Below are 199,954 nucleotides of genomic sequence, written 5' to 3'. Positions count from 1 at the left end.
CGAGAATCTTCCGTTCTGCAAACCCTCAGCGGCTTTTTTTTCTTTCTTTTTTTTCTCCCCGAACCTGTCGTCCTGGCCTATTCCCTGGCTTCGTTTCCGAAGCGGGTGCAAAGGTAAGAAACTCTTTCCGCTTTGCAACACTTTCTTTTATTTTTTTCTTCCGCCCATTCGGCAAGAGAACCTCCTCTTCGGAAGGGGCTGCAAAGGTAAGAACATTTCCTCTCTTGGCAAGCAACTCTCAGGATTTTTTTTTCAAGCTTTCCCCCGCCCAACCGGCAGGGAAACCCTCCTTTTCCGAAGGGGCTGTAAAGGTAAGCAGAACTTCCCGCTTTGCAACGCTTTTTCATTTTTTTCTTCCGCCCAGCCGGCGGAACAACCTTCTCTTCGGAAGGGCTGCAAAGGTAAGAAGCTCCTTTCACTTTGCAACACTTTTTTCTTATTTTTTCTCCGCCCATTCGGCGGAGCAACCTCCTTTCCCGAAGGGGCTGCAAAGGTAGCGAACTATTCCGGGACCGCAAGGGACGGGAGAAGATTTTTCCTGTTGAACCCGCTTAAGCCCGGCCTCATAGGAGGCTTCCCGGCCGGCGCCTAGGAAAGAACCAATCCCGATGCCCCGATGTTCAACTGGGAGCAGTTTTTTTCCTCTTACCTCTATTATCCTGTCTGGAATCTTGGGGCAAACCATAAATACAGGTAAACCACCTTCAAACTTCAGTACTAATCTACATTCTTGTTAAATGAAAAGGGAGTCTCACTTTATTAGCAAGACTCCCTTTTATACATGAGATGAGATTACTTCACCAAAGTGCTTTTTCTATCTGGGCCAACACTTATAATGTTTACGCTTACTTCTAGTTGCTCTTCCAGGTAGGCCACATACTCTAATACGGCGGCAGGAAGCTCCTGATAGCTTTCGTACTTCCTTAGTTCTTCGCCCCAACCTTTCATACTCTTGTACACGGGGGTGATATCTGCCTTGTCCATGTCATGAGGTAACTGGTCTGTCAAGGTGCCGTCAGCCAGTTTATAGTGGGTGCACACCTGAATCTCTTCAAAGTCATCCAGTACATCTGCCTTCATCATGTTCAGTTGGGTTACGCCATTAAGCATAATCGCGTATTTCAGCGAAGGCAAGTCAATCCAGCCGCAGCGGCGCGGACGGCCCGTGGTGGAACCAAACTCTCTTCCGGCCTGGCGAATCCTCTCCCCTACTTCATCATGCAACTCAGTTGGGAAAGGGCCGCTCCCCACACGGGTGCAATAGGCTTTGAAGATGCCGTACACTTCCCCAATATGGCGGGGTGCAATTCCTAAACCGGTACAAGCCCCGGCTACCAAAGTGTTAGAAGAGGTCACAAACGGGTAGGTACCAAAGTCAATATCCAGCAGGGAGCCTTGCGCCCCTTCGGCCAGGATTCGCTTTCCGTCTTTGATGGCCTGGTTGATCATGTACTCGGAATCTACCAAGGTGAAGGTGCGCAGGAATTCTATGGCACTGAAGAATTGCTCCTCCAGCTCTTCTATTTCCAGCGACTTTTGGTAAAAAGAGGCTATTTTCTCATGCTTGGCAACCGTGATTTGGTAGCGCTCTTTGAAATCTGGCAGCAAGGTATCACCAACCCGTAGGCCGCTCCGGCCAATCTTATCTTGGTACGCAGGCCCAATCCCTTTTTGTGTGGAACCGATTTTGGAAGTGCCCAAGGCTTCTTCGGAGATCCTGTCCAGGCTTTTGTGCGAAGGAAGGATCAGCTGGGCTTTTTTGGAAATAAAGAGGTTCTGCTTTACGTCAATCCCTCTGGCGGCCAGTTTCTCAACCTCGGTGCGGAACACGATGGGGTCTAGCACCACCCCGTTCCCGATGATGTTGGTGATGTGCGCGTGGAAAATACCAGATGGTATTTGGTGGAGCACGTGCTTGGTCCCTTCAAACTCAAGGGTGTGTCCGGCATTTGGTCCACCCTGGAAACGGGCCACCACGTCATACTGAGGAGCAAGGACATCAACGATTTTTCCTTTTCCTTCGTCGCCCCACTGGAGGCCTACTAAAATGTCAACTGGCATTTAAAGTGATTCTTTAAGAAGCTGAACGGCATTGGTGTCATTTTCAGCAATGGTGAAGATGGCGTTCAGTTTTGTAATGATTAATAATTTACGAATGTGCTCAGACGGATTGATCAGGATGAGTTCCCCGCCCCTGTTTCTGAATTTGGTTAGCAGCGATACCAAGACCCCAATACCGGTGCTGTTGATAAACCGAACATTGGAAAGATCCACCGCCGAAAGGAGTAGGGATTCATCAATGGTGCTATTGGCCAGATCCATGAGCCGTTGGGTCTCTGGTCCCCCAATCATATCGCCCTCCAACCGGATGATCAGAACATTGTTCTCTATAACATGATCAATTTTCATGAATGGGTGCGTTTAGCTTGGCCTGGCAGTCGCCACAGATGCCGTACAAATTTAGGGAGTGGTGCAGAATATTAAAATTGAGCAGCTCTCCTACCATGGTTTGGATGTTGTGCACTCTTGGGTCACAGAACTCTACCACTTTGTGGCATTCGGTACAGATCACGTGGTCGTGCTGCCGGCGGCCGTACGATTTCTCATACTGCGCCAGGTTGCGCCCAAATTGGTGCTTGCTTACCAGGTCGTTCTCTACCAGTAAGTCAAGGGTATTGTATACGGTGGCACGGCTCACCTGGTAGTTCTTGTTCTTCATGCTGATGTAGAGCGACTCTACATCAAAGTGGCCGGTGCGGGAATAAATCTCTTCTAAGATAGCATAGCGCTCCGGGGTCTTCCGGAGGCCCTTGCTCTCTAAATAGGCGGTGAAGATCTTCTTCACCTCCATGAATCTTGCTTCATCTAGTGCCATACGCCTTCTTCTGCTGCAAACTTAACAGTTTTAAACTGTAATGCTAAAACTCTTAACAATTGGGGAAGAGTTCAGTTTGGGCAACCACCAGGTGGTATCCTCTTTAACCCCATCGTTTTACAACGGGGAATACCTTCCTTTCCGCATGGTTCACCTCCTCCCACCTGTTCAACCCCTACCTGTTATTCTTTCCTGGATTTCTGCAGCTACCCAGCTACTAAGTAAATTAAGAATGGTTAGGCAGCTTAGCTCCCTAACCCTCAACTATGTGCTCTAAGTGAAGTATCGGCGGCAAGCCCAATATAGAGGGTAACTCCCTAACAAGGCAGGCCTACGCACCCACTACTAAAGCCGAAATCATTTTTTATAAAAAATATGCAACCCAGATAGGGGTAAAAAAATGAAGCCCTGTCTAAAGAACAGGAATGCAACTAAAGAAGTGTTCAGAAAGGCCTTTCAAACATTTGTGAGTTCTACCATGCAAGCGGGAAATCCCCGCTGCGCAAAACCAAGAGGTTTGCCGGGTAGGCTGTTCCCATAACATCATTCAACCCCTTAAAAGTATTACAATTATGAAAAAGTCAACCCTGATCAAGGGCATGAGCATGCTTTCTGTTGCCGCAATGGTAGGTTTGTCGTCCATGACCGTTTCTGCGCAAACCAAAGCCAAAACCCCCGTGGCTACAACCCAGTCAAAGCCGAAAACCACTTCTTCCCCAACGGCTAGCGCCACCAAAGCAAAACCGGCTACTGCCTCCACTGCTCAGGCGAAACCCAAAGCTCCGGTAAGAGCCACCACCCAGGGTAAGCCCAAAACCGCTGCCTCCACCCAGAAGAAAGCCACTGCCCAGCCCGTAATAGCGGCAGCCCCGGTTCAGGCCGCGGCACCCGTGACGGAACCGGCAGTTGCACCAGCCAGAGAAGCCAAAGCGGCCAAAAGACAGACCGCAGCCGCCTTTGAAGGAGGCACCAACGTCATTGGCTTTGGCTTTGGATTGGTAGACAACCTGGAGTACTCAGGCCGCCGCAACGGGGCAAAAGTGCTGAAACCGCTGACCTTTTCTTATGAAAGAGGCTTGAACGTAGCCGCAGGACCCGGTACCATTGGCGTGGGCGGGGTGTTCTCCTACTCTCACATCAAGTGGGAGGAAGACTACAAGTATTCTGTCATGTACTTTGCAGCCAAAGGAACTTACCACTACAACTTCACCCAGAACGACAAACTGGACACTTACGGCGGCTTAACGCTGGGCTACGCCCGGGTGAAGGTAGACTGGGGAGAAGACTCCAGCTTCGGGAGCTATGACGCCAGCGAGGGCGAAGTGAAAGTTGGGGTGCTAGCGGGTGCCCGGTACTTCTTCACCGAAAGCGTGGGAGCCCACGTAGAGCTGGAATCTGGCCCTATGTCGCATATCACCATTGGTTTGAACTATAAATTCTAAGTCTAACGTAACTACTTGTTTTAAGGCTGATTTCCCAAAAATCGGCTTAAAACATGCTCACTCATCCTTACCCTAAAAACAGAAAACCCGGTGCAGGACCGGGCTTTCTGTTTTTAGGGTGTTTTCCAGAATTAAGAGTCAAAACGGTCAACGCTGAGCACGCCGTTCACCCGCAGCAGTTTCTGAATGAGCTTCTCCAATTGGGCAGTGTCGTTCACAAACACCATGAGGCGGCCTTCAAACACGCCGTCGTGCGAGTCAATGGTGATGGAGCGCATGTTCACCTTAAGGGAGTTGGAGATCACTTTGGTTACGTCGTTCACCAAGCCTACCCTGTCGGTTCCTTTGATGGTGATGCCCGCCAGGAACGAGAGCTCCTGCTGGCCGGTCCATTTGGCCTTTACTATGCGGTGCCCGTAGTTTGACATCAACTCCACGGCCTTGGGACAGGTGGTGCGGTGAATGGTGATGCCGTGGTCCTCGGTCTGGAAGCCGAACACATCATCGCCGGGAATGGGGTTGCAGCAATTGGCCAGCTCGTAGTCAATCTTATCGGTGCCGCCGCCAATTACCAGCAACTGGGAGTTGATGCCCCTGATCTTCTCCACCTCGCGGTCAAACACTGACCCCTCCAGCAACGACGCCGGACGGTATTTCTCGCTCTGCGGGTTGAAGATGTACTCCTTGATTTCCTTCAGGTCAATCAGGTTGACGGCTACTTTATAGTAGAAGTCCTGTAAGGAGGGCGCGTTGAAGTACGCTGCCAAGCGGTTGAGGTTCGCCGCTGAGGGCTCAATGGACAATTGGCGCAGCCGCTCCTCTACCTGCTGTTTACCTTCCTCGGCCTTGCTTTTGCGCTCTTCGCGTAAAAACTCCTTTATTTTAGAGCGCGCCTTGGAGGTGGTTACAAACTTGAGCCACTCGCCGGTGGGTTTCTGTTTCTGCGAGGTCAGAATTTCTACCTGGTCGCCGTTGTGCAGCCGGTGACTGAGCGGCACCAGTTTCTGGTTCACCTTGGCCCCCAGACTCTGGTAGCCAATGTGGGTGTGGATCTCAAAGGCGAAGTCCAGGGCGGTGGCCCGGTCTGGCAGAATGATGAGCTCGCCTTTGGGCGTAAAGACAAAGACCTCCTCCACAAACAGGTTGGTGCGGAACTCGTCCAGGAACTCAATGGCGTTGGTGTTGTTCACGTCCAGCATGTCGCGCACCTTGTTGATCCAGTTGTCCAGACCCGACTCTGACGGGCCGTTGCTACCGGTCTTGTACTTCCAGTGGGCCGCGTATCCGCGCTCGGCAATATCATCCATGCGCTTGGTCCTGATCTGCACCTCCACCCACTGGCCGGTCTTGCTCATCACCGTGGTGTGCAGGGCCTCATACCCGTTGGCCTTGGGCGTAGAGATCCAGTCGCGCAGGCGATCTGGGTTGGGCTGGTAAAAGTCGGTGATGATGGAGTACACCCGCCAACAGGCCGGCTTTTCCTGCTCATACGGCACGTTGAGGATGATGCGGATGGCAAACAGGTCATAGATCTCCTCAAAGGTGACGTTCTGCTTCTTCATCTTCTTGAGGATGGAGTAGATGGACTTGGGCCGCCCCTTCACCTCAAAATCTTTGAAGCCCTGCCGCTTCAGCTCTTCCTCAATGGGGCCAATAAAGTCAGCGATGAACTTGTTGCGGGCCGCCTTGGTCTGCCTGATCTTGTTGGAGATGTACTTGTAGGTCTCGGTGTCGGTGTACTTGAGGTGCAGGTCTTCCAGCTCAGACTTAATGGCGTACAAACCCAGGCGGTGGGCCAGCGGGGCGTACAGGTACATGGTCTCAGAAGCAATCTTCAGCTGCTTGTCTCGGGCCATGCTGCCCAAGGTGCGCATGTTATGCAGGCGGTCGGCCAGTTTGATGAGGATCACCCGCACGTCGTCTGAGAGGGTGAGCAGCATCTTCCGGAAGTTCTCGGCCTGCTGGCTGGTGCCGTACTCAAACACCCCCGAGATCTTGGTGAGCCCCTCAATGATCTTGGCCACCCGGGGCCCGAAGTCGCGCTCAATGTCGGCAATCTCCAGGTCGGTGTCTTCCACCACGTCGTGCAGCAGGGCCGCCACAATAGAGGTGGTCCCCAGACCAATCTCCTCTACCGCAATCTGGGCCACGGCCAGGGGGTGCAGGATGTAAGGCTCGCCCGATTTGCGGCGCATGTCTTTGTGGGCCTCCAGGGAGGTGTTGAAGGCCTTCTTGATAATCTTGGCGTCATTGTCCTTGAGAAAAGGCTTGGCGTGACGCAGCAATTTTCTATAATGACGCAGAATTTCTTTCCGTTCTGCTTCGTGATCAATCATACGGGTAGGTACGGCAGAATTGGCGACAAACCAAGGGCCGGCGCGTTTTCTGCTACTTTTTTATAAATTTCAACAAAAAAAACGAAAGAGAGTTGCATTAACAAAAAAGACTTTGCTACATTTGCAGCACCATTACGAAACGCACATAATGCGGATGTGGCGAAATTGGTAGACGCACTAGACTTAGGATCTAGCGCTGCGAGGCATGGGGGTTCGAGTCCCTCCATCCGCACAAAGAAAAACCCTCAATCCCAACCGGGGTTGAGGGTTTTTCACTTAATAACCGTCGCACAACTTAATAACTGATAGCCTTGAATATCACCCTGAATCAAACCGATGGCCAGAATGCCAGCCTGAAAGTAAGCCTGCAAGAGGCGGACTATGCTGCCCGCGTAGACGAGCAAATCAAAGAATACAGCAAGAAAGCCAACATCAAAGGTTTCCGCCCCGGCAAAGTACCGGCCGGTTTGATCCGCAAGATGTACGGCAAAGGCATTCTGGTAGACTCTATCAACCAGATTCTGCAAGAGTCTGTGAACAACTACATCAAAGACAACAAACTGCGCATTCTGGGCGAGCCGCTGCCAGACCGCCAGGACGAGAACGCCATTGACTGGGATACCCAGAAGGAGTTTGAGTTCAGCTACTCTGTGGGGCTGTTGCCAGAGTTTGAGTTGCCTTTGAACGAGATCTCTGTGGACCGCTACAACATTGAAGTAGACCAGACCACCGTAGACGAGGCGTACGAGCAGATGCAGAACCAGTTTGGCCAGACCACCAACCCAGAGGTTTCTGAAGCCAACGACTACCTGTACGGCGAGCTGAAGCAAACCGAAGGCGGTGACTTCAACACCAAAACCCTTATCCCTCTGAACAAAGTGGTGGCGGGCGTGGAGAAATTCGTGGGCGTGAAGCCCGGCGACACCCTCACGTTTGACCTGCGCGAGGCGTTTGGTGATGACAACGCTGCCCTGGCCCACGTAACCGGCCTGAGCAAAGACGTAACCGCCGACCTGAAAGGTACTTTTGAGTTCACGGTAGAGAAAATCAACCGCACCGAGAAGGCCGAGATGAACCAGGAGTTCTTTGACAAGATCTTCGGGCAGGGCAACGTGACCACCCAGGAGGAATTTGACGCCAAAGTTCGCGAGGTGATCAAAGAAAACTATGAGCGCGAGGCCGAGAACCAACTGGACCGCGCCATCATTGACCAACTGGTAGAGAAAGCCTCCATTGAGATCCCCAATGAGTTCTTCAAGCGCTGGTTAACCGTTACCAACGAAGGCAAAATCACGCCAGAGCAGATTGACGAGTTCTACGACCAGTACGTGAAAGAGCTGAAGTGGTCCATGATCCGCAACAAAGTGGTGGAGGAGAACGACATCACCATCAAGAACGAAGACGTAGTGAACAGCGCCCGCCAGAAGATGATGGCCCAGTTCAACATGCCAGAGGTGCCCGAGGAAATGGAAGAAACCTTCAACAACTTCCTGGACAACCACTTGAAGCAGAACAACGGCCGTAACTTCGTGAACGAGTATGAGGCCCTGGTAGCAGAGCGCGTGCTGGAGTTCCTGAAAGAAAAGATCACCATCACTGAAAAAGACGTAACCGCCGAAGAATTCCGCAACCTAGTTGGGGCATAATCGGTAGTATAGCTTACTTAACGAAAAAGTCCTTACCTTTTGTTAAGGACTTTTTCGTTTTTAAACGGCTCGCATTGGCCCTCCCCGGGCAAGAATTCTGAGAAGTAGAGAGAACGCCTCGTGCACCGTTATCCGGCCATTATGGCAGGAAAAAACAAAAAACCGTTTTTGGCCTGATTTTGGGAAAATAACCCCAGAACAGGAAAACGCCGGTTTCCTGTTTTGTTCACCTTGTAACCTACTTGTTTCTTTTTAAGTTAAGGCCATCTAAATAGAACCCTTATGTACAATAAAGAAGAATTCAGAAAATTTGCCGTGAAAGGCCTGGGCATGAGTGGCCTGGGCGTTGACCAATACTTAACCCACATTGAAAGCACGGCGCGCCTGCAGCCCACCAGCATGACCCGCTCGGTGATTGAGGAGCGCCCCACCAATTTCCGCGAGATTGACGTGTTCTCCCGCCTCATGGTAGACCGCATCATTTTCCTGGGCACGCAGGTAGATGACTACATCGCTAACATTATCACCGCCCAGTTGCTGTTCTTAGAGTCAGCAGACTCTAAGAAAGACATTCTGCTGTACATCAACAGCCCCGGAGGCTCAGTGTACGCCGGTTTGGGTATCTATGACACCATGCAGTACGTGCAGCCAGATGTGGCCACCATCTGTACCGGTCTGGCCGCCTCTATGGGAGCAGTTTTATTATGCGGTGGTGCCAAAGACAAGCGCTCTGCCCTGCCCCACGCCCGTGTCATGATTCACCAGCCCATGGGCGGTACGCAAGGCCAGGCCTCAGACATTGAGATCACCGCGCGCGAGATCCTGAAGCTGAAGAAAGAGCTGTACGAGATCATATCCAGCCACAGCGGCAAATCTGTGGAGCAGGTAGACAAAGACTCTGACCGCGACTACTGGATGATTGCGCAGGAAGCCAAGGAATATGGTTTGATTGATGAGGTGTTAACTCGTCACAAAGCCTAAGCCCAACCGCTTTGAGCAGAAAAGGCCCGCCCCAGTGCGGGCCTTTTTTGTTGCCCAACTTTTTTTAGGCCCTGCCCTACGGCCAAAGTGCAACCTCCCTGGGCGCTGAGAGGCTGTACAGCCCGTTCTTCCTCAATCAGATACAACATATACTATATTTTATAATAGACTAGTTTACAGTTAGTTCCTGCCCCCATGTGGACAGTTTGTAGAAAAATATTTTACCGGAGTGCTTAACCAATTTTGTACCTTTGCCGTAGCTGCCCCATCTTAGAGGCAGAATAGTACATCCCACCCTTGGTTTATGGCAGAAATTACGTGCTCCTTTTGCGGAAAAAATAAGAAAGAGGTGTCTGTGATGATCTCAGGCATCAATGCGCATATTTGTGAGCGTTGCATTGGACAGGCCCAGCAGATTTTGAATGAGGAGAACCGGTTACGCGCCACCAACCGCGCCCCCAAGTTTAACCTGATCAAACCGCGCGAGATGAAAGCGTACCTGGATCAGTTTGTGGTAGGCCAGGACGAGGCGAAAAAAGTAATGTCAGTGGCGGTGTACAACCACTACAAGCGCCTCATGCAAAAGCCCAAGGCCGATGATGTAGTGATTGAGAAATCCAACATCATCATGGTGGGCGAAACCGGTACCGGCAAGACTTTCCTGGCCCGCATGCTGGCCGGTATTCTGCAGGTGCCGTTCTGTATTGCCGATGCCACCGTACTGACCGAGGCCGGCTACGTGGGCGAAGACGTGGAAAGCATCCTGACCCGCCTTCTGCAGGCCGCCGACTACAACGTGGAAGCCGCCGAGCGGGGCATTGTGTACATAGACGAGATTGACAAGATTGCCCGCAAGAGCGACAACCCTTCCATCACCCGCGACGTGAGCGGCGAAGGCGTGCAGCAGGCCCTCCTGAAACTGTTGGAAGGTACCTCGGTGAACGTGCCCCCGCAGGGTGGCCGCAAGCACCCCGAGCAAAAGATGATCTCGGTGAACACAGAGAACATCCTCTTTATCTGCGGCGGCGCGTTTGTGGGCATTGACCGCATCATCAAGAGCCGCCTCAACACCAAACCCATCGGGTTCTCTTCCACCAACCTGGAGGAAAAACTGGATACCGAGAACTTCCTGCGCTACATCACCTCCCAGGACCTGAAATCCTTCGGTTTGATTCCGGAGCTGATTGGCCGCCTGCCAGTGGTCACGCACCTGAACCCGCTGGATAAAGAAACCCTGCGTCTCATCCTCACCGAGCCTAAAAACTCCCTGGTAAAACAGTACAAGCGTCTGTTTGAGATGGAGAACATCAACCTGGAGTTCCCAGACGACACCCTGGAGTACATTGTGGAGAAAGCCTCTGAATATAAGCTAGGCGCCCGCGGCCTGCGCTCTATCTGCGAAGGCATCATGACCGACGCCATGTTTGACCTGCCGTCTGACGAGCAGGAAGGCACCAGCGACCTGGTCATCACCCTGGACTACGCCCGGGAGAAATTTGAGAAATCTTCTTTCAAGAAACTGAAGGTAGCCTAGCCGGCACCATAAGAGCCACCTTAAAAACAGAGGCCTCCCTTACACCAAGTAAGGGAGGCCTCTGTTTTTAAGGTGGTTTTCCGTTTTTAGCCGGCTTTTAGGAAAAGGAGCTTAAAATGCGCCTTTCAAAGATTTACCAACTCCTTGCGCCGCTTTGTCTTCCCGCAGGTACTGCACCATCAACTTGGCGGCCGTCTCAGAGGTGTTGAAGTCGCCAATCAGTTGGCGCACGCGCTGGTAGCCCTCCAACTGGGCAGAACGGCCATCGGGGTTGTTCAGGATATTCTTTAGCTCACGCACCAGGTTCTGGGCGTTCATGTCGTTCTGGATCAGCTCAGGCACTACCTTGCGCCCGGCTATGAGGTTCACCAACGAGATAAACGGAACCTTGATCACGGCCCGGCCAATCCAGTAAGAGATGGCGCTGGTACGGTAACACACCACCTGGGGCACGTTGAACATGGCCGTTTCCAGGGTGGCGGTGCCAGACGTAACCAGCGCGGCATCGGCATGGGCCAGGATGTCGTAGGTTTGGTCGTAGACTATTTTGATGAACGGCTTGCGGTTGAAGTGCTCGTAGTATTCCCGGTCAAAGTTACTCACCGCCGCCACCACAAACTGGTAGTCCTGGAATGGCGGCAGGATGCTGAGCATGATGTAGAGGATGTTCTCTATCTCCTGCTGGCGGCTGCCCGGCAACACCGCAATAATGGGGCGCTTGTCCAGGTCGTTGTCTTGCCGGAAGTTGCGGTTTACCTGGTGGGCCGCCACCGCGTCTGACACCGGGTTGCCCACGTAATCGGTTTTATAGTCAAACTGCTGGTAGAAGTCTTTCTCAAAGGGCATGATGACAAACATCTTGTCTACCAGGCGCTTGATCTTGTGCACCCTTCCCTGGTTCCAGGCCCAGATCTTGGGCGAGATGTAGTAAAAGACCTTGATCCCGTTCTCTTTGGCGAACTGGGCAATGCGCAGGTTAAACCCGGCGTAGTCTACCAGAATGACCACGTCTGGCTGGTAGCGGAGCAGGTCTTCCTGGCACTCGCGCAGAAAACGCTTGATCTTGAACAGGTTCTTGGCAGCTTCCAGAAAGCCCATGAAGGCCATTTCCTGGTAATGCTTCACCAATTCAGCACCGGCCGCTTCCATCATGTCGCCGCCCCAGCAGCGAATGTGGGCCTCAGGGTCTTGCTGATGCAATTGCTTGATCAGGTTAGAGGCGTGCAGGTCGCCCGAGCGTTCTCCGGCAATAATGTAGTACTTCATTGAAAGTAGTCTGAACGGTAACAGGGCTCTGACAATAAAAAGCCGATATCGCCCCTAACACAAAGCCTATGCCAGAAAGGAGATAAACACCTGATATTGTTTTACTTGCGTAGAGTTACAGCCTTGTTCTTCTAAGATTAGGAGGTGGTAAAGGTGTTATTCGCCAAAATATTCCACAAAGTTACGGGGGGTCTCATACAGCTTTAAGCTGTGCAGCTGCGCACTGGAGATACGCGGAATCTGGGGCTGCAGGATGTTCCAGAACTCCATCACCAGGTTTTCGGTGCTGGCCAGTTTGCCCTCCATGAAGGCAACGTCCAGGTTGAGGTTCTTGTGGTCTACCTTTTTGATGATGTGCTCCCTGATGAGGGTGCTCAGCTTCTTCAAATCTATCACAAACCCTGTTTCAGGATCTGGCTTCCCCTTCACCGTGACAATCAGTTCATAGTTATGCCCGTGCCAATTGGTGTTGGCGCACGGCCCAAACACTTCCTTGTTCTTCGCCAATGACCAATTGGGATTATGCAGCTTGTGCGCCGCGTTAAAATGCTCTAATCTGCTTACGTATACCATTAACTGAATCGGTAGTTCTTTCTTCGCAGCAAATATACGAAGAAAGGTACACCAAAGAACGAAGTAATAATGCCCACGGGCATTCCGGCCGGCGGGTAAATCATTCTGGAAATCAAATCACAACCCACCAGGAACAGCCCCCCGGCCAGGGCGCAGGCCACCAGGTTAAACCGGTTGGTGGTACCCAGCAAGGCCCGGGTGAGGTGCGGCACCATCAAGCCCACAAACCCCACCGGCCCCGAGAAGGCTACCGCAAAGCCTGTCACCACCGAGACCGCCAGCAGCATGACCCACCGGATCTTTCTGACATCCACCCCCAGGGTCTGGGCCCGCTCGGCACCCAGCAACAGCACACTTAAATGTCGCTGCAGAAAGAAGAACAGCAAAAGTCCCGCCGCCAGGGCCGTAGCCGGATAGCCCAGGTTGCCCCAATCGGCTTTCTCAAACCCGCCCAGGCTCCAGAACACCACCGATTTCAGCTGGCTCTCTGACTCTGAGAGAAACATGATCAGGCTAACCAAGGCGGTGAGCAAAGAACTAAGTGCCACCCCTATCAGCAGCATCTGGCTGGGTATCAATTGCCCGCGTTTGGTGCCCAGCACCACCACCACCAGCGTTACCAGAAAAGAACCGGCAAGGGCAAAAAAAGGCGGCAGGTACAGGCCCATAAAGGTAAGATCGGCGAAGAGGAAGAAACTGAAAGACGCGCCCAGAGATGCTCCGGAGGCCGTGCCCAGTAAATAAGGATCAGCCAGGGCGTTGTTCACCAGGGCCTGCATGAGGTATCCCGAGAACGCCAGGGAGGCGCCGGTCAAAAAAGCCAGCAACAACCGGGGCAGGCGCAGGTGCATGATGCTGTAATGCGCGGCATTGGTAGCATCATAGGCGGTGAGGGCCTGCCAAACGGTAGGGTACGGCGTGTCAATGCTACCCACGCGCAGGGCCAGAAACCCGGTCAGGCCCAGGAGCAGCACCAAGGCTGCCAGCAATGCCCAGGTTCTGCTCACCAGATGACCCGTTTAAGTTCGGCAATGCTTTCCACCACCCGCGGGCTGGGCCTTGACATCAAATCATCGGTGACGGGATAGATGCGCTTGTTCCTATACGCCTTGATGCGCCGCAGCTCAGGGTACAGCGAGAAGAACGATTTCTCGAACTCGGCGAAGCTGCCGCCCACTAGCACGTCGGGGTCTAGTTGCAGGATGTACTCGCGGGTGAGCGCCGGCGATTGCTGGGCAAACACCTCGGGCACGGCGTTGTCGGCGCCAAGGTAGCGCAGTTTATCGGTGAAGATGGTGTTGCGCCCGAACACGTAAATAGGATCATGCCAGATCACGGCCAGCACTTTGGGCCGCTCCTTTGCGGGCGACGGCGACACGGCAAGGCTCTGGAGTTTTTGCCGCAGGGTGTCCAGCACGGCCTGCGCGGTCTGCTCCCGCTTCAGCAACCGGCCCAGGGTCTGGAGACCGCGCAGCACATCGGCCACGCTGTCATACGCCTGAAAGTACACCGGTATGCCCATCTTCTGCACCTGGGCGGCTACTTCGGCAGAAATAATGCCCTCGGTGGCAAACACAACTTGAGGCCTAAGGGTTAAGAGCCGCTCGTAGTCCATGGGGTAGTTGTTCACCACGGGTTTGGAGAGCACGGCCTTGGGGTAATCACAGTGTTGGGTGCGGGCCACAATGGTGGCGGTGTCAGCCACGGCGTACAGCATCTCGGTCATGGAGGCGTCCAGGCCCATGATGCGTTTGGGCTGCACGGGCAGCGTCACCTTCCGGCCCAGGTCGTCAACCACGGTGTGGGTGGCTGCGGCCGGGACCGATGTTTTTTTAGGCTCGCACCCACTCACCAGCACCAGCCAGCCGCACAGCAGCATACTGAAAACGGAGAACGGGCGAAGCAGAAGCAACGGAGATCTGGTCATAGATGGGGCCAAAGATACAGCATTTGCCCGAAGCTGGAATTCTCCCCCTACCCGAAGCGCTGTTTCTGGGCTGTTTTCCCGAAAGTAGCCCAGAAACAGCGCCATGCCCCAAAGGCCCGTTTAGGAGCTGTTTCCCGGAAAACGGCCCCAAAACCCAGGCCAGCCGCGCAGGGCGAGGGAGCACATCGGCAGAGCCGCCTGAGCAAAACTTTCGTACCTTTGGGCAGCATTGCTCAGAACCTAACCTTATTCGCATGATAGTAGTCACTGGCGCAGCCGGTTTTATAGCCAGTTGCCTCGTTTCCCGCCTCAATGCCGCTAACTTCAATGACATAGTGGTAGTAGACAACTTTTCTGTGGCCAAGAAGCTGCCCAACATTGAAGGCAAGAAGATAAAGGAGTTTGTAGACCGCCATGACTTTTTCACGTGGCTGGACCAGCACTACGAGGAAGTGGAGTTCATCTTCCACCTGGGGGCCCGCACCGACACTACGGAGACCAACCGCGAGGTGCTCAACCTGCTCAACCTGGACTACTCCAAACAAATGTGGAACGCCTGCTGCGAGTACCAGATTCCGCTGGTGTACGCGTCTTCGGCGGCTACCTATGGCTCGGGCACGCTGGGCTATGACGATGACGAGGCTATTATTTCGCTCCTGCGCCCGCTCAACGCCTACGGCGACTCTAAGAACGAGTTTGACCAATGGGCCCTGGCCCAGACTGCCAAGCCTTTCTTCTGGGTGGGGCTCAAGTTCTTCAACGTGTACGGCCCCAATGAGTACCACAAGGGCCGCATGGCCTCGGTGGTGCTGCACGCGTTCAACTCCATCAAAGAGACCGGCCGGCTCACGCTGTTCCGCTCGCACAACCCCGACTACGAAGATGGCAAGCAGATGCGCGACTTTGTGTATGTGAAAGACGTGGTAGAGGTGTTGTACTGGCTTATGCACCACCGCAAGAACTCGGGTATTTACAACCTGGGCAGCGGGCAGGCGCGCACCTTCCTGGACCTGGCGTTCAACACCTTCACCGCCATGGGCCGCGACATCAACATTGATTTCAAAGACACCCCTGAAGACATCCGGGACAAGTACCAGTACTTTACCCAGGCCAACATGGCCAAGCTGCGCAGCATTGGCTATGACAAACCGTTCCATACCCTGGAAGAAGGCATCACGGACTACGTTCAAAATTACCTCATGTCTGGAAGTTACTATTAAAACACAAGAGCCGGTCTAAGAACCGGCTCTTGTGTTTTAAGCCTTATTTCCTAAAAACTGCTTCCTTTCAGGAATCTAACCTTTTCATAACATCCTCCCCTCAACTCGTAGCGGGCTTACCTTCGTAGTAATACTTAAACTACTGAATTAACCCTTAATCTAGCTTAGCGCCAGAACAACTATGCCTTACTCCGCCGTAGACAACGACATGAGTTCAGAAGACCTTCCTGCATCTGATTCACTGGCCATGCCCAATGATTTGCGCGTAGAGTCCTGGGAAGAACTACAGCGGGAACTCTTCCGTGATTCCTGGGATGACCGGCTCAACCGGTACCGCTCGCCGTACGTGTTCAGGGGCCTCTGGAACAAGCACTACAGCCTTAAAACCAGCCTCATGCGCATTGGCGGTGATTTCGCCAAGCTGGAGCCGCACCTGCTGCGCAACTTCCGCAAATACGCCCGGGGCACCACCCTGGCCGGCGACTCTATCTGGAACTGGCTGGCCGTTGCCCAGCACCACGGTTTGCCCACCCGCCTGCTGGACTGGACCTACTCGCCCTACGTGGCCCTGCACTTTGCCACCGCAGACCTCAACAACTTCCACGCTGACGGGGTGATCTGGTGCGTGAACTACGTGAAATCTACCGAGCATTTACCCGAGCAACTGCAGCACACCATTCGGCAGGAAGGCTCTAACGTGTTCACCCCTGAGGTACTGGAGCCGGTGGTTACCTCTCTCAAGAGCCTGGGCGAGTTCCAGGAAAAGCCCTTTGTGCTGTTTCTGGAGCCGCCGTCACTGGATGAGCGCATTGTGCACCAGTACGCCCTGTTCTCCATGATGTCTACGCCCGACGCCAAGCTCTGCGAGTGGCTCACCGAGCACCCCGAACTCTACTACCGCCTCATTATCCCCTCCAAGCTGAAGTGGGAAATCAGGGACAAACTAGACCAGGCCAACATCACCGAGCGGGTGCTCTTCCCAGGCCTAAGCGGCATCAGCGCCTGGCTCCGGCGGCATTACACTACTACTTAGATAGTCACAAGATGTAAGACACAAGATGCAGGACTTGTGAAACGGAGCCGAGCCGATAAGCCTGTACCTGTTTAAGAGCCGTTTTCCCAAGAACAGGTCTAAAGCAGAAGTTATCTCTCAGGGCCGTATCCTCATTGATGGAGAATCTTACGTCTTGTGTCTTATGTCTTGCGTCTCCCATCTTGCGCCCCTAAAACAGCACCGACACCTGCATTCTTCCGGTGTGGATGGTGCGGATGCCCTGAGGTTTGCGGCCGTCGTAGTCCAGGGTGATGTTGAGGCCGCTGCTGAGGCGTTGCTGCAGGGCCAGGTTCCAGGTGAGGTTGTTGCCGGGCCTGAAGCCGTTCAGCATCTCAAAGGCCACTGGTGAGGTATCTAGCCCGGTGTATTTAATGTTGATGTACTTCACAATGCCGGTAATGGTGCGTTTGCCTACCTGGCTCACCCGCGCCTCGGTGCCCAATTCATGGAACAGCGCCCTTTCCTGCTCGCCCAGCTCGTTTTCTTTGTTCATCCATTGGTAACTGCCGGTAAACCGAACGGTTTGGTTAGGTTGGTATGACAACTCGGGCATGGCTTCCCAGGTCCTGATCAGGAAATTTTTAGTGGTGAGGTAATTAGAGGCGCTTTCCCGTTTAGAGCGCGTTACGTTTAAACGGCTGGAAAACACCTCGGTGAGGTTCACGCGCACCAACACCTGCTGGCTGGCGTTGTTCCTGACATCGGTGCCGTTGGTGAGCAGCGTTTTCTGCAGACCCTGCTGAAACGTCCACTCCACCCCGTACTTGGGGTTGCTGCGGTTAAAGTACAGCGTGTTGCGGTAAGAGCGCATGAGCGAAAGCAGGCTGGAATCTGCAAAACTCAGGCTAAACGGATTGAACCGGCTGCGCAGGTCACTATCGGTGGTGCGCTTTTCCACGGTCACAAACGACAGGGCCGAAAACTTGGCCAGGATCCGCTTCCATTTGGTTTCTGAGTTTTGCCACTCGCGCGGCAGGCTGCTGTTGAGGCGGTACGTAAAGTTGTTGACGTAGGCAATCACGTACTGATCCGTTGGGATGAACAGCTTGATGTAGTTGCGGCGGTACGGCGGATCAGTGGGCTGCGACTCAAAGAACTCGTTCAAATCCTGGCGGCCATCATCATTCAGGTCCTCAAAGAAGTGCGTACCCTGCCCCGGAATGGTCTCCACAAACTGGTACTCGCGCCGTAGTTCCCGGCCGGTGCCAATGGCGTACGTAAGCTCAGAGCGCAGGTGGCGGTTCAGGAAATCGCCCGTCCAGTTTATTTTAGAGAGCACCGATGTCTCGCCCAAGCTATCCCGAGCCTGGATCTTGCGCAGCGTGATGAGAGCGGTGAGCTGGTGGTTTTGCCTGATGACCGTGCTGGTGCTGAAATTGAAAGTGTTGGCCGTCTGTTTATTGCCCAATTCCCCGTTTTCGGGCCTGAAATCCACGCGGCGGCTGTATTCTGCCCGGTACTTGAACGTGGCGGTGTCGCGGCTTTCCACGTAGAACAGGTGATCATCAAAGTAATTGGCCGAGCCCAGCAGGGCCTCGTTCAGCTTAGAGGTAATGCGGTTTTTGTCAAAGCGGTACACATACCCGGGCGTGAAATACTTGGTGCGGTACTGTACGCCCAGCTCGCCGCGCACCCACTCAGAGGTGCTTTCGGGTTGCTCGTTGTTCAGCAAGAACAGGTTACCGCGCAATTCTAAGCCTTTCACCTCTTGCGCCAGCTCCAGGTAATGCTGCGTGCCGTCTACCTCAGAGGGCCGGTACCGGCGGCTAATGCGGTAGTTCATAAAATGGAGTGCGTCTTTCACCCCGCCCACCGAGAAGGTGAAGATATGGTCTTCCAGGCGGGTCTGGCGGGCCGAGGTGGTGTTGGTCACATTGCTCCAGTCGCGGTCAAACTCAATGTCGCGGTAGCGGTCTATGGGCACAAAGTTAGGATCGGTGTATTCATAGGTCATGGCGCTGCGCAGCTTGTAATTGCCCAAGAACTTGACGGTACGGTCACTCAGCTGATAGCCTACCCTTACGGCCTTGCCCTGGTCGTCCTGCGCGTCAAGGTTGGAGTAGCGGTTGAGGTCATTCTTAGAGCCGGCCACCTCCAGGAAAACGCTGGATTTCTCGTCAATGGTCCAGATTCCGCCCAGGGTCATCATCTGTTTCTGCATGGGCGTGGGCAAGATGCGCACCGGCTCATACCGGCCCTGCGGCACCCCGTTCACCGGTTCCACCCACTGAAAAACCCGGCCGTTTACGGTGTTGTTCTGCAGCACGTAGTTTCCGCCGGTGGCCATCTCAGTGAAGCTCACCGCGTAGTAGGCCTGGGTAGAATCGGTGGAATACTGGTAGATGCTGTACGTGCCGCTGGCCGTGACGGTGTCTTTTTTGAGGTACAGCACCTGGTTGCGGTCAAACCGTACGGAGTCCTGACTGGGCACCACGGCCAGATCCTGCCGGTCGCCGATCTGCGAGAGCAGGCGTTTCTCATCGGTGCTCAGGTTGAGCGTGAGCGGGTTGTTGGGGTTATCGGCCTCGTTGTAAAAGTTGCCGTACACGTTGAACTTGCCCATCTTCTGATAGTGGCTGGCGTGCACCACACTGCGGGTGTAGTTCAGGTCTGAATATTCAAAATCAACGCGAATACGGGAGTTACGGGTGATGATCCACTTGGGCGTGAAGGTGATCTCAGCCTGGTTGTAGTCAATGACATAATCGTAGTCAAAGCCGCGGGTGAGCAATTTCCCGTCTAAGTACACGCGCTCTGAGTTGGCCAGCACAATGATGAAGCGCTCGCCGTTGGGCCCTCGCAGCCGGTACGGCCCCTGCACGCTCTCCAGGGGCGTGATAAACTCTGAGGCGAATTTCCCCTTGGCCACCGAGGCCGCTACCGTGGTGGCACTTTCCCAGCCTGGTTTGCCTCGGTTCACCTCCAGGGCTCCCCCCTGCACGTTTTTGTAGAACTTAAGGAAGTGCGAGGCAGGCCGGTTCCGCAGGACCACGTCGCCGCCTGTCAAGGTCCAGAGGCGGTGCTGCAGCGTGATGAACACGCGGTCAAACTCCTGCAACTGCTGCGTGTTGCCCTCGGGCTGAAACGGAATGTTCTGGTCGGTGATGGAGGCGGTAATGCTGATCTCGTCCGTCAGCTTGCCTTCTAACTGCAGGTTCAATGCCGAGTTTACGAACACGTTCTGGGTATTCCCCACCGAAACACCCCGGGAGATACTACCGGTTTTGTTGAGGCCCGGCGTCTTGAACAGTTCCTCGCGGGCAGCGGGCGGGTTGAGCACGTACGAACGTTCAAAGGAAGTAGAGTCCCAGGTGCGGATGTCGCGCTTGAAACGGGGCGCGGCCACGTTGAGCGGCAGCACGCGGTAACACACCAGCACCGAGTCTGTTTTAGGCACATTTCCGGGAAAACGAGCGGAAAACAGGCCGGAGCTGTCGCGGGCAATGGAATCTGGGCGCAATGCCGGAGAAGTTGCTGGCGGCGTTACCCCGATGAACTGGAACAGGTTGCGCACCGGGTCATAGTGGAAACTCAGTGGGCTCCGGAGCTGCCGCCGGTCCAGGATTTCAATGGTGTTTTCGGCAACGGTGAGTGAATCTAGCCGGAAGGCACCGGACTGCAGCTTCACCCACTTGCACCGACGGTTAGACAAGTCCTGCGCCTGGGAAAGACTTGCCCACAAAGACGCGATAACAAGGAAACATATGACGCCCCAGCGCCTCATGGCTGCACCACGGGCAATTTCAGGAAGAACGTAGTGCCCACGTTTTCCTGCGTCTCAAACCATATAGAACCGCCTATTGCCTCCACTCCTTTCTTCACTACCGCTAAGCCTATGCCTGAACCAGAATACTTGGTGCTAAAGTTCGGGATAAAAATCTTTGGTTGCACCTCGGCCGGAATGCCGGAGCCGTTGTCCTGCACCTGCACCAGGGCCCACTGCGGGCTCACCAACTGCAACCGCACCTTGATCTCGGGCGTGCGGGACGAGGGCACCGCCTGCAGCGCGTTTAACAACAGGTTGTTGAAGATCCTGATCAACTGGTTTTCATCGGCGCTCACGTGCACCGGCTCCCCGGGCAACTCCACCTCTACGCGGTGTTGTTGCGGGTTCAGGTGCAAATCGGCAGAGCGGCGAATGAGGCTGTTCAACTCCAGAATCTCTAGTTTCAGATCGGGCATGGCCGTGAAACTGGAAAACGAGGTGGCGATGTCGCTTAGTACATCTATCTGGGTGATCATGGTGTTGGAGATCTTCTCAATGAGGTCCTGCAAGTTGCCCCGGCCTTCCTGCATGGCTTTGCGCAGGTACTGCAACGAGAGCTTCATGGGCGTAAGCGGGTTCTTGATTTCATGCGCCACCTGCCGGGCCATCTCCTTCCAGGCGGCTTCTTTTTCCTTGAGGGCCAGTTCCTGCTTGCTTTCTTCCAGCTTCTGCAGCATCTGGTTGTATTCATGCACCAGCAGGCCAATCTCGTCGCGGGACTGGTACACCAGTTTTTCGTTGCTGCCCGTGAGGGAAGTTTTCTTCAGGCGTTCGGTCAGCAGTTGCAGAGGCACGGTAAGGGCGCGGGTGGCCGCGTAACTCATGAGCACGAACAACAGAAACAACACCGTGAAGATGTTGAGGATGGTGGTGATGAGCTGAATCAGTTTGGTGTTGAGCTCCTTCTCCGAGTCAAAGAACGGAATGGCCAGGAACCCGCGCGGGCTTTCGGTGAGGTTTTCGCGCAGAGGCACGTAAATGGTGCTGTACGGCAGGGAGCCGGCTTTCTCTTCCAGCAAGATCCGGTTCAGGCCCTGCTCCTTCAGCACGCTATACGCCTGCGGATTTAACCGGGTAGACAGCACGCCAGCCTCAAACAAGGTAGGCTGGCTAGACAGCCGGAGCTCTCCGTTGGCGTTGTAGATGTTGAGCTCGGCCTGGGCCACCATGGCCAGGCGGTTGATGCGGCGGGTGAGCGAATCGGGGCGGCCTTTGAAAAGGTTGGGCCCCCAGTTGCTGGTCAGGATGCTCTGCCGGATAAAATCGCCCTGCTCAGTGTAGCTCCGCACCAGGTCTTGCCGGTACGAGTTGGTCACCAGACTCCCGATGGTAAGGCTCACCAGCACCAGGGGCACCAGCACCCCCAGGTTGAGGAACAGCTGAATCTTGGTACTGAACGTGGTGGCAATGGCCTCAATCAGTTCGCCGCGCGAGACCATCACCAGCACCAGCAAAGAGAACAGCGAGAAAGAGTGCAGCAAAAACAGGAAAGAAAAGTTAGACAGCCAGGAACGCGCGCCATACGCTGGCGTGCTCACCAGGGCCACGGTTCCGTTGGTGGCTTTGGCCCCCAGGTGGTGGTAATTGGCCAGGGAAATGCCCTGCGTGTACAGCATGGGGTTGTTGAGCAGGTTGGGTGGGAACTGCTGGCTGTACTCAAAGTAGCCCTCGGTCTTCAGCCAACGGTTTTCTTTCCAGAGCGCGTAACTGCTGGACGGGATGGTGACCTGCGAGCCTTTCCGTTCTACCAGCAGTTCTGGCAACACACTATTAGGGGCCGTGATTTTGGGACTTACCTCCAGCACCACCGTGGCCCACTGGTCAAAGCCCAGCGGCACGTTGACTTCCTGCAGGTACGTGAACCGGCCCGGGTCGGTCTCTGAGCCTACTAAGAGTTGCCCCCGCTGGTTAGTGCTCTTCGCCTTGGGGGTCCACACTTGGGCGTAGGCTTCCAGGGTTTGCACACTGTCATGGTAGGTGAAACTTTCGCCGTTCACGTCAAAGAAGCGCACCACCACGGCATAGTTCTGGGTGATGTTGCGCAGGTGGTGCCTCCTGATCTTCTGCTCCACCAGGTTGAGGTTTACCCACGGCGAGCTGAGTACGTGCTGCACCAGCAGATCCTGACTGATGTCCTGAGCCGCCTGGGCCAGCAGGTACTCGGTCAGATCATCGCGGTTCTTGAGCAACTGGGCGGCCACCCGCTGCTTGTCGGCCCGCAGTTGCACGGCGTAAATGTCGTACAGGGCGGAGGCTCCCAGACTGGCGCTCAGGATATTCACCAGGAAAATGCTGGCGTATACACTGGCCCGCTGCTGTTGCCTGCGGTGCAGCTGCTCCCACCCCACCACGGCTGCCCCGGCGAACAAGACAATCCAGTTGCCGCTGGGGGCATCGCGCCAGAAGGCCCAGCCCAGCGCCATCACCAGCACCGTGATCCAGGCGTAGGCGAACGTGAGTTTGCCGTGGGCGGTGAAAGGCAGCCACTTCAGCAGCAGGCGCAGAATCCAGCTCAGCGACAAGGTATGCAGCACCATTACCAGGTAGAGCAACAGCTTATCTGGCCCGAGCTGGATGTTCTGGGTAATGTCCAGCACCGGCTGCGAATTGATGAAAAGACTGCGGTAAGTCTCGTACCAACTGATGATAAGCACCGTGATGGTGATGCCCAGCACCACGCAACTCCACAGCTGTTTCTGGGCCGATTTCTGGAAAATGGCCGAAAAAGGCACGCCCCGGGCAAACCTAAACACCAAGAGCGACAGAACCACCAGGCAGAGCTCGTTAAGCAGCAAATCGCCCAAGGACGGTGACCACCAGGCCGAGGCGTAGACCCTGGGGCTGAACCACTCTAATTCCTGCACATTGTTGGGAAATTGACTCAAAAGCATGATCAGGCGCAACAAGATCACGCCCACCAGCACCACCCACACAGCCGCCACCCGCTTGCCGGCAGCTTTCAACCGGAAATGCAAAGACCCCAGGAACAGCACCGCGGCCACAATGGCCAGCAGGTAGAGCCCAAAAGTAAATTTTCCGGCGTACAACCATTGCCCCGGCTCCAACACCCGCAACGAGAACAGGTACGTGCCCCGCTTGTCCAGGATGGGAATGGCCCCAGCGCCAGGCTCGGCCTGAAGAACGGCGGCATGGTCTTCAAAGATCTCCGGGTTAAGGCCGCTGCGCAGGTACGCGTTGCTGATGCCGTACCGGGTTTCCAGCGGAATCACCGCCAACACGGTGTATTCTGGGCGGGGCTGATGGCGCAACACCAGAAACCGCCCAAACCGGTTTTCTACCAACTGCAACCGTTTGGTGATAAAGCGGGGATCTAAGTCGGGACGGAGGGAGTGCTCAGACCAGAACAGGAGTTTGTTGCGCTGGAACAGGTAAACCGGCGTTTGCGTTTTGGGGAGGTTTTTAGAGAAAAAGGCAGAATCTGGGGGCAGGCTGCGCGCCACTTGCCGCACCGCCTTTTCGGCCTCCTGAATCTTAACGTCCAGGCGCTCCAGCACTTCCTGGGCCATCTGCTGCTCGGGAGCTTCCAGCAGATCGCGCTCCACACTCACCTGCACAAAGGCAGCAAAGCCCGCCAACAGCAGCGCGGCCAACAGGAAAAGAAAAGGAATCGTGTATCTAGATCTCAAACCGACAGTCTGTCAATGGTTAGCCCTACTACGGGCAACCAACCCTAAGTAAGCAGAAAAAGAGGAATAATCTGCTTTTACGTTTTAGATAAGTTTAGCAGAAAACATGCCCAAAACGGGTAAAAGGCAGGGGATTGCCCCAAATACAAAAAGCCACAAAGCGGGGCTTTATGGCTTTTTGTATTTGGGGTCAAAAGAAACACTCCCAAAAAAGTAAAGCATCATGACCCGGGCGTACCGGAACAACAGCGGCGTAAGGAGCAGCACGGTAGAAGCCACCGTTACCAGGTACACCCACGTGGGCGGGTCGCCGGCCAGAAAGTACAACGCAATGCCCACCAGGAACACCACCCCTACCGACAGTCCGTAACTCATGTACATGGCCCCCCAGTAAAAGCCCAGCTCCACCTCGTACCTGAACCCGCACACCGGGCAATGTTCAGGCATCTGGTCAAATTTGCTTAGGTGCAGGGCAGAATGGGTAAACATGGGGCCTTGGTGGCAACGCGGGCACCGCAACTGCAGAGCGGCCCTGAGATGGTCCCAGCCCCCCACTACTTCCGTTTGCTGTATCTGTACCAGAAAAAGCCAATGCCTCCTGCCAGCAGGTACGGAACCGCCATGAGATACAAAATGCCTTTGTTCAGGCCATTGGCAATGCTGTCACCGTCCTCGTTGTTGGAAGACTCCACCGAGGCGGTACACATGGCGCACTGGGCCTGGCTAACGCCGGGCTGTACCCACAACAACAGGATCAACAGCAGCCCCCCTAGCCAAAATTTATAGTTCTTCTTCATTGTATTAGCCGTTTCACTCTACTTAAAGAAACACCGCTGCCGCCTGAAAGTTTCAGGCGTAATACGGTGAGATCATGAGGTATACCACCACCCCGGTCACTGCCACGTACAGCCACAGCGGGAACGTCCAGCGCGAAACTTTACGGTGCCGCACAAACTGCCGGGAGATGGCAAAGTACATGGAAAGTAGTACCAATGGAACGATGGCCGCCGCCAGAATGATATGGGTGAGGAGCACGAAATAGTAGATTGCCTTGATGGTTCCCTCGCCCCCAAAGGTGGTAGGGGCCGCCTGGTAGTGGTACGTAACGTACGAGATCAGGAAAAAGGAAGAAAGCACAAAGGCCGTGACCATGGCAAACCGGTGCAGCCGACGGTTCTGCCGTTTTATGTGGTAATACCCCACCACCAGGGCAACGGCCGTGAGCGAGTTAAGCACCGCGTGCAGCTTGGGCAGGAAAGATACGTCCAGGTCGCCCAGTTTGCCGGTCTGTGGCATGAACAAGAGCAAGGCCACCACCAACGGAACCACTATGGAAAGGATGGCAATTAAGATAAGGTAACGGGTATCATTGGCGTTACCAATGGGTTTATTTTCCATTTGCAAGGTTGTACTCAGAAAGGAGTACGTTTATTTCGGTGATCAATCGGTCAACCTCCGTAGCATCGGTGCCGTCGTAGATTCCGCGCACCTGCTTCTCTTTGTCTACCAGCACCAGGCGCTTGCTCAGCACTTCGGCCGGAATATCAGGTAAAGCACTGGCGGGGGAAGTAAGCAGATAGCCTTGTTGGGCAAGTTTCAGAATTTCAGGCTCGGGTCCGGTAAGAAAGGTCCATTTGGCAGGATTGGCTCTGAAACTTTCGGCGTAGCGTTTCAAGACGGCCACGCTGTCCTGGTGGGGGCGCAGGGTGTACGAGACCAGGTGCACCTCAGGCTTGAGCCTAAACGCATCCTGCACCCGGGCCAGCTGGGTGCTCATTTGGTTGCAGATGCTGGGGCAAGTAGTATGAAAGAAATTGGCGACGTAGATTTTGCCTTCCAGGTCTTTCTGGGAAAAGGTGGCGCCGGTCTGGGAGGTAAGCTGAAAGTCGGGGACTTTGTGGTAAAGGGTGTCATACCGCCACTGCCCTTCCACCAACGTTGAATCTACAGTAGCCGGAAAATAAGTTCGGAGTGAAAATCTATTCACTCCGAACAATTTAAGGAATAAAAACGCTAGTACGGGTACCAAGAGTAGAGTACCCAGTACCAGAGCTTTTTTTGGACTCATTATTGGAAATAGTTGAAAACAGACTCTCCGTAGAAAGTACCTTCTACCAGCAGGGCTACCAGCAACCAAACCAGCAATACCGTAGGAATGAGGACCGCCCAGATCAAGCCTTTGGTCTCGTGCTTCAAGTGCATGAACTCCGCTACGATGTAGAAAGCCTTGAACAGTGTAAGGCCAATGAAGATGGCGTTCCGCAGGGTACCAGCGTCCATCATGAACGCAAACGCGAACTCAATAGCGGTAAGCCCGCAAAGGATAAAGAAGGTCTTCCAGATTACTTTGGTCTGCGGCTTAGCAAGGGGAGCCGTTTCGTCAAACTCGTTTGTATGATGTGCGTGAGATGCCATAGCAGTTATAAATTTTCAAGCCTAACAATTACACCAGATAGAAGAAGGTAAACACAAATACCCACACTAAGTCTACAAAGTGCCAGTACAAACCTACTTTCTCCACCATTTCATAGTGTCCTCTTCTATGGTATACCCCGTTTACGGTGTTAATGAAGATCATGATCAACAACACCACCCCACTGAATACGTGTGTACCGTGGAAACCGGTGATGAAGAAGAACAAGTCAGCGAACAAGGGTGGTCCGTATTGGTTAACGAGAAGGTTAGCTCCATGGATCACGCTGCCGTCGGCCAGTTTCATGCCTTCCTCAGTACCGGCAATAAAGTGGGTCCACTCCCAAGCCTGGCAGCCCAGGAACATAGAACCAAACAAGATTGTCCACAACAACCATTTCTGAACATCATTCTTATCCATGCGGTGGCCGGCCTCAACCGCCAATACCATGGTCACGGAAGAAAGAATGAGGATCATGGTCATCAATGCCACAAAGGCCAGCGGCCAGTCTACCCCATGGAACCCAGGGAAGGCATTGAAAACTTTTTCAGGAATAGGCCACCACTCGGTAGAGAAAGTAAACGCTTCTGGCGTACCCTCATACGCTTTGTGCCGGTGACGGGCCAATCCGTACGTTGTTAAGAAAGCAGCAAAGGTGAAAGCATCTGACAAGAGGAAAAACCACATCATCAGTTTGCCATAACTGGCCTTAAACGGCTCGTTCCCTCCATCCCAGGTGCCGGTATTAGGCTGCTCAAAGGTTGTTGTTTGCGACATATGTGTTACAGAATTATTAATGGTTCAAAACTAGGAATACGTATAAGTAAATCCAAAGCGCCCCTAAGAAGTGCCAGTAGATTGTGCACAGCTCAATACGGGTCAGGTTTCTGGAATGTACTCTGTACTTAAGCGCCGAAATTACTACAATAATTAGAAAAATTAACCCGGTAATGAGGTGAAATGCGTGTACGCCGGTTAATACGTACAGGAAAGAGCCGGAAGGGTTGGCGGTGCTGCCCCCAAAGAACACATTGTTGCGCACCAGTTCCCCCCAGCCCGACCACTGCCCTATCAGGAAAGCCACTCCGGCTACAATGGTGAGCCCCAGGGCCACCTTCAGGTTCTTGATGTTGTCTGCCTTGGCAGAAACGTACGCCCACTGCATGAACACACTGCTCAGCACCAGCACAACGGTGTTGATCAGGAGTACCGAGGGCAGGTCAAATTCCAGCCAGTTACCTTCTTCCCGGCGCACAATGTAGGCACTGGTAAAGGCCGCGAACATCATGATGATGCTCACAATCAAAAGCCAGAGCATAAACTTAAGGGGGTTTACCCGCCGTTGCTCTGCCTGTATTTCTGAATTCATGATCATAACTATATCCTTAAAGTCTGTCTACCACAAACGCTATCTGCACAATAGGCAAGTACAAAAATGAACCAAACATGATGTTCATGGCTGCCCGTTTAGAGCAGGTATGCATAAGATAGAAAGTCTGCATTAAAAATAAAACACCACACACCACGGCAATAAAGGCCGAGGTTTTCCCTGCCATTCCAAACTGCATGGGCAGCAAGCCCAACGGAATCAGCAGTAACGTATAGATCATAATCTGGATGGCGGTCTTCAGGTTCTTGCCGCCTCCCATGGGCAGCATCTTGAAACCGGCTTTCTTGTAATCATCATCCAGGACCCAGGCAATGGCCCAGAAATGCGGAAACTGCCAGATAAACTGAATTCCAAAGAGGATCCAGGCTTCAACCCCCAGGTAACCGGTACCAGCCACCCACCCAATAAGGGGAGGCAAGGCACCCGGTATGGCTCCAATCAGCACACAGATGGGCGTAAGCCGTTTCATGGGCGTGTAGAAGAAGCCGTACAGGAGTAAAGACAGGAAAGAAAGCGCCGCCGCAAGCCAGTTGAAATAAAACCCCAGGAGGCTTACCCCGGCCAGGCACAGCAGGATGCAGAAAACAGTGGCTTCCTTTACCGTGAGCACGCCTGAGGGCAGCGGACGTTTGGCGGTTCTCTTCATCATCTTATCCAAATCTATTTCAAGAATCTGGTTGATGATGTTGGCAGAACCGGTAACTAAAAGTCCGCCAAGCACCACTATGGAAGTATTCACCCAGGTAGCATCTGGTCTCCCTAGCAGAAAACCAATGGCACTGGAGAAAGCTACCGTGGCAGAAAGCCTGAACTTAAGAAGTTGAAAATAAGCGGATGCTTTACTCATGGCCGATGATGTCTGGGCACTGGATGTTACGTCTTGTACGTACATAAACGTGATTATGCCACCAATTCGGGGGTAAGTTGACTAGGTTTCTGAGCGTAATAGTAAGTAATCAGCAGTAAGAACTGCACTCCAAACAATAAGGTACCCAATAATAAATGGAGCGGTTGAGCAAAGGCCGGAAGCGCAAAATAGGAAAGAATAATCCCTAACAGGATCTCGGCCCCAATCACAAACAACATGGCCAGGGCCATGCCACTCAGTTTGGGGTTGCGGGTTTTCCTTACCAGCGCAAACAACCAGACATTTAGAAGAACTACCGCAATGGAAAGCGACCGGTGTACGTAGAAGGAAGAACCCAGCTGGGCGATCCAACTCTCACGTCCCTGGTTGTTTAAGTTAGAGGCAATGATGTCTACCTGCTCCCGCACCTGCGTGCCAATGATCACCTGAAAGAACGTTAACAGAAGGGCTATCACCAGCAAAGGGCTCAACCAAGAGACCTTGTTGGCAAGCGTGGCAAAAAGCGCATGCCGCTCTACCCTTACGGCTATGTAAATCAGGAAAGCCAGAAGCACCAGGGCCAGGGCCATGTGCAGGGTCACCATTTCCGGTAACAGGTTAGTGGAAACCACCAACGATCCCAACCACCCCTGAAACACCACCACCAGGAACGAGATCACTGCCCCCCAGAATACTTTAGGGTCCGTTTTGAAAAAAGGCACCGAAAACAGAACCGTAAAAAAGATGAAAATCCCAATCACCACGCCCACCAACCGGTTCACATACTCAATCCAGGTCTTGGTGGCATTGAATTCCGTTTCAATGTACTGCGATGGATGGGCAAATATTTCCTGGGCTACTTTGGTGAAACCAAGGCGCTCCAACACCTTCCCTACCCGCTCGTTCTTCTGGATACGTTGTTCTTTGTAGACCTCCAGGTAATCTGATGGCAACTGCTCTAAACTAGTGGGGGGGACCCACGATCCGAAGCACTTCGGCCAGTCTGGACATCCCATTCCGGAACCCGTGCTACGAACGATCCCCCCTACTAAGATTAAAAAATATACAGCAGCAATGGTAAGTACCGCTACTCTTCTAAACCTTTTAGTACTAAAAGATTTATCTCTCATTCGTTATTCAAAATCTCGCTCGTGCGGCAGGTTGGAAGACTGCGTCTGAGAGTAAGGTACGTTCTGAGGAATAAAGTCTTGCGGTGCACCAGGCTTGCTATAGTCATAAGGCCATCTGTACACTACCGGAAGCGCACCTGGCCAGTTGCCGTGGCCGGGGTTCACTGGGGTAGTCCACTCCAGGGTGTTAGACTTCCAAGGGTTCTCCGTAGCTCTTCTACCTCTGAAGATGCTGTAAATAAAGTTGAAGATGAACACAAACTGCGCCACGAATACGAAGATAGCCGCAATGGTGATGAAGCTGTTCATATCCAGGAACTTGTTGAACGTGTCAAAACCTGTCCAGGTGTAGTATCTTCTTGGGAAACCGGCAATACCCAGGTAATGCATCGGCATGAAGATCAGGTACGCGCAGATGAAGGTGATCCAGAAGTGGATGTATCCTAATTTCTCATCCAGCATGCGGCCGAACATCTTAGGGAACCAGTGGTAAATACCCGCAAACATCCCGAAGAAAGCGGCGCTACCCATTACCAAGTGGAAGTGAGCCACCACAAAGTAGGTATCGTGCAACTGAATGTCCAACGCAGAGTTACCCAAGATGATACCGGTTACCCCACCAGAAATAAACAAGGACACGAAGGCAACGGAGAACAACATGGCCGTAGTGAAGTTGATGTTACCTCTCCACAGCGTGGCAATCCAGTTAAATACTTTCACCGCAGATGGTACCGCAATGATCAGGGTCAGGAACATGAACACAGAACCTAAGAACGGGTTCATCCCGGACACGAACATGTGGTGCGCCCATACAATGAAGGACAGCAACGAGATACCCAGCATAGAACCAATCATGGCACGATAGCCAAAGATTGGTTTGCGTGAATTGGTAGCGATGATCTCAGATACAATACCAAAGGTTGGCAGGATCACGATGTACACCTCTGGGTGACCCAGGAACCAGAACAAGTGCTGGAACAGAACCGGGCTACCACCAGTGTGGGTAAGGGCCTCACCCGCTACGTAGATATCAGACAAGAAGAAGCTGGTACCAAATGAACGGTCAAAGATGAGGAGTAACGCAGCAGAGAACAGAACCGGGAAGGCCAGCAAACCAAGCACGGCAGTCAGGAAGAAAGCCCAGATGGTCAACGGCAGCTTAGACATGGACATGCCTCTGGTACGCAGGTTAATTACCGTGGTAATGTAGTTCACCCCACCCAACAACTGGGATACAATGAACAGGGCCATACTGATCAACCACATGGTCATACCAGCACCTGAACCAGAGATTGCCTGCGGCAGGGCACTCAGCGGTGGATAAACCGTCCAGCCACCTGCGGCGGGTCCTGTTTCCAGGAAGAGGGAGTAGAACATGATCACGCTGGCCAGGAAGAAGAACCAGAAAGAAAGCATGTTCATAAAGCCAGAGGCCATATCACGGGCACCAATCTGCAGTGGAATCAGGAAGTTACTGAAGGTACCGCTCAGACCCGCCGTGAGCACGAAAAATACCATGATGGTTCCGTGCATGGTTACCAGGGCCAGGTAGAACTCAGGGTTCAGTTTGCCCCCGTCAACCCACTTGCCCAGGATTGGCTCCAGGAAAGTGAAGGTCGCCTCAGGAAACCCTAACTGAAAGCGGAATAAGCTGGAGAGTGTTCCCCCGATGATAGCCCAGAAGATACCGGCAAACAGGAACTGCTTACCAATTACTTTGTGGTCCTGGCTAAAGATGTACTTTTCAATAAAACTCTGATCATGATCATCATGGTGATCATCGTGACCCAAGTGTACATCTTCATGTAGTGAAATATCCGTACTAGACATACAATACTGTTAAAAGATTATAACTATTGTTTTGTAGCAGTTGCGGCAGCAACCGCGGCATCAGAAGTAGTATTTAGGGCTACAGCTGCGGCGCTGTCTGCGGGGGCTCCACCTTGTAACTGAGAAGCAAAGGTCTTCTTCTGCTGAGCCTCTACCCACTTCTGGTAATCTTCAGGTTCATCCACAATCATGGTCATTTTCATCGCGAAGTGACCACGGCCGCAAACCTCGGTACAAGCCAGTTCATACTGGAAGTTGGCGTTGCCTGTCTCAGTCTGCATTTCTGCGGTGGTTTTGGTAGGAATGAACCAAAACGTGGTAGGCATACCGGGCACCGCATCCATCTTCACTCTAAAGTGAGGCAGGAACACACTGTGGATTACGTCTCTTGATCTGATTTTCAGTTGCACCGGTACTCCTTTGGGCACGTGGAACGAAGTAGGGTCGCCAGGGAAATCATCCTGCGCATCACGGTCGTTCAGGTCAATCCCAAATTCGTTGGTGGCATCAATCAGGGTGTGCTTTACCAAACCTAATTTGTTGTCGGCACCTGGGTAGCGGGCCAGCCAGTTGAACTGCTTACCCATAACCTCTACTACTACCGCATTCTCTGGTGCAGGGCTGGTGATCTTCGCCCAGGTTTTCCAACCGGAGAACACCAGCAAAGCCATCACTACCGCTGGAATAACGGTCCAGATAATCTCAATCTTGTTGTTGTGAGGGTAGTAGTATGCGCGTTTGTTGTCATTATGCTGGTATTTATAAGAGTACCAGAATAACAGGATGTGGGTTAGAACAAACACAAACCCAATCACGCCCATGGTTAACCAGAACATGCTGTCAATGTCAATCCCGTGCTCAGAGGCAATAGGAATGATCATGTCTTCGCTGGCACTGTTCATGGACCAGATGAACAAGCCGCCCATCACCACAAAGAAGGCTAAGAAAAGGGCTGCGTTTATTTTATTGCTCTTACCAATGTCACGTCTGTAGCTCCCGGTGAAGATAGAAGCCAGGACCTGGATTCTAAACAGAAGATAAAGGATGACCAGTAAAAGGATGATTGATAGTGCTACAGCAATCGTTATCATTATCCGTATCTTTTAATTTAACTCTTAAACGTGATGGTGAATACTTTCTTCCAGGAATGGGTGGTTCACAGGTACCAGCGATGCTTTGCTCAGTTCCTTAGTGAATACCAGTAAGAATGTTCCCAGGAAGGTCAACGCTGTACCAATTTCAATCAGTCCAAATCCGCTTTCACCTCTCATAGTACCCGGCATGATCATCAGGTAGAAGTCAAACCAGTGACCAATCAGGATAGCGATACAAACAATCTTCAGCATGATCATCTGACGCTTCGCATCTCTTGTCATTAGAACAAGGAAAGGGAAGGCAAAGTTTATCACAAGGTTGAAGAAGAAGATCCAGGTGTAGTGGTTGTTGTTTCCGCCCAGACGCTCCATGAAGTAGATGGCTTCTTCCGGAATGTTGGCGTACCAGTACAACATGAACTGGGAGAACCAGATGTACGTCCAGAAGATACTGAACCCGAACACGAACTTACCAAGGTCATGCAGGTGGTTAGAGGTCACCATTTTCATGTACCCCATTTGCTTCAGGATGATTACGGTTAAGGTTACCGCCGCCAAACCAGATACCCACCAGCTGGCAAATACATACCAACCAAACATGGTACTGAACCAGTGCGTGTCAATGGAAAGCACCCAGTCCCAGGCAGACATAGAAGAAGTCACCCCAAACACCACCAGGAAGGTAGCTCCCAAGCGAATGCTTTTGTTGTAGTGGTTCAGACCTCCATTCAGGTCCTCGGCCATTGACTCTCTTCTCATCCATTTGAAGAACATGTACCACAGGGCAAAGTAGGCCACCAATCTAATGGTAAAGAAGGTGATGTTGAGGTACCCTGATTTACCCGCAATGATGGGGTCATAGTTAGGATTGCCTACCTCGTGTAGCGAGTGGTCTGTCCAGTGTAAAAGGGTATTGTGACCGGTAAAGATGATGGGCAATATGAACACCAACAACATAATGATACCGCCCACCAACAGGTAGCTGCCTAATGCTTCGGGAACGCGTTTGATCAACACAGACCAACCTGCGTAGGCTACGTACTGGATGGCGACAAACAATACGCCAACCACGGCAATACCAGTCAGGTACACATTGTTTAACCATAGGTTGGCAAGCAGGCGCTGCCCCCAGCCGGCGGTATGGTGTCCGGCTTCCGCTGCCCCATGTGCAGCTTCGCCGTGGCCTCCACCGGAGTTAGCAGCAATGAACAGCCCTACTACCAGTAGTACCAACCCGAGACCTATCATGAAGAAGAACCTTTTGGTGGCTCTTTGTGGGATAATTAGTCTTTCTTCAGTTATCATTTCAAATTTACCTTTTACGGTTATTCACGAATATCCTGGGTAGGATGGTTTGTGGTACCTGTTACTGGATTTGTATTAGCGTCTGTGCTTGCACCCTGCGGAGCATCTGTTGAAGTGGAACCGGTGTCTTGTGACTCAACCCCGGTTGCATCGGTGATGCCTTTCTGTAGTTGCTGCACGTACATGGCAATCTTCCAGCGCTCTTCAGGGTTCACCTGCGTACCGTGTGGCATCATACGTCCGCGACCATTCGTGATGACGTGAAAAATGTGCCCGGTAGGCAAAGTGGCATATCTACCTTGGGTAAAGTTAGGCACCCCTTTGAACTTGGCACCTACCAATCCATCACCCTGCCCAGTTTCACCGTGGCAAGGAGAGCAAAAACGAAGGTAAAGTACTTTGCCTTCTTCCACGTTCTCAATGTTTCTGGCAATTGGGTTCGTGAGCTCTCTTCCGGCTACTTCGGCGCTGTCTTTAGAAATATGGGTGTAAAACCCTAATTTACCTCTAGCGACAGTATTAGAAGCTGGTACCCGCATGTTCAGGCCACCCGGATTGATCGCGTTTTTATTCTCGGCTAATTGCTTCAGCGGCTCGTACGCCACAGGATAGTACATATCCGGTGCATATTCCAATCCTGGATCTTGATCATTGTTACCGCATGACGCAAGAAGAACAGAAGAGAAAAGAATCAAGGAGGCTTTAGCCCCTGTTCTAAAGAAACTGTTCATTATTTAACTACCTCCTTCTGGTTAACTTCCACTGCTCCGTTAGAGCGCAGAAGATCATTCAGTTTAGAAATATCTGTACCTTCTTTCAGCTCAATGGCCATTACGTACTTATCATCGGTTGACCGAACGTCCATCACCGGAACTTTGAGGGTTGGTCTTAGTCCACTGATGATGAAGAACGTGATCACCATCCCAAACGCGGCAAACAATACCGTCAACTCAAAGGTTACCGGGATAAAGCTGGGTAGGGCTACGTGCGGTTTACCGCCAATGATCATGGGCCAGTCAAAACCCAACATGTAAATCTGCATCCAGAGCGCGAAAGAAGTACCACATAGACCGCAGAAGAAAGCCACGATAGGCAAGCGCGAGCGCTGGATGCCTAGTACGTCATCAATCCCGTGGATGGGGTAAGGGCTGAATACATCATAGATCTTGGTGCCTGCTGCACGCGTCTTCTCGATAGCATTCAGCAGTACATCCTCGTCTTCAAATACACCGAGTATATATTTCTTACTAGTCATGTTTGTGAGAATTAGGAGCTGTACCGTGCATAGATGCGCCTGGGTTGTGCGTGTGGCTCACCCCTGAAGACGACTTCAAAATAGATTTAACCTCTGCCATGTTCACCACTGGGAAGAACTTCGCGAAAAGCAGGAACAGGGTGAAGAACAAGCCCATGGTGCCAACATACACCCCAATGTCAATGCTGGTTGGGGAGAACATTACCCAGCTAGAGGGCAAGAAGTCACGGTGCAGAGAAGTTACAATGATCACAAAACGCTCAAACCACATCCCGATGTTTACGAAGATAGAGATGATGAAGGTAGCGGTTAAGCTGCGGCGGATAGAGCGGAACCAGAATAACTGAGGCGTAATTACGTTACAGGTCATCATAGACCAGTAAGCCCACCAGTAAGGACCGGTAGCCCGGTTAATAAAGGCGTACTGCTCGTATTCAACCCCTGAATACCAGGCGATGAAGAACTCCGTGATATACGCCACCCCTACGATAGAACCAGTCAGGGTGATTACCTTGTTCATGGACTCTACGTGCTCCAGGGTGATGTAATCTTCCAGTTTGAAGGTCTTACGGGTAATGATCATCAGGGTCAATACCATTGCGAAACCAGAGAAGATTGCACCCGCCACGAAGTACGGAGGGAAGATGGTGGTGTGCCAGCCCGGGATTACCGAGGTTGCAAAGTCCATGGATACGATGGTGTGTACCGAAAGTACCAGGGGCGTTGCCAAACCAGCCAAAATCAGGGAAACAGTCTCATAACGTGACCAGTGCTTGGCAGAACCGGTCCAGTTCATACTCAACAAAGCGTAGGCTCTGCGGGCAATTGGTCCGGTGGCTCTGTCACGGATGGTGGCAAAGTCAGGAATTAGACCAATGTACCAGAAAACCAGCGATACAGAGAAGTACGTGGAGATCGCGAATACGTCCCAAAGCAGTGGGGAGTTGAAGTTCACCCACAGAGAACCAAACGTGTTTGGAAGGGGCAATACCCAGTACGCCAACCAAGGACGGCCCATGTGCAGAACCGGGAACATGGCCGCACAGATTACCGCAAAGATGGTCATCGCCTCTGCCGCCCGGTTAATGGAAGTTCTCCATTTCTGACGGAACAGGAGCAAGATAGCGGAGATAAGGGTACCGGCGTGACCAATACCTACCCACCACACGAAGTTGGTGATGTCCCACGCCCAACCTACTGTTTTATTAAGACCCCACTCCCCGATACCGAACCACAGGGTCCGGTATACGGAGTAGATAAAGATACCGAGGAAAACCAGAGAAACTCCCAGAGCAATCATCCAACGCATGTTCGGCTTGGCTTCCACCTGCCGGCATACATCCTCCGTGATGTCTGCATAAGTTTTACCCCCGGTTACCAGGGGCTCTCTTATCGGAGATACGTGCTGCATATATCTTTCTGTGTTTAATTAAGCTTGATTTCTGATTTTGGTTAAGTAGGTAACGTTTGGCTGAGTGTTCAACTCTTCCAACACGTGGAACGCACGCTCCCCTTGTTCGCGCTTCAGGATCTGAGATACCTGGCTGTTCGGATCCAACATATCACCGAAGATGATGGCGTTGGTAGGACAGGACTGAGCACAAGCAGTTACAATTTCACCATCTTTCGGACGACGACCTTCTTTCTTAGCCTCCAGTTTGCCGTATTGAATACGCTGCACGCAGAAAGAGCATTTCTCCATTACCCCGCGTGAACGAACAGTAACGTCTGGGTTCAACACCATCTTGCCGAGGTCATTGTTCATCTGGTAGTCGAACTTCTCGTTGTTGGCGTAGTTGAACCAGTTGAAACGACGCACTTTGTACGGACAGTTGTTGGCGCAGTAACGGGTACCCACGCAACGGTTGTACACCATCTGGTTGATACCTTCTGAGTTGTGCATGGTAGCCGCCACCGGACATACCGTTTCACATGGCGCGTGGTTACAGTGCTGGCACAGCATGGGCTGGAAGATCACCGATGGGTTCTCAGATGGGTTCTCCATCTTCTCAAATCCACCATCTTCGCGGGTTGCATCACTGCTGTAGTAACGGTCAATCCGCAACCAGTGCATTTCACGGCGATTCAATACTTCCTGCTTACCTACTACCGGTACGTTGTTTTCTACCTGGCAGCTGATGGTACAGGTACCGCAACCAATACAAGAGTTCAGGTCAATGACCATACCCCAGTGGTGGTTCTTGTACTCATAATCTGGCCACAGGGAAATCTTCTGCGGTTTCTGCGGTCCGTCTGGCGTAGCGATCCGGATGTACTCGGTTACGCTCTTAGGATCTTGCTTGTACTTGGCCAGGGTTGACTCCTGTACCACAATACGACCCATTACCGTATGGTGCGTCTGGGTTTGCGCAATTGGTTTGTCGGCGCCTACTTTCTCCAGGGTTACGGTGTTGGCATACACCAGGGAATCACCTGCTACTGTTACCAGTGGGTACACGTTAGCCCCTACGTTGTTGGCTGCCTGGCCCGCATGGGTGCGGCCGTATCCAATGGCAATGCTAATGGTACCTTTCGCCTGACCAGGTTGGATCAAGGCTGGCAATTCAATAGACTTCCCTTTTGCTGTTACTCTCAGAACATCATTCTGCTCAATTTCCAAAGCCTGGGCATCTGCCTGAGAAATGGCAACGTAGTTGTCCCAGGTAGCTTTGGTGGTTGGGTCAGACATTTCCTGCAACCATGGGTTGTTGGAGTGCTGTCCGGCACCAATGGCTACTTTCTCGTAAATGGCAAGCTCTAGGTCTTTTCCGCCGGTGCGGCCGGCTCTGTTAATGCTAACTGCCGCGGCAGCCAGGGTCAACGGAGCAGCAGGTGCAGTTGGCTCATTTGCACCGGTGGTTCCGGTAGCTACGCCATCGTGCACGGCCTTATCCCAGGCGGCTCCGCCTCCTACAATGCCAGACCAGGTACGCTGGATTACGGTGTAAAAGTCTGTTGTAGAACCAGTCCACTTCAGCAAAGAATCCTGTGCTTGTCTGGTGTTGAAGATTGGGGAAATGGTTGGCTGGGCCAAGCCTAAGAACCCTCTCTTTGGCTCAAAGTCATTCCAGGACTCCAGGTAATGGCTGTCTGGGCAGATGTAGTCTACGTGAGCGGCAGTTTCATCTTCTCTGTCGGCAAAGGAGATTTTCACGCCTACTTTCTTCAGGCCATTCACCACTTGCTGGCTCAATGGATGATCGTACACGGGGTTTGCGCCGTAGAAAATCACGGCACCAACTGCTCCGTTGTTCATGTCATTGATCAGACGCAGCATGCGGGCATCATCGCCCTGACGCACAAAGTAAGGGGCGTTGGTGTCAATGGTAGTGCCGTTCGCTCCCAGGGCCGCATTGATGGCGGTTACCAGCGTCTGCACGGCAGGATCATTAGAGTCTGATACTACCAGGGCAGCGCCACGGGCAGCCAGCAATTCTTTCGCCGCGGCATCAATTTGCTTGGCATACGCAGAGTTAGGGGCCTGAATGGCAGCGCCACCCGTACCGCCTGCAACTCTATTATAGAGGGCCGCTACTACCGCACCGTACTCAGAAGGCTTCACGGGCACACGTACATCGGCGTTGGCGCCTGTCATGGTCAGGAAGCTCTCAAACTGGAAGTGACGAGACATAATGGGTCTCTCAGCGGTCACTTTCCGGTTGGTGATGTATTGTCTGGAGAATTCAACGGGCGAAATCCAGGTTCCCAGGAAATCGGCGCCAATGGACACAATCACTCTGGCTTTGCTGAAATCATAACCTGGTACCACCCCACCGTTTGCTCTTAACAATGCGGAAGAGGAGTTGGCATCATAGGTTACGTGCTCAAACGCCGGGAACTGCGCCCCAAACTCACGGATCACCGTTTTAGTGCTGGGACTAATGATGGTGTTAGACACCAACACCACTCTCCCCTGCACGCCGGTAAGGCGAGTGCGGATTTCCTGGTCAATTTTCTCCCAAGAAGTGGCCTGTTTTTTGGCAACCGGTCCTTTCAGACGGTTGTTGTCATACAGGTTCAGCAAAGAAGCCTGTGAACGGGCGTGGGTAGAGCCTTGGGTAAGCGGGGAAAGCGTGTTTCCTTCTACCTTGATCGGGCGTCCCTCACGGGTTTTCACCAACACCGGGTTGTAGAAATCACCCATGAAGTACGTAGTGGCGTACCAGTTAGGCACGCCTGGCTCTACTTCCTCTGGCTTGTGCAGGTAAGGGATTGCCTTACGAACCGGTGCCTCGCAGGAAGCAAGCGTTGCCGCTGCCACCCCAAAGCCCAGCAACTTCAAAAAGTCACGTCTTGGAGCCACGGCAGAAGAAGCTTCTTCACCGTTGGTCTCACTTACTGGCAGGAACTCAGGAAACTCGTTATGAGCATGTTTCTGGAATTCCGGAGTATTGTTTAACTCCTCTACCCCTCTCCAGTATTTAATTGTTTCTTGCATATATATCAAAAACTCAAATTCAGGATGGATGAAATTTATTGGATTAGTAGTGGCATTTGGAGCACTCAGTACCGCCCTGGGAAGCCACTACAAACGCACCTTTAGACTGCTTCTCGTGCAACTTCACCAGGTTGTCATAATACCCGTTTCCTTCGGTGTTCAAAGGAGTGTTGCGGTGGCAGTCAATACACCAGCCCATGGTGAGGGGAGCGTACTGGGCTACTACTTCCATGGTCTCAATGGGGCCGTGGCACGTCTGGCACTCTACGCCACCCACTTTGGTGTGCTGAGAGTGGTTGAAGTACGCCAGGTCTGGCAGGTTGTGCACCCGTACCCACTCAATGGGCTTGTTGTTCTCAATGGCGCGGTAAATCTTCTGGATTTCTGGCGATTCTTTTTTGATCTGGCTGTGGCAGTTCATACAGATGTTCGCAGAAGGAATGTTGGCGCTTGAGCTCTTATAAACAGAGGTGTGGCAGTAGTTACAGTTGATCTGGTGGTCACCAGCGTGCAGTTTGTGGGAGAAAGCAATTGGCTGTCTTGGGGCGTAACCCTGCTGAATACCAATGCCCATCACTTTGTCAATGGAAAGGTCTACCAGCACCACCACAAAGATCAACCCTACAATCACTCTCACTGCTTTTGACTTGTAGATGTTGGCGAAGTTGGTTCTGCGCTCCAGCATTTCCTGCTCAGCGCCGGTCAGGTCACCTTTGCCTTTCAGGTAGTTCTTCAGAACGGTGGCAATAATTACCAGGGTAATCACCAGTACAATCAGCACCACTACCAATACTACCAGCAGCAAGTCTACATAACCTCCTACATTACCAATAGCATCAGTTCCCACGTTCTTTCCGGCTTCAGCACCTTCCGGGCCAGCCGAAGGGGCACCAGCCACGTTCTCTGGCGTCTCGCTCTCCTTTTTAATATAGGCGATGATTGACTTAAGCTCATCATCAGAGAAAGCGAAAGATGGCATTTGCTGCTTAGAGTACTCATTGAACACGGCAACAGCATCCTTGTCTCCGCTTTGGATAAGAGCACTTGAGTTCTTAATCCACTTGATCAGCCATGCCTCGCTCCTTCTCTTGTGGACATCACGCAAGCCAGGACCCACCACCACGTCTGAACCAACTGAGTGACACTGCACACAGTTGTTCTTGAACAGGGTTTGTCCATTTTCAATAACTGCTGCGTCAGCAGCGCCTCCAGCACCCGACGCCGGGGCCTCAGCTCCAGGGGTTACACCAGCCGTCCCTATCTGGCTTTGCTCAGGCGTCTGCGCGAAGGCAGAAGAAATAACAAAGAAGAAGAAGAGAAAAGGGAGTAGGAAGGTATATTTTGCTCTCTTTTTACAGCTAATCATAGCTTAATTGTAGTGTTAAGAATAGTGAAAGTACATTACGGGCACAAATCTACTACCCGATGACCATTAATCAAACACAATATTTCTTATTTTTAAGGTATCGGCAAGCCTGTTTTTACCCCCTGTTTTTCAAGGCAAACCCGCTTAAAACGCTTGTTTTGGCACTATTTAGAACCTTTATAAATTACAGCCCTATCCGCCGTTTCCCTCCTCCTTTGCCCACCTCAGCCACCCTAAACGCTATCTCTTACCCCATTACATTGTAATTTGTTTTATCATATCTATACTTTATTTTATACAAACAAGTAGTTACCTAAGCAAAAATGGGGTAAATACGCACTTTGAAAATTTCAACATGGCAAAATTCGCCTGAGTTAGTGCTCGAGATAAACAACAGTCAGTACCCTCATGCTACCAAAGGGTATGTCTACCAGCAAGACAATCATAAGGCCTTAAGCTGCTTTAAATGCTTTTATATTGAACAATTCTAAGTTTCCCTGAATTATACCATTAGAATTGTATTCTGCGCGTTGGCAAGGTACTTAGTCAGGTAACCTCACCCGCTTTGCAGTTGTGATGAGTAGTAGCCAACACACAAGCGCGCCCCTGCCTGCTTCGCCAACCCAGAAGAGCTCTTCTGGGTCTAACACTTTGCGGGGAACAACACCTTTATTATATAGGAGAAACACCGGCGGGTTGCTGCCCACACCCGCGAAAGTCCGGCTTGCATATATTGATCTGATTTCCAGGCTTTGCGCATCCTGTTTTGGGCGTGTTTTGCTGTAAACGGTCCCTAAACGGACAAGCAACCGGTAGCGCCGGGTTCTCGCTGATCTTTTGCACTTTATCTCACCCTTCTTTGGTTCTTACCTAAAAAGCTTTTACCTTTGCCCCTTCGAACCAAAAAATCATTTTTACAAATGACTTTAAAAAATTACGAAGTACTCTACATCATGACCCCGTTGTTGAACGAGGTGCAGATGCAGGAGACGGTCGAGAAGTTCAGACAGGTGCTTAAGGAAAATGGCGCCGACATTATCCATGAGGAGAACTGGGGCCTAAAAAAACTGGCGTACCCAATCCAGAAGAAAAACACTGGTTTCTATCACCTCGTGGAGTTCCAAGGTCCATCTACCATTGTGGATCAGTTAGAGCTGGCGTTCCGTCGTGACGAGAAAATCATCCGCTTCTTAACTACCGCCCTTGACAAGCACGCTGTGGCTTACAACGAGCGCCGTAGAAACGGAGAGTTTAAATCATCTAAAAAGGAGGCACAAGCGTCATGAGTTTAGTTAACGAAAAAGTACACAAGCAAGACACGCGCAAGAAATACTGCCGTTTCAAGAAAAACGGGATTCAGTACATTGATTACAAAGACGGCAACTTCTTACTGAAGTTTGTGAACGAGCAAGGCAAACTGTTGCCACGCCGTTTAACCGGAACCAGCTTGAAGTTCCAGCGCCGTGTTTCTCAGGCCGTTGCCAGAGCACGCCACTTGGCTATTTTGCCTTACGTAACGGATTCTTTAAAATAAGGAGGTAAACGAGATGGAAGTTATTCTGAAAGATGACGTGAAAGGCGTTGGCTACAAAAACGATATCGTTACTGTAAAGCCAGGTTACGGCCGTAACTACTTGATCCCACAAGGCTTAGCTGAAATGGCTACCCCTTCGGCCCGTAAAGTAGTAGCTGAGAACATTCGTCAGGCTGCCCACAAAGCAGAGAAAATCCAAAAAGACGCCCAAGAACTGGCGAACCGCATTGGTGACACCGTACTGGAAATCCCTGCCAAAGCAGGTGAGTCTGGTAAAATCTTCGGTGCCGTTACTACCCTGCAGGTTTCTGAGGCCCTGAAAGCCTTAGGATACGATGTAGACCGCAAGCGTGTTGATTTTGACCAGGAGGTGAAATCACTGGGCGAGTACACTGCTACCCTCAACCTGCACAAAGAAGTGAAGCACCAGATCCGCTTCAACGTAGTTGCCGCTTAATTGCCGTAACTCTTGCAATACCAGACATCCTGCCGTACTCCGGCAGGATGTTTTTGTTTTAGGCCATTCCTGTCCCAAAGCCCTGCCAACTGTTTTAGGCCTGTTTCTAGGAAAACGGACCTAAAACGCTATTTTAGAGGCACTAAGGTTACCCAGCTTGCCCTCTTAGAGTAGCCCAGCTTTATGTTTTGGCCAGCAGCCCGTAAAAGCCATCTCTTTGTCTCACCAGTCACCTTGCTTTCTATGTTGCCTTTCCCGGTAGTTATCTTTGATTTTGACGGTACCCTGTGCGCCACGCAGGAGGCCATTCTGTACACGTTCAAGCAGGCGTTTGAGCAGAAAGGGCTGGTGCCCCCGGCGGAAGACGTGATCAAGAAAGCCATTGGCACCGGCGGTAACCTTTCTGAGATGCTTCCTCTCCTGCATCCGCCGCTGCAAGGCCCCCAGAACGAGCAGGAACTGCAGGACTGGGTGCTGCATTACCGGCACATTTATGATACCGACGGTGGCAGGCTGACCACGCTCTTTCACGGGGCGCAGGAACTCCTGCCCTACCTGCAACAACTGGGCATTGCCTGCGTGGTCATCAGCAACAAAGGTCAGCGGGCCATTGAAGACGCGCTCACCCGGTTTGGGCTGCGCCAGTACTTTGAACTGATCATCGGCGACAATCCGCAGGTGCCGCTCAGAAAAAAGCCTCACCCCATGGCTTACCAGCAAGTAATCCAGCCCCGGTACCCGCACGTATCAGCGGAGCAGGTCCTGATGGTGGGCGACACCGATGCCGACCTTTTCTTCGCCAACAATGCCGGGCTTTCCTCTTGCTGGGCCGCCTACGGGTACGGCGCGGAGGAAACCTGCCGGGCCGCCAACCCCAGCTACACCATCCACTCGCTGGAACAGCTTTACGCCATTGTCGCTCCTGACGTCCCGTAGAAATCCGTAGCTTTGGGGAAGTAGCCTCCCTGAAACCCCATGCAATTCCGCACCGAACTTCACGTTTCCCCGGCCCCGCACCGCTTCTCCCGCACCCAGGGCGTCTTTACCATGGGCTCCTGCTTTGCCGAAGTAATGGGCCACAAACTGCAGGAAGCCAAGGCCAGGGTGCTGGTGAACCCGTTCGGGACCATTTTCAACCCGCTCTCTATCCATAAACTCCTGCGGACCGCCCTCACCCAAGACATAGGCGACCTGGAAGCTGGCCTGGTAGAGCAGAACGGCATCTGGCACCACTATGATTTCCATTCGGCCTTCTCGCACCAGAGCCCAACCGAATTGTTGCAGATCCTGCACACCCAGTTGGAGCAGGCCCACCGGTTTCTGAGGCAGGCCGAAGTGGTCATGCTTACCTGGGGCACCTCAATGGTGTATGAGCGCCAGGACACCGGCGTTTTGGTGGCCAATTGCCATAAAGTGCCCCAAAAAGCCTTTACCAAACGCCTGCTCACCCTGCAGGAGATAGAGCAGGACACCCGGCAAACCCTGGAACTCTTGCAGCAACACTGCCCCCACCAACAAGTGATCTTGACCGTCAGCCCGGTGCGCCACCTCAAAGACACGCTGCCGCTGAACAGCGTGAGCAAAAGCCTGTTGCGGGTAGCGGCCCACTCGGCCCTGCAGCAGCACCCCAACATCACCTACTTTCCGGCCTACGAACTGCTGCTGGACGACCTGCGCGATTACCGTTTCTACGACTCAGACCTGATTCATCCCTCCCCCATGGCGGAGGAGTACATCTGGCAGAAATTCATCGCTGCCTACGCCGACCAAGCGTTCTCTGAGTTCCTGCCCCGCTGGGCCCAGCTCCAGCGCGAACTGGCCCACAAGCCTTTTCATCCCCAAAGCCCCGCCCATCAGCGCTTTCTGCAGAACCTGCTCGCCAAGCTCCAGGCGTTGGCCCCGGAGGTTGATGTTACAGCCGAGATTGCCACCGTACAGCGCCAGTTGCGTATGTAGTAATTCCGTTTTGCGGCCTATTTTGTAGAAACAGGCCCGAAACGCCCTTTACCTATCCTTCAGTACTATGGAAAAAAAGCCTAACCGCCTGGCGCAGGAAACCAGCCCGTACCTGCTGCAACACGCCTACAACCCGGTAGATTGGTACCCCTGGGGCCCCGAGGCGCTGCAGAAAGCCCGGCAAGAACAGAAGCCCATTCTGGTGAGCATCGGCTACGCCGCCTGCCACTGGTGCCACGTGATGGAGCATCAGTCGTTTGAGAACAAGCAGATTGCCGAGGTCATGAACAAGCACTTTGTCTGCATCAAGGTAGACCGCGAAGAACGCCCCGACGTGGACCAGGTGTACATGGATGCCCTGCACGCCATGGGCGTACAAGGCGGCTGGCCCCTCAACGTGTTCCTGAACCCAGAAGCCAAGCCCTTCTACGGCGGCACCTATTTCCCGCCGCAGAACTGGGTGAACCTGCTGCAGAGCATCGCGGAGGCGTTTGCCAGGAGCCGCGCAGAGCTGGACAAATCGGCTGACCAGTTTGTCCAGCACCTGAACCAGAGCGAGCTGGCCAAATACGGCCTCCAGCAGCCTAACCCAGAGGTGAGCCCCCAGGCGTTTGAGCAGATGTTCCAGAACCTGAAGCGGCGCTTTGACTTGAAGCGGGGCGGCACTGGCGAAGCCCCCAAGTTTCCCATGCCCAGCACCTGGCGCTTCCTGCTGCGCTATTATCACCACAGCCAGGATTTGGCGGCCCTGGAGCAGGTGAACCTCACCCTGGAAGAAATGGCCTTTGGCGGCATCTATGACCAGGTAGGTGGCGGCTTCGCGCGCTACTCCGTAGATGAGAATTGGCTGGTGCCCCACTTTGAGAAGATGCTCTATGACAACGGACAGTTGATCAGTTTGTATGCAGAGGCCTACCAGGTAACCCGCAATGAATTGTACAAACAGGTGGTGCAGGAAACCATCGCCTTCGTGGAGCGCGAGCTCATGAGTCCTGAGGGCGGCTTCTACTCGTCTTTGGATGCCGACAGCGAAGGCGTGGAGGGAAAATTCTACGTGTTCACCCAGGCAGAACTCCAGGAAATACTAGGCGAGGAAGCCGGGCTGGCCTCTACCTATTACAATACCACCCCAGTCGGAAACTGGGAACATGGCGTGAACATTTTGCACCGCCGGCAAACCGACGAGGCCTTTGCCGCCGACCAGGGCCTGAGCCTGGAGGAACTGCAGACGCACGTGCAGCATTGGAAAGACACGCTGTTGCAGGCCCGGGCAGAGCGTATTCGGCCGGGCCTGGATGACAAAATCCTCACTTCCTGGAACGCGCTCATGCTGATCGGGCTGACCGATGCGTACAAAGCTTTCGGGGAGCCCAAAATGCTGGAACTGGCCTGCGCCAACGCCAACTTCCTTTTGAACAATTTAAAGCAAGGCACCCAGCTCTTCCATAACTACAAAGACGGTAAGGCCACCATTCCCGGCTTCCTGGAAGACTACGCCCTCCTGATTCAGGCCTTCCTGGGCATGTACCAGGTCACCTTTGAGGAAAGCTGGCTCCAGGAGGCCAAACAACTCACTGAGCATACCCTCACCCACTTCTTTGATGCCCAGGAAGACCTGTTCTTCTTCACCAGCTCGGCCGGGGAGCAGCTGATTGCCCGCAAAAAGGAAATCTTTGACAACGTGGTACCGGCCTCCAACTCGGTGATGGCCCAGAACCTGCATTTCCTGGGGCTGTACTATGACAAAGAACGGTATAGCCAACTCTCAGACCAGATGCTTTCCAAGGTACGGGACCTGGTGGTGCAAGAGCCCTCACACCTGGCCAACTGGGCCAGCCTGTTCTACCTCAAGCTAAAGCCCACCGCCGAGATTGCCCTGGTAGGGCCCCAGGTGCATGCCTTCCGGAGCCTGCTGCAGCAGCATTTTCTGCCCAACGCCTTGCTGGCCGGCACTAAGGAAGAAGGCACCTCTCTCTTGCCGTTGCTGGAAGACCGGTTCGCCCAGGGCGGGCAGACCACCTTGTACGTCTGCTACAACAAGGCGTGCCAGTTACCCGTGCAGTCGGTGGCCGAGGCCCTGGCGCAGGTTCAGCAGATGTAGCCCACAATCCCCGGCTCCCAAAGGTTTTCCTGCCAGTAGGGAGCCCCTTTGGTAGCCCGGGATAGTACAAAAAGAAGCCTTGGTGGGCTAAATCAAACAAATTGACGATTTTCGCGGGTCTGTAGAACTGGAGCGGCCAAACTGCTGTTGCTGCACCAAGCACTAAACCCACTAACCACGTGAAGAAGTTACTCTTTTTAGGCGGCCTTTGGCTTGCCATCACGGCTTCAGCCGCTGCCCAGAACGGTGACGGCTACTGGAAGCGTTTACAGAAGTCCCACCCAGAGACCACCCTGGAAGCCCTGCAACGAAACACCCCGGCCGTGTCTCAGGCCCCCTCGGGCCCTACTGAGTTGGGCGCCTGCCGCTTGTCTTTGGTGTACAAGGGCAAAACCCGCAACATCACCCTGGAGAGCATCCAGCTCATGAAGCAGAAAGGCCTGAAGCCGGGCAACATCCGGCAGTTCCGCAAAGAGGTGCTCTTTACCTCGGGCCAACAGGAAATCTGGTTGCCGGTAAAATCTTCCCTGGCCGAGCAGCTGGAGCTGGAAGTACGCGACACCGAGCCCGTGCTGCTGTACACCACCGTGCTGCGCGACCCAGACCCGCAAGACAGCCAACTCACTTTATTGGTGGAAGACTACCAGGTGAAGTAAGGAAAGCTTTCCGTTTCCGGGCTGTTTTTCCGAACTTTGGCCTAAATTGGCCGCTTTGACACCTGAATTAGAATTCCATACTCCTGCCGATGACGTCTCTGAACGGGTCACCCTGTTCGCAGACGTCATTTTACCTTTGCCCCTGCCCAAACTGTACACGTACCGCGTTCCTTACCAGATGAGCGACGAGGTGCTGGTGGGCGCCCGCGTGCTGGTGCAGTTTGGGTCTAAACGGGTCCTGAGCTGTATAGTGGCCCGCGTGCACGAGCAGCCTCCCAAAGAGTACCAGGCCAAGTACCTGCTGGAAGTGATTGACGAGAAGCCCGTGGTCACGGGTCCGCAGCTCAAGCTCTTCATGTGGATGGCCGAGTACTATCTCTGCACCCTGGGCGAAGTGATCAACGCTGCCCTCCCCTCGGCCCTTAAGCTCAGCAGCGAGTCCAAGATACAGCTGCACCCGCAGTTCAACGAGGAAACCAACGAGTGGCCCCTCACCGGCCACGAGGAAAAGATCATCTTCGCGCTGCGCCAGAAGCAGCACCTCACCTTCACCGAGGTGGGCCAGTTGCTGCAGCTCACCAGCTTTCATAAGATCATCAAATCGCTGCTGCTCAAGGAGATCATCATCATTTATGAGGAGATCGCCGAGAAGTATGCCCCCAAGGTGGTGAAAAAGGTACGCCTGGCCCCGCAGTTTACTACTGATGAGGAAACCCTGGAAGCCCTTTTCAATGAACTAGGGGCCCGGCCCAAGCAACTGGACGTGCTGCTCAAGTACGTGCAGCTCACGCCCGTGCTGCACAACCTGGCCACCAATGAGCAGGGCATTGAGAAGAACATGCTTACCTCCAATCCGCACCTGTCGCTTTCGGCCATAAATACGCTGCTTAAGAATGGCGTGCTGGAGCAGTTTGACCAGGTGGTGAGCCGTTTTCCCGAGGCCGAGGGCCGCGGACCGTACCTTACCATGGAACTGTCGCCGGCGCAGGCCCAGGCCCGCGACCAGGTGCTGGACTTGTTTGGCGAGAAGAACACGGTGCTGTTGCACGGCATCACGGGCAGCGGCAAGACCGAGATCTACATTGACCTGATCCAGAAAGCGGTGGAGGCCGGTGGCCAGGTGCTGTATTTGCTGCCCGAAATCGCGCTCACGGCCCAGATTGTGGTCCGGCTGAAGCGGGTGTTCGGGGACCGGTTGGGCGTGTACCACTCCAAGTTCTCAGACAACGAGCGCGTGGAGGTCTGGAACGGCATTCTTTCGGGGCGGTTCCAGGTGGTGGTGGGCGTGCGGTCCTCGGTGTTCCTGCCCTTCCATTCGCTGAGCCTGATCATTGTGGACGAGGAGCACGAGCCTTCTTACAAGCAGCACGAGCCGGCGCCGCGCTACAACGCCCGCGAGGTGGCGCTCATGATGGCGCAGTTCCACGGGGCCAGGACCCTGCTGGGCTCGGCCACGCCTTCGGTAGAGACGTATTACCACTGCCAGCAGGGCCGGTGGGGCCTGGTAAACCTGCACGTGCGCTACGGCGAGGCCACCCTGCCCCAGGTGGAACTGGTGGATACGCGCCAGGAAAGCCTGCGCAAGAACATGCTCAGCCACTTTTCGCAGCGGCTCATCCACGGCATCCAGGACACGCTGCACGGCCACGAGCAGGTGATCTTGTTCCAGAACCGGCGGGGCTACGCGCCTTTCATTGACTGCAATGACTGCGCCTGGATCCCCAAGTGCCGCAACTGCGCCGTGAGTTTGTCTTACCACAAGTTCTCCAATGAGTTGCGCTGCCACTACTGCGGCTACTCCGAGAAAAAGCCCAACGATTGCCCCGCCTGCGGCTCCACCATGCTCAAGACCGTGGGCTTTGGGACCGAGAAGATTGAGGACGAGCTGAAGCTGATCTTGCCCGAGGCCCGCATCCAGCGCATGGACCTGGACACCACCAAGCGCAAGAACAGCCACCAGCAGATCATTGAGGACTTTGAGCAGCAGCGCACCGACATTCTGGTGGGCACCCAGATGGTGACCAAGGGGCTGGACTTTGAGCACGTGAGCCTAGTGGGCATCCTGAGCGCCGACAGCATCATCCACTTCCCCGATTTCAGGGCGCACGAGCGGGCGTACCAGTTGTTTGTGCAGGTGAGCGGGCGGGCGGGCCGTAAAGGGAACAAGGGCAAAGTCCTCATCCAGACGGCTAACCCCAACCAGCCTATCTTCCAGCGGGTCATTGACAACGACTACCAGGGCCTGTACGAGCAGGAAATTGCCGAGCGCCAGAAGTTCAGGTACCCGCCCTTCGTGCGGATGATCAGGCTCACCGTAAAGCACCCCGAGGCCAAGCCCTGCGAGGCGGCGGCCATCCTGCTGGCCAAGGACCTGGTAGACCGCCTGGGCCGCACCGGCGTGCTGGGCCCCGAGGCCCCGCATATTTTCAAGATCAGGAACCAATACCTGCAGGAAGTGCACGTAAAACTAGACCGCGAGAGCGGCAACCTGCGCGAGGCGAAGGCCCACATCTATGATGCTGTGCAGCAGCTACTCAAAGCCAAAGACTTCAAGAATGCGCGCGTTGTCATTGACGTGGACCCGTCTTAATACGCCGGCTTAGCAGGCCACCTTCAAAATAAACCCTCCAAAAGGCTGTTTTCGGGCTGATTTTCATCATTCAGCCTGAAAACAGCTTTTCTGTTTTTGGGCGGTTCCTAATTCCTGCCGGGTCAGGCGGGCTTGTATCCGCAGGTTTCGGGCTGAGGCAAAAGGGAGCAACTATTGGCTGCGTCCTGGCATTTCCCCTTCAACATTTTGCTGTTCCCGCAGGCCGCTGGCTGGCTCACTTTAGGGCCACAAAGCGGTTTTGGGGGCCTTTTGGCAAAAACTGCCGAAAAACGGGGTCCCGTTCATCCGGGAAAAGTTCCGCCTCGGTGCTGGTTTTTGCGGCTTCATCCTGGTTTTAAGCCTTTTAACAGATCATTAACATACAAGCAAGCAACGTATTGCCCAACTTTGCATCTATATAATCAAAAGGGCTACCCCAGAAACGAGCAAAATACTCTTAAAAAATTCTAAAAATCTTAACCATAAAAAATTATGAAAACTCGCTTAACCTCCGCTTTCTTTACCGTTTGTTTCCTGTTGAACCTGGCTCCTGCCTTTGCCGGAACAAACCCCCACGGCTCCGCTCCCCGCACCACCAAAGTGTTCAAGCATGTTCTGAAAACTAATGACCTGCGCATCTTGTCGTTGGAGCTGGCGCCAGGTGAGTTCCTGGATTTCCACGCCTCACCGGAGCAGGAAGCCTACGCAGCCTCTGCCGGAACCCTGCGCATGGTTACCCCCGATGGCCAAGTGAAAACAGTAAAAGTGAAACCTGGCGACCGCCTCTGGACCGATCTTACCCATTTCAAGAACTGGAACACCGGCGAGAAAACCCTGAAAATCATGCTCCTGGAGAAACCTGCCGATAGCTTTGAAAAAAAATCAGACAATTCTTTCTACACGCTTAAACCTTAAGGTCTTACCCGCGTAAAATCTGATACATTCACACTCTATTTCGCTTAAAAGTAGTCTTCACTATCCGCTTGCGCTCTGGGATAGACTACTTTTAAGCATTTTTTTTGCCCTTTCTGCTCTAGCCACCTGCTGTGCCGCCCGTTGTTGCGTCCCTTTCTACAGGCTTCGGCTCTAGCTGGTAAATCCGCCGGTTCGGGGTGGGTTAGTCCGGTTCACTCCCTCTTTTGCAGGCTTCGGACAGGAAAAGGCCCGCTTCTTCTTATTTGCGTTGCCGCCGGCGAAAAGTCACTGCATATTTGTATCATCAATCACGGCGAAAGCGGTTGAGTCCCCTCCCAGAGAAGATTCCCCCTCCCCGGATTGCCCGCTGGCCCAGGCCAGCCCTCCAGAAGAATTTAGGTTTTGTTTGTTAGTTTGGTGTAAGGGGCCCGGTTTTTCCGGGCTTTTTCATTTTAGGGGCACTTCATTCGCCCTAGAATTGCTTTGAGCCTGTTTTTCCAGAATTAACGCTAAAACCGTTTTCTCTGAGTGCCGCTCCTCCCGCACCTGCTGCCTTTCTCCCCAACATTGGGGCAGGCCGACAACCTTGTCCCCTTCCCTTGTACCGCAAGGCTGCTGGCCCGCTCCCCGGCTAGCAAGGATTCTATCGGTCGGTCAGTTTCCCTCCTGAGGGAAGGCTTTCGGCAGCAGGTTTTCCGGTTTCATCAAAAAACAGGGTTAAGGAAAGTGCGCTGGATTTTTGGGGAGAGAACCGCCTGATTTAGCTGACGCCTCCAGATTTTCTTACCGTTTCACCGCCTAGTGCGCCATTTTTGGGCTCTTTTTTCCGGAAAGTTCTATTTCCTGCGCCTCCGGGTTGGGGCGGTTTTCTCCGGGTTCGGGGGTGGTTTGTCCGGTTCACTCCCGGTTTGTCGGGATTCAGGCAGAAAAAGGCCTGCTTCCTCTTGTTTGGGTTGGCACCGGGGCAAAGTTGCTGCATCTTTGTATCACTAAACGCAACCACAGCACCTGATTCCCTCTCAGCTTGCTGCTCCCCCACAACCGGTTGCTTTAGTCTTCATTAGGTTTGTTTAAAAGTTTTGTTTGTTAGTTTGGTGTAAGGGGCCCGGTTTTTCCGGGCTTTTTCATTTACAGGCCTTTTTAACGCGGCACTTCCGTTTCAGGGGTATTTTCTGGATATTGGCCCCCAAACAGCTCTCCCCGCCCATGCCCTGGATCAAACTTTTCAACAGCGAGGCCGAAGCCAAGGCCCAGGTAGCCCTCACCAAAGCCAAGGCCGTGCTGGCGGACGGCCGGGAAATCTGCCTGGCGCATACCCCGGCGGGCCTCTTTGCCGTGGAGAACCTCTGCCCCCACCTGGGCGATGCCCTGAGCCGCGGCACCACCAATTACCTCAATGAGATTATCTGCCCCTGGCACAGCTACCGGTTCCACCTGGCCACGGGCGAGGAATGCAAAGGCAGAACCCGCCCCCTGCAACGGTTCCCGCTGGAAACCCGCGAAGACGGCGTGTATGTACATCTGCCGGAAACCCCCTAAAAGCGCAACAGCCGTTTGCTCCGGCAGAACCCAGAGCAAACGGCTGTTGCGTTCATTTCAGGGCCGTTTTACCGAAAATGGCCCTAAAACGACGAGCATTTGCCCGCTGCTACTCCTGCACCGGTACCAGCCGGTAAATCCGGCCCGGGTTTTCCACGGCCAGGTACACGTAGCCATCGGGGCTCACGCGTACGTCGCGTACCCGTCCAATGTCCTGCAGCAGGCGTTCTTCCCTTACCACCTTATTACCGTCTAGCTCCAGGCGGCTCAGGAACTTGAAGCTCAGGGAGCCTAGCAGCAAGCTTCCCTCCCAGCCTTTGTAGCGGTCTGAGGTGACAAAGGCCATGCCCGAGGGCGCAATGGAGGGCACCCAGATGTAGATAGGATCCGTGATGCCTGCTTTTTGCTTCAGGTCCGTGATTTTGGTGCCGTTGTAATTGATGCCGTGGGTGACCTCGGCCCAGCCGTAGTTGGCCCCTTTCTTCACAATGTTCACTTCATCGCCGCCTTTGGGCCCGTGCTCGTGCAGCCAAAGCTCACCGGTGGCGGGGTTTAGGGCCATTCCCTGGGCGTTTCGGTTACCGTAGGTGAAGATGGAGGGCAGCGCGTCTGCCTTGCCTACAAACGGATTATCGGTGGGAATGGAGCCATCTTCTTTGATGCGGTGCGTTTTGCCGGCGTGCACACTAAGGTTCTGGGGGTTCACGTTGGTGCCGCCCCGGTCGCCCATGGTGAAGTACAGGTACCCGTCTGGGCCAAACACTATGCGGCTGCCGTAGTGGTGGCGGGTGCGGGCGTAGGGCTGCGCCTCAAAGATCACTTTCTGGTCCTGCAGGCTGTTGCCGTCCAGGCGCGCCCGCATAAGGGCAGTGGTAGACAAGGTCTGGCCGCCGTCGCGCTTCACCGCCGAGTAAGACAGGAACAGCACGTTGTTCTTGCTGAAGTCTGGGTGCAGTTTCACGTCCAGCAAACCGCCCTGGCCCTGCGCCAGCACCTCGGGCACGCCCTCTATCTTCTGCAACTGGCGGCTTTGGGTAAGCCGGTACAGCGTGCCGCCGCGCTCAGTGATCAGCATGTCGCCGTTGGGCAGGAACGCCATGGCCCACGGCACGTCCAGCCCGGTGATGACGGTATCCAGCTCAAAGCTCACCTTCTCTGAGCGGTGCACCAGGGTATTTCGCCGTTGGGCCGGTTGGTCTTTTTGTTTGGTGATGCCCTCCCGGATGTAGCTTACCAACTGATGGATCTGCTCATCGGTGAAGGTGGTGTCATAGGCGGGCATGCCCTGCTCTGGGTAGCCGTGCTTGATGCCTTTGAACAGGGCCTCGGGCGAGTCGCCGTGCTGCCATTTGCGGTTGACGAACGTCTCCAGGTCGCGGCCGTGGCACCCGCCGCAGAAATTGGTGTAGTTGCTTCTGGCCGAGGCCAAGGCAGCCCCGGAAAGTTGTTGCCCGGCACTGGCCTGCCCCCCGCTCTGCGAGGCGGTAGAGGCGGTTTTGCTGCAACCCATGAACGAAGCAAGGCTTAGCAGCACGGCAGCCGACAAGATATGGGAGAAACGCATAAGGTTTTGGTTAAGCTTTAAACAGGCATACTCCCCTAAAGCTAAAATTGATTTGGGTAATGTTCTAACCGGCACCAGTATTTTTAAGCCGTTTTCCTGAAAACAGCCCCAAAACAGGAAAGCCCGCTCTTGGGGCGGGCTCTCTTGTTTCTGAGGTAAGGGATATCAGGTTTACTGGCCCACCAGGAACACGGCATTCCCGAACAGGAGCTTGCCGCCCTGCCAGAACGCTCTAAACAATGGGTTGTCTACCAGGTACACCACCTGGCCGCGGCCCAGGTCCTGCACGCCCAGCACCAGGCCGTTCTGCAGGTTTTTGCGCACTTTGGCGCCCACAAAACCGGTGGCCGGTGCTTCTTCCCTAAGGTAACCTACGTTCCAGCCTTCTTTCAGGAACTGGGGCAGGGTGCTGGTCCTGATCAGCGCCGGGTAGGTGCTGCCGTAGCCAAACGCCAGCGGATGGGTGCTGTCCAGGTTCACCCGGAACACGCTGCCCTGCACCTCTTCAGAGATAGACTCCCGCTCGCGGTCGGCGTACTTCTTCAGGTGCTCCGCGGTGGCTTCCTTCTTGGCATTGGTGGTATCCGGGGTCTTTTTCTTAAGGGCGAAGTCGGGCTTATCAGCTAAGAAGGTGGCGGCGCTTTCCAGGGCAATCAGCTTGCCGCCGGCACGCACCCAGTCTTTCACCTTGTTGAGGGTTCGCTCCTCCAGGATTCTGGCGTACGAACCGGTGGGCAGAATCAAGACGTCAAACTCGTGCAGGGGCACATTGCCCAGGTAATCGCCGCCCAGCACGGTCACGGGGTAGCCAATCTGCTGCTCAAAGTAATGCCAGATCTCCCCAAACCCGTAGGGCGACACGCCATCACCGGTCACCAGGGCCACCTTGGGGGCTTGCACGTACCGGATGCTGCGGGACCCAAAGTCTGACCCCGAGGTCACGAAGCCGGTGGTGGTGGTGGTGAGTTTGATGCCCAATGAATCAGCGGCCCGGGTCACCAACTGGTCAAACTTGGCTCCCAGGTTCTCGTTGCCGGTTCTGGTGATGATGAGCGTGCCCGGGGCGTATTTCACCTTGTTCTGCTCAAACGGCACCTCTGAGTAGCGTACGCGCACTTTTGCTTTTAGAAGGGCCGACATGAACTTGAGGTCCTGCACGCCGGTCCAGGGAGCCAGGTACGCGTACGCGGTGGGCGTAGCGGCATTGGTGGGGGTAGCGGCCGCGGGCTGGTCATTAGCCATGGCGATGCGGCTGGTGAAAGCCGCGCCCTTGAGCCCGTAGGCGTACGGCAACGACCAGGCGGTAATGTCATACGTCACTGAGTCTTCCAGGCGGGCCGACGGCTCAAACAGCACGTTCAGCAGGGTAGATTTGGGCTGGTAGGCGCTGATCACCAGGTCACCACTTTCATACTTCACAGTCTCGGTCTTGCCAGACTGGTAATTGAAGCCTTTGCTGCTGCCGCCTCCCCGGGCGTACCCGTAGCGGATCTGCTGCCGATCCAGGTACTGGGTCAGTTCCTTGATGCGGCCTTCCTCGCCTTTCACCTTGAACACGTAGCTGCGGTACGTCCCGAAGGGTTTGGTCTGGGCATCGGCATAGAACTTCCGGAACTCCTTCACTACCTGGTCTACCTTGTCAGACATGGCCTCAATGGTGGCCAGGCTGGCGGCGTGGTGGTGGGCAATACGCTGGCTCAGGGTGAGGCTGTCGCCGTCGGCTTTCTGAATCACGACCCCGGCCCGGCCAGACCCACCCTGCTCGTAAGTCATGGCAATGGCGCCCTGGTAGGTAGGCCAGGTGTCGCCGTAGCTGGGGTAGAATAAGTCAAAGCTCTCGCGGGTGAAGTACAGCCAGTTGTTCTTGTCAAAGTACTTGCGGTTGTAGTCGCCAATGATGCCCTGGAACTCGCGCTGCCAGGGCGTGATGGCGTCGTGGTACGGCTTGGCCGAAGGGGCAAAGTAGTACGGGTTGTCCACGGCCTGCTCGTGGAAATCGGCGTGCAGTTGCGGCATCCATTGGTTGTAGACCACCGCCCTCTGCTTGGACTCAATCTGGGTCTGCCAGGCCCAGTCGCGGTTCAGGTCAAAGTAGTAGTGGTTGGGGCGTCCGCCGGGCCAGGGCTCCTGGTGCTCCCAGGCCCACGGCGAGGCATTGGGCTGTTGGTTGCGCACGCGGTTATACCACTGGGTGTAGCGGTCGCGGCCATCGGGGTTCACGCAGGGGTCAATGAGCACCACGGTGTTCTCCAGCCATTGCTGGGTCTGGGCGTTGCTGGGGTTGAGCAGGTCATACAGCACCTGCATCACCGCCTCAGAACTCACCGACTCGTTTCCGTGGATATTGTAGCTGAGCCACACAATGGCCGGCTGCTTGCCGCCGGTGGGCTGCCCGTCCATCAGGCCGGTGCTCTTGAGGTTATTGGTCCTGATTTCTTCCAGCCGCTGCATGTTGGCCGGCGAGGAGATGGTGGCCAGCAGCAGGGGCCGGTTCTCATAGGTGTGCCCGTAGGTCTGTAGCTGCATTTTGGTGGTATTCTGGCTGGCCAGATACCGCACATAATCCACAATACGGCCATGAAACGTGAACTGGTCGCCCAGGCGGTAGCCCAGGAACTGCTCAGGGGTCTGCAGCGCGTTTTGCGCCCGGGCCTGTGAGGCCACCAGTACCGCCATGAAGCACAGAAGCCATGCCAGCCTCTTTCTCAAAGGAGTCTCCAAATACATTATGCTCTTGTTAGAATCTGAATAGAAGTAAAGATATGGGTTCTTGCACAAAGATTGTCAGCTACCTCCAGGAGAATGCCTGGCAGAGGCGGCTTTGCAATGCAAATTGCCAGATCCTGCGTAGGGGTACAGCCGCAGAAGCTTGTCTTATCTCAGGTTACGCCTGCCTCAATGGCAACCGCTCATTGGCAGTAGATCTTTCAACCACAATCGCATAACAAGCACGCGCTATTCCCAATTAGCTGTTTTTTTTAGGATAATAATTCTGCGTTTTATTCCCCTCTTTACCCCTTCTTTTAATATATTCTTCCCAAGCGATATCTAGCAAACACCAGCGCAATTGACGATCCAAGTTACTTATTATATATAGTTATCAAACCTAGATAGTACCTCCTCTATAACAAAGCTTATTACAGCTTAACTCTACCCAATTAACACCTTAATCACAGATATATTTAAACTATCTAGTTAAGTATAACAAAGCCCATTATACATTTTATATCCCCTCCCTCAACTTAAAAAAATAGCCTTCTCCGCCCGCAACAGCTATTCACTTACACGCTCTCAGGGTACGTCACTTTCTTAATTTACCTATTCATTAAAGCCAAACAAACACTAACTAAACCATTCCCTTTGGTTTAGACGAAGGCTCTATTTACTGCATACAATTGGATAAACATGCCAAAAACAACCGGTGTAGCTACACAAAAAAATTAAGTAAAATTTCTTTCAACTCAGTAGGGGTTACCCCCAATAAGCGTGTCTAGTACTACAGAATGCAAGAAGCGCTACGCATTAATGTTGATCATTCATTAACCTCCAACCAAATTACCCACACCATGAAATTCCCTAAGTTATTACCCCTTTTATTTGTTGGTTCATTATTTGTATTCAGCTCCTGCAGTGAGGACGACAAGGAGAACGATCCAGATCCAATTCCGGGAGATAAAATTTGCCGGCCGGTAAAAGTAACCGCTGAAGACGGCGTTACGGCCATCACCTACAACAATGATAAAATCAGTACCTTCTCTAATGAGGAGTTTGGCAACGTGACGGTTAGCTACCATACCTCGGGGAACAAAGCGGGCAAGCCGTCTAAGCTTACCTTCGCGGCGGGCGAGGAAGGAACCGGAAGCCTAGAGTATGTCTATGACGAGCAGGGTAAACTGATAGGAAATGCCTTTGTGACGGCCCAGATGCAGGGCGGCGGCCTGGTGGCGGAGTACGAGTACACCCAGAACCGCGTTAGCAAAATCACGCGGGCCATGGTGTTCCCCTCTGAGGAAGAAGGCGGAGAACCTGACGTGGTCATGATGGGCTTCACCACCTATGAGTATGACGCCAAGGGCAATGTAACGGTAGCCAGGGAGTTCTTTGACAATCCGGCCACGGAGGAAGATGAGTCTACCACCCCGCAGTCTGTGACGCAGTATACGTATGACAACAAACCAAGCCCGGTTTCTGCTTTTGAGGCGCTGTTCATGGGCGTTCCTACCATTAACCCGGCCAGCCCTAACAATATCTTAACGGCGGTGCACAGAGAAGGCAACACGGTTAAAAAAGACCTGTCTTACACCAACGTGTATGTCTTCAATGAGAATGGGTACCCAACCAAAACCACCCAGACTACCCAGAACGGGGAAACCACCGTTACCAACATTGACTACAGCTGCAACTAAATTTGCACAGATCCACCAGAAAGGCCCGGCACCCCGGGCCTTTTCTTGTTTTGTCCCAAGAGCAGGGCACCGGGAAGCAGCTGTTTTGAGGCAGTTTTCACGAAAATCGGCCTAAAACGTGGGGGCTGAATAAGTCACCTGGTGCTGGCTTTGCCCGGGCATTGAACGGCAGCCGGCCATTTGTTACCTTTAGCCATGGCAAACGGGTTTCTATGCTTTGATTTGTATGCGGCTCTTCTGCTGGCCGGAACGGTACAGGGCTTCTTTCTGTCCGTTCTATTCATTTCCAAAAGACCTCACCAACAACCGTATTTACAGCTTCTATTAGCCGCCTGGACCTTTCTGCTGTCTTGCGCGCTGCTGGAGATCTTTCTTTGCTACTCCGGCCTCATGTTCCATACGCTGGCGCTGGTAGATTTCTCTGAGCCCACCAATTTTGCGGTAGGGCCGCTCACCTATCTGCTGCTCAGAAGCTTCACGGGCTGTTCCTGGACCAGGCGGCAAGGATGGCATCTGGTTCCCTTCGGGTTTTACCTGGTGTACCATATTCCGTTTCTGATGCAGCCTGAGGCGTTCAAACACCAGGCCTACCTGCATGCCTACTTCCCTGATCAGCTGGCCAACGTTGCCCGCCAGGCCCCTTCATTCAACTTTGATCCGCTCCACCTTACCGAATGGGTCAATGAACTCACGCTGGCGCACATCACCTTATATGTGGTCCTTTCTGTGGTGTTCATGCGGAAGCAACCGCAGGTTTCCCCGGCCCCATTCCAGGCCTGGGCTAAGTTGCTTCTGTGGTTCTTCATTGGCATAACGGGGCTGTTCATAGCGGTGAAGCTCCTGTTCCAGGAAGATCTGGGCGATCATTTTATGGCGGTTTTCATCACGGGCCAGTTTTTCTTTTTCACCTATAAAATGCTGAGCGGGGCTGCTTTCTTTCAGCCGGTGGTGCAAGAAAATACGGTGCCTTTGGTGAAGTACGAGAAATCTACCATGACCCAGGAAACCAAAGATGCCCTCCTGGAGAAACTGAAGGCCGCCGAGGAAGCCAGATTCTATACCCAAACCTCGGCCTCGTTACCCGCCCTGGCCAAACAGCTCCATACCACGCCGCACTACCTTTCCCAGCTCCTGAACGAGTGCCTGGGCAAAAGCTTTTTTGAGTACCTGGCCGAGTTGCGCGTAGAAGAGGCAAAGTCAATCTTGTTGAACCAACCGCACCTGAAAGTGGAAGAAGTAGCCGAACTGAGCGGTTATTTATCTAAGTCTGCGTTTATGGCCGCTTTTAAGAAAACCACCGGACAAACGCCGGGGCAATACCGCAAAAACGGACAGCCGCTTAGTACTACTTTATAAGATAGCACTCCGTACTTATAGGCAAATTCCGCGTTTCCAGCCTTTCCTGGTCACATTTGCTCAAAAACAAACGACTATGGAAAACCTCATCAAAACACGCCGGTATGAATTTGACTGGCTACGGGTGCTGGCGTTTAGCCTCCTCATTTTCTACCATACGGGTATGTTCTTCGTGGCCTGGGAGTGGCACCTCAAGAACAACCAACTCAGCGAAGCCTTGGAACTGCCCATGCAGTTCATGAGCCAGTGGCGCATGTCGCTTATCTTTCTGGTATCGGGGGTGGGCGTGTACTATGCCTTAGGCTATCGGCCGGCGGGCACTTTCACCAAAGACCGGCTCAAAAGGATTCTGTTGCCTCTGGTGATCGGGATGCTGGTAGTAGTGCCGCCCCAGGTGTACTTTGAACGACTGACCCAAGGCTTTCAGGGCAACTACTTCCAGTTTTTCCCTTCCATTTTCGAGTTTGAACCTTATCCTCAGGGGAATTTTAGCTGGCACCACCTCTGGTACCTGGCGTACGTGCTGTGTTACAGCCTGCTGCTGTTGCCCGTATTGCTTTACCTCCGCAAGACCCAGATACAGGAAACGGCAAGTAAACGGTGGTTGCTGCTGGTGGCGCCGGCAATGTGGCTTTCCCTTGGGGCGGTGCTGCTCAACAGAAAGTTTCCGGCCACCAATGCCTTAGTAGACGACTGGGCCAATCACTTCCTGTACATCACCATGTTTTTGTTCGGGTTTCTGCTCATGAAATTGCCCCAGCTACAGCAGAAGATCAAAGATGTGCGCTTTGGCAGCTTGGTATTGGGAGTTTCTGCGTTCAGTTTGCTGCTTTTCTTGATGCATGACCGCGAGTTTGAAGCCCTTTCCCCAGCCCAGCAGACAATGTACTTCGTCCTCAAGTCCTGTAACCGTTGGTTCTGGCTGATGACCCTTCTGGGGTTTGCCATGACGCACCTTAGCTTCAAAGGAAAATACCTGGCGCAGGCCAATGAGATGGTGTATCCGTTTTACATCCTGCACCAGACGGTGATTGTGGCCCTGGCCTTTTACCTGCGCGATCTGGATTGGGCCATTTTCCCCAAATTCGCCCTGATTTCTGGGGGTACCTTTGTCTTATGCTTTGTCCTGGTCAGATACGTGATCATGCCGATTAACTGGCTCCGGGTTCCGTTTGGGTTAGCGCCCAGAAAGCCCGCGGTTCCGGCCATGCCCCCGGTGGCGGTAGAGCAAAAAGAGTCAGGTAAAGTAGTGGTGGGTTCTTGTTTCTAATGCCCTGGCTTATTTGAATTTGGCCTCTGAGCGGGAAATGGCTAATTTCCCGTTCCAACCTATTCAAACAAACCGCATATGAAATCAATCCGTTGGCAGTGGCTGCTGCTGGTCCTGCTCTGGACTTCGCTGACTGCCACTGCCCAGACCCTCACTGACTCGGCGTACATCCGGCAGAACTACACCAAAACCGAGCACCAGGTACCCATGCGCGATGGCGTGAAGCTTTACACCATTGTGTACGCGCCCAAAGACCAAAGCCAGAAATACCCCATCATGCTGAACCGCACGCCGTACTCGGTGGGGCCGTACGGCGAGGATAAATACAAAACCAGCATCGGGCCGTCTTCTGAGATGCTGCGCGAGGGTTACATTTTTGCCTACCAGGATGTGCGGGGCAAGTACATGAGCGAGGGTGAGTTCATCAACATGAAGCCTATCATTGCCCAGAAAGGCAAGAAAGACGTGGACGAGAGCACCGATTCTTATGACGCCATTGCCTGGCTGGTGAAAAACGTGCCCAACAACAACGGCCGCGTGGGCCAATGGGGTATCTCCTACCCTGGCTACTACACCACCGTGGGTCTGTTGAGCAACCACCCTGCCCTGAAAGCCGCCTCGCCGCAAGCCCCGGTCACCGATTGGTTCTGGGACGATTTCCACCACCACGGCGCGTTTTTCCTGCCGCACGCGTTTAATTTCCTGGCCAGTTTTGGGCAACCACGGCCGCAGCCCTCGCCTACCGGCGCACCGCGTTTCAACCACGGCACCCCAGACGGTTATGACTTTTTCCTGCGCATGGGTCCGTTGAGCAACGCCAACGCCCTGTACCTGAAAAACAACGTTTCTTTCTGGAACGACATCATGCAGCACCCCAATTATGATTCCTTCTGGCAAGCCATGAACATCAGGCCGCACCTGAAAAACATTAAACCTGCGGTGATGGTGGTAGGCGGCTGGTTTGACGCCGAAAATCTCTTCGGGGCGCTGGAGACCTACAAAACCATTGAGAAAAACAACCCGAAAACCTATAACACCCTGGTAATGGGCCCGTGGTTCCACGGCGGGTGGGCGCGTTCTGCGGGCGAACACCTGGGCAAAGTTTCTTTCCGCCAGAACACCTCTGAGTTCTACCGGCCTAACATAGAAGCCAGATTCTTCCGCCACTACCTGAAAGAAAACAGCAAAGGCAAACCAGACCTCCCCGAAGCCTACATGTTCAACACCGGGGCCAACCAATGGAAAGAATTTGCCGCGTGGCCACCCAAAAACACGCAGGAACGTCTGCTGTACTTCGGGGAGAACGGGAAACTCAGCTTTGAGAAACCCACCGGAACCGGCTTTGACGAGTTTATCAGCGATCCCAGCAAACCCGTGCCGTTCTCCGAGGAAACCACCGTGGGCATGACCCGCGAGTACATGACCGATGACCAGCGCTTCGCCAGCCGCCGGCCGGATGTGTTGACCTACCAAACCGATGTACTGACCGAAGACATTACTTTGGCCGGCGAAATCCTGAGCGCGCTCAACGTCTCCACCACCGGCTCAGACGCCGATTGGGTAGTGAAACTGATAGACGTGTACCCAGACACCGCCCGCCAGAACGCCCATAATCCATCTAGCGTGAAAATGGGCGGTTATCAGCAAATGGTGCGCAGCGAGGTCTTACGGGGCCGTTTCCGGAACAGCTACGAGAAACCTGAGCCGTTCACGCCTAACCAGGTAACGGCCGTGAATGTACCGTTGCAGGATGTGCTGCACACGTTCAAGAAAGGCCACCGCATCATGGTACAGGTACAAAGCACCTGGTTCCCGCTGGTAGACCGCAATCCGCAGAAGTTTGTGCCCAACATCTACCAGGCCAAAGCCGAAGACTTCCAGAAAGCCACCCACCGGGTGTACCACAGTGCCCAGCAACCTTCTTACCTGAAGGTAAAAGTGCTGTAAAAACCTTTCTTCTTAAAAACAGAGAAGCCGCTCTATCTTACTAGAGCGGCTTCTCTGTCTTATATAGGATTGAACCTGAGTTGACACCTTCTCCCTACCTGGTGTTTGCACCGGCAAATGCATTTATCCTTGTTGGGGAACACCCGCCGCATGGGGCGGCAGGTTAGCTCTGTTTCAAGCCCATTCCATGGAAAACTGCCCTGAAACAGGGAAGATCATTCAGTCCTGGTTCCAGCGGGCCAGCCGCACCCTGGACGCATACAAGGTTTCAAACATCAAGGGCTGGCTTCTCTCCTGCCAAATGGTAACGCCCTGGCTCCACAGCACCAGCGAGTCCTGATCCAGCTTCTCTATCTTGTATTGGTGGGTTTCTGAGGAAATCATCACGAAAAGGCTCCCTTCCTTCTCCTTCCACGTGAGGGCTTGCTCAGGCACCAGAAAGACAGAATCGGCGGGATAGGCAATGGGACCTGCCGGAACGCCCGGATAACGGCCGAACGGTCTTACGAAGGCGTCTTTGATCTTCACGTGACCGCCTTGCTCAAATTGCCAGTACAGGCTGTCGCCGCCCGACACGCTATAACGGGGCGCCAGATAAAAGTATCCGGCTGGTATGTCTGCGCCCGTGTAGGGCTTGAGCGTGCCTTCATGGGTGACCACTTTCCATTTGCCCAACAGTAGTTGATTCTCGGGCGTGGGCTCCTCCTGGCTATCGCACCCCGGCAGCAGCATGGTAGTACCTGCCACTACCAAACAGGAAAGAAGTAATCTGATTTTCATACAGTCAACGGCAATGGTGTTTCTGGTCAGTTTTTCTGAAAAAAGGGCAAAACGGGCAGCTTACCGGCGCCGGAAAACCTTTGCCCCGGAGTTAAAAGATTAGAAACTGCTTCAGCGCATCTCTTCATCAACTTCATCCTCCATAATTATAACTTCCTCTGGCAGGAAACAAGAGAGGCTGGCTACCACAAACCATAAAATCTGCCAAAGTGCCTTAAAGCGCCTGGATTCCCAGATTCTAGGGGGTACTGAAAATTTTTCTGAAAAAATTTCGTCTGAAGCCGTTTCTTCATTTTCTCTTCATCTTGACAAAATAGTTTTGACCCACTAACCAGTTAAAACCACCCGTCATTATGAAAAAAGTAACGTTTGTGATTGCCGCTTTCCTGCTCTCTGCCGCTTCGTTTGCGCAAACCGGTTCGGGCGCTGCCGCGCAGAAAACCAAAGCACAGGCCAACCACGGCCAGACGGTAAGCACCACTGCCCACAGCACCGCCTCCACCGAGGTGACGGCTGATGTTTCCGGCAAGGGGGAGACCGTGCGCCAGGTTGCCAGAGCCGGCAGAGACCAGGTGCAAGGGCAGAAAGAAGCCGCCAGAGCCCACCGGGAGGAACTGAAGGCCCAGAAGAAAGCAGCCCGGGAGGCCTCGGCCCAGGCCAGGGCAGAAGCCAGGGTAAACGCCAAAGCAGGGCTGGATGCCGCCCGCCAAACAAAAGAGGAGACCCAGCAATCGGCGGCTCAGGCCAAGGCAACCACCAAAGCTACCACCAAGGCCCAGTTGGAAGCCGCCCGCGAGCTGAAAAAAGAAACCAGGAAGACGGCCGCCCAAACCCAGGCAGCGGCAGAACAGAACACCCAGGCGCAAACGCAACCAGCGCTTGACGCCGCTGCCGCTACGGTCAATGGCGCCTCCCAGCTTCAGGCCGGGGCTGAGGTAAAAACCAGCGCAGACCTGAAGGCCCCCCAAGCCCACCCCGAGAACCACGGCGACCGGGTAAGCGCCCAAGCCCAAGAAGCGGTGGAAGTTGGCCTGGTGAAAGGACAGCAAGTGAAAAAAACCGCCACTGCCAAAAGCCAGGCAAGAGCCAGCCGGGCCCGGGCCACGGCCAACGGTACGGTTCACGCGGCCACGTCGGCCTCCCGCAAGGCCAACGGTTCTACCCGGCTCTCTACCAAAGGAGCCGTGAAACCGGTGAAAGTACATACCGGGGCTTCCCTCAACGTGGGCCTTAGATAAGACTATTCCTGGGTTGCTCCTGCTCCCTCAGGAGCAACCCTCCTTCCCTCTCACCTTAACACCTTCTGCTATGAAATTCTTAATCAGCGTCTGCTTTATCATGAACTGGCTACTAGCTACTTCTATTCCGGCTTTCGGGGAAAGCGCACAAAGGGTTGAGCTTCTCCCGGTGGCCGGAACCTTCAGGTAGATAAACTCCTTTATGCGTATGAAAACACCGTTTTCTCTTCTAGTTCCGCAGCAGCAATCAGTAACTTCGCAGCAGCATACCATTCACAAACCCAAGAAGGCAGAAAAGCCTTCCTCTACCCTACCCCTCGTCCTAAAAGTCTGGACGCAGCAGTTATTTGAAAGCAACTTACCCATATGAAAGAACTTAGCGTACTTGCGGTCCTTGTTCTTACCGCCTTTTCTTCCTTTGCCCGGCCCACAGCCGCTGACCAGCCATTAACGCCCAAGGCCACCCCCGACGCGGCCCTGCGGGTCTCTCTAGAGGAACCAGGCCAGGCCGCGGGCGTAGAAACAGGCCTGGAAGTGCCGCAGGCCACCCCAGATGCCCTCGCCAGCCCGGACCAGGAAAAGCCCAAAAAGGCCCGGGGCAAGCAGAAAACCGGCGGAGCTGAACAGGAAAATGACGGAGACGTGAAAAAAGTAGCCACCGCCCGCCGCCAGGGCAAGCCCGAAAAAGTGGAGGCTGGGGCCGAGGTGAACGCCAGAGCCAAAGCTCCCAGATCGGCGGCCCGGCCGGGCAGGGGCGCTGCCCGCGCCGTAAGATCAGGTGCTTCCTCGGCCACTAAAAGCGTGGGCAATGCCGTAAAGGCTACCAAACCGGTAAAGGTGGGCGGCAAGGTGGGCGTGGGCCCCGTAATCAAACCAGGTAAAAACTAATTTTGGGTTGCCCCTGCACGCAGGGCACCACTCCGTGTCCCGCCTTGCCTGTTTACCCTTAACCTAATCTCTACACAGATGAACAAGGTACTTGTATTCTGTTTTCTGGCATGTTGCAGCCTGGTAGTTTCAGGGCAATCTCTGAAAAAAGGCCCCGAAACGGCCGCCCCCGCCCCTGAGAAAGAAAAGAAGGGCTGGTTTACCATTGGCCTGGAAGCCGCCAACAACGCCTCTTTCTTTGGGCGCAACACGGCCCGGCAGTACCCGTACGTAGCCACTTCCTTGACCTACACCCACGCCTCGGGCCTGTTTGTGTCAGCCATGTCTTACCAGTTGTTTGACACCGAGGACTTTGTAGACGAGACCGACGTGTCTGCCGGCTACGGGTTCAAGCTGGGCGAGCGGTTTGATGGATCGGTTAGCTACACCCGGTTCATCTTCGGGCCAAATACGCCCTTGATCCAGTCGGTGACCTCCAACGCGGTGACCGCCTCGGGCAGCTATGATTGGAAAATCCTGTACACGGGGCTGGCCACCAGCTACATCTTCGGGGGCAGCAATGACCTGTTCACCGTTCTGGAGAACTCGCGCTACATTCCGCTGGAGCCGCTCTGGAAAGGCAAGAACCCGGTGGGGCTGGACCCCAAGATCAGCATAATTGCCGGTACCCAGCAGTTCTCCGAGGAGCATACCGTGGTGACCCAGAACAAGCAGAAAGACAAGGGGGCAGGCACCATCCTGGACCCCATCCTGCCGGGTAGCGGCAACGGCAATGGAAATGGAAACGGGAACGGGAACGGGAATGGCAACGGAAACAACGGGGGCACCACCACCACTACTACCACTACCACGGCCCGCCGCTTCAGGGTGCTGAACTATTCTTTTTACCTGCCGGTGGTGTTCAGCTTGGGAAAATTTGATTTTGAGCCTTCGTACCGCTACTCCATTCCGGTGAACAAGGTGGAGGGAGACGAGTCCGCGCCTCAGTCTTTCTATACGTTCAACATGAGTTACACCTTTTAACGCCTACCCTATGCACATCCTGATTGTTGAAGACGAGGCAGGCCTGGCCAATGAACTTTCCTATTTTCTTTCGCAGGAGCACTACAAATGCGACTGGGCCTCTAACGGCCGCGAGGCCTCTGAGAAAATAGCCGTGAACCTGTATGATTTCATCCTCCTGGACCTGGGCCTGCCCGACTACGAGGGCCTGGACCTGCTGAAGGAAACCCGGGCACTGGACCATGACCCGGCCGTGATCATCCTCACCGCGCGGGGCTCGCTGGAAGACCGCATCCACGGGCTGGGCTTAGGTGCCGATGACTACCTGCCCAAACCTTTCTCCCTCTTGGAGTTGCAGGCCCGCATGCAGGCCGTGCTGCGGCGTAAATTCAAGTTAAAGTCTTCAGTGGCGGCGTTTCATGGGTTTGAGCTGGACAGCAGCGCGCGCCGGGTCTCACACCAGGGCCGCGAGATTACCCTCACCAAAAAGGAGTTTGACATCTTGCATTACCTCCTGCTGCACAAGAACCGCATCCTGACCCGCCTGCAGCTCACCGAGCACATCTGGGGCAACGTGCTGGAAGATGACTATGACTCCAACTACATAGACGTGCACATCAAAAACCTCCGGAAGAAACTATCGGCCTACGCCCCTACCGACTGGCTGGAGACCGTGCGCGGCGTGGGCTACCGGTTAACAGTTTAATGTGCTAATTGCTGAATGTGCTAATGTGCTATTTTCTTTCGGAAAGTTGGGAGGTACACAGGCTTGAGAAAGGAAAACTTGCCGTTTCTGGCCAGTTTTGCCCAAAACAAACTACAAACAGTTTTTTCCATGACTTTTACCCTAGAAGGCCAAACAGTAAAAACATCTTACACCTGCCCATCTGCACATAGCCAAATTCATTAACACATTAGCACATTCAAACAACAGCACATTACATTAATGCGCCTCCAAACCAAACTAGCCCTCTTCAGCGCGGCTTCCAAGATTGTGATCTTGCTGTTGCTGGTGCTGGGCTTGCCCACCATTGTCAACAAAGTGGCCCTGCTCAACGCCGACCTTCGCCTGCTGCAGAAAGAGGAACGCATGTACCAGATTATTGAAGAGCAGGGCATTGCCTCGTTCATCACCGGGGAAACCGGCGACGCGTACGGCAGCTACAACCTGTTCAGGGAAGAGTTTATCTCGCTGGAGGAGATCTCCTCGGGCAAGGTGGTGAACAGCATTGAGAACAGCCTCCGCAAGGTGGAGAACGAGGTGGTCAACTACCGGGTGCTCTCCTCTACCTTTGACCTGGGCGGCAAGCGGTACCTGCTGGAAATTGGCCGCTCGCTGGCCACCATTGAGCACAACAGCGAGCAGCTGCAGAAATACGCCCTTATTTTTCTGGCGGCGGTGGTCTTGCTCACCGTCTTTACTGACCTGGCCTTCAGCAAGATACTGCTGCGCCCGCTCACCCTCATTGTCAAGCGCTTGCAGCGTGTGGAGCACCCCAGCGCCTTTACGCCCAAGCAACTCAACACCACCACCAGCGACTTCCTGTACCTCAACAACACCATTAACGCCATGATGGGCCAGATCCAGGAGGCGTTCCAGAAGGAGAAGGAGTTCATAGGCAACGTGTCGCATGAGCTGCTTACGCCGGTGTCTATTCTGCAGACCCGCCTGGAGAACATGCTCGCCGACCCGGCCACGCCCGAAAGCCAGCTGGAGAAACTGGTAGACAACCTGCGCACCCTGCACCGGCTCAAAAACATCATTCAGTCGCTGTTGCTGGTGTCGCGCATTGAGAACGAGCAATACCTGCGCAACGAGGTGGTGGATATTCCGCACCTGGCCCGGGAAGTGGCGGAGGAAATCAGAGACCGGGCCGAAGTGCGCGACATCAGCCTCCACACAGACCTGACCGGCGATTTCAAGCTCCTGAAGGCCAACCAGTCTCTGCTGTTCACCATGCTCTTCAACGTGGTCAACAACGCCATCAAGTACAACCAGCCCCAGGGCAGCATCACGGTGAAAGGCCAGCCCACGGCCAAGGGCTACGAACTGGCGGTCTGTGACACGGGCGTGGGCATTCCGGAGGAGCAGCTGTCCACTATTTTCAGCCGGTTCAAGCGCCTGCACGCCCCAGACGGCGAAAGCCACGGCCTGGGCCTCACCATCGTGAAAACCATCGCCAACTTCCACGGCATAGAGCTTTCGGTGCAGTCGGTTGTGGGGCAGGGCACCACGTTTAGGTTCCAGTTCAAGCAAGCGGCTTAACGGCTGTTTAGGGGCATATTTTGCAGAAACAGCCTTAAAACGGCGCTTTGCGGTGGCCACTTGCCTGGCCCATGCGTAAATCCTTACTTTCGTGCCGCAACAAACCCAGACACACATGAAAGTAGGCTTTATAGGATTAGGCATCATGGGCAGCCGCATGGCCGCCAACCTGCAGAAAGCAGGCCATGACCTGGTGGTGTACAACCGCACCGCCCAAAAGGCAGAAGAATTAGTGCAAAACGGCGCCACCCTGGCCCAAACACCCGAGGAAGTGGGCCGCCAGTGCCGCGTGGTCTTCACCATGCTGGCCACCCCCGAGGCGGTGGAGGAAGTGGCCCTGGGCCAGCAGGGTTTCCTGAAAGAGCTGCCGGGCAACTCCCTCTGGATAGACGCCAGTACCGTGAACCCCTCGTTCTCCAAACGCATGGCCCAGGTAGCGCTCAAAATGGGGCACCGCTTCCTGGATGCCCCGGTTTCTGGCTCGCTCAAGCCCGCCGAGACCGGCCAACTGGTGTTCCTGGTGGGCGGTGAGGCCCCAGACGTGGAAGAAGTAAAACCCCTGCTGGACGTGATGGGCCGCGCCGTGCTGCACATTGGGCCGCACGGGCAGGGAGCCAGCATGAAAATGGTCAACAACATGCTCTTCGGCCAGATCATGGCGGCGTTCGCCGAAGCCTTGCGGCTGGGCACCGCGCTGGGCATCACGGAGGAAGTGCTGTGCCAGACCCTACTCAACGGCCCGGGCGGCGCGCCTTTCCTCAAGCTGAAGGAGCAGAAGCTCCTCCACCGCGAGTTCTCCCCGGAGTTTCCGCTGGAGTGGATGCACAAAGACCTGCACCTGGCCGCCGTGACCGCCTATGAGCAAGGCGTTGCCCTGCCCACGCTGGCCACCGTGAAAGAGCTCTTCGGGCAAGCCAAGCAAGCCGGCCTGGCCGAGGAAGATTTCTCCGCCCTGTACCAGTTTGTGAATCCAAAATAACCCTGGCCGTTTCGGGCCGGTTTGGCGAAAAACCGACCCGAAACGGACCAGCTCCCTAAATCAAATCCTGGAGGTGGAGCGTGGTATCAAATGACTTATACTGCCGGCTCACCTTTAACTGAAGCTTGCGGCCGGGGTGGTTCTGGAACAGGTCCAACACCTCGTTGAAGGTTTTGTCCAGGCACTTCACGCCGTTGATGCTGATGAGCGCGTCGCCCGCCTCCAGGCCCGCTTTCTCGGCGGGCGAGTTGGGGATCACGTGGGCAATGGTGTAGAAGTTAAGGCCCGGAATGGGGCTGTACAGCTCCAGCCCACTCAGGTTGTAGAAGAAAGGCTTCTTAAAGCGGGTGTTGGGTTTGAGCAGCATCTGGGAATTTTGGTAATCAAACACCACCCTGAAGCGCTGCAGCACATCTGACCCCAGGTTGCCGTTTCTGTTGTTGAGCCCCAGAGCGTACCGGATAGACATGGAATCTGGGAACGAGGCGGGCGGCTTGCGCAGGGTAAACTCCCCCAACTGCAGCTTCTCCACGCGGGCAATCTCCCCGTGGATGTCGCCGTTCAGACCCCGGCCCAGGTACGCCGAAATGCTTTTCTCCGGAATCTTGACGCCGGGCAAGGTAGGCGGGTAGAGCAGCACGCAGGCGCTCATGCCACTGTCCACAATCAGGCGCAGCGGGTACTTCTTCCCGTCGGGGAACTCCACCTCCACCTGCACGTAGGGCTTTGCCCCCTCAATGGCCAGCGGCACCATGGCACTCTTGCGGGCTTTCCGGGCGGGGTAGGTGCCCGGTTTGTACAGGGTCATAATCCTGGCTTCGTAGTCAAGCTCCACCACAAAGGCCTTGAAGAGCGGGTACCCAATAATGCCATTCACCTGCACCCCCAGCCGGGCCGAAAGGTCAAAGATGTTGTCTTCCAGCATGAGCACTTTCTGGTTGTTGGCCTCCACCCCCGCCAGCTGCATCTTGTTGCCCGACGAGAGAATGGCCTCAATGCCCGTCCCTTTTCCCAGCCCCCGCAGGGAGAGCCGTTCCACGTTGTTGAGCGAGATGGTGTCAAACTCCCCTATTTCCATGAGCAGGGTGCGGTCCACGCCGGTGTCTACCACAAAGTTGAGGGGCTTGGAGTTGTTGATCTGCACCGGAATGATGACGAGGTTATGGATAAGCTGGAACGGGATCCTGACCTTCTTGCGGCTTGAGCTGAACACCAGGCTGTCTTCCTCCATAAGGGGTCTCTTCTGGGCCCAGACCAGCGGTTGGGCCACCCACGCGCAAAAGAATACCAGCAGCAGGCAGCACCTTACAGCAGGCAATATTTGCACCAGGTTCCCCATAGAATGATTGTTCAGTCATAGTAAGGTAAAGAATATTCCGCACAAAATAAACCACCGTTCCAGCGGCTGTTTTCAGCCTGTTTTTGGGGATTCGGCCCTGTTTCGGCCTATCGTACAGACACGCTTCCCCGCAAAGGGTTGCTTGCCCCGGCCACCCTGAAACAGCCTGTTTTCCACGCCAGGGCGCAACCCAGAAAGCCCGTTAGCGGTTAGCGTTGAAAAGTGGGCAGAGCCGTTCCCCGGTTTTGATTCCGGCGCGTTTTTGAGAAATTTGCCCTGAACCACATTGGTTCTTTCACTATCTTGCCAGGCTGCATCGGGGGTACCCGCTGCTAATGTACTTACTGCTATGAGCGATTCACTATACCAAGACTTACTGCAACAGGTGTTCGGCCCCCAGCCCACAGACCTGACCCTCCAGCTGTCTCCCCTTTATTTTGACCTGGAAAAGGCCCTGCAGGAAGCCCGCCCCGGCCGCAAAAGCCAGGAAGAGGTAAGCTTCCGGTTTGAGCGCCTGCGCCTGGGCCTGGGCATTACCTTGCTGCAACTGCTCACCGACCTGGGCGGCGACGAGGAAAGCCTTCAGGTGCGTGACCTTCTCAAGGAGGCCCTGCAGGCCACCTCGGTACAGGCCATTGACCAGATTATCCAGAAAAAGGCCCACCTGTTTGAGGAGCTCTACACAGATTTGTACGTGAACGCCGATGCCGAGCACGTGCTGGCCCTGTTTGAGGAAACCCTTAACGCCTCTTCCAAGGAGGAAACCGATGACCTGCTGGAAAGGACCCTGGACCTGGCCGAAGACCTGGAGTTTCAGTCAGACGAGGACGATGCCCCGCAGGAGTAGCGGTTTACGCCTGCCCTTCTGTTAACCCCTTGCTATGGAAATCACGCTTACCACCCCGGCCCTGCTGTTCCCGGCGCTGTCGTTGCTGCTCCTGGCGTTCACCAACCGGTTCATGTCGCTGGCCAAGCTCATCAGGGACCTGAAGCACGTGTACAAAACCACGCAAAGCCACCTGATCTACGGCCAGATCCAGAACCTGCGCACCCGCCTCATTCTCATCAGAAACATGCAGGCGTTTGGCATTGCCAGCATGTTCTCCTGCGTGCTGTGCATGTTCATGATCTACGCCGGGCTGCAAACCGCCGGCACCATCATCTTCGGGATAAGCCTGGTGCTGCTCATGATCTCCATGGCCCTTTCGCTGTGGGAAATCCAGATCTCGGTGAGGGCGCTGGAACTGGAACTGAGCGACCTGGAGCAGGAGGAGAGCATTGCGCCGCTGGGTCCTACTTCCTAAGCTCACCAACCTCTGGCTGTTTCAGGGCCAGTTCTCTGAAAACAGCCCTAAAACGGTCCGCCAGCAGGCTCTTGGCCTTTCTCTTCCTCCTGCGGTGCTTCTCTCCAGTCTGGCTGAAAATACCCCCGCTCCTAGCCTACAAGGCACCTGCCCGCAACAGGAATAATGCTATTTTTACCCCAATCCTGTTCTCTCCTCATCGCAAGTTGGCATTTATCAGGAATCTGCTTAGAGGCGGGCTGCCATAATTTTAGGGGGCTGCCTGCATTACTTCTGATTTGGGCTATTGATGCTGGTTTCCTCTTTATACCTTTGTTGCCTTATTTGTGATTGAAGTACATGCCTAGCTTACACCCGCGCCAGATTTCTATCTCTGATTTTACCTATACGCTGCCCGAAGAGCGGATTGCCCACTTTCCGCTGGAGAACCGCGACCAATCCAAGCTTCTGCTTTACAGGAATCACCGCATTTCAGATGCCCAGTTCAGGGATTTGCCGGCGGCGTTGCCTGCCCAGTCGCTCCTGGTCTTCAACGACACCAAGGTGGTACAGGCCCGTCTCAGGTTCCAGAAGAGTACCGGCGGCCTCATTGAGCTATTCTGCCTGGAGCCCCTGGAGCCCGTGCGCGAGGTGCAGCAAGCCATGCAACAGACGTACTCGGTGATCTGGAAGTGCCTGGTGGGCAACAACAAGCGCTGGCGCGAGGGCCGGCTGGAAATGCCGCTGGGCCCTACCCCAGAAGCCGGCACGCTGTGGGCCGAACGGCTGGCTCCCGCCGAGGAAGGCTTTGCCATCCATTTCACCTGGTCGCCCGGCGAGAAGACCTTTGCCGAAATCCTGGAACTGGCCGGCATGCTGCCCCTGCCGCCCTACATGCAGCGCGACGCGCAGGCCGCCGACCAGGAACGATACCAGACCGTGTACGCCTCTGAGGCAGGCGCCGTGGCAGCGCCCACGGCCGGATTGCACTTCACCCCAGCGGTACTGGACCAACTCACCGCCCAGGGCCACCAGAAAGCCTTTGTCACCTTGCACGTGGGGGCCGGCACCTTCAAACCCGTGAAGGCCGAACTGATGGAGTACCACTACATGCACGGGGAGCAGCTCTCGGTGAGCAGAGCCTTTATTGAGCAACTCCTGCAGCACGGCGCTAAACCCGTGATTGCGGTGGGCACCACGTCCATGCGCACTCTGGAAAGCCTGTACTGGCTAGGGGCCGGTATCTCGCTGGGGCTGCTCCCGCAGGAAGGCGAGGAACTGGTTCTTCCGCAGTGGTTTCCCTATGACGTGCGCACCACCCTCTCCCTGCCCGAAGCCCTGGAGGCGCTCCTGCACCACCTGGCCAGCCACGGGCTGAGCCACTTGCAGGCCACCACCCGCATTCTCATTGCCCCGGGCTACCAGTTCAGGGTTTGCACCGGCCTGGTGACCAACTTCCACCAGCCCCAGAGCACCTTGCTGCTGCTGGTAGCCGCCCTTATTGGCCCCTCCTGGCAGAAGGTGTACAAGCACGCCCTGGCCAACGGCTACCGCTTCCTGAGCTACGGCGACTCCTCCCTGCTGCTGCCCTCCTGATGGTTCCGCTTTTTGAATAAACCCAGAATATTCAGAAAGCGGAATTTATTTGGCCGCCGCATGTTGCCAGATGCCCTATTTTTTGTAGTTTAACAAGAACAAGCTAAACCTATCTTCACTACAACCCTTTATGGCATCTTATTACTCTTCAGACAAAAACCTGGATCTGGAATTCCAGGGCAAAGGCGGTCAGCTCTTTGAGATTCAGCTGGCCAACTGGGTGCTCACCTTTGTCACCTTCGGAATTTACTATCCGTGGGCCAAAGCCAACCAGCTGCGCTACACTTACGGCAAAACCAAGCTGGCGGGCAGTCCTTTCACGTTCCACGGTACCGGCAAAGAGATGTTTCTGGGCTACATCAAAGCCCTGGTGCTGGTGGTAGCCTTCTACGCCGCCTTAATGTACGCCGTGTTTGCCCAGGACCTGGTGCTGGTTTCCTACATCTACCTGGCGGCTTTCCTAGCCATTGTGCTGCTGGTGCCGGTGGCCCTGCACGGCCGCATGCGGTACCGCATGTCCAGAACCTCTTGGCGGGGCATCCACTTCGGCTACCGCGGCAGCCTGAAAGAACTTAGTCTAGCCTTCTACCGCGATGTTTTCTTCACCATCATCACGCTGGGCTTTTACCGGGCCTGGCTGGAGGTAAACCTGCGCCAATACATGATGCGCCACCTGCGCATGGGCAACATCCAGTTCCGGTTCGACGGTACGGGCGGGGAGCTGTTCATGATTCATCTCAAAGGCATGATCCTCTCGGGGCTCACCTTCGGCATTTACCTGTTCTGGTACATCAGAGACCTGCACTTGTTTTACATGAACAACACCCTGCTGGAGCAGAACGGCAACCTAATCAGGCTGGACTCTACGGTGTCTGGGCTGGGGTACGCCAGGCTAATCCTGGGCAACCTGCTGCTGGTGTTTTTCACGCTGGGGCTGGGCACTCCCTGGGCCACCGTGCGGTCGCTCCGGTTTATCATCAACAACACCGATTTGCTGGGCGACTTTAACCCAGACTCTCTGCTGCAGACCGAGGAAGAGTACAAAGACGCGGTGTTTGAAGACGTGTCTGACATGATGGACCTGGGATGGGTGTAGCCACTAGCCACATGACCGAATTTGCCGGAACGTACTATGACGGGCAATCGTCCAGGGGCCTGCCGGTGCAGGTAGTGGTAGAGCCTGGGGGCTTGGCCCTGCACTTCGCTGCGCCGGAAGAGGAACCGGACATTCCTCCGGTGTTCTGGCCGGCGCTCCAGATAAGGCCGCACGCGTACCGCGAACGCGACAAAACGGTGCTGCAGTTTGGAGAGTTTCCGTTTCAGTCGCTGGAGGTACATTCCCCCACGTTCGCTGATATCATAAAGCAGGCCTACCCTACCGCGGTCTTCCACAAGAATGCCCTGCCGGCTCCCAAGGGCGGCATGCCGGTGCTCCTGCTGCTGGGGGTAGCCTTTCTGGGGCTTATGGTGGCCTGCTACGTCTACCTTCTTCCGGCCATTGCAGACCTTATTGCGCAAAAAATACCGCAGGCGGCCGAGGAGCGGATGGGCCAGCAGTTTTACAAGCAGTTTGTCTCTGAGGATGAGGTAGACTCTGCCCGTACGGTGCTGGCCAACCAGTTCTTGCGGCAGCTGGAGGTAGACACCACCTACCCGCTGCACGTAACGGTAGTGGAGTCTGAGACCGTGAACGCGTTTGCCTTGCCCGGCGGGCACATGGTGGTGTACTCTGGCCTGCTGGACAAGCTGCAGAGCCCCGAGGAATTTGCCGCCCTGCTGGGCCACGAGGCTGCCCACATCCAGGAGCGGCACTCCATGCGCTCCCTGGCCCGTAACCTGTCTCATTACTTGTTCCTGTCCATTGTGTTCAATGACATCAGCGGAATCTCGGCGGTGGTGCTGGAAAACGCAGACAAGTTAAAGTCTCTGGAATACAGCCGTAACCTGGAACAAGAGGCCGACAAACTTGGCTTCAGCCTCCTGAAGGCGAACAAGCTAGACCCCGCCGGCATGCAGCACCTGTTCCAACGGCTGCAATCGGAAGACAAAGACACCGGCTCGCTGCCAAGCCTGCTGAGCACCCATCCCCTGACGGACGAGCGGATACAGCACCTAAAGGAGCTCATGAAGCAGCAACCGTACGCCACAGCCCCCGCTCCTGATTTGGAGAAGCTTTGGGAAAAACTGGAGAAAAACTAAAAGCCCAGCGGCCTAACGATTAATAAAAAAGCGCCTTGAGGAAGGCGCTTTTTTATTGGTCAAACCACAGGAAACTCAGGAAAAGTGAATGCCCAAAAAAGCCATGAAGGCACTTTCATCGCCGGTGCAGCGCAGCTTCTTCCTTAGGGGGGTATGTGGGAAGTTTACTCTGGATTCCAAGCCTTTGCGGAGCTTTCCGCAGGAGACCAATTTGCGGCTGTTTTAGCAAAAATGGCTTAAAAATGCTTGCCTCGGCAGTTGTGAATCTAATTCTACACTCCCCTCAAAGGGTTACTGGTTTAGGCGTAATTTCCATAAAACAGCCCCGAAACGTGTGCTGCTTATTCCCGCACTTTGGATGAACCTGTACGGGCAAGAGGTTTCCCGGGAACTTGCCTGGTGGGCTTGTCATGCAAAGGGCAGGCAGAGCTAGAAAAGGAATGGTCCGCTCACTCCTTTGGGTTTGATTCCTGCATTTCCTGAACTGTTTCCCAAGCAAAAGGCCCTCGCCAGCTGAAACTGGCAAGGGCCTTTTGCTTGGGGCAGGCTCCTTTGGGTATTAGTCCCAGGAGCGTTACCAGGAACTAATAGCCCGGCGATTGCTGGCCTCTGATGTTGGGGTTGGCGTCAATCTCCCCTTGCGGAACTGGCCACACCCATTCGCGCGCGTTGGGCAGCACCTCAACGTTGGTGCTGGGCAGATCAACGTCGGTTCTTACCAGCGTGCGGGTGGTTCTTTTCAGGTCAAAGAATCGGTGCCCCTCGCCAATGAGCTCTTTGCGGCGCTCCAGGGCAATGGCATCCAGCAGGGGTTGGCCGGCCAGCACCACGTCTACGTAGTTATTGATCCTGGCCCGGCGCAGCGTGTTCAGGTCGGCCAGGGCCAGCAGCTGTTTGCCGGGCTGCATGGCCCTGGCTTCGGCCCTGATCAGGTAGAGTTCCGCCACCCTAATCACCTTCCAATCTACCACGTTGTCTTCGGTGGCGCCCCGGCCCAGGAATTTGCGCAGGATTCTTCTGGTATCTTCCCCAAGCGCCCTAAAGTCAAAGTAGGTATCAAACCTGATGTCATTGGCCTGGTTGTAGGTAGCCACCAGATCTTCTGAAGGCCTGGCGCGGTTCCGGTTTCCGGGGCCGTTGTAGATACCGCTGGAAGGGCTTCCTTCCCCGGCGTTGTAAGAAACCGCCCAGATCACCTCGGCTCTGGAGGCATCGGTCCAGATCTCGGCGAACTCATCCTGGTCGGCTAGGGGCACCTGGTCAATGACCAGGGAGGCGTAGCTTTCCGCGGCAGGATACTCTTTCGCATACAGGTGCATGCGCGCCAGCAGGGCTTGCACCGCCAGTTGGTCTATGTAAGCCCTGGCATCATTGTCCAGCTCCACTCCCTCCAACAGGTTCTCGGCCTCCTCCATGTCCCGGAAGATGTTGTCATAGGTCTCTTTCACGGTCAGCCGGGCGGGCATGGTCTCAATGTCTACCTCGGTGACGTAGGGCACGCCCAGGCCAGTGGCGTTCCGGTCATAGCTCTCGCCCCAGTAGCGTAACAGGTCAAAATGCACCATTGCCCTGATGGCCAGGGCCTGGCCTTTGATCTCGTTTACCCGCTCCTGGTTGGCAGCCGCAAACTGGTCAATGCCCCGTAGGGTAATATTTGCCTGGGTGATCACAGAATAGGCGGCCAGCCAGCCAGAAGCCACGTCGGGGTCGTCGGTGGTGTACTCCAGGTTAATCTGGTTCTGCCAGTTAGCCAAGTCCTCCTCCGTTTGCACCAGGTCCTCGCCCATCAGATCGGGCAGGATAGACCAGGTGCCGGTGGTCTGGCTGCCGCTGCCAAAATAGGCGGTTTGCCTGAAGCGGGCGTACGTACCCGTCAAAGAAAGCTGGTAGTCGTCTAAGGAAGAAAAGTTGCCTCCTCTTTGAAACTCCGGCTCTACCTCCAGCACGTCGTTACAGGCCGGGAACACCAACGCCACGCTCAGGCCCAGGCCTACTATGAATTTGTTTATTTTCATCTCCTTTTTGATTTCTTAGGTTACAGACCAATGTTTAAGCCGAAGGTCACGGTTCTTAGCGCCGGATACTGGGCACCCACCAATGAAGCCCCGGTAATTTCCGGATCCCAGCCCCTGAAGTCGGTCCAGGTCACCAGGTTCTGGCCTTGCACAAAGGCTCTTACCGTGTTGAGTCTGAGGGCGCTGGTCAAGGTCTTGGGCAGGGTGTACGACAGGTTCACGTTGCGCAGCCTCAGGAAATTGCCGTCTTCCACAAACCGGGTGGTGCCGCTCTGGAACCGGTTTCCGGCCCGGGGCACATCGGTGATGTCGCCGGGCTTCTTCCACTCTCTGGTTAGTTCCACACTCAGGTTGTCGGCCAGGTAGGCGGGGTTGGTCACGTTGGTCAGGTCATTGTTGTACACCTCATTGCCCCGCTGGAAGCTGAAGAAGGCGCTTAGCTCCAGGCCTTTGAAGTTGAGGGAGCTGCCGAAACCGCCAAAGAAGGGCACCTCGGCGGAGCCCACAATCACCCGGTCAGCGGCACTGTACACCTCCGTGATTTCCCCCTCGAGCGTACGGTACTGCGCATTGCCGTTTTCGGGGTTCACCCCCACAAAAGGCACCAAAAACAGGGAGTTCATGGACTCACCCTCCCGGTTAATGATGATTCCGCTCACAATGTCATTCTCGCCTTCTTTCTCCACCAGCTTGAGAATCTTGTTGTTGTTGTAGGTAAGGCTCACGTTCACCGACCAGTTGAAGTTAACGGAGCTTACCACATCGCCCTCCACAGAGAGTTCCACGCCCCGGTTCTGCAGTTCCCCAATGTTGGAGGTAATGGAAGGATAGCCCGTGGTTCTGGACAGTTGCCTGTTCAGGAACAGCTCTGAGGTGATGGAGTTGTAGTACTCCACGGTAGATCTGAGCCGGCCGCCCAGGGTAGACATCTCAATGCCCGTGTTGAAGGTAGTCTTTCTCTCCCACTGCAGCTCTGGGTTGGCAATTTGCTGCTGGTTCAAGCCAAACACGCCCGCGTAGATGCTTCTGCCGTACAGTTCCCGTGACTGGAAGTCACTAATACCGGCCTGGTTACCGGCGGTACCGTAGCTGATCTTGAACTTAAGGTCATTGAAGATTCCTGTGAGCCCCTGCATGAAGGGTTCATCAGACACAATCCAGCTTAACCCAACAGACCCGAAGTTGGCATACTTGCGGTTGGCCCCAAACCGGGAGGACCCGTCCCGTCTCAGCCCCACGTTCAGGAAATAGCGGTCTTTGAACCCGTAATTGATGGTGGTGAAGTAAGACAGCAGGGCGTTTTCACTGCCGGTACCAAAAACAGCCGGAATAAACCCGTTGGTGGCGTTACCGGGCGTAATGCCGGCCTCGTTCTCAAAGGGACCGCCCAGGCCATAGCCGGTAAACTCAAACGAACGGCCCAGGTTGTCCACAATCTCATTGTAGAGGCCTACCGTTAAGGTATGATCTGTCCCAAACTGGGTAGCGTACGTGGCAGAGGTGGTTCCGGTGTAGCGGAAGTTTCGGGCATAGCCGCGGGTGAGGCTGCCAGAACCGCCCGTCGCGAAGGAACCGTTGTAGGTGGTAGGGTCGGTGTACACGGTGCTTTCATCTGACCGGAAGTCGCCGCCCCACCGGGTGCTCAGGGTCAGGCCCTTTACAAACGGCACAGCATAGGAAAGGTACACCGTACCCACGCCCTTCAGCTGTTGCCTGAGGTTGCTGTTCTCCAGCAGTTCCTGCAGCGCGTTAGGCTGGCCAGAGGTGATTACGGTGTACTCTCCGTTCTCATCATAAGGCGTTTCATAGGGGTTGGTCCAGTTAATGGCGTTCAGCGGCTGGCCAATGCCGGTGTCGCTTTCCTCGGTATTCATTAATTCAGAATAGCCAAAGGTGGTGTTGAGGCCAAAGGTCAGGGGCCCCGAAATGTTCTCTACGTTGATTCTACCGGTATAGCGCTTTAAGCCAGTATTGCGCACAATGCCCGTCTGGTCAAAGATGGAACCCGAGATGTAATAGGTGGTCTTCTCGCTGCCGCCGGAGGCACTTAGGGTATGGTTGGCGGTTTTGCCGGTCTGGAAGAACACGTCTCCCCAGTCTGTGTTGATCTGCCGTAACCGGGCCAGGTCCTCGTCGGTCCAGTCGTAGGGGTTTCCCCGGTACAGTTCGTAGTCCAGCTTCTGGTTGGAATTCATCAGTTCCAGCCCAGACTCTGGGGCGGTGGAGAAACCGTACTGCACGTTGTACTCAAACCGGGTTTTGCCAGCCGCTCCGCGCTTGGAAGTGATCACGATAACCCCGTTGGCCCCCCTTGACCCGTAGATAGAGGTAGCCGAGGCATCTTTCAGGATGTTGAAGCTCTCAAAGTCGGCGGGGTTAAGGGTCGCAAAGTCACTGCTGGAGATTTCCACCCCGTCCAGGATGAACAAGGGATCGTTGCTTCCCAGGATGGAGCCCCGCCCCCTGATCAGGACATTGGCGGCGGCACCGGGCTGCCCGGAGTTGGCCTGCACCAAGATACCCGGCGATTTTCCCTGCAGGGCCTGGTCAAAGGAGGCCAGCGGCACCAGGGCTACTTCCTCGGCCTTCACCGTGGCCACTGACCCCGTCACTTCCCTGCGGTTCTGGGTGGTGTACCCGGTCACCACCACTTCCTCCAGGGCTTCCGCATCTTCTGACAACCTCACGTCCAGGGTATTGCTTGCCCCCACCTGCACTTCCCGCGAGGTAAACCCAATAAAGGTAAAGACCAGGGTAGGGTTGCCCGTCACGCTTATCTGGTAACGGCCGTCCACATCGGTACTGGCGCCTACGGTAGTACCCTTCACCACCACACTCACGCCCGGAAGTGACACCCCATCTGCCGCCGAGGTCACCCTCCCGGAAATGGTCCTATTCTGCGCCAGCGCACTGAGGTGCAGCACCTGGAGCAAAACGATGAACACGAGTAAAAGTTTTTTCATTTGGTTTGCTTTAATGGTTGGATAAAAATGGCAATAAAGATTTACTAATATACAGGAAAGGGCCTGCTATGTAACAGGCGTGGCTTTTCTGGCCGCTGCGGCTGGCGCTTCTTAAGGCCCGGGCAATCCTACAAGCTTAACCATTTACCTATTTGATTGTTACAAAAAACTCCCCCTCTTCCTACCACCGGGCATGCCTGCCTGGAATAAGAAAATGCAGGTAGAACAGGGCTGCACCGTTCCACATGATGGTAATAGGAAGAATCAAAGGCTATTCTGGCAAGGATTTACTTTGGTAGTACGTGAACGGCAGAAAACAGGCGGGGCTTGCGCGGGTTTTCTTGAAAGGGTTTTACCAGCCCCTGCCAGCCTAATTTTAGGCAACCTGCCAGTTTTTCTTTAATATTACATAGCTATTTTTGCCTCTGTTAAACTAAAGCAAGACATGAAAAAGATTTTATCCCTGAACATGGTATGGGCGGTTGCCCTGGCTGTGTTCCTGATGGGCGCAGAAGCTTCTGCCCAGATTAAGATGCCCGCCGCCAGCCCTTCTGCCACCGTTAAGCAAGCGGTAGGCCTGGGAGACATTACGGTGGAGTATTCCCGCCCCAGCACCAAAGGCCGCAAGATCTTTGGAGACCTAGCCCCTTACGGAAAACTGTGGCGCACCGGAGCCAACGCCGCCACCAAACTCACCTTCTCTGATGACGTGATGCTGGAAGGCAACAAGGTACCCGCCGGCCAGTATGCCCTGTACACCATTCCGGGCGAGAAAGAATGGACCGTGATCATCCACAAGAACACCAAACTCTGGGGCGACGGTGGCAAGGACTACAAGCCAGAGGAAGACCAGGTGCGCTTCAAAGTGACGCCCAAGCGACTGAGCGACAAAGTGGAGACCTTCACCATTGGCTTCAGCAACCTGACCAACAACAGCGCCGTGATGCAGATCATGTGGGAGAACACCCTGGTGCCGGTAAAAATTACCACCGATGTTGACTCCAGAGTGATGGCCCAGATCCAGGAGAAAGTAGTGAACGGCACCAACGTAAGCCCAGCCCTGTACGCCGCCGCCGCCTCTTACTACGCCGACAACAACAAGGACCTGAAGCAAGCCCTCACCTGGATGAAGCAGGCCAACGAGAAAGACCCCAAATTCTGGACCCTGCACCAGCAGGCCAAGATCCAGGCCAAACTGAACGACTTCAAAGGTGCCACCGCTACCGCCCAGAAGTCTATTGAGCTAGCCAAAAAAGAAAACAACAGCGACTACGTGGCCTTGAACGAAAAACTCCTGGCCGAGATCAAGAACAAGAAATAAGCGTTTTCAGGGTATTTCCCACAAAACGGCCCAAAAACAAACCCCACCGAGCAGCTGCTTGGTGGGGTTTGTTTTTTTGAGGTGCTCTAACCGTTGAGGGCTCTACATCCAGCGTACCTTCTCCTCCAGGGCCACGGTTCTTTTGCCGGCGGGCACTTCCTTGTCGGTGTAGCCCAGGTAAAGGATGCCCAGCACCATATCCTCTTCCCGCAGCTCCAGCATTTCCTTCATGGCCGGATGGTAAGCCATGCCGCCGGAGCCCCAGTACGAGGCAATGCCCAGGGCCGTGGCGCCCAGCAACAGGTTCTGCACGGCGCAGGCGGTGGCGGCAATCTCTTCCAGGGCCGGAATCTTAGGCAAGTCTCCGCGGCGCATGTAGGCCACCACCACGTGCGAGGCCTGGTCTCCCATGTGCAGCAGCTTCTCAAACTTCATCTCCTGAAACTTGTCGGGGGTGGTCTCCTTGCGGTACAGCTGGGCGTGGCTGGCGCAAAACTCCCGCACCATTTCGCCGGCGTACACCACAAAGCGCCAGGGCTCGGTGTACCCGTGCGTGGGGGCCCAGTCGGCCAAGGCCAGGAGCTCCTTCACCTGACTGTCGGGGATCAGTTTGCCGTTCATTTGGGGCGGCTTAATGGTCCTTCGGTCCTGAATGATCTGCTGTATTGCTTGGAAGGGTTGATTGGTCATCATAGAATAGAATAAAGGGCCTAGGCTTGTCTGGGCAGTACCGCACGCAACCCGTACCCTATGCCCACCACCAGCACCACGCCAATGAGGTTATACCACAGGTACGCAATGTTGGTGGTGAAGTACAGCAGGAAAATAAGGAACTGCGTGCCCACGGCGGCCCAGAACACAGCATTGGCGGCCAAACGTTTAAAATAAAAAGCGGCGATAAAAACGCCCAGGATGGTCCCGTAGAACAGAGACCCCAGGATGTTCACCGCCTGGATAAGGTTCTCCAATTGCGAGGCAAACAGGGCAAACAAGATGGAAACCGCCCCCCAACCCACCGTGAACCACCGGGAAGCGGCCACATAATGATCATCAGAGGCGTTCTTCCTCAAAGAGCGCTTGTATACATCCACCACGGTGGTGGAAGCCAGCGAGTTGAAGGCCGACGCCGTGCTGCCCATGGCTGCGCACAGCACCACCGCCAGTAACAGCCCGATGAGGCCCTGGGGCAATTGCTGGGTGACAAACGTGAGGAACACATAATCGGTGTCCTTGAGGTCGGTGCCCTGGTTGTGCTTCTTCACCAGTTCCTGCGCTTCCTGGCGCAAGGCTTTGCGTTGGGCCTCGGCTTGCTGCATGGCCTGGGCAGCCTGTTCTTTGGCTTGCTCGTCGCCCCGTTGCTCCGCCTCCACTACCGCCAGGCTGGCGGCTTTCTTTTGTTGGAAAACCTCCTGGCTCTGGGCTTCTAAACTTTGCCAGGCAGGCGCCTCCGCAGAGGCCAGCACGTTGGCGGCGTGCTGCTGGTTGAAGTAAAGCGGCGGCTGGTAAAACTGGTAGAACACAAACACCAGCACGCCCACCAGCAAGATCAGAAACTGCATGGGCACCTTCACCAGCCCGTTCATGAGCAGGCCCAGCCGGCTCTGGGCAATGGTTTCGCCGCCCAGGTAACGGCCCACCTGCGACTGGTCGGTGCCGAAGTAAGACAAAGACAGAAAGAACCCGCCGATGAGGCCAGACCAAAGGTTGTACCGGTCGTTGGGGTTAAAGCTCAGGTCTACCAGGTTCAGCTTGCCCGCCTTGCCGGCCACCGTCATGGCCTCGGCAAACCCTACCCCATCGGGCAAAAGGCGCACCACCACCACGGCGGCCACCAGCATACCGCCCAGCATCACGGCCATCTGCAGGCGTTGGGTCTGGCTCACCGCCTTGGTGCCGCCCACCACCGTGTAAAAGGTAACCACCACGCCAATAAACAAGATGGTGGCCGTTAGATTCCAGCCCAGAATGGCCGAGAGGATAATGGCCGGGGCGTAAATGGTAATGCCGGTGGAAAGCCCCCGCTGCACCAGAAAGAGCAGGGCCGCCAGGGAGCGGGTTTTCAGGTCGAAGCGACTCTCCAGGTACTCATAGGCGGTGTAGACCTTGAGGCGGTAATAGATGGGAATGGCCGTGATAGAAAGGACCACCATGGCCAGCGGCAACCCGAAATAAAACTGGATAAAGCGCATGCCATCGTCAAAGGCCTGCCCGGGGGTAGACAGAAACGTGATGGCACTGGCCTGGGTGGCCATGATGGAAAGGCCCATCATCCACCAGCGTTCGGTGTTGTCGGCCCGCAGGTAGCCCGTCATGTGCTGGGTCTTGCGGGTCTTCCAGACGCCGTACAGCACAATGAACGCAATGGTGCCCACCAGTACTCCCCAATCCAGGCCGCTCATCTATACAGGACGGTGAGAAGGTAAAACAAGCCAATCAACGCCGCCAAAACCCCAATGACCAACCAGTACATAGCAGTCCAACTCTTGAAAAAGGGTGGTGGGTCTATATCGCCTTTGGTCATAGAAAACTGGGTAGAAACGGTGGTTAGATGGTACTAGAGAAGCGGGCAGTTACGGATATAACGGTCAAACCCGGCGGATTTATTGCCACCAACCTGGAGGTGGCCTCCTTGGTACTGCCGATGGATGAGGTGAAACAGGGTTTCGGGGCCGTTTTCAGTAAAACAGCCCCGAAACGCTATTTCCCCAGCGAAAGCAGGTTCACGAACAAGCGGTACGCCCCGGGCACGCCGGCCGGTAGCTCCCGAAAGAACGAATACCCGGTGTACACAAAATGGCCTTTGCCGTACCTGGCCACCAGCAAGCCGCTGTCCTTGGGGGTTTCGCCGGGGTCATTGGAGGAAAGGATGGCCTCGTACTCCGGGGCCCACTGGCCCGGGAAATACAGGCCGCGCTCCTGCACCCAACCCCTGAAATCCTGCTCGGTGATCTTGTTGGGCGTGTTCAGCACCGGGTGGTTGGGCTTGAGGAACCGCACCTCGGCGTCTTCCACGGTCACGCGGTCACTGGAGAGTTTGATGGGGTACGGCCCCAGGTTGGAGGTGACCAACCCGTTGCTCACGTTGTACTGCACCACCAGGGTGCCGCCGTTGCGCACGTACTCCATCAGTTGCGGCTGCTGAAACCTGAGGCGCTCCAGGGTATTGTAGGCCCTTACCCCGGTTACCACGGCATCGTACTTCTGCAAAGCGGCCGCCGTAAGGTCGTTCACCTGCAGCATGTCCACCGCATAGCCAATCTGCTGCAGACTGGCGGGCACCTCGTCCCCGGCGCCCATGAGGTAGCCAATGCGCTGCCCCTTGCGCTTCAGGTCTAGCTTCACGGCTTTGGCCTCGGCCTCGGGGAACAGGGTTTGCGCCGGAATGTGCGGGTAGTTGATGGTTTTGAGTCCCTGGGTGTAGGTTCTGCCCCGGGTGGTCACCGCGGCGCTGATGGTGCTCTCGGTCTGGGCGCCGCCCGGATACAATTGAAACGTAAAGCTCTGCTCCTCGCCTTTCTGGGCCAGCTTCACCGGGGCCGAGGCCGGCTCAGAGCGCCAGCCTTCCGGCAGGCGCAGGGCTACCTGTCCTTCCACCTGGTCTTGTCCGGCGCGCACGCGCAGCGTCACGGGCTTGGGTTGGGCATCGGCAAAGACGTATACTTTCTCGGTTAGGTTCACGAACACCGGCGGCGTAACCTCAAAGGGGCGGTACTGCTCGCCCTCCACCGGATCGGTGCGCTTGTAGACCACCGGCACGGTAAACTGGAACGGCTGCCCCTGTACCGTGAGGTGCAGGCGCACCTGCGCCGCTGCCGGGTTCTGGGGCAGGCCAATGAGGGCCGGATCATCTACCCGGAACATGCCGTTTGAGCTGGGCACCTGCAGCCAGTAGGGCTGCGAGTAAGGCGTGGCCAGGGGCAGTTCCACCGAGGTACGCACCAGCCAGGGCTTGTTCAGCTCCAGCTGCTGGGCCAGCGTGGTGTCTTTTTTGGCGAACAGGTACTCCACCCTGGTGAGCGACACGGGCACCGCCGACCGGTTTACCGCCTCCAATTGCAGGGTCACGGGCTGACCGGGGGTTACGGTGAAGTCGCGGGTGGAGGTGGCCTCCAGGTACAGGCCCAGGCAGGCTTTGAGCACGTCCTGCAGCTCCTGCTGCTTCACGGTCTTCCAGTAAGAGGTTGGGAGTTTGGCCAGGGCCGCGTGGGCCTTGAGCAGCACCGGCACCGAGGCCGCCGGATTGGCCGCCTCATACCCTTTGAGGGCCTGCTGGAGCAATTTGGCTATCTCGGCGCTGCCGGGCACCCGGTTCCACGTGGTGGGCACGCCTTCCAGCACATCTTTTTGGGCCTTTTCGCCCTTCAGGAACTCAAAGTACTCTATGGCCTCGCCGCGGGTGCCGCTGCTGCCAAAGCCCTGGCTTTTGTGCATGCTCCGGCTTTGGGCCGCCACCTCGGGGTACGAGCGGCCCAGCAAGGCATTGTACAAACCCGCATCTACCATGAGTTTGTCTGAGGGGTCAAACTTCTGGCCCTGGCCGTAGAAGAACGAGGAGGTGTTCCAGACCAGGCGTTTGGGCTGCCAGGGCTCCACGGTGGTGAGTTGCTCGGGGAAGCGCTTGGGGTCTGCGGCGGCATCAAAGGCCTCCAGGGCGATCATGGCCGAGGCGGTGTGGTGTCCGTGCGTGCCGCCGGGCTGGGGCGAAAACCGGGTAATGATCACATCGGGCCGGAACTTGCGGATTACCCAGACGGCATCGGCCAGCACCTGCTCTTTGTTCCAGATGTTGAAGGTCTCGGTGGGGTTCTTGGAAAAGCCGAAGTCATTGGCGCGGCTGAAGAACTGCTCGCCGCCGTCTACCCGGCGGGCCTGCAGCAGCTCCTGCGTGCGGATGATGCCCAACTCTTCCCTAATCTCAGGGCCGATGAGGTTCTGGCCGCCATCGCCGCGGGTGAGCGACAGGTAGCCGGTCCGGAACTTGCGCTCGTTGGCCAGGTAGGCGATGAGGCGGGTGTTCTCGTCATCGGGGTGGGCGGCCAGGTAGAGCACGCTGCCCAGCACGTTCAGTTTCTCCAGCGCCAACCTGATGTCGGCGGCATTGGGTTTACGGGGGGCCTGCGCTTTTGCGGCGGAAACTCCTACCCCACTTGCCAGAAGCAGGGCGGCCACCAGAGCACGTACAGAGGTCATATCAGTGAATAGAGGTTCAAGGGTAAGCGGGATGCCGGCGGCGGTTGACCCCGCCAGCATCCCACGGTAAAGCTATGGATTTTTACTTCAAGTGAGGAACCTGGCACCGGGTTTTACAGGGTTTTGGACAAACAGTCTGCTGGGCGAGCTACTGGCCACCCGGCTCGTTTTGGGGCCTTCTTCCGGAAATCGCCCCCAAAACGCATCCCGGCAAAGTGACATCTGCCTGCGCAGCCTCCCGCATGGGTTCTTTTAGGGGTAGTACCCCCTTCAGCCGCTGGTTCCATAACTTTTTACCGGGTTTAGCAGTTAAGAGAAGCTGAAACAGCGCAATAAAACCACTTACTATGAAAAAGCTATTGATGATCTTGGCAATAGCGGGCATGACCGGCTTCATGGCCTGCGACTCCCAAACCGGGAAAAACACCACTTCGGTGAGCACCGAGTCTGAACAGATGGACGGCAACCAGACGGGCATTGTGAACCCCAACCAGAATGACACCACCGGCGCCGGGGCCACTGAGAAAACCCAGACCCGGGTGGGCAACTCCCAGTCCCGCGGTGAGCAGAACACCTCTAACTCCAGAACCACCCAAAACCAGGTGCTGGGCGACAGCACCCAACAGCAATAACCTGCCATTTGCAAGGCCTCAAGCAAGAGAGTCCGTTTCAAGGCTGTTTACGAAAAAACAGCCCCGAAACGGACTCTGCTATGTAGGCCTAAGCTGAGCCTTTGAAAAGCTACTTCTGCTTTTTAGCTCTCTGGCTTTCTTTGAACTCCTGGCCCGAGCGGAGCGTGTGGAACTCCCCAATGAGGGTTCTGATCTTGATCTCGTCCAGGGTGGTGAGTTTCTCCTCTACGGCCGCCTTGCGCTTGCCCAGGTTCTGCAAGATATAGTCGGCGTAGTCCCAGTCGCGCGAGGTCCAGTTCTGGCGCTTGGCCCGCACGTTCTGCATGAACCGGATGTAGGCTTCGCGCATGTGAATGGCGCTGATGTTCTGCACGTTCCCGAAGGACCCCAGCAGCTCTTTCTCGCGTAGCCGCACTTCCTCGGCCTGCAGGGGCACCTCATCGGCCATGGGCCTGGACTCCAACTCCTGGAACCGGGTTTTCAGCTCCAGGAACTCCCGCTTCGAACTCTCAGACAGGTTGTGGAAGCTGTTTTCAATCTTGTTCGCCTGGCGGGCGAAATCGCTCTTAATGGTGGGCCACTCTGCCCGGGTGGTGGTAGAAACCTTGTCTGACTGGGCACGCACCCACTCTTTGAAGGTACGCAGGTCCTGCTCCACGCCAGACTCCTGGCCTTCGCGGGCCGGGGCGGTGGTGGTTTTCTCCTGGGTGTGCTCCTGCGCCCAGGCTACGGGACCGAAAGTAGCACTAAGTCCCAGCAGGAGCGCCAATAGCTTGCCTTTTTGCATGGTTTGTCTAATAAAGGGTTGTGGGTTGCCTGGCCAAAGGTACTATTTTTCCGGCAAGGCGACAGGTGGTCTACAGCAAGAACAACGCCAGAAACCATCGGTCATGCGGCCAGTGCCTTAGTTGCTGCTTTGGCCCTTATTCTGGAAAAAGAGCCCCTAAACAGCCCGGCCTGGCAAGACCGTGTCTGGCCAGGCCGGGCTGTTTGTAGAGCCAGTGAAGGAGTTGCTGGCAACCCACCCCCTTGCCCCTCCCGGGAGGGGACTTTTACCTGCTACAGGTGCAGGACTCTCCCCCTAGTGGTTGAGGACTTTGCCTGCCATTTCTGTAGAACAGATTACGTCCTGGCGGAGGAAGTTTTCCTGCTACATCTGCCAAACACCTCCCCATTGAGGAGTTTTGCCTGCTACTCTTTTAGAACATTCCCCTCCTGGAAGGGGCAAGGGGTGGGTTGCCACTTATGCCGGATGAACGGCCTTTCTTGTCTGGTGCACCGTTGGCTACGCCGAGGCTAGTTCTGCTCCAGGATCTGGAAAAGCTCGTCTAACTTAGGCGTGAGGATGATCTCGGTGCGGCGGTTTTTCTGGCGGGCGTCGGCGGTGGTGCTGGGGTCTACCGGCACGTACTTAGACCGGCCCGAGGGCGTGACGCGCTGCGGTGCTACCCCGGCTTCGGTGAGGATGCGGGTGATCTCGGTGGCCCGCAAGACGCTCAGGTCCCAGTTGTCCTGCATGCCCACGGTGCCTTTGGCCACGGGCACGTCATCGGTGTGGCCTTCTACCACCACGTTCACGTCTGGCTGGTTCTGCAGCACGGTGGCCAATTTCTTGAGGGCTTCCTGCCCCTGGGCATCTACCTTGGTGGAGCCCGATTTGAACAGCAGTTGGTTAGACAGAGACACGTACACTTTTCCGTTGCGCACGTCTACCGTAAGGTCAGAGGCCTTGAAGCCCAGCAGGGCGTTGCTCACCACCTTGCGCAGGTTGTTCACGGCCCGGTCTTTCTCGTCCAGGATACGCTGCATCTCGGCCAGGCGTGCTTCGCGGGCCTGCAGGTCGGCGCTGAGTTTGTCTACCTGTTTGCTGGTGTTGTTGAGGTTGGTTCTGAGCGAGGCCTCGGTGGAGGCTTTCTCGGCGGCCAGGTCGGCCTTCTCCTGGTTCAGGCGTTCTTTGTCTTGCTGCAGGCGGGCCCGCTCGCTCTCCAGTTCGGCTTTCTGGCGGGTGAGCTCGTCCTGGAGCACCACCAGGGACCGGTTTTCGGCCAGGGCGGCCTTATATTTTTTGGAGGAGACACAAGAGCCTAGTACCCCCATGGCAAGGCACGCGGCCAAGACTTGGGTAAAAAGTTGGTTTTTCATAGTAGTGGGTTAGGTTACGCACGTTTGCACTCTATAACGTTTACTTATGGGTATAAGTACGCAGGCCGTGCGGGGTGGGTTAATTCGGCGGCTGCCCAGGCGTCCGCACCCATTAATAACCGCCTGAGGCTCTGCTGCCTCAGGCTCCACCACCCCGCCGGAAATTTCTTTAGAACTTTTCTGAACTGCCCAGAATCACCCGCAGGCGTATTATGCTTTCGGCAAAAGCTTTATCTTTGAAACGAGGCGAATCCCCTTTCTGCGTTTTAGGGCCAGGTTCCGGGTTTGGCGCGCCTCTTTTTCCCTTACCGTTTTACCTTTATTTTTTTGAAAACAGCATGAAAACCAAAATAACCGTGAACAACAACGGCTCGCTTAAGATTGAGGGCGAGTTTTACATAGTAGACCCGCAGGGCAACGAGTACAACCTGCAAGGCCGCGAGGTGGTGTCTATCTGCCGCTGCGGCCTTTCCAAGAACAAGCCGTTCTGCGACGGTTCGCACAAGGGCCATTTTGAGCACAACGCCGTTGCCTTTGACTTGCCGCCCCGCAAGGTGTAGCTGGCCGTACTTTCACGTAACCACCCAGAAATGTGCGGAGACCTGGTCTTCGCCTTTTCTTTTTACTTCGAATTTGTTTAAAGAGGCCCTGTCCTTTCTGCATGTTTTCACCAGCAAAGCAAAGGTGCCTGCGTTTGGATTGGCGGTGTTCTCAGCTTAGCCGTCAGGCTAAGAGGATAATGCGCCTGTTACCCCTGCCGGGGTACGACGTTCCAGGGAACGTCGCTACATAATCGCGGGTAATCTGTAGCGACGTTCCTTGGAACGTCGCACGCATGCCTCTTCTTAGCCTGACGGCTATGGTGAGAACACTAACCAAGCGGTTGACTCCTCTAGCATTTTGTATTACGAAACAGGCTCTTCATTTTCCTTTTTCTTTCCAATCCCTTTATCCTTTCATTTCCATTAGATTCTATGTCAGAAACCTCTACGGGATTTAAGCGCGAGATCAAGTTATTTGATGCCGTGATGTTGGTGGCCGGCTCCATGATTGGTTCAGGTATTTTTATTGTGTCTGCCGACATCGGTCGGTCGGTGGGCAGTGCGGGATACCTGTTGCTGGTGTGGGCCCTTACCGGCCTCATGACCCTGGCCGGCGCCCTGAGCTACGGCGAACTGACCAGCCTCATGCCCCGCGCCGGCGGCCAGTACGTGTACCTGCGCGAGTCGTACGGTCCCCTGGTGGCGTTCCTCTACGGCTGGACCCTTTTCCTGGTGATCCAGAGCGGCACCATTGCCGCGGTGGGTGTGGCCTTTGCCCGGTTTACCGGCGTGCTGGTGCCCTGGTTCTCTGAAGACAACGTGCTGCTGGACCTGGGCTTTCTGCAGTTCACCTCGGTGCAGCTGCTGGCCATTGCCTCCATTGTGCTGCTCACTCTGGTGAACCAGCAAGGCGTGAAGAACGGCACCATTATCCAAAACATCTTCGGGAGCACCAAGATCATTGCCATATTCGCGTTGTTGGGCTTCGGCTTGCTGCTGGGCACCAACCCCGAGGTGATGGACCTGAACTTCTCCAACCTCTGGGACGCCCAGTCGGTGGTGCTGGACAAGGAGACCGGAACCGTCACCCGTACCACCCTTTCGGGGTGGGCACTCATGGTGGGCATCGGCACGGCCATGATTGGGTCGCTCTTCTCCTCCGACGCCTGGAACAACATCGGTTTCTCGGGCGACGAGATTGTGAACCCCAAGCGCACTATTGTGCTGAGCATGGCTATTGGCACGGGCATTGTGACGGTGCTGTATGTCCTGATCAACGTGGTGTACCTCACCATCTTGCCCCTGCAGGGCGATCCAACAGCCACCGATGCGCTGGGCCGCGGACTGCAGTTTGCCAGCAATGACCGCGTGGGCACGGCCGTGGCCGAGGTGATTGGCGGCGCGCCGGCCACCATCGCCATTGCCCTCCTCATCATGGTCTCCACGTTTGGCTGCAACAACGGTGTAATTCTTTCGGCGCCGCGCGTGTACTACGCCATGGCCAAAGACGGGCTGTTTTTCCCTAACATGGCCAAGCTAAATAAAAACGGCGTACCGGGTGCGGCCCTGGCCATTCAGTGCGTGTGGGCCAGCGTTCTGTGCCTTTCGGGCCGTTACTCAGACCTGCTGGATTACGTGATCTTTGCGGTGCTGCTGTTTTACATCCTTACCATTACCGGCATTTTTGTGCTGCGTCGCACCATGCCAGACGCCCCCCGGCCCTACAAGGCCATCGGGTACCCAGTGCTGCCCGCGCTCTACATCCTCATGGCCACCTTCATCTGCACCATTCTCCTGATCTACAAGCCCAACTATTCCTGGCCGGGGCTGATCCTGGTGGGAGTGGGCATTCCGGTGTATTACCTCTTTGGCAAGCGCTTCAGAAAGTTGGGAGAGTAACTTACTAAAGGGGATTGCCCAGGAGGCACCGCTGTTCTTTTCACAAAAAGGGCAGCGGTGCCTTTGTTTTTGGGCCGATTTCTGGAAAACGCCCCTAAAACGGCACCCCCTGAAACGCGGAAAGCCTTCCCCGTCTGGGAAGGCTTTCCATACCTTGGTTAAATACTTGATTACAATGCTACTCTGGATGTGACGTGTGTCAAAGAATGACCAGGCTTCCTAGCGTATTCCTTAGGAATAACGAAACCAATTCGGCTTCGTTCATGAATAAGTTTCAACGTAAGTACTATTGCCTGGTGATTACTACATCTTCTTCGCAACTACTATTTAACCAACGTTTATACCTTCTTTTACGGACCTTAGCAGGAAGGGTTGCCACTCCTGGGCTTTTTGAAAGCCTAATCCTTGGTGTACCTTTGCCGTACGTATTTTAATTTGATGATTGAGCTTATGAAGAAACTATTGTTGGCGGGAGCCCTGGTGGTGTGGGCGGCCCTGGGCACCCAGGCGCAGACCCGGCTGGGCATTAAGGGCGGATTGAACGTTGCCTCGGTGCGGATGCCCAACGAAGACTTGCAGCCGCGCCTGGGCGTGCACGTGGGCGGGTTTGCCTCCACCCCTATCTCCCGCAGTTTTGCCCTGCAACCCGAAGTGCTGTACTCCCAGCAGGGCGTAGAGACCGATGACTTTGTGTACACGTACCATTACCTCAACGTGCCGCTTATTTTCAAGGGCACCATTTCGGGCGGGCTGCACGCGCAGGTAGGGCCCCAGTTCGGGATCTTGCTGGCGGCTAACCGCAAAAGGGGCAAGACCACGCAAGACATCACCGATTCCAGAAACCGTTATGACGGGGCCGTGGCCCTGGGCCTGGGGTATGATGTGTCTAGCTGGCAGGTTTCGGCCAGGTACAACCTGGGGCTTTCTGACACCCGCGATGACAGCGACAGCGGCATTAACCACACCAACAATGTGTTTCAGTTGTCGTTGGGCTATAAGTTCAGATAGGCCCTCCAAATATTCCTAAAAGCCCCTGCTGGGGCAAAGCCCCGCTGCTCCTGGTCTATGACGAGGGGCAGCGGGGATTTTTTTGGACAAGCGGGGTGACAGGCGCCTGGCCCCGAAGAGATTATGCACCAAAGCCTTAGCGTGCAGCTTACGTTATCTATTAACACCATCCAAGATAGAACAGGATCTAAATAAGAACTTTTGCCAAAAGGGCTCTACGCCCAAGTTTTTCACGGCTACTAGGGGTCTCTCTTCTTAATTTTGTCTTAGTACTACCCAACCGGTACGGCTCCCCTGCGGCAACGGGGCGCTCAGGGCCCTTCCTCCTTTTTTGGAAAGCGCCTGCCCGTTTGGTCTTCTCTTAACTTAGGCAATGACAACTACCCCCTCTTTCTCTGGTGCTGTGGCAATTCAGGTTACCACAGATGCCGCTTTGATCCGGCAACTGGCCCATGCCACGTGGTACCCCACCTACGGGGAAATTTTGGACAAGGACCAGATTGACTTTATGCTGGAGGAAATCTACTCGCTGGAGTCGCTCACCAGGCAGATGCAGGAAGGCCAGACGTTTCTGCTGCTCCTGGACCAGGAAAAACCCGCCGCCTTTGCGGCATTCTCCCTAGTTGACCCTGCCCGGCAACTTTTCAAGCTGAACAAACTCTACATTCACCCCCAGTTCCAGGGCAAAGGCTACGGCAAGCTGCTGTTAGAGGAAGTAAAGAATAGGGCAAAACAGCTGGGCGGTGCTAAATTGGAATTAAACGTGCACCGGCACAACCCGGCCCAGCACTTCTACCACCGCCACGGCTTTAAAATTGCGCAGGTGGTGGACATTCCGTTTGGCAGATTCACCCTGAATGACTACATTATGCAGCTGGATCTGTAACCTGCAGAGGCAAATGCTGGTTTACCCTCCCCCACTTGGTACGCTTACCCTTTCAAATCTACTTGTATTATTTGGTTAAGGCTTTTTTTACCCCAATGCGCAAAGTCCTATTAGTTTCTGTTCTCGTGTTTGGCTGCTCGTTAGTTGGATATAGCTGGGGTTTCTTCGGCCACCGGGTCATTCAGCAGTTGGCCATTTATGCCCTGCCCAAGGAAATGCAGCCGTTTTACCACCGCCACCTGGCCCACCTGGTGGAAACCGTGGTAAGGCCCGACGAGCGCCGCAGTTCCGACCCTACCGAAGCCCACCGCCACTTCATAGACCTGGAGGCGTTTGGCCCCAACGTCTTGCAGGAGATGCCCGAGGCCTGGGCCGCGGCGGCCGCCAAGTACAGCGCAGACAGCCTCCGCAAATACGGCATTGTGCCCTGGGAGGTGGTAAGGCTCAAAACCCGGCTGACCCAGGCCTTCTACCGCCAGGACAAAGACAGCATCCTCTTCTACTCCGCTGACCTGGCGCATTACATCCAGGATGCGCACGTGCCCCTGCACACCAGCCTGAACCACGACGGGCAGCTGACCGGCCAGCACGGGCTGCACAGCCTGTGGGAGTCTAAACTGCCCGAGCAGCACCTGACCACCTATACCCTTACCCATGACAAAGCCCGGTACCTGCCAAACCCTGAGCAGGAAATCTGGCAAGTGGTGCGCGAATCGCACCGGCTGGTGCCCCAGGTGTTGGCCCTGGAGAAACAGGCCAGCCAGAACTTTACAGACGCCACCAAGTTCACCATAACCGAGCGCAACGGCCGCACCCGCAAAAACTTCACCGACGCGTTTTCGGCGGCCTACCAGCAGGCCCTGGGTCCCATGGTGCAGGACCGCATGCGGGCCTCGGCAGAGCGTACCGCCTCTTTCTGGTACACCTGCTGGGTAGATGCCGGCAAACCCAACCTGGACAAACTGCTGCCCACCCCACGCACCAAAGCCGAAAAGAAGCAGCTGAAGCAGGAACGCAAAGCCTGGAAGAAAGGCACCCTGCAGGAGAAGGACCTGCTGCTCACCAAGATCAGGATCTCTCTGATGAACGTGGTAAAGTGGGCGAAGGAGTCAGTGGCTTAGGCCTGCGGGCGCGGTCTGGCTTTTTTACCGGCTTGTTTTACAAGGGGCTGGAATAATCTGGTCTGAAAGCCGTACTTTTGCCGTCCGCAATTTTAACACCACCAAAGAGCATGCATATTGCAATTGTAGGCAACATTGGCGCCGGAAAAACCACATTGGCCACCAAGCTGGCCCAGCATTACAAGTGGGAGGTTTTCCTGGAGGCCGTAGAAGATAACCCTTACCTGAAAGATTTTTATGAAGACATGCCCCGGTGGGCGTTCCACCTGCAGGTCTTCTTCCTGAACAGCCGGTTCAACCAGGTGCTGCAGATCAACGAGCGCACCAACGGCGTGGTCCAGGACCGCACCATCTACGAAGACGCCTTTATCTTCGCCAAGAACCTGCACCACTCGGGCATGATGAGCGACCGCGACTACCAGAACTACTTCAACCTGTTCACTTCCATGACCCGCATGGTGAAGGCCCCAGACCTGCTGGTGTACCTCAAAGCCGACCTTCCCAAGCTGATCGGGCAGATTCAAAAGCGCGGCCGCGACTATGAGGACAACATCTCGCTGGCTTACCTGAAGAACCTCAACGAGCACTATGAGCAGTGGATTGCCGGGTACAAGCACGGCAAGCTCCTGGTGATTGATGTCAACCACATGGACTTTGTGCAGAACCCTGAGGACCTGGGCACCATCATTGACAAAATCAACATTGAGCTGTTCGGCCTGTTTTAGGCCTGTTTTAGGCCTGTTTTTCCCCAAAGCTGACCAAAGGCGTTTCGGGGCTTGTTTCCAAAAATAAGCCCCGAAACGCCTTTGGCTTTTAGCCGCTTTATTGGTGTCCTTGCGTCTATGGCAACATCTGGCTGAACCCTTTCCCGCAGGTAACCCAAGGCTTAAGGAACTGGGAGCGATGACGCTTTCCCAGAAACTCCTCTCCTCCTCCAGGCTTGTCGCCGATGATCCCGCCCCGGAAATCCCGTATACATATAGAAAAAGCAATATGTCTATGAAAGCGTTTCAATCCATCCTATCCGGGTTGCTGGTGGTGATTGTTCTGGGCGGGACAGCCTGTGACCGCCCTTCTTCTTCCGCCGAAAACCCCAGCCAGGGCCAGACCCGCGCCGAGGAAGACCTGGCGGAGTTCAGGGCCTGGATCAACGAGAAAACCGAGAAAGCCGACGGCGACTCTGCCCAGGCCCGATGGCCCGAACTCAAGGAGGAGTTCAAGCAGCGCACCGCCAAGCTAGACAGCCGCCTGGATAGCCTTTCGGCAAAGTCTAAGGAGGAATACAAGGAGCTCCGGCTCAAGTACCAGAACTGGGAAACCCGCAACCAACTGCGCACCAGCATGCCGCTGCACCCAGAAACCCTGCAGCGCTTCCAGACAGACCTGCTCGGCTCGGCCACTGCCCTGGAGGCGCACCTGCCGGCCCAGCAAATGCGGGATGTGTACACCCAGTTCCTGCAGAACGTACGGGCCCGCCGGGCCAACTGGACCGCCGCCGACTGGGACTACGTAGACGAGATCTATTCCAGGCTTAACCAGAAGAAAGACCAGGTAGAGGACCAGATTCCGCCTAAGGACAAACTCAAGATCAAAGCACTGCAGGCAGAGTTCCTCACCCTGGAAACGGGCAAAGACGCCAAGGAGCTCTATAAAGAGTTGAAGTAGAGGCCTGCCCGGCCCTCGTTGTCAGGGCCGGGAATCCAGCCACTGCTGGGCCGCCGACAGCTCCCGGAAGAGCTCAATGACACAACTGGAGGAAAGCCTACGCTGCAGGTCCTGAGCGGGCCCTAGGTCATGCAGGTCACGGGCCAGCACCATGGCAAAGTACTGCAGGCCGGTTTCCTTCACCTGCGGCAGCCACTCGTACTCCAGCCAGTCATTGGCCTCTTCCCAGTCACCGGTTACCTCACTCTTATCATTGAGCACCTTGGGGCAGCGCCTTTCCCGCTGCAGCGTAAGGTACGTTTCGGCAGTTTTGACAACATCATCGGGGTTGATGTGCCCAGACCACTTGATGTAAAACCAGTCATGCTCAGCCACATACTCCACCTTGGTATAGGAGTGCTCGCTATTGACGGCCCAGATATTGGTCATAGTAGGGTTTTTAAGCTAACGTGAATGTTCAGAACTAAGGGGTAGTCATGGGGGAAAGTTCTTGGTTAGTTAACTTGTTGTCTGTCTACTATGGGGTACGGGGATAGAGGGGCTAATGTTCGTTTATCGGGTTATCGGGCCATTTCGGCCTGAATCCAGCCGGTGCTTCCCTGGGCATCTTCCACCAGCCAGAACGTTTCCTGCTTGGCCAGCACGCGCACGGTGGAGTCGGGTTGGAGGTTCTTCTGGGCGGCGGCCCCGTCTGAGGAAGCATCTAACAGAGGGGCCTGGCGGCGCAGCCGAACGGCTTGCAGCGGCTTGTCCAGAGGCTCTACCAGAGAGGCCGCCAGATAGCCCTGCTGCCCGTCGGGGAGCATCACCCGGTACCACGTGGCGCTGCCGGCCAGAATCTGCAGGGGCGCGTGCTGCGGCAGCGTGCGCAGGGTGGTGGCTTTGGCGGCAGGGGCCTCGCGCAGGGTCGCGTTAGACCGGGCTACCCGCACCCAATTGCCCAGCTTTTTAGCGTCTACCTTCACCGGGGCCGGCCCGGTGCGGTTATGGTATACGTACGGGTACGGGTCCACGGCGCCTTCCCCAAACCGGTAAATGCCGAAGTGTAGGTGCGGGGCCGTGGTGATGGCGTTGCCGGTGTTGCCCAGCAGGCCCAGGGTATCCCCCACTGAGACGCGCTGCCCCGGCTGCACCAGTTGGCTGTCCAGGTGGGCATAGTACAGGCTCTGGCGCCGTTTAGGGTCAGAGAGCCACACTACTTTGCCGCCAATGGGCGTGGTGTTCACGCGGGTAACCGTTCCTTCCACGGCCGCCACCACGGGCGTGTTGCGGGGCGCGAAAATGTCAATGCCTTCGTGCCGGCGGGCGCCGGCGTCCCGCTCGGCCCCCCAGAAACTCTGCACGGCCCGGCTGTCTTTGCCCTGCACCGGAAACGCCAGCGTGGGCAGGGTCTCAATGGTGACGGTGTACTGGCCGCTCCTGAGCAACTCAGGCTGCACCCGCAGCAGGTGGGGCAATTCCTCGTCAATCTCGTACTCCAACTCCAGGGCGGTGGTGTCGGCGTAGGCTACCTGCTTGGGCTGGCCCGCGTTCTCCGGATCGGTCTCAAACAGGTCAATGAACACCTGGGGCACCTCCTTGCCCTGGGTCTCTACCTTCACGGCTACTTTCTGCCCCCGCTTGATGGAGAACTGGTAGCCGGCGGCCATGGGCTGGTCGGCGGGAAAATACCCGGTTTCTTTGAAGGGAAGCGTTACGCGTACCGGTTGCCGCAGGGCCTTTTCGCCGGCCGCCACCCATTGCTGGCCCAAGGCGGTCTGGTCCAGTTTGGCGGCTTTCAGCCCGTCCTGGTACTTCTCATACGGTGATTGTTTCTTGAACACCCCGCGCAGGGTTTGCTGCGGGCTGCAGGCTGTGAACAGGAGCACGCCCACCATCCAGAAGAGCAAGGCAGGCAGGCGTTTATAATGAGGTTGGAAAAGCATCTTACAGTTGTTTATTACAAAAACCCGATTGTCCCGGATAAGTTTCCGGCAGGCGCAATCGGGTTATTGTACGCAGGTTGCCCTGCAAGGTGCCAAAGGAAGGCTAGTCTTCTATGCGGTGGTAAGGGTGCACGTACTCCCGGGCGGCGGTTTCCTCTATTACCTCGTACTGGTCCAGCATGAGGTGTACGTTGCCGGTGTTGGTGCCTTTCACGTACACGCCCTGCGGTGTGCGGTAGATGGCGTAGTTGTGGATGCCGAACGGGTACAGGTTATTGCTGCGGAGTTCCTTGGCGTAGGTAAGGTCCAGCTCCTGGCCGGAGGTGGTTTTTATAAGGTAAAGGCTATGCTGCGTCATGGCGGGTTTGGGTAAAAGGGTACGTTATTGCTGGTTGCGCTGAAACTGCTGCCCCAGCCACTGCCTGGCCTCAGCCAGGGAAGTAAAATGGCGGTTCAGGCAAATGCCCTTGCCGTTGGAGATTTCCTCTACGGTTTCCACGGCCAGTTTGGTAAAGATATTTTCGGGCACCACCAAGGCAATGTAGAGGTAATGGCCGGGGGCGTGCTGCGCTAACTGCGGGATAATGGTGTGGGCCACCCACTTCTGGTCATCGGGGGCTACTACTCCCATCTCGCGCACGTCTACAAACACCCGGGGCGTGGGACTGGCGGCCATGCTGGCCACGATTCTGCGGTTAGCATGGCGGAACTCCTGGGAAGTTCCCTTGCGCTTGTACCTGAGGTAAACAGCTTCCAGTAAATCATCATACCCCGTGGTGGCGTAGGGGTCGTCTGTGTGCACCATTCAGAAAGTGGGTTTGGGTGAGCGGCAAAGCCTGCAAATTACATTACCTGGGCCTGCACCGCAACAGGGACTCGCCTTTGTTTAGGGCCTATTTTCGGGAAAGTGGCTCTGAAACAGGTGGCAGCCAACTGCCCGGAAAGAGGGACTGCCCGCCTGCTCAGGAAGCGGCTTCCATGACGGTGATGCTATCTCCCACCGACACGGTTCCGGTGGACAGGCCTATCAGGTTCATCCCGAAGATGACCTTGTTGCCCTGCGTGCGGTAGGTGGCGAGCGTTTTAAGGGGCTCCTGGCCGGCCTGGGCGGTGCTTTGGTCAATGGTGGTCACGTTGCACCGGCCGCAGGGCTTGGCGCCATAGAACAAGACGTCGCCTATCTTAAAGGTCTTCCACTTTTCCTCGGCGTAGGGCGTGCCCCCGGTAAAGACAAAAGTAGGCCTGAACCGATTCATGGGCACGGGCTGCTCCAGGCGGCCGTTGAGGTCGTTCAAAGATTCCTGCCCGATCACCAGGAACGGATAGCCGTCTGCGAAGCTCACCTTCTCGTTGTGCTTGGCGTAGTTGGGGTCAATGAGCCGGATGGAGTTGTCTGGCATGTACACCAGCCGGCACGGGATGCCCAGGGCCTGGCTAAACCAGGCATTGGCCTCGTTGCTCACCAGGTAGGCAAAGCAGATGTCTTCCCACACGGTAACCAGGGTAGAGCGGGTGCTGTGGGTCTCGTAGGGCACCACCAGCGGGGCCAGGTCCTTGGTCTTGTGCGTGACCAACAGCCCCTCGGGGGTAAGCGCCACCTGCAGGAGGGCCATCTCGGCCAGTTTCCGCTGGGTGAGAAACACACCGCTCTCGTCAATCAGCATCCAGCGGCGGTCATACCGCAGGCCGCGTTCCTCCACCTCGGCCGAAGTCAGGGAAATCCCGCCTAATGATTTGATAGGATAAATGTAAATCTCGCTGAGTACTAGTGTTGACATACGGGTTTCTGGATGGACGCCGCCTTTGCACGGTCTATGGGCTACCAAAGGTAGGAATGATTCTTAAAACGCAGATAGCCGCCAGAAGGATTTGTACTTTGGAAACAATTTCACGCCTCAGCCTGCCATTCCTCCCGGATTTGTCCCGAACCAGGGAACGGGCCCCCGCCCGGCTCTCTGCGGCTCCACGCTTTCGGCTCATCGGCCTGCCTTTACCCTGCCTGGAGGTACGCCCGCCTTGCCTCACCCCCACCATTCTACCGTTTTGGGGCCATTTTCTGGAAAAAGCCGCTAAGGCAGGGCCAAGCCGTTGCCAACCCAAGCTCTTAATCCATTAACAATCAACAACTTCATTCAAAACCTAAACTCCTGGGGTAGGCCTGGCTCAGAAAACCTCTTCGCCCCTTGGGTCAAATTGGAATGATTCAAGGTAGGGTTGGGTGGAGCTTGGGGCTGGGGGAAGACCCGGGATCAATTGCTAAAATTTTGATCAGGAGATTGGCGGCATCCATAAAAACTGTAATTTAGTTGACGGAAATTAAGAGGAGCGCACGGCATGGGGACATATTTTCAGAGTTATCGCGAAGAAATATCGTTTACGGTAAGTACCAACCGCCCCCTCACGCTCTACGAGTTCAACCGTAGGCTGCGCGAGGAGATAGAGAACGCGCTGCCGCACCGCTACTGGATCATCGCCGAGGTTTCCGAGGCCCGGGTGCACCACCAGAGCGGGCACTGCTACCTCACCCTCACCGACAAGGAACCCGGCTCAAAGAGCACCCTCACCGCTCAGGCGCGCGGCACCATCTGGAAACGCCAGTACCAGGAAATTGCCAGCTACTTTGAGGCGCAAACCGGGCACCCGCTGCGGGCCGGCCTCAAGATCCTGTTCAACGCCAGCCCCCGGTTCCATGAGCTGTACGGGTTCAGCCTGGACATCCATGACATTGATCCTACCTACACCTTGGGCGACCTGGCCCGGCAACGGCAGGAAACCATCACGCGCCTGCAGACCGAAGGCCTGCTGGACCAGAACAAAAAGCACACCCTGCCCCAGGTGCCGCAGCGCCTGGCCATTATTTCCTCGCCCACCGCGGCCGGTTACCAGGACTTTGTCTCGCAACTGGGCAACAACCCGTTTGGCTACGCCTTTCAGCTTACCTTGTTTGAGGCCAGCGTGCAGGGCGTGGAGGCGGTACCGTCGGTGAAGGCGGCGCTTTCCCGGGTGGCTTTGCAGCGGCAGGCCTTTGACGCGGTGATCATCATCAGGGGCGGCGGCTCGCAGACCGACCTGCTCTGCTTTGACCACTATGAACTGGCCGCCGCCGTGGCCCAGATGCCCCTGCCCGTGTTAACCGGCATCGGGCACGAGCGCGACGAATCGGTCACCGACCTGGTGGCCCACACGCCCCTGAAAACCCCTACCGCCGTGGCCGCCTACCTGGTGGACCGGGTGAACGAGTTTGAGGCCAGCCTGGAGGCCCTGTTCCTGCAGATAAAGGATGCCGCCACCGCCCTGGCCGTGGCCGAGGAGCGCAAGGTGGCCCTGCTGGCCGCCCAGGTACAGCAGCGCACCAACAACTACCTGCATCGCCGGCAGTTTCAGCTGGAATGCCAGACCCGCACCCTGTCTGACAAACCCCAGAAATATCTTACCAGCGAGCAGCGCCACCTCATGTGCGAGGAAATCCGCCTCACGCACGCGGTGGAGCAGCTGCTGAAACAGAAGGAAGTGAAGCAACAACACTACCTGCTGCACCTGGAAACCAACAGCCTCAAGAAACTGGAGACGGGCCAGCGCAAGCTCACGCACGTGGAGCACTGCCTGCAGCTCTCGGCCAAACAGCGCCTGCAAAACGCCCAGCTCCACTTCCAGAAGAACCAGCAGCGGCTGATGTACGGGGCCAAGGACCACCTCAAGATTAAAGACCACCAATTGCAGCTCCTGGAAATGGACGTGCGGTCGCATGACCCCGAGATTATGCTCATGCGGGGCTACACCCTCACCTACGTGAACGGCAAGCTGCTCAAGTCGCTGGACCAGGTGGCCCCCGGCGATGTGCTCCAGACCAAGCTCCTGGCCGGCTCCGTCACCAGTAAAGTCACCAAAACCAAAGAACCAGACCTGTTTGATTAACCCGGCATCAAGGATGGACCACAAAGAGTTAAAAACGCCTTTTTGGCCTCTTACCAGAAAACCATCCTTTGATGCTTACTTCATACTTAATAACTAGAACCGCTATGAGCAATATTACCTATAAACAAGCCACCCAGGAGTTAGAGGCCATCTTGAAGGCCATTGAGAACGATGACGTAGACGTGGACGAGCTCACCCAAAAGGTGCAGCGCTCCTCAGAATTGATCAAGCTGTGCAAGCAGAAGCTCCGCACCGCCGAGGACGCCATTAGCCAGGTGTTCCGTGACATCAACTGCGAAGACCCCGGCACCCAGCAATAGCACTTTCGCCGTTTCGGGGCCTTTTTCAGGAAATCGGCCCTGAAACGGAGAGTACTACCGGCAGTTTCACTTTCCCGGGCAGCCTACCTGGCTCACGCATAGCACTTTATCCAGGCAATGACGCAAAAAAAAGGGAGCCTCTGGAAGGCTCCCTTTTTGCATTAAACGAAATGTAGGAGAGTGGTTACAGGTGGATGATGGGGTCGGCGGTGCCGTCTGGGTCGTTTTTCACGAAGCCGCTGGTAGTGGGTCTGCCGCCCGTGATCAACATGACCCCGGCGGCGTGCGGCGTGGCCATGGAAGTACCACTGATGGTGTTGTACCCCCCGTCTTTCCAGGTTGACTTTATGCTCACGCCCGGGGCGCAGTAGTCTACTGGTGGGTTGCCGTAGTTGGAGAAAGACGCCCATGCGTCTGAGCTGTTCATGGCCGAGATGGTGTAGATATTGGGGCCGTTCACGCGGGCCGGCGAGTGGTTGTTGGCGTTGTCGGTCTCGTTGCCGGCGGCCAGGCAGAAGATCACTCCGGTTTTGGCCGCGTTGAGCACGGCATTGTCCAGGGCGGTAGAAACGCCGCCGCCCAGGCTCATGTTGGCCACATCGCCGGCCTTGCCGTTAGCGGCCACGTAGTCTACCCCGCTGATCACCCCAGACGTGGAGCCACTACCACGCGAGTCCAGAACCTTCACCGCCACTACCGTAGCGTTGTAGGCCACGCCAATCACCCCAATGGAGTTGTTTTTGGCGGCAATGGTGCCTGCCACGTGGGTGCCGTGCCCGTTCCCGTCATCGGCGGTGCCGGCATCCCTGCCCGAGGTAAACACCGAGATGCTGCGGGCGGCATCTACGTTCAGGTCTGGGTGGTCCAGGTCAATACCGGTGTCAATGACCCACGCCGTTTTGCCGGTGCCATCGGCCGAGCCTACCCGGGTAATGCCGTACGGGGTTTCCTGTACGGCGGGCGCAGTGCCGCCGCCGCCGGGTTTCCCTAAGGTGATGATTTTATCCTGCTCAACGTACGCTACCCGTGGGTCGCGGCGCAGCTTGTCTACCTCGGCCTCAGACAGGTCAACGCTGAACCCCTGGATGACCTTCCCGTATGCTTGCCCCACGGCCTCTGGGCTGATGCCGCGCTCCCGCAAGATCTGCTGCCCGAAGTTCTTCACCTGGCGCAGGCGCTCGGGGTGCGACGCATTGGCAGCCACCCGCAGGCCACTGCCGCTCTTGAGCACCACAATGTACTTGCCGGCGATGAGGTCACCGCTGCCAGACAGGCCCACCACTTCTTCTGGTTGGGCCACTTCCTCCACCTGCTCACAGCTCTGGAGCGATACGGAGACAGCCAGCACGGCCGCTCCCATCAAGAATTTCAAACGGGAGATTGAAATGTAATTTTTAAGCATAAGAGATTGTTTTGTTTGTTAGGTTGGATTAGGACATTGTTCTGAAAAGAACACTAACGAATGTAGTAGAAAAAAACCTGCCAGGCAACCCTAAATCTTTGTATCTTTCAATTATTTTACGCGTATACAGCCGCTTTAAATAAGGATAATACTATATCTTCATTCATTTGTCTCTACCTGCAAGATGGCGGTAAAATTGCAAGAAACAGGGTTTGGCGGCTTCTTTTTGGCTTTTTGGCCGGCATCTTCTAGCTTTACCTGCTCCTGACAGCCGCCAACCACATGCACAAACCATCTTCTCTGTTTTCCGCCGCCAAGACCGCTCTGGTTCTCCTGGGTTTGTCCCTGCTGGGGGCCTGCCAGCAGCAGCAGGAGCAAGCACAAGCCCCCGCTGCCCCGGAGCCCGAGCCGTTTGTGCCCCCCCAACTGACCCAGGAAGTAGCGGTAGATTCTCTCACCGCCTATGGGCTGGCGCACCCCCATGACACCCTGGTGCTCCTCAGCACGCCCAAGGGCGACATCAAGATCAGGCTGTACCAAGACACGCCGCTGCACCGGGCCAACTTTGTGCGGCTGGCCAACTACGGCTTCTTTGACAAAACTGTGTTCTTCAGGGTGGAGAAAGATTTCATGATCCAGGGCGGGCGCTCCGATTTTCAGACCATGAAGATTGGCACCTACCGCATCCCGCCCGAGATCAGACGCCACCACTTCAACAAACGGGGAGCCGTGGGCATGGCCCGCTACGGCGATGACCAAAACCCCGAGCGCCTGTCCTCCAACCGCGACTTCTATATTGTGCAGGGCCGTACTTACCCTGACTGGGAGTTGCAGGCCACCATTCAGGAGTTCAAGCTGAACATGACACCCGCCCAGAAAGCCTTTTACCGCACCAAAGGCGGTGCGCCCAACCTGGACCAGCAGTATACCGTGTTTGGCGAAGTGGTGGAAGGCATGGAGGTGGTGGACAGCATTGCCGCCGTGCCCGTTGACCAGACCAAGTGGCCGGTGCAGGATGTGGGCATGAAAGTTCGCGTGATTCGGTAGGGGTGTGGTTTAGTTGATTAGGACTAATATTCACCGCTGGCAGGCGTAGTCTGTAGTTCCCCTGGCTCCGCTGCTGTCTGCAGTGGCTTACTGGCTGTGGTGTTTCATCTTTTCTGTATGCGCTCACGGCCGCGAGGCCCCGTCTTGCCGATTCGCACTGCTGCTTTTCCTAGGCCTGCGGCCTTGCCGCTAAAGCGGCACCGGAAAACCAGAGACGCTCATCGGCAAGACTGGTATTTGTTCCTTTCCTGCTGCGGAAATGGTGAATACTCCTGTTCCTGTCAGCAATAAAAGCGATTCAGGGGCTAGAGTCACTCGTGCTTCGCACATCAGGTTGGTACTTGTAAGTATTATCCTGATTGAGATGAGTCGCTTTGGAAGGCACGGTTGAAACATTGGGGTGTACTTCTGTTCCTTTTGCTTATTGGTGCAGCAGGACGTGGAGACAGTGACAAGACCATGGTAGCAAGTTGCCTATTGGTACGTAATGGGGAAGCCTTTTCTGGTTGGAATTGACCTTTCCGCATTCCGTAAGGGGATTCTTTATCAGATGGCTAGGCTGTGTCTGAAAAATGCTCCCGGAGCTTTTTCATCCGATTTCCCTCGGCTGCTCTCTGCCGCCATTGCCTATTGTAGGTCGGCTTTTTGGGGCTACTTTCCCAAAAGCAGCCCCAAAACGGTACTGCCCCGCCATTTTTCAGACACAGCCTAGGGTAGTTTTTAGCCTGTTTTCTGCAAAACAGCATCAACATACCATCCTTGGCTCTCCAAGAAACAAAAAACGCACCTCATGGCTGAGGTGCGTTTTTTGTTTGGTTTGGCCAAAACAGCCTGAAAACCGGTTTACCAAATGTGCACGCGCTCGGCGTCTGGGCGGTACATTTTGTTGCCCGGGCCACAGCCGAAGGCTTTGTAGAATTGTGGCATATTAGACAGCGGTCCGTTGATCCGGAACGAGGCCGGAGAGTGCGGATCGGTTAGCACCTGTTGGCGCAGGTAGTTCTCGGTGGCATTGGTGCGCCAGATCTGGGCCCAGGCCAGGAAGAAACGCTGCTCTGGGGTGAACCCATCAATTTTGCCCACGTTCTTGTTGGCGATGGCTTTCTGCAGGGCGGTGAACGCGATGTTCAGACCACCAATGTCGGCGATGTTTTCGCCCATGGTGAGTTTCCCGTTCACAAACACGCTGTCCAGGGGCTGCATGGCGCTGTACTGGCGGTCCACCAACTCGGTGCGCTCCTTGAACTTGGCTTTGTCCTCGGCGGTCCACCAGTCGCGCAGGTTGCCTTCGGGGTCGTACTGACTGCCCTGGTCGTCAAAGCCGTGGGTCAGCTCGTGGCCAATCACCGCGCCCATGCCGCCGTAGTTTACCGCGTCATCGGCTTTGGGGTCAAAGAAGGGCGGTTGCAGGATACCGGCCGGGAACACAATCTCGTTCATGGACGGGTTGTAGTAGGCGTTCACGGTGGGCGGCGTCATGTGCCACTCGGTGCGGTCTACCGGCTTGCCCAACTTGCTCACGTTGTCCTGGAAACCCCAGCGCGACGCGTTCAGCACGTTCTGCAGGAAGGTGGTACGGCTCACGTTCAGGCCCTCATAGGTTTCCCACTGGTCTGGGTAGCCTATTTTCACGGCAAACGCGTTGAGTTTGTTCAGGGCCTGCTGCTTGGTGGCCTCGCCCATCCAGTCCAGGTTTTTCACGTGCTCCTGGAACGCGGCGCGCAGGTTGTTCACCATCTCCAGGGCTTTGGCTTTGGCCTCCGGCGAGAAGGCTTTCTCCACGTACTCCTGGCCCAGGGCCTCACCCACGGTGGCATCGGTCATGCGCAGCACGCGCTTCCAGCGCGGCTGCATTTCCTTGGCACCGCTCAGGAATTTGCTGTAGAAGTTGAAGTTCTCCTGCACAAAGGCCTGCGGCAGATAAGGCGCCGAAGTGCGGGCCAGGTGCCAGCGCAGATAGGTTTTCCAGTCGGCTACCGGTACGGAGGCCAGCATGGTGTTGGCTTCCTTCAGGAAGTTAGGCTGCCCCACAATTACTTCTTTGGCCGTGCCGGCGCTCAGGTTTTTAAGCATGGTGGGCCAGTTGAAGTTAGGCGCCAGCTTCTGTAGTTGAGCCACCGTCATTTTGTTGTAGGTGGCGTGCGGGTCGCGCTGCTCCACGCGGGTCATGGAGGCTTTGGCCAGGCGGGTCTCCAGCGCCATTACGCGGGCGGCGTTCTTCTGGGCCGTGGCCTCGTTGTCGCCCAGCAGGCGGAACATGTTGGCCACGTGCTTCTGGTACTCCTCCCGGATGCTCTGCGAGCGGGCATCAGACTTGGTGTAATAGTCACGGTCTGGCAGGCCCAGGCCGCTCTGCGTGATGTTCACAATGTACTGGGTGCTGTTTTTATCGTCCTGGGCCACGTAGAAGCCAAACACCCCTCCCCGACCGATGGTGCGCAGGTGCGCCATGGTCTGCAGCAAAGAGGCCCGGTCTTTCACGGCATTGATGCGGTTCAGCTCTGGTCTGAGCGGCGTAAGCCCGGCCTGCTCAATGGCCGCCGAGTCCATGCCGGCGGCGTAGAAGTCGCCCACCAGCTGGGTAGAGGAGCCTTTGGGTGCGTTGGTCACGGCCACCGCCGCCTCCACCACTTCGCGCAGAGTCTTGTTGTTGTTGTCGGCCAGTTCATTGAAGCTGCCCCAGCGGCTCTCAGAGGCCGGAACGGGGTTGTTCTTCAGCCAGCCGCCGTTAGCGAACAGATTGAAATCCTCGCAGGGCGAGACGCTGCGGTCCAGGTTGGCCATGTTCAGGCCAATGCCTTTCACCTCGGGTTCAGCGGCTGCGGCGGCCGGCGTTTGGGTGGAGGCCGTCTGCGGCACCGCAGGTTTAGAGCAGCCCGCCGCCACCACTCCGGTCAGGGCAGAGGCCAGCCAAAGTATTTGGGTTTTCTTCATAACGGTTGAGAAGTTTAAAAATCCAGGTCCCTAAAAAGGGCTTATGAACAGCAAGATAAAATCCCGCCGAGCGTAAAGCAAGCAAAAACGAACAAACGCTTGTATAAACCACTTGTCCTCAGAACGTAGCCGGGACGGGAAGGCAGCGCGTTTCAGTGGGGAGCGTGGTCGGTTTCGCGCCGTTCATAGAAGGTGGCAAACGACTTGGGCCGCAGCGGCAACCCCATGTACCGGGCGTACACCAGGGTAAAGCAGGTCCCGAAGAAAAAGATCATGGCCGAGTAGAAGATAAACAGCAGCAGCACCACCACAGAGCCCGAGGTGGCGTAGAGCGACCCCAGATCACTGTTCACCAGCACGCGGGCCAGCACCATCTTGCCCAGCAGGAACAGGAACGCCGTAACCGCCGCGCCCACCCACACGGCCCGCTTGGGCATGTGCGCAAAAGGCAGGTACCGGATAATGAGGGCGAACCAGGTGGTCTCCACCGCAAAACCCAGCAAACGGTTGAAGAGCTGGAGCAGGTGCAGCTGCAGGTGCTCGTCCCAGAACACGTAATGGTCGTTGAGGAAGGCCAGGGCCCCGTCTACCAGCAGAAACGCCAGAAAGAGCAGCCCGCTGGAGAAGATGATGAGCAGCGCCCTAAACCGGTTGCGAAGGGCGCCCCGCAGGTGCTGGTGCCCCCGCACCTTGATGTTCCAGAGCTGGTTCATGGAGTTCTGGATCACGGTGAAGAGCGTGGTGGCCACAAAGCCCAGGAACAGGAAACTGAGCACCGCGGCCCAGCCGTGGCCCTGCAGGTCCAGGAAATTGGTCAGGATCAGTTCAATCTGGCCGGCCACGTTCTCCCCCACCAGTCCGCTGAGGTTCTCAAAGAGTTCCCCGGTGATGAGCGCATCATTGAACAAGGTGCTCAGCAGGGAGATGATCAGGATAAGGATGGGCGGCAGCGCGAACAGCGTGAAGAACGCGGTGGACGAGGCCAGCCGCAACGGATCATTCTGCCGGAACAGGGCAAAGGCTTCTTTGAACAGCCGCAGCAGAACCTGTACTCTGGTGGCAAGGTGGGAAGGCATAAGAGCAATCATCAGCCCCATTACGTAAAAAGCCGTTTCTTGGCTACTTTTTAAGAAATAAGCCGGAAACGATCCATCGCGCTGACCTGGATGCTATGGAAGGGCGGCTGTCATTAGGAGAAGCTGGTCAGCCCATCCCCTGGGCTCGATATGGGAGCTACCGCTTTCAAGCAAGTCCGGCTTGGGGTTGGCTACAGCAACTCCTTGGCGGGGTCCCAGAACAGCCGCTCAAAGTCTACCACTTTGTCGTCCTGCACCCGCACGCCCTCGCGCTCCAGGTGCGCCTGCATGGCGTCATAGGACTCAAAGTGCTGCTTGCCGGTGAGCAGGCCGTTGCGGTTCACCACCCGGTAGGCCGGGATGCCCTGCTGCGCGTGCGAGGCAATGAGCGCCCAGCCCACCATGCGGGCCGAGCCCTTGGCGCCCAGGTAAGCGGCAATGGCCCCGTAAGACGTTACCCGCCCCGGCGGAATCAGTTTGACCACTTCGTACACGTCCTGGAAGAAATTAGTGCGTTTTTCAGAGGCATTTTCCGTTGGCATAGGCTGTTTTTCAGTGCGTTTCTGGATTTCTGGCCCTAAAACCGGCACCAGCATATTTTTTTGCCGGCGGGCTTAAACCTTTGGGCGGTTTTTAGGTCTAATTTTTAAAAATAGCCAAAAAACAGGATAATTTTACCTGCAGCCGCGCTGCGTAGGCCCCTTGGGCATACGTGGTTGGGCTTGTTTTTGTATACTATCCCCCTAAATCCAGAACCGGAAATGAAAAAGTTGCTGCTCATTGGGCTTCCCCCTCAGCCTACCGCTTTCTCCCACCAGCAGAGTTCCTGCTCCTGCCCAAACTGCCCCCGGCCCACCCGCGGGTACCGGCACTAGCTCCAGGGGAAAGGGCGCCCAAAAATCCTCCCACAAATGGCTTTCCAGCCCCTCTTTCCCCTTCGCCAGGAACCTTGCAGCGGCCCCAAAGGGTTATGTAAGCTGCGCCAACCATGAACCAAAAAACCAATCAAACCACTTTATTACTCTAAGCAAACGAGTTTCGTACTTCTAATTCTATGAAAATCAAACACATTGTATATGCGCTGCTTATCCTAGGTTTTGGGGCTTTAGTGTATTACCGTATCAACAGCAACAAAGAACAGGCGGGCGCCGGTGGCCCCGGGGGCGGAAGAGGCCCCGGCGGACCGGGCGGTGCTCCCGCCATGCGGGTGAGCGGCGTGGTAGCCACGCCCCGCGAGTTCGCCAACTCCCTGGCGGTAACCGGTTCCATTGAGGCCAACGAGCAGGTAGAGATAAGAAGCCAGGTATCGGGGCAGGTGCGCAGCATTTCCTTCCAGGAAGGCAGCCAGGTGCGCAGAGGCCAGGTCCTGGTGAAAATAGACGATTCTGAGTTGCGGGCCCAGCTGGCCCAGGCGCAGACCCGCCAGAGCCTGGCCGCCGAGAACGAGCGCCGCGCCCGTCTCCTCCTGGAGAAAGAGGCCATCAGCCGCGAGGAATACGACGTGGCCCGCGCCGAACTGAAGACTGCCCAGGCCCAGATCCAACTAGTGCGGGCGCAGCTGGCCAAGACTTCCATTATTGCGCCGTTTTCAGGAAAAGTGGGCCTAAGGGCCGTGTCGGTGGGGACGTTCCTTACCCCGGAGACCGTGGTGACCAACCTGGTGAGCACAGACCCGGTGAAGATCACTTTCTCCGTGCCTGAGAAATACGCCAGCCAGGTGAAAGTGAACACCCAGCTTACCTTCACGGTGGCCGGCTCGCAGGAGAAGTTCACCGCCAGGGTATACGCCATTGAGCCCAGCATTGCCGCCGCCACCCGCACGCTGCAGCTGCGCGCCCGGGCCGCCAACCCCAACGGCCAGTTATTACCCGGCTCTTTCGCCAACATTGAGCTGCCTTTGACGGTTATTCCAGACGCGCTCCTCATCCCTACCCAGGCGGTGGTACCGGTGCAGAACGGTAAAAAGGTGTTCATCGCCGAGAACGGCAAAGCCAAGGAAGTGATGATTGAGACCAGCACCCGCACCGAGAAGGATTTGTTGGTTACTTCCGGCCTCAGCGCCGGCGACACCGTGCTCACCACGGGGGTAATGTCATTGAAAGCAGGAAGCCCGGTGCGCGTAGCCCTGGCCAAAAGTTTATAATTTAACGCAACATGAGTTTATCAACCACAAGTATTAAACGGCCGGTTTTCACCATCGTGCTCAACCTGCTCCTGATGTTGTTCGGGGTGATTGGGTACACGTTCCTGGGCATCCGGGAATATCCGTCCATTGACCCGGCCATCGTGTCGGTGCGCACCACGTACTCCGGTGCCAACTCAGACATCATTGAATCACAGATCACTGAGCCGCTGGAGAAGGCCATCAACTCCATTGACGGTATCCGGAACATTTCCTCTACCTCTAACCAGGGCTCCAGCAACATCAACATTGAATTTAACCTGGACAAAAACCTGGAGGAGGCCGCCAATGACGTGCGCGACAAGGTATCGCAGGCGGTAAGAAGCCTGCCCGAGGACATTGACGCGCCGCCGGTGGTGTCCAAAGCCGATGCCGACTCGGAGCCCATCATCACCATGACCGTGCGCAGCAACGTGCGCGACCAGCTGCAGCTTTCTGACTACGCCGAGAACGTGATCTCACAGCGCCTGCAAACCATACCGGGCGTAAGTAGCGTGCAGATCTGGGGCCAGAAACGCTACGCCATGCGCCTGTGGCTGGACCCCATGAAGCTGGCCTCCTACGGCTTAACCGTGGCCGACGTGCGCACCGCCCTCAACCGCCAGAACGTGGAGCTACCCACCGGCAAGGTAAGCGGCCAGAACACTGAACTAACGGTCAGAACCCTGGGCAACCTGTCCAATGAGCAGCAGTTCAACGACCTGATCATCTCCTCTGAGGGCGAGACCATCCTCCGCTTCAGCGACATTGGGCGGGCCGAGCTGGGCCCCGAGAACCTGGAGACCAAGATGACCGAGTCTGGCGTGCCCATGGTGGGCATGGCCATTATTCCACAACCCGGCACCAACTACCTGGAGATTGCCGGTAACTTCTACGACCAGTTTGACAGACTGAAAACCGAGCTGCCCGAAGACCTGCAACTGGACATTGTGATGGACAACACCGTATTCATCAAAAAGTCGGTGATTGAGGTAGCCGAGACCATTCTGATTGCCCTGGTGCTGGTGATCATTATTATTTACCTGTTCTTCCGCGACTGGGGCATTGCGTTCCGTCCGCTCATTGACATTCCGGTGTCGTTGATTGCCACGTTCTTCATCATGTACCTGGCCGGGTTCTCCATCAATGTGCTGACCCTGCTGGCCATTGTGCTGGCTACCGGTCTGGTGGTAGACGACGGGATTGTGGTGACGGAGAACATCTACAAGAAAGTAGAGGAAGGCATGTCGCCCATTGAGGCGGCCATCAAGGGGTCCAATGAGATCTTCCTGGCGGTAATCTCCATCTCCATTACCCTGGCGGCGGTGTTCCTGCCGGTGATCTTCCTGGAAGGTTTCGTGGGCCGACTCTTCAGGGAATTTGGGGTGGTGATCGGCGCGGCCGTGTTGATCTCAGCCTTCGTGTCCCTGACCCTTACGCCCATGCTGAACGCCTACCTGATGAAAGGCGGCCACCAGAAACGCTCCCGGTTCTATGAGCTTACCGAGCCGTTCTTCCAGAAGATGAACAGCAGCTACGCCCAGGCCCTGGCCGGGTTCATGAAGCGCAAGTGGCTCAGTTTCCCCATCATCTTAGCGTGCTTGGGCTTGACTGGCTTGTTCTACACCCTGCTGCAGAAGGAAACCGCCCCGTATGATGACCGCAGCATGCTGCGCGTGATGTCTACCGCCCCGGAAGGCTCTTCTTATGAGTACATGGAGCGCTTCATGGAGGAACTCAGCCAGTTGGTAGACGACTCCATTCCCGAGAAACAGGTGAACCTGGTGATCACGTCGCCGGGCTTTGGGGGCTCAGGGTCTGTGAACTCTGGAATGATGCGGATTGCCTTGAAACAGCCCGAAGACCGCGAACGCTCCCAGAAAGAAGTGGCCGACCACCTGGCCAAGATGGTGCGCCGTTACCCAGAAGCCCGTACCAACGTGATCCAGCAGCCTACCATCTCGGTGAACCGCCGGGGCGGCCAGCCCATCCAGTACATCATTCAGGCGCCTAACTTCCAGAAGCTGGAGGAGAAGATCCCTGAGTTTATGGAGGCGGTGAACGCTGACCCAACCTTTACCATGGCCGATGTGAACCTCAAGTTCAACAAGCCGGAGATCAACATCACCATTGACCGCGAGAAGGCCCAGAGCCTGGGCGTATCAGTGATTGACGTGGCCCAGACCCTGCAGCTTTCTTTGAGCGGGCAGCGCTTTGGCTATTTCCTCATGAATGGCCGCCAGTACCAGGTCATGGGCCAGTTTGACCGCCCAGACCGCGATGACCCTATGGACCTGACCTCTTTGTTCGTGCGCAGCTCCACCGGTCAGCTCATTCAGCTAGACAACCTGGTGACCATGCAGGAGCGCAGCAGCCCGCCGCAGTTGTACCACAACAACCGGTACCTGTCGGCTACGGTATCGGCGGGGCTGGCCCCGGGCAAGAGCATTGGCGACGGCATTGAGGCCATGGACCGCATCAAGGAACAGGTGCTGGACGAGACCTTCTCCACTGACCTGGGCGGTGAATCGCGTGACTTCGTGGAAAGTGGTTCCAACACCATGTTCGCCTTCGGTCTGGCTCTTTTGTTGATCTACCTGATCCTGGCGGCCCAGTTTGAAAGTTTCGTGGATCCGTTCATCATCATCCTCACGGTGCCCATGGCGGTGGCCGGGGCCATGCTGTCTCTGTGGCTGTTTGGGCAAACCTGGAACATCTTCAGCCAGATTGGTACCATCATGCTCATAGGCCTGGTGACCAAGAACGGTATCCTCATTGTGGAGTTCGCCAACCAGCTGCGCGAAGAGGGCAAATCCAAGATGGACGCCATCCTGGAAGCCTCAGAAGCCCGTCTGCGTCCTATCCTGATGACCAGTTTGGCCATCGCGCTGGGTGCCTTGCCTATTGCCCTGGCCCTGGGGGCCGCGGCCCAAAGCCGCATGGGCATGGGGGTGGTGATCGTGGGCGGTACCATCTTCTCGCTGGTGCTTACCCTGTTCATCATTCCGGCCATCTACTCCATGTGGTCAAGAGCGCGCAAACACCATCCGGAGTTTGACCACATTGAAGAGTACGAGAAAGCGGTTGCCCACTAATTCCCTGTTTTAGACTTAACTCCTTTATGTTACACAATAGATTTGGTCTCCTGGGCCTGTTTCTCCTCTGCCTGCTCTTTGGGGCCGGCGGGGCGAAGGCCCAGGAAATCCTGACCCTTGAAAACGCCGTCAAGATAGCGCTGGAACGGAACTATGACATCAAGCTATCGGCCAACGACGAGCGCATTGCCGAAAACAACGTCACCCGCGGCAACGCCGGCATGCTGCCCGTTGTCACCGGAAACCTCACCAACAACAACACCCTCCAGAACAGCTCCCAGACCCGCGCCGACGGCCAGGTGAACGAAGTGAGCTGGGGCCAGGGCTCCACGCTCAACTACGGCGTGGGCCTGAACTGGACCGTTTTCAACGGCTTTGCCATGTTTGCCCGGTATGAGCAGCTCCAGGAACTGGAAAAACTGGGCGAGACCAACCTGCAGCTCACCATTCTTACCCGCGTGGGCGACGTGATGAGCACGTTCTATGAGCTGGTGCAGCAGCAGCACCAGCTCCGGGCCTATGACACGGCCATTGCGCTGTCGCGGTTGCGGGTGACCACCGCCCAGAACCGGTTTGAGATTGGCAAAGCTGCCCGCCTGGAGGTGCTCAACGCCCAGGTAGACTACAATACTGACACCACCAACCTGCTGCGCCAGCAGGAGCTGTACCGCAACACCCAGATCAGGCTGAACGAGCTCATGGCCCGCGACGTGAACATCCGGTTCAGGGTGCCCGACCAATTGGTGATTGATGACCGCCTCACCCTGGAGGCGCTTTCGGCCCAGGCGGCCCAGCAAAACCCTTCGCTGAAAGCGGCCGTGCTCAACCGCCGCATCGCGGAACTGGAGGCCAAGCAGGTAAGGGCCAGCCGCTATCCGGTAATTGGCGTGACCACGGGGTATAACTTCAACCGTAACCGGTCGGCGCTGGGCTTCTCCACCCTTTCTACCGGCAATGGGCTTGCCTACGGGGTAACGGCCTCAGTGCCCATCTTCAACGGGTTTAACCAACGCAGGCTGGAGCAGAACGCCAACATCCAGATCAACAGCGCCCAACTGCAGTACGAGCAGGTGAACCAGAGCATCAACTCGCAGCTGGCCGCGGCGTACCAGACGTATCTGACCAACCTGAGCCTGGTGCGGCTGGAGGAAAACAACCAGCGCATCGCCCGCCAGAACCTGGACATCACCATGGAGAAATACCGGCTGGGCAGCATTACCACCGTAGAGGTGCGCGACGCGCAGCTGAACTTCGTGAACGCCACCGTGCGCTACAGCAACGCCCAATACCTGGCCAAACTGGGCGAGATTGCCCTCAAGGAAATTGCCGGTTCGCTGAACCTGTAGCCTCCTGCCATACGTGAAAAGCGCTTTTGGGCTGTTTTCTGGAAAACAGCCCAAAAGCGCTTTTTAATGTTGGAACCTGGCACCCGTCAAAGCCCTCCTTTCCAAACTCCCTCGCTCGCCTCCGGCGAGTGTGAGAAATTGGTAGGCCTCTGGCTTACGTGCAGATTATCCTGAACTGCCCTCAGCGGCGGGACGCCGCCCGATAGCGCACACTCGCCAGAGGCGAGCGAGGGTAAAGGAATGGCGCTTGAGATGTAAAATTCTACCAATAGGAAACACCCAGCAACCACTCGCCTAAACAGGAGCCAATTAAGTAAAACCCAGCCGCCCAACACTCTTAACCGCCAACTTTTTGGGTCGCGGCAAGTACATAGCAAAGGGAGCGCGATGGGGGGCTGTTTTCGTGAAAAGGGCCCTGAAACGCTTTTCATCCCTGGCCTCTAACCCCAGCACCATGCGAAACCACCTGGCATACTCGGCCCTCAACTACTTTGGCGAATCTAACCTGGACAGGGTGCACCAGCACCGGAAAAACCCGGTGTGGCTGGATGAACAGCTAAGCAAACCCAGAACCGTGCTGCTGCCCTTCAGGGGCCTCCGGCCGTTGCTCACCCAGGATCGCCAGCTGCAGCCGCTCTCGGTGCGGGAGCTTCCCGTGCAGGAAATGGACCTCACGCCCATCTTGCTGGGCGAGCGCAACGGGCAGGCCTACTTCGCGGTGGACCTGCTGGAGGAGCACGACATTCCGCTGGGCACCGGCTCTTTCCAGGACCTGCGCGAAGTAACCCTGCAGCTGGCCCGCCCCGACAGTTCTTTGCTGGCGTACGCCAAGGCCATGATCCACTGGAACCGGCAGCACCACTTCTGCAGCGTGTGCGGCGCCCCCACCCTCTCCAAAGAGGCAGGCCACGTGCGCCAGTGCACCAACCCGGCCTGCCACACCTCGCATTTTCCGCGCACCGACACGGCCGTGATCACCATGGTCACCCACCAGGGCAGGGGCCTCCTGGCCCGGCAGGCGTCCTGGCCCGCTGGCATGTACGCCTCGGTGGCCGGCTTTCTGGAACCGGGCGAAACCCTGGAAAGCGCCGTGGCCCGCGAAGTTCAGGAGGAAGTGGGCCTGCCCGTGCACCACGTGGAGTACCATTCCTCGCAGCCCTGGCCTTTTCCGGCGTCCATCATGGTGGGCTTCATGGCCGAGGCCGCATCCGATGCCATCAAGCTGGACCCCGCTGAGATTGAGGATGCCCACTGGTTCACCCGCCCGGAACTGCAGCGGTTGGTAGACCGCGGGGAGATCAAGCTTCCGCCGGCCCTCTCCATCTCCTATCGCCTCATCACCGACTGGCTCAAGGGCTGAGCCCTCCGCCTTGATTCAGGGTTTGCTGCCCTCTTCCAGTTGGCGGGCTTGTGCAAGAAATCGGGGCAGAAACAGGTGACAGCAAGCGGAAAGGTCCAGCGTTTCGGGCCTGTTTTCAGGAAACCGCAAGGAAAACGCCCTGGCCACTTTGGCTTGGTTAAACCGCGGACTGCGCAGCGGCTTTCATTTGCTCGCGCAGTTGCTTTACCCGGTCTTCAAACAGGGCGGGCGTTTCTTCCTTCACCACCACTTCTTTGAACAGCTCCATCAGTTCAGGCTCGTGCTGGGCACGCTCGTTCTTGCGCACGTCTATGTACACAAACTTGGTCCAGAGCACCGATTTCAGCTTTTTCTTCTCGGCATCAAACATGAGGTGTTCCACCAGCATGCTGGTTTCGCTTACCTGCCGGATGCTGGTCTGAATGGTGACCAGTTCGCGCACCAGGGCGGGGCTCAGGTACACAATCTGGTTCTGGCCCACCACCCAGGCCCGGCCCGTCTTCCGGAAAAAGGCGTGGATGTCCAGGCCGTAGGCGGCCTCTACCTGGTCTTCGCGCTCGTTCTGGAAGTAGTTGAGGAAGGCGCTGTTGTTCAAATGCCCGAAGGGATCGCAGTGGTCGAACCGGATGCGGGTCTGGCTTTCCAGCACGGCGGGTTTGGGAGAAGAAGTTTGGGGTATCATAGTTTCAAGTGAGTTTCAGTGACGATTTTCTAAAAAGAGGATTAAAACGGACCCAGCTCCTGTTGCAGGAAACGCTCCAATTGGTCTAACACGGTGTGCAGAGGCTGCTCCTGGTTGTAGGCTTTGCCCAGCAGAATGGCACCCTCTACGGTGGCAATGAAAAAGGTGGCCAGGGCCGATGCGTTGGCTGCCGGGTTGAAAACGCCTTGCGCCTGGCCCAATTCCAGCAACTTGCGCACACCCTTGTGCAGGCGGTCCAGCACCAAGATCACGCGTTGGTGCAGAGCAGGCTGGTTGTCGTCGGCCTCCACGGCGGTGTTCAGGAGGGGGCAGCCGCCTGCAAGAACGGGATGGGCCAGGTAGGTGCGGTAAAACTGGAGCAGGGCCCTGAGCCGCTGCCCGGCATGTTCATAGGGCGCCATGGCGGCCCCCACCCTGTCAATCAGCAACTGCGCCGCGTACTCAAACGCTACCACCGCCAGCTCCTCCTTACTGCCGAAATGCCCGTACAGACAGCCCTTAGTCACGCCGGTGGCCGCCATCAGGTCCTGGTAAGACGTACCCGCGAAGCCCTTCTGGTTGAAAAGCTCGGCGGCACGCGCCACAATCAGCTGGCGGGTTTGTTCGGCTTTGGGGGTCTGCGGCTGTTTCATGGCCTAAAATAAACCAATTGGTTTATTTATTCCTAGCGAAATCCTGCAAACCTGTTTTGGGCTTGTTCTGGAAAATCAGGCCTAAAACGGGGCTGCGGCAGCATAAAAAAGAGACAGCTACCAAAGGCGCTGCCTCTCCAGAGAGTGAAGGAGTAAAAGACGAAAGATTTTTAGGCCAACGCGACCGGGCAGGCGATCAACTTGCCCCGCTGGCGCGTTTCCGGCCTGATTTCCGGAAAATGGGCCCGGAACAAAAGTGAATTACTTCGCCAGTAATCCGTCCAGCGTGATGGCCACGTAGTACAGGCCCCCAATGGTGGGCCCGGCGGCGTACTGGATGTAGCGCTGGTTGAAAAGGTTGGTGCCGCCGGTTTTAAGGGTGATCTTGCTTTCGGGTAGGCGGTAGGTTGCCTGGGCATCTACGGTGCTGTAGGCGGGCACGGTGCCGTTGGCCAGGGGACTTTCCCACAGGAACGAATCCTGCCAGCGCCACACCACGTTGAAGCCCAGGTTCTTCACCACCTCACGGTTGCCGAAGGACACGTTGGTGATCCAGTTGGGCGTGTTAAAGGCCGTCACAAAAATGTCTCTTTCCTGGTTGGTCTTGATGGCGTTGTAGTTCACGTTGCCCGAGATGGTGAATTTCTGGTAGAAGTTATAGGTCACGCCCAGCGAGGAGCCGTAGTTGTTGTACTTGTTTCTGGCGTTGGTGTACACGCGGTAGCGGGTCTGCTGCCCGTTGCGGTTGGCGGCCAGCATGGCCAGCACGGCCTCATCGGTGCCCACCTGCACGGTGTTGTTTTTGGGCACGCTCACTTCCACCTGGCCCAGGAATCCGGCATACACGTTGGTGTAGGCGTCCAGGTCAATGACCAGTTTGCTGTCAAACAACACGCTTTTGTACCCCACTTCAAACGAATTGATCTGCTCTGGCCGGGTGGCCGAAAGACGGGTGATCTGCAGCACGTTGCGGTTCTGGAGGGCGGCTTCGTGGAGGGCAAATCCTGCGGTCACGTCACGGTTCACGGCCGCGTTGAAATGGTTCACCGAGGCGAGCGTATACGAGTTATCCAGGTACCCTAAGCCTTCGTTGATGTAGGGCAAGCCCCCCACGCGCCGCACGTTGCCGTTGTTCACGTAAGACACCGCCTCAAACAAGGCCGGAAACCGGAAACCGTTCTGGTAAGACACCCTGAAGTTGTGCTGCTCAGACAAGGTGTACACCACCGCAACCCGAGGGTTCAGCTTGGGGTCGAACTCGGGGTTGTAGTCCACCCGCAGGGAACCGAACAACTTCAATCTATCCGCCAAAAACGTCTTGGTCAGCTGCGCGAAAGCCCCTAATTTCTTGTAATACACGTTGTGGCCGCCGGGCAGGGTGCGCTCCTCCAGCGACCGGGTAAAGTCCACGAAGTTGTTGCCGTCGGGGATCACCTCGTACACGCGGACATCGGCCCCTACCAGCAGGTTCGCGAATTTGATGCGGTCGGTGAAGTCGTACTGGGCATCGGTGTGGTAAAGACGGCTCTGCTGCCGCAGCCAGGCCCCACCCGTGGCGGGCGCACCCGGTACCACTTTGCCATGGTCCCAGTTGTTAATCCTCCGGATGGTGTGCTTCAGGGCCTCAAACTGCGGGGTGCCAGGTTCCGCCCGGCCGGCATCGGCGGTCTGGCGGGCCTGTTGCAGGGCGGTGGCCAGATCAGTGCCGGCGTTCAGCTGCGTTTGCAGGGCGGTCCTGAACTTGGCGCCCCACTCGCTGTTAGCGCCGCCGCTGGTAATGTCCAGGTTGTCTACCATGGGTTTCACGTTGTACGAGTCGCCCGTGTTCTCCAGGGAGACATAAGACCGCACAAAGTAGTGGGCTCCCTTCAGCTCCAGGCGGTGGTTCTGCACCACCACGTTGTCTAGCTGAATCTTGTTGCCGCGCTGGAACACGCCGTCCATTTTACCAACGCGGTAGCCGTAGACCAGCTCGGCATTGTCGCCCAGGCGGTAGTGCAGGGCGGCGTCAAACTTGAGGTTGTCTACCCGCGGGCTCACCACGTCTTTTTCCCAGTATCCGGTGCGGCGCACCAGAAACGTCTGGTTTTTGCCCTGGTACTGCACGCCGCTGATGGTCACGGCATTGTTGTTCTCATCGCCGTACTTGTTCCAGGCGTCGTAGGCGGGGTTGTTCTGGCCCGCGAGCTCCGGAAAGGCCGGGTTGGCGGTGTTCAGGGTATTGGGGTTTTGGTCGGTGGCGGTGTTGGAGCGCCAGTCGGTGCCGTTCAGGTAGCTGGCGTTAACCTTAAAGGCCCATTTGTCTTTAAAGGCTCTGGCGTAGCGCACCGCCACCTCAGACAAGATGCTGGGCTCGGCGTCCTGGCCGTCTACGTGGTTGAGCCCGGTTTTCTGGTACACGCTCAGGCCCTGGTACAGGAAAGGGCTTTTGGTGAGCAGGTTGGCCATGCCGTTAATGGCGTTCATGCCGTACAGCGCCGAGGCCGCCCCCGGGGTAATCTCCACGCTTTCAATGTCCAGCTCGGTGGGCCCGATGGCGTTGCCCAAAGGCACGCCCAGGGTAGCCGCCTGCATGTCTACGCCGTCTACCAGTTGCATGAACCGGAAGTTGTTGGGGATGTTGAACCCGCGGGTGTTGGGCACCTTGAACGTGAGGCTGCTGGTGGTCATCTGCACGCCCTTCACGTTCTCCAGCGCGTCATAGAAGCTGGGCGCGGGCGTTTCTTTGATGGCCCTGATGTCCAGTTTCTCAATGGCCACCGGCGATTTCAGGATGCTTTCCTCTACCCGGGAGGCCGACACCACCACTTCCTTTCCCAGCAGGGTCTGGGTAACCAGGGCAATATCCAGCCGCGAGCCAGGCTCTTTGATCTCAAACTCCTGCGGCTGGTACCCCACCAAAGAAATGACCAGCGAGAAGGGGAACTTCAGCCTGGTTTTCAGGTTGAAATCGCCGGTGGCGTTGGTGGCAGTGCCGGTGACGGTGCCGCGCACGTACACGCTCACCCCGGGCAGTGGCTCTTTGCTGGCCTGGTCGGTTACCCGGCCGGTGATTTCCACCAGGTTCGTTTCCTGGGCCCGGAGGGAAAGAACGGGAAGCGTAAGAAATAGGGATAGAAGTAGAATAGTGATTTTCATGGACTTGATGTTAAAAAAGGAAACGTTAGGAAAGCGGGTAGCGGCGAGCTAGGCGGCTACAACAACAGCAATGGCGTCTGGGCAGGCGACACATGCGTTTGCTTCTCTGGTCTGCTTTTAAAACATCTGGTTTCATGGGTATACATTGCGTTGGTATGCTTGGCGTAGGCCGCTTCTGTTTCAGCGTTTTTTTCCAGGAAAAAGCCCCAAAACGCCTTCCCCTCCTCCCCTGTGCGGTACTGGTTCTACTCTCCTTACAGAGAGTTCCCCTGCGGTCACGGGCGGACTCGAACCGCCGTACAAGACGTTGCTGGTCTTTGCTTCGCCACTCAGCCACACGACCTTTTCCGTTCCATAGTCATCTAAAGGAGACGGAGCCACCCGTTCGGCTCCCCGAAGCGCCCCGCCTGGTAAGTGGCACTTCTAAATACCCTTAATGTCTATAGATTTGGTAGACAAATAGAACAGTAAATCCCTAATCCACCAAATATTTATCGCAAATTTTCAATATTAATCAGATAACTTATTGGCTTCAAGTAATTTAAACCCAATGCCAGCAGACCACAAGGATGGTGGTCTGCCCGAAATCAAGCGGCGAGCAGCAGGTAATGGAGGAGCCCAGCCAGAGCACTCACCCCAATCCAGGGAATCATGCCTACCTTGAAGCGGTACATGGCCAGAAAAGAAATGATGATCCAGGCCAGGGCAAAGTAATCCAGGCTGGCCAGGGCTACACCGGCAGGGAACAGGACAGCGGTACCAAAGTACACCGTGAGGTTGAGAATTACGCCTACCACGGCAGCGGTCACCACCCCCAGGATAGATTTGATGGCGGAGTTGCCGCGGGTGCGCTCAATAAAGGGGGCACCCGCCAGAATAAAGAAGAAGCAGGGCAGAAACGTGTAAAACGTGGTGGTGAACAGGCCCAGGGCCCCCATGGCCAGGGAGCCGCCGTAATGGTTATAGCCCGCCATAAAACCCACAAATGTTAAGACCATGATGAGGGGGCCAGGCGTGGTTTCGCCCAGGGCCAGGCCGTCTATCATCTCAAACCTGGAGAGCCAGTGGAATTTCTCTACCGTTACCTGCGCGGCATAGGGCAACACGGCGTAGGCGCCGCCAAACGTGACCAGGGCTGCTTTGGTGAAGAAACCGATCAAATTGCCCCAAAACGCAAACTGGCTGGTGAGCAGGTAAAACAACCCCAGCGGTACCGCCCACAGGACCAGCGTGATGCCCAACCTCACCAAGCTGCGGCCAAAGGTGACCTCCTCGCCCACCACTGCGCTGCCCGCGTGCAGGTAATAACTTTGCTCGTCCTGGTCCTGCTGTTGGGTGGCCTCTTTCTCCCGGAACAGGGTGGGTAACACTTTTCTGAGCACCACCGCCAGCACAATAGCCCCCAGAATAAGGTACGGAAAGGGCACCTTGAGGAAGTAGATGGCCAGGAAACTGACGGTTGCCAGGGCATAGTGCAGCCAGGTCTTCAGCGACTTGCCGGCAATCTTGAACAAGGCCAACGCCACAATGGCCACCACGGCCGGTTTGAGGCCGTAGAACAAAGCCGACACCCACGGGATGGCCCCGAAGCTCACGTACACCGTGCTCAGCCCCAGCAGAATGAACACGCTGGGCAGCACAAAGAAGATGCCCGCCACCAGCCCGCCCCGCACGCCGTGCATGAGCCAGCCCAGGTAGGTGGCCAGCTGCTGGGCCTCGGGTCCCGGCAGCAGCATGCAGTAGTTGAGCGCGTGCAGAAACCGGGAGTCTGACACCCACCGCTTCTGCTCCACAATAAACTGGTGCATGATGGCGATCTGGCCCGCCGGTCCTCCAAAGCTGATGAAGCCCAGCTTGAGCCAGAACAGAAAGGCCTCCCGGAACGTGGGTTTCTCCGGGGCGCTCCGCTGGGTAAGGGGGTTGGTATCTAGCGTGGTGGTTTCCATGGCTGCAATTGTTTTGGTACAAGAATACGGAACCGGCCGCGCGCAGGCTAGCACAGAATTTACCTTTGGGACGGGGTTTACTTTTTACGCCAATTTTTTAGGTACTCAGAAGGGCTTTGCCCCAGCTGTTGCTTAAAAATGCGGGTAAAATGGCTCTGGTCTGAGAAACCGGTGAGGTAGGCCACCTCGGCCAGGGAATAGCCCGACGTATGCAAAAGGTTCAGGGCCTTTTCAATGCGCAGCTTCCGGATGTACTCGCCAAACGAGAGATTGTCAAAGTATTTGGAAAACGCCCGGGAAACGTAGGCCGGGTTCACGTCCAGCGCCTCGGCTACCTCCTTGAGGGTTAGGGTAAGGTTGGTGTCTATCTGGTCCTGGATGATCTCTTTGAGGTGCTGCGCCCAGGCGGGCACTTTCTGGGGGTGCTCTTTTTTCTGTGCCAGAAACTGGTGGTAGGCCTGCAAAAAGAGCCGCTCGGTGGGGTGGGTGGTGTGCTTCTGCTGCTGCAGGTGTTTGGCCCAGCTGTAGAGCCCGTCATAGAGCACCAGGGCTTTGTCCAGCAGTTCCTGGTCATTGGTGATGTTGAAGGCCATGCCGTGCGAAATGGCCCACAACCCCGCCGACTGCGCCGCCAGGGTGTGGTCATCGGTGTCGGCGCCGCGCACAATCAGGGCCATGGTCTGCAGGGCCGGGTCTTGCTGCAGGTGGTGCTTCTCCAGGAAGTAGTCAAAGGTGCAGCGGTCCTGGTAATGGCTGTACTCCACGCCGGGCACGTCGAACGGAATGGCGTCCAGGGCCCGGGCCTGGTCCAGCACCTGGGGCTCAGGCACGTAGATGATCTCCGCCGTGGGGTCAATAAACCTCTTGATGAGCCAGGGGCAGGCCAGGCGGTCAATTTTGGGGCGTTCGCGGGTAATCCATTTCATAACCAAAGGCGGTGAAGTGCTGGAGCTAAAGGTACGCGAAACCGGCCTGGGTTTGGGGCTCATTTTTCAGAAAACCGGTCTAAAACAGGAGCCGGGTCGCTCGCTCCATAGCCAAAGTTGGCACCTGCACAATGATATGCCTCACCCAACAGGCTGTTTCTTCTCGTGTCTCTTTCTTTCAGGATGCCCCTACCTTGTGCACGGCTTCGGGCACCGAAGCCTTCATCTACGCTCCCAAAGAAAAACCATGGCTTTCCACCACCTCCACACGTTCCACATCCCGGTCATGGGATTGGCCTTTTCCATAGACTCTCCTCTTAAAGTTGCCCGTTACGGCATTTCCTCGGTGATTGCGCTGGCCGACGATCAGCTGCTGGAAGAGATGCGGCTTTACTATGCCGCACTTTACCAGAAGCCTTTTGAGCCCATTTCTGAAAAACAGGCAGATTACCGCGCCAGGCGCATCACGGCTTACCTAAACCTGGTAGACAAACTGGTGGCCGAACAGCTGGAGAACGTAAAAGCCGGGGAATTTGCCCCCGGCACGCAGCTCACCAAATATTTTGAGATGTTGCCAGAACATTCTCCGCTGCGCATGCTGTACCACCAGATGCTGCAAACACCCGATGAGGTCTACAAAGGGTTTCTGCAGGCGCAACTGCGCGAGGCCGTGATACCGGGCAGCATTGACGTGAACATCATGACCAAGCTGGACAAAACCAACCACGCCCCAGACGGCAGCGCTCTTCCGGCAGAGTTCTCCGATGCGCTGGCTGCGCTTAGGGGTTTTGCCCAGAGCACCGTTCGCTCCTCCCTTGTGTTCTCGGCGGGCATGAACCCAAGGCTGTTCAGCTATCTGGAGCAGTTCCCAGGTTTTCTGCCCAACGCCCAGGGTGCGTTTGAAAAGCAGGTGATCATCAAAGTAAGCGATTACCGGTCTGCCGCCGTACAAGGGAAGATTCTGGCAAAAAAAGGTATTTGGGTGTCTGAGTTCAGGGTAGAATCTGGACTGAATTGCGGCGGACACGCTTTTGCCACAGACGGGCTGCTGCTGGGCCCTATTCTGGAGGAATTCAAAGCCAACCGCGAGGTCCTGAAGGCGGAACTATGGACCATGTGCCAGCAGGCGCTTGCTGCCAAAGGAGTGCAGGCCCCAGGTGCCGCCCCAATCCAGCGGCTCACGGTGCAGGGAGGCATCGGTACGGCCGAAGAGCAGAACTTTCTCCTGGAACACTACGGCTGCGACGCAGTAGGTTGGGGTACACCATTTTTGTTAGTACCTGAGGCCACCACCGTAGACGCCGAGACTCTTACCAAACTTTCTAAAGCGAAGGCCGAGGACTTGTACCTGAGCCCTATCTCACCGTTGGGCGTCCCGTTCAACGCTCTGCGCGGCACCACCAGCGAGCAACTCAACCACACCCGCATAGCCAAAGGTAAACCGGGCAGTCCCTGCGTGAAAAAGCACCTGGTGTCTAACACAGATTTCAGCGAAGAACCCCTCTGCACGGCCTCCCGCAAATTCCAGCGCCGCAAACTGGAGCAACTGCAGCAGCAGGGGCTACCGGCTGAGACGTTACTTGCGGAACAAGCCAAGGTACTGGTGAAAGAATGTCTCTGCGAAGGGCTGGCCAATACTGCTTCGCTGCTGTACAACTTCGGGAAGAAAACCAGGGTCACACCGGTGGCCATTTGTCCGGGACCAAACCTGGCCTACTTCTCGGGCATTTTTAAATTACAGGAAATGGTAGACCATATTTATGGAAGGTTTAACGCGCTTAACCAGACCTACCGCCCGCACGTGTTCATCAATGAACTGAAGCTGTACATAGACTACTGGAAGAACAAAAAAGCCGAACAACTGGAAACCCTCACCGACAAACAGGCCAAGTACCTGCAAACCTTCTGGCAGAACCTACAGGCGGGTATCAGCTATTACAAAGCCATTCTGCCTGACCTTTTTACGCCGGAAGAGCTGGAGAAAAGAAGAGTCATGCTGGAAGAACTGCTGGAGGCCGAAGACCAGTTGCAGAACGCTGCTCTGGTACGGGTGCAAGGGTAAACGTATGATGGTTGTACCTGATATCAGACACGGCTTTTTATCTCCTCCAGAAAATCTCCCCACCAATCCCCCTGCCCAATAGGGTAAATGTCCTGTGAAGTTGTCTCTCTTGGGAAGCATTGGCGGTTTTTAGCTCATTTTTGAGAAATGGGCTTAAAACGCCAATGCTTCCCATATTGGACTCTACTGAAGCAAGCTTTTCCCTACCCTATGAGACTTCTTTACCTGCTCTTTTTCTCTCTCCTTGTTTCACATATATCCCGGGCGCAGCAGACGGGTAAAATTTCAGGCTTGGTAAAAGATGCCAGCAACAAGCCTGTAGAAGCAGCCACCGTTTCTTTGCTCAAAGCACAGGACAGTGCCCTGGTAAAAATAAGCATCACCAATGCCGCCGGTGCCTTTGAACTGGAGAGCCTGAAAGAGAACAGCTATTTGCTGGTGGTAAATGCCATGGGCTACAAAGTGTACAAAAGCCGTCCTATCAGCATCAGCGCCGCCAATCTAAACCTGACCCTTCCAGCTATCACCTTAGAACAAGACGGTGGACAGGTCCTACAGGAGGTAACGGTTGCCAGCCAGAAGCTTTTTGTGGAGCAGAAAATAGACCGAACGGTGATAAACGTGGGGGCGCTGCTGTCTAACGCGGGCACCAACGCGCTGGAAGTCCTGGAAAAATCACCGGGGGTTCTGGTGGGCGAAAATGGGGCGATCAGCCTGAAAGGAAAATCTGGCGCAGTGGTATTCATTGACGACAAGCCTACTTATCTGGCCGGGGCCGAGCTGGAAAGTTACCTTCGTTCCCTGCCCTCTGAAACGCTGGAGACCATTGAGATCATGACCAATCCGCCGGCTAAATACGAAGCCGCCGGAAATGCCGGGGTAATCAATATCAAAACGAAGAAGTCAAACACCAAATCGTTCAACGGCAATCTTAACCTGAGTTACGGGCGGGGCAAACTAGGCAAAACCAGCAACAGCCTCAACCTGAACTACCGTAATAACAAAGTGAATCTGTTTGCCACCTTTTCGCAGACGGCGCAGAACAACTTTACAGATCTGAATATTGAGCGGCGCTACAAAAACGAGGCGCAACAGCTGCAATCTATGTTCAGCCAGAACTCCTACATTTTACGCGGCTCAGAATCGTATGCGGCCAAAATCGGGATGGATTTCTACGCGACCCCTAGCACCACCTTCGGGATTGTGTTGAACGGCCTCACCCGCCCCTCAGATACGCAAACCGATAACGTCAGTCGCCTGCTCAAAGCCACTGGCCAACTGGACTCTACCATTGTGGCCGATAACTGGAACGAGAATAACTTCAGGAACGGTAGCGTAAACCTGAACGTACGGCACGACATTGGAAAAACCGGCCGCTCCCTCGCCGCAGATGTAGATTACGTCACCTACCGTACCCATGCCGAGCAGTTATACAAAAACTTCATTTACAACCCAGAGGGAGGCTTAAAAAGCCAGGACCAAATTACCGGCACCGTTCCTTCTACCATCAACATTTACACGGCAAAAGCAGACTATACCCATCCCTTCCAGAACGGTGTGCATCTGGAAACCGGTGCTAAAACCAGTTACATCAAAACAGATAACGTAGCCAATTACTCTACCACTGAAAACGGCATTACGGCCCCTGATTATGATCTGAGCAACCACTTCCAGTACCGCGAGAACATCCATGCTGTGTATGCCAATATGCGGAAAGAGTTTGCCCGCTGGTCTGTACAGGCTGGTGCCCGGCTGGAAAATACCGTTTCAAAAGGGCACCAATTGGGGAACGTGGAGAAGAAAGACTCAGCCTTCAGCCGCAGCTACACCAACCTTTTCCCTACCGTGTACGTGCAGTACAAACTGGATTCTGCGGGCATGAAATCCTTCACCTTGTCTTACGGAAAGCGCATTGACCGTCCGTTCTTCCAGGACCTGAACCCGTTCCTTTCGCCGCTGGATAAAGTCACGTACTACTCCGGTAACCCTTTCCTGCAGCCCACCTTCTCGCACAACCTGGAGCTTTCCTACACGCATAACATCATTACCGCTTCTGCCCGGTATAGCCGGGCCTTGGATCTGATCAATGAAACCATTGAAATCAGAGATGACCCAGAAGTAGGCAAACGCTATTACAGCCGCCCAGGCAACTTAGGCGTGAGCGAGTCTAAGGTGATCTCCCTGAATGCCACGTTTAATCCGGCCAAATGGCTGCGCACCACCCTATACACCGAGTTCAGCCACAACCAATTTAGAAGCCAGTTGTACAACCAGCGACTAGACGTGGGAGGGAATTTCTTCTTCGCCTCTATGAGCAACCAGTTTACGTTTGGCAAAGGCTGGAGCGCTGAGGCCGGTGGCCAGTACCGCACCCGCCTGTATTATGCCCAGTTTGAGATTGGCGGGTACTGGCTGGCCAATGCCGGGTTGCAGAAGAAACTGTTCCAGGACCAAGGCACTCTGCGCCTGAACGTGAGCGATATCTTCTATACCAGAATCACCAACGGCGTGATCAACAACCTCACCAACGCAGATGCCTGGTGGCGCAACGCCGGCGACAGCCGCGTGGTCACCCTCTCCTATTCCTACCGGTTCGGGAAAACCTCTGGCAGCCAGCGCCGCCCCGACACCGGCGGCTCAGAAAGTGAACGCAACCGGGTGCGGGAGTAACTACAACCAATAATTCAGAAGAGTTCTGGGACCATTTTCCTGAAACTAGCCCCAAAACAGAAAGCCCTCTCAAATGAGAGGGCTTTCTGTTTTGGTATAAATTAGCACTTCGTACACTATCTGCACACTCTTTCCAATTACTTCTTTTAGCTTAGTCGGTCTAAAGTAATGAGATATCACTATTACTACTCCACTCCCCTTTGTCATTCTGAAAGAATCTTGGTGACGAACGGTAGTTGCCTCCAATAAAAGCTCTATTGGTTCGTCACCAAGATCCTTTCAGGATGACAGCATGTATAGAAGGATCAAATTCCGTAGTTTACTTAGAAGCCAAGGCCTGCCAGAGGATCTCGGCCGGGTGCAGGGCTTTTTTGGCGGTCCCGTCTTTGATCTGGTGGCGGCAGCTGGTTCCGGCCGCGGCGATGATGGTCTCCGGCGCAGCGTTTCGCACGGCGGGGAACAGTACCAATTCACCAATCTGCATGGAAACGTCATAGTGCTCTTCTTCATACCCAAACGAACCCGCCATGCCGCAGCAGCCCGAAGGAATCATCTCTACTTCATAATTCTGGGGCAGCGAAAGTATCTTCTGCGTGGGCGTGAGCACCTGCAAGGCTTTCTGGTAGCAGTGGCCGTGCAGTTTGATGTGCTTCTTCTCCTGCGTGAACGCGGAGGCAGTGATGCTTCCGTTTTCGGCCTCTTTCAGTAAAAACTCCTCTAAAAGGAACGAGTTGGCAGCTACTTTTCGGGCGGCAGGCACTAACTCTGACGGCACCAGATCCAGGTATTCATCGCGCAGCGTTAGGATGGCCGAAGGCTCAATCCCGATGATGGGCGTGCCGTTGGCCATGGCTTTGCTCAGGAGCTGCACATTTTTAATCGCGATTTCCTTGGCATCGCGCACCAGGCCTTTGGAGAGGTAGGTACGGCCGCTTTCCAGGTGCTCCGGGATCTGCACGGAGTAGCCCAACGCCGAGAGCAGCTTCACCGTGGTCTGCCCGATCTCCACGTCATTGTAGTTGGTGAACTCGTCGCAGAACAGGTAAACGGGTTTGCCGGTGTTGGCAGCCGCGTTCTCCTTCTGCCACTTTTTAAACCAGCTTCTCAGGGTGGTTTTTCCTACTTCGGGCAAAGAACGGTCTACGGCAAAACCTACGGTTTTCTTGATCAGCTTGCTGGTGACCGGGTTGCTGATCATGAAGTTGTAAACACCGGGCACCACGGAGGCCAGTTGCTGCATTTTAGTAAAATTACCAATCATGCGGGTACGCAGCGGCACCCCGTTGGCATCGTGGTAGTGCTGCAGGAACTCGGCTTTCATCTTTGCCACGTCCACGCTGCTGGGGCACTCAGACTTACAGGCTTTGCAGCTGAGGCACAAGTCCATTACCTCTTTGATTTCCTTGTGGTCAAACTTATTAACCTTGTCGGAATTGGTGAGGAACTGCCGCAGGATGTTGGCGCGGGCCCGGGTGGTGTCTTTCTCCTGGCGGGTGGCCATGTAGCTGGGGCACATGGTACCGCCGCTCACGTGGGTTTTGCGGCAATCGCCGGAGCCGGAGCATTTCTCGGCCAGCCGCAGAATACCTTCCTGCCGGGTGAAATCAAACAGCGTCTCTACCGGAATGATCTGCTGGGCCGGACGCTCCTCGTACCGCAGGAACTCGTTCATGGGGGGCGTATCCACAATCTTGCCCGCGTTGAAAATGTGTTTGGGGTCAAAGATCTGCTTTACCTCCTTCAGTAGTTCATATACTTCCTGTCCCAAGGCCTGCGGAATGAACTCGCCGCGCAAACGGCCGTCGCCGTGCTCGCCGCTGAGCGAGCCATTGTATTTCTTGACCAGCGCCGTGGTATCGGCGAGCACTTCCCGGAATACCCGCTTGCCCTCGTTGGTCTTCAGGTTAATCATGGGCTCAATGTGCAGCTCGCCGGCCCCGGCGTGGGCGTAGTAAGACGCTTGCAGCTGGTGTTTTTCCAATACTTTTTGCAAATCGGCAACGTAGGCGGGCAGATCCTCGGGAGACACGGCGCAGTCTTCAATGAGGTTCACCGGTTGGGTATCGCCGGGCAGGTTCCGGATCAAACCCAGGCCGGCTTTGCGCACGTCCCACACGGGTTTGGTGAGCGCCCCGCGTACGACGGGGTAGGCATAGCCCAAACCAGCCGCTTTCAGATCGGCAATCAGGGCTTCGGCTTTTTCGGTGATCTCGTCCTGGGTCTCGGCCATGAACTCCACCATGAGCAGGGCCGCGGGGTCGCCCTCTATGAAGAAGCGGTTGGCATCATAGGTGCGGTGGCCTTTGGTGAAGTCCATGATGTACTTGTCCACCAACTCAGAGGACATGGGGTGGTGCTTCAGGATGATGATGTTGGCCTCCAGAGCCTCCATGAGGGAAGTGAAGTGCACGCACACCAGGCCTTCTTCCTTGGGCGGCAGGGGAATCAGATTCAGTTTGGCTTCGGTCACAAAGGCCAGGGTGCCTTCTGAGCCCGCCAGCACCTTGCAGAGGTCCAGCGTGGTCTGTCCTTCGGGTCCGGCACCTTCGTCTACCAAAAAGTCCAGCGCGTAGCCGGTGTTGCGGCGGGTCAGGGTCTTTTTGGGGTAGTTCTTTTGGATGAGGCTTCGGTTCTCCTGGTCACTGATGAGGCCATACATTTTCCGGTAGATCTCGCCTTCCAGGTTCTGGAGCGCCAGCTTCTGCTGCAGCTCGGGGTGCGTAAGTGGCTTGAACTCGGCCTCTGAGCCATCGCTCAGCAGTACTTTGGCCGAGAGCAGATGCGTACGGGTATCGCCCCAGACAATGGAGTGCAAGCCGCAGGAGTTGTTGCCAATCATGCCGCCCACCATGGCCCGGCTAGCCGTAGAAGTCTCCGGCCCGAACAGCAGCCCGTGCGGACGCAGGACCGCATTCAGGTCATCTCTAATTACGCCCGGCTGCACCCGCACCCAATGTTCCTGGGGGTTTACTTCCAGGACCTGGGTGAAGTACTTGGAGATGTCCACCACCAGTCCGTTGCCCACCACCTGACCGGCCAGGGAAGTCCCGGCGGCCCTTGGGATGAGCGTGATCTGGTGCTGGTTCGCGAACTGGATTAATGCTTTGAGGTCTTCCTTGGTTTTGGGGATGGCCACGGCGGTGGGCATCTCCTGGTACACCGAGGCATCGGTGGCGTACACCCGGCGCTGGGCCTGGTGCAGGGAAGACTCGGCGTTGTAAAATAATTCACCGGTCAGCGAAGCTTCAAGTTCAGCGAAGGCAGTGAGGGAGGGAGCAGTCATATTCTTGAAATTGGGAAGCAAATATAGGGAGGCTGCGAAAGGATGTCTAGTGAATACCGGAAGTGTTTGCTGTTTTAGGAACAAACCCAGGCCAGAAAGAGGAGGTTCAGCCGTAGGACAGGGCTATCCAATCGGCCATGACCCGGCTCATCCACTTTTTTCCTCTACCTTTCTGTGTATAAACTGCGCCTGTTGTCTGAGAGCGCTGCCGGCTATGCCTTACTCCCGGGCCATTGCCTGGGCACGGCTTGTAAGTATAGTGAGTGCCTCTCCTCTATTTTACAAAGCGGTGCCCGAAAGCTCATTTTGGGAAGAAGGAATCTACGCCAACATGCTGCCCTAAGGGAGCACAAGACAGCTTCCTATTCTACCCGGTCACTCAGCCTTTGAATTTGATGAGACACTGGTAGGTAAGCTTGTGCACTTGCTGCCCCGTTTTAGGGTTCACCAGCAGAATCTTCCCCTCTGCCTTCAGGTGTTCCATCACGGTGAGGTAATTGGCGCGGCAGTACGGGGTGCCCAGGTTGTGCTTTTCGTAAATCCTGTCCAGGCTCAGGCGGTTGTACTGCGGAGCATTCTGGAGCAGATCTTGCCGGAGGTTGTGCAGGGAGAAAGGCAGGTATTGCGCGTACTCGGGCACCAGCAGCCGCACGGGTCTGAGGTTCACCCCCAGGGTGGGTACCCCGTCTTCCTGCGTTTCGCTGTATTCCAGAAGCAGCTCCTTGAGGCGGTTGCAGGTTGCCGTGGCTCTGGAGGCGAAGAAAAGGTACTGGCAGGGCTGGTATTTGCCGGGCTGGCCCATCTTGAAGACAACGGTGTGGTAGCCGCGTTCCTGAACCGCCGCCTGTAAGCTTTGCAGGATGAACTCCTCACGCTTCCGGGCCTGGGTGATGCGGGCGCAGTAGGCCTGCACACGGGGCAGCTGGGCACCGTAGAGCTGCTGCAAGGGGCTCGGGGTGGCCGCCCCCCGCACCGAGGCCTTCAGCTTGCCGGCCTCAAACAACAGGAACAGATCTGTACTTGCCTGGTCCAGCGCCTGCAGCACCTGCGCCTGGGCGGCTTTGGCCCCAAACGGATCTGCCACCAGCAGGCCCGGCACCTCCCGCCGGGTCCATTCCCGGAGCTGTTCCTGCTGGTCAGGGTGGAGCAGGAAAACCGGGGCGTGGCCCAGCTCGGGGTAGAAAGGGAGCTCTGCCACGTGCTGCTCCAGCCTGGCCAAAGCCGCCTTGCTGGGGTCTGAAAAGAACGTGCGGAACGCCGGACTCAGGGCAAAGCGGGAACCGGAACTGGCGAAAATGGTGCGCAGGATTTTGCCCGTGGTTTCTGCGGCCAGCCCATCGGCCGTGCCGGCGCCCGCCAAAAAGTCCACCAGGAGGCAGGCGGGTTCAGGCGCTTCTCGCTGGGCGGCCAGAGCCAACTCGCCCCAGGTGGGGATAAACCTGGAAAGCAGTTCAGCCTTGACCTCGGCCACTGTTCTTGCCTGTTTGAAAAAATCCTTGGGTGCAGTACCAGCCACTCTTCCTTGCTATTTCGCGTTGCTTACTCTCCCCGGCGGCAAGAGGTTTTTGCCCAGGCCGCCGCTTTGCTAACGGGGCGGCAAATTTACCTCTGTTTTTGGTCTGTTTACAGGAAAATATGCTAAAAATATTCGCAAAGAGGAAAGCGGCTTGCCTGCCTGCCCAGAAAAGTCCGCCCGGAACGGGGAAATCAGGCGTCGGGGGCTTCTTCGGTTGGGGCCAGCAGCCAGCTGAGGGCGCTGCTGTAGTCAATGAAAACCTCGTGCTGGATTATGCCTTTGGCCTGGTACCCTTGCTTGCCCTTCTCGGTGAACTCTGTGTTGGCCACCAGCGAGGGGTAGAAATCTGGGGTGACCACGGCCAGTTTCTGAATGGTTGTCTGGGAGGCCTCTTCCTGAAATTGGGTGAGCACCCACTCCTTCTCCTCGGGCGTGATGATGGAGAGCTGCAGGTCATCTATGAGCCAGGCGGTGAGGCGGTGCTGGCGGGTCAGTTCCAGGCCCTTCAGGAAACCTTCCTTGCGCTCAGCCAGGGTGATCTGGCGCTTCCACACCAAGAGCAGCAGCTTCAGGCTCTGGTCCAGGAAAATAGACACAAACTCGGTTTCAAACACCGGCCGGGAAAGCCCTTTCAAGAAGAATTGCTGCGTCATGGCCTTATGGTTTGGGTAGGGCGTTGATCTGTAAGCCATATGGGGAACGGGGGAATTTCCACTGGAACTACGGCTGTAGGAAGTATGGCCCTATTTACTCAAACCGGGGCAAATATCCAAATTGCCCTGCAGGGTGCCGCTACTCCGTTTTCTGGCCGTTTTCTTTAAAACAGCTCATAAACAACCGCTTACGCAGCAAATCTTGACAAGCCTTCTTTTGGACATTTGTCCTCTTTCCCTCAAAATTTACAAACCAGCAGTGCAATTGCAGGCAGCCACCGGCCAGGAGGTTCTTGTGATTGCATTGTACCCCAATTTTCTCCCGCACTACCCGGCATTACTCCTGTTTGTGTGCACTGGACTGCCCTGCCCTACGGGTTTATACTTGGCCGTGCTCCAAAGCTTGTTTTTCATATTGTACTGGAAAGGGACGCGCTTACGCAGGATAACGCACAGAAATTCTTGTATTTACAAGGTTAAATCCTATATTTACCGCATACGTCCTTAGCTCTGCGCTAAGGGAAGATCAAGGACCGCTAGCCCCTGAAGTGGCTCTTACTAATGAGTTGCCTATGTTCATTTCGCAAGAAAGCCTCACAGCGGGCCAAGTGCTCTCGTACGATCTCTGCATTATTGGTGGCGGCCCAGCGGCCATTTCTCTGGCGCTTACCCTGGCGGCCACCCAGAAAAAAATCATTCTCATCACGGGCGGCGGCTGGCGGCAGACCAAGGCCAACCGGGACCTCTACAAAGGAACCGTTACGCCCCCCGGCACCCATGAGCCTCCTGAGCGGCTGCGTCGGCGTCAGTTTGGGGGCGGGTCGGCGGTGTGGGCGGGGCGCTGCGTTCCCTTTGACCCGCTCGACTTTAAAGTACGCCCCTGGGTAGAAAACAGCGGCTGGCCCCTCACCTACCAGGAAATCTTGCCTTACCTGCAGAAAGCCTGCGACTTTTGCCAGATTGGGAGCTTTGCGTTCTGGGCCCAGGATGTGTTCCCCCAGGGGCAGCAGGAGATCATTCCCGGGCTGGACTCCCCCGTGTTCACCTCTGCCTGCCTGGAGCGCTGGAGCCCGCCCGTGCACTTCGGGCGGGACTATGAAACGGCGCTGGACAGAGCGCCCAACGTGCACGTGCTGCTAGACGCCCACGCGCTCCCGCTGGAGATGGCGCAGGCAGATGGCCTGGTTTCAGCACTGCCCGTGGAAGTGAAAGGCAAGCGCATCAGGGTGGAGGCGGGGCATTTTGTACTGGCCGCCGGCGGAATTGAGAACGCCCGGCTGCTGCTGGCCTCCTCCAACCGGTTCTTCCCCACGGGCCTGGGCAACCAGCACGACAACGTGGGCCGGTATTACATGACGCACCTCACGGGCACGTACGCCCAACTTAACCCTACCCGGCGCGAGCAGGTCATCTTTGGGTTTGAGCGCGACAAGGAGGGCGTTTTCTGCCGCCGGCGCTGGTGGATGCCCGAGCAGGCCCAGCAAGAGCAGCAAACCCTGAACACGGTCTTTTACCTCTCCTACCCCAAAGGCCTGGCCGAAATCCAGCATCCGCTCTTCACGCCGCTGTACGGGGCCGCCAGGCAGCTGGCCTCCCTCACCGGCATGCGCCCCACGCTGCGGCAGGCGGCGCAACGGTCTGGCCTGCCGCCCCACCAATGGACCGGCCTTTACCGGTTGGGTCTGCCCGCCCTCCTCCCTTCGGCGCAGAGCCGGTACTGGGGACTTTTCTTCCAGGCCGAGCAAATGCCCAACCGCGACAGCAGAATCCTGCTCTCCCCCACCCTGCAAGATGCGCTGGGCATGCCACGGGTAGACGTGCGCCTGGCATTCAGGGAGCAGGACACCGAGTCCCTGGTAACGGCCCACAACCTGTTCATTGGCCGGTTTAGGCAGCAGGGCCTGGGCGAGGCTCTGTACAGCGAGGAAGGGTTCAGGACCTACCTGAAACTGAGGCTGGCCCACTACGATTCGTACGCGCACCAGATGGGCACCACCAGAATGTCTGATGCGCCCCAGACCGGCGTGGTGGACAGAAATGCCCGGGTACATGGCCTGGCCAACCTGTACGTGGCGGGCGCCTCCACGTTTGCCACCAGCTCACACGCCAACCCCACCGTTATGGTGGTGGCCCAGGCCCTCCGGCTTGCCGACCACCTGAAGCAGCAGCTGGCGGCGGGCTCTTCCCACCCGCAGGCCAGGCCGGGCGCCGCCTCTGCCTTTGTCGTTCCGCCGCTGGTGTAGCCCTCCCCAAAACAAAACAGGCAATGTAGGTTCTCCCACATTGCCTGTTTTGTTTTACGGCCGGGTACCCCGCTGGGAGCGGAGCCGTTTCTTTGCTGTTTTATAGAAAATCGCCTCAAAGCAGTGCTTTCCCAGAGCGCAAGCGGATAGCAAGCAACCGCCTTAAGACTTCATGCGTGAGTACGGGTAGGGTGCACCCGCCAGGCAGCCAAAAACAGGCAACCCGGTTTGCCACCAGGTTACCTGCCCTTATTTGCTGAAAATGTACGAGTACTTTGAAAGATACGAGGCCGGTGGGCGGAGGTTACAGTTCATCTTCCTTCATGACCAGAAAGTCTTCTGAGCAGAACTTGTTGAGCGCGTGCATGTAGGCTTCATAAAAGGAGGAAAACCCCTTAAGGAGGATATTCCCTTTTACCACCAGGTATTTGCTCGTTCGTGGGGCAGAGGGCTCAGGGGTTGTCTGCATAGCCCGTTCATTGGTGACGTGATCCGTTACATTCATACTCTTGGTGCGTAGCGCTGGCACCAAAAGGGTACGTGCGACAAACAGGATGGTTTGCGCCGCCCGGCAAATACAGTACTTACTGGCAAAATCACGCGTTTCCCGCAACACAAGCCTACCGGCTGGCGGTAAACCGCAGTCCAATCTTCGGGTTTGCTCCGTCACTATAGCCCTTCCCCGTTTACGGTACTTTTTCTGCAAAACAGCCCAAAAACGGTGAGCGGATGTCATGGGTGGTCTTCCTTTTCTGGTTGTGAGGCCAAGAGTTGGTGCCGGTTAGCGGTACCTTCCTGAAAAGAGTAAAAGGCCCGGGCGATAGCGTTGCTGCCAACCTGCCCAACCTGGAAGGCAGCCCGGGCGCTTTGCCTCCCGGGGCAACCACCCTTCTCCCGGAACGGTATAACCTACCTCAACCACCCTCTAAAATACCAGCCTATGAAAATCCTGAAATTCAAGACCAACATACAAGACCAGGACGGCATTGCCGCCGTGGCGCGGTTGTTAGACCAGCAGGAAGAAATCAGCAATTGGCAAGTAGACCCCGATGCCGACGACCACATCCTGAGCGTGTCTGGCCAGAATCCCAATCCGCAGAAGATTGAAGATGCCGTTAAAGCAGCAGGCTTTGAGATTGAGATGGTTCGGGTGGTGGGCACGAGCGGAGAAGGGTTATAGCCCCCACAAATCCATTGCGCAGCAGGGCCGCCCTAAAAGATGGCCCCCCTTCCCTACTGCCATATTCATCAGCCTTACGAGCTTGGGGGCACGGTCCAGGCTAGGATTTCTTCCCTTTGGGGAACGGCCTGCCGGAACCAACAAAAAGACCTAGTTCTGTGGCTGAAAAGCCAAAACAGGCCATAAATGGCTACGCTGACTGGGATTTCCCCGGGCTTGAATTATACTAGGTTGCCAGTTGCCAGTCTCCTACCCCAAACTGATTTGATCGCCTCAGGTATCACCTTAGCGGCAAGCACCGACAAAGTTTGGGACTTTTATACCAAGCCTGAGTACATCACCAACTGGAACTTTGCCACAGAAGACTGGCAATGCCCCAAAGCGGAAAACGATCTGCGGGTTGGCGGAAAGTATTATGCCAAAATGGAAGCCAAGGACGGAAACTTTGGGTTTGACTTTGAGGCAGTGTACGACAAAGTCATCGACCAGAAGAGTTTGACTTACACCATGACCGACGGCAGACAGTCTACCAACGAGTTTGAAGACCTGGGCGGGAGCACCAAAGTAACCACCACCTTTGACGCCGAAGGGGAGCATGATGCAGAGATGCAGAGAACAGGCTAGCAGATGATCCTGAACAACCTTAAAGCATACGTAGAAGCCAATTAACCTGCAGTAAAAGCTGAACAACTCATCTGGGCTTTGCATCCTGGCTGATAGAGAAAACTCTGTTTAGCCGGTGCGCAAAGCCCAGATGGCGGTTAAGGTTCTGCCAAAGAAAAAGTTTTTTGAACGACTTGGTCAGTGGTTTTTATGCTTTATCTCCTTGCCGTGTTTCCCTAGCTCATCCAAGGCCGCCCGGAAGCCTTTGGCCAGCGTAGTGGCGGGCCCTTGGCCGTAGTAGTGCAGAAAGATCATGTGCGGGTCGTCCCCCAGCATGTGGTGATGCAGCGCCACCACCTCCAGCCCGTTCTTGCGTAGCGCTGCAATCACGGGATTCACCTCTGGTTCCAGCATGGCGATGTCGCCCGCAATGTGGGCCTTCTCCTTCGTGCCGGCAAAGGAAGCCCAGGAGTTCAACCCAATAGATGCCGTCATCTCCGTTCCCATGGCCATCACGGTCAGGTCATCCCGCCCGATGGTGTACTTATAGGTTGGGCCGTTCACGGTTCCGGTGTACTTCACAATGGCATCCAACGCCGGGAGGTTGAAGTTCTCTTTTCCGGTGGGCGGGGCGGCGGTGCCGGGGGCGGTGTTGCCGCTCTGGGCAGCAGGGTTCGGGGCGGGAGAAGCAGGCTGGTTGGCGGGAGAGATCTTGCTCTGCCGGATGGTGGCCGCAAACTTCTTGGCCAATTCCGCTGGGCTGCCCATGCCGTGCAGGTGCATGTAGAAAATGCGGGGTTCCTCGTAGAAGAAGTGGTTGTGGATAGCCCCTATCTCCAAGCCGTTGGCGTGGGCGGCGGAGATAAGCGGGTTCACCTCTTCCTGGAGCAGCACCGTGTCGCTCATGAGCATGGCCGTCTTGCCGTCCACGGTTTTTTTGATGGATACCCAGCCCCCAAACCCGAACGCGATGGGAACAGATTCTCCCTTCACCTTTATCTTAAGATCGTTGCGGGGCAGAGGGGTGGTGTGGGTTGCCTCGGCTTCCTTGTAAGTACCTTTCTTGCCCATGGCCGCTTCTATGGCCTTAATCTCCTCTGGGGTGAGCGGGGGCGTTTTTCCCTTCTGCCTGGCAGCCTCTAACTGCGGCAATCCTAAAAAAGAGGCTACTCCCACCAATGCCGTAGCTTTCAGGGCTTGGCGGCGACTAACTGACTTATTGCTCATATGTCTACGGTAATTAAGTTTTCAGCTTTGCATGCGCTTGTGCCATCCCAGGTCATATGGTGGAGGGCATTGCCCATACGTTTACGTTACTTACGAAATTGAGGAAGTTCTACCGCAACATCCATCCTTTCATTACCTGAATTGATGAGTAGCTGTTTTTGGATGAGTTTAATAGAAAGAGGCTGGAAACAGCACTGGGTTTAAACGGACCAGAAACAAAGGTGATTGTGCCGCGCATTTCATAATTTACGGCCTTGTTCATTCTTACTCAACTTATACCGGCCCGAGATGACGCTACTGAAGAACCTTAAAATAAGAGACAAACTGCTGTTGGTCCTTTCTCTGTTGATGGTTCCGCTCCTGTATTTTGTGGTTTCTACCATTAACACCGAAATGGATGAAAACAATATCCTCAAGCAGGAGGCCATTCAACTGGAGGAATCGGAGAAGCTATCAGGGTTTGTCCATGCGTTCCAGCGTGAACGGGGACGCATTCTGGCAGCTGTTGAAGGCAACCAGGCTGCTTTGCTGGAGGCTAGGGCCCAGCGAAGCCTGACCGATGCAGCCGAGCGGGAATTACAGGCCTATGTCTCCAGCACGGGCCGCTCTTTGCCAGAAATGGCCCTTATGGCCGAATTCAAGAAGTTCAGGAATGACTTTGACCAGAATAAGTTTGACGTGCTCGCGTTCAGGCGGTACTCCACAGACCTGATCTTCAAACTCCTGGACAGGATAGACGCCAACGCCACCGGCATCAGCAACATACAAATCAGCCGGCAGCTGATCAGCTTCAGAAACCTGGCAGAGGCCAAGATTCAGCTGGGCAGAGTACGGAGCCTTTTGATGAAGGTAATTCCGGAGAAGCGCTTTTCCTACGAAGATTACGCCCAGATCAATTCGCAGATTGACTCGTACAACCGGGCCCTCAACAATTTCTACAGGTTCGCCACCCAGGAGTCGGCCAGCCAGGTGCAGAGCATCACCGCCTCCAGCAACTACAGGCAAGTAGACGCCACCCTGCTGGCCATAGACTCCAACCCCCAGTTGGACCTTTCGCCCTATAGCACCGCCGTGGTTTTCAACGTTTTCACCAAAAGCATAAACGAATACCGCGAGGCAGAGGAAAGCCTGATCAGCCAGATCAGGAACCAGGTGAACGCTGAAATTAAACGCAAGCAACAATTCCTGATCTGGCTCTCCGTGGCCATGGCAATTGTGTTAGGCCTTACGGCCCTTCTCTCCTTTTACATCATCAACCTGATCTCCGCGTCGCTTTCCACCTTAAAGACTGCCGCCGACCGCATCAAACTGGGCGCCACCGATGTAGTCATTGACATTGACAGCAAAGATGAGATTGGCAGTGTGGCCAGTTCTTTCAGGGAAGTGGTGGAGAAAAACATTGCGCTGTCACGGGTAGCCAAAGCCATTGGGCAAGGCCAGTACGAGGTGGAAGTGGCCGTGCAAAGCGACGAAGACGTGCTGAGCCACGCCATCAAAGACATGAAGGACAACCTGCAGACCTTCACCACCGAAAACGCCAACCGCAACTGGGTGCTCACGGGCGTTTCTGAGCTGAATAATCTGGTAAGCGGTGAAACCACCATGGAAGGCGTGGCCGAGAAAGCCATTGCCTTCCTTTGCGACTATACCCAATCTGAGGCCGGTATTCTGTACCTGCACAACGACAGCGGCCAACTGGAGCCCGCCGCTGCGCACGGGGTAGCCTACAGCAAAGAGCAACTGCCCGCCTTCGGGATTGGCACCGGGAAGGTAGGCCAGGCCGTGCAGGAGCGCAAAGTAAAACTGCTGGAAGGCGTAGCCGAGGAGTACCTGAAAATAAAGACCGGCTTGTCTGAAGTGGAGCCCGCCAACATCGTTATTGTGCCGCTTTACTTCTCATCCAGCGTAGTGGGTGCCTTGGAGTTGTGTTCCCGTCAGCCGTATGGAGAGTTGCAGCAGAAGCTGTTTGATACGGTTTCGGAGCGGATTTCGGTGATCATCCATACTTTGAAAGCGCACCTCCACACCCAGGAACTCCTATACGAGACCCAGAACCAGGCCGAGGAACTGGAAACCCAGCAGGAAGAGCTGCGCCACCTCAACGCCGAGCTGAAAGCCTCTGAGGAAGAGCTGCGCGTAAATCAGGAAGAACTGCAGGAGAAAAATGCCGAACTGGAGGAAAAAGCCCAGTTGCTGGAAGAACAGTACGAGGCACTCCAGTCCAAGAACACGGCGCTGGAAGACGCCCGCCAGGCCATTGAGCTGAAGATAAAGCAGGTAGAAACGGTCAGTAAGTACAAGAGCGACTTCCTGGCCAACATGTCACATGAGCTGCGCACGCCGCTCAACAGCATCCTGATCCTTTCCCGCCTGCTAGCCGATAACGTGGAAAACACGCTTTCCACCAAGCAGATTGACCACGCCCAGATTATCCACAAATCCGGGTCAGACCTGCTCAAATTGATCAACGAGATTCTGGATCTCTCCAAGATTGAATCGGGCATGATTAAGCTGGAAACCGAGGAGATCAAGCTCAAGGACATTTCGTTGGCGCCTATGTTCCGGGAAGTAGCCGCTAAAAAGCAGATCACCTACCGGGAGAACATTAAGCCGGGAAGTGTGGAAGCCATTGTCACAGACCGGTTCCGGTTGGAGCAGATCCTCAAGAACTTCATCGGGAATGCCATCAAGTTCACCGGCGAAGGCGGCGAGGTGGAGCTTTCCATCTATCCGGTGAGCAACCGACCAAAGTTCCGATCTGAGCAGCTGAGTGAGCAGCCCGAGATCATTGCCTTCGCGGTGCGCGATACCGGCATTGGTATTCCAAAGGACAAGCAGGAAATGGTGTTTGAGGCGTTTCAACAGGCAGATACTTCCACTACGCGCAAGTACGGCGGAACGGGCCTGGGCCTCACCATCAGCAAAGAGTTGGCTTTTCTGTTGGGCGGAGAACTGATGCTGGAAAGCGAGCCGGGCCAGGGAAGTACCTTCACCTTGTACCTGCCGGCCTACCCGGTTACGGTTACCAAAAGGCAACAACCGCAGCCTGTTAAAGAAACCGTTTCGGCCCCGGTTTTGCCAAACAAGGCCGAAAACGCACACCAGGTGCTGGACCGAATGGAGCAGAAAGACAAGAAAGACATCTCGGTGCTGATTGTGGAAGACGACAAAGGCTTCAGCGATATTTTAGCTGATTTTGCTAGAGCCAAAAAATTTGTGGTACACCAGGCGTTCACCGGGCAGGAAGGGCTGCGTCTGGCCCGTCTGGAGAAACCCGATGCTATGCTCTTAGACGTGCATCTGCCGGATATCACCGGCTGGGAAGTGCTCCGGAAAGTGCGGGAAGACCGCGACCTGCGTCACCTCAATGTGCACGTGATGTCGGCGTATGACAAGGAGGTGATCAATGAGCACGGGCACAAAGAAGAATACCTGCCCAAGCCGGTGACGCTGGAAATGCTCAACAAGGCTTTCTCGTCTATCTCAGAAATGTCGGGCACGGCGCTGGAGAATATCCTGATTGTGGAAGACAACGAGATAGAGAACAAGGCGGTGGCCGAGCTGCTGTTGGCTCACGGGCTGAAATCTACCTCGGCGTTTTCCGCCGAAGAGGCGGAGCAGATCCTGGCCAAGCAGAAAGTAGACTGCATTATCCTGGACCTGAACCTGCCCGGCATGAAAGGTTATGAGTGGATGAAGAAGCTCAAGTCGCAGACCGCCCTTACGGATATTCCTATCATCATCTACTCGGGCAAAGACCTGAGCGAAGAAGAGGAAGCAGACCTGAAGGAGTTCGCCAATACCATCATCATCAAAAACGAGTACTCGTATTTGCGGCTTTTGGATGAGGTGCAATTGTTCCTGCACAAGGTGAACCAGAAACTTCCGTCGGGCAGCGAGTTCAAGATGAAGTTGCACGTGCCCAAAGAAGTGCTGCAAGACAAGAAAGTGCTGGTAGTGGATGACGATGTGCGCAACATCTACTCGCTCAGTAGCTTACTGGAGCAGCACGGCATGGAGGTAGTCACGGCGTACAACGGCAAGGAGGCCATCCAGAAACTGGACACCGAGAAAGGCATTGATATGGTGATCATGGACGTGATGATGCCCGAGATGGACGGCATTGAGGCCACAAAACGAATTAGGGAAAATCCTCGTTTGAAGCAATTGCCAATTATTACGCTCACCGCAAAGGCCATGAAAGAAGACAAGGAGAAGTGCATTGCCGCCGGGGCATCAGACTACATTGCCAAACCCGTAGACACCGACAAATTATTGACCTTAATGCGGGTGTGGCTGTATGAAGCTTGAGGCCGATGCGCTTTTTGAGCAGGCGGTAGAAACGCTTATCCAGGACATTCATGCCCAGTACGGGTATGATTTCAGCGGCTATGCACGGGCCTCGGTGTACCGCAGGATCAGGCGGTTTCTGGGTAACAAGAACCTGGCGTCTATAGAAGAACTGCGCAAGAACTTGTTCCAGGATTCTTACTTCTTTGAGAATTTCCTGCAGGAAATCACCGTGAACGTCACGGAGATGTTCCGGGACCCGACGTTCTTTCTGGCGCTGCGCGAAAACGTGATGCCCATTCTGTCTACCTACCCGTTCATCAAGATCTGGGACGCGGGCTGCTCTACCGGCGAAGAACTGTTTTCCCTGGCCATCATCCTGAAAGAGGAAGGCCTACTGGAAAGAACCAAAATTTACGCCACAGACATCAACCAGAAAGTGCTCAAACAGGCCAAAGAAGGCATTTTCCCGCTGGCCAACATGGCGGCTTACACCACCGCGTATTACGCTGCCGGGGGCAAAACCGAGTTCTCCAGCTACTATACCAGCAGCTACGGCAGCGCCAAGTTTGACGCTTCGTTGGTGAAGAACGTGGTGTTCTACCCGCACAACCTGGCCACCGATTCTTCTTTCAATGAGTTTCACTTGATCCTGTGCAGAAACGTGCTCATCTACTTCAACCGGACCTTGCAGGAGCGGGTTTTCGGTTTGTTTGACGAAAGTCTGGTGAGTTTGGGCTACCTGGCTTTGGGCAAGAAAGAAACTCTGGCCATGTCGCAGATCAACGGCCACTACACCTGCGTGGATAAAAGTAACCGCATTTACCGCAAAACTACTTGATGAAGAAAGAGGCAAAGGTAATTGTGATAGGAGGGTCTTGGGGCGGCATCAAGGCCTCGCAGGCTATTCTCAAGCAGTTGCCTGCTTCCTACAGCATTCCTATAGTAATGGTGCTGCACCGGCTCCGCCACTTTGACGGCAATTTGCAAATAGTGTTTGAGAAACGGGTGGCACTGCAGGTAACCGAGGTAGAAGAGAAGGAACAACTGAAGCCCGGTTACGTGTACGTGGCACCGTCTAACTACCACGTGCTGCTGGAAAAAGACCAAACGTTCTCTCTGGACGTTTCAGAACTGGAGAACTACTCGCGTCCGGCCATTGACGTAACGTTTACCAGCGCGGCAGATGCGTTCGGGTCCAATACCGTTGCCATTCTGCTGAGCGGCGCCAGCAAAGACGGCAGCGCCGGCCTCAAGTACATTGCGGAAAGAGGCGGAACGGTTATTGTGCAAGACCCCCAAGAGGCCGAAGTAGACACCATGCCCCTGGCCGCTATTGCCCTGGTGCCAGGTTGCCAGATAATGAATTCAGAGCGTATCCAAGCTTTTTTACTTTCTTTGCATGACCACTGACCAATCCCTTACCGCTCCCATGATTTCCCCCGAAGTACAAGCCGTTAAGATTCTTTTGGTAGATGACAAACCAGAGAACCTGGTCAGCCTGGAGAGCTTGCTTTACAAGGAAGAGGAGGGGGTTACCTACCTTTTTGCCGAGTCTGGCGAAGAGGCCCTGAAAATAGCCCTGCAGGAAGAGCTGGCCCTCATCTTGCTGGACGTGCAGATGCCCGGCATGAACGGCTACGAGGTGGCCCGTTACCTGCGCGATATCTCCAAAACAAGGGACATTCCCATCATCTTCGTGACCGCCATTGACGAGCAGGACACCCACGTGATAGAAGGGTTTGAGGCCGGCGCGGTAGATTTCCTGTTCAAGCCCCTGCACCCGTACATCACCAAGGCCAAAGTATCGGCTTTTGTCAAGTTCTTCCTGCAAAGAAAAGACCTGGAAAAAGCGAATAAATTGGCCCTGGAAATGAACCAGGAACTGGAAGAACGGGTGAAAGAACGCACCAAAGAGTTAACCCGGGTAAACAGAGACTTAGATAACTTTGTCTACACCGCCTCCCATGACCTGCGAGCCCCCATCCACAACATAGAAGGGCTTATGGCCGCCTTGCAGGACACACTGCAGGAAGACACCATCAACCGCGAGGAAGTAGCGCCTATCCTGGAAATGATCAACAACTCCGTGGACCGTTTTAAGGCTACTTTACAGGATTTAACCGAAATCGCGAAGGTGCAATATGAAGCGGCCGGCAAAAACACCGTGCGCTTTGACGAGCTCCTGACCGATGTAAAAGTGCACATCAAAGACCTGATTGAAAGCGCCCACGCCACCATCACCGCCGATTTCTCCCAGGCCCCGGAAATCTTCTTTTCCAGAAAAAACCTGCGGAGCGTTCTGTACAACCTGGTCTCCAACTCCATCAAGTACCGATCACCGGAACGCGCGCCTGAAATACGAGTGACTACCACCAAGGTAGATTCTTACACGCTTCTATCTGTGCAGGACAATGGCCTCGGGTTAAAGAATGAAGACAAAGAGAAAGTTTTTGGCATGTTCCAACGCGTACACCTGCACGTGGAGGGTACAGGCGTGGGTATGGCCATTGTAAAAAGGATAGTGGAGAACTGCGATGGTAAAATTGAGTTTGAGAGTGAGGTAGGCAAAGGCACCGTTTTCAATGTGTATCTGAAGGAAACTCCCAATGGGAAATGCTAGAGCAAGCTTATGATGGTGATGGCAGCAAGCCAGCTAAACTGAGATTTCGCAAACCTTCTCTCTGTTTTTTTGAGGTTGCTGCATCTCCTCAGTTAGGTCTTAAAGAAGGTGCAGTTCTGCACCGCTTTCCTAACATCAAGCGAATTGAAGACCATGCACTTCAACGCATTGCCTCAAGCTGCGGCTGCCTTAAGCTTGACGTTCCTGTATCAACTGATGAAATCAGTCACACCCCAAGCATTCCTGTATTTTCAGGAAAGTGTTGGTTGGAACAGAGACGTAACCAAACCCGCAGCCAATTTCAGCCTGCCCCACCTCTAGCCTGATGACAGAGCCTAATCAAGCCTGTAGGAACAGAGAGTTCCTCTCTCCCAGGCAATTGCCACACCAGAGGCTTCCATTTCCATTACCAAAATGATCTGGCTCAGTAAGATTAGACCCAACTGGTCTGCCCAAAGCGTATTACCTCTAGAGAGATACCCCTACCTTTCCTCCTTGAGCCACTTGTGTACGCACTTTAAGGAGGCAACAAAGAACCATCTGATTGTTGGTTGCCCTTACTTTATCGTGCCGCGGTATCTGACCAAGAATACGAATCACTTAGAATGCAAACGGCCATACCTACAGTATGGCCGTTTGCTTACCTGGTGTTTCTTTGTTACAGAAAGATGCAGTAACCCTTTCTTACAGATACCCAAGCTTACCTGAGAAGCACTTTTTTGGTTACCACGGTTTGCCCATTCGAGATACGCAGCAGGTACATGCCTCTGGGCAGACGTGAGATAGGTATGCTCGTACTGGTACTCTCGGCCAGAATCTCCATTTTGATTCTCCCCGTCATGTCTACCAGGCTGAGGCTGCTCCTGCGCAACTGCTGAGGCAGCTCAACCACAAGGGTATGGGATGCCGGGTTGGGGTAGACGGCAACTTGCCTGGCAATCTCCTCCTCTAGACCGGTAATGGTTGCTACAGTGGTACTGGCATCTGCTGTCACAGGAGCCTGTTCCTCATGCCCGGCACTGTCAGTGGCAATGCTGTAGAACTGGTAGGTGGAGTCCTGCTTACCCTGATAAAGCGCAGTGGTTGTGGCAACGTCGTCCAGCCAGGGTTTGTAAGGTGTACCGTTCACCGAGACATAAATGGAGTAAGTGGCTACGCCGGACCCTTCGTCCGAACCGCTCCACTCAACCCTGAACTCGGCTGACGACTGGGTTTTAGGCAGTTCCTTAACCTTACTTACAGGTGGTGTTTTGTCCACAGAATTGGCCCATGTGGGGGTTGGAATTACCTCATTGTTGTCAAAGAAAATATAGGCCCTGTTCCTGATCTCAGCATCTGTGGGCAGATCAGCTTTGGGTTTGATCGTGTAAAACACTCCACCCTCCCCCTGAGGGGCCGTCTTGTTGGGCGGCAGGAATCCCGCATCCGGGTCTTCAGTTGGCAGCAGGGTAGCAGGGTCCAAGGAAGTGTACAGCCAGGTGAGTATTCCTTTCTGTTCATCCAGCTTGGCCTCAATCCGCACAATTAAATTATTCTTAGGCCGTAGGTCCACATCCACGCTGTAGTTTTTTCTTCCCGGCGGCACATTTACAATCACATCGTCGAAGTTGAAGAAGCCGAGTTGGAGGGTGGAGATGTCCAGCGTGTTCATATCCAAGGTATCCACTATTCTCACCGTCTGGGCCGACGCCGACGCCGAAGCTTTATTCTCAAAGCGAATAAGGTAAGGGAACACTTCTGAGCCGGTGATAAATTTAAGCGGTCCGGTTCCCTCCAGTCCTACTTTGTCATTCGGGTCAAAGGAAGCAACGGGCTGAATTGGTCTGGGCGGTTTAGGGGGTTCGGGCGGCGGAAGACAATCACCTAAACCCGATTGCCCTCCTCCGCTGCTGCTACCCGGATCTTTGCCGGTTTTCTTAGCGGTGACTTTTATGACCGCCTTCAACATTTTAACTGAGACATCAATCGCCTTTACAGGGCTTAAAGCACAGTCTAGGGTATTTGACACAATCACAGCCGGCATCTTTAGAAAAACCCCGCCCGCAAGATAGCCCCAGCTTTCCTTCTCAATTGCCTTGTTTATAACATTCCCCAATTGATATCCCGTGTTAAATGCGTTATTCAGACAGTTGGCAATTGGGTGTAATCCAGCGGCCATATCAAACAAGTTGTCGAGGCATTCAGAGGCCCACCCCTTCAGAGGCGACCCGAACAGTGGCTCACCCGCCCATGCAAACACTTCAATTGGTTCCGATGAATCCACTTTCACCCTAAAGGAAAGCGTGTTGGTGGAGTTTCCCGGGATGGACGGCACGTAGATGCTGACCAGCTTCATCCTCTTAGTGTACCCCATCAGGGTGTCGACTACAATATAATCCGGGATAGAATCGTATATCGCATCGGGTTTAACATTAAAGGATTCATACGGCTTCTCAAACGCAAAGTCAATCTTGAGCTCCGCCTTGTCAGAAACGGCAAAATACAGCGGTACCCCATGCGCATCAACGTTGCCCTTGTTGCCGTAAGCCAGGGTGTAGGTTTGCCACTGGCCAATTCTGATTCTATCAAAGCCCAACACCTCAGCCCAAGGGTGGGCACTTATCCCCTCCACTATGGTGAAGGACTTTGGTTTGGCTAATACGACACCATTCGCCATGGTGACCACAACATCATATTCCCCTATGGGTTTTCCCCTCAGGTTAAGTACCGCTTGGAGCTGGTCCCCGTTGAAGGCAGTAACCATGGAATCTGGCACCAGGATGTCAGGTTGGCCAGCGCGCGTGAGTTTCACCCTTGTTTCCTGATCAAAGGCTGCTCCCAGAAGATTGATCGTCACGTCTCCTGCGTTGCCACCAATGGCCGGCGTGACAGCATCAAGCCGCGGGTTGGCCACCGTGAACTCCTTAATCTCAGGCTGGCTCCAGACACCTTTGTCGTCCAGGAGCCGCAGGTGCAGCGAGTGTCTCCCGAGGGCAAGCCCCGAAACATCCACCTGGGTTTCCAACTCCAGCATGGCCCCCCGGTTCACCGGCAAAGGGGTTCCTTTTCCATGTTCAGGATTTGCATTGTCAAAGAAGTATTCAGCAGCGGTAATTGTGACAGAGTTATTCTGGGTTCTCTCAATAAGGACGGTGCGCCCCTCGCCCATGCCCCAGCGACCCTCCCGATCCTGAATGCGCACAAACAGGGTATGGAAGCCCGGGGAAAGCCCCTCGGTGCTTACTTCTGCCGTGATGTCTACCAGTCCGCCTGCTGCAACCGGTAAGGCCTTGCCTTTTCCCAGGCCAGGGTCAGAGTCAAAGAAATACTCCCCTTTGACAACGGCGGTACTGGCAGGGTCCAGCCGCCGCTCCACCAGGAAAGTGCGCCCTTCGCTTAACCCCCATACTCCCTGCCGGTCCTGAAACCTGACAAACAGCGTGTGGAAGCCGTCTGCCAGTCCTTCAGCGTCTACTTCAGCAGTAACGTCTATCACCCCCCCGGTACGGGAGCCTACTGATAGGGCTTTGCCCTTGCCTTTGCCCGGGTCAGTGTCGAAGAAGTACTCACCGCGGGTGAGGGTAGTGCCCGTCCCTGTCTGCCCCGTCTCCACCAGGAGCGTTCGGCCCTCACTCAAACCCCAGCGGCCCTGCTGGTCCTGGAAGCGCACGAAAAGCGTGTGGAAGCCGGAGGCGAGCCCCTCGGTGCCCACCTCTGCCGTTATGTCCACCAGCCCACTAGGCGAGAGTGTAAGGGGCTTCCCCCTGCCCTGACCCGGGTCAGTGTTGAAAAAGTACTCGCCTTTCACAACCGTCTGCCCCAGGCTTGGCAAGCCGGAGCAAATCAGCATGACACCAATTGCCCAGATAGTCCTCAGTAGCTTCATGGCACCAATCCTTAGTTCCTGGCCTCGGCGGTGACCTTAATTTTCAGCTTTCCGTTAGGAGCGACCACTCCGTTCTGGATGACGAAGGAGCGCACTACCGGAACAGGAGGCTCGCCCGTTTCGGAGTAGCCGATGCCTCCATACAGGCCAATATCGGTCCCGTCTGTGCCTGCGTTTTTGCCAGGCGAGGAGGCCTGGAGCCGAAAGTCATGTTCGTAGTTGAACCCTACACCGGCCGTGAACTTGGTGAACTTAGGGTCCACGTTTACCTTGTTTTGGCTGCCATTATTGGTCCCGTAAGGTAAGGCGGAATCTGATCCAGAGAAGGTGATGTTATTATTGAAGGTAGAGTTGAAAGCACCCTTTGGGGTAACGCCGTAGAAAATATTGTTCTGAATAGAAGAATAGTGAACGTCATTAAACGCATTGCCAGATCCCAAAAAAAGGTTGTTGCTGATTACGCATGAATTTGTTCCATTAAGGTTACTGATGATAATGTTGTTCCTGATAATGAAGTTAGACACGGCGGTGATGCCGTGAGGTATCTGCACATAGAGGAAAATGCAGTTCTCTATCAGCCAGTTCGTGGAGATGCCACCGGTCGACCCGAAGGCGGTGATAAAGTTTTCCACCTTGCACCTTTTAATGGTGATGTCCTTTTGCCCGTAGTTTGGGCAGGTGATGTAGTTTACCCACAAGCCCATGAGGGAAGTTCCGCTTGCTCCACCGTTCTGGGCATCAATCACCACCTTTCCCAAGGTTGAGACAAGCGCCATCTCCTTCCTCGGGTTGTATCCCGTGCCCATAATGGTCAGCTTCTTGTTGATGGTGATATCGCCGTAGGAGGTCTCTGATCCGTGAATATAGATGGTATCGCCGGGTGCGGCGGCAGAGATGGCGGCAGGTACCGTCTGGTATTGCGCAGAATTGCCTGCCCGGTTGCTCACGGTGAGGATTTTGGCATGGAGGTCTCCCATACAAAGGAGCACGGCAATGATAAGTAGAATTCTTCTCATACAATTATTTTTTTAAATGGTCTAAGGATTATCGCCTATAAGATCAGGAGCAGGCACACAGGTTATTTATATAAGATTTTTAATAATTATTTTAAATTAAAGCATAATTATACAGAATAACAATACCAAAATCTATGTATAGCCAATGCAGCGATAGGCATGATAAAATATTGTATGAAGTAAGTCTTGGTCTTAAGCCTTGCTTCATTTTGCTTTTGTGCTCAGGGAAATGATTCCTCTGTGCATCAGAGACGTTGACTTTTAGAAGGCTTTCACCTGACAAAGGATTGGGTTTGGTAGAGAAGAACAGTAAGAATCAGGCAATACAGCAGGAAGTATTGGGAGCAGTTGCCCTCTTTGTGATCAGTTCTGCCCCGGTGGTAAAGACCATGCGGGCGCTGCGCGCAGAAAGTGCAAGCTTACATTCTGTGAAATGTTTAAAGTTCTGCTAGATCCAAGGGCAGTGTCCACCGGAAAAGTTGAGCATTGGGTATGCGCCCCGGTGTTGCGGACTGTTCCTGAGGTCCTTCAGCACCTGTCATTCAAGGACGGAATCGTCCAGGGACGTGCCGCGGAGCCTCACTTGGTAGGGCCACTGCTCGTCATTCTCTTCCTTGCCATCGGCCAAATGCTCCCAATGCTCCGTAGGGGCTCCGCTCACCACCAGCCACAGGTGCTGTGTCTTTTCGGGTACTCTGAAGCTCCCGGTGCCGGAGTTTGAAGAATACACCTTCCCGTACTCCCGACTGCCGTCCTCTTTCACCGCCAGGAACCCGTACCGCCATCCGGCATTCTGGGTTCTGATTGCTCGGAAGCCTTCCGCCCCGGCTACTCCCTTGAACTCGAGACTTACTTTGGTGCCAGCCGCCGGCACCTGAAGCTTTATTCCATTGTAACCATAGTTCTGCGGACATTTCTTTTCCGCAACCTGGTACCATCCGTTTCCCACGGCTTTCAGCGAGCTGATGTGCTGGTTGGCATATTTGCTGGAGACGTTCTCAATTCGTGCCAGGTCCCAGGTGATGAACCTGCGGGCCGCATCAAAGATCTCATCATTGAATTTCTGCTGGTTGGTGGACGTCAACCGCTGATAGGCCATCACGGGGTCCTCCCCTTCCAATGCTTCCCGCCACAGTTTCCCAATGAATTCAATCCCGTGCTTCTGGGACCAGTACTCCAGCACGAAGGGAGAATGGTACTGGTTGGTCTCATGCAGGAACGCGTAATGGGTCTTTTCCATGAAACCCTTCAGGTGGTAATTCTCAAAGGTTATCCATTCTGGGTATACCTGCCACAGCATGTACTGGGAGGTCATCTCGAAGATCGGTTGCCCGCTTCCCTTCGGTGCCGAGGAAAAGCCCCATGCCCCGTCCGCATGCACCAGGTATTGGAAAGCGTGACCCAGCTCGTGCGCCAAAGCCCCGTAGGGGGCCTTGGCCATCCGGGAGGGCGGTGTCCAGAGAATCCCCACCTTTTTCTCCTCCCCTCCGCCGTAGGCTGTCCCGTCTTTGCCCCCGAAGATGTAGAACAATATTTTATACTTATCAGTAACGGAGTTTCCCTTCTGTACAAACTTTAGCTTGTTTACATAAAAATCATAGAACCGTTCGCACTCCTGCAGGGCCTCCTCCAGGTTGAACCGCAAGGCGACCTCAGGATTTTGTGATGGGGTGTCGCCCAACTCCTTTGCCCAAAAGGCCGCGATGTTCTCGGATTGGGCCATTCTCCGGAAGCTGTACTCACTTCCTTGGTTGGTATAGTCATTGCCTGGTGGCACTTTCCATACCTTGCCGGGAAGATACAGCTCCTTTTGAGAGGAAGCGCCATCTCCTCTGGGGAGGTCCGTGGCTGTTGGCGGCATCTCTTGACTTGACGCAAGCGAAGCTGCCAGCATCCATATCACGCCTGTAAAGAATGGGGTTTTGATCATCTGAGGGAAAGTTTGGGCAGTGGAAACGAAAACCGGAAATGTAGAGGGTGTAGTAAAAGAATCAATAGAATGGCGGGCAAGGGCCTGTTTCCTGGAAGCAGTTGTCTCGCGTAACAAAATTATGATCGGGCATATGGCTAGATCTGGGAGTAATGCTTAGGACCTGGACGGAAAAGGGAAGTACGCTCACCCCAAGTAGTGCAGAAGATTGATACATTGAAGTAGATTTCCCGGAGAAAGAACCCCTTATTGGTATTAGCGGAAGTTTATCCACTGTTACTATTCCCCCGGAGACATGGACGCATGGTGCCACCCGAAATCAAAGAGGCAACCATGCCCGACATGGCTTCTGTTGTTATGGGGAATCAACCGCATCTCCAATCATTGAAAGAATACAACCCGCTAATGAATTCAGGGAAAAAGTCCAGAATGTTGTTTCAGCCAATCGTTCCCGCCTCACCTTTCAGTAACCCTCCGCGTGCTCTTACCAGACCCGGGATTTTTCGCGGCTGTAAAACGCCACGACTCCTGCTGAGTAAGACAACTTTTTGCATATGCTGACACAGTCGGCGAACAAAGCGTGTTCTTCCGCTTTAAGACATACCGCTTTGCTTACAACGAAGTCTTTATGATATTGACACAGGTCGAATATCAATTTTGCCACAATGAGATTGGGTTCTACCCGCCATAATTCCTTCATCCGGCTCGCCTTTGACCCGGTTCCTTTTCTGTATTTCTCATGGTTGAAGTCTAACCCCACGCTTTTGAAAACAAAAGCATGCAGAGAGGCATTGGTGAAATCAAGCAGAAACCCCTGCTTCATTTTAAGAAGGCTCTCTAGTTTCTGCTTTTCTGAGGCGGTTAAATCTGCCATATTAATATAGATTTAGGGGAGATCTATTTGATTTAGGCACTCTTCGTTTAGGAGTCAATATTAAAAAAGGAGGCGCTAAACGCTCCTTAGTTTTACCTGCTCACTTCTTTGTTTTAAGCCGGAAAACTGAGATGGAATACGGCTTCACTCCCATCTCAAAGGAAGGCGCAACCTTAGCTAATTTGGAGGTCTGCGGAACATACTTTTGCGGCGACTCAAACGAGTTCTCCGCCTGATAACTTTCCGCCGACAGAATCACTGCTTCGCCCTCCGGCGACAAGTCAGTCACTCCCTTCAGGTTGATGTTGGTCTGGTAGGTTTCCGGGGAGCCGTTCACCACTTTCACAATGATATCACCGGTTTTCTCGTCTACGCCCGAAATGCTGAAGAACATATCCGGGATGGTGTAGCTCATGAGCAACTTATCGTTCAGGTAGCAATCCACTTTGTCTAGGCCCACCTCCAGCCGGATGTCGTACCACTTTCCGGTTTCTATTTTCTCGGGCAGTTTGGTAGAAGAGGATAAGTTGGCGACTTGCGTGCCTTCAGTGACCTGCTCAAAAACGGCGTACTGGTTCCAGTAAGAACCTATGTGCGCCCGCATCTGCGTTTTGCCGCCATCCTTTATTGCAAATGGGATAATGAAGGCATTGAGTCCGTCTAGTTTGCGGGCTTTCAGTTTAAGGGTGTAGGTGTCGTAGGACTTGTCTTTGAGCATAGCAAAAAGCTGCGCACCCTCAGCAGTTTGGCCCATGGCACCTTCTTTCACGCCCCAGGTGCCCCGCACCTTCTCCCACTCATCTTCGGCCTTCTCAAAGTTGCTGCTGTACACCACCTTGCCCTTTTGGATGACCTGGAGGTCTTTGTACTCGGTCTGGGTGTCCCAGGTACTGAGACCGATGCCCCCGGCAAAAGCCGGCTTGGTTACCTGGGCGGGCTGCACCTGAACCGTGGTGGCCAGGTTCTGGTCGGCGCGGTGCTGGTTCAGCATCTGGATGGCGTAATACGAAATTCGCGCGAAGCTCTGCGAATTGTTGAAGTTGATCAGGTTCACCGGCCAGTCCACATCGTTGGTATTCACCAGCAGCGGCGCGTAACTAGACATGGTCACCAGGTCGCCGTTGCGCTCCATGGCCAGGATGTACACCGCGTCATTCAGCGCTGCGAGCATGTTCCCACTGCCCACGCCGGCATTGGTGGCGTACTCGCCCACGTACAGTTCCCAGTCGCCGCGTTTGTATTTGTCGAAGTGGTCGTAGTTGTTCATGGCCCAGTACGCCGATTTGTAGGCGTGCTCATCGGCGATGTCCAGCTTCTTCATCCCGTCCAGGGTATGCCGGTTCACGTCGGCGATGCCCATGCTGGCGATCACCTTCAGGTCCGGGTATTTGGCTTTGATGGCGTCGTAGAACAGGTTGAACCGGTTGGCGTACCAGGGGCCGTGCTGCTCGTTGCCTACCTCCACGTACTTCAGCGGAAAAGGCGCCGGGTGCCCGTTCGCGGCCCGCACTTTCCCCCACTTGGAGTCAGCTGGTCCCACGGCGTATTCAATGGCATCCAGCACATCGGCAATCACCGCGGGCAGTTGCGCATCGGGCAGAAAGGTGCCGCTTCGGAACTCGCAGGCCACGCCGGCATTGAAGACGTACATGGCATCGGCGCCGGTGTCCTCGCAGAACTGCAGGAACTCATGGTACCCCAAGCCGTCGCTGGACCAATAGCCCCACGGGCTGAAGGTGCCCGGCCTTTTCTCCACTGGCCCCAAGCTCTCTTTCCAGTTAGGAGCGCTCTCCACGGTGATGCCTTCCACGAAACACCCACCGGGCCACCGGATAAAAGAGGGCTTAAGGTCGGCCAGATACTGCGCCAGATCCGGTCGCAAACCATTCTCGCGGTTCTTGTAGGTTTCAGCGGGGAAAAGCGAAACGAAGTCCAGAAACACCGTTCCGGCACTTCCAAAGTTGATGACGAATTTGGCTTTGGGATCAGAAGCTTTGGCCACCAGATCACAGCTTAACTTTTGCCAATCTCCGGCTTTAAGTGGGTTTTTGAATATGTGGCTGGCCAGGGTTTTCCCGTCTTCGCTCTGTAAGGATACGGTCAGCGGTCCTTTGTATTTCTTCTCCGCGCGGGCGTAGAAATTGAGCTTGTAGGTTTTGCCCTGGTCCACCTTGATGCCCCAGAACCCTTCATTGACCAGACTGGCCTGACCCGCTTTCTCCAGACCGGAAACGGTTATCTTCAGCGAGTTGGGTGTGGCTTCGTTCAGGGGCTCTTCCTGCGTTAAGGCAAGCGTCACGGTGGCTCCCCCACTGGTCTGGCCCGACCAGGCCGGCCAATCAGATTTCAAGGTCCAGGGCATTTTCCAATCGCTGGCCTGCCCGTTGGGCAGGTTGTAGTGCGGGGCCGGATTAGGGACCAGGAACCCGTTCTGCAACGTGGTGCCTTTGGGGATGCGTACCTCCTCAAATCCTCGGTTCTGGATCAGCTCGCCGTACAAGCCGCCTTCCCCCCCGTGGCTGATTTCCTCAAAGAAGATCCCGTGCAGCGTAGGCGAGACTTTGGCTCCCGGCTTTTGGGCATCTACGGTGATGGTGGCCTGCCTTTGCCCCAAACAAACCGAAGACGTAATGCCCCACAACAGCAGCGCTCCTACCCTAGCTTTTCGGGGAAACAACTTTATAGAATTCATGCCTGACGTGTTATTCGTTTTCGGTCTGTTTTTAAGAAATCTGCTCCAGAATGAGTTTTGGGTTATGCCAGCCCATACTGAGCAAGACAGTTAAAGAAAAGAATTACTTCACGGCCCACTCGTGGATACCGGTCGCAGCTTCTTTGGGCAATTGGATCTCCATCCGCAAGGCGGTGGTTTTCACCGGAGCGAACTTGACCATGTTGTACTTGTCCTTGGAAACCTCGTAGGCCGTGGTGTTTTTCACCGGCAGCCATTTATCACCTTGTTTGTAGAAGATCTGGTAAGAGGCCGGGATGGTGCAACCGCCCCACGGGCTGTCATCGAACCAGTACACCTGCGACTCAGACACGGTATGCTCCCCGTCAAAATCCAGCTGCACAAACTCTTTGGTGTTTTTATTGGGCCACCAGTGCAGGTACGGGTAGTTGGAGTCGCGGGAATCCTGCGGATCGTACTGGTCTACCAAGGCGGCCAGGGTTCTGGCATTCTTGAGAGAGGCCGAGATCTTGCTGGTGGAGGCAATCGTCGGGGCTGGTTGCGGCTTGGCGGCCGAGGCCTCGTAGGGTACCCACACCGTCATGTCCACCGAGCCGCGGTTGGCCCAGGCAAAGTACGGAATGGCTTTCACGGTCTGTTCGGTTTGCAGCAAGGCGGTGGTGTTGGCCTGCCGTTTGGTGCCAACGCCGTTGGTCTTGATCACCGGCACACCCTTCAGCAGGCTCGCCTCGAAGGTTTCCTCCACGGGGGCGTTTTTGTCCACCAGGATGTTGTGCACCAGATTGTCTTTGTTATCAGGGCCTTCCAGGCAGTACACCAGGGGGCCGCGCTGGAAGGTGAACTTGCCTAGGTCGTCTTTCACATTCTGGTTCGCCAGCACTTTCTCGGTCTCCATGGGCAGTTCCAGCGTGATTTTGTCCCCTTTTTTCCATTTCCGCTTCAAAACGGCATAGCCTTTCTCGGTGCTGTATTGGAGGGGAGTTCCGTTCAATTTTAAAACAATCGGCTTCTTGGTGGCATCGACGAAGGTGTACAGATCACCGGGTACCGGCTGTTGCTGCGCCCAACCCGGTATCCTCACCCGGAGGGTAAAGTCCTTGTTTTTCTGAGGGTCTACCTCCAGGTTAACGGTGCCGTTGTAAGGGTAATTGGTGGTTTGTTTCACCTTCACCTGGCCCGCGGGCAGGCTGATGTCGCTGGCGCTGGTCATGAACAGGTTCACGTACAGGTCATTGTTGTTCTGCGCATACACATAGCCCGGCACCGAGGGCAGGAAGCGGGTCATGTTGGAGATGCAGCAGGCGCAGCTGAACCACTCGCCCCGCTGGTGCTGCCCCATGGAGGCCAACGGATTTGGATAGAAAAACCGGTTTCCGGTGAGGGAAATGCCGGACAGCAGCCCGTTGTACAGCGTTCTTTCCAGCACGTCAATGTATTTGGCGTCGCCGTGCAGCAGGAACATGCGGTTGTTCCAGTACACGTTGGCGATGGAGGCACAGGTCTCGGCATAGGCCGACATGTTGGGCAGGTCATACGCCTTCCCGAAGGCCTCCCCGGCCCCTGTGGCCCCGATGCCGCCGGTGATGTACAGCTTTTTGTTGACCACATCGTTCCAGATGGCGTCAATGGCTTTCAGGTAGCTCTTGTCCCCGGTGAGCGCCGCGATGTCGGCCATGGCGGTATACATATAGGTGGCGCGTACGGCGTGGCCCACCGCTTCCTGCTGGTCCACTACCCGGGCGTGCGCCTGGTTGTATTCGGTTCCTTTGGGTCCGCGCACGTCCAGGAAGAACTTAGCCAGATCCAGGTACTCTTCCTTGCCCGTGATTCTATACAGTTTCGCCAACCCGATTTCCACGACCTGGTGGCCCGGGTACTTCTCCTCTTTGCCGTACCCGAAGTCCTTTACCAGCAGATCGGCATTCTTCAAAGCGATGTTCAGCAGCGACTTTTTGCCAGTGGCCTGGTAATGCGCGACGGCTGCCTCAAACAAGTGGCCCGAGTTGTACAATTCGTGGCTGAGTTCCTCCTCTTTCTCCCAGCGTTTGGACCCGATCCAGTCGTGGGGTTTGGCGGCCTTCACCGTCCGGAACGTGAAGAGGTATCCATCCGGCTCCTGCGCATCCCCGATGATGGTGATGAGGGAATCCACGTAGGCGTCCAACTTGGGGTTCTTCTGCACCTGCATGGCGTAGGAGGCTCCCTCTATGACTTTGTAGATGTCAGTGTCATCAAAGGTGAACTGGCTGAGCTTGTCACCTCCCAGCTTGCCGGCGGCCCTTAGGAAATTGTCGATGCGGCCCTGTTCCCGGCTTTTCTCCAGCGTGTGCGGGATGGTCACCGTGGCGTTCACCAGCATCTTGGGCGCCCAGAATTCATCGTGCACGTGCACGTGCGTGAACGGCACTGGCTGAATGGGATAGTCATTGTGCTTGTGCTGCGCCAAACCAGGTTTGGTGAGAACAACAAACCCGGTAAGGGCAACGGCCATGAATCTGTTGAAGAACATAGTGTCAAACGTTAAGGCTTTGGATACTGGGGAAGGATGGAAAACCGGAACAGGTCTGCCCGCAAAAAAGCGTGTCTAAATGACACCTTTTATGCTACCAAATATAGATTTCCAAGATCACTTCCCCTGACCGGATATTAGCCGATGCTTCCACCATATTAACATAGAAGTAACTTGACCTCAGCCAAACACCTCCCAGCTGTTTTTAGCCTGTTTTTCTGGAAACCTCTCTAAAGCATTGTAGACAGTACTTTTACAGTTAAACAGGACATGGTCCCAAGGGAAAAGAAAGTTAATTTCAAATAGGTCTATGCCTGCTTCTTTCCTCAACACGCTGAAAACCGAAACGGTCACCTACGCATGTGTAAGTGACCGTTTCTATCATGCTCCGTTGTGAGGCCGTTTTCTGAAAAACAGGTGAAAATCAGGCTCTCAACTGAAGGCTTCCCTACGCAAAAACAACCTTGTTAAGGACAAAGGTTAGTTATGCCGGGGTGATCTTAAACTGGCGAGCTTCTGAACGCTTCCATGTTCCTGGGCACATGATTTCCCAGCAGCCTGCTTCCCTCCGGGGTGATCAGAAAATCCTCCTCAATCCTGATGCCGCCGAAGTCTTTGTAGCCTGCTACCTTGTCATAGTTGATGAAGTCTGCGTGCATTTTCTTCCCCGCCCACAGATTAATCAGATCGGGGTTGAAGTAGAGACCGGGTTCCACTGTCAAAACAAAGCCGGGCTCCAGGGCACGGGCCAGCCGCAGGGACTTCAATCCGAATTGGGTGCTCTTTTTCTGATCCTCGGCGTAGCCCACGTATTCCTCGCCCAGGTCTTCCATGTCATGGGTGTCCAGGCCCAGCATGTGACCCAATCCGCAGGGGAAGAATAAAGCGTGGGCCCCTTGGGCCACCGCTTCCAGCGAGTCACCCTTCATGAGCCCAAATTGCTTGAGTCCGTCTACCAGCGCCGCACAGGCCTGCAGATGCACGTCTTTGTACTTCACCCCAGGTTTGAGCATGCCCACGGCTTGTTCATAGGCGGTCAGCACCACGTCAAACATTTCCTTCTGCCGGGCCGTGAAGGTTTGGCTTACGGGGAAAGTTCTAGTCATGTCGCCTGAGTAGTGCATGCTGGTAGCCGCGCCGCAGTCTACCAGCACCAGTTGCCCTTCCTGCAGTTGGGTAGGGCTGTAGTGGTTGTGCAGAATCTGACCGTTCACCGTCAGGATGGTGGGGAAAGCCAGGTTCCCGCCGGCACTGATGGCGATGGCCTGCAGCTGTCCCGCCAATTCTGCCTCAGTCATCCCGGCTTTGGCAAGGTGAGCAGCAATTTTCAACATCATTCCAGTAGTGTTGATGGCTTTCTCCATTTCAACTACTTCCTCCTGCGTTTTGATAGACCGCTGCGCCACGATGGCTTTGATCAACGGCACCGATACCCCAGACTTGATGGATGCCGGTGATGCTTGCAACCACGTGCTTAGCTTGAGCAGGTTCTCCGGCCGGTAAGGCGGCAGAAAATGGATTTGGCGATTTTTAGCTAGAACAGCCTGAAAAAAGGAGTCCAGAGAAGCTAAGGGCTGGGTACTTGACACCCCTACTTCACTGGCTTGTTCCTGGATGGATTTCTGAGGCCCCATCCACACGATATCATCCGGCGTCAACTCATCCCCAAAGATGATCTCAGTATCCGCATCTACATCAATCACCGCCACCAACCCGGCCCGGTCAATCCCGAAAAAGTACAGGAAGGTGCTGTCCTGCCGGAAAGGGTACCAGTTGTCTTTGTAGTTCATGCTGCTCTGCTCGTTGCCCAGCAACACCAGCACCCCACTCTCTACCTGCTTTTTGAGCCGTTCTCTCCGGCTTACGTACGTTTCTTTCGTGAACATATTTTCTTGTCTACGCTTTGGCCATCATCGCGAAGCACTTTCCCGTTTGGGTTACCTATCAAGACCTTATTTTCCTTGCAAGGGCTGCCAATCAGCAGCTCTCCAGAGCACATCTGGTTTAGGGCCATTTTAAAGAAAGGAATGAATAAACACCCTCGCCTTACCCCAGGTAATTATTCCACTGGTTTAAGGATGGCTGACCAACCACCGCCACCGCTCATTTTCACTTGAATTGTTTCCCCCGCCTTTACGGGTCTGGTTTCAATTTTATAGTCCTGCGGATGGCGGTCGGCGTTGATGCCATCCCGAAGAATTTCCATCTGGTATGACTTCCCGTCCAGGAACGTGAGTGGAAGGCTGAGTTCCCGGGCATCCCAATCGGTCATGCCCCCAATGTACCAGTTCTTACCGTGTTGACGCGCCATCAGGACGTACTTGCCGGCCTCCCCTCCCAGGGCCACCGTTTTGTCCCACGTGGTGGGAATCTGGCTGATGAACCTGGTGCAGTCCGGGTCTTTGAGGTAATTGGTAGGGCTGTCTGAGAGCATTTGCAGTGGGCTTTCGTAGATCACGTACATGGCCGCCTGGTGCGCCCGGGTACCCTGGCTCATGGGTTGGTTGAACACGTCTTTGAAGCCCACCTTGGTGGCGTTCACCATGGCGCCCGGCGTGTAATCCATGGGGCCGGCCACCATGCGGGTAAAAGGCAGCGTGACATTGTGGGTGGGGGTGATGATGTTACTCCACTTGTTGTTCTCCAGCCCTTTCACGCCCTCGTAGCTCAGTACATTAGGGTACTTCCGGTTCAGCCCGACAGGTTTATAGGCGCCATGGTAGTCTACCAGCAACTGGCGCTGGGCGGCGGCTTTGGCCACGCGCTCATAGTAGTTGACCATGTACTGATCACCGCGGGCCATAAAATCTACCTTCACGCCTTTCACGCCCCATTTCACAAACTGGTCCAGAATCCCGTCTATGTCTTTGTCCAAGGTATTCCACAGCGCCCACAGGATCACGCCCACGTTCTTGCTGTTGGCGTACTGCATGAGCGCCGTCAGGTCCAGGTCTTTGTTGGGCGCCAGCAGGTTGGTGGTGGCCGCCGACCAGCCTTCGTCCAGGATGATGTACTCCAGGCCGTATTTAGAGGCAAAGTCGATGTAGTATTTGTAAGTATCGGTGTTCACGCCGGCCCTGAAATCCACGCCGTACACGTTGTTGAAGTTGTACCAGTCCCAGGCTACTTTGCCTGGCTTGATCCAGGCGGTTTGCTGCAGTGCGTTGGGCGAGGCCAGTTTGTACACCAGCTCTGTTTCCAACAGCCCTTTGTCATCAGTGACGATGATCGTGCGCCACGGAAACGTCCTTTTGCCGGAGGTTCGGGCAATGTACTCCGCTTTGCGGGTGATCTGCTCCGCCCGGTCGCTGCGGGGCTTCAGCTTAGATTCTAGGATCACTTTGGGGAAGGCAGACGTGAGCCGCGGCCCACCCGTCCCAAAGAGAAACAGATTGGGGTAATCGTACAGGTCAGATTCTGTGAGAAGCACTTTGGTACCCTTGCCTGAGGTGAACAGCAAAGGCAGGTACCCATACTGCTGGTTCCCGATGGAGGCCACCGTGGTGTCTTTGAACGTAGCCTCGTAATGCGACTGGAACTCCGGGTCTGTTTCCTGGGGCCAGTACACCTGGTAATTGCCGCCCAACTGGAAATCGGCAGTTTCATGCTGCACCTCAATTTCTCTGGCGGGAAGATTGGTCTCAAACCGATAGGCAGCCCCATCGTTGTACGCCCGGAAATGCACAACGTAGCCGCCTTTGCACTGTAGTTTCAGCTCGTTATAGACATCCGGAATGGAGCGGTTCTTCACCGGCACCACCGCCGTAATGGTTTCCTTCACTGATCTGCGGACATCCTTCTGCACCACCGGGTTCACGCCCAATTTCTCTCCTGAAATCAACGTCATGCTCAATGGACTAGGCAACAGCACCGTCTCCCCTTTCCGGGCCACCGACCATTTGATCACATCGGTTACCGACACCTTCACCTGGATGTTTTTATCGGGTGAGGTAAGCAGATAGTCTTTCGCAGAGACGGCGGTGCTGGTGAACCAGAGACACAGTAACAGGACCAGAATTTTCCCGAGGAGATTGCGTTGCATGGAATATCGTTTCGTTTGCTCAAGGCTTGGCCCGAGCTGTTTTAGGCCTGATTTCTGAAAAACTGCCTTAAAAGGGATTCAATAAAAACTAGGATGAAAGCTTACCTTCCGCCTGGCGGACAGTACTGCTTCAGGTAATTGGTGAACAAAGTAGCTAAGTGTGTGGATGTCCCCTCGCCTTCCGAGATGCTGTGCGAGCGGTTAGGGTACGGCATCATCTGGAATTGCTTGTTGTGCTTGATCAGTTCGTTGATGAGCTGCTCGGCGTTGTTGTAGTGCACGTTGTCGTCGCCGGTGCCGTGGATGTAGAGCAGGTTGCCTCTCAGGTTTTTGGCGTGCGTAATGGGCGAGCCGTTCACGAAATCTTCCAGGTTCTCCTGCGGCAAGCCCATGTAGCGCTCCTGGTAGATATTGTCATAGGTGAGTTGGTTGCCCACCGCGGCCACGGAGATGCCGGTTTTATAAATCTGTGGATATTGGAACAGCAGATTGAGCGTAGCCGAGCCGCCGCCGCTCCAGCCCCACACCGCTACTCTTGAAGTGTCTATAAAAGGCTGCTTTAAAATTTCCTGAGCCGCCAGCGCCTGGTCTTTGATGTTGAGCCGGCCTACCTGGCGGTAGATGCTTTTGCGCCAGTCCCTCCCCTTCGGTCCCGGTGTGCCCCGGTTGTCCACCGACACGTACACGTAGCCATCCTGCGCCATGCTGCCGTTGTACAGATGGTTCATGCCGGTGCCATAGGAGTCCAGCACTGTCTGCCCGGCGGGCTCAGTGTAGACCTGGAATACCACTGGGTATTTCTTCTTGGGGTCAAAGTTGGTGGGCTTCACCATCCAGGCATCCATCTCCACGCCTTCGGAGGTTTTCACCTTGAAGAACTCCACGGGAGAGTTCGCTTTTTTGGATTGGGCCAGGGCCTGCTCCACCGCACTGGTGCCGCCCAGGGCTTTATGATCGGGCAGGGAAATGGATTCTGAGGCGGGTCTGGTGTAATGGTTGGAGAAACTGTGGAACGCGAACTTGGCGTTGGGCGACACGGTGTACTGGTGCGTACCGGGTTGCGAAACCGGAGAAAGCCGTTCCAGTTTGCCTTTACCGCTCAGCTTCACGCGGTACAGGTATTTCTGGGTCGCATTCTCCGGCGAGGCCATCACATACACGTAGCCCTCCGGCTCGTTCACGTTCACAATGGACATCACATCATAGGCCCCTTTGGTAACGAGGGTTTCCTTTTTGCCATCGCGGCTTACGCGGTATAGGTGGCGCCAACCGTCCTTCTCGCTCGCCCACAGGAACTCTTTCCCGTTGCTGAGCCAGTTCCAACCGCCATTGCTGTAATTGCTGTCCCAGGTAGAGATCACGTCAATCCAGGCCTGGTCTTTCTCCGAGTGGATGTTCGTGGCTTTGCCAGAAGTAGCGTTGCACAAAAACAGCTTGCTCTCGTTCTGCTTGCGGTTCAGTTGCTGGAGGATGATCTCGTTGGCGTTGGCCGCCCATTCCATGCGGGGCAGGTAATGTTGCTGAGGATCGCCGGGTACGTCCATCCATTTGGTAGCGCCGGCCGCCACGTCAACCACCCCGATCTTGTAAGGCGAGGGTGCCTCTCCGGCCGAGGGATACTCTACCGGTAACACTTTGGAATACACGCCATCGGTGAGGTTGAACATGAAGTAGTCTTTCACGTCGGAGGCATCTATCTGCCAGAACGCTATTTTCTTACTGTCGGGGCTCCAGCGGAACCCGTCACGGCAAGCGAACTCTTCTTCGTAGGCCCAGTCAAAGGTGCCGTTGATGCGTTTGCGGGTTCCGTCGGTGGTGAGTTGCGTTACCTTTTGTGAGGCGATGTCCTCCGCATAGATATTATTTTCGCTCACGTATGCTACCTGCTTCCCGTCTGGCGAGAACTTAGCGAACATGAGCGAGGAAATCGGACGACCCGCGCCCAGTTGCTGTAGTTTCTTCGTTTGGCGGTCATAAACCCAATAGTCACCGCGGGTATGGTAGCGCCATACTTTCTGGGTGTTGGTAAACAGCAAAACTTTCTGCTCGTCTTCTGAGAAAGCGAAACTGCGCACTCTCAATGGCTCCGTTTTCCCGGCGGGCACCAATTGTCCTTTCTCCACCAGCATTTGTTTGGTTTTCCCGGGCAGGGTATACGCGATGATGTTCCCTTCCTCCGGCACCACATAGGTATTCCCCGACTTGAGCCAAAACACGCCGCCTCGTTGCTGCGCGAAGCCCGGCAGGAACAAAACCAGCCATAGAAGGAGTAAAAGCAAAACCGATTTCCCGAAGGTGGTAGGTACCTTGTTCATAGTTCTTTAATGATGATTCACCTGCAGTATCGTGTATTTTAATAGAGCCTCCAAGTACCGGTTTTAGACAAACCTTGTTTTAGAGCTACTTTCCTGAAAACAGGCCGAAAACAAGGTTTCAAAAGGAGGTCGTCACCTAAGCTTCCCCGCTTTTCAACATCCTATTTTCTGGAAGCGGATTTTCCGTTGGCGTTGCCGTAGAAGCGCCAGTTGGAGGTAAAATCCTTGGGCAATGGCTGGTTCAGCAGAATGGCGCGGACCATCTCCACGGGTAGGTTGTTTTCCTGGATGATAGCGTCATGGAACTGCTTGTTCGTCATCTTGCCGGTCTGCACCAGTTCTTTGTGCAAGGCGTAGAATTGCAGACCTCCTATCATGTAGGCCAGCTGGTACAGCGGACTGTAGCGGCCCTCAAAGGAGCGGCGCACCTCGCCCTCGGCATTGGCGCGCTCGTGGCCTACCCGGTCCACCAGGAAATCAATGCACTCCTGCGGGGTCCATTTGCCCAAGTGGTAGTTGAGCGAGAAGATGATGCGGGCGCAACGGTGCATACGCCAGAAAAGCATACCCACGCGGTCCTCGGCGGAGCGCGGAAACTTCTGGTCCCAGAGCAGCATCTCCCAGTAGAGCGACCAGCCTTCGGTCCAGAAAGGTGTGTTGAAGTCTCGGTAGGCTTTGTAACGGTTGTTCATGAAGCCCTGCAGGTGGTGCCCGGCAATGAGTTCGTGGTGCACGGTGGCGCGGGAGAAATGCGGGTTGTTGCCGCGCATGCTCATGAGTTTGTCCTCGTGCGCCATGGTGCTGGTGGGGTACGAAATGATGAACGTCTCGCCGCCCAGGAAAAAAGGGTTTACTAATTGTCGCTCAGGGCTCATCATGAGCATGCGCCAGGTCTCCTCGGCTACGGGCGGAATGGTAATCAGGTCCTTTTCCTTCAGGAACGCCACCGACTGGTTGTAGAGATCCAGCATGGCCTCGGGCTGCTTGCCGGCGGGTACGTACAGGTTCTTGACTTTCTCCAAGGCCGCGTGCCAGTCTTTGCCAAAGCCCATTTCCTGCGAAGCCTTCAGCATCTCCTGGTCACACCAGGCAAACTCCTTGTTGGCAATGTCAATCAGTTCCTCGGGGGTGTACGGTATCATCTCATACTGCAGCTGCCGGATGAGTTCGTCCTTCCCGATAGGATTGCCTACGATGCCGCTCTGGTCTATCTTCTGGCCTTTCGCCGGAACCTTGCCTTTTTTCTCGGCCAAGGCCGCGTACTGGGTGAGCAGGGTGTCTACTTTCTTGTATGGTTCTTTGGTCCACCAAGAGAAGCTGGGCTCATAGTCATAGTAGAACGTGTAGACACTTTTTAAGGCATCTTTCAGGTCCAGCGTCACGCCCTGCAAGCGGTAGGCCAGGTCCCGGTCTAAACGCGGCTCGGCCTCCAGAGCGGTCTGGGAGGCTTTGAGGCTTTTCTCTATGAGGTTCAGTTCAGTGGCAATTTTCTGCCCATCCACGTTGAGGCCGCGGCGACGGGGTTTCTCCAGGGCGTAGATCTTCTCGGCGAACGGCACCCATTTGCTAACCTGGCTGTACTCCTTGGCGGCCACGTCCAGCAAGCGCAACTCCTCGGCCAGGTTCCGTTTGGTGAGCAGGTAGTCTACCCGGCTGCCGGTATTCAGCTGGTCGTAGTTCAGGGTATTCAGCTGCTGCTGGTACTCCTGGTAGAGTTTCTGAAAACGGGCCGTAAACTCGGGCGAGTTCTCCATAAAATAGAAGCGCCGCAGACTCCCTTCATCGGCTTTCAGTTTTACCAGCAGGTTGTTCACCTCACTTGTCTGTTCATACAGCACATGGGGGCTCTGGGCAAAGATAGACCCGGAGCTTAGGAGGGTGAAAACAATCGTTAAACAGGAAAACGTCAGGAAACGGGGCCAGCGGCGAGTCATAGTTTGTAAGGGCTTAAAGGTCTGGGCTGAGTAGGATAGGTGCATTTTAAAGTTCCCTGCTCCTTGGAAGAAAGGAACCAATAAGGGATCTTAACTGTACCGATCCGGCGAGAAGGCGTCAATGCCCACTGATGATTTCCGGTTCATGAGTTCCTCGGTGAGCAGCTTTCCGGTGGCCGGCGCTAGGCTGAGGCCCATCATGCTGTGACCGGTGCCAAACAGCACGTTGTTCCAGCGGCTGGTAGCACCGATGTAGGGCAGACCATCCGGTGAGCACGGACGCAGTCCGCTCCAGATTTTGTCCCTTTCCGGAAAATCGGCCTGAAAACCGCCGTAGTATTTGGTGATAGCATTGTGGATGCCTTTCACCCGGTTCAGGTTAATGCTGGTGTTGTCATTGGTGATTTCCATGGTACCGCCAAACCGGATCTGATCCCCGAACGGCGTCACCGCCACGCGAGCCTCGGTGAGGATGGCGGGCCGCTGGATGGCGGGGGAATTTTTTGTCAGGAAGCTATAGCCTTTGCCGCCCAGCATGGGCATGTTGATCTTGAGTTTCCGGGCTACCTCACCGGCCCAGTTACCGGCCGCGATGATGACTTGGTCAGAGGCAAACTCGCCTTTGTCGGTGATGACGGAAGTGACGGAACGGCCCGAGGTGGCAAAGTCCAGCACCTCGGCGTGGCACACGATCTTCACCCCTTTCTTTTCCAAGTGCCTGATCAAATAAGCATGCAGTTGCGCCGGGTTCAGGTGGGCATCTCCCGGGAAAAAGACCCCGCCGCGCACGTCCATACCGGCGTACGGTTCCATTTGCCGCACCTCGTCCGGCGACATGATATCGGTTTCCAGGCCGTGTTTGCGGGCCAGGTGTGCGAATTCAACTTCCTCGTGGGCGGCTTCCTCGCTTTTAAACAGCATCAAGAGTCCTTTTTCCTGGAAACCTACCTCCGGCGAGTTATGCTGCCCGGCGAATTCACCGTACAGACTTCTGCTGTACAGGCTCAGATTCTTGAGGTACGGAATGCTGTATTCCACGTGCTTTTTAGTGGCCGCCTTATAGAAAAGCAAGCACCACTGGGCCAACCTATAATCCAGCCGGGGATGGATGTAAAATGGGCTGGTAGAGGAAAGCATCCACTTCATGCCTTTTGCGATGATGCCCGGCGAAGCCAACGGCACGATGTGGCTGGGCACAATCATACCGGCGTTGCCAATGGAGCAGCTGTTGGCCATGTCTCCTTTGTCCAGGATGGTGACCTCAAAGCCTTCTTCAGATAAGTAATAAGCGGTAAAAAGGCCGATGATGCCGCCTCCTACAATGGTAACTCTACTCATATCAAATCACTTGGAATCCGTGAACATAAGGGTCTTCATCATCAAAGAAGATGGTGTTGAGCCCCGTAACAATGGCCCAACCTTCAATGCCAGGCAGAATGGCGGGTTTACCGGCAACCGTGGTTTCACCCTCAATGGTGCCGTTGAAGATGGAGCCGATGTAGCTTTCATGCACAAACACATCGCCCGGTTTCAACTTGCCTTTGGCATACCACTGGGCCATACGTGCCGATGTTCCGGTTCCGCAGGGAGACCGATCAATGGCTTTGTCGCCGTAGAACACGGCGTTGCGGGCGGTGGAAGTCGGTTGCAGGGTATCGCCGGCCCAGAGCACATGGCTCATGCCTTTAATAGTAGGGTTGTCTGGATGCACGAAGCTGTATTTCTCATTCATACGCTCCCGTATCACCCGGCTCCAGGCGATCAGCTTATCAGCGGTAAATTCCTGCAGGCCCGGGAAATTCGGCTGTGGGTCAATGATGCCATAGAAGTTTCCGCCGTAAGCCACATCAATGGTCAATTCGCCCAAATCCGGGCATTCTATTGTCAGGCCTTCGGCCTCCAAGTAAGAAGCCACGTTGGTCAGTTTCACTGATTTTACCTTTTTGCCCTCCTGAGTGTATTTGATTTTCACCAAGCCGGCCGGAGCTTCCAGACGCAATTCGCCGGGTGTTTTGGGCGTGATCAAGCCTTCTTCAATGGCAATGGTGACGGTGCCGATAGTGCCATGGCCGCACATCGGCAGACAACCGCTGGTCTCAATATATAACACGGCGACATCGTTTTCAGGATCATGCGGCGGGTATAGAATGCTCCCCGACATCATATCGTGGCCACGCGGCTCAAACATGAGGCCTTTCCGGATGTAATCGTATTCCTGTAAGAAGTGCTGACGCTTTTCGCTCATGTTGGCGCCCTCCAAAACGGGTCCGCCCCCGGCGACCAGGCGCACGGGGTTCCCGCAGGTGTGGGCATCAATACAGAAGAAGGTTTTTCTGGCCATAAAGGATTAAATGGGGTCTTTGGTGAACTGTCCATCCACGGTACGCCAGATGGAAAGGGGGTTCTGATCTTTTAATTCATCGGGCAGCAGGTCCTGAGGTGCTGATTGAAACGTGATAGGTCGGGCGAAACGCTTGATGGCATTGGTACCCACCGAAGTGCTACGGCTGTCTGAGGTGGCCGGGAATGGTCCGCCGTGGGTCATGGCAGGACTTACCTCCACGCCCGTCGGTACGCCGGCGAACAACAGCCGGCCGCATTTCTCGCGCACGGTGTCTACCAGGTTCCCGGCCGAGGCTAATTCTGAGGTTGTTCCCCAGATGGTACAGGTGAGCTGGCCCTGCAGCACTTCCGCCGCCTGCTCCAGTTCTGCCATGTCACTATAGGTCACCACCAGGGTGAACGGCCCGAAGACCTCTTCCTGCAACGCGGTGTTTTTCAGCCACTCCTGCACATTGGTTCTGGCTAAGGCGGCATGACCGGTCAGCACATCCTCCTCTGCGGTGACTAAGGTTTCCACTCCGCTTTCGGCCAATAGTCTTGTCAGGCCTTGGTAGTAGTTCCTGGAGATGCCTTCGTGCAGCATTTTATCGCCGGCAGATTCGCTTAGTTTTTGGGAAAGTCGGTCTAAAAAGGCTTCGGTGGTTGAGGACTGCGGATAAAACACCAAACCCGGACAGGTACAGAACTGCCCTACGCCCTGTAACACGGAGGCCGCTGCTTGTTCCGCCAAGGCGGCGGTTTCCGCTTCCGCTTTCTCGGGCAGTACAAAAATAGGGTTAATGCTTCCCATCTCGGCATACACCGGAATAGGTTGCTCGCGCTGACAGGCCTGGTCAAAGATGGCTTTGCCGCCTTTGTAAGAACCCGTAAACGCCACGGCCTTGGTTTTAGGATGCTTCACCAGCTCCTGCCCCACCTCAATGCCGCCGCTCACGTGCTGGAAAACCCCAGTGGGCAAGCCACATGCCCCCAGAGCCTGTTGTATAGCCCCGAACACCAGCTGGGAGGTCTTGGGGTGCCCCGGGTGTTCTTTGTACACCACCGGACAACCGGCCGCTAAGGCAGAGGCCGAGTCTCCTCCGGCGGTGGAAAAAGCCAAGGGGAAATTACTGGCCCCAAACACTACTACCGGTCCCAGAGGGAACAGCATGCGGCGCAGATCTGGTCTGGGCAGGGGTTTTCTATCTGGCAAAGCAGGGTCAATGGTGGCTTCCAGCCAGGCGCCTTGGTCCAGCAGATCGGCGAAGGCTTTGAGCTGGTTCATGGTCCGGCCCCGCTCCCCGGTAAGGCGCGCCAAGGGCAGGTTAGATTCCTGGCTGGCAACCTGCAGCAGTTCCTCGCCCAGGCTTTCAATCTCGGTGGCTATTGTCCTTAGAAAGGTAGCTTTGGTCTGGGCCGATGCTTTCTTGTACGTATGGAATGCTTCTTCTGCGGTATGAAGTACCTGGTCTAGCGACATGATGGGCATTAATTTACTCCAATATATTTAGTTCTTCCCTTTCAGGTGATGGCATCTCCCTGGTGGGTGGTCCTATAAAACCTAAGCCCATGTTCTTCCACATAGGCTTAGGTTTTTACAAGGATATGAGTTCTCTTTCTTTTTTGAAATCTGGCAACACCGGCCGGTTTTCCAAGGCCTCGTTAATGATAGCCAGGACTTGCTCCCGTTCCGCTCCTTCCAAAGACAGACGGGGCAGGCGCACGGTCTCTGTTCCCAGGTTCGTGCATACCTCTGCCAGCTTGATGTTCTGCACCAGTTTTGGATGCACATCTAACTCTAACAGCGGGTAGAACCATCTGTTAATTTTTACGGCTTCCTCTATGCGGCCCTCTTTCACCAGTTTGTAAATAGCCACCGTTTCGGCCGGAAAAGCGCAGACCAGACCGGCAACCCATCCGTCGGCGCCCAGCACCAGGCTTTCCAAGGCAATAGTATCCACGCCAGAAAGGATTTTAAATCTGTCTCCGAAGCGGTTCTTCATCTTCGTAATATTCCCCACCTCGCGGGTGGATTCTTTCACCGCTTGAATGTTCTCCTCAGTGGCAAGCTCCGCGAACATATCAAGGGTCACCAAAATGCGGTAATCAACGGGGTTGTTGTAAATCATGATGGGAAGCGGTGTAGACTGGGCCACTGCCTTGAAATAGGCTACCGTTTCCCCGTCATCGGCTTTGTAGCGCATAGGGGGCAGCAGCATCAGCCCGCTCGCCCCATTTTTCCGGGCTTCTTCGGCCGCCTGTATGGCCTTGGCCGTTGACTGCTCGGCCACGTTCATGATCACGGGCACCTTTCCGCCCACAAAAGCAACGGTTTCCTTTACCAGGGTTGCTTTTTCTTCATCTGTCAAGGTGCTGGCTTCCCCTAAGGTCCCCCCTAAGATAATACCGTCCACCCCGGCATTCAACTGAGCCTCAATATTGCTCAGAAATGCCGGAATATCAAGTTTGTCATTTTCGGTGAACTTGGTGGTGACAGCAGGGAAAACTCCTTTCCATTGTACATTCATGGCTTGCTTCTTTAAGTATTACGGTATATGATTTTATGGATTCTAGACTTGTATCAGTGCTTAACAAAAATACCTTAAAGGGGATGAAGGAAATTCCTACATTTTACCCATTGGTAATACAAGATTATCAATTAGGGTACTTGTGCCGTTTTATCAATTAAGTTGGTTAAATTTAGGTACGTTCTCCCTCTACCTTTTCCTTACCCAAACCATGAAACCCTTACATTTCAAAATCCCGAAAACATCAGGAGAATCCGTCCGGATTCAATGTGATGAACAGCGTCATTTCTATGAGAACCTGCATTTCCACCCAGAACTGCAGATCATGGTGATCTGTGAAAGCACCGGCACCCGGTTCATTGGTGACAGCATTGGAGCCTTTAAGGCCGGGGATATCATTGTCTTAGGCTCTAACCTGCCGCACGTTTTCCGGAACGATAAAAAGTACTACGAACCAGACTCTGAACTGAAAGCCATCAACATTTCAGTCTTTGTTGACCTAGCCTCATTTGGCGATACCCTTTTCGCGCTTCCTGAGGCCCATTCCCTACAGAAATTCCTGCTCAACAGTAAGCGCGGTTTGCTCATTCACGGGGAGACCCGGAAAAAGGTACTGGACCTGATCAAGGACATGCGCGCCATGAAAGGCTTTGAACGAATTATCCAGGTGCTCATCATCCTGAACCTCCTCTCCCACTCCAATGACCTGGAAGTGCTTTCCTCAGTTGGGTTCAACGCCAACCTGAACGAATCTGATAACCGGAAGATCAATGATGTCTTCAACTACATCATGAACAACTTCACCGAAGACATCAAGCTCAGCGACGCCGCAAACGTGGCCAACATGAGCGTAAATGCGTTTTGCCGCTATTTTAAGCAACACACCCAAAAAACGTACTCCCAGTTCCTGAACGAGATCAGGATTGGGCACGCCTGCAAGCTCTTGATTGAGGACAAGTGGAACATCAGGGAAACTGCCTTTGAATGCGGGTATGACAACATTTCCTACTTCAACCGTCAGTTCAAAGACATCACCAATTACACGCCTACTGAGTTTGTGAAGCTCCACAACACCAGGTTCACCAGTGACTTTTCTTTGATGGAATTCAGCCAAGGGTAAAGCCTGGCATCAAGATTACCCGGCGTTGGCCCTACCTGTTTTGGAGCTGTTTCTAGGAAAATACGGCGAATCTCAGGTCTTGGAGATTTCCTGGTCTTTGGTCTCCCAGGCGGGCGGGTCAACGCCCAGCAAGTGCTTCACAAAGAAATCGCGGCGCTTGTGCTCGCCGTATTCTCCGCCGGAAGAGTGCCCCATGCCAGGTACCATCAGGAAGTCAAAGTTCTTGTTGGCTTTGATCAAGGCGTCTACCAGTTGCAGCGTGGAAGCCGGGTCTACGTTGTCGTCCATTTCGCCCAGGATCAGCATCAGTTTGCCCTGCAGTTTGTGGGCGTTGACTACGTTGGAGGAAGCGGCGTATTCTGGCCCGATGGGGAACCCCATCCATTGCTCATTCCACCACATCTTGTCCATGCGGTTGTCATGGCACCCTGCCGAAGAGACGGCTACTTTGTAGAACTCTGGATGGAACAGCAGGGCACCGGCCGAGTTCTGCCCTCCGGCGGAGGTCCCGAATACTCCCACCCGCGACAAGTCTAAGGATGGGTACTTCTGGGCGGCGGCTTTCATCCAGGCAATGCGGTCTGGGAAACCCGCGTCTTTGATGTTCTTCCAGCAAACGTCATGGAAGGCTTTGGACCGGTTGGAGGTACCCATGCCGTCTATCTGTACCACTATAAACCCTAACTCGGCCAGCTCCTGCATGTGCCGGGCACCGGAATTAAACGTCTTGGGCACAAACGAACTCTGCGGACCGGCATAGATGTATTCAATCACGGGGTAGGTTTTTGCGGGGTCAAAGTTGGTGGGCCGTACCAGAATGCCCCAGATGTCGGTTTGCCCATCGCGGCCCTTGGTAGTAAACACCTCGGGGGCTTTCCAGCCGGTTTTGGGAAGTTCAGACGCGTCTGCTTTCTCCAGCGTCATCACTACTTTTCCGTCCGTCGCGCTTCTGAGCACCGCTACTGGCGGACTATCAACCCGGGAGTAATTGTCCACGAAGAACTTGAAATCTGAAGAGAACGTACCGGTGTGGTGGGCATCTTCCTGGGTAAGGGCGGTTAGGCCTGAGCCGTCAAAATTCACCCGGTAATACTGCACCAGGTATGGGTCCTGGCCGGCCTCCCGGCCGCTGCCTTCAAACAAGATGCTGCGGTCTTTCTCATCCACATGCACTACCTTCCGCACTACCCAGTCGCCCTTGGTGATCTGGTTTTTGACCTTTCCGGTGGTACCGTCATAGAGGTAGAGGTGATTCCAGCCATCGCGTTCAGAGGCCCAGATGATCTCTTTCCCGTCTGCCACGTCATGCCTGAATCTTTTGCCGCTGTAATCTATAAAGGTCTTGCTTTCTTCTTTGATCAGATCCCGCACGGTTCCCGAGGCGGCATTTACCTCCAGCACCTTGAAGGCCTGGTGCCCGCGCTGGTTATACTCCACAGTGAACGCCTGCCCATTTTTACGCCACCTGGGGTTTGATAGGTCATATTGCGCCCCTACCCCAAAGAGTGTTGGATCAATGGCTACCTGGCGCTTCTCCTCCACCAGAAACAGCTGGGGCGCTCTTTGCGGTAACGCGTCCCCGGGTTTCAGGTAATTGCGGGTATGTAGCTTAGGCTGCAGTTGATCTGCCGGAGATGACTCCAGCAGGTACACCAGATGTTCTTTGTTGGGCCGCACCCGGTTCGTGGCTAGTTTCTTTGAATCAGGAGACCACTCCAGGAAGGAAGAGTAGTATTCGCCGGCGGAGCCATCAAAACTAAGCTGATGCTCCTCTTGCTTGTCTTTCACCGACCGGATGTAGACGTTGTGGTTTTTGATGTAAGCCTCCCATTGCTTATCGGGGGAAAGCACCGGGTTGCTGCTCTGGTCGCTCCAGCGGTCTCCCCAATAGCGGTTATTTCTGTTCTCGGGTTTCCCCAGGTTCTGCAGTTTATAAGACCCTAAAGAGCTGCGCCACTTAGATCCATCGGCGACAAACTCCAGGGCTTTGCCGTCTTCCACAAACGTGATCTCAGAGAAAGGCAGGTTGTTCGCATCCACCGGTTTGCCCAACGCTACTGACAATTCCTTCGCCAGTTTCTGCTGGTTAAAAGCAGGTTTTCGGGACTTCTTGCCGGCATCTACCAGAATAAACTCTTTGCCTTTGGGAGTCTGCCGCACATACCAAAAAGCGTCTTTCCCCTCCTGCCAACTGAAACGGGAAGGCGCATAGTACACCTTGGTATTCATGGCTACCTTCAATTTTTCTGCCCGCTCATAATCGGCACGGGTTCCCTGGGCCTGCACCGTAGCAGAACTCAACAGCACCAAGGTGCAGAACAGAGCCTGTTTTAGTACCTTGGTGCAGCCACTAGGCAGAGATTTAGGAAGACTGGGGAGTAAACGCATTTGGGGAGATTTTTGGTGGATATGTAATGCAATATGTCTATTAAAAAGGCAATTTAAATTCAGCATATTAGCATGTCCTGATACCATATTAACAAACCTGCCAGAATCAGGTATATTCTCCTTTAGTCTTCTGCTTCTCAGAGTGTGCCTGTAGTTTAAACTGCTCCAAGGGCAGGTATGGAATAAAAGGGAGCGCCTATTTTAAAGGCATTTCTCGAAAAAGGCTTTAAAAACAGGACTACCCATTCATCCCGGGAACCATGTAGTTCAACTTGAAAGAAAAGCCAATTCCTCACTCCATTTTCTATCCATTATGGGTAAATCAGCCCAAAACAGAGTTGATTGTAGGCAGCACAAGAACTAGAGGAAGGGTATTCTTCCATGTAGCCAAAAGGGAACTTTGCATGGACGTTTGTTTAATAGATAATTCCCTAGATTCCCTCCTTGCGGGTGGAGTTTACGTAGAAATTAGGGTCCAGGGCAAGCTCCGTTCCGGGTTTCACGCCCTTTAATTCCTTCCAGGTGGTCAACGGCTCCAGCCACTTCTCCTTACCGTTCAGGTACACTTTCACCGGTAAGTTGAACCCCGCTACGGCGTTACCCCACCGGTATTTGAGTGTGTTACCGGCAAGCTGGTACTCCAGTTGGGGAATCCTGATGTCGCGCAGGTACTGGTTGAAGAAAGGCGTGAGGTCTCGGCCCACCTGTTGGCTCAGGTAATTCTCAATCTGTTGGGTGGTCACGGTCTGGTGGTAAAACTCTTTGTTGAGGCCGCGCAGAATATCGCGCCACTTTTTATCATTGTTGACAACCTGCCGCAGGGTGTGCAGCATGTTGCCGCCTTTGGGGTACATGTCGCCGGAGCCTTTGTGGTTCACGTTGTATTCCCCAATGATGGGTTCTTTGTTCCCTATTCCGGCCCTGGTCCCGATCACATATTCACTGCCCGCTTTTTTACCGTAGTGGTACTCCACAAACAGGTTCTCAGAGTAATTGGTGAAGCTCTCATGGATCCACATGTCGGCGATGTCTTTATAGGTGATGTTGTTGGCGAACCACTCATGCCCCGATTCATGGATAATGATGAAATCGAACTTCATGCCCCAGCCGGTGGACCCGCTGGGATCTTTGCCCCGATAGCCGTTTTGGTAGCCATTTCCGTAGGTCACGGCACTCTGGTGCTCCATGCCCGTGTAGGGTACCTCAATCAACTTGAAGCCGTCTTCATAAAACGGGTACGGCCCAAACCAGTGCTCAAAGGCTTTGAGCATGCGGGGCACATCTTTGAACTGTACTTTGGCTTTTTCCAGGTTCTCTTTCAGGACGTAGTAATCACAATCCAGAATGCCTTTCTCGCCCTTGAATTTCTCTGAGAAATGCACGTAGTCCCCAATGCTCAGGTTAACCCCGTAATTGTTGATGGGGTTGGAGACAAACCAATGGAACGTCTTGGTCCCGTCTGTGTTTTGCGCCACGCCCCGGAGCTTTCCGTTGGAGACATCCATCAAATGTTCAGGAACGGTCACGCTGATGAGCATACTGTCCGGCTCATCATACATGTGGTCTTTGCAGGGCCACCAGAGGCTGGCTCCGTCTCCCTGATTAGAGTTCGCGATGAAAGGCTGGCCCTGGACGTCTTTTTTCCAAGTGATGCCGCCACTCCACGGTGGATTCTTGCTCACAACGGGTTTTCCGCCGTAAAATACCTCCACGGTGTTCACGGCTCCCACAGTTTGTTTCTCGGTAAGCTGCACAAAGAAAGCATTGCCATCGCGGGTAAAGGAGAGTTCTTTCCCGTTCTGCGTGATCTTCTCAATCTGCATGGGAGACTGCAAATCTACCTGCATGCGTTGACTAGGCGCCAGAACTTTGTACGTGATGGTGTTCGTGCCCCTGATGGTACTGTCTGCGGGATTCACCCTCACGTTGAGATGATAATAGGCCAAATCCCACCATGCCCGTTCCGGGGTGATACTACCGCGCAGGGTGTCTTGCCGGGTGAAAGATTTAGTCTGGGCCTGCGCCACTGTTCCCCACAAGAGCAGCAGGAAAACGGAAAGCACACTGGTTTTAACGCAGAAAAATTTAGAAACCATCTGAAAGTTAAACTAAGGTTTTAAGCCAATTTTATGGAAAAGGCCTCAAAAAGAAAAAGCCCCAAGAGACCCTCCCTGCCATGCCAAAAGGACGCATTTAGAAGCCCAAGCGGAAGCGCCTGCCGTTGGTTAGACGGGGAGCACACACCCTACTTTTCGGGTACGTCCGCTGCTGTTTCCTGAAGATCCACAGGGTAGGTTTTTGGGGGTACTTTCAAGACTTTGCTGAAAAAGTAAAGGGTCATGCTTGTCACCAAGCCTAGGGTGATGAGCATAAAAGCGAGGGCGGCCGTATTCATACTTTTGTGAGTTCCAGGATTTCACTTTCTTGTTTGCGTTTGGCCAGGGCTACTCTCCGTTGGTGGGCCACAAAAACCAACCCACAGATAAACACAAAAAGGCCTAACAACAGAAACCGAGAGGCATTTACATAAAACAATTGATCCTGTAACTGCTGTATTTGGGTGAGATCTGTGGTAACCGCAATTTTCTCATGGATACTGCTGTTCATGAGCTTTTTGATAATGGAGGAGTTGTCCATTTCCCAATCACCCCGCAGGTAAGCTCCCCAGTCGCCTCCTTTCGGGGTGAACAGAGAACCCACAAACACCCAGAGCAAGAGTGCGGGGGTTACCCACCTGATGATGAACCGGTAAACTCTGGGCACTTTGAGGTCGGCGCCCTCTGTAATCTCACGCCAACCTTTGCCCAAGCCAAACACCCAGGCAAAAAGAATGCACTCCAACAAGGCAAATACCACCAGCGCCACGGTGCCCGTCCAGTAGTCATATTCATCAAATACTCCGTAGTTGAAAAACAGGACGGTAGGCATGCCTAGCAAGAGCACCAGTCCCCCAAACGACCAGGCGGCCGGTTTCCTTTTCCAGTTGAACTCATCCTGCAGGAAGCCCATCCAGGGGGTACCCATTGCCAGCGAAGAAGTGATGCCGGCGAAGAACAGCAAACCAAACCACAGAAAACTGGAGAACGCGCCTAAAATGGGGCCCCACTGGAAAAACAGGTACGGTAAGGTCTTAAAGCCTAGCCCAAGCCCGCCCAATTGCACCAACTCGTTTACCTTGTCTATGCCCAGGTAACCCACTGCCACCGGTATCAGAATCGCGCCACCCAAGACCACTTCCACAAATTCATTCATCCACCCGGCAGACATGGCATTCAGGGCAATGTCATCCCTTGATTTCATGTAGGAGGCATAGCAATGAATGGTGCCCATGCCCACCGCCAGGGTAAAGAAGATCTGCCCGGCCGCCGCCAGCCACACCGTAGGAGAAAGAATCTTATCGTACTGTGGTGTCCAGAGGAAGTTAAGCCCCACGCTGCTGTCATGGATGGCCCCTGCTTCCCCGGCCGTAATGGTCAATCCTTTATAGGCCAGGAATATCCCGAAAAGGATCAACAAGGGCATGCCTACCTTCGCCACTTTTTCCACTCCCGCCATCAACCCCTTTGATAAGATCCAGGTGTTGAGCAAGAGGCAGACCACAAAGAAGAAAATAGGTTCATAGGGAATCCCCACAGACGAAGGACCAAGACTAACGTATTGGCTGAAGAAATTGCTAATATCCTCCTGAGTCTGCCCGCTGAAGGTGCCCAACAGGGAATGCATCATGTAGGACAAAGTCCAGGACTCCAGGTAGCAGTAGTAGGCCGCAATGGCTATGTTGGTCCAGATGCCAAACACGCCCACGTACTTCCAGAGGGCACGTTTGCCCATAGAATCCAGGATAAAGGGTGTGGAGTGATGGCCCTGTTTGCCGCCAAACCGGCCCATGGCCCATTCTACCCAGAGGAGCGGAATGCCCATCACCAGAAAACAAACCAGATAGGGAATGATGAAAGCGCCTCCCCCATTCTGCACCGCCTGTACTGGGAACCTAAGAAAATTGCCTAGTCCTACGGCATTGCCGGCCATGGCCAATATGAGTCCCATGCGGGAACCCCATGATTCTGAACCCCTTACTCCCATTGATCTACGTTAGTTGTGACTGGTGACAAATCAAAGGCCTACAAACAATCCCCCTTTGGGATGAGTGTTTCTATGCCCTGTGGTTCCTGGTTTCTTTTCTGCAGGCGTGTGCCCGCTAATAGTTTAGCATGATGGCGTTGATTTTGGTGGGCAGCCACACTTGCATGGGGCTTTTGCCCCGGTTAGCCCAACTGTAATATGGAATGGCGGTAATGGTCTTCTTCTGGGTAACCGCAGACAAACCATCGGCTGAAACGGAGACAACAGGTACTTCTGCCTTCAGGGCCACCACCCCGTTTAGGAGCTGTTTGTTAAAAGTAGCCTCAAAACGGGTATCCTCGGGCACCACCATGTTCCAGGCTTCGTTGCCATTGTCTACTCCCTCTACGCAGTACACCAGCGGTCCCCTTTGCAGGGCTATCCTGTTTCTGTTGTAGTGGAGACTGTCTTTGGCTACTACTTTCTTCACTTCCATGGGAAGATCCAGTTCCAGGCGGTCTCCCTTCTTCCACTTTCGGTCAATCACGGCATAGCCCCTTTCCATCTTGTAGGGCACGGCTTTCCCGTTCAGTTTCAGGGTGAACTTGGTTGGGGTCTGGTCTGAGAAGCGGTACAGATCGCCGGGTACCGGATCACCCTGCACCCAGCCCGGAATGCGGAGATGCAGCGTGGCGTTGGTCGCCTTCGACGGGTTCACGGTCAGATGCACTTTGCCTTCCCAGGGGTAATTGGTTTTCATTTCCAGCGGCAGACTGCCGTTGGGTGTTTTGAGGGTTGTCTGGCTGCCGATGTACAGGTTCACCCACACGCCGTTCCCAGATTGGGCATAAATGTAGTTACCCAGTGAAGCGATGAGGCGGGAGATATTGGCCGGACAGCAGGCCGTCCCGAACCATTCGCTACGCTGGTGCTGCCCCCGTGAGGCCAGCGGATTGCCGTAGAAGAAACGGTCGCCGCTCAGGGACAAGCCATCCAAGGCGCCGTTGTAGAGGCTGCGCTCCAGCACGTCTACGTACTTGCTTTCACCGGTCATAGAATTCATGCGCTGGTTCCAGAACACCATGCCCACCGAGGCGCAGGTTTCACAGTACGCATGTTCATTGGGCAGGTCATAATCCTTTGAAAACCCTTCATTACGCCCCGAAGAACCAATGCCGCCGGTAATGTACATGTTGCGGTAAACCACGTCTTCCCACACGTCTTTCATGGCACCCATGTAGCCTTCATCGCCTTTGTGGGCCGCCACATCGGCCGCGCCGGTGTACATGTACATGGCCCGCACCGCGTGGCCTGTGATTTGTTTCTGTAGTTTCACCGGTACCACATCCTGGGCATAGGCGGTGTCTTTCCAATCGGTCCAGGTGTAGCCTTTGGCCAGTTTGCGGCCGCGTTCCTCCAGCAGCCAATCGGCCAGGTCCAGGTATTTTTTGTTGTTGGTGGCTTTATACAGCTTTACCAAGGCCAGTTCCAGTTCCTGGTGCCCGGTTACCCAGTGCTGCTTGCCCGGCCCGAACAGCGAGGCGAAATGATCGGCGAACTTGGTGGCCACGTCCAGCAGTTTGCGTTTGCCGGTGGCGTCATAGTACGCCACGGCCGCTTCTATGAGATGCCCGCCGTTGTAGTCTTCGTGCATGCTCATATCGGTCCAGCGCTTCTCGGGGAACTGGAGCGTGTAGTAGGTATTCAGGTAGCCGTCGGGCTGCTGGGCCTTGGCGATGAGGTCTATCCATTGGTCGGCTTTCTTCTCCAACTCAGCCGATGGTTTGTTCCTGAGGGAATAGGCAATCGCCTCCAGGGCCTTGTAGACATCGGAGTCATCGTAGAAGAGGCCTTTGAACTCACCTTTCTTCAGACCTGCCGTAATCTCAAAGTTCTGGATGCGGGGCGTTTTCACCTCGGTTTGCTCAATACAGACCGGAATCGTGACGGTGGCTACCTGGTCCACGCGGGGTTTCCAGAAGGCATCGTTGATGGTGACTTTAGAAAAGTTGACCGGGGCAATGTTCCTGATGCCGCCCTGCGCGAAAGCCCCGGTTTGCACCAGAAGCAAGGCGGCAAGGCTAAGAAGATTCTTCTTCATTTTTTCAATCCTTAGGCGAAAAGTAGGTAAGCGATGAAGGCGAGACAGGACCTGTGAACAAGAATCTTTGTCCTGCCGCTTGAAGAAAAGGGGCACTGTCTATTTGGACGAGGTGCCCCCTGAAGTGATGTTTTCTTTCACCATCCGCACTCCGTAGATGGGCCCTGCATTGTTCTTGGGCTTGGCTTGCAGCGTAACCGTCACCTGCTGCTTGCCCTTCACCAACGCCTGCGGAATATCATAGGAAATGTCATAGAAGCGGCTCTCTTTGTACTTATTCAGGTCCTCAGACGCTATTTTCACGCCGTCTACCAGAATATCAAAGTTTCTGCCCCGGTTGTCCATGCCCCAGTAAGTGCCCATGAGGGTGTTCTTGGCGTTGGGTGCCACTTTCATCTTGAAGACCAGGTTGCCGCCCTGTTTGGTGGAGCGCCACTTGCGGCCGTGGCCCTCGCCGGTGGTTGCGCTGTCTCCGGTGAGCTCATGGTCCCGCTCGGGTTGCATCTCGCCTACCCGCAGAATGTCCACGGTGCGGGCTTCCAGGTCTCGTTGTCTTTGCTTTTCTTCCTCGTACAATTTCTTCTGCACGGTCCATTTCTCGGGCGTGAACACGTCCCAGTAGACAGTGTAGTACTCGGTGCCGGTCTGGTTGAAAGGAATCAGGTTCACCTGCTCCGGCAAGGCAATGCCCGCAGTCTGGAACCGGAGTTTCTCCTCGTTGAGGGTCCTGATCCATTTGTTCGCGTTGGTTTCGCTGGTGACCAGCACGGGTACGCCGGTCACGGGCTCCGGCTCTTTCTCTCCTAACACCCCGGCCAATAGCACCGGACCGTAGAATACGGCTTTGCGGTTGGGATTGTCCGGCATGGCCTCAGTGTAGAAATCAGATTGGGCGGTGAATTCTATTTTGTCGTTGTTTTTCCATTTTCTGGTCAAAACCAGGTAGCCGTCTTGGTCAGCGGATATTTTCTGAGTCTTGCCGTTCACTTTCACCTGCAGGTCCTTGGCCCAGTGCGGCCGGCGGATGCGCAGCGGGAAAGCGGTTGCTTTGTTGGCCGAAATGGTCAGGGTGGTGTGGTCTTTGGCCGGGAGTTCGGTTTCCTGTTTTACTTTGACGCCTTTCTCTTTCCAGTCCAGCTCTGAAGGAATAAACAGGTTGACGAACAGGCTGCCGTCCTCCCCCCGAAAGTAAATGCTCTCGCCGTACTTCACGTGGTTCTCCATGCCCGAGCCCACGCAGCAGGTGAAGTCATCAAAGGGCGTGCTGTAGAACTTCCGGCCACCCATGCGCAGCGGCACGAAATAGGTCATCATGCCGTCTGCGTGGTTCTGGGAAGCCAGGATGTGGTTGTAGAGCGCTTTCTCGTAATAATCCATCAAATGCGCCGAGGGCTGCAGCGCGAACAAATGCCGGGTCAGCTTGAGCATGTTGTAGGTGTTGCAGGTCTCGGTGGTGTTGTCGGTGAGCTTGTCGCTGAGTTTGCCGGGCTCACCCAGGTACTCGTAGTTGCTGTTTCCGCCGGTGGCGTAGGAGTGGTTCTGGGTCACGGTTTTCCAGAAGTAATCGGCGATGGCGATGTCTTTCTTATCACCGGTGAGCTGGTAGCGGCGAGCGCTGGCAATAATCTTGGGAATCTGGGTGTTGGAGTGCTTGCCGGGCAGAATGTCTTTCCCCTGCGCCAACGGATCCAAGATGCTTTTGTCGTAGAACCGGTACGACAGGTCCAGGTACTTTTTGTCTTTGGTGATGGCGTAGGTGTTGACCAGGGTCTCGGCCATGCCCCCGTACTCACACACCATCATCTCCTGCATTTTCTCGTCGCTCAGGCCTTTGATGGTTTCCCCGGTCCAATCAGCGATGCCTTTGTTCACGGCCAGGGCTTTCTGGTTGTCGCAGTACTGGTAGGCATCCAAGAGGCCGGCCATGATCTTGTGCACGGTATACCAGGGCGCCCAGGCACCGTTCAGGTCAAAGCCCCTTGATTTGATGTTGCCGCTGGCTACCTCGGCCCACATCTTGTCCTCGTTGGGGATGGCGCCCACGTAGCCGGTTTTGCGGGCTTTCTGGGTTTGGGCCAATTCCTCCACGATGTAGTTCACGCGGTCCAGGTAGGCTTTGTCTTTGGTGGCCGCATACTGCATGGCGCACGCCGAAAGGTAATGTCCCAGACTATGGCCCGCTAGGCCCGATGATTCCCAACCGCCGTATTTAGGCGCTTTGGGTTTAAGACCGGCATGGGCCCGGAAGTCGGACAGCAAACGGTCTGGCTCAATCTTCAGGAGGTAATTGGCGTCTGCTTTCATGGCCTCCTTGAAAGGGCTTTCCAGCAGTTTCACGTCCTGCAGATTAAAGGAATAAGCCTTCATGCCCACCACCGGCTTCACCTGCATAACGGTGTTGTTCCACTCCGGAACATAAGATTGGGCCTGTGCCGTATTGAGGGAGATCAACCCTCCAAGGAGCATGGGCAGGATGGACCACTTTTTCATTTCGTTCATAAAGTCGGGGGTTTACTTGATGCTACTGAAATCATTGGGAGCAACCTCTAGGGCAAAAAAGAATTTACCGCCAGCTGGAATAACTGACTCCTGGTGCGCGGGTCAGAGCACTTTCTTATATCTGAAGGATAGTTTTGAGCCTTGTTTCAGAAAAACACGCCTAAAACGCCCCTCTCCTAAAATCTTCTTCTAATGCAATAAACACTATAAACCTGAAAAGAAACTTCAGCATGTTAGCCAATGGTAATACTATGTTAACACCCCCTTAACAAGCTGTGGGTAGAAAAAAAATCTGCTCACCCGCCTCCCTTGCCAGGAGGTGAATGAGCAGACCTTCAAACAAACCAACCAATTACTTTCTAATAACCAGGATTTTGGGCCAAGTTAGGGTTCTTGTTGATTTCCTCAGCCGGGATCGGGAACAGGGCTTTGTTGGGGCTGCTTGGGCTATGGTTAAACCAGGCTTTCGTGCCGAAAACCCCAAAGCGGATCAGGTCTTGTCTGCGGTGCGCCTCCGCGGCGAATTCCCAACCCAACTCATCCAGCATTCTTCCGAATTGGATGTCACCTCCGCCACTGCCGGGACCTGCCTGCACGTTTCCGTTCTCATCCTGCAGTCCGTATTCATAGGTGCTGCCTTGTTTCAATTCATCTCCGGTTACCGTGGCTTTGCCCGGGTTGGTATTTTTGAAAGCACGCTGGCGGACTTGGGTCACTAACACGGCTGCTTCATCTGCCCGACCCAGGCGCAGCAAGCTTTCGGCCTTCATCATGAGTACATCGGCGTAGCGCAGCATGGGGAAGTCGTTGTCCAGCGCTCCGGTGGCTCCTTCTTTGATTTTATACTTTCCAATTCGGTAGCCGTGGTTTGACTCGGTGGCAGCAATGCTAGGCAACAATTTTACATAGTCAATCACCACCTGACCAGTAGAAGGATTCCTCTGCGGACCCATGATCCAGGTGTCTTTCAAGCGGCCGTCCTCTGCATCGTAGGTATCAATGAATTGCGGCACCGCAGCATTTCCTCCCCACGGACCGGCCTGCATCTTATAGACGAAACGGCTGGCTGGGTCCAGAGTTTTCATGTGCACGATGTTGCCAGTACCGTAGATCTGATCATAAGGAATGGCAAAGATAATCTCAGGTGAATTCTGGTTGGTGTAGGTGAAGACATCCGAGTAGTTGGGATCTAGGGTATATTTCTGGCTGTTAATAATCTCATCACACTGCTGTATACACTTTTCCCATTGGGGTGTGCCGGTGTAAACTTCAGCATTCAGATAAATTTTTGCCAGTAAGGCTTTCACCCCCCATTTGTTCAACTGTCCGTAGGTCGCTTTTGGATCGTCACTCAGGACGTTTACCACTTCCAGCAGTTCTTTTTCTACGAAGTCATACACCTGTTTGCGGGTTTTCTGCTCCGGTAGCTGGGTGTCCTTAAAATCCGTCACAATGGGAACATTGCCGTGGTTATCCAATAAAAGGTAATAGGCAAAAGCCCGGGCAGCCCTTAGTTCTGCCACCAACACCTCTTTTCCGCTCTCCATGGCAATTACCCCATCTTCAATCTGGGCCAGAACCCGGTTGGCGGTGGTGATGCTACGGAAGGCGCTTAACCAGGTATTCTGGGGCTGCCATTGCAGCGGGGTCCAGGTGTGGGTGTGCATCCGAAGATACGTGCCCCCATCGTACCAGCCGTTAGGGCGGGCAGGCGTAACAATGGCATCTGCGCTTTCTTCCTGCAGATCAAAATAACCTTGCCAGCCCATCATCAGCCCTCGGAAGGAGGCATACACCGGGGCAATAATGGCCGGGATGTCTTTTTCAGTTGGCTTGAAATTAGAGGCGAGAACTTCTGAATAAACCTCTTCATCTAGGTTGGTGCAGGAACTAATGCTACCAACTGCTCCTAAAGTAGTAGCCAGGGTATATACTATTAATCTCTTTTTCATGATCGTGTACTTAAAACCTAGAAGGATACATTTAAGCCTGCCGTGAACGTGCGGGTAGTAGGGTATTTGTCGCGCTGATCATTTCCGGGGTCAAACCCTAAGTAACTCACCCCTTCCGGATCCAGCCCTTTGTAACCGGTGATGGTCACCAGGTTCAGGCCAGACACATACACCCTTGCGTTTCTTACAAATTTGATTAGGTCTTTGGGCAAGGTGTACCCAAAGGTGACGTTATCAATTTTCACGTAATCTCCTTTTTCAATGTAGTGGCTTACATACACCAGGTCGTTATTGAGCCGTTTTCCGTAAACTGGGTCATAAGCGGTTTTTAACATGTTATAGGCCGGGTTCTTGGGGTTCTCATAGAACATGCGCTGGAAGTTGAGAATGTCATGCCCAAATGCGCCTCTGATGTTGACCGTCAGGTCAAAGTTCTTGAACCGGGCAGAGTTGTTCCAGCCCAGCACGTGCTTGGGAATGGCGTTGCCGTAGTATTGACGGTCTTCCTGCGTGGCGTCATTGATAGGAATGGCCTCACCGGTTCTGCTCTCTACCAGCCATCCGCCGTTCGCGTCTACCCCCACCGTTTTCCAGACATAGAAACGTCCTATAGGCTCTCCAACCGCAACCCGGTGCGTGAAATCCTGGATGGGTTCTCCGGTATACCCGGCATCAAAATACTCTATTGTATTATCAAACTGGTCATTGGTCAGGGAAACCAGCTTTGTTCTATTAGTGGAGTAAGTCACATTAGAGTTCCAGGAAAAATTCTTGGTTTCAACCGGAACAAAATTCACCAGCGCCTCAAATCCCTGGCTGCGCAGCGCACCCGCGTTGATGGTCATGAATCCATACAGATAAGGTGGTGACGGTACTTCGAAGTTATAGAGCAAGTCTTCAATGTCACGACGGAAGAAATCCAAGGAACCACTGATGCGGTTTTTCAGGAAACCAAAGTCAAGACCCACGTTGTATTCCCCTTTTCTTTCCCACCGTAAATCTGGGTTGAAGTTACGGACCGGAGTAAAGCCCCTTACCCATTTACCTCCAATAAATGCCCCATTATCTTGGCTGAAGTTATAGCTGATCTGTGAGATATACGGTGCATTGGCAATAGTACCCGTTACCCCGTAGCCCGCTCTTACTTTCAGGTCAGATACAAACCCAAGGGTCTTCATAAAGCCCTCCTGGCTGATTCTCCAGCCTACCGACACGGCCGGGAAGGTACCCCATTTGGAGTTGGCCCCAAATTTAGAGGAGCCCTCACGCCGCACACTGGCCATGAACAGGTATTTGTCGTTCCAGTCATAAGTCACACGGCCGAAGAAGCCAATCAGTTTCCAATTGTCTTTGTAGCTATCCATGGCCGCTAAACCCGACTGGACGGCTTGCCCTACTCCTAGATTGTTCCATCCATAAGAATCCGTGGGGAAATTCCAGTTATCGGCGTTGAATCCTTCATTGGTCTCATCTTGCCAGCTGTATCCGCCCAACACACTGAAACTATGTGCCCCAAAGGATTTGGCATAGTTAGAGGTGAGTTCCAGCAGGTTGCTCCGGCTTGCGCCGGTGCTTCTGCCCGCATTGCTGTTACGGTTATCCAACCAAGTATCTGAGTGGTTGAATGTAGAAGCATAGCCGTACAAGGAACTTCCCTGGATATGGGAGCCTAGCACTTTCAGGTGTAAATCCTTGATGGGAGAATAGTCTAAGCTACCGCTCATTCTCATTTCCCGGGTGGTATACTCCCGGTTGAATTCCTCTATCCTGGATACTGGGTTCAGGTAGAAATACCCATCTCGTTCCTGCCATTCCCCTGTTTCTGTCCTTACCCGGTCCGTTGGGTTCCGAATGATCGCCTGCCGATACGCGTAACCATCTCCACCGCCCTGCACCGATGAACTAACCGTATTGATCAACTGAATATTTGCCTTCAGTTTCTCATCAAACATAGCATGGTTTATATCTGCCCGGGCAACGAAGCGTTCTTGCCCCGTTCTTTTCATGATGCCTTCCCAGTTTCTGTAGTTGAGCGAACCCGTGAAATTGGTGGTGGAGTTGCCTCCAAAAAAGGTCAGGTTGTGGTTGTGGCTGACCGGTGTCTGCATGATCTCATCCAGCCAATCGGTGTTGCCGCCGTAGTCATCGTAATCAATGCCTTCTTCCCTGATCAACCGGCGGTAATCATCACCCGTCAACAGCTCTGGCCTTCTGGCAATGGTCTGCACGCTGGTATAGGCGTTGTATTCCACTGTGCTGCGGTCGCCCTGGCTTTTGCGGGTGGTGATCAGGATCACCCCTCCCGTGGCCCGGGTCCCGTAGATGGCGGCTGCAGACCCGTCTTTCAACACATCCACTGACTCAATGTCTTCCGGAGCCACCGTGTTCAGATCGCCGGGTACGCCGTCAATGATGACGAGCGGGTTGGAGCTTCCCTGGATGGAGCTTATGCCCCGCAGGTTAATTTGGGTGGTGGCAGTGGGGTCTCCGCTGGGGGTGGTCACCCGCAAACCGGCTACTTTCCCCTGCACCAATTGGGCTGCATCCCGCACGGCCCCCTGGACGAAGTCCTCTCGGTCTACTCCGGCTACGGCACTGGTCACATCACCCCGCTTCTGGGTACCATATCCAATCACCACCACCTCATCCAGCACTTGCCGATCTGACTTAAGGCGGACGCTTATCTGGGCTTGAGTACCCACCAGTACTTCCTGAGGAGTATATCCGATATAACTAAAGACCAACACCGCAGTATTTGGCACCGAAATCTGGTATTTCCCTTCTGCATCTGTCATAACCCCGGCGGTGCCTCCCTTCACAGAGACAGAGACACCAATGAGGGGAGAACCGTCTTCTGCCGAAGTCACAACCCCTGACACTGGCCTATTTTGCCTTGTAACCACGCGTTGGTCCCTCACCCCAGCATACGCATTTCCCTGGTGAAAACAGGGAAGAATGGTGTACAACACCACGGTACCCGACCAAGCGAGAACCCTATTCGTAAATTTCCATTTCATAAAGTCAATTGTTTAATTACAAATTGAAAGAATTCACCTACCCTTCAGCACTGAAGGCGCCATCCACCAGTACCAGGAGGCGCTGGGTTGCCATCTGAGAAAATGGACAGACAGAAACTTTGTAAAAAGAACAGCCTAAGCTGCATTCGGGCAATACCCGCCAGCAGTGCGGGTAGGCAAGATGAAGGAAGTGCTGCTGTACACAACCTTTTGCCAGGCGGGGACGCAACCCCATCCCTTTGAATAATGATAATAGACTTACGCTTGAGCACAAGAGCATAAGAAGAGGGGGAGCCTCCGAAATATTCAGACCTCTTCCGGGGAGTTCTATATGAAAAGTACTAAAACAACGAACTTATTAGCCGACAACACGAGAGTGCCCTCCTTTAAGGTTGGCAACCGCTTGATCCCTCATGCCTTTTAGGTCATTACTAGGGATTATTGCTTTAGAGGTTAATTTCTTCTTATTTGAAACATAGTATGACTGCTATTGTAAAAGCAGGTTGACTCGGATAAAGTGTACCGTACTAGGTGATATACCCGTATTTCCTTCTCCTATATCCTTAAAGGAGAATTTCAAAGTTCTTTATGTGATTAAGACCAGTTTTCTATAACCATCACCTTAGCGTTTAGTATGCCTTGCTGTGTTTGATTTATTCAATCTAGATTTTGGATGCAGCACCTTAACAAATCTACTATTTCCTCTAGTGTAACCCCTCTTCTGGATTATCTAATACAGATACTATATTAACAATGGCTTAACAAATCTTCCCCAAAGGAAGAATCAACACCCTCTTGAGAAAGATAGTCTTTGCAGGTGAAGTAGGGTTTAAGCTTGCACCCCAGTCCTTTTCCTCAGTTCTACAAGGATGATTGCTCCTTCAGTGAGCCGGGCTAGAGACTTCTCGCTCCTTCAGCCTGATCAGGGTAATCTTACAGTGGGAAACCGGCATTTACCCTGAATTGGTTAATGCCCTGAACCAGGAAACTACTATAGCCTGCTGGATCAAGGCATTAACTGACTTTTCAGTGCTTTCACCAATAGTATCAAAGGCGCCGGGTAACCCCAGGTGGCGCAATGCCATTGCTAGCCCTTCCGCAACCCGGGGAGCCAAAGGCAGAGCTGCTCTCCATCACAAAGGGCTAGGTAATAGCCAGGCAGATTGAATGGCGCCGAACGTCACGTGGTAAGGGTTGTAAACCACACCTCAACCGGGAATTGTAGCTGCTAAGTACCACAGTGATGGTCTGTCCTAAATCTTCGGCATTAAAGGGCACGTCATGCCTTTCTTGCCTTGTCTCGGGTCCTTGGGCGGCCCATCACACCGGTCCGTAAAAAACTGACTAGATTGGGTTGGTCCATTACCCTAGCCGGGTGTCATTGGAGGGGCTTGTTCAACTCGGCTACATCGCCGTTCCCCAATTGCTGTTTGATCTAAAGGATCTGCCTGGTGTTGTTCTTTGCCGTTGATTATCCCCGATGCACACCCCTAATGATCGTACTTCTCCTCCCCTTGATGGTCAGCCGGGATTGTCCTCGATTGCAGGAGCACGGAACAAACCTGGCTTAGCTACTTTGTTTTCATTCCACTCCCCGATTGAGATACTTTTTAATGGGGTTTCATTTTTTTAGCCGGGCAATAATCACTTCCGTCTCTTGGTTGGAAAGGTCAATTTCATAACCACCTCGCTGCATCGCCACTTTTGTTTTCAACGCATACGGCGCTTCTGCTTTTCCCCTGCCTGGCTGCTCAAGGGTTAGGAAGGCTTTGGGGGTAAAAGCATCAGCTGGAGCAAGGGCTATTTTTACCTGGCCCGAAGCGGGATGAAAAGAGATTTTATTCATCTTACCCGCCTGTAAGGAAACCCACAAACCGGCAGGCGCAATAAATACCGCCGATCTGCCAGCAGTGGTAGGCTGCACTTCTACCCATTGGTTCTTCACGCTTTCATTGCCACCAAAAGCCACCCATCCAAAGTCGGGATGCTGCGCTAAATAAGTAGCTGAGTTCACGGCGTAGCCAAAGAAGCCAGAACCGTAATCGCCGGAATAACTGTCGTTGCGCAACGTGGCTGGAAAACTGTGAAATGCGGCGGGGGCAAACCCTTCTTCGGTAATATTGGAGAGGGTGCCCAGAACGCCGCCATAACCCACCCGCAGTAAATAGAAATTGTCTGGTTGCCGGCGGTATTCTGTCAACACCGGAATGGCGTTCAGGCCTGAGCCATAATGATGGATCATGCGCTCCACCCGGGGCAAACCTCCCGCATATAGAAAGTCCCAATAGCGCCTTGCGTTGCCGTTATACGCCCAGTGGGGCACGGTGGGCATGTAGGCAAGGATGGCGTTTAGCGTGACATCGGCTTTTTCCTCATACCCAAAGAAGAGTGACCAGATATATACCTCTTCCTGACCGGTAGAATCCCAGGGCATTTCGCTTCCGAAAGGATAAGGGAGGGAAGCCCAGTGAATGGCCCGTTTTTTCATTGCTGCTTCCAGCGTACCGGCCATTTCGTTCATCCCCTCTGCTTTCAGATCTTTTAGAACCATATAAAAGATGGTTCCTTCCATTTGCCCGAACTCTGCATAATGCGGTGCCAGGCGCACCATGGCCATCGCCGTTTCATACGCGTTACTCAGGTACCAGTTCCAGGATTGGGCAGTGACCAGCCCCTTGTGGTTACGGGCCAAGCGGTAGAGTACCCAATGCGCTGCGGCTACGTGGGGGTAGTTATAGGAACGTCCCAGAGAATACGCTTCTTTCTTGGGCCACAGAGACCACACTTTCAGGTTTGCGGGAATATTGTACGTGCCAGCGGGCATGGAGTCAGGCGCATAATAGAACAGGCTTTTGCGAACCCCAAACTTATTGGGGCCCTCTGCTAGCTGTATGCGGCCCCACAGGGTTTCATCTACAAAGCGCTGGAGTTTGTCTATTTCTGCCTTTTTAGGCAGGACAGATTGCTTCATGATGGCCCCCAGCCAACTGCCGGCTCCTGCTTCATCACTTAGACCAGCTATCCAGACTCTGTTATCTTCCAGCACCTGCTGCTTTTTCTCATTGTCGTAGCTGATCACCGAAGGGCTTCGGCCAAAGCGGTCGCCTTCCTTTTCAAACCACTGCTTAGTGGTTAAGAAATTTCCGTAATCGGCTACGGTTTCTTTTTCCGGCTTCACCACTTTGTAATGGATGGTTTGCATCAAGCCATCTTCGTACTGAATGGTAAGCCTTGCCCTTCCCCATTTTTTGCCTTTGATGGCATATGCCTTCCATCCGTTTTTGGCCGTTGTCGCAGGGCTAATGAGCAAAGCGCCTTCCGGTTCCATCTTCATGGTCCGGACTTTGCTCTTATGGTTGATAAACAGCTTGCCGTTCACGTCCTGTGGCAATACATACCCTGGAATGCCCACGGCCACAGGGCGGTTGTGTTGCAGCAGTTTCTTCTCAATGGTTTCCGGGGTACCAGCCAGCACAAAGCGAACGCCGTAGCTTTTGGTTTCTCCCGGTTTAAGGACCATAGAAGTTGGTTGGTTCCAGGGTTCTGCTTTCTGCCATTCATTTTCTGCAAAGGCCTTGCTGTGCACCATCCATTCATAAAAGCCTTCAAAGGTGATTCCCCTGGGAGTGGGGTCATCGTTTAAGGGATTGTACGCCTCAAAAGGCGTTTGTCCGTACGGAAGCACCAACAGGGAAGAATCTTTTCCGTGCAGGCGGGTTACCTGTAAATAGCCGGCATCTTGCCCAATGTAAGGATCATACAATACGTTCTGCGCATGCGCCTGTACCAGGTTTTTTCCTTCCAGAATGTTGTTGAAGATCATGGGAATGCCCAAGGCCCCAATTTCCACAGGTTCAGTTGTTCGGTTGGTCAGTTCAAAGCGAAGCACCAGCTGTCCTTGCTCTGTCTGCCAAAACCGTTTTACCTGAAGTGGTATATCGGCAGGCAGGGTGTTGGCCAGATCGGCGGCCGCCAGAACAGCGCCCTTTGTAGCCAGAGCCTGTACAGGTTTGCGTTGGGTGGCGGTAGAGAAAGATTTCCATTGACCTGACTGCCCCTGGCGGAGCCGTACATTCAAATCACCCAATTGATACATCCCGTTGCTGCTGCGCACGTTCAATCTATCGCCTGGCGTAAAATCAAAAGTGGGTTCTGCTTTAGGTTGCAAGGCCGACACCGTTTGAGAGGACTTTACCAACGCAACCTGGAAAGAAGGAGTTTGGAAGGTAATAGTACCCTGTTCTACCCCCAGGGTTGCTGGCCGTTGGGCAAGATCCTTCCAAGACTGGGCAAAAGGTTGGAGGGGAAAGAATAGCAGCAACCATCCTGGCATTGCTTGGATAAACAGCTTTTTGAAGGATACCATGGTTCTATCTGTAAAAAGCATCATGGGCGATAGTTTTGAAGTTAGTAGGAGGTGTAGGTACAATGGTATTAGGTAAGGGCGGATGGTCTTGTAGCCTGCAAACCGCCATGGCACGGCCTGTGATGGCAAGGACCTGCCTGCTGTTTCTGCAACCGGGTGTGCAGATTAGCTTAAAAAGGATGCCTCAAGTTCAAGGCATCAGGAGGCCTCGCAATGCGAATGGAGCTATCGCTCCGTGGTAAGCAACGACTCCACTCGCATTGACGTTTTAGGCCTATTTCAATGTAACATCCAGGTAAACAGAATGACGCCCGTATGTATCATAGAAGGGTTTGAACACCACATCATCAATGGTGAATTGTAATTGCTGAGGATCACCTTTGATGGACTTGCCCAAGTCTGCGGCATCCAGGGTTACCTTGCGCCATTCTTTCCTTGCTTCGGGCTCCTGCGCGGCCAGCAGGATTGGTCCGTAAAACAGACTGGCAATGTTGGGCTGGTCCATTACCGGGTCCAGGTGGAATTGGAAAGGCATTCTCAACTCAACCACATCGCCGTTCTTCCATTTGCGGCTTAGTTTCACGTAACTGCCCGGGGTGGCTTCCAGCTTTTGCTCTTTGCCGTTGATCTTCACAAAGAACCCCTTGGTAGCCCAGCCTGGCACCCGCACATTGACATCAAATTTTCCGCTGCCCTTTATGGTCAGGCGGGTATGGTCTTCTTTTGGAAAGTTGGTGGTCTGCTCTACGGTTACTTTGCGTTCTGTCCATTCCAGGGTAGAAGGCACAAAGAGGTTGACATAAAGCGCCTGGTTATCCTTGCTTTTGAAGTAGATGGAGTTCTGCAGTTTGGTGCTGCTCTCTATGGCAGTACCGTTGCAACACGTAAAGCCGGTCATGTTAGGGTTGCCAAATTGCTTGATAGACCCAGGTCTGAGCGGTACGTGATAGGTATTGGCGGGGCTGTTCTCCGCCACAGAAGCCAGAATATGGTTGTACAAGGCACGCTCGTAGTAGTCCATGAACTCTGCGCGCTGGTCAAAAAGAAATAGGTCACTGGTCAATTTAAGCAGATTGTACGTGGCGCAGGTTTCGTTCTGCCCTCCGGCCGCGAAGCCGTTTTCATACAGGGTTCCCGGTTGGGCAACAAAACACTCTGCATTGTTGGGATTACGGGCACCGGCCACTCCGCCAATGCTGTACATGTAATCATTAACCATCTTATACCAGAAGTTATCAGCTATTTTGTAATACTCCGGATTATTGGTGGCCCGGTACGTCTCTATACTCCCGACAACTTGTGGTATGTGCTGGTTGGCATGCAGCCCGCGGAAAAGATCTACGTTCTTGGCCAAGCCGTGTGAGTGGGCCGGGTCACCGAAGAACACTCTGATATTGTCAAATAATTGCGCTGTTTTCAGGTGGTTGGGTTTGCCGGTGAGGCGATACATACGGGCCATGGCCTCATTCATGCCGCCAAACTCACCGGCAATGTAGGTGTTCCACATTTTGATGAGCGTATCCGTAGGTACTTTGGTCAGGCGGGCGTGCACCCAATCTCCCATGCCAGAGGCGACGGTAAGGGCTTTTTTATTGCCGCTCACTTCGTACACATCCATCAAGCCGGCCAGTATCTTGTGCAGGGTATAATACGGTGCCCAGACCTGGTTCTTCTGTCCGCCGTACTTGGCTCCGTTTTCCAGCATGATAAACTGGTCCGGCGGATAGGCGCTGATGTACCCCACTCCCCAGTTCCAATAATCGGTGCGGATGCCCGCGTCACTCAGGTCTGAATCAAACGTGGTTTTGCCCGGGCCGTGCGGCACCGCTGATGGGTCAGACACATGTGGACCTCCTGCTTCTTTCGGCTGGCCGGATAGTAAGGATAACTCATAGAGGGTGTTTACCATGTCCTCCATTTTTTTGGAGAAATTAGCCTGAAGGGCCTTGTCATACCCTGTGCCGGCATAGGCCTGGGCGATTGCCGTGAGGTAATGGCCGGTGGCATGTCCCCTTAATTTTGTTTCCTGGCTGTCCCAAACACCTAGTGGCTTTGCCCCCTCCGGTTGTTTCTGGCCAAAAGCATGGCGGAACATATAGAGAAAGGAGTTAGGTTCGGTTTTAGCTAAGGTGTTGATAAACTTGTCGCGGTTCTCAACAAACTGGGTTTTCTGGCCCTGCGCATCGTTCTTGAGGGAAACCTTGCCTAACTCAAAGGCGGCCAGCTTTAACTCTGGCTTGGTAGTCTTGTTTGACGCTTTGACCGTGACAACTGCCTTCGGCTGAAAATTTGTACCGGCAACCCGACCTGTAATGGTGTAGCGGCCGGGCTGAAGAACGGGGCTGTTGTCATTAGGGGCAGGCCAAAGTACCCGTACTTTGGGACCTTTCCCCTGCATTTCGCTGTTGTAAGTTCCTTGCACGTGGCTAGGCAATCTGGGCAAATCTCCTACTTCTGTTTCTACCTCTACATCAGATACCTGAACCAGATACTTGTTATAGAGCCTTGCCTCAGTGGGGGGGAAGCTAGGCAGGTCGTCTTCCACTTTCTTACCCGTGGTATTTACCAGCCCTTCATTGAGGCCGCGGCCGCGCCGGGCATTGTGATAGATGGTAGCCACCTGTCTACCGCTCAGGGGAATGCGGTAAATCCGGAAATCATGTACCAGGGCATTCAGGTTGGGATCTCCCGGCAGTATTGATTTACCGATATAAAGCTTTTTTTCTCCTGCTTGCTGGCCAAATACCTCGGTCAACTCCCGTGGGATGTCCTTTGATTCGCCCACTGGTTTGCCATCGGCATAGGTGACCATAGATTTGGAAGGAATGTCTATCACAATGGCAAGATGCACCCACTTATTGGCTTCAATGGCCGGAGAAACCGCTCCTTTCTTATTGCCTTTTTCTGCGGTAATCAACGCCTGGAAGCCTTTCTGGGCATTTGTGCCAACAGGAGCCGCATAGAAATGTTTGCTGGCATCTTTTCCGAAATCGAAAAAACGTTGGCCCAGCTCCGTGGAACGCAAGAATAGCCAACCAGAGATACTGAGGGATTCCAGGTCTGTCAAGGCTTCACCTGGGAGGACAACAAAAGAATTTTTGTCACCAGAAAGCGACAAGACCTTGCCAAAGCGGTTATCATTGACAAATGCTGCCTCTGCACCCTGAATCTTGCCGTGTAAATTATTCCGGGACCAGTCTTTGATATCTCCGTTGAACACATAGCGGGCAATCATACCCGTTTCACCAATACCATCTAATATCTGGTCTCCATTCTGGGCCTGCGCGGTGCAAACTCCCTGGCTCAAGACAGAGACGAACAGGGAAATGCGCATGAGTACTTTGTACATTCTCATAGATAAATCATGTTTTTTAAACCAAACACGGAGAGAAGGGAAAAAGATAAAAAGGCTTTGAACTAGCATCTTTATGACTACCCCTACTCACCTAAGGGTTAGTGCCATTGCGGTTTAACCCTACTGAGAGCCGCATAACACCATACAAAAAGAAAGGAATAAGTTTCTGGTAACCACTGCATTTTTAATGGGGAACGCAGTGGTTGATAAT

The 199,954-nt window shown here is 54.7% G+C and carries 139 protein-coding genes and 2 tRNA genes; 60 read left to right on the top strand and 81 right to left on the bottom strand.

The genetic code is table 11. From position 1 onward, the window contains the following. Nucleotides 1-497 (top strand): hypothetical protein (locus JT718_RS12655; RefSeq protein ID WP_205503057.1); only part of this gene is annotated, 497 nt, incomplete at its 5' end. Nucleotides 498-792: 295 nt separating this feature from the next. Here the strand turns inward: JT718_RS12655 and JT718_RS12650 are convergent. Genes JT718_RS12650 through JT718_RS12640 form a run of 3 tightly spaced genes read right to left on the bottom strand, consistent with a single transcriptional unit; the run spans nt 793 to nt 2,875 of the window. After that, a complete protein-coding gene (locus JT718_RS12650) occupies nt 793-2,061 on the bottom strand; it encodes an adenylosuccinate synthase (RefSeq protein ID WP_205503056.1) in 1,269 nt (422 codons plus the stop codon). Continuing rightward, nucleotides 2,062-2,409 (bottom strand): STAS domain-containing protein, encoded by a 348-nt coding sequence (locus tag JT718_RS12645; protein WP_205503055.1) that lies wholly within the window; start codon nt 2,407-2,409, stop codon nt 2,062-2,064. Then, on the bottom strand, nt 2,399-2,875 hold the full coding sequence (locus JT718_RS12640; protein WP_205503054.1) for a Fur family transcriptional regulator: 477 nt from the start codon (nt 2,873-2,875) through the stop codon (nt 2,399-2,401). The genes JT718_RS12645 and JT718_RS12640 overlap by 11 nt, the downstream gene beginning before the upstream one ends. Nucleotides 2,876-3,447: 572 nt before the next feature. Here JT718_RS12640 and JT718_RS12635 point away from each other — a divergent pair. Further along, a complete protein-coding gene (locus JT718_RS12635; RefSeq protein ID WP_205503053.1) occupies nt 3,448-4,317 on the top strand; it encodes a hypothetical protein in 870 nt (289 codons plus the stop codon). Between the two features lie 131 nt (nt 4,318-4,448). On the opposite strand, the gene JT718_RS12630 is transcribed toward JT718_RS12635, so the two are convergent. Further along, nucleotides 4,449-6,653 (bottom strand): RelA/SpoT family protein, encoded by a 2,205-nt coding sequence (locus JT718_RS12630; RefSeq protein ID WP_205503052.1) that lies wholly within the window; start codon nt 6,651-6,653, stop codon nt 4,449-4,451. Nucleotides 6,654-6,803: 150 nt separating this feature from the next. Here JT718_RS12630 and JT718_RS12625 point away from each other — a divergent pair. The 4 genes from JT718_RS12625 to clpX all read left to right on the top strand — a co-directional run bounded on the left by JT718_RS12625 (nt 6,804) and on the right by clpX (nt 10,814). Further along, a tRNA-Leu gene (locus JT718_RS12625) sits at nt 6,804-6,885 on the top strand. A 79-nt stretch (nt 6,886-6,964) separates the two neighbouring features. Next, on the top strand, nt 6,965-8,299 hold the full coding sequence (gene tig / locus JT718_RS12620) for a trigger factor (RefSeq protein WP_205503051.1): 1,335 nt from the start codon (nt 6,965-6,967) through the stop codon (nt 8,297-8,299). Nucleotides 8,300-8,581: 282 nt separating this feature from the next. Then, complete coding sequence (locus tag JT718_RS12615; protein WP_205503050.1) at nt 8,582-9,280, top strand: ClpP family protease; 699 nt, start codon at nt 8,582-8,584, stop codon at nt 9,278-9,280. 304 nt (nt 9,281-9,584) lie between these two features. Then, entirely contained in the window at nt 9,585-10,814 is a 1,230-nt protein-coding gene (gene clpX, locus JT718_RS12610; RefSeq protein ID WP_205503049.1) for an ATP-dependent Clp protease ATP-binding subunit ClpX, read from the top strand. 111 nt (nt 10,815-10,925) lie between these two features. Here the strand turns inward: clpX and lpxB are convergent, their stop codons facing one another. The 4 genes from lpxB to JT718_RS12590 all read right to left on the bottom strand — a co-directional run bounded on the left by lpxB (nt 10,926) and on the right by JT718_RS12590 (nt 14,580). Further along, nucleotides 10,926-12,080, bottom strand: a complete 1,155-nt coding sequence (gene lpxB / locus JT718_RS12605; protein ID WP_205503048.1) for a lipid-A-disaccharide synthase — start codon at nt 12,078-12,080, stop codon at nt 10,926-10,928. Nucleotides 12,081-12,236: 156 nt separating this feature from the next. Next, nucleotides 12,237-12,653 (bottom strand): 6-pyruvoyl trahydropterin synthase family protein, encoded by a 417-nt coding sequence (locus tag JT718_RS12600; RefSeq protein ID WP_205503047.1) that lies wholly within the window; start codon nt 12,651-12,653, stop codon nt 12,237-12,239. After that, nucleotides 12,653-13,660 (bottom strand): FecCD family ABC transporter permease, encoded by a 1,008-nt coding sequence (locus JT718_RS12595; RefSeq protein WP_205503046.1) that lies wholly within the window; start codon nt 13,658-13,660, stop codon nt 12,653-12,655. Before JT718_RS12595 ends, JT718_RS12600 begins: the two co-directional genes overlap by 1 nt. Beyond that, nucleotides 13,657-14,580, bottom strand: a complete 924-nt coding sequence (locus tag JT718_RS12590) for an ABC transporter substrate-binding protein (RefSeq protein ID WP_205503045.1) — start codon at nt 14,578-14,580, stop codon at nt 13,657-13,659. Before JT718_RS12590 ends, JT718_RS12595 begins: the two co-directional genes overlap by 4 nt. Nucleotides 14,581-14,834: 254 nt before the next feature. Here JT718_RS12590 and rfaD point away from each other — a divergent pair, with 254 nt between their 5' ends. Both rfaD and JT718_RS12580 read left to right on the top strand, forming a co-directional pair. Further along, on the top strand, nt 14,835-15,800 hold the full coding sequence (gene rfaD / locus JT718_RS12585; RefSeq protein ID WP_205503044.1) for an ADP-glyceromanno-heptose 6-epimerase: 966 nt from the start codon (nt 14,835-14,837) through the stop codon (nt 15,798-15,800). 181 nt (nt 15,801-15,981) lie between these two features. Then, nucleotides 15,982-16,833 (top strand): FRG domain-containing protein, encoded by an 852-nt coding sequence (locus tag JT718_RS12580; protein WP_240337065.1) that lies wholly within the window; start codon nt 15,982-15,984, stop codon nt 16,831-16,833. A 190-nt stretch (nt 16,834-17,023) separates the two neighbouring features. Here the strand turns inward: JT718_RS12580 and JT718_RS12575 are convergent, their stop codons facing one another. From JT718_RS12575 to JT718_RS12485, 19 genes are all read right to left on the bottom strand, one after another. Further along, nucleotides 17,024-20,536 (bottom strand): DUF8818 domain-containing protein, encoded by a 3,513-nt coding sequence (locus JT718_RS12575; protein WP_205503043.1) that lies wholly within the window; start codon nt 20,534-20,536, stop codon nt 17,024-17,026. Nucleotides 20,537-20,574: 38 nt separating this feature from the next. Beyond that, nucleotides 20,575-24,267, bottom strand: coding sequence for a sensor histidine kinase (locus JT718_RS12570; RefSeq protein ID WP_205503042.1), 3,693 nt, complete (start codon nt 24,265-24,267; stop codon nt 20,575-20,577). 168 nt (nt 24,268-24,435) lie between these two features. Beyond that, nucleotides 24,436-24,756, bottom strand: a complete 321-nt coding sequence (locus JT718_RS12565) for a DUF983 domain-containing protein (RefSeq protein ID WP_240337064.1) — start codon at nt 24,754-24,756, stop codon at nt 24,436-24,438. Nucleotides 24,757-24,821: 65 nt separating this feature from the next. After that, on the bottom strand, nt 24,822-25,064 hold the full coding sequence (locus JT718_RS12560; protein WP_205503041.1) for a CAMCR motif-containing small membrane protein: 243 nt from the start codon (nt 25,062-25,064) through the stop codon (nt 24,822-24,824). Nucleotides 25,065-25,116: 52 nt separating this feature from the next. Then, entirely contained in the window at nt 25,117-25,665 is a 549-nt protein-coding gene (locus JT718_RS12555; RefSeq protein ID WP_205503040.1) for a DUF420 domain-containing protein, read from the bottom strand. Further along, nucleotides 25,655-26,254 (bottom strand): SCO family protein, encoded by a 600-nt coding sequence (locus JT718_RS12550; RefSeq protein WP_317195506.1) that lies wholly within the window; start codon nt 26,252-26,254, stop codon nt 25,655-25,657. Before JT718_RS12550 ends, JT718_RS12555 begins: the two co-directional genes overlap by 11 nt. 80 nt (nt 26,255-26,334) lie before the next feature. Next, nucleotides 26,335-26,682, bottom strand: coding sequence for a cytochrome C oxidase subunit IV family protein (locus JT718_RS12545; RefSeq protein ID WP_205503038.1), 348 nt, complete (start codon nt 26,680-26,682; stop codon nt 26,335-26,337). Nucleotides 26,683-26,710: 28 nt separating this feature from the next. Beyond that, the gene (locus tag JT718_RS12540) at nt 26,711-27,457 is read right to left on the bottom strand and encodes a cytochrome c oxidase subunit 3 (RefSeq protein ID WP_205503037.1); all 747 of its coding nucleotides are present in this window, start codon (nt 27,455-27,457) and stop codon (nt 26,711-26,713) included. Between the two features lie 16 nt (nt 27,458-27,473). Beyond that, on the bottom strand, nt 27,474-28,049 hold the full coding sequence (locus tag JT718_RS12535) for a cytochrome c oxidase subunit 3 (RefSeq protein WP_240337063.1): 576 nt from the start codon (nt 28,047-28,049) through the stop codon (nt 27,474-27,476). A 16-nt stretch (nt 28,050-28,065) separates the two neighbouring features. Beyond that, complete coding sequence (gene cyoE, locus JT718_RS12530; RefSeq protein ID WP_205503035.1) at nt 28,066-28,917, bottom strand: heme o synthase; 852 nt, start codon at nt 28,915-28,917, stop codon at nt 28,066-28,068. Nucleotides 28,918-28,970: 53 nt separating this feature from the next. Then, nucleotides 28,971-30,047 carry a COX15/CtaA family protein gene (locus JT718_RS12525; RefSeq protein WP_205503034.1) on the bottom strand — a complete coding sequence of 359 codons (1,077 nt, stop codon included), beginning with the start codon at nt 30,045-30,047 and terminating at the stop codon, nt 28,971-28,973. A gap of 3 nt (nt 30,048-30,050) precedes the next feature. Next, nucleotides 30,051-31,877: a cytochrome c oxidase subunit I gene (locus tag JT718_RS12520; RefSeq protein WP_205503033.1), complete on the bottom strand. Its 1,827-nt coding sequence runs from the start codon at nt 31,875-31,877 to the stop codon at nt 30,051-30,053. A gap of 23 nt (nt 31,878-31,900) precedes the next feature. After that, complete coding sequence (locus JT718_RS12515) at nt 31,901-32,968, bottom strand: cytochrome c oxidase subunit II (RefSeq protein ID WP_205503032.1); 1,068 nt, start codon at nt 32,966-32,968, stop codon at nt 31,901-31,903. A 24-nt stretch (nt 32,969-32,992) separates the two neighbouring features. Beyond that, on the bottom strand, nt 32,993-34,276 hold the full coding sequence (locus JT718_RS12510) for a quinol:cytochrome C oxidoreductase (protein ID WP_240337062.1): 1,284 nt from the start codon (nt 34,274-34,276) through the stop codon (nt 32,993-32,995). Nucleotides 34,277-34,296: 20 nt separating this feature from the next. Next, nucleotides 34,297-35,007, bottom strand: coding sequence for a c-type cytochrome (locus JT718_RS12505; protein ID WP_205503031.1), 711 nt, complete (start codon nt 35,005-35,007; stop codon nt 34,297-34,299). After that, nucleotides 35,007-35,531, bottom strand: a complete 525-nt coding sequence (locus JT718_RS12500) for a DUF3341 domain-containing protein (protein WP_205503030.1) — start codon at nt 35,529-35,531, stop codon at nt 35,007-35,009. The genes JT718_RS12505 and JT718_RS12500 overlap by 1 nt, the downstream gene beginning before the upstream one ends. Next, a complete protein-coding gene (gene nrfD / locus JT718_RS12495) occupies nt 35,524-36,942 on the bottom strand; it encodes an NrfD/PsrC family molybdoenzyme membrane anchor subunit (RefSeq protein ID WP_205503029.1) in 1,419 nt (472 codons plus the stop codon). Before nrfD ends, JT718_RS12500 begins: the two co-directional genes overlap by 8 nt. 18 nt (nt 36,943-36,960) lie before the next feature. Next, complete coding sequence (locus JT718_RS12490; protein WP_205503028.1) at nt 36,961-39,969, bottom strand: TAT-variant-translocated molybdopterin oxidoreductase; 3,009 nt, start codon at nt 39,967-39,969, stop codon at nt 36,961-36,963. 43 nt (nt 39,970-40,012) lie between these two features. Continuing rightward, nucleotides 40,013-41,335 (bottom strand): c-type cytochrome, encoded by a 1,323-nt coding sequence (locus tag JT718_RS12485; RefSeq protein WP_205503027.1) that lies wholly within the window; start codon nt 41,333-41,335, stop codon nt 40,013-40,015. 920 nt (nt 41,336-42,255) lie between these two features. Here JT718_RS12485 and rpsF point away from each other — a divergent pair. The 10 genes from rpsF to JT718_RS12435 all read left to right on the top strand — a co-directional run bounded on the left by rpsF (nt 42,256) and on the right by JT718_RS12435 (nt 53,083). After that, nucleotides 42,256-42,621 carry a 30S ribosomal protein S6 gene (gene rpsF, locus JT718_RS12480; protein ID WP_205503026.1) on the top strand — a complete coding sequence of 122 codons (366 nt, stop codon included), beginning with the start codon at nt 42,256-42,258 and terminating at the stop codon, nt 42,619-42,621. After that, nucleotides 42,618-42,869 carry a 30S ribosomal protein S18 gene (rpsR, locus tag JT718_RS12475; protein ID WP_205503025.1) on the top strand — a complete coding sequence of 84 codons (252 nt, stop codon included), beginning with the start codon at nt 42,618-42,620 and terminating at the stop codon, nt 42,867-42,869. Before rpsF ends, rpsR begins: the two co-directional genes overlap by 4 nt. Before the next feature lie 13 nt (nt 42,870-42,882). Beyond that, entirely contained in the window at nt 42,883-43,326 is a 444-nt protein-coding gene (gene rplI, locus JT718_RS12470) for a 50S ribosomal protein L9 (RefSeq protein ID WP_205503024.1), read from the top strand. A 183-nt stretch (nt 43,327-43,509) separates the two neighbouring features. Further along, complete coding sequence (locus JT718_RS12465) at nt 43,510-44,262, top strand: HAD family hydrolase (RefSeq protein WP_205503023.1); 753 nt, start codon at nt 43,510-43,512, stop codon at nt 44,260-44,262. A 39-nt stretch (nt 44,263-44,301) separates the two neighbouring features. Then, a complete protein-coding gene (locus tag JT718_RS12460) occupies nt 44,302-45,282 on the top strand; it encodes a GSCFA domain-containing protein (RefSeq protein ID WP_205503022.1) in 981 nt (326 codons plus the stop codon). Between the two features lie 67 nt (nt 45,283-45,349). Further along, nucleotides 45,350-47,383 carry a thioredoxin domain-containing protein gene (locus tag JT718_RS12455; RefSeq protein ID WP_205503021.1) on the top strand — a complete coding sequence of 678 codons (2,034 nt, stop codon included), beginning with the start codon at nt 45,350-45,352 and terminating at the stop codon, nt 47,381-47,383. A gap of 179 nt (nt 47,384-47,562) precedes the next feature. Further along, nucleotides 47,563-48,039 (top strand): hypothetical protein, encoded by a 477-nt coding sequence (locus JT718_RS12450; protein ID WP_205503020.1) that lies wholly within the window; start codon nt 47,563-47,565, stop codon nt 48,037-48,039. A 55-nt stretch (nt 48,040-48,094) separates the two neighbouring features. Further along, nucleotides 48,095-50,629 carry a replication restart helicase PriA gene (gene priA, locus JT718_RS12445; RefSeq protein ID WP_262897353.1) on the top strand — a complete coding sequence of 845 codons (2,535 nt, stop codon included), beginning with the start codon at nt 48,095-48,097 and terminating at the stop codon, nt 50,627-50,629. Between the two features lie 492 nt (nt 50,630-51,121). Next, a complete protein-coding gene (locus tag JT718_RS12440) occupies nt 51,122-51,544 on the top strand; it encodes a hypothetical protein (RefSeq protein WP_205503019.1) in 423 nt (140 codons plus the stop codon). A gap of 1,206 nt (nt 51,545-52,750) precedes the next feature. Further along, nucleotides 52,751-53,083, top strand: a complete 333-nt coding sequence (locus JT718_RS12435) for a Rieske (2Fe-2S) protein (protein WP_205503018.1) — start codon at nt 52,751-52,753, stop codon at nt 53,081-53,083. 109 nt (nt 53,084-53,192) lie between these two features. Here the strand turns inward: JT718_RS12435 and JT718_RS12430 are convergent, their stop codons facing one another. Then, on the bottom strand, nt 53,193-54,647 hold the full coding sequence (locus JT718_RS12430; protein ID WP_240337061.1) for a PQQ-dependent sugar dehydrogenase: 1,455 nt from the start codon (nt 54,645-54,647) through the stop codon (nt 53,193-53,195). A gap of 171 nt (nt 54,648-54,818) precedes the next feature. Further along, nucleotides 54,819-57,323: a M14 family zinc carboxypeptidase gene (locus JT718_RS12425; protein ID WP_205503017.1), complete on the bottom strand. Its 2,505-nt coding sequence runs from the start codon at nt 57,321-57,323 to the stop codon at nt 54,819-54,821. A gap of 890 nt (nt 57,324-58,213) precedes the next feature. Here JT718_RS12425 and JT718_RS12420 point away from each other — a divergent pair. From JT718_RS12420 to JT718_RS12405, 4 genes are all read left to right on the top strand, one after another. Beyond that, the gene (locus JT718_RS12420) at nt 58,214-59,053 is read left to right on the top strand and encodes a hypothetical protein (protein WP_205503016.1); all 840 of its coding nucleotides are present in this window, start codon (nt 58,214-58,216) and stop codon (nt 59,051-59,053) included. Between the two features lie 195 nt (nt 59,054-59,248). Next, nucleotides 59,249-60,409, top strand: a complete 1,161-nt coding sequence (locus tag JT718_RS12415; RefSeq protein ID WP_205503015.1) for a helix-turn-helix domain-containing protein — start codon at nt 59,249-59,251, stop codon at nt 60,407-60,409. 76 nt (nt 60,410-60,485) lie between these two features. Beyond that, complete coding sequence (locus JT718_RS12410) at nt 60,486-61,679, top strand: acyltransferase family protein (RefSeq protein WP_205503014.1); 1,194 nt, start codon at nt 60,486-60,488, stop codon at nt 61,677-61,679. A gap of 78 nt (nt 61,680-61,757) precedes the next feature. Further along, entirely contained in the window at nt 61,758-63,626 is a 1,869-nt protein-coding gene (locus JT718_RS12405) for a CocE/NonD family hydrolase (RefSeq protein WP_205503013.1), read from the top strand. A gap of 219 nt (nt 63,627-63,845) precedes the next feature. Here the strand turns inward: JT718_RS12405 and JT718_RS12400 are convergent, their stop codons facing one another. After that, nucleotides 63,846-64,406, bottom strand: a complete 561-nt coding sequence (locus JT718_RS12400; RefSeq protein WP_205503012.1) for a hypothetical protein — start codon at nt 64,404-64,406, stop codon at nt 63,846-63,848. Nucleotides 64,407-64,759: 353 nt separating this feature from the next. On the opposite strand from JT718_RS12400, the gene JT718_RS12395 reads away from it, so the two are divergent. The 6 genes from JT718_RS12395 to JT718_RS12370 all read left to right on the top strand — a co-directional run bounded on the left by JT718_RS12395 (nt 64,760) and on the right by JT718_RS12370 (nt 70,779). After that, complete coding sequence (locus tag JT718_RS12395) at nt 64,760-65,644, top strand: hypothetical protein (protein WP_205503011.1); 885 nt, start codon at nt 64,760-64,762, stop codon at nt 65,642-65,644. 366 nt (nt 65,645-66,010) lie between these two features. Next, complete coding sequence (locus tag JT718_RS12390; protein ID WP_205503010.1) at nt 66,011-66,532, top strand: hypothetical protein; 522 nt, start codon at nt 66,011-66,013, stop codon at nt 66,530-66,532. 78 nt (nt 66,533-66,610) lie between these two features. Beyond that, nucleotides 66,611-67,555, top strand: a complete 945-nt coding sequence (locus JT718_RS12385) for a hypothetical protein (RefSeq protein WP_205503009.1) — start codon at nt 66,611-66,613, stop codon at nt 67,553-67,555. Between the two features lie 10 nt (nt 67,556-67,565). Continuing rightward, nucleotides 67,566-68,240 (top strand): response regulator transcription factor, encoded by a 675-nt coding sequence (locus JT718_RS12380; protein WP_205503008.1) that lies wholly within the window; start codon nt 67,566-67,568, stop codon nt 68,238-68,240. A gap of 240 nt (nt 68,241-68,480) precedes the next feature. Then, nucleotides 68,481-69,800, top strand: coding sequence for a sensor histidine kinase (locus JT718_RS12375; protein WP_205503007.1), 1,320 nt, complete (start codon nt 68,481-68,483; stop codon nt 69,798-69,800). Between the two features lie 91 nt (nt 69,801-69,891). Further along, nucleotides 69,892-70,779 (top strand): NAD(P)-dependent oxidoreductase, encoded by an 888-nt coding sequence (locus JT718_RS12370; RefSeq protein WP_374729166.1) that lies wholly within the window; start codon nt 69,892-69,894, stop codon nt 70,777-70,779. 55 nt (nt 70,780-70,834) lie between these two features. Here JT718_RS12370 and JT718_RS12365 read toward each other — a convergent pair whose 3' ends face one another. After that, nucleotides 70,835-72,010, bottom strand: a complete 1,176-nt coding sequence (locus tag JT718_RS12365) for an aspartyl protease family protein (RefSeq protein WP_205503005.1) — start codon at nt 72,008-72,010, stop codon at nt 70,835-70,837. Nucleotides 72,011-72,467: 457 nt separating this feature from the next. Here JT718_RS12365 and JT718_RS12360 point away from each other — a divergent pair, with 457 nt between their 5' ends. The 5 genes from JT718_RS12360 (at nt 72,468) to JT718_RS12340 (ending at nt 77,196) form a co-directional block, all read left to right on the top strand. Continuing rightward, entirely contained in the window at nt 72,468-72,965 is a 498-nt protein-coding gene (locus tag JT718_RS12360; protein ID WP_205503004.1) for a hypothetical protein, read from the top strand. A gap of 34 nt (nt 72,966-72,999) precedes the next feature. After that, entirely contained in the window at nt 73,000-73,422 is a 423-nt protein-coding gene (locus JT718_RS12355) for a DUF2721 domain-containing protein (RefSeq protein ID WP_205503003.1), read from the top strand. 339 nt (nt 73,423-73,761) lie between these two features. Continuing rightward, nucleotides 73,762-74,997 carry an S-adenosylmethionine:tRNA ribosyltransferase-isomerase gene (locus JT718_RS12350; protein WP_205503002.1) on the top strand — a complete coding sequence of 412 codons (1,236 nt, stop codon included), beginning with the start codon at nt 73,762-73,764 and terminating at the stop codon, nt 74,995-74,997. Nucleotides 74,998-75,127: 130 nt separating this feature from the next. Beyond that, complete coding sequence (locus JT718_RS12345; protein WP_205503001.1) at nt 75,128-76,093, top strand: YjgN family protein; 966 nt, start codon at nt 75,128-75,130, stop codon at nt 76,091-76,093. Nucleotides 76,094-76,104: 11 nt separating this feature from the next. Further along, nucleotides 76,105-77,196: a M48 family metallopeptidase gene (locus JT718_RS12340; RefSeq protein ID WP_205503000.1), complete on the top strand. Its 1,092-nt coding sequence runs from the start codon at nt 76,105-76,107 to the stop codon at nt 77,194-77,196. A 584-nt stretch (nt 77,197-77,780) separates the two neighbouring features. Here JT718_RS12340 and JT718_RS12335 read toward each other — a convergent pair. Together JT718_RS12335 and JT718_RS12330 are read right to left on the bottom strand one after the other, a co-directional pair. Further along, nucleotides 77,781-79,211: a RagB/SusD family nutrient uptake outer membrane protein gene (locus JT718_RS12335; protein ID WP_205502999.1), complete on the bottom strand. Its 1,431-nt coding sequence runs from the start codon at nt 79,209-79,211 to the stop codon at nt 77,781-77,783. A 20-nt stretch (nt 79,212-79,231) separates the two neighbouring features. Next, entirely contained in the window at nt 79,232-82,174 is a 2,943-nt protein-coding gene (locus tag JT718_RS12330; RefSeq protein WP_205502998.1) for a SusC/RagA family TonB-linked outer membrane protein, read from the bottom strand. 445 nt (nt 82,175-82,619) lie between these two features. Between JT718_RS12330 and JT718_RS12325 the strand changes: the two genes are divergently transcribed. Beyond that, a complete protein-coding gene (locus JT718_RS12325) occupies nt 82,620-83,495 on the top strand; it encodes a DUF2911 domain-containing protein (RefSeq protein ID WP_205502997.1) in 876 nt (291 codons plus the stop codon). Between the two features lie 102 nt (nt 83,496-83,597). Here the strand turns inward: JT718_RS12325 and JT718_RS12320 are convergent, their stop codons facing one another. The 3 genes from JT718_RS12320 to JT718_RS12310 form a co-directional block, all read right to left on the bottom strand. Beyond that, nucleotides 83,598-84,188, bottom strand: coding sequence for a nitroreductase family protein (locus JT718_RS12320; RefSeq protein WP_240337060.1), 591 nt, complete (start codon nt 84,186-84,188; stop codon nt 83,598-83,600). Nucleotides 84,189-84,205: 17 nt separating this feature from the next. Continuing rightward, on the bottom strand, nt 84,206-85,894 hold the full coding sequence (locus JT718_RS12315) for a sodium:solute symporter family protein (RefSeq protein WP_205502996.1): 1,689 nt from the start codon (nt 85,892-85,894) through the stop codon (nt 84,206-84,208). Nucleotides 85,895-86,192: 298 nt separating this feature from the next. Next, nucleotides 86,193-88,685: a PIG-L family deacetylase gene (locus JT718_RS12310; protein WP_205502995.1), complete on the bottom strand. Its 2,493-nt coding sequence runs from the start codon at nt 88,683-88,685 to the stop codon at nt 86,193-86,195. A gap of 347 nt (nt 88,686-89,032) precedes the next feature. Between JT718_RS12310 and JT718_RS12305 the strand changes: the two genes are divergently transcribed. Further along, on the top strand, nt 89,033-89,317 hold the full coding sequence (locus tag JT718_RS12305) for a hypothetical protein (protein ID WP_205502994.1): 285 nt from the start codon (nt 89,033-89,035) through the stop codon (nt 89,315-89,317). Between the two features lie 109 nt (nt 89,318-89,426). Here JT718_RS12305 and JT718_RS12300 read toward each other — a convergent pair whose 3' ends face one another. Both JT718_RS12300 and JT718_RS12295 read right to left on the bottom strand, forming a co-directional pair. Further along, entirely contained in the window at nt 89,427-90,104 is a 678-nt protein-coding gene (locus JT718_RS12300; protein WP_205502993.1) for a hypothetical protein, read from the bottom strand. Nucleotides 90,105-90,613: 509 nt separating this feature from the next. Then, a complete protein-coding gene (locus tag JT718_RS12295) occupies nt 90,614-91,459 on the bottom strand; it encodes an OmpA family protein (protein WP_205502992.1) in 846 nt (281 codons plus the stop codon). A gap of 338 nt (nt 91,460-91,797) precedes the next feature. Here JT718_RS12295 and JT718_RS12290 point away from each other — a divergent pair, with 338 nt between their 5' ends. From JT718_RS12290 to JT718_RS12260, 7 genes are all read left to right on the top strand, one after another. Continuing rightward, nucleotides 91,798-92,019 carry a CDGSH iron-sulfur domain-containing protein gene (locus JT718_RS12290; protein ID WP_205502991.1) on the top strand — a complete coding sequence of 74 codons (222 nt, stop codon included), beginning with the start codon at nt 91,798-91,800 and terminating at the stop codon, nt 92,017-92,019. Nucleotides 92,020-92,433: 414 nt separating this feature from the next. After that, nucleotides 92,434-93,900 (top strand): APC family permease, encoded by a 1,467-nt coding sequence (locus JT718_RS12285; protein WP_205502990.1) that lies wholly within the window; start codon nt 92,434-92,436, stop codon nt 93,898-93,900. Between the two features lie 450 nt (nt 93,901-94,350). Then, on the top strand, nt 94,351-94,908 hold the full coding sequence (locus JT718_RS12280) for a porin family protein (protein WP_205502989.1): 558 nt from the start codon (nt 94,351-94,353) through the stop codon (nt 94,906-94,908). A gap of 373 nt (nt 94,909-95,281) precedes the next feature. Beyond that, nucleotides 95,282-95,794: a GNAT family N-acetyltransferase gene (locus JT718_RS12275; RefSeq protein WP_205502988.1), complete on the top strand. Its 513-nt coding sequence runs from the start codon at nt 95,282-95,284 to the stop codon at nt 95,792-95,794. 95 nt (nt 95,795-95,889) lie between these two features. Then, nucleotides 95,890-96,915, top strand: coding sequence for a zinc dependent phospholipase C family protein (locus tag JT718_RS12270; protein ID WP_205502987.1), 1,026 nt, complete (start codon nt 95,890-95,892; stop codon nt 96,913-96,915). Nucleotides 96,916-97,025: 110 nt separating this feature from the next. Continuing rightward, nucleotides 97,026-97,640 (top strand): deoxynucleoside kinase, encoded by a 615-nt coding sequence (locus JT718_RS12265; RefSeq protein WP_205502986.1) that lies wholly within the window; start codon nt 97,026-97,028, stop codon nt 97,638-97,640. A gap of 274 nt (nt 97,641-97,914) precedes the next feature. Beyond that, a complete protein-coding gene (locus JT718_RS12260; RefSeq protein ID WP_205502985.1) occupies nt 97,915-98,580 on the top strand; it encodes a DUF6565 domain-containing protein in 666 nt (221 codons plus the stop codon). Nucleotides 98,581-98,601: 21 nt separating this feature from the next. On the opposite strand, the gene JT718_RS12255 is transcribed toward JT718_RS12260, so the two are convergent. The 5 genes from JT718_RS12255 to JT718_RS12235 form a co-directional block, all read right to left on the bottom strand. After that, complete coding sequence (locus tag JT718_RS12255) at nt 98,602-99,009, bottom strand: hypothetical protein (RefSeq protein ID WP_205502984.1); 408 nt, start codon at nt 99,007-99,009, stop codon at nt 98,602-98,604. A gap of 131 nt (nt 99,010-99,140) precedes the next feature. Then, entirely contained in the window at nt 99,141-100,505 is a 1,365-nt protein-coding gene (locus JT718_RS12250) for a peptidoglycan DD-metalloendopeptidase family protein (protein ID WP_240337059.1), read from the bottom strand. A gap of 103 nt (nt 100,506-100,608) precedes the next feature. Next, a complete protein-coding gene (locus JT718_RS12245; protein ID WP_205502983.1) occupies nt 100,609-100,863 on the bottom strand; it encodes a hypothetical protein in 255 nt (84 codons plus the stop codon). Nucleotides 100,864-100,887: 24 nt separating this feature from the next. Next, nucleotides 100,888-101,310, bottom strand: a complete 423-nt coding sequence (locus tag JT718_RS12240) for a hypothetical protein (RefSeq protein ID WP_205502982.1) — start codon at nt 101,308-101,310, stop codon at nt 100,888-100,890. A 157-nt stretch (nt 101,311-101,467) separates the two neighbouring features. Beyond that, nucleotides 101,468-102,283, bottom strand: a complete 816-nt coding sequence (locus tag JT718_RS12235) for an MOSC domain-containing protein (RefSeq protein WP_205502981.1) — start codon at nt 102,281-102,283, stop codon at nt 101,468-101,470. Between the two features lie 556 nt (nt 102,284-102,839). Between JT718_RS12235 and xseA the strand changes: the two genes are divergently transcribed. Both xseA and xseB read left to right on the top strand, forming a co-directional pair. Then, entirely contained in the window at nt 102,840-104,420 is a 1,581-nt protein-coding gene (gene xseA, locus JT718_RS12230; RefSeq protein WP_205502980.1) for an exodeoxyribonuclease VII large subunit, read from the top strand. A gap of 104 nt (nt 104,421-104,524) precedes the next feature. Beyond that, nucleotides 104,525-104,740: an exodeoxyribonuclease VII small subunit gene (gene xseB / locus JT718_RS12225; protein WP_240337058.1), complete on the top strand. Its 216-nt coding sequence runs from the start codon at nt 104,525-104,527 to the stop codon at nt 104,738-104,740. Between the two features lie 184 nt (nt 104,741-104,924). Here xseB and JT718_RS12220 read toward each other — a convergent pair whose 3' ends face one another. Next, nucleotides 104,925-106,142 (bottom strand): S8 family peptidase, encoded by a 1,218-nt coding sequence (locus tag JT718_RS12220; protein ID WP_240337057.1) that lies wholly within the window; start codon nt 106,140-106,142, stop codon nt 104,925-104,927. A 282-nt stretch (nt 106,143-106,424) separates the two neighbouring features. Here JT718_RS12220 and JT718_RS12215 point away from each other — a divergent pair, with 282 nt between their 5' ends. After that, a complete protein-coding gene (locus JT718_RS12215) occupies nt 106,425-107,189 on the top strand; it encodes a peptidylprolyl isomerase (RefSeq protein WP_205502978.1) in 765 nt (254 codons plus the stop codon). Between the two features lie 843 nt (nt 107,190-108,032). Here the strand turns inward: JT718_RS12215 and JT718_RS12210 are convergent. The 3 genes from JT718_RS12210 to JT718_RS12200 all read right to left on the bottom strand — a co-directional run bounded on the left by JT718_RS12210 (nt 108,033) and on the right by JT718_RS12200 (nt 111,741). Then, entirely contained in the window at nt 108,033-110,123 is a 2,091-nt protein-coding gene (locus JT718_RS12210; protein WP_205502977.1) for a M13 family metallopeptidase, read from the bottom strand. Nucleotides 110,124-110,275: 152 nt separating this feature from the next. After that, nucleotides 110,276-111,199 (bottom strand): YihY/virulence factor BrkB family protein, encoded by a 924-nt coding sequence (locus tag JT718_RS12205; protein ID WP_205502976.1) that lies wholly within the window; start codon nt 111,197-111,199, stop codon nt 110,276-110,278. A gap of 191 nt (nt 111,200-111,390) precedes the next feature. Then, nucleotides 111,391-111,741 carry an MGMT family protein gene (locus tag JT718_RS12200; RefSeq protein WP_205502975.1) on the bottom strand — a complete coding sequence of 117 codons (351 nt, stop codon included), beginning with the start codon at nt 111,739-111,741 and terminating at the stop codon, nt 111,391-111,393. A gap of 512 nt (nt 111,742-112,253) precedes the next feature. Between JT718_RS12200 and JT718_RS12195 the strand changes: the two genes are divergently transcribed. From JT718_RS12195 to nudC, 4 genes are all read left to right on the top strand, one after another. Further along, entirely contained in the window at nt 112,254-113,342 is a 1,089-nt protein-coding gene (locus JT718_RS12195; RefSeq protein WP_205502974.1) for an efflux RND transporter periplasmic adaptor subunit, read from the top strand. Between the two features lie 11 nt (nt 113,343-113,353). Continuing rightward, complete coding sequence (locus JT718_RS12190; protein ID WP_205502973.1) at nt 113,354-116,455, top strand: efflux RND transporter permease subunit; 3,102 nt, start codon at nt 113,354-113,356, stop codon at nt 116,453-116,455. 26 nt (nt 116,456-116,481) lie between these two features. Then, nucleotides 116,482-117,801 carry a TolC family protein gene (locus tag JT718_RS12185; RefSeq protein WP_205502972.1) on the top strand — a complete coding sequence of 440 codons (1,320 nt, stop codon included), beginning with the start codon at nt 116,482-116,484 and terminating at the stop codon, nt 117,799-117,801. A gap of 454 nt (nt 117,802-118,255) precedes the next feature. Beyond that, nucleotides 118,256-119,161 (top strand): NAD(+) diphosphatase, encoded by a 906-nt coding sequence (nudC, locus tag JT718_RS12180; RefSeq protein WP_205502971.1) that lies wholly within the window; start codon nt 118,256-118,258, stop codon nt 119,159-119,161. Between the two features lie 157 nt (nt 119,162-119,318). Here the strand turns inward: nudC and JT718_RS12175 are convergent, their stop codons facing one another. From JT718_RS12175 to JT718_RS12150, 6 genes are all read right to left on the bottom strand, one after another. Beyond that, the gene (locus JT718_RS12175) at nt 119,319-119,843 is read right to left on the bottom strand and encodes an acyl-CoA thioesterase (protein WP_205502970.1); all 525 of its coding nucleotides are present in this window, start codon (nt 119,841-119,843) and stop codon (nt 119,319-119,321) included. Between the two features lie 41 nt (nt 119,844-119,884). After that, nucleotides 119,885-120,496 (bottom strand): TetR/AcrR family transcriptional regulator, encoded by a 612-nt coding sequence (locus JT718_RS12170; protein ID WP_205502969.1) that lies wholly within the window; start codon nt 120,494-120,496, stop codon nt 119,885-119,887. Between the two features lie 261 nt (nt 120,497-120,757). Then, complete coding sequence (locus tag JT718_RS12165) at nt 120,758-123,634, bottom strand: TonB-dependent receptor (RefSeq protein WP_205502968.1); 2,877 nt, start codon at nt 123,632-123,634, stop codon at nt 120,758-120,760. A gap of 272 nt (nt 123,635-123,906) precedes the next feature. Further along, nucleotides 123,907-123,977, bottom strand: a tRNA-Cys gene (locus JT718_RS12160). A gap of 244 nt (nt 123,978-124,221) precedes the next feature. Beyond that, nucleotides 124,222-125,580 (bottom strand): chromate efflux transporter, encoded by a 1,359-nt coding sequence (gene chrA, locus JT718_RS12155; RefSeq protein ID WP_205502967.1) that lies wholly within the window; start codon nt 125,578-125,580, stop codon nt 124,222-124,224. A gap of 77 nt (nt 125,581-125,657) precedes the next feature. Next, complete coding sequence (locus tag JT718_RS12150) at nt 125,658-126,506, bottom strand: chromate resistance protein ChrB domain-containing protein (RefSeq protein ID WP_205502966.1); 849 nt, start codon at nt 126,504-126,506, stop codon at nt 125,658-125,660. A gap of 247 nt (nt 126,507-126,753) precedes the next feature. Between JT718_RS12150 and JT718_RS12145 the strand changes: the two genes are divergently transcribed. Together JT718_RS12145 and JT718_RS12140 are read left to right on the top strand one after the other, a co-directional pair. After that, nucleotides 126,754-128,568: a nitronate monooxygenase family protein gene (locus tag JT718_RS12145; protein WP_205502965.1), complete on the top strand. Its 1,815-nt coding sequence runs from the start codon at nt 126,754-126,756 to the stop codon at nt 128,566-128,568. Between the two features lie 291 nt (nt 128,569-128,859). Continuing rightward, nucleotides 128,860-131,238: an outer membrane beta-barrel family protein gene (locus JT718_RS12140; RefSeq protein ID WP_205502964.1), complete on the top strand. Its 2,379-nt coding sequence runs from the start codon at nt 128,860-128,862 to the stop codon at nt 131,236-131,238. A gap of 319 nt (nt 131,239-131,557) precedes the next feature. On the opposite strand, the gene JT718_RS12135 is transcribed toward JT718_RS12140, so the two are convergent. From JT718_RS12135 to JT718_RS12125, 3 genes are all read right to left on the bottom strand, one after another. Next, complete coding sequence (locus JT718_RS12135; RefSeq protein WP_205502963.1) at nt 131,558-134,521, bottom strand: FAD-binding and (Fe-S)-binding domain-containing protein; 2,964 nt, start codon at nt 134,519-134,521, stop codon at nt 131,558-131,560. Between the two features lie 379 nt (nt 134,522-134,900). After that, the gene (locus tag JT718_RS12130) at nt 134,901-135,992 is read right to left on the bottom strand and encodes a hypothetical protein (RefSeq protein ID WP_205502962.1); all 1,092 of its coding nucleotides are present in this window, start codon (nt 135,990-135,992) and stop codon (nt 134,901-134,903) included. 236 nt (nt 135,993-136,228) lie between these two features. Continuing rightward, a complete protein-coding gene (locus JT718_RS12125) occupies nt 136,229-136,690 on the bottom strand; it encodes a hypothetical protein (RefSeq protein ID WP_205502961.1) in 462 nt (153 codons plus the stop codon). 572 nt (nt 136,691-137,262) lie between these two features. Here JT718_RS12125 and JT718_RS12120 point away from each other — a divergent pair. Continuing rightward, nucleotides 137,263-138,933: a GMC oxidoreductase gene (locus tag JT718_RS12120; protein ID WP_205502960.1), complete on the top strand. Its 1,671-nt coding sequence runs from the start codon at nt 137,263-137,265 to the stop codon at nt 138,931-138,933. Nucleotides 138,934-139,237: 304 nt separating this feature from the next. On the opposite strand, the gene JT718_RS12115 is transcribed toward JT718_RS12120, so the two are convergent. Then, nucleotides 139,238-139,438, bottom strand: a complete 201-nt coding sequence (locus JT718_RS12115; protein ID WP_205502959.1) for a hypothetical protein — start codon at nt 139,436-139,438, stop codon at nt 139,238-139,240. A 435-nt stretch (nt 139,439-139,873) separates the two neighbouring features. Here JT718_RS12115 and JT718_RS12110 point away from each other — a divergent pair, with 435 nt between their 5' ends. Both JT718_RS12110 and JT718_RS12105 read left to right on the top strand, forming a co-directional pair. Next, the gene (locus JT718_RS12110) at nt 139,874-140,113 is read left to right on the top strand and encodes a copper chaperone (RefSeq protein ID WP_205502958.1); all 240 of its coding nucleotides are present in this window, start codon (nt 139,874-139,876) and stop codon (nt 140,111-140,113) included. Between the two features lie 264 nt (nt 140,114-140,377). Next, nucleotides 140,378-140,737 (top strand): SRPBCC domain-containing protein, encoded by a 360-nt coding sequence (locus tag JT718_RS12105; RefSeq protein WP_240337056.1) that lies wholly within the window; start codon nt 140,378-140,380, stop codon nt 140,735-140,737. A 177-nt stretch (nt 140,738-140,914) separates the two neighbouring features. Here JT718_RS12105 and JT718_RS12100 read toward each other — a convergent pair whose 3' ends face one another. Next, nucleotides 140,915-141,943 (bottom strand): DUF1259 domain-containing protein, encoded by a 1,029-nt coding sequence (locus tag JT718_RS12100; protein ID WP_205502956.1) that lies wholly within the window; start codon nt 141,941-141,943, stop codon nt 140,915-140,917. Nucleotides 141,944-142,231: 288 nt separating this feature from the next. Between JT718_RS12100 and JT718_RS12095 the strand changes: the two genes are divergently transcribed. Genes JT718_RS12095 through JT718_RS12075 form a run of 5 tightly spaced genes read left to right on the top strand, consistent with a single transcriptional unit; the run spans nt 142,232 to nt 149,182 of the window. Beyond that, a complete protein-coding gene (locus tag JT718_RS12095) occupies nt 142,232-146,254 on the top strand; it encodes a response regulator (protein WP_205502955.1) in 4,023 nt (1,340 codons plus the stop codon). After that, on the top strand, nt 146,244-147,074 hold the full coding sequence (locus JT718_RS12090) for a CheR family methyltransferase (protein ID WP_205502954.1): 831 nt from the start codon (nt 146,244-146,246) through the stop codon (nt 147,072-147,074). Before JT718_RS12095 ends, JT718_RS12090 begins: the two co-directional genes overlap by 11 nt. Then, nucleotides 147,074-147,646: a chemotaxis protein CheB gene (locus JT718_RS12085; protein WP_205502953.1), complete on the top strand. Its 573-nt coding sequence runs from the start codon at nt 147,074-147,076 to the stop codon at nt 147,644-147,646. The genes JT718_RS12090 and JT718_RS12085 overlap by 1 nt, the downstream gene beginning before the upstream one ends. Next, a complete protein-coding gene (locus JT718_RS12080) occupies nt 147,636-148,856 on the top strand; it encodes a sensor histidine kinase (protein WP_205502952.1) in 1,221 nt (406 codons plus the stop codon). The genes JT718_RS12085 and JT718_RS12080 overlap by 11 nt, the downstream gene beginning before the upstream one ends. Continuing rightward, nucleotides 148,850-149,182 (top strand): hypothetical protein, encoded by a 333-nt coding sequence (locus tag JT718_RS12075; RefSeq protein ID WP_205502951.1) that lies wholly within the window; start codon nt 148,850-148,852, stop codon nt 149,180-149,182. The genes JT718_RS12080 and JT718_RS12075 overlap by 7 nt, the downstream gene beginning before the upstream one ends. A gap of 374 nt (nt 149,183-149,556) precedes the next feature. Here JT718_RS12075 and JT718_RS12070 read toward each other — a convergent pair whose 3' ends face one another. From JT718_RS12070 to JT718_RS12005, 14 genes are all read right to left on the bottom strand, one after another. Continuing rightward, complete coding sequence (locus JT718_RS12070) at nt 149,557-152,721, bottom strand: T9SS type A sorting domain-containing protein (RefSeq protein ID WP_205502950.1); 3,165 nt, start codon at nt 152,719-152,721, stop codon at nt 149,557-149,559. Between the two features lie 11 nt (nt 152,722-152,732). Continuing rightward, nucleotides 152,733-153,737, bottom strand: a complete 1,005-nt coding sequence (locus JT718_RS12065) for a right-handed parallel beta-helix repeat-containing protein (protein WP_205502949.1) — start codon at nt 153,735-153,737, stop codon at nt 152,733-152,735. A gap of 538 nt (nt 153,738-154,275) precedes the next feature. Beyond that, the gene (locus JT718_RS12060; RefSeq protein WP_240337055.1) at nt 154,276-155,598 is read right to left on the bottom strand and encodes a DUF6055 domain-containing protein; all 1,323 of its coding nucleotides are present in this window, start codon (nt 155,596-155,598) and stop codon (nt 154,276-154,278) included. 553 nt (nt 155,599-156,151) lie between these two features. Continuing rightward, nucleotides 156,152-156,541 carry a hypothetical protein gene (locus JT718_RS12055; RefSeq protein WP_205502947.1) on the bottom strand — a complete coding sequence of 130 codons (390 nt, stop codon included), beginning with the start codon at nt 156,539-156,541 and terminating at the stop codon, nt 156,152-156,154. Nucleotides 156,542-156,641: 100 nt separating this feature from the next. Beyond that, nucleotides 156,642-159,233 (bottom strand): alpha-L-arabinofuranosidase family protein, encoded by a 2,592-nt coding sequence (locus tag JT718_RS12050; protein WP_205502946.1) that lies wholly within the window; start codon nt 159,231-159,233, stop codon nt 156,642-156,644. A gap of 103 nt (nt 159,234-159,336) precedes the next feature. Further along, on the bottom strand, nt 159,337-161,742 hold the full coding sequence (locus tag JT718_RS12045; RefSeq protein ID WP_205502945.1) for a glycoside hydrolase family 127 protein: 2,406 nt from the start codon (nt 161,740-161,742) through the stop codon (nt 159,337-159,339). Between the two features lie 500 nt (nt 161,743-162,242). Further along, nucleotides 162,243-163,628, bottom strand: coding sequence for an aminopeptidase P family protein (locus tag JT718_RS12040; protein WP_205502944.1), 1,386 nt, complete (start codon nt 163,626-163,628; stop codon nt 162,243-162,245). A 173-nt stretch (nt 163,629-163,801) separates the two neighbouring features. After that, nucleotides 163,802-165,784 carry a glycoside hydrolase family 97 protein gene (locus tag JT718_RS12035; RefSeq protein WP_205502943.1) on the bottom strand — a complete coding sequence of 661 codons (1,983 nt, stop codon included), beginning with the start codon at nt 165,782-165,784 and terminating at the stop codon, nt 163,802-163,804. Nucleotides 165,785-165,885: 101 nt separating this feature from the next. Beyond that, complete coding sequence (locus tag JT718_RS12030; RefSeq protein WP_205502942.1) at nt 165,886-168,099, bottom strand: S9 family peptidase; 2,214 nt, start codon at nt 168,097-168,099, stop codon at nt 165,886-165,888. Nucleotides 168,100-168,260: 161 nt separating this feature from the next. Beyond that, nucleotides 168,261-170,033, bottom strand: coding sequence for a DUF885 family protein (locus JT718_RS12025; protein WP_205502941.1), 1,773 nt, complete (start codon nt 170,031-170,033; stop codon nt 168,261-168,263). A gap of 90 nt (nt 170,034-170,123) precedes the next feature. Then, nucleotides 170,124-171,371 (bottom strand): NAD(P)/FAD-dependent oxidoreductase, encoded by a 1,248-nt coding sequence (locus JT718_RS12020; protein ID WP_205502940.1) that lies wholly within the window; start codon nt 171,369-171,371, stop codon nt 170,124-170,126. 1 nt (nt 171,372) lies between these two features. Next, the gene (locus JT718_RS12015; RefSeq protein ID WP_205502939.1) at nt 171,373-172,374 is read right to left on the bottom strand and encodes a 4-hydroxyproline epimerase; all 1,002 of its coding nucleotides are present in this window, start codon (nt 172,372-172,374) and stop codon (nt 171,373-171,375) included. A 6-nt stretch (nt 172,375-172,380) separates the two neighbouring features. Then, nucleotides 172,381-173,835 (bottom strand): aldehyde dehydrogenase (NADP(+)), encoded by a 1,455-nt coding sequence (locus JT718_RS12010; RefSeq protein ID WP_205502938.1) that lies wholly within the window; start codon nt 173,833-173,835, stop codon nt 172,381-172,383. A gap of 115 nt (nt 173,836-173,950) precedes the next feature. Next, complete coding sequence (locus JT718_RS12005; RefSeq protein WP_205502937.1) at nt 173,951-174,883, bottom strand: dihydrodipicolinate synthase family protein; 933 nt, start codon at nt 174,881-174,883, stop codon at nt 173,951-173,953. Nucleotides 174,884-175,094: 211 nt separating this feature from the next. Here JT718_RS12005 and JT718_RS12000 point away from each other — a divergent pair, with 211 nt between their 5' ends. Continuing rightward, entirely contained in the window at nt 175,095-176,003 is a 909-nt protein-coding gene (locus tag JT718_RS12000) for an AraC family transcriptional regulator (protein WP_205502936.1), read from the top strand. A gap of 72 nt (nt 176,004-176,075) precedes the next feature. Here the strand turns inward: JT718_RS12000 and JT718_RS11995 are convergent, their stop codons facing one another. From JT718_RS11995 to JT718_RS11955, 9 genes are all read right to left on the bottom strand, one after another. Next, the gene (locus JT718_RS11995) at nt 176,076-178,391 is read right to left on the bottom strand and encodes a S9 family peptidase (protein ID WP_205502935.1); all 2,316 of its coding nucleotides are present in this window, start codon (nt 178,389-178,391) and stop codon (nt 176,076-176,078) included. Between the two features lie 431 nt (nt 178,392-178,822). Then, a complete protein-coding gene (locus JT718_RS11990; RefSeq protein ID WP_205502934.1) occupies nt 178,823-180,487 on the bottom strand; it encodes a M1 family metallopeptidase in 1,665 nt (554 codons plus the stop codon). 295 nt (nt 180,488-180,782) lie between these two features. After that, entirely contained in the window at nt 180,783-182,438 is a 1,656-nt protein-coding gene (locus JT718_RS11985; protein ID WP_240337054.1) for a sodium-dependent transporter, read from the bottom strand. 151 nt (nt 182,439-182,589) lie between these two features. Beyond that, complete coding sequence (locus tag JT718_RS11980) at nt 182,590-184,554, bottom strand: glycoside hydrolase family 127 protein (protein WP_205502932.1); 1,965 nt, start codon at nt 184,552-184,554, stop codon at nt 182,590-182,592. Nucleotides 184,555-184,653: 99 nt separating this feature from the next. After that, the gene (locus JT718_RS11975) at nt 184,654-187,053 is read right to left on the bottom strand and encodes a glycoside hydrolase family 127 protein (RefSeq protein WP_240337053.1); all 2,400 of its coding nucleotides are present in this window, start codon (nt 187,051-187,053) and stop codon (nt 184,654-184,656) included. A gap of 359 nt (nt 187,054-187,412) precedes the next feature. Continuing rightward, entirely contained in the window at nt 187,413-189,005 is a 1,593-nt protein-coding gene (locus JT718_RS11970; protein ID WP_205502931.1) for a RagB/SusD family nutrient uptake outer membrane protein, read from the bottom strand. Between the two features lie 17 nt (nt 189,006-189,022). Then, on the bottom strand, nt 189,023-192,022 hold the full coding sequence (locus tag JT718_RS11965; protein ID WP_205502930.1) for a SusC/RagA family TonB-linked outer membrane protein: 3,000 nt from the start codon (nt 192,020-192,022) through the stop codon (nt 189,023-189,025). Nucleotides 192,023-193,643: 1,621 nt separating this feature from the next. Beyond that, entirely contained in the window at nt 193,644-196,355 is a 2,712-nt protein-coding gene (locus tag JT718_RS11960) for a DUF5695 domain-containing protein (protein WP_240337071.1), read from the bottom strand. A 307-nt stretch (nt 196,356-196,662) separates the two neighbouring features. Continuing rightward, a complete protein-coding gene (locus JT718_RS11955) occupies nt 196,663-199,743 on the bottom strand; it encodes a beta-L-arabinofuranosidase domain-containing protein (RefSeq protein WP_240337052.1) in 3,081 nt (1,026 codons plus the stop codon). Nucleotides 199,744-199,954 lie beyond the last annotated feature (211 nt).

Origin of the sequence: Rufibacter psychrotolerans (assembly GCF_016924645.1) — a bacterium.
Taxonomy (GTDB): Bacteria; Bacteroidota; Bacteroidia; order Cytophagales; family Hymenobacteraceae; genus Nibribacter; species Nibribacter psychrotolerans.
This window is presented reverse-complemented; position numbering and strand designations above follow the sequence as displayed.

Excerpts from the sequence above, each read along its gene's own strand:
- JT718_RS12040 (WP_205502944.1), bottom strand. The coding sequence starts at position 163,628 with ATGTTCACGAAAGAAACGTACGTAAGCCGGAGAGAACGGCTCAAAAAG.
- JT718_RS12220 (WP_240337057.1), bottom strand. The coding sequence starts at position 106,142 with ATGCTTAAAAATTACATTTCAATCTCCCGTTTGAAATTCTTGATGGGA.
- JT718_RS12465 (WP_205503023.1), top strand. The coding sequence starts at position 43,510 with ATGTTTTGGCCAGCAGCCCGTAAAAGCCATCTCTTTGTCTCACCAGTC.
- JT718_RS12400 (WP_205503012.1), bottom strand. The coding sequence starts at position 64,406 with ATGAAAATCAGATTACTTCTTTCCTGTTTGGTAGTGGCAGGTACTACC.
- JT718_RS12335 (WP_205502999.1), bottom strand. The coding sequence starts at position 79,211 with ATGAAAATAAACAAATTCATAGTAGGCCTGGGCCTGAGCGTGGCGTTG.
- JT718_RS12025 (WP_205502941.1), bottom strand. The coding sequence starts at position 170,033 with ATGACTCGCCGCTGGCCCCGTTTCCTGACGTTTTCCTGTTTAACGATT.
- JT718_RS12300 (WP_205502993.1), bottom strand. The coding sequence starts at position 90,104 with ATGCAAAAAGGCAAGCTATTGGCGCTCCTGCTGGGACTTAGTGCTACT.
- JT718_RS12425 (WP_205503017.1), bottom strand. The coding sequence starts at position 57,323 with ATGGCGGTACTGGTGGCCTCACAGGCCCGGGCGCAAAACGCGCTGCAG.
- JT718_RS12285 (WP_205502990.1), top strand. The coding sequence starts at position 92,434 with ATGTCAGAAACCTCTACGGGATTTAAGCGCGAGATCAAGTTATTTGAT.
- JT718_RS12540 (WP_205503037.1), bottom strand. The coding sequence starts at position 27,457 with ATGTCGCAAACAACAACCTTTGAGCAGCCTAATACCGGCACCTGGGAT.
- JT718_RS12580 (WP_240337065.1), top strand. The coding sequence starts at position 15,982 with ATGCCTTACTCCGCCGTAGACAACGACATGAGTTCAGAAGACCTTCCT.
- JT718_RS12650 (WP_205503056.1), bottom strand. The coding sequence starts at position 2,061 with ATGCCAGTTGACATTTTAGTAGGCCTCCAGTGGGGCGACGAAGGAAAA.
- JT718_RS11955 (WP_240337052.1), bottom strand. The coding sequence starts at position 199,743 with ATGAGAATGTACAAAGTACTCATGCGCATTTCCCTGTTCGTCTCTGTC.
- JT718_RS12030 (WP_205502942.1), bottom strand. The coding sequence starts at position 168,099 with ATGAACAAGGTACCTACCACCTTCGGGAAATCGGTTTTGCTTTTACTC.
- JT718_RS12635 (WP_205503053.1), top strand. The coding sequence starts at position 3,448 with ATGAAAAAGTCAACCCTGATCAAGGGCATGAGCATGCTTTCTGTTGCC.
- JT718_RS12290 (WP_205502991.1), top strand. The coding sequence starts at position 91,798 with ATGAAAACCAAAATAACCGTGAACAACAACGGCTCGCTTAAGATTGAG.
- JT718_RS12430 (WP_240337061.1), bottom strand. The coding sequence starts at position 54,647 with ATGCGTTTCTCCCATATCTTGTCGGCTGCCGTGCTGCTAAGCCTTGCT.
- JT718_RS12535 (WP_240337063.1), bottom strand. The coding sequence starts at position 28,049 with ATGAATTCAGAAATACAGGCAGAGCAACGGCGGGTAAACCCCCTTAAG.
- JT718_RS12125 (WP_205502961.1), bottom strand. The coding sequence starts at position 136,690 with ATGACGCAGCAATTCTTCTTGAAAGGGCTTTCCCGGCCGGTGTTTGAA.
- JT718_RS12325 (WP_205502997.1), top strand. The coding sequence starts at position 82,620 with ATGAAAAAGATTTTATCCCTGAACATGGTATGGGCGGTTGCCCTGGCT.
- JT718_RS12205 (WP_205502976.1), bottom strand. The coding sequence starts at position 111,199 with ATGCCTTCCCACCTTGCCACCAGAGTACAGGTTCTGCTGCGGCTGTTC.
- JT718_RS12050 (WP_205502946.1), bottom strand. The coding sequence starts at position 159,233 with ATGAATTCTATAAAGTTGTTTCCCCGAAAAGCTAGGGTAGGAGCGCTG.
- JT718_RS12255 (WP_205502984.1), bottom strand. The coding sequence starts at position 99,009 with ATGACCAATATCTGGGCCGTCAATAGCGAGCACTCCTATACCAAGGTG.
- xseA (WP_205502980.1), top strand. The coding sequence starts at position 102,840 with ATGGGGACATATTTTCAGAGTTATCGCGAAGAAATATCGTTTACGGTA.
- JT718_RS12005 (WP_205502937.1), bottom strand. The coding sequence starts at position 174,883 with ATGAATGTACAATGGAAAGGAGTTTTCCCTGCTGTCACCACCAAGTTC.
- JT718_RS12000 (WP_205502936.1), top strand. The coding sequence starts at position 175,095 with ATGAAACCCTTACATTTCAAAATCCCGAAAACATCAGGAGAATCCGTC.
- JT718_RS12455 (WP_205503021.1), top strand. The coding sequence starts at position 45,350 with ATGGAAAAAAAGCCTAACCGCCTGGCGCAGGAAACCAGCCCGTACCTG.
- JT718_RS12355 (WP_205503003.1), top strand. The coding sequence starts at position 73,000 with ATGGAAATCACGCTTACCACCCCGGCCCTGCTGTTCCCGGCGCTGTCG.
- JT718_RS11985 (WP_240337054.1), bottom strand. The coding sequence starts at position 182,438 with ATGGGACTCATATTGGCCATGGCCGGCAATGCCGTAGGACTAGGCAAT.
- JT718_RS11965 (WP_205502930.1), bottom strand. The coding sequence starts at position 192,022 with ATGAAATGGAAATTTACGAATAGGGTTCTCGCTTGGTCGGGTACCGTG.
- JT718_RS12420 (WP_205503016.1), top strand. The coding sequence starts at position 58,214 with ATGAAATTCCCTAAGTTATTACCCCTTTTATTTGTTGGTTCATTATTT.
- JT718_RS12200 (WP_205502975.1), bottom strand. The coding sequence starts at position 111,741 with ATGCCAACGGAAAATGCCTCTGAAAAACGCACTAATTTCTTCCAGGAC.
- JT718_RS12170 (WP_205502969.1), bottom strand. The coding sequence starts at position 120,496 with ATGAAACAGCCGCAGACCCCCAAAGCCGAACAAACCCGCCAGCTGATT.
- chrA (WP_205502967.1), bottom strand. The coding sequence starts at position 125,580 with ATGGAAACCACCACGCTAGATACCAACCCCCTTACCCAGCGGAGCGCC.
- JT718_RS12640 (WP_205503054.1), bottom strand. The coding sequence starts at position 2,875 with ATGGCACTAGATGAAGCAAGATTCATGGAGGTGAAGAAGATCTTCACC.
- JT718_RS11975 (WP_240337053.1), bottom strand. The coding sequence starts at position 187,053 with ATGAACGAAATGAAAAAGTGGTCCATCCTGCCCATGCTCCTTGGAGGG.
- JT718_RS12305 (WP_205502994.1), top strand. The coding sequence starts at position 89,033 with ATGAAAAAGCTATTGATGATCTTGGCAATAGCGGGCATGACCGGCTTC.
- lpxB (WP_205503048.1), bottom strand. The coding sequence starts at position 12,080 with ATGAAGTACTACATTATTGCCGGAGAACGCTCGGGCGACCTGCACGCC.
- cyoE (WP_205503035.1), bottom strand. The coding sequence starts at position 28,917 with ATGAGTAAAGCATCCGCTTATTTTCAACTTCTTAAGTTCAGGCTTTCT.
- rpsF (WP_205503026.1), top strand. The coding sequence starts at position 42,256 with ATGACTTTAAAAAATTACGAAGTACTCTACATCATGACCCCGTTGTTG.
- JT718_RS12390 (WP_205503010.1), top strand. The coding sequence starts at position 66,011 with ATGAAAGAACTTAGCGTACTTGCGGTCCTTGTTCTTACCGCCTTTTCT.
- JT718_RS12415 (WP_205503015.1), top strand. The coding sequence starts at position 59,249 with ATGGCAAACGGGTTTCTATGCTTTGATTTGTATGCGGCTCTTCTGCTG.
- JT718_RS12510 (WP_240337062.1), bottom strand. The coding sequence starts at position 34,276 with ATGATAACTGAAGAAAGACTAATTATCCCACAAAGAGCCACCAAAAGG.
- JT718_RS12435 (WP_205503018.1), top strand. The coding sequence starts at position 52,751 with ATGCCCTGGATCAAACTTTTCAACAGCGAGGCCGAAGCCAAGGCCCAG.
- JT718_RS12295 (WP_205502992.1), bottom strand. The coding sequence starts at position 91,459 with ATGAAAAACCAACTTTTTACCCAAGTCTTGGCCGCGTGCCTTGCCATG.
- JT718_RS12250 (WP_240337059.1), bottom strand. The coding sequence starts at position 100,505 with ATGCTTTTCCAACCTCATTATAAACGCCTGCCTGCCTTGCTCTTCTGG.
- clpX (WP_205503049.1), top strand. The coding sequence starts at position 9,585 with ATGGCAGAAATTACGTGCTCCTTTTGCGGAAAAAATAAGAAAGAGGTG.
- JT718_RS12260 (WP_205502985.1), top strand. The coding sequence starts at position 97,915 with ATGAAAGCGTTTCAATCCATCCTATCCGGGTTGCTGGTGGTGATTGTT.
- JT718_RS12485 (WP_205503027.1), bottom strand. The coding sequence starts at position 41,335 with ATGATTAGCTGTAAAAAGAGAGCAAAATATACCTTCCTACTCCCTTTT.
- JT718_RS12115 (WP_205502959.1), bottom strand. The coding sequence starts at position 139,438 with ATGAATGTAACGGATCACGTCACCAATGAACGGGCTATGCAGACAACC.
- JT718_RS12080 (WP_205502952.1), top strand. The coding sequence starts at position 147,636 with ATGACCACTGACCAATCCCTTACCGCTCCCATGATTTCCCCCGAAGTA.
- JT718_RS12235 (WP_205502981.1), bottom strand. The coding sequence starts at position 102,283 with ATGTCAACACTAGTACTCAGCGAGATTTACATTTATCCTATCAAATCA.
- JT718_RS12645 (WP_205503055.1), bottom strand. The coding sequence starts at position 2,409 with ATGAAAATTGATCATGTTATAGAGAACAATGTTCTGATCATCCGGTTG.
- JT718_RS12615 (WP_205503050.1), top strand. The coding sequence starts at position 8,582 with ATGTACAATAAAGAAGAATTCAGAAAATTTGCCGTGAAAGGCCTGGGC.
- JT718_RS12145 (WP_205502965.1), top strand. The coding sequence starts at position 126,754 with ATGGCTTTCCACCACCTCCACACGTTCCACATCCCGGTCATGGGATTG.
- JT718_RS12075 (WP_205502951.1), top strand. The coding sequence starts at position 148,850 with ATGCTAGAGCAAGCTTATGATGGTGATGGCAGCAAGCCAGCTAAACTG.
- JT718_RS12360 (WP_205503004.1), top strand. The coding sequence starts at position 72,468 with ATGAGCGATTCACTATACCAAGACTTACTGCAACAGGTGTTCGGCCCC.
- JT718_RS12120 (WP_205502960.1), top strand. The coding sequence starts at position 137,263 with ATGTTCATTTCGCAAGAAAGCCTCACAGCGGGCCAAGTGCTCTCGTAC.
- JT718_RS12440 (WP_205503019.1), top strand. The coding sequence starts at position 51,122 with ATGAAAACTCGCTTAACCTCCGCTTTCTTTACCGTTTGTTTCCTGTTG.
- JT718_RS12600 (WP_205503047.1), bottom strand. The coding sequence starts at position 12,653 with ATGGTATACGTAAGCAGATTAGAGCATTTTAACGCGGCGCACAAGCTG.
- JT718_RS12515 (WP_205503032.1), bottom strand. The coding sequence starts at position 32,968 with ATGATAACGATTGCTGTAGCACTATCAATCATCCTTTTACTGGTCATC.
- JT718_RS12280 (WP_205502989.1), top strand. The coding sequence starts at position 94,351 with ATGAAGAAACTATTGTTGGCGGGAGCCCTGGTGGTGTGGGCGGCCCTG.
- JT718_RS12110 (WP_205502958.1), top strand. The coding sequence starts at position 139,874 with ATGAAAATCCTGAAATTCAAGACCAACATACAAGACCAGGACGGCATT.
- JT718_RS12520 (WP_205503033.1), bottom strand. The coding sequence starts at position 31,877 with ATGTCTAGTACGGATATTTCACTACATGAAGATGTACACTTGGGTCAC.
- rpsR (WP_205503025.1), top strand. The coding sequence starts at position 42,618 with ATGAGTTTAGTTAACGAAAAAGTACACAAGCAAGACACGCGCAAGAAA.
- JT718_RS12065 (WP_205502949.1), bottom strand. The coding sequence starts at position 153,737 with ATGAGAAGAATTCTACTTATCATTGCCGTGCTCCTTTGTATGGGAGAC.
- JT718_RS12380 (WP_205503008.1), top strand. The coding sequence starts at position 67,566 with ATGCACATCCTGATTGTTGAAGACGAGGCAGGCCTGGCCAATGAACTT.
- JT718_RS12035 (WP_205502943.1), bottom strand. The coding sequence starts at position 165,784 with ATGCAACGCAATCTCCTCGGGAAAATTCTGGTCCTGTTACTGTGTCTC.
- JT718_RS11970 (WP_205502931.1), bottom strand. The coding sequence starts at position 189,005 with ATGAAAAAGAGATTAATAGTATATACCCTGGCTACTACTTTAGGAGCA.
- JT718_RS11980 (WP_205502932.1), bottom strand. The coding sequence starts at position 184,554 with ATGAAGAAGAATCTTCTTAGCCTTGCCGCCTTGCTTCTGGTGCAAACC.
- JT718_RS12095 (WP_205502955.1), top strand. The coding sequence starts at position 142,232 with ATGACGCTACTGAAGAACCTTAAAATAAGAGACAAACTGCTGTTGGTC.
- rfaD (WP_205503044.1), top strand. The coding sequence starts at position 14,835 with ATGATAGTAGTCACTGGCGCAGCCGGTTTTATAGCCAGTTGCCTCGTT.
- JT718_RS12055 (WP_205502947.1), bottom strand. The coding sequence starts at position 156,541 with ATGGCAGATTTAACCGCCTCAGAAAAGCAGAAACTAGAGAGCCTTCTT.
- JT718_RS12320 (WP_240337060.1), bottom strand. The coding sequence starts at position 84,188 with ATGATGACCAATCAACCCTTCCAAGCAATACAGCAGATCATTCAGGAC.
- JT718_RS12340 (WP_205503000.1), top strand. The coding sequence starts at position 76,105 with ATGACCGAATTTGCCGGAACGTACTATGACGGGCAATCGTCCAGGGGC.
- JT718_RS12545 (WP_205503038.1), bottom strand. The coding sequence starts at position 26,682 with ATGGCATCTCACGCACATCATACAAACGAGTTTGACGAAACGGCTCCC.
- JT718_RS11990 (WP_205502934.1), bottom strand. The coding sequence starts at position 180,487 with ATGGTTTCTAAATTTTTCTGCGTTAAAACCAGTGTGCTTTCCGTTTTC.
- JT718_RS12460 (WP_205503022.1), top strand. The coding sequence starts at position 44,302 with ATGCAATTCCGCACCGAACTTCACGTTTCCCCGGCCCCGCACCGCTTC.
- JT718_RS12010 (WP_205502938.1), bottom strand. The coding sequence starts at position 173,835 with ATGTCGCTAGACCAGGTACTTCATACCGCAGAAGAAGCATTCCATACG.
- JT718_RS12195 (WP_205502974.1), top strand. The coding sequence starts at position 112,254 with ATGAAAATCAAACACATTGTATATGCGCTGCTTATCCTAGGTTTTGGG.
- JT718_RS12405 (WP_205503013.1), top strand. The coding sequence starts at position 61,758 with ATGAAATCAATCCGTTGGCAGTGGCTGCTGCTGGTCCTGCTCTGGACT.
- JT718_RS12590 (WP_205503045.1), bottom strand. The coding sequence starts at position 14,580 with ATGACCAGATCTCCGTTGCTTCTGCTTCGCCCGTTCTCCGTTTTCAGT.
- JT718_RS12565 (WP_240337064.1), bottom strand. The coding sequence starts at position 24,756 with ATGTTTACCCATTCTGCCCTGCACCTAAGCAAATTTGACCAGATGCCT.
- xseB (WP_240337058.1), top strand. The coding sequence starts at position 104,525 with ATGAGCAATATTACCTATAAACAAGCCACCCAGGAGTTAGAGGCCATC.
- JT718_RS12135 (WP_205502963.1), bottom strand. The coding sequence starts at position 134,521 with ATGACTGCTCCCTCCCTCACTGCCTTCGCTGAACTTGAAGCTTCGCTG.
- JT718_RS12185 (WP_205502972.1), top strand. The coding sequence starts at position 116,482 with ATGTTACACAATAGATTTGGTCTCCTGGGCCTGTTTCTCCTCTGCCTG.
- JT718_RS12315 (WP_205502996.1), bottom strand. The coding sequence starts at position 85,894 with ATGAGCGGCCTGGATTGGGGAGTACTGGTGGGCACCATTGCGTTCATT.
- JT718_RS12245 (WP_205502983.1), bottom strand. The coding sequence starts at position 100,863 with ATGACGCAGCATAGCCTTTACCTTATAAAAACCACCTCCGGCCAGGAG.
- JT718_RS12060 (WP_240337055.1), bottom strand. The coding sequence starts at position 155,598 with ATGCCGCCAACAGCCACGGACCTCCCCAGAGGAGATGGCGCTTCCTCT.
- JT718_RS12505 (WP_205503031.1), bottom strand. The coding sequence starts at position 35,007 with ATGAACAGTTTCTTTAGAACAGGGGCTAAAGCCTCCTTGATTCTTTTC.
- nrfD (WP_205503029.1), bottom strand. The coding sequence starts at position 36,942 with ATGCAGCACGTATCTCCGATAAGAGAGCCCCTGGTAACCGGGGGTAAA.
- JT718_RS12375 (WP_205503007.1), top strand. The coding sequence starts at position 68,481 with ATGCGCCTCCAAACCAAACTAGCCCTCTTCAGCGCGGCTTCCAAGATT.
- JT718_RS12085 (WP_205502953.1), top strand. The coding sequence starts at position 147,074 with ATGAAGAAAGAGGCAAAGGTAATTGTGATAGGAGGGTCTTGGGGCGGC.
- JT718_RS12365 (WP_205503005.1), bottom strand. The coding sequence starts at position 72,010 with ATGGAGGAAGACAGCCTGGTGTTCAGCTCAAGCCGCAAGAAGGTCAGG.
- JT718_RS12265 (WP_205502986.1), top strand. The coding sequence starts at position 97,026 with ATGCATATTGCAATTGTAGGCAACATTGGCGCCGGAAAAACCACATTG.
- JT718_RS12385 (WP_205503009.1), top strand. The coding sequence starts at position 66,611 with ATGAACAAGGTACTTGTATTCTGTTTTCTGGCATGTTGCAGCCTGGTA.
- JT718_RS12070 (WP_205502950.1), bottom strand. The coding sequence starts at position 152,721 with ATGAAGCTACTGAGGACTATCTGGGCAATTGGTGTCATGCTGATTTGC.
- JT718_RS12395 (WP_205503011.1), top strand. The coding sequence starts at position 64,760 with ATGAAAAAAGTAACGTTTGTGATTGCCGCTTTCCTGCTCTCTGCCGCT.
- JT718_RS12270 (WP_205502987.1), top strand. The coding sequence starts at position 95,890 with ATGCGCAAAGTCCTATTAGTTTCTGTTCTCGTGTTTGGCTGCTCGTTA.
- JT718_RS12165 (WP_205502968.1), bottom strand. The coding sequence starts at position 123,634 with ATGAAAATCACTATTCTACTTCTATCCCTATTTCTTACGCTTCCCGTT.
- JT718_RS12345 (WP_205503001.1), top strand. The coding sequence starts at position 75,128 with ATGGCATCTTATTACTCTTCAGACAAAAACCTGGATCTGGAATTCCAG.
- JT718_RS12490 (WP_205503028.1), bottom strand. The coding sequence starts at position 39,969 with ATGCAAGAAACAATTAAATACTGGAGAGGGGTAGAGGAGTTAAACAAT.
- JT718_RS12210 (WP_205502977.1), bottom strand. The coding sequence starts at position 110,123 with ATGAAGAAAACCCAAATACTTTGGCTGGCCTCTGCCCTGACCGGAGTG.
- rplI (WP_205503024.1), top strand. The coding sequence starts at position 42,883 with ATGGAAGTTATTCTGAAAGATGACGTGAAAGGCGTTGGCTACAAAAAC.
- JT718_RS11995 (WP_205502935.1), bottom strand. The coding sequence starts at position 178,391 with ATGCGTTTACTCCCCAGTCTTCCTAAATCTCTGCCTAGTGGCTGCACC.
- JT718_RS12100 (WP_205502956.1), bottom strand. The coding sequence starts at position 141,943 with ATGAGCAATAAGTCAGTTAGTCGCCGCCAAGCCCTGAAAGCTACGGCA.
- JT718_RS12310 (WP_205502995.1), bottom strand. The coding sequence starts at position 88,685 with ATGACCTCTGTACGTGCTCTGGTGGCCGCCCTGCTTCTGGCAAGTGGG.
- JT718_RS12630 (WP_205503052.1), bottom strand. The coding sequence starts at position 6,653 with ATGATTGATCACGAAGCAGAACGGAAAGAAATTCTGCGTCATTATAGA.
- JT718_RS12350 (WP_205503002.1), top strand. The coding sequence starts at position 73,762 with ATGCCTAGCTTACACCCGCGCCAGATTTCTATCTCTGATTTTACCTAT.
- JT718_RS11960 (WP_240337071.1), bottom strand. The coding sequence starts at position 196,355 with ATGCCAGGATGGTTGCTGCTATTCTTTCCCCTCCAACCTTTTGCCCAG.
- JT718_RS12015 (WP_205502939.1), bottom strand. The coding sequence starts at position 172,374 with ATGGCCAGAAAAACCTTCTTCTGTATTGATGCCCACACCTGCGGGAAC.
- JT718_RS12150 (WP_205502966.1), bottom strand. The coding sequence starts at position 126,506 with ATGAAATGGATTACCCGCGAACGCCCCAAAATTGACCGCCTGGCCTGC.
- JT718_RS12500 (WP_205503030.1), bottom strand. The coding sequence starts at position 35,531 with ATGACTAGTAAGAAATATATACTCGGTGTATTTGAAGACGAGGATGTA.
- JT718_RS12045 (WP_205502945.1), bottom strand. The coding sequence starts at position 161,742 with ATGTTCTTCAACAGATTCATGGCCGTTGCCCTTACCGGGTTTGTTGTT.
- JT718_RS12555 (WP_205503040.1), bottom strand. The coding sequence starts at position 25,665 with ATGGAAAATAAACCCATTGGTAACGCCAATGATACCCGTTACCTTATC.
- JT718_RS12090 (WP_205502954.1), top strand. The coding sequence starts at position 146,244 with ATGAAGCTTGAGGCCGATGCGCTTTTTGAGCAGGCGGTAGAAACGCTT.
- JT718_RS12410 (WP_205503014.1), top strand. The coding sequence starts at position 60,486 with ATGGAAAACCTCATCAAAACACGCCGGTATGAATTTGACTGGCTACGG.
- JT718_RS12330 (WP_205502998.1), bottom strand. The coding sequence starts at position 82,174 with ATGAAAAAACTTTTACTCGTGTTCATCGTTTTGCTCCAGGTGCTGCAC.
- JT718_RS12175 (WP_205502970.1), bottom strand. The coding sequence starts at position 119,843 with ATGATACCCCAAACTTCTTCTCCCAAACCCGCCGTGCTGGAAAGCCAG.
- JT718_RS12190 (WP_205502973.1), top strand. The coding sequence starts at position 113,354 with ATGAGTTTATCAACCACAAGTATTAAACGGCCGGTTTTCACCATCGTG.
- JT718_RS12020 (WP_205502940.1), bottom strand. The coding sequence starts at position 171,371 with ATGAGTAGAGTTACCATTGTAGGAGGCGGCATCATCGGCCTTTTTACC.
- JT718_RS12560 (WP_205503041.1), bottom strand. The coding sequence starts at position 25,064 with ATGAAGAAGAACTATAAATTTTGGCTAGGGGGGCTGCTGTTGATCCTG.
- JT718_RS12240 (WP_205502982.1), bottom strand. The coding sequence starts at position 101,310 with ATGGTGCACACAGACGACCCCTACGCCACCACGGGGTATGATGATTTA.
- JT718_RS12525 (WP_205503034.1), bottom strand. The coding sequence starts at position 30,047 with ATGAGAGATAAATCTTTTAGTACTAAAAGGTTTAGAAGAGTAGCGGTA.
- JT718_RS12275 (WP_205502988.1), top strand. The coding sequence starts at position 95,282 with ATGACAACTACCCCCTCTTTCTCTGGTGCTGTGGCAATTCAGGTTACC.
- JT718_RS12215 (WP_205502978.1), top strand. The coding sequence starts at position 106,425 with ATGCACAAACCATCTTCTCTGTTTTCCGCCGCCAAGACCGCTCTGGTT.
- nudC (WP_205502971.1), top strand. The coding sequence starts at position 118,256 with ATGCGAAACCACCTGGCATACTCGGCCCTCAACTACTTTGGCGAATCT.